186 protein-coding genes, 1 tRNA gene and 1 pseudogene are annotated in these 202,173 nt (G+C 65.2%); 91 read left to right on the top strand and 97 right to left on the bottom strand.

Annotated elements, in window-relative coordinates; translation table 11 throughout:
• Window positions 1-44 precede the first annotated feature (44 nt).
• The 3 genes from B2W55_RS12700 to B2W55_RS12690 all read right to left on the bottom strand — a co-directional run bounded on the left by B2W55_RS12700 (window position 45) and on the right by B2W55_RS12690 (window position 2,609).
• Window positions 45-986: an aldo/keto reductase gene (locus tag B2W55_RS12700; protein ID WP_024585139.1), complete on the bottom strand. Its 942-nt coding sequence runs from the start codon at window positions 984-986 to the stop codon at window positions 45-47.
• Between the two features lie 256 nt (window positions 987-1,242).
• A complete protein-coding gene (locus tag B2W55_RS12695; RefSeq protein WP_024585138.1) occupies window positions 1,243-1,704 on the bottom strand; it encodes a GNAT family N-acetyltransferase in 462 nt (153 codons plus the stop codon).
• 89 nt (window positions 1,705-1,793) lie between these two features.
• Window positions 1,794-2,609 carry a PAS-domain containing protein gene (locus B2W55_RS12690; RefSeq protein WP_024585137.1) on the bottom strand — a complete coding sequence of 272 codons (816 nt, stop codon included), beginning with the start codon at window positions 2,607-2,609 and terminating at the stop codon, window positions 1,794-1,796.
• A 215-nt stretch (window positions 2,610-2,824) separates the two neighbouring features.
• Between B2W55_RS12690 and B2W55_RS12685 the strand changes: the two genes are divergently transcribed.
• On the top strand, window positions 2,825-3,178 hold the full coding sequence (locus tag B2W55_RS12685; RefSeq protein ID WP_024585136.1) for a DMT family protein: 354 nt from the start codon (window positions 2,825-2,827) through the stop codon (window positions 3,176-3,178).
• A gap of 79 nt (window positions 3,179-3,257) precedes the next feature.
• Here B2W55_RS12685 and B2W55_RS12680 read toward each other — a convergent pair whose 3' ends face one another.
• The 3 genes from B2W55_RS12680 to B2W55_RS12670 form a co-directional block, all read right to left on the bottom strand.
• The gene (locus tag B2W55_RS12680; RefSeq protein WP_162487055.1) at window positions 3,258-3,410 is read right to left on the bottom strand and encodes a hypothetical protein; all 153 of its coding nucleotides are present in this window, start codon (window positions 3,408-3,410) and stop codon (window positions 3,258-3,260) included.
• 64 nt (window positions 3,411-3,474) lie between these two features.
• On the bottom strand, window positions 3,475-3,651 hold the full coding sequence (locus B2W55_RS12675; RefSeq protein ID WP_168200264.1) for a hypothetical protein: 177 nt from the start codon (window positions 3,649-3,651) through the stop codon (window positions 3,475-3,477).
• Between the two features lie 166 nt (window positions 3,652-3,817).
• Window positions 3,818-4,471, bottom strand: a complete 654-nt coding sequence (locus tag B2W55_RS12670) for a glutathione S-transferase family protein (RefSeq protein ID WP_024585135.1) — start codon at window positions 4,469-4,471, stop codon at window positions 3,818-3,820.
• A 626-nt stretch (window positions 4,472-5,097) separates the two neighbouring features.
• Between B2W55_RS12670 and B2W55_RS12665 the strand changes: the two genes are divergently transcribed.
• From B2W55_RS12665 to B2W55_RS12655, 3 genes are all read left to right on the top strand, one after another.
• On the top strand, window positions 5,098-6,300 hold the full coding sequence (locus B2W55_RS12665; RefSeq protein ID WP_024585134.1) for a pyridoxal phosphate-dependent aminotransferase: 1,203 nt from the start codon (window positions 5,098-5,100) through the stop codon (window positions 6,298-6,300).
• 261 nt (window positions 6,301-6,561) lie between these two features.
• On the top strand, window positions 6,562-7,086 hold the full coding sequence (locus B2W55_RS12660) for a DUF992 domain-containing protein (protein ID WP_024585133.1): 525 nt from the start codon (window positions 6,562-6,564) through the stop codon (window positions 7,084-7,086).
• Window positions 7,087-7,343: 257 nt separating this feature from the next.
• Window positions 7,344-7,829 (top strand): DUF992 domain-containing protein, encoded by a 486-nt coding sequence (locus tag B2W55_RS12655; RefSeq protein WP_024585132.1) that lies wholly within the window; start codon window positions 7,344-7,346, stop codon window positions 7,827-7,829.
• Here the strand turns inward: B2W55_RS12655 and B2W55_RS12650 are convergent.
• Window positions 7,826-8,758: an alpha/beta fold hydrolase gene (locus B2W55_RS12650; RefSeq protein WP_024585131.1), complete on the bottom strand. Its 933-nt coding sequence runs from the start codon at window positions 8,756-8,758 to the stop codon at window positions 7,826-7,828. The two genes, B2W55_RS12655 and B2W55_RS12650, sit on opposite strands and share 4 nt — an antisense overlap.
• A 123-nt stretch (window positions 8,759-8,881) precedes the next feature.
• Between B2W55_RS12650 and B2W55_RS12645 the strand changes: the two genes are divergently transcribed.
• The 6 genes from B2W55_RS12645 to B2W55_RS12620 all read left to right on the top strand — a co-directional run bounded on the left by B2W55_RS12645 (window position 8,882) and on the right by B2W55_RS12620 (window position 15,129).
• A complete protein-coding gene (locus B2W55_RS12645; protein ID WP_024585130.1) occupies window positions 8,882-9,781 on the top strand; it encodes a LysR substrate-binding domain-containing protein in 900 nt (299 codons plus the stop codon).
• 176 nt (window positions 9,782-9,957) lie between these two features.
• Window positions 9,958-12,006, top strand: coding sequence for an elongation factor G (locus B2W55_RS12640; protein ID WP_024585129.1), 2,049 nt, complete (start codon window positions 9,958-9,960; stop codon window positions 12,004-12,006).
• Between the two features lie 94 nt (window positions 12,007-12,100).
• On the top strand, window positions 12,101-12,742 hold the full coding sequence (locus tag B2W55_RS12635; protein ID WP_024585128.1) for a YoaK family protein: 642 nt from the start codon (window positions 12,101-12,103) through the stop codon (window positions 12,740-12,742).
• 31 nt (window positions 12,743-12,773) lie between these two features.
• Window positions 12,774-13,631, top strand: a complete 858-nt coding sequence (locus B2W55_RS12630) for a shikimate dehydrogenase (RefSeq protein ID WP_043855667.1) — start codon at window positions 12,774-12,776, stop codon at window positions 13,629-13,631.
• Between the two features lie 117 nt (window positions 13,632-13,748).
• On the top strand, window positions 13,749-14,327 hold the full coding sequence (locus B2W55_RS12625; protein WP_162487059.1) for a hypothetical protein: 579 nt from the start codon (window positions 13,749-13,751) through the stop codon (window positions 14,325-14,327).
• A 193-nt stretch (window positions 14,328-14,520) separates the two neighbouring features.
• Window positions 14,521-15,129 (top strand): hypothetical protein, encoded by a 609-nt coding sequence (locus B2W55_RS12620; protein ID WP_024585125.1) that lies wholly within the window; start codon window positions 14,521-14,523, stop codon window positions 15,127-15,129.
• A 111-nt stretch (window positions 15,130-15,240) separates the two neighbouring features.
• On the opposite strand, the gene B2W55_RS12615 is transcribed toward B2W55_RS12620, so the two are convergent.
• Window positions 15,241-16,377: an alpha-hydroxy acid oxidase gene (locus tag B2W55_RS12615; protein ID WP_024585124.1), complete on the bottom strand. Its 1,137-nt coding sequence runs from the start codon at window positions 16,375-16,377 to the stop codon at window positions 15,241-15,243.
• A 122-nt stretch (window positions 16,378-16,499) separates the two neighbouring features.
• Here B2W55_RS12615 and B2W55_RS12610 point away from each other — a divergent pair, with 122 nt between their 5' ends.
• The 10 genes from B2W55_RS12610 (at window position 16,500) to serA (ending at window position 26,568) form a co-directional block, all read left to right on the top strand.
• Window positions 16,500-16,673: a hypothetical protein gene (locus B2W55_RS12610; protein ID WP_168200263.1), complete on the top strand. Its 174-nt coding sequence runs from the start codon at window positions 16,500-16,502 to the stop codon at window positions 16,671-16,673.
• 216 nt (window positions 16,674-16,889) lie between these two features.
• Window positions 16,890-18,236: a phosphoglucosamine mutase gene (glmM, locus tag B2W55_RS12605; protein ID WP_024585123.1), complete on the top strand. Its 1,347-nt coding sequence runs from the start codon at window positions 16,890-16,892 to the stop codon at window positions 18,234-18,236.
• A gap of 256 nt (window positions 18,237-18,492) precedes the next feature.
• Window positions 18,493-19,749, top strand: coding sequence for an MFS transporter (locus tag B2W55_RS12600; RefSeq protein WP_024585122.1), 1,257 nt, complete (start codon window positions 18,493-18,495; stop codon window positions 19,747-19,749).
• Window positions 19,750-20,057: 308 nt separating this feature from the next.
• Complete coding sequence (locus B2W55_RS12595) at window positions 20,058-20,912, top strand: outer membrane protein (RefSeq protein WP_024585121.1); 855 nt, start codon at window positions 20,058-20,060, stop codon at window positions 20,910-20,912.
• A 178-nt stretch (window positions 20,913-21,090) separates the two neighbouring features.
• Window positions 21,091-21,975: an outer membrane protein gene (locus tag B2W55_RS12590; RefSeq protein WP_024585120.1), complete on the top strand. Its 885-nt coding sequence runs from the start codon at window positions 21,091-21,093 to the stop codon at window positions 21,973-21,975.
• 71 nt (window positions 21,976-22,046) lie between these two features.
• Complete coding sequence (locus tag B2W55_RS12585) at window positions 22,047-22,637, top strand: glutathione S-transferase family protein (protein ID WP_024585119.1); 591 nt, start codon at window positions 22,047-22,049, stop codon at window positions 22,635-22,637.
• Window positions 22,638-22,655: 18 nt separating this feature from the next.
• Window positions 22,656-23,126: a GNAT family N-acetyltransferase gene (locus tag B2W55_RS12580; RefSeq protein ID WP_024585118.1), complete on the top strand. Its 471-nt coding sequence runs from the start codon at window positions 22,656-22,658 to the stop codon at window positions 23,124-23,126.
• Window positions 23,127-23,293: 167 nt separating this feature from the next.
• Window positions 23,294-23,509 carry a hypothetical protein gene (locus B2W55_RS12575; RefSeq protein ID WP_024585117.1) on the top strand — a complete coding sequence of 72 codons (216 nt, stop codon included), beginning with the start codon at window positions 23,294-23,296 and terminating at the stop codon, window positions 23,507-23,509.
• 78 nt (window positions 23,510-23,587) lie between these two features.
• Window positions 23,588-24,760, top strand: a complete 1,173-nt coding sequence (locus B2W55_RS12570) for a phosphoserine transaminase (protein WP_024585116.1) — start codon at window positions 23,588-23,590, stop codon at window positions 24,758-24,760.
• Window positions 24,761-24,978: 218 nt separating this feature from the next.
• Window positions 24,979-26,568, top strand: a complete 1,590-nt coding sequence (serA, locus tag B2W55_RS12565; RefSeq protein WP_024585115.1) for a phosphoglycerate dehydrogenase — start codon at window positions 24,979-24,981, stop codon at window positions 26,566-26,568.
• Between the two features lie 21 nt (window positions 26,569-26,589).
• Here the strand turns inward: serA and B2W55_RS12560 are convergent, their stop codons facing one another.
• The 4 genes from B2W55_RS12560 to B2W55_RS12545 are packed head-to-tail and all read right to left on the bottom strand — an operon-like array spanning window position 26,590 to window position 31,047.
• A complete protein-coding gene (locus tag B2W55_RS12560) occupies window positions 26,590-27,513 on the bottom strand; it encodes an amidohydrolase family protein (RefSeq protein ID WP_371412496.1) in 924 nt (307 codons plus the stop codon).
• Entirely contained in the window at window positions 27,510-28,799 is a 1,290-nt protein-coding gene (locus tag B2W55_RS12555) for a CaiB/BaiF CoA transferase family protein (protein WP_024585113.1), read from the bottom strand. Before B2W55_RS12555 ends, B2W55_RS12560 begins: the two co-directional genes overlap by 4 nt.
• Window positions 28,796-29,653, bottom strand: a complete 858-nt coding sequence (locus B2W55_RS12550; protein WP_024585112.1) for an HpcH/HpaI aldolase/citrate lyase family protein — start codon at window positions 29,651-29,653, stop codon at window positions 28,796-28,798. Before B2W55_RS12550 ends, B2W55_RS12555 begins: the two co-directional genes overlap by 4 nt.
• A gap of 20 nt (window positions 29,654-29,673) precedes the next feature.
• A complete protein-coding gene (locus B2W55_RS12545) occupies window positions 29,674-31,047 on the bottom strand; it encodes a 2-hydroxycarboxylate transporter family protein (protein WP_244442349.1) in 1,374 nt (457 codons plus the stop codon).
• A gap of 120 nt (window positions 31,048-31,167) precedes the next feature.
• Between B2W55_RS12545 and B2W55_RS12540 the strand changes: the two genes are divergently transcribed.
• Both B2W55_RS12540 and B2W55_RS12535 read left to right on the top strand, forming a co-directional pair.
• Entirely contained in the window at window positions 31,168-32,067 is a 900-nt protein-coding gene (locus B2W55_RS12540; RefSeq protein ID WP_024585110.1) for a LysR family transcriptional regulator, read from the top strand.
• A gap of 134 nt (window positions 32,068-32,201) precedes the next feature.
• A complete protein-coding gene (locus B2W55_RS12535; RefSeq protein ID WP_024585109.1) occupies window positions 32,202-33,374 on the top strand; it encodes a thiolase family protein in 1,173 nt (390 codons plus the stop codon).
• Window positions 33,375-33,448: 74 nt separating this feature from the next.
• On the opposite strand, the gene B2W55_RS12530 is transcribed toward B2W55_RS12535, so the two are convergent.
• Window positions 33,449-33,907, bottom strand: coding sequence for a MarR family winged helix-turn-helix transcriptional regulator (locus B2W55_RS12530; protein WP_024585108.1), 459 nt, complete (start codon window positions 33,905-33,907; stop codon window positions 33,449-33,451).
• Window positions 33,908-33,993: 86 nt separating this feature from the next.
• Between B2W55_RS12530 and B2W55_RS12525 the strand changes: the two genes are divergently transcribed.
• Window positions 33,994-35,421, top strand: a complete 1,428-nt coding sequence (locus B2W55_RS12525; RefSeq protein ID WP_024585107.1) for an MFS transporter — start codon at window positions 33,994-33,996, stop codon at window positions 35,419-35,421.
• Between the two features lie 177 nt (window positions 35,422-35,598).
• Complete coding sequence (locus tag B2W55_RS12520) at window positions 35,599-37,263, top strand: mucoidy inhibitor MuiA family protein (protein ID WP_100555298.1); 1,665 nt, start codon at window positions 35,599-35,601, stop codon at window positions 37,261-37,263.
• Window positions 37,264-37,332: 69 nt separating this feature from the next.
• Here the strand turns inward: B2W55_RS12520 and B2W55_RS12515 are convergent, their stop codons facing one another.
• The 6 genes from B2W55_RS12515 to hemP form a co-directional block, all read right to left on the bottom strand.
• Complete coding sequence (locus B2W55_RS12515; RefSeq protein WP_024582913.1) at window positions 37,333-37,776, bottom strand: hypothetical protein; 444 nt, start codon at window positions 37,774-37,776, stop codon at window positions 37,333-37,335.
• 260 nt (window positions 37,777-38,036) lie between these two features.
• Entirely contained in the window at window positions 38,037-39,389 is a 1,353-nt protein-coding gene (locus B2W55_RS12510) for an esterase-like activity of phytase family protein (RefSeq protein WP_024582914.1), read from the bottom strand.
• A 108-nt stretch (window positions 39,390-39,497) separates the two neighbouring features.
• Window positions 39,498-40,301 carry a heme ABC transporter ATP-binding protein gene (locus B2W55_RS12505; protein ID WP_024582915.1) on the bottom strand — a complete coding sequence of 268 codons (804 nt, stop codon included), beginning with the start codon at window positions 40,299-40,301 and terminating at the stop codon, window positions 39,498-39,500.
• On the bottom strand, window positions 40,298-41,398 hold the full coding sequence (locus B2W55_RS12500; protein WP_024582916.1) for a FecCD family ABC transporter permease: 1,101 nt from the start codon (window positions 41,396-41,398) through the stop codon (window positions 40,298-40,300). Before B2W55_RS12500 ends, B2W55_RS12505 begins: the two co-directional genes overlap by 4 nt.
• Window positions 41,395-42,345 (bottom strand): heme/hemin ABC transporter substrate-binding protein, encoded by a 951-nt coding sequence (locus B2W55_RS12495; RefSeq protein ID WP_024582917.1) that lies wholly within the window; start codon window positions 42,343-42,345, stop codon window positions 41,395-41,397. Before B2W55_RS12495 ends, B2W55_RS12500 begins: the two co-directional genes overlap by 4 nt.
• 8 nt (window positions 42,346-42,353) lie before the next feature.
• Window positions 42,354-42,560: a hemin uptake protein HemP gene (gene hemP, locus B2W55_RS12490; RefSeq protein WP_024582918.1), complete on the bottom strand. Its 207-nt coding sequence runs from the start codon at window positions 42,558-42,560 to the stop codon at window positions 42,354-42,356.
• Between the two features lie 258 nt (window positions 42,561-42,818).
• Here hemP and B2W55_RS12485 point away from each other — a divergent pair, with 258 nt between their 5' ends.
• From B2W55_RS12485 to B2W55_RS12460, 6 genes are all read left to right on the top strand, one after another.
• Entirely contained in the window at window positions 42,819-45,164 is a 2,346-nt protein-coding gene (locus tag B2W55_RS12485; protein ID WP_024582919.1) for a TonB-dependent hemoglobin/transferrin/lactoferrin family receptor, read from the top strand.
• A 147-nt stretch (window positions 45,165-45,311) separates the two neighbouring features.
• Window positions 45,312-45,647 (top strand): antibiotic biosynthesis monooxygenase family protein, encoded by a 336-nt coding sequence (locus B2W55_RS12480; protein ID WP_024582920.1) that lies wholly within the window; start codon window positions 45,312-45,314, stop codon window positions 45,645-45,647.
• Window positions 45,648-45,658: 11 nt separating this feature from the next.
• Window positions 45,659-46,168: a heme utilization cystosolic carrier protein HutX gene (hutX, locus tag B2W55_RS12475; RefSeq protein ID WP_024582921.1), complete on the top strand. Its 510-nt coding sequence runs from the start codon at window positions 45,659-45,661 to the stop codon at window positions 46,166-46,168.
• Window positions 46,169-46,226: 58 nt separating this feature from the next.
• Window positions 46,227-46,979 (top strand): tonB-system energizer ExbB, encoded by a 753-nt coding sequence (gene exbB / locus B2W55_RS12470; RefSeq protein ID WP_043855642.1) that lies wholly within the window; start codon window positions 46,227-46,229, stop codon window positions 46,977-46,979.
• 3 nt (window positions 46,980-46,982) lie between these two features.
• Window positions 46,983-47,429, top strand: a complete 447-nt coding sequence (exbD, locus tag B2W55_RS12465; RefSeq protein ID WP_024582923.1) for a TonB system transport protein ExbD — start codon at window positions 46,983-46,985, stop codon at window positions 47,427-47,429.
• A 5-nt stretch (window positions 47,430-47,434) separates the two neighbouring features.
• Window positions 47,435-48,256 (top strand): energy transducer TonB family protein, encoded by an 822-nt coding sequence (locus B2W55_RS12460; RefSeq protein WP_024582924.1) that lies wholly within the window; start codon window positions 47,435-47,437, stop codon window positions 48,254-48,256.
• A gap of 160 nt (window positions 48,257-48,416) precedes the next feature.
• Here the strand turns inward: B2W55_RS12460 and B2W55_RS12455 are convergent, their stop codons facing one another.
• The 4 genes from B2W55_RS12455 to B2W55_RS12440 form a co-directional block, all read right to left on the bottom strand.
• The gene (locus tag B2W55_RS12455) at window positions 48,417-49,259 is read right to left on the bottom strand and encodes a carbohydrate ABC transporter permease (RefSeq protein ID WP_244442277.1); all 843 of its coding nucleotides are present in this window, start codon (window positions 49,257-49,259) and stop codon (window positions 48,417-48,419) included.
• Window positions 49,260-49,299: 40 nt separating this feature from the next.
• Complete coding sequence (locus B2W55_RS12450; protein WP_024582926.1) at window positions 49,300-50,256, bottom strand: carbohydrate ABC transporter permease; 957 nt, start codon at window positions 50,254-50,256, stop codon at window positions 49,300-49,302.
• A 132-nt stretch (window positions 50,257-50,388) separates the two neighbouring features.
• Window positions 50,389-51,735, bottom strand: a complete 1,347-nt coding sequence (locus B2W55_RS12445; RefSeq protein WP_024582927.1) for an ABC transporter substrate-binding protein — start codon at window positions 51,733-51,735, stop codon at window positions 50,389-50,391.
• 145 nt (window positions 51,736-51,880) lie between these two features.
• On the bottom strand, window positions 51,881-52,924 hold the full coding sequence (locus tag B2W55_RS12440; RefSeq protein WP_024582928.1) for a C-terminal binding protein: 1,044 nt from the start codon (window positions 52,922-52,924) through the stop codon (window positions 51,881-51,883).
• 287 nt (window positions 52,925-53,211) lie between these two features.
• Here B2W55_RS12440 and B2W55_RS12435 point away from each other — a divergent pair, with 287 nt between their 5' ends.
• Complete coding sequence (locus B2W55_RS12435) at window positions 53,212-54,897, top strand: methyl-accepting chemotaxis protein (protein WP_024582929.1); 1,686 nt, start codon at window positions 53,212-53,214, stop codon at window positions 54,895-54,897.
• Window positions 54,898-54,965: 68 nt separating this feature from the next.
• Here the strand turns inward: B2W55_RS12435 and B2W55_RS12430 are convergent, their stop codons facing one another.
• The gene (locus B2W55_RS12430; RefSeq protein ID WP_024582930.1) at window positions 54,966-55,943 is read right to left on the bottom strand and encodes a Bug family tripartite tricarboxylate transporter substrate binding protein; all 978 of its coding nucleotides are present in this window, start codon (window positions 55,941-55,943) and stop codon (window positions 54,966-54,968) included.
• Window positions 55,944-56,064: 121 nt separating this feature from the next.
• Window positions 56,065-56,448 (bottom strand): nuclear transport factor 2 family protein, encoded by a 384-nt coding sequence (locus B2W55_RS12425; protein WP_024582931.1) that lies wholly within the window; start codon window positions 56,446-56,448, stop codon window positions 56,065-56,067.
• Window positions 56,449-56,583: 135 nt separating this feature from the next.
• Between B2W55_RS12425 and B2W55_RS12420 the strand changes: the two genes are divergently transcribed.
• The gene (locus B2W55_RS12420; protein ID WP_024582932.1) at window positions 56,584-57,579 is read left to right on the top strand and encodes a LysR family transcriptional regulator; all 996 of its coding nucleotides are present in this window, start codon (window positions 56,584-56,586) and stop codon (window positions 57,577-57,579) included.
• Here B2W55_RS12420 and B2W55_RS12415 read toward each other — a convergent pair.
• Together B2W55_RS12415 and B2W55_RS12410 are read right to left on the bottom strand one after the other, a co-directional pair.
• A complete protein-coding gene (locus B2W55_RS12415; RefSeq protein WP_024582933.1) occupies window positions 57,576-58,529 on the bottom strand; it encodes a DMT family transporter in 954 nt (317 codons plus the stop codon). The two genes, B2W55_RS12420 and B2W55_RS12415, sit on opposite strands and share 4 nt — an antisense overlap.
• 278 nt (window positions 58,530-58,807) lie before the next feature.
• Entirely contained in the window at window positions 58,808-59,653 is an 846-nt protein-coding gene (locus tag B2W55_RS12410) for a hypothetical protein (RefSeq protein ID WP_024582934.1), read from the bottom strand.
• A 141-nt stretch (window positions 59,654-59,794) separates the two neighbouring features.
• Between B2W55_RS12410 and B2W55_RS12405 the strand changes: the two genes are divergently transcribed.
• Window positions 59,795-60,196: a DUF1330 domain-containing protein gene (locus B2W55_RS12405; RefSeq protein ID WP_024582935.1), complete on the top strand. Its 402-nt coding sequence runs from the start codon at window positions 59,795-59,797 to the stop codon at window positions 60,194-60,196.
• Window positions 60,197-60,318: 122 nt separating this feature from the next.
• On the opposite strand, the gene B2W55_RS12400 is transcribed toward B2W55_RS12405, so the two are convergent.
• Complete coding sequence (locus tag B2W55_RS12400; RefSeq protein ID WP_024582936.1) at window positions 60,319-60,942, bottom strand: TetR/AcrR family transcriptional regulator; 624 nt, start codon at window positions 60,940-60,942, stop codon at window positions 60,319-60,321.
• Between the two features lie 75 nt (window positions 60,943-61,017).
• Here B2W55_RS12400 and B2W55_RS12395 point away from each other — a divergent pair, with 75 nt between their 5' ends.
• The gene (locus B2W55_RS12395) at window positions 61,018-61,422 is read left to right on the top strand and encodes a hypothetical protein (protein ID WP_024582937.1); all 405 of its coding nucleotides are present in this window, start codon (window positions 61,018-61,020) and stop codon (window positions 61,420-61,422) included.
• A 260-nt stretch (window positions 61,423-61,682) separates the two neighbouring features.
• Here B2W55_RS12395 and B2W55_RS12390 read toward each other — a convergent pair whose 3' ends face one another.
• From B2W55_RS12390 to B2W55_RS12370, 5 genes are all read right to left on the bottom strand, one after another.
• Window positions 61,683-62,837, bottom strand: coding sequence for an alpha-hydroxy acid oxidase (locus B2W55_RS12390; RefSeq protein WP_024582938.1), 1,155 nt, complete (start codon window positions 62,835-62,837; stop codon window positions 61,683-61,685).
• A gap of 107 nt (window positions 62,838-62,944) precedes the next feature.
• Window positions 62,945-63,754, bottom strand: coding sequence for an MlaD family protein (locus B2W55_RS12385; protein ID WP_024582939.1), 810 nt, complete (start codon window positions 63,752-63,754; stop codon window positions 62,945-62,947).
• A 71-nt stretch (window positions 63,755-63,825) separates the two neighbouring features.
• Window positions 63,826-64,755, bottom strand: a complete 930-nt coding sequence (locus B2W55_RS12380) for a DMT family transporter (protein WP_024582940.1) — start codon at window positions 64,753-64,755, stop codon at window positions 63,826-63,828.
• 154 nt (window positions 64,756-64,909) lie between these two features.
• Window positions 64,910-65,299, bottom strand: coding sequence for a hypothetical protein (locus B2W55_RS12375; RefSeq protein WP_024582941.1), 390 nt, complete (start codon window positions 65,297-65,299; stop codon window positions 64,910-64,912).
• Window positions 65,300-65,622: 323 nt separating this feature from the next.
• Window positions 65,623-66,462 carry a helix-turn-helix transcriptional regulator gene (locus B2W55_RS12370; protein ID WP_291532225.1) on the bottom strand — a complete coding sequence of 280 codons (840 nt, stop codon included), beginning with the start codon at window positions 66,460-66,462 and terminating at the stop codon, window positions 65,623-65,625.
• Between the two features lie 15 nt (window positions 66,463-66,477).
• Between B2W55_RS12370 and B2W55_RS12365 the strand changes: the two genes are divergently transcribed.
• Genes B2W55_RS12365 through B2W55_RS12355 form a run of 3 tightly spaced genes read left to right on the top strand, consistent with a single transcriptional unit; the run spans window position 66,478 to window position 68,712 of the window.
• Window positions 66,478-67,152 (top strand): acyl-homoserine-lactone synthase, encoded by a 675-nt coding sequence (locus tag B2W55_RS12365; RefSeq protein ID WP_024582943.1) that lies wholly within the window; start codon window positions 66,478-66,480, stop codon window positions 67,150-67,152.
• The gene (locus tag B2W55_RS12360; protein WP_244442272.1) at window positions 67,091-68,455 is read left to right on the top strand and encodes a cytochrome P450; all 1,365 of its coding nucleotides are present in this window, start codon (window positions 67,091-67,093) and stop codon (window positions 68,453-68,455) included. Before B2W55_RS12365 ends, B2W55_RS12360 begins: the two co-directional genes overlap by 62 nt.
• Before the next feature lie 38 nt (window positions 68,456-68,493).
• The gene (locus B2W55_RS12355; protein ID WP_024582945.1) at window positions 68,494-68,712 is read left to right on the top strand and encodes a hypothetical protein; all 219 of its coding nucleotides are present in this window, start codon (window positions 68,494-68,496) and stop codon (window positions 68,710-68,712) included.
• 27 nt (window positions 68,713-68,739) lie between these two features.
• Here the strand turns inward: B2W55_RS12355 and ybaK are convergent, their stop codons facing one another.
• On the bottom strand, window positions 68,740-69,222 hold the full coding sequence (ybaK, locus tag B2W55_RS12350; RefSeq protein WP_024582946.1) for a Cys-tRNA(Pro) deacylase: 483 nt from the start codon (window positions 69,220-69,222) through the stop codon (window positions 68,740-68,742).
• A 25-nt stretch (window positions 69,223-69,247) separates the two neighbouring features.
• On the opposite strand from ybaK, the gene B2W55_RS12345 reads away from it, so the two are divergent.
• The 6 genes from B2W55_RS12345 (at window position 69,248) to B2W55_RS12320 (ending at window position 75,349) form a co-directional block, all read left to right on the top strand.
• Window positions 69,248-69,379: a hypothetical protein gene (locus B2W55_RS12345; RefSeq protein ID WP_256372068.1), complete on the top strand. Its 132-nt coding sequence runs from the start codon at window positions 69,248-69,250 to the stop codon at window positions 69,377-69,379.
• Window positions 69,380-69,570: 191 nt separating this feature from the next.
• Complete coding sequence (locus B2W55_RS12340) at window positions 69,571-70,863, top strand: adenylosuccinate synthase (RefSeq protein WP_024582947.1); 1,293 nt, start codon at window positions 69,571-69,573, stop codon at window positions 70,861-70,863.
• A gap of 35 nt (window positions 70,864-70,898) precedes the next feature.
• The gene (locus B2W55_RS12335) at window positions 70,899-72,521 is read left to right on the top strand and encodes a hypothetical protein (RefSeq protein WP_024582948.1); all 1,623 of its coding nucleotides are present in this window, start codon (window positions 70,899-70,901) and stop codon (window positions 72,519-72,521) included.
• 193 nt (window positions 72,522-72,714) lie between these two features.
• Window positions 72,715-73,149 (top strand): DUF5413 family protein, encoded by a 435-nt coding sequence (locus tag B2W55_RS12330; RefSeq protein WP_024582949.1) that lies wholly within the window; start codon window positions 72,715-72,717, stop codon window positions 73,147-73,149.
• A 151-nt stretch (window positions 73,150-73,300) separates the two neighbouring features.
• Window positions 73,301-74,923, top strand: a complete 1,623-nt coding sequence (locus tag B2W55_RS12325) for an inorganic phosphate transporter (protein WP_024582950.1) — start codon at window positions 73,301-73,303, stop codon at window positions 74,921-74,923.
• A 57-nt stretch (window positions 74,924-74,980) separates the two neighbouring features.
• Window positions 74,981-75,349: a Crp/Fnr family transcriptional regulator gene (locus B2W55_RS12320; RefSeq protein ID WP_024582951.1), complete on the top strand. Its 369-nt coding sequence runs from the start codon at window positions 74,981-74,983 to the stop codon at window positions 75,347-75,349.
• A 96-nt stretch (window positions 75,350-75,445) separates the two neighbouring features.
• Here the strand turns inward: B2W55_RS12320 and B2W55_RS12315 are convergent, their stop codons facing one another.
• Window positions 75,446-75,691: a GCG_CRPN prefix-to-repeats domain-containing protein gene (locus B2W55_RS12315; RefSeq protein WP_024582952.1), complete on the bottom strand. Its 246-nt coding sequence runs from the start codon at window positions 75,689-75,691 to the stop codon at window positions 75,446-75,448.
• 368 nt (window positions 75,692-76,059) lie between these two features.
• On the opposite strand from B2W55_RS12315, the gene B2W55_RS12310 reads away from it, so the two are divergent.
• Together B2W55_RS12310 and B2W55_RS12305 are read left to right on the top strand one after the other, a co-directional pair.
• Window positions 76,060-77,037 (top strand): AraC family transcriptional regulator, encoded by a 978-nt coding sequence (locus B2W55_RS12310; RefSeq protein ID WP_244442273.1) that lies wholly within the window; start codon window positions 76,060-76,062, stop codon window positions 77,035-77,037.
• Between the two features lie 67 nt (window positions 77,038-77,104).
• Window positions 77,105-77,641, top strand: coding sequence for a DUF4112 domain-containing protein (locus B2W55_RS12305; RefSeq protein ID WP_024582954.1), 537 nt, complete (start codon window positions 77,105-77,107; stop codon window positions 77,639-77,641).
• A gap of 63 nt (window positions 77,642-77,704) precedes the next feature.
• On the opposite strand, the gene B2W55_RS12300 is transcribed toward B2W55_RS12305, so the two are convergent.
• The 5 genes from B2W55_RS12300 to B2W55_RS12280 all read right to left on the bottom strand — a co-directional run bounded on the left by B2W55_RS12300 (window position 77,705) and on the right by B2W55_RS12280 (window position 81,114).
• Complete coding sequence (locus tag B2W55_RS12300) at window positions 77,705-77,995, bottom strand: hypothetical protein (RefSeq protein WP_016844322.1); 291 nt, start codon at window positions 77,993-77,995, stop codon at window positions 77,705-77,707.
• A gap of 223 nt (window positions 77,996-78,218) precedes the next feature.
• Window positions 78,219-78,383 (bottom strand): DUF3309 family protein, encoded by a 165-nt coding sequence (locus B2W55_RS12295; RefSeq protein ID WP_080891097.1) that lies wholly within the window; start codon window positions 78,381-78,383, stop codon window positions 78,219-78,221.
• A 192-nt stretch (window positions 78,384-78,575) separates the two neighbouring features.
• Entirely contained in the window at window positions 78,576-78,989 is a 414-nt protein-coding gene (gene msrB / locus B2W55_RS12290; protein ID WP_024582955.1) for a peptide-methionine (R)-S-oxide reductase MsrB, read from the bottom strand.
• Window positions 78,990-79,010: 21 nt separating this feature from the next.
• Complete coding sequence (msrA, locus tag B2W55_RS12285) at window positions 79,011-79,727, bottom strand: peptide-methionine (S)-S-oxide reductase MsrA (protein ID WP_024582956.1); 717 nt, start codon at window positions 79,725-79,727, stop codon at window positions 79,011-79,013.
• A 277-nt stretch (window positions 79,728-80,004) separates the two neighbouring features.
• Window positions 80,005-81,114, bottom strand: a complete 1,110-nt coding sequence (locus B2W55_RS12280; protein WP_021076988.1) for an ATP-dependent DNA helicase — start codon at window positions 81,112-81,114, stop codon at window positions 80,005-80,007.
• A 212-nt stretch (window positions 81,115-81,326) separates the two neighbouring features.
• Here B2W55_RS12280 and B2W55_RS12275 point away from each other — a divergent pair, with 212 nt between their 5' ends.
• The 8 genes from B2W55_RS12275 (at window position 81,327) to B2W55_RS12240 (ending at window position 88,350) form a co-directional block, all read left to right on the top strand.
• Entirely contained in the window at window positions 81,327-82,532 is a 1,206-nt protein-coding gene (locus B2W55_RS12275; RefSeq protein WP_024582957.1) for an LLM class flavin-dependent oxidoreductase, read from the top strand.
• Window positions 82,533-82,748: 216 nt separating this feature from the next.
• The gene (locus B2W55_RS12270) at window positions 82,749-83,699 is read left to right on the top strand and encodes a sulfonate ABC transporter substrate-binding protein (RefSeq protein ID WP_024582958.1); all 951 of its coding nucleotides are present in this window, start codon (window positions 82,749-82,751) and stop codon (window positions 83,697-83,699) included.
• 40 nt (window positions 83,700-83,739) lie between these two features.
• Window positions 83,740-84,693, top strand: coding sequence for a sulfonate ABC transporter substrate-binding protein (locus B2W55_RS12265; RefSeq protein WP_024582959.1), 954 nt, complete (start codon window positions 83,740-83,742; stop codon window positions 84,691-84,693).
• A complete protein-coding gene (gene ssuD / locus B2W55_RS12260) occupies window positions 84,675-85,856 on the top strand; it encodes an FMNH2-dependent alkanesulfonate monooxygenase (protein WP_029879603.1) in 1,182 nt (393 codons plus the stop codon). Before B2W55_RS12265 ends, ssuD begins: the two co-directional genes overlap by 19 nt.
• Window positions 85,853-86,659, top strand: coding sequence for an ABC transporter permease subunit (locus B2W55_RS12255; protein WP_024582961.1), 807 nt, complete (start codon window positions 85,853-85,855; stop codon window positions 86,657-86,659). Before ssuD ends, B2W55_RS12255 begins: the two co-directional genes overlap by 4 nt.
• An 8-nt stretch (window positions 86,660-86,667) precedes the next feature.
• Entirely contained in the window at window positions 86,668-87,513 is an 846-nt protein-coding gene (locus B2W55_RS12250; protein WP_024582962.1) for an ATP-binding cassette domain-containing protein, read from the top strand.
• Between the two features lie 7 nt (window positions 87,514-87,520).
• Window positions 87,521-88,111 carry a flavin reductase family protein gene (locus B2W55_RS12245; RefSeq protein WP_024582963.1) on the top strand — a complete coding sequence of 197 codons (591 nt, stop codon included), beginning with the start codon at window positions 87,521-87,523 and terminating at the stop codon, window positions 88,109-88,111.
• Between the two features lie 83 nt (window positions 88,112-88,194).
• Window positions 88,195-88,350 (top strand): hypothetical protein, encoded by a 156-nt coding sequence (locus B2W55_RS12240; protein WP_024582964.1) that lies wholly within the window; start codon window positions 88,195-88,197, stop codon window positions 88,348-88,350.
• Between the two features lie 43 nt (window positions 88,351-88,393).
• Here B2W55_RS12240 and B2W55_RS12235 read toward each other — a convergent pair whose 3' ends face one another.
• The 6 genes from B2W55_RS12235 to B2W55_RS12210 form a co-directional block, all read right to left on the bottom strand.
• Window positions 88,394-89,779: a sigma-54 dependent transcriptional regulator gene (locus B2W55_RS12235; protein ID WP_024582965.1), complete on the bottom strand. Its 1,386-nt coding sequence runs from the start codon at window positions 89,777-89,779 to the stop codon at window positions 88,394-88,396.
• 53 nt (window positions 89,780-89,832) lie between these two features.
• The gene (gene fliN, locus B2W55_RS12230; RefSeq protein WP_024582966.1) at window positions 89,833-90,177 is read right to left on the bottom strand and encodes a flagellar motor switch protein FliN; all 345 of its coding nucleotides are present in this window, start codon (window positions 90,175-90,177) and stop codon (window positions 89,833-89,835) included.
• A 20-nt stretch (window positions 90,178-90,197) separates the two neighbouring features.
• Window positions 90,198-90,821 (bottom strand): FliH/SctL family protein, encoded by a 624-nt coding sequence (locus B2W55_RS12225; RefSeq protein ID WP_024582967.1) that lies wholly within the window; start codon window positions 90,819-90,821, stop codon window positions 90,198-90,200.
• A complete protein-coding gene (gene fliG / locus B2W55_RS12220; protein WP_024582968.1) occupies window positions 90,821-91,906 on the bottom strand; it encodes a flagellar motor switch protein FliG in 1,086 nt (361 codons plus the stop codon). Before fliG ends, B2W55_RS12225 begins: the two co-directional genes overlap by 1 nt.
• 1 nt (window position 91,907) lies before the next feature.
• The gene (gene fliF, locus B2W55_RS12215; protein WP_024582969.1) at window positions 91,908-93,536 is read right to left on the bottom strand and encodes a flagellar basal-body MS-ring/collar protein FliF; all 1,629 of its coding nucleotides are present in this window, start codon (window positions 93,534-93,536) and stop codon (window positions 91,908-91,910) included.
• A gap of 172 nt (window positions 93,537-93,708) precedes the next feature.
• Entirely contained in the window at window positions 93,709-93,984 is a 276-nt protein-coding gene (locus tag B2W55_RS12210) for a DUF1153 domain-containing protein (protein ID WP_002714638.1), read from the bottom strand.
• 429 nt (window positions 93,985-94,413) lie between these two features.
• Here B2W55_RS12210 and B2W55_RS12205 point away from each other — a divergent pair, with 429 nt between their 5' ends.
• Window positions 94,414-95,193: an alpha/beta fold hydrolase gene (locus B2W55_RS12205; RefSeq protein WP_024582970.1), complete on the top strand. Its 780-nt coding sequence runs from the start codon at window positions 94,414-94,416 to the stop codon at window positions 95,191-95,193.
• Window positions 95,194-95,840: 647 nt separating this feature from the next.
• Here B2W55_RS12205 and B2W55_RS12200 read toward each other — a convergent pair.
• Complete coding sequence (locus B2W55_RS12200) at window positions 95,841-96,551, bottom strand: flagellar hook assembly protein FlgD (RefSeq protein WP_024582971.1); 711 nt, start codon at window positions 96,549-96,551, stop codon at window positions 95,841-95,843.
• 10 nt (window positions 96,552-96,561) lie between these two features.
• Window positions 96,562-98,139 carry a flagellar hook-length control protein FliK gene (locus B2W55_RS12195; RefSeq protein WP_024582972.1) on the bottom strand — a complete coding sequence of 526 codons (1,578 nt, stop codon included), beginning with the start codon at window positions 98,137-98,139 and terminating at the stop codon, window positions 96,562-96,564.
• A gap of 359 nt (window positions 98,140-98,498) precedes the next feature.
• Between B2W55_RS12195 and mnmA the strand changes: the two genes are divergently transcribed.
• From mnmA to B2W55_RS12150, 9 genes are all read left to right on the top strand, one after another.
• Window positions 98,499-99,695, top strand: coding sequence for a tRNA 2-thiouridine(34) synthase MnmA (gene mnmA / locus B2W55_RS12190; protein WP_024582973.1), 1,197 nt, complete (start codon window positions 98,499-98,501; stop codon window positions 99,693-99,695).
• 74 nt (window positions 99,696-99,769) lie between these two features.
• The gene (locus B2W55_RS12185; protein WP_024582974.1) at window positions 99,770-100,408 is read left to right on the top strand and encodes a class I SAM-dependent methyltransferase; all 639 of its coding nucleotides are present in this window, start codon (window positions 99,770-99,772) and stop codon (window positions 100,406-100,408) included.
• A gap of 53 nt (window positions 100,409-100,461) precedes the next feature.
• Window positions 100,462-100,833, top strand: coding sequence for a hypothetical protein (locus B2W55_RS12180; RefSeq protein ID WP_024582975.1), 372 nt, complete (start codon window positions 100,462-100,464; stop codon window positions 100,831-100,833).
• Between the two features lie 116 nt (window positions 100,834-100,949).
• Window positions 100,950-101,026, top strand: a tRNA-Met gene (locus B2W55_RS12175).
• A gap of 420 nt (window positions 101,027-101,446) precedes the next feature.
• Window positions 101,447-102,106 carry an STN domain-containing protein gene (locus B2W55_RS12170; protein WP_244442278.1) on the top strand — a complete coding sequence of 220 codons (660 nt, stop codon included), beginning with the start codon at window positions 101,447-101,449 and terminating at the stop codon, window positions 102,104-102,106.
• Window positions 102,103-102,660: an RNA polymerase sigma factor gene (locus tag B2W55_RS12165; RefSeq protein WP_024582977.1), complete on the top strand. Its 558-nt coding sequence runs from the start codon at window positions 102,103-102,105 to the stop codon at window positions 102,658-102,660. Before B2W55_RS12170 ends, B2W55_RS12165 begins: the two co-directional genes overlap by 4 nt.
• A gap of 34 nt (window positions 102,661-102,694) precedes the next feature.
• On the top strand, window positions 102,695-103,681 hold the full coding sequence (locus B2W55_RS12160; protein ID WP_024582978.1) for a FecR family protein: 987 nt from the start codon (window positions 102,695-102,697) through the stop codon (window positions 103,679-103,681).
• A gap of 254 nt (window positions 103,682-103,935) precedes the next feature.
• Complete coding sequence (locus B2W55_RS12155) at window positions 103,936-116,655, top strand: filamentous haemagglutinin family protein (protein WP_168200262.1); 12,720 nt, start codon at window positions 103,936-103,938, stop codon at window positions 116,653-116,655.
• A 130-nt stretch (window positions 116,656-116,785) separates the two neighbouring features.
• Window positions 116,786-117,328 carry an RNA polymerase sigma factor gene (locus B2W55_RS12150; RefSeq protein WP_024582980.1) on the top strand — a complete coding sequence of 181 codons (543 nt, stop codon included), beginning with the start codon at window positions 116,786-116,788 and terminating at the stop codon, window positions 117,326-117,328.
• Between the two features lie 32 nt (window positions 117,329-117,360).
• Here B2W55_RS12150 and B2W55_RS12145 read toward each other — a convergent pair whose 3' ends face one another.
• From B2W55_RS12145 to B2W55_RS12115, 7 genes are all read right to left on the bottom strand, one after another.
• On the bottom strand, window positions 117,361-118,293 hold the full coding sequence (locus tag B2W55_RS12145; protein ID WP_024582981.1) for a sugar-binding protein: 933 nt from the start codon (window positions 118,291-118,293) through the stop codon (window positions 117,361-117,363).
• A gap of 94 nt (window positions 118,294-118,387) precedes the next feature.
• A complete protein-coding gene (locus B2W55_RS12140) occupies window positions 118,388-119,470 on the bottom strand; it encodes an ABC transporter permease (protein WP_024582982.1) in 1,083 nt (360 codons plus the stop codon).
• Window positions 119,470-120,234: an ATP-binding cassette domain-containing protein gene (locus B2W55_RS12135; protein ID WP_024582983.1), complete on the bottom strand. Its 765-nt coding sequence runs from the start codon at window positions 120,232-120,234 to the stop codon at window positions 119,470-119,472. Before B2W55_RS12135 ends, B2W55_RS12140 begins: the two co-directional genes overlap by 1 nt.
• A 40-nt stretch (window positions 120,235-120,274) precedes the next feature.
• Entirely contained in the window at window positions 120,275-121,627 is a 1,353-nt protein-coding gene (locus B2W55_RS12130; protein ID WP_024582984.1) for a carbohydrate porin, read from the bottom strand.
• Window positions 121,628-121,924: 297 nt separating this feature from the next.
• Entirely contained in the window at window positions 121,925-122,986 is a 1,062-nt protein-coding gene (locus tag B2W55_RS12125; RefSeq protein WP_024582985.1) for an ABC transporter permease, read from the bottom strand.
• Window positions 122,983-124,509: a sugar ABC transporter ATP-binding protein gene (locus B2W55_RS12120; RefSeq protein ID WP_024582986.1), complete on the bottom strand. Its 1,527-nt coding sequence runs from the start codon at window positions 124,507-124,509 to the stop codon at window positions 122,983-122,985. The genes B2W55_RS12125 and B2W55_RS12120 overlap by 4 nt, the downstream gene beginning before the upstream one ends.
• Before the next feature lie 65 nt (window positions 124,510-124,574).
• Window positions 124,575-125,540: a sugar-binding protein gene (locus B2W55_RS12115; RefSeq protein ID WP_029879612.1), complete on the bottom strand. Its 966-nt coding sequence runs from the start codon at window positions 125,538-125,540 to the stop codon at window positions 124,575-124,577.
• Window positions 125,541-125,803: 263 nt separating this feature from the next.
• On the opposite strand from B2W55_RS12115, the gene B2W55_RS12110 reads away from it, so the two are divergent.
• Together B2W55_RS12110 and B2W55_RS12105 are read left to right on the top strand one after the other, a co-directional pair.
• Window positions 125,804-127,072 carry an ROK family protein gene (locus B2W55_RS12110; RefSeq protein WP_024582988.1) on the top strand — a complete coding sequence of 423 codons (1,269 nt, stop codon included), beginning with the start codon at window positions 125,804-125,806 and terminating at the stop codon, window positions 127,070-127,072.
• Window positions 127,073-127,151: 79 nt separating this feature from the next.
• Window positions 127,152-127,910, top strand: coding sequence for an SDR family NAD(P)-dependent oxidoreductase (locus tag B2W55_RS12105; RefSeq protein WP_024582989.1), 759 nt, complete (start codon window positions 127,152-127,154; stop codon window positions 127,908-127,910).
• Window positions 127,911-128,037: 127 nt separating this feature from the next.
• Here B2W55_RS12105 and B2W55_RS12100 read toward each other — a convergent pair whose 3' ends face one another.
• The 8 genes from B2W55_RS12100 to B2W55_RS12065 form a co-directional block, all read right to left on the bottom strand.
• Window positions 128,038-128,856, bottom strand: a complete 819-nt coding sequence (locus B2W55_RS12100) for a MetQ/NlpA family ABC transporter substrate-binding protein (protein ID WP_024582990.1) — start codon at window positions 128,854-128,856, stop codon at window positions 128,038-128,040.
• Between the two features lie 83 nt (window positions 128,857-128,939).
• Window positions 128,940-130,280: an LLM class flavin-dependent oxidoreductase gene (locus B2W55_RS12095; RefSeq protein ID WP_024582991.1), complete on the bottom strand. Its 1,341-nt coding sequence runs from the start codon at window positions 130,278-130,280 to the stop codon at window positions 128,940-128,942.
• A gap of 53 nt (window positions 130,281-130,333) precedes the next feature.
• Window positions 130,334-131,287: a serine O-acetyltransferase EpsC gene (gene epsC, locus B2W55_RS12090; protein WP_024582992.1), complete on the bottom strand. Its 954-nt coding sequence runs from the start codon at window positions 131,285-131,287 to the stop codon at window positions 130,334-130,336.
• A gap of 18 nt (window positions 131,288-131,305) precedes the next feature.
• Window positions 131,306-131,878: a flavin reductase family protein gene (locus tag B2W55_RS12085; protein WP_024582993.1), complete on the bottom strand. Its 573-nt coding sequence runs from the start codon at window positions 131,876-131,878 to the stop codon at window positions 131,306-131,308.
• Between the two features lie 40 nt (window positions 131,879-131,918).
• On the bottom strand, window positions 131,919-133,148 hold the full coding sequence (locus B2W55_RS12080; RefSeq protein WP_024582994.1) for an acyl-CoA dehydrogenase family protein: 1,230 nt from the start codon (window positions 133,146-133,148) through the stop codon (window positions 131,919-131,921).
• A 42-nt stretch (window positions 133,149-133,190) separates the two neighbouring features.
• Window positions 133,191-134,195 (bottom strand): NrtA/SsuA/CpmA family ABC transporter substrate-binding protein, encoded by a 1,005-nt coding sequence (locus B2W55_RS12075; protein WP_024582995.1) that lies wholly within the window; start codon window positions 134,193-134,195, stop codon window positions 133,191-133,193.
• A gap of 10 nt (window positions 134,196-134,205) precedes the next feature.
• Entirely contained in the window at window positions 134,206-134,931 is a 726-nt protein-coding gene (locus tag B2W55_RS12070) for an ABC transporter ATP-binding protein (protein WP_024582996.1), read from the bottom strand.
• Window positions 134,928-135,794, bottom strand: a complete 867-nt coding sequence (locus tag B2W55_RS12065; protein WP_024582997.1) for an ABC transporter permease subunit — start codon at window positions 135,792-135,794, stop codon at window positions 134,928-134,930. Before B2W55_RS12065 ends, B2W55_RS12070 begins: the two co-directional genes overlap by 4 nt.
• A gap of 303 nt (window positions 135,795-136,097) precedes the next feature.
• Between B2W55_RS12065 and B2W55_RS12060 the strand changes: the two genes are divergently transcribed.
• The gene (locus B2W55_RS12060; protein ID WP_024582998.1) at window positions 136,098-137,192 is read left to right on the top strand and encodes an LLM class flavin-dependent oxidoreductase; all 1,095 of its coding nucleotides are present in this window, start codon (window positions 136,098-136,100) and stop codon (window positions 137,190-137,192) included.
• Window positions 137,193-137,197: 5 nt separating this feature from the next.
• Here B2W55_RS12060 and B2W55_RS12055 read toward each other — a convergent pair whose 3' ends face one another.
• The gene (locus tag B2W55_RS12055) at window positions 137,198-138,538 is read right to left on the bottom strand and encodes an LLM class flavin-dependent oxidoreductase (protein WP_024582999.1); all 1,341 of its coding nucleotides are present in this window, start codon (window positions 138,536-138,538) and stop codon (window positions 137,198-137,200) included.
• Between the two features lie 314 nt (window positions 138,539-138,852).
• Here B2W55_RS12055 and B2W55_RS12050 point away from each other — a divergent pair, with 314 nt between their 5' ends.
• From B2W55_RS12050 to B2W55_RS12025, 6 genes are read left to right on the top strand one after another with little or no spacing between them, the layout of a single operon-like run.
• Window positions 138,853-140,481, top strand: a complete 1,629-nt coding sequence (locus B2W55_RS12050) for an FAD-dependent oxidoreductase (RefSeq protein ID WP_024583000.1) — start codon at window positions 138,853-138,855, stop codon at window positions 140,479-140,481.
• Complete coding sequence (locus B2W55_RS12045) at window positions 140,478-140,798, top strand: 4Fe-4S dicluster domain-containing protein (protein ID WP_024583001.1); 321 nt, start codon at window positions 140,478-140,480, stop codon at window positions 140,796-140,798. The genes B2W55_RS12050 and B2W55_RS12045 overlap by 4 nt, the downstream gene beginning before the upstream one ends.
• Before the next feature lie 50 nt (window positions 140,799-140,848).
• Window positions 140,849-141,973: a methionine ABC transporter ATP-binding protein gene (locus B2W55_RS12040; protein ID WP_024583002.1), complete on the top strand. Its 1,125-nt coding sequence runs from the start codon at window positions 140,849-140,851 to the stop codon at window positions 141,971-141,973.
• Window positions 141,963-142,628 carry a methionine ABC transporter permease gene (locus B2W55_RS12035; RefSeq protein ID WP_024583003.1) on the top strand — a complete coding sequence of 222 codons (666 nt, stop codon included), beginning with the start codon at window positions 141,963-141,965 and terminating at the stop codon, window positions 142,626-142,628. Before B2W55_RS12040 ends, B2W55_RS12035 begins: the two co-directional genes overlap by 11 nt.
• Before the next feature lie 21 nt (window positions 142,629-142,649).
• Complete coding sequence (locus B2W55_RS12030) at window positions 142,650-143,444, top strand: MetQ/NlpA family ABC transporter substrate-binding protein (protein WP_024583004.1); 795 nt, start codon at window positions 142,650-142,652, stop codon at window positions 143,442-143,444.
• A 29-nt stretch (window positions 143,445-143,473) separates the two neighbouring features.
• On the top strand, window positions 143,474-144,250 hold the full coding sequence (locus tag B2W55_RS12025) for a MetQ/NlpA family ABC transporter substrate-binding protein (protein ID WP_024583005.1): 777 nt from the start codon (window positions 143,474-143,476) through the stop codon (window positions 144,248-144,250).
• A gap of 45 nt (window positions 144,251-144,295) precedes the next feature.
• Here B2W55_RS12025 and B2W55_RS12020 read toward each other — a convergent pair whose 3' ends face one another.
• On the bottom strand, window positions 144,296-145,696 hold the full coding sequence (locus tag B2W55_RS12020) for an LLM class flavin-dependent oxidoreductase (RefSeq protein WP_024583006.1): 1,401 nt from the start codon (window positions 145,694-145,696) through the stop codon (window positions 144,296-144,298).
• Between the two features lie 72 nt (window positions 145,697-145,768).
• Window positions 145,769-146,017 (bottom strand): hypothetical protein, encoded by a 249-nt coding sequence (locus B2W55_RS12015; protein WP_145987289.1) that lies wholly within the window; start codon window positions 146,015-146,017, stop codon window positions 145,769-145,771.
• 90 nt (window positions 146,018-146,107) lie between these two features.
• Here B2W55_RS12015 and B2W55_RS12010 point away from each other — a divergent pair, with 90 nt between their 5' ends.
• Together B2W55_RS12010 and B2W55_RS12005 are read left to right on the top strand one after the other, a co-directional pair.
• The gene (locus B2W55_RS12010; protein ID WP_024583007.1) at window positions 146,108-147,433 is read left to right on the top strand and encodes an O-acetylhomoserine aminocarboxypropyltransferase/cysteine synthase family protein; all 1,326 of its coding nucleotides are present in this window, start codon (window positions 146,108-146,110) and stop codon (window positions 147,431-147,433) included.
• A gap of 33 nt (window positions 147,434-147,466) precedes the next feature.
• Entirely contained in the window at window positions 147,467-148,264 is a 798-nt protein-coding gene (locus tag B2W55_RS12005) for a MetQ/NlpA family ABC transporter substrate-binding protein (protein ID WP_024583008.1), read from the top strand.
• On the opposite strand, the gene B2W55_RS12000 is transcribed toward B2W55_RS12005, so the two are convergent.
• Window positions 148,261-149,673: an FAD/NAD(P)-binding protein gene (locus tag B2W55_RS12000; RefSeq protein WP_024583009.1), complete on the bottom strand. Its 1,413-nt coding sequence runs from the start codon at window positions 149,671-149,673 to the stop codon at window positions 148,261-148,263. The genes B2W55_RS12005 and B2W55_RS12000 overlap by 4 nt on opposite strands.
• 568 nt (window positions 149,674-150,241) lie before the next feature.
• Window positions 150,242-150,688, bottom strand: a complete 447-nt coding sequence (locus tag B2W55_RS11995; protein ID WP_024583010.1) for a MarR family winged helix-turn-helix transcriptional regulator — start codon at window positions 150,686-150,688, stop codon at window positions 150,242-150,244.
• Between the two features lie 146 nt (window positions 150,689-150,834).
• Between B2W55_RS11995 and B2W55_RS11990 the strand changes: the two are divergent.
• Together B2W55_RS11990 and B2W55_RS11985 are read left to right on the top strand one after the other, a co-directional pair.
• Window positions 150,835-151,610 (top strand): annotated as a pseudogene (locus B2W55_RS11990) (alpha/beta fold hydrolase).
• A 220-nt stretch (window positions 151,611-151,830) separates the two neighbouring features.
• Entirely contained in the window at window positions 151,831-152,484 is a 654-nt protein-coding gene (locus B2W55_RS11985; RefSeq protein WP_024583011.1) for a TetR/AcrR family transcriptional regulator, read from the top strand.
• Window positions 152,485-152,493: 9 nt separating this feature from the next.
• On the opposite strand, the gene paaZ is transcribed toward B2W55_RS11985, so the two are convergent.
• Window positions 152,494-154,521, bottom strand: a complete 2,028-nt coding sequence (paaZ, locus tag B2W55_RS11980; RefSeq protein ID WP_024583012.1) for a phenylacetic acid degradation bifunctional protein PaaZ — start codon at window positions 154,519-154,521, stop codon at window positions 152,494-152,496.
• A 114-nt stretch (window positions 154,522-154,635) separates the two neighbouring features.
• On the bottom strand, window positions 154,636-155,427 hold the full coding sequence (gene paaG / locus B2W55_RS11975) for a 2-(1,2-epoxy-1,2-dihydrophenyl)acetyl-CoA isomerase PaaG (RefSeq protein ID WP_024583013.1): 792 nt from the start codon (window positions 155,425-155,427) through the stop codon (window positions 154,636-154,638).
• 321 nt (window positions 155,428-155,748) lie between these two features.
• Here paaG and B2W55_RS11970 point away from each other — a divergent pair, with 321 nt between their 5' ends.
• Both B2W55_RS11970 and B2W55_RS11965 read left to right on the top strand, forming a co-directional pair.
• Window positions 155,749-156,732: an AraC family transcriptional regulator gene (locus B2W55_RS11970; protein WP_080891094.1), complete on the top strand. Its 984-nt coding sequence runs from the start codon at window positions 155,749-155,751 to the stop codon at window positions 156,730-156,732.
• A gap of 74 nt (window positions 156,733-156,806) precedes the next feature.
• Entirely contained in the window at window positions 156,807-157,775 is a 969-nt protein-coding gene (locus B2W55_RS11965) for an AraC family transcriptional regulator (protein WP_024583015.1), read from the top strand.
• 37 nt (window positions 157,776-157,812) lie between these two features.
• Here the strand turns inward: B2W55_RS11965 and B2W55_RS11960 are convergent, their stop codons facing one another.
• Window positions 157,813-158,103, bottom strand: coding sequence for a hypothetical protein (locus tag B2W55_RS11960; protein WP_024583016.1), 291 nt, complete (start codon window positions 158,101-158,103; stop codon window positions 157,813-157,815).
• 306 nt (window positions 158,104-158,409) lie between these two features.
• On the opposite strand from B2W55_RS11960, the gene B2W55_RS11955 reads away from it, so the two are divergent.
• The 4 genes from B2W55_RS11955 to B2W55_RS11940 all read left to right on the top strand — a co-directional run bounded on the left by B2W55_RS11955 (window position 158,410) and on the right by B2W55_RS11940 (window position 162,166).
• Complete coding sequence (locus B2W55_RS11955; RefSeq protein WP_024583017.1) at window positions 158,410-158,958, top strand: cupin domain-containing protein; 549 nt, start codon at window positions 158,410-158,412, stop codon at window positions 158,956-158,958.
• The gene (locus B2W55_RS11950; RefSeq protein WP_145987288.1) at window positions 158,942-159,586 is read left to right on the top strand and encodes a class I SAM-dependent methyltransferase; all 645 of its coding nucleotides are present in this window, start codon (window positions 158,942-158,944) and stop codon (window positions 159,584-159,586) included. Before B2W55_RS11955 ends, B2W55_RS11950 begins: the two co-directional genes overlap by 17 nt.
• A gap of 198 nt (window positions 159,587-159,784) precedes the next feature.
• Entirely contained in the window at window positions 159,785-160,789 is a 1,005-nt protein-coding gene (locus B2W55_RS11945) for a DUF4424 domain-containing protein (RefSeq protein ID WP_024583019.1), read from the top strand.
• A gap of 165 nt (window positions 160,790-160,954) precedes the next feature.
• Entirely contained in the window at window positions 160,955-162,166 is a 1,212-nt protein-coding gene (locus B2W55_RS11940) for an acyl-CoA dehydrogenase family protein (protein ID WP_024583020.1), read from the top strand.
• A 159-nt stretch (window positions 162,167-162,325) separates the two neighbouring features.
• Here B2W55_RS11940 and B2W55_RS11935 read toward each other — a convergent pair whose 3' ends face one another.
• Window positions 162,326-163,531 (bottom strand): phosphotransferase family protein, encoded by a 1,206-nt coding sequence (locus B2W55_RS11935; protein ID WP_024583021.1) that lies wholly within the window; start codon window positions 163,529-163,531, stop codon window positions 162,326-162,328.
• A 385-nt stretch (window positions 163,532-163,916) separates the two neighbouring features.
• On the opposite strand from B2W55_RS11935, the gene B2W55_RS11930 reads away from it, so the two are divergent.
• Both B2W55_RS11930 and B2W55_RS11925 read left to right on the top strand, forming a co-directional pair.
• Window positions 163,917-165,038, top strand: a complete 1,122-nt coding sequence (locus B2W55_RS11930; RefSeq protein WP_024583022.1) for a branched-chain amino acid ABC transporter substrate-binding protein — start codon at window positions 163,917-163,919, stop codon at window positions 165,036-165,038.
• Window positions 165,039-165,235: 197 nt separating this feature from the next.
• Window positions 165,236-166,273, top strand: a complete 1,038-nt coding sequence (locus tag B2W55_RS11925; protein WP_145987287.1) for a hypothetical protein — start codon at window positions 165,236-165,238, stop codon at window positions 166,271-166,273.
• Window positions 166,274-166,322: 49 nt separating this feature from the next.
• Here the strand turns inward: B2W55_RS11925 and B2W55_RS11920 are convergent, their stop codons facing one another.
• Window positions 166,323-166,727: a GFA family protein gene (locus B2W55_RS11920; RefSeq protein ID WP_024583024.1), complete on the bottom strand. Its 405-nt coding sequence runs from the start codon at window positions 166,725-166,727 to the stop codon at window positions 166,323-166,325.
• A 43-nt stretch (window positions 166,728-166,770) separates the two neighbouring features.
• Window positions 166,771-167,349, bottom strand: a complete 579-nt coding sequence (locus B2W55_RS11915; RefSeq protein WP_024583025.1) for a TetR/AcrR family transcriptional regulator — start codon at window positions 167,347-167,349, stop codon at window positions 166,771-166,773.
• Between the two features lie 82 nt (window positions 167,350-167,431).
• Here B2W55_RS11915 and B2W55_RS11910 point away from each other — a divergent pair, with 82 nt between their 5' ends.
• On the top strand, window positions 167,432-167,746 hold the full coding sequence (locus B2W55_RS11910) for a hypothetical protein (protein ID WP_024583026.1): 315 nt from the start codon (window positions 167,432-167,434) through the stop codon (window positions 167,744-167,746).
• A gap of 35 nt (window positions 167,747-167,781) precedes the next feature.
• Here B2W55_RS11910 and B2W55_RS11905 read toward each other — a convergent pair whose 3' ends face one another.
• Complete coding sequence (locus tag B2W55_RS11905) at window positions 167,782-168,672, bottom strand: hypothetical protein (protein ID WP_291532224.1); 891 nt, start codon at window positions 168,670-168,672, stop codon at window positions 167,782-167,784.
• A gap of 555 nt (window positions 168,673-169,227) precedes the next feature.
• On the opposite strand from B2W55_RS11905, the gene B2W55_RS11900 reads away from it, so the two are divergent.
• The 3 genes from B2W55_RS11900 (at window position 169,228) to B2W55_RS11890 (ending at window position 173,578) form a co-directional block, all read left to right on the top strand.
• Window positions 169,228-170,268 (top strand): aldo/keto reductase, encoded by a 1,041-nt coding sequence (locus tag B2W55_RS11900; protein ID WP_024583028.1) that lies wholly within the window; start codon window positions 169,228-169,230, stop codon window positions 170,266-170,268.
• A complete protein-coding gene (locus tag B2W55_RS11895) occupies window positions 170,265-171,119 on the top strand; it encodes an amidohydrolase family protein (protein ID WP_029879624.1) in 855 nt (284 codons plus the stop codon). The genes B2W55_RS11900 and B2W55_RS11895 overlap by 4 nt, the downstream gene beginning before the upstream one ends.
• 119 nt (window positions 171,120-171,238) lie before the next feature.
• Window positions 171,239-173,578 carry a Tex family protein gene (locus B2W55_RS11890; protein ID WP_024583030.1) on the top strand — a complete coding sequence of 780 codons (2,340 nt, stop codon included), beginning with the start codon at window positions 171,239-171,241 and terminating at the stop codon, window positions 173,576-173,578.
• An 80-nt stretch (window positions 173,579-173,658) separates the two neighbouring features.
• On the opposite strand, the gene B2W55_RS11885 is transcribed toward B2W55_RS11890, so the two are convergent.
• Together B2W55_RS11885 and B2W55_RS11880 are read right to left on the bottom strand one after the other, a co-directional pair.
• Window positions 173,659-174,510 carry a hypothetical protein gene (locus B2W55_RS11885; protein WP_024583031.1) on the bottom strand — a complete coding sequence of 284 codons (852 nt, stop codon included), beginning with the start codon at window positions 174,508-174,510 and terminating at the stop codon, window positions 173,659-173,661.
• Between the two features lie 283 nt (window positions 174,511-174,793).
• On the bottom strand, window positions 174,794-176,005 hold the full coding sequence (locus tag B2W55_RS11880) for an acyl-CoA dehydrogenase family protein (RefSeq protein ID WP_024583032.1): 1,212 nt from the start codon (window positions 176,003-176,005) through the stop codon (window positions 174,794-174,796).
• 624 nt (window positions 176,006-176,629) lie between these two features.
• On the opposite strand from B2W55_RS11880, the gene B2W55_RS11875 reads away from it, so the two are divergent.
• The 3 genes from B2W55_RS11875 to B2W55_RS11865 all read left to right on the top strand — a co-directional run bounded on the left by B2W55_RS11875 (window position 176,630) and on the right by B2W55_RS11865 (window position 179,265).
• Window positions 176,630-177,067: a hypothetical protein gene (locus B2W55_RS11875; RefSeq protein ID WP_024583033.1), complete on the top strand. Its 438-nt coding sequence runs from the start codon at window positions 176,630-176,632 to the stop codon at window positions 177,065-177,067.
• Window positions 177,068-177,212: 145 nt separating this feature from the next.
• Window positions 177,213-177,905 (top strand): response regulator transcription factor, encoded by a 693-nt coding sequence (locus B2W55_RS11870; protein ID WP_024583034.1) that lies wholly within the window; start codon window positions 177,213-177,215, stop codon window positions 177,903-177,905.
• Window positions 177,892-179,265, top strand: coding sequence for a sensor histidine kinase (locus B2W55_RS11865; RefSeq protein WP_024583035.1), 1,374 nt, complete (start codon window positions 177,892-177,894; stop codon window positions 179,263-179,265). Before B2W55_RS11870 ends, B2W55_RS11865 begins: the two co-directional genes overlap by 14 nt.
• A 161-nt stretch (window positions 179,266-179,426) precedes the next feature.
• Here the strand turns inward: B2W55_RS11865 and B2W55_RS11860 are convergent, their stop codons facing one another.
• From B2W55_RS11860 to B2W55_RS11765, 20 genes are all read right to left on the bottom strand, one after another.
• Window positions 179,427-180,053, bottom strand: coding sequence for an FMN-dependent NADH-azoreductase (locus B2W55_RS11860; protein WP_024583036.1), 627 nt, complete (start codon window positions 180,051-180,053; stop codon window positions 179,427-179,429).
• 12 nt (window positions 180,054-180,065) lie between these two features.
• Window positions 180,066-181,637 carry an isochorismatase family protein gene (locus tag B2W55_RS11855; RefSeq protein ID WP_024583037.1) on the bottom strand — a complete coding sequence of 524 codons (1,572 nt, stop codon included), beginning with the start codon at window positions 181,635-181,637 and terminating at the stop codon, window positions 180,066-180,068.
• Window positions 181,638-181,655: 18 nt separating this feature from the next.
• Window positions 181,656-182,504 (bottom strand): MBL fold metallo-hydrolase, encoded by an 849-nt coding sequence (locus B2W55_RS11850; RefSeq protein WP_024583038.1) that lies wholly within the window; start codon window positions 182,502-182,504, stop codon window positions 181,656-181,658.
• Window positions 182,505-182,532: 28 nt separating this feature from the next.
• On the bottom strand, window positions 182,533-183,444 hold the full coding sequence (locus tag B2W55_RS11845; protein WP_024583039.1) for an amidohydrolase family protein: 912 nt from the start codon (window positions 183,442-183,444) through the stop codon (window positions 182,533-182,535).
• Window positions 183,441-184,559 (bottom strand): vWA domain-containing protein, encoded by a 1,119-nt coding sequence (locus B2W55_RS11840; protein WP_024583040.1) that lies wholly within the window; start codon window positions 184,557-184,559, stop codon window positions 183,441-183,443. Before B2W55_RS11840 ends, B2W55_RS11845 begins: the two co-directional genes overlap by 4 nt.
• Entirely contained in the window at window positions 184,556-185,437 is an 882-nt protein-coding gene (locus B2W55_RS11835; protein ID WP_024583041.1) for an AAA family ATPase, read from the bottom strand. The genes B2W55_RS11840 and B2W55_RS11835 overlap by 4 nt, the downstream gene beginning before the upstream one ends.
• A 9-nt stretch (window positions 185,438-185,446) precedes the next feature.
• Window positions 185,447-186,469, bottom strand: a complete 1,023-nt coding sequence (locus B2W55_RS11830) for a xanthine dehydrogenase family protein molybdopterin-binding subunit (protein WP_024583042.1) — start codon at window positions 186,467-186,469, stop codon at window positions 185,447-185,449.
• Between the two features lie 2 nt (window positions 186,470-186,471).
• Entirely contained in the window at window positions 186,472-188,064 is a 1,593-nt protein-coding gene (locus B2W55_RS11825) for a xanthine dehydrogenase family protein molybdopterin-binding subunit (protein ID WP_024583043.1), read from the bottom strand.
• 11 nt (window positions 188,065-188,075) lie between these two features.
• Window positions 188,076-188,555 (bottom strand): (2Fe-2S)-binding protein, encoded by a 480-nt coding sequence (locus B2W55_RS11820; RefSeq protein ID WP_024583044.1) that lies wholly within the window; start codon window positions 188,553-188,555, stop codon window positions 188,076-188,078.
• 5 nt (window positions 188,556-188,560) lie between these two features.
• Window positions 188,561-189,379 carry an FAD binding domain-containing protein gene (locus B2W55_RS11815; protein ID WP_024583045.1) on the bottom strand — a complete coding sequence of 273 codons (819 nt, stop codon included), beginning with the start codon at window positions 189,377-189,379 and terminating at the stop codon, window positions 188,561-188,563.
• A 14-nt stretch (window positions 189,380-189,393) separates the two neighbouring features.
• Window positions 189,394-189,837 carry an SRPBCC family protein gene (locus B2W55_RS11810; RefSeq protein ID WP_024583046.1) on the bottom strand — a complete coding sequence of 148 codons (444 nt, stop codon included), beginning with the start codon at window positions 189,835-189,837 and terminating at the stop codon, window positions 189,394-189,396.
• A gap of 222 nt (window positions 189,838-190,059) precedes the next feature.
• On the bottom strand, window positions 190,060-190,497 hold the full coding sequence (locus tag B2W55_RS11805; protein ID WP_016847814.1) for an SRPBCC family protein: 438 nt from the start codon (window positions 190,495-190,497) through the stop codon (window positions 190,060-190,062).
• A gap of 9 nt (window positions 190,498-190,506) precedes the next feature.
• Window positions 190,507-193,398 (bottom strand): flotillin family protein, encoded by a 2,892-nt coding sequence (locus B2W55_RS11800; protein WP_024583047.1) that lies wholly within the window; start codon window positions 193,396-193,398, stop codon window positions 190,507-190,509.
• Window positions 193,399-193,424: 26 nt separating this feature from the next.
• Window positions 193,425-194,258, bottom strand: a complete 834-nt coding sequence (locus B2W55_RS11795) for a phosphoenolpyruvate hydrolase family protein (protein ID WP_024583048.1) — start codon at window positions 194,256-194,258, stop codon at window positions 193,425-193,427.
• A 3-nt stretch (window positions 194,259-194,261) separates the two neighbouring features.
• Window positions 194,262-196,472 carry an ABC transporter permease gene (locus B2W55_RS11790; RefSeq protein ID WP_024583049.1) on the bottom strand — a complete coding sequence of 737 codons (2,211 nt, stop codon included), beginning with the start codon at window positions 196,470-196,472 and terminating at the stop codon, window positions 194,262-194,264.
• A complete protein-coding gene (locus B2W55_RS11785; protein WP_024583050.1) occupies window positions 196,465-197,247 on the bottom strand; it encodes an ABC transporter ATP-binding protein in 783 nt (260 codons plus the stop codon). Before B2W55_RS11785 ends, B2W55_RS11790 begins: the two co-directional genes overlap by 8 nt.
• Window positions 197,240-198,325 (bottom strand): branched-chain amino acid ABC transporter permease, encoded by a 1,086-nt coding sequence (locus B2W55_RS11780; protein WP_024583051.1) that lies wholly within the window; start codon window positions 198,323-198,325, stop codon window positions 197,240-197,242. Before B2W55_RS11780 ends, B2W55_RS11785 begins: the two co-directional genes overlap by 8 nt.
• 1 nt (window position 198,326) lies before the next feature.
• Window positions 198,327-199,337 (bottom strand): branched-chain amino acid ABC transporter permease, encoded by a 1,011-nt coding sequence (locus tag B2W55_RS11775; protein WP_024583052.1) that lies wholly within the window; start codon window positions 199,335-199,337, stop codon window positions 198,327-198,329.
• A gap of 130 nt (window positions 199,338-199,467) precedes the next feature.
• Complete coding sequence (locus tag B2W55_RS11770; RefSeq protein WP_024583053.1) at window positions 199,468-200,283, bottom strand: helix-turn-helix transcriptional regulator; 816 nt, start codon at window positions 200,281-200,283, stop codon at window positions 199,468-199,470.
• Between the two features lie 136 nt (window positions 200,284-200,419).
• Entirely contained in the window at window positions 200,420-201,670 is a 1,251-nt protein-coding gene (locus tag B2W55_RS11765) for an ABC transporter substrate-binding protein (protein ID WP_024583054.1), read from the bottom strand.
• Window positions 201,671-202,173: the final 503 nt, after the last annotated feature.

The following is a 202,173-nucleotide window of genomic DNA, read 5'->3' as shown; positions in this document are numbered from 1 at the left end:
AGTGTGAATCCACCTCCCGGCGTTCGCCGGGACGACGCCGGTAATTACCCCTTCGTGATCCCGTCGATCTCCGTCATCTCCTCCGCCGTCAGCTTCCAGTTGATCGCTTTCACGTTCTGCTCGACCTGCTCGGGGCGGGTGGCACCGGCGATCACGCTTGCGACTTGCGGGCGGGCGGCGAGCCAGGAGAAGGCGAGTTCGAGCATGGTGTGGCCGCGCGCCTGCGCGAAGGCTTGCAGCTTCTCGACGATGGCCTCGTTGCGTGGCGTCACGTAACGATCCTTCAGCGCCGGCGATTTGGCGAAGCGGGTGTCGGCGGGGGCGGCGGCGCCGCGCTGGTATTTGCCGGTCAACAGGCCGCTTGCGAGCGGGAAGAACGGCAGCAGGCCGAGATTGTAGGCTTGCGCCGCCGGCAGCAGGTCCTTCTCGATGTCGCGCACCACGAGGCTGTATTCGTCCTGGCAGGACACGAAGCGGCTCACATTCATCTGGCGCGCGACATATTCCGCCTCCGCGATGCGCCAGGCCGGGAAGTTGGAGTTGCCGATGTAACGCACCTTGCCCTGGCGGACGAGATCGTCGAGCGCGCGCAGCGTCTCGTCGATCGGCGTCAGCGGGTCGTAATCGTGCTGCTGGTAGAGATCGATGTAGTCGGTCTTCAGCCGCGTCAGGCTCGCTTCGACCGCCGACACGATGTAGCGCCGCGAGGCGCCCTGCTTGGTGCCGTCGGCCGCCATCGGCTTGGCGTATTTGGTGGCGAGCACGACGTCCTTGCGGCGGTCGCCCAGCACGGTGCCGAGCACGGTTTCCGAACCGCCCATGCCGGCATAGATATCGGCGGTGTCGAACAGCGTGATGCCGAGATCGATGGCCTTGTGGATCACCTTGCGCGAGGTTTCGAGATCGGTGCGCTGGCCGAAATTGTTGCAGCCGATGCCGACCGCGGACACGCGCAGGCCGGAGCCGCCGAGATTGCGAATTTCCATGAGACAATCCTGTGGGATAGGCGAGGGGTCGCGCATTGTGACGGTCGCGTCGCGGGCCGGCAAGGTGTCGCCCTACCGCCGATCGTGCATGGCAATGCCGCAAAAAAAGCGGTCCCGGTCAGACGCGGCGACTGACGGGGACCGCTCGGGGCGCGAGATCTGAGACGGGGGGCCTGATCTTACGCAAGCAAAAGCCTAGCCGGGCTTTGTAACGCGCCGGTGACATCTCTGTGCAATCCACAAACCGCGAACACGCTCAGAGAATCTTGCGATAGATGACGAAGCCGGGCTTGTCCGCGACCTTATCGTAAAGCTGCATTGCGGTGTGGTTGGTCTCGTGTGTCTGCCAGTAGACGCGCGGCGATCCCACAAGCCGGGCCTGGGCGTAGACGCCGTTGATCAAGGCGCGGCCGACGCCCTTGCCGCGCGCGGCCTGGCCGGTGAACAGGTCCTGCAAGTAGCAGGTCGGGGCGATCGCCGTGGTCGAGCGGTGAAACAGATAGTGCGTCAACCCGAGCAGTGTGCCGCCGGCGTCGGCGACGAGTGCATGCACCGGCTCATAGGCATCGAAGAAACGCTGCCACGTCATCGCGGTGATCTCGGGCGCGAGCGCGGTCGGTCCGGACCGCCCATAGAAGGCATTGTAGCCGTCCCACAAGGGAAGCCACTGAGCGTAGTCGTCGCGCGTGACGAAGCGGATGGTGACGTCGTCGGCCATGATCGATCCTGCGTTGCGCGATGCGTGCGCATCGCTGCAATCTTCTATCGGGGCGGAGATGCAGGATCAATTGCGAACGAGGGCGCGCCTCACTCGGCGGCGCGCATGAGCCGCGCCAGATGGCGTTCGCGCCCGGCGCGCCGGGCGCGATATTCGCCGGCCCGGGCGGGATCGTCGGTGTGGCGGACCAGGTCGGTCACCGGCGTGTAGCTCAGCATGCGGCCGCCGTCCGGCAGTGCGGTGCAGCTGAAGCGCAGCACCTGGCCGTCGGCGAGATCGAGGTTGATCGGCGTGGAATCGCCTGCGCGCATCATCTCGATGCGCTTGGTGATGAACGCGCTCAGCTCGTCTTCCGGCAGCTCGTACGCGCCGGTGTCGCGGCCATGATACATCAGCGCGACGAAGGGCGGCTTGCTGTCGGCCTGGGCATCCGTCAGCGCGAAATAATCGCGGAAGGCGCGGTTGATGAATTCGGCGCGGGTGTCGGCATCGAGCAGCACGATGCCGATGTCGACCTGGTCGAGCGCAGCGGCGAGCCGCGCCGCGGTGGCGTGATGCTGCTGGTCTGCGGCAAAGGCGTCGATCCATTTTTGTCGCAGCATCCCGGTGATCAAGGCGGTGCCGGCGGTGGTCGCGGCCAGCATCAGCATCCGCGCTACGTCGACGGCGTCGTATCCGGGCAGCGCGCGATGATCGAGGAAGAACAGCGCCGAGGCGGCTACCGCGATCGCCGCCGAGATCAGTCCGGAAGTGATGCCGTTGATCGAACTGGCCAGCGCGACGATGCAGACGAACAGCGGTGCCGGATTGGGCACCGCGACGACCAGGCGATCGATCAGGAAGGCGGCGAGCGCTGTGATCGCCGTCAAGGCCGGACCTGAAATGGCACGCCATTCGAACCGCATGCGCGTTCTCGCTGTCTGTTTGTCAAACGAACGACAGGCCCATAGTTTGACGACAGCGCCGCAACGGCGCCGGCATTTCCGCTCCGACTGTTAAGAGGCGGTTGCCGCGGCCAGGCGAGCTTTCGCAGCCTTCAATTCAAATGATATGCAGATCGGCATTGAACCCGGTTTCGAGCCTGCCGGTTGCCGCCTGCCTTGCCCGCAAGAGGACATCGATGCCCGCCATTTCGCCGTCGCTGCTGCCGATCCTGATGCTGTTTGCCTCGAATGTCTTCATGACCTTTGCCTGGTACGGTCATCTCAAGTTCAAGGATCATCCGCTCCCCATCGTCATCATGGTGAGTTGGGGCATCGCGTTCTTCGAATACTGGTTGGCGGTGCCGGCCAATCGCTGGGGCAGTGCGGTCTACTCGGCGGCGCAGCTCAAGACCATGCAGGAGGTGATCACGCTGGTCGTGTTCGCCGGCTTCTCGGTGCTGTACCTGAAGGAGCCGCTGGGCTGGAATCACGCGCTCGGATTTGCCTTCATCGCCGCCGGCGCGTTCTTCATCTTCCACAAATGGAGCTAGACGTTCCGCACCGTCATGGCCTGGCACAAGGCCGGGCATGACGAGGTTGCGTTGAGCGCAAATGCATTTGCCCGGCGCTCTAGTGCTGCGGAGCCGGTTTGGCGGCAGGCGCCGTTACGTGCGCCGGCCGCGCGCGGTCCTCGCCCTGCGTGCCGGTCACGATCAGCAGCGACGCCGCCAGCAGGATCGCCACCGACAGCGTCACGGTCACAAGTCCGACGGGGGTCTTCATCATGTCGCGCCGCTGTCTCTCCCGCGCCTTGCCGCGGATCAGGTGCCAATCGGGAAGTGCTTGATTACGCCGGGACCGGAATTGCCATGGTGATGTTGCTCGACAGCACCGTCACGGCGACCACCAGGCACAGCGTCAGCGCGCCAAGCGCGAGCGACGCGGCGATCGCGTTGGTCAGCCGGGATGATGCCACTGGGGCAGGGCGGCCATGGAAGCCTACCGTGCCGGACCACCGTCTCATGGTCTAAATCCCTCAGGTCGCGAGCGAATCACTCGCGACATCCGAGCAAATCTGCCCATCGTCACAGGCAACATTGCGGCGGCCGGCCTGCCCGAAAATGGCTAAAATACGGCTGTGGCGGGCTTTTTGCCCGCTATTTGGGCAGTTTCCCCGCTATTCCCGCTTTTCAGACGCCGGCCACCAGGCAAGCCGGAGGCTCGGCCTCGGTTCCGGGCCGCCAATCCATCGAGACGAATCCGGGGGTCTGCTCGACCCGCTTCAACCAGGCGCGGATCGACGGAAAGGTCGCCAGGTCGAAGTCGCAGCGGTCGGCGACGTGGGTGTAGCCATAGAGCGCGATGTCGGCGACGGTGAATTGCTCGGCGGCGAAGAACGAGTGTCCCTTGAGGTGATTTTCCATCACCTGGAGCGCCGCGTAGCCGCGCTCCATCCAGTCCTCCAGCGCGTGGGTCTGCAAGTCGCGCCCGCCCTTGACCAGCGACAGCCAGAAATAGGCGGCGCCGATGTTCGGCTCCAGCGCGTGCTGTTCGAAGAACATCCATTGCAGCGCCTCGGCGCGCTCGATCCGCGATTCCGGCGCCAGCGGCGTTCCGATCGCGACATACCAGAGGATGGCGTTGGACTCGGCGAGGTGGCGGCCTTCGGCGACCTCGAGCAGCGGCACCTGGCCGCTCGGATTCTTGGCCAGGAAGTCCGGGGTACGGCTCTCGCCGCGCAGGATGTCGATCTCGATCGCCTCGTATGGCGTGTTCAGCACGGCGAGCGCCAGCCGGACCTTGTAGCTGTTGCCGGAGCGCTGCATCGAATAGAGCTTGTACATTGCGTTGGGGTTCACTCGGTGCGTCGGGGTTCACTCGGTCAGGGAGACGGTACGCTCAAAAGTTGCGCGGCCTGTCACACCGCAACGCCGCTAAACAATGATGCCGACACCGGTGCGTCGCAAGCCCCGGAACATGGAAAAAGTCGAAACGTCTACCGCACTGCACGCGTGCAGAACGATTCCATCAACACGGCAGAACAACTCGGATCACGCCCGCGCGACGTCGTGCAAGGTGCCGGTCGGTGCCTCGCTCGTGCCTCGGCCGCCGTGCCAATTCACGAAACTTAACGCGCGATGCGACAGCCACTCGCCGCGCCGGACGGGGCCTCTGCCTGCACTGTCGGACAGCCGCCGCACTGCACATTGTCCTCGGAGCAATCCGCGCCAACGCACTTGCCTGGAGGCTGTTTCGGCAGGCTTGGCGCGCACGCGATCGAGCTTGCCGGATATGAGCTATTTGGCGCCGGAACTTGTGGAATATTGCGCATCCCGCGAGTCCTGCGCGAAAGATTTCCTGCATTGGCGCCAAGCTTCTTGCGATGCAGCGGCGACAGGCCTAGGGTGCCGCGATCCCATTCAAATCAAGTCGTGGCCCAATCGCTCACGACGTTTGCCAGGAGATGATAATGGCCTTCCTGTCCGCTGCGCTCGACCGTGTGAAGCCGTCCGCAACGATCGCGGTCACGGACAAAGCACGCGCGCTGAAAGCCGCGGGCCGCAACGTCATCGGCCTCGGCGCCGGCGAGCCTGACTTCGACACGCCCGCCAACATCAAGCTGGCGGCGATCCACGCGATCGAAGCCGGCAAGACCAAGTACACCGATGTCGGCGGCATTCCGGAGCTCAAGGAAGCCATCATCAACAAGTTCTCGCGCGAGAACGGCCTGAGCTACAAGCCGAACCAGATCATCGTCGGTACCGGTGGCAAGCAGGTGCTCTACAATGCGCTGATGGCGACCATCAATCCGGGCGACGAGGTGATCATCCCCGCGCCGTACTGGGTCAGCTATCCCGAGATGGTTGCGCTCGCCGGCGGCGAGTCGGTGCCGGTGGTCTGCCCGGCCTCGACCGGTTTCAAGCTGCGCCCGCAAGATCTCGAGAAGGCGATCACGCCGAAGACCAAATGGGTGATCCTGTGCTCGCCGTCGAACCCGACCGGCTCGGCCTATACCAGGAGCGAGCTCAAGGCGATCACCGACGTGCTGGTCAAGCATCCGCATGTCTGGGTGATGACCGACGACATGTACGAGCACCTGGTCTATGACGACTTCGTCTTCACCACCGCGGCGCAGGTCGAGCCCAGCCTCTACGAGCGCACGCTGACCGTGAACGGCGTGTCGAAGGCCTATTGCATGACCGGCTGGCGCATCGGCTACGCCGGCGGCCCGGCGCCGCTGATCAAGGCGATGGCGACGATCCAGTCGCAGTCGACCTCGAACCCGTCGTCGATCGCGCAGTGGGCCTCGGTCGAGGCGCTCAACGGTCCGCAGGACTTCATCGCCGCGAACAACAAGGTGTTCAAGGAGCGCCGCGACCTCGTGGTCTCCATGCTCAACCAGGCGAGCGGCATCGAGTGCCCGCGGCCGGAAGGCGCGTTTTACGTCTATCCGTCCTGCGCCGGCACGATCGGCAAGACCGCGCCGTCGGGCAAGGTGATCGACAACGACGAGGCGTTCGTCACCGAGCTGCTCGAGAGCGAGGGCGTCGCCGTGGTGCAGGGCTCGGCATTCGGGCTTGGACCCGCGTTCCGCATCTCCTACGCCACCAAGACGTCGGACCTCGAGGATGCCTGCAAGCGCATCCAGCGCTTCTGCGGCAATCTGAGGTAATCCGGTTTCGAACCAGAAAACCTCGAACCTGGAGACGCTCCCGCACCAGATGCGGGAGCGTTTCTGTTTGTGTACGTGGATCGCCCAGCGGTAAAAACGCAGAGTCAAATCACAACCTGCTCATCTCACGGCCTGTGTGCGCGAACATCAATGCCACACGCGGGAAGTTTTTACGGCCTCTTTGCGAACTGCCTTGTTTTGGACACGACCCTTGCATTGTGTCCGCGGCACAAATTCAGTTCACCTTGCGGAGACAAACCAATGCGACTTTCGACACTCACCCTTGCAGCGTTCGCGTTGCTGGCGCCGTTCGCCACTGCCAACGCGGCGCCCCAGCAGGTTCAGGCCGGGGTTCTGCAATGCCAGGGCGGCGAGAATGTCGGCTTCGTCGTCGGCTCGGTCGCCCGCCTCGAATGCGTGTTCCAGAGCGGTGGCCGCCGGCCCGAGCCGTATCTTGCGACCGTGAAGCGGATCGGCGTCGACCTCGGCTTCACCGGGCAGACCCAGCTCGCCTGGGCCGTCAGCGCGCCGACCACGGTGGTCCCGCGCGGCGCGCTCGCCGGCAGCTACGGCGGCTTCGGCGTCAACGCCTCGGTCGGCCTGGGCGCTGGCGGTAACTTCCTGTTCGGCGGTCCGAACAATGCCTACGCGCTGCAGCCGATCAGCCTGCAAGGCCAGACCGGCCTCAACGTCGCGGCTGGCATCGCCGGCATCGACCTCGAGCCGGTCCGTGCTGGCGGTCCGCGCCGTCATCACCATCACCGCCGTCATCATCGCCACCACTAAGCCGGTCGGCGTTCGATCAAAGAGGCCCGCGAAAGCGGGCCTCTTTTTTATGTGTCGTGTCTTGTCGATCGGGTGACAGGTTCTGCGCGATCGCCGGGGCATAGCAACGCCGCCACATCCCGCAACAATCGGTGGCCGGGCACCGCAAATTCTGGCTGCACATTCGACGTTATGGCATAGGATATGGAAGGCGCCGCAGACACGGCGCCGTTCTGTTCTCTGCTCGCGTCATGCCTCTCAGCCGGAGACTCCCCACCATGCGTCGCTTCATTCTCCTCGCCGGTGCTGCCATCGCCACGCTGGCGACCGCTATCGTTGGTGCCAGCGCCCAACAGCCGATCCAGCGCGTGCAGGTCGGTGTCCTGGAATGCCGCGGTGGCGCAAGCGTCGGCTTCATCGTCGGTTCCGTGACCCATCTCGGCTGCGTGCTGCGCGCCAGTGGCCTGCCCGAGGACCGCTACATCGCGACCATCCAGAAGGTCGGCATCGATCTCGGCATCACCCAGGAATCGGCGCTGGCCTGGGGCGTCTATGCGCCGGTGGACCGGCTCGGGCCCGGTGCGCTGTCGGGCAATTATGCAGGCGCACAGGGCAGCGCGACGCTCGGAGTCGGCGTCGGCGGCAACGTGCTGGTCGGCGGTTCCGACAACACCATTGCCCTGCAACCGCTCAGCGTGCAGGGCCAGGTCGGCGTCAACATCGCCGCCGGCCTCGAAAGCCTGGAACTGCGTCCGGGACGCTAGCCTCCGCGCGTAGCGTTCTCCAATCGGCCGAAGAAGCCGCGGGCTTCTTCGGCAACGATCGCGGGCGCTTCGACGTGAACATAGTGCCCGGTGTCGACGAACCTGATCGACGGTTCGCTCCAGTAATCTCCCAACCTGTCCGACCATTGGGGCGCGATCAGCGGATCGCGGCGGCCCCAGAGAAAGCGCGACGGGACCTCGATGCGCGGCTTCGCCGGCAGCCGGCCTTCCAGCCAGAGCCGGCGGTTGGGCGCTGACGAGAGATACCAGTCGAAGCCGCCCTGGATGTTGCCCGGCTTCATGAAGTTGTCGACATAGGCTTCCAGCAGGTCGGCGAACACGGCGGGATTGTCGTCCGACCAGTGGTCGAGGAAATGGCGGAAGTAGAGCCGGCAAGACTCGCGCGAGCTGCCGACCAGTTGCGCGGCCCATGGCAGTTGCTGGAAGTACTGGTACCAGACCTCGATCAGGTGACCGGGTTGGCCGTAGCGGTGGCCGAGGCCGGGATAGGGCGTGCACAGGTAGAGCGTCCCGGTCAGCCGTTGCGGTGCATGGTGTGACATCGCCTGCATGACGTAAGCGCCGAGGTCGCCGCCGATCGCGCCGAAGCTGGCATGGCCGAGCGCATCCATCACCGCGAACATATCGCGCGCGTGGCGCTCCGCGGTGGCCGACGCGTCGGGTCCCGCCGTCGGCTTGCCGGTATCGCCGCAGCCGCGCAGATCGGGCGCGATCAGCTCGAAGCTGTCGCCGAGATGCAGCATCAGCGGACGCCACACCAGCCAGAACTCCGGCCAGCCATGGAGCAGGAGCAGCGGCGGTCCGTTGCCGAAGCGCGCGACATTGACGTGCAAGCCGCCGATATCGATCCTCTGTTGCGTGATGCCTGCTGCGGCTGCGTCCGCGAAGGCTGTTTCCAATGCTGTCATGGCGACCTCCTGTGGTTTGCCGCAGGCTGTCCGCGTTGGCGGGTCCGGTCCAATACTGGTTCGATACGATTGCAGAGCCATTGCGTATGATGGTGGCGGCGGTGGCCGTGCTATATCGCCGGCATGGAATTGCGACACATCCGATATTTCGTGGCGCTCGGCGAGGAATTGAATTTCACCCGCGCTGCGGAGCGGCTGCACATCGCGCAACCGCCGCTGAGCCAGCAGATCCGCCAGCTCGAGGACGAGCTCGGCGTGACGCTGTTGCAGCGGAACAGCCGTCCGGTCCGCCTCACCGAGGCCGGCGTGCTGTTTCTTGCGCGCGCCCGTGCGCTGCTCGCGAGCTTCGAGGACGCAGTCGCCGACACCAGGCGCGTCGGCCGCGGCCAGGCGGGGAAGCTTGCGCTCGGGTTCGTCGGCTCCGCCATGTTTGCCGGCCTTCCGGATGTTGTCGGCGCCTATCGCGACGCCTGCCCCGATGTCGAGCTCGTGCTCGACGAGATGCTGGCGGCGGAGATCGCCGAGGCGCTGCGGCGGCGCCGGATCGATGTCGGGTTCGCGCGTCCGGCGCTGCTGCCCGAAGCGGGCCTGGCCCAGCGCGTGATCCTCGAGGAGCCGTATGTCGCGGCGTTGCCGCGGACGCATCCGCTCGCCGCCCGGCGTAGCGTTGCGCTCGCCGAATTGTCCGATGATGCGTTCGTGCTCTATCCGGCGCGGCCGGAGCCTTCGGTCACCGGTTTGATCGTGGCGGCCTGCGCGGCCGCGGGCTTCACACCGCGGCTGGCGCAGGAGGTTCTGCATCTGCAAACCGCGATCGGGTTGATCGCCGCCGGCGTCGGTGTGTCGCTCGTTCCTGAAGCTGCGGCACGCGCGCAAACCGGACGCGGGGTGGCCTACATTCCGCTCGCCAATCCTACAGTCATGGCGCCGCTTACCATTGCGTGGCGCGAGGAGGATGTTTCGCCCGCCGTGCAGCGCCTGCTCGAAATCGCGGCACGCTGGCGCGACATATCGGCGCTGTAAGGAACATCCGCACCGGATGCAATCGTCCGGACATTGATGGTTTGCACGCTGCGTCGGTCGATCTCCGTGCCGCCGCACCGCAGCGAAGTTTCCCGCTTGCCAAATGCCAAACGCAGGCAGAGCATGAACGGTCGCCGACCCAATCATGGGCCGAGCTCCAACACGAGGAGGCGGCAATGGGACAAGACGTCAGAAGTCCCCGAGGTCCACGGTGCATCGCATTGGTGGGCCCTTTCCAAAGCGGTAAAACCACACTTCTGGAAGCGATCCTGGCGCGCACGGGCGCCATCAAGAGTGCCGGCAGCGTCGATGCCGGAACCTCCGTCGGCGATGCCAGCCCCGAGGCGCGGCAACACAAGATGGGCGTAGGCCTGACCGCCGCCACCACCAGCTTTATGGGTGACAGCTACACCTTTATCGATTGCCCCGGCTCCGTCGAATTCGCGCACGACATGCGTGCCGCGCTGCCGGCGGTCGATGCCGCGGTCGTGGTCTGCGAAGCCGATGAGAAGAAGCTGCCGCAGCTGCAAATCATCCTGCGCGAGCTCGAGGAGCTCGCAATCCCCCGTTTCCTGTTCCTGAACAAGATCGACCGCGCCAACAAGCGGGTCCGCGAAACGCTTGCGACGCTGCAACCAGCCTCGCGCGTGCCGTTGGTGCTGCGCCAGATTCCGATCTGGAACGGCGATCTGATCGAAGGCTTCGTCGATCTCGCGCTGGAGCGCGCCTTCGTCTATCGCGAGCACAAGCCGTCCGAGGTGATGGCGCTGGAGGGTGGCAATCTCGATCGCGAGAAGGAAGCGCGCTTCTCGATGCTGGAGAAGCTCGCCGATCACGACGACGCGCTGATGGAGCAATTGCTGGAGGATATCCAGCCGCCGCGCGACGCGGTGTTCGACGATCTCTCCCGCGAATTGCGCGAAGGCCTGATCTGTCCGGTGCTGCTTGGCGCCGCGAGCCGCGAAAACGGCGTGCTGCGCCTGATGAAGGCGTTGCGGCACGAGGCGCCCGGCATCACCGAGACCGCCGCGCGACTCGGCATCAAGGAGCAGAAGGACGCGCTGGCCTACATATTCAAGACCGTGCATTTGCAGCACGGCGGCAAGCTGTCGCTGGCGCGCGTGCTTGCGGGCCGGCTCGACGACGGCGCGACATTGCAATCCTCGTCCGGCGAGAGCGGGCGCGTCTCCGGCATCCTCGCGGTCTCGGGCACGCATGACAGCAAGCGGCCGTCGGCGGAGGCTGGCGACTCGGTCGCGCTCGGCAAGCTCGATGCGATCAAGACCGGTGACACGGTCTCGAGCGGCAAGACCGCCCCGGCGTCGCTGGTCAAGGTCGATCCCGTGGCGGCGGTGCTGTCGATCTCGATATCCGCGACCGACCGCAAGGACGACGTCAAGCTCGGCCAGGCGCTGTTGCGGCTGAACGAGGAGGATCCGTCGCTGACGATGATCCAGAACCCGCGCACCCACGACACCGTGCTGTGGGGGCAGGGCGAGATGCACCTGCGCGTCGCGCAGGAGCGGCTCAAGGACCGCTACGGCGTCAGCGTCAAATCACACCCGCCGGCGATCGGCTATCAGGAAACCATCCGCAAGGCCGTGACCCAGCGCGGCCGGCACAAGAAGCAGTCCGGCGGCCACGGCCAGTTCGGCGACGTCGTGCTCGACATCAAGCCGAAGCCGCGCGGCTCGGGCTTCGAATTCCACGAGAAGGTGGTCGGCGGCGCGGTGCCGCGCAACTACATCGGCGCGGTGGAGGAAGGCGTCGTCGACGCGCTGGCGCGGGGGCCGCTCGGCTTTCCGGTGATCGACCTCGACGTCACGCTGACCGACGGCTCCTATCACAGCGTCGACTCCTCCGATCTGGCGTTCCGCACCGCGGCGCGGATCGGGGTCAGCGAAGGCTTGCCGCAGTGCCAGCCGGTGCTGCTGGAGCCGATCCATCTGGTCGAAATCGTCTGTCCGACCGAGGCCACCGCCAAGATCAACGCGATCCTGTCGGCGCGGCGCGGCCAGATCCTCGGCTTCGACACCCGCGAGGGCTGGAGCGGTTGGGACTGCGTTCGCGCCACGATGCCGGAATCCGAGATCGGCGATCTCATCGTCGAGCTGCGCTCGGCCACCGCCGGCGCCGGCACCTTCACCCGTCAGTTCGACCGCATGGCCGAAGTCACGGGCCGTGCCGCCGACCAGATCATCGCCGCGCATCGCGACGCGGCGTGAGCTGGCCCTGCGATCACGCCCCGCGCGGGCGTGATCGTTGGCAGGATGGCGCGAGGCGGCTAGCTTGTGCCCCCGACCTGGGCGCAAGGACATCATGCTTGAATCCCGCCGCAACCTGGCGCTGGCCTGCGCGCTCAGCGCCTTGGCCGGCTATGTCGACGGCATCGGCTATCTGCATCTCGGCGGGCTGTTCGTGTCGTTCATGAGCGGCAATTCGACCCGGCTGGGCGTGACGCTCGCCGAGGGGCATTGGCAGCATGCCCTGGAGGCGCTGGAGTTGATCGTGCTGTTCGTCGCTGGAGCGGCGGCCGGCAGCCTGATCGTGCTCAGCCGCATCGCGCATCGCCGGCCGCTGATCCTGCTGGTCGAGGCGCTGCTGCTGGCTGCGGCGGCCGGCGCCTACGCGTATGGCCTGCCGGCCACGGCGGTCGCGGCTATCGTGCTAGCGATGGGGCTCGAGAACGCCGTCTTTCAGCTCGAGGGCGGAGCCGGGCTCGGCCTCACCTATGTCACGGGGGCGCTGGTCAAGGCCGGCCAGCTGATCGCGGCCGCGCTGACCGGCGGCGCGGGCTGGGCCTGGCTGCCGAACCTGCTGCTGTGGGCGGCGCTGGTCGCCGGCGCGCTGCTCGGAGCTCTTGCCTACCGCTGGATCAATCTGGCCGCGGTCTGGTTCGCCGCGGCCACCGCCTTCGCCCTCAGTGCGCTGGTCGCGGCCACCGCGAAGCGGACGGATTGACAGGGCGCTTGCCTTGGCCGATGTCACGGCCATGACATCCTCGAGCCCGACATCCCAAGGCAAGACCCGTGCGGCGTGCCTGATCGGCTGGCCGGCGGCGCATTCCCGCTCGCCGCTGATCCATCATTACTGGCTGCGCACCCTCGGCATCGAGGGCGGCTATGTGATCGAGGCGGTGCCGCCGCAGGATTTCAAGGATTTCCTGTTCCGCCTGTCGCTGCGCGGTTTCGTCGGCGCCAACGTCACCCTTCCGCACAAGGAGCAGGCGCTGGCGCTGTCGACCCCGGATGAGCGTGCCCGCGCGGTCGGCGCCGCCAACACGCTGTGGTTCGCCGATGGCGAATTGCGCTCGACCAACACCGATGTCGAAGGCTTCATCAACAATCTCGACGCCTGCGCGCCCGGCTGGGACAAGGCGGAGGACGTGCTGGTGCTCGGCGCCGGCGGCGCGGCGCGCGCGGTGGTGTTCGGCCTGATCGAACGTGGGATCGCGCGCGTGCATCTGGTCAACCGCACCATCGACCGTGCCCGCGCGCTCGCAGAGCAGTTTGGCGCGCGGGTTTTTCCGGCGACCTGGGACACGGTCGGCGATTTGCTGCCGCGTGCCGGTCTGCTCGTCAACACCACGTCGCTCGGCATGCACGGCCAGCCTCCATTGGAGATCGATGTCGGGCTGTTGCCACAGGGCGCGGTTGTTTCCGATATTGTCTATGTCCCGCTGGTGACGCCGTTGCTGGCGGCCGCGCAGGCACGCTCCCTGAAGACCGCGGACGGGCTCGGCATGCTGCTGCACCAGGCGGTGCGCGGCTTTGAATTATGGTTCGGGCAGCGCCCTGAAGTCACCGCCGAACTGCGCGCGCTGGTCGAGGCCGATCTCACAAAGACTTGAGGCCGGGAATAGCCTCTCCGGGCCGGGGTCTCGTGCTACGTCACCCCGCGTTCTTCCCGGAGATCGATGATGCCTGCCAGTCGTTCCCATGTCATTCGTCCGTTCATCGCACTCGCGATGGTGACGGCGTCCACGCTCTCTGCGCTCGCGCAGCAGCCGCCGACGCCGACGCGGGTCCGTGGAACCGTCGAGAGCGTCGACGGCGATACGCTGGCGGTGAAGTCGCGCAGCGGCGAAGAGGTCAAGCTGCACATGGCGGGCAACATGGTGGTGCTTGGCCTGACCAAGATCGCGCTGTCCGACATCAAGGTCGGTTCCTTCATCGGCACGACCACGGTGCCCGGACCCGACGGCGTGCCGAAGGCGGTCGAGGTGCATGTGTTCCCCGAGAACATGCGCGGCACCGGCGAAGGGTCGCGGCCCTACGATCTGAAGCCGAACAGCAGCATGACCAACGCGACGGTCTCGCAATCCGTGGTCAGCAATGACGGCCAGACCTTGCTGGTCAAATACAAGGACGGCGAGAAGAAGGTGCAGGTCGGGCCGGATACGCCGGTCGTGACCTATGTTCCCGGTGACAAGACGGATCTGAAGGCCGGCGCCAAGGTCATCGCCTTCATGAAGAAATTGCCCGACGGCTCGTTCGAGACCGATCGCGTCAGCGTCGGCCGCGACGGGCTGACGCCGCCGATGTGACGTCAAGAACTCGCTCCCATCAAGGGGAGAAGGAAAGGAGCGTTGCATCACCTGTCCGTTATCGCAGTAACAGCCTGTCATCCCGCGCGTAGTTGTCCTGCATGTCCTCTCTCCCGCGGAGATGCGACACGCACGGAATACCGCCAATTCCCCGGTGTTCCCTGAATCGCCAGCCCAACCCATGAGGGACACCATGCCGAAATCGCCGCTCCTTGCCGCATTGCTTCTCGTTGCCTTTGCATCAGTCGCATCGGCGCAACAGCCGCCGACCACGCGCATTCGCGGCACCATCGAAGCCGTCGACGGCGCGATGCTGTCGATCAAGTCGCGCGACGGCACCGACATGAAGGTGCGGACGACCGACAACGTCGCGGTGTTCGGCGTCGCCAAGACCGACCTGTCGGAGATCAAGCCCGGTTCCTATATCGGCGTCACCGCGATGCCCGAGCCTGACGGAACGCAGAAGGCAATCGCAGTCCACATCTTCCCGGAGAACCAGCGCGGCGCCGCTGAGGGCTTTCGTCCATGGGATCTGCGCGCCAACTCGACCATGACCAACGCCACCGTCGCCGAGACGGTGAAGGGCACCGACGGCCAGAACATCACCGTGAAGTACAAGGACGGTGAGAAGAAGGTCGTGGTGCCGCCGGGCACGCCGATCGTCACCTTCGTCGCCGGCGACAAGTCGGAGCTGAAGCCGGGCGCCAAGATCATCATCTTCGGCGCGATGAAAAAGGACGACGGCACCCTGGAAGCCAACCGCGTCAATGTCGGGCGCGACGGCATCACCCCGCCGATGTGACGCGAAGCGTCATCCCGGGGCGATGCGTGGCATCGGACCCGGGATCTCAGGCCACACGCTACTCCGTCGTCCCGGCTTTCGCGGGGACGACGAAGAGTGTGTGGCTGGGAGCTAAACCGCCAGCACCTTGTCGTCGATCTCGGCGATCGTATTGACGCCGCACAGGCCCATCGTCGTGGTGAGCTCCTTGCCGAGGATGTCGAGCGCCTTGGCGACGCCTTGCTGCCCGCCGGCACCGAGGCCGTAGGCATAGGCGCGGCCGATCATGCAGGACTTCGCGCCGAGCGCCAGCGCGCGCATGATGTCCATGCCGGTGCGGATGCCGCCGTCGAACATGATCTCGAGCTGCGAGCCGACCGCGTCGGCGATCTCGGGCAGCACCTCGATCGAGGAGGGGGCGCCGTCGAGCTGGCGGCCGCCATGGTTGGAGACCACGATCGCCTGCGCGCCGCTCTTGGCGGCAAGCTCGGCGTCCTCGACATCGAGAATGCCCTTCAGGATCAGCTTGCCCGGCCAGATGCTGCGGATCCAGTCGATGTCCTTCCAGTTCAGCGTGGTGTCGAACTGCGATGCCGTCCATTCCGACAGCTTGACGATGTCGTCCATGCCTTTGACGTGACCGGCGATGTTGCCGAAGGTGCGGCGCTTGCCTTGCAGCACGCCGGAGACCCAGGCCGGCTTGGTCGCGAAATCGATCAGCTTCGACAGCGACCATTCCGGCGGCACCGTCATGCCGTTCTTGATGTCCTGGTGGCGCTGGCCGATCACCTGCAAGTCGACGGTCAACACCAGCGCCGAGCATTTCGCCGCGATCGCGCGCTCGATCAGCGACTTGATGAAGCCGCGGTCCTTCATGACGTAGAGCTGGAACCAGAACGGCTTGTCGACGGCGGCTGCGATGTCCTCGATCGAGCAGATCGACATCGTGCTCTGGGTGAAGGGGATGCCGGCCGCCTGCGCCGCGCGGCAGGCATGGATCTCGCCGTCGCCATGCTGCATGCCGAGCAGGCCGACCGGCGCGAGGATCAGCGGCATCGCCGAGGGCTCGCCCAGGATCGTTGTCGCGAGGCTGCGCCTGGACACGTCGACCAGGATGCGCTGGCGGAACTTGATCTGTTGCAGGTCCTCAGAGTTGGCGCGCAGCGTGTCCTCGGTGTAGGAGCCGCGATCCGCATAGTCGAAGAACGCCTTCGGCACCCGGCGCTTGTGCAGCTGGCGCAGGTCTTCGATGCAGGTAATGTGCTTCATGGACGTTCCCGGCCCTTCTTCTTTGCCGCAAGTTCTGAGGCGAGTTCTTGCAGATGTTCGGTCCTGCCGTCATCTAGCATGGTTGGATGGCCTGCCAAATCGAAGACGGATGGGAGAGCACGATGACGCAATCAGGCTCGAAGCCGAAAGCGGATGAGAACGCCGAAAAGCGCCGGCTCGACGAGGCCCTGGAGGAGGGGCTGAAAGAGACGTTTCCCGGTTCCGACCCGGTCAACGTCACCCAGCCGGCCCCCACCAAGGGCGACCAGCACGTCAGGCGCAACGGCAAGGGGTAATGGCCGCGGGCCGTTTCCGGGATTGCGGTAGAGGTGGTAATATTATATTTTTCAGTGCCTTAAGGTCGAACCATGGGGTTCGGCGGCGGTAATGATTCATCATATTTTTTGAAGTCGTTTTAGCGTCTGACAGTCTATAAGGCCGATGCACGCTAGACTGGTGGGCGTTCGGGACTGTCTCGCGGTGTGGTTCGAGAGGTCCGTGTTGGGGGTATCATGAGCCGCAAATATTTCGGGACCGATGGAATTCGGGGCCGCGCCAATGGGCTAATCACGCCGGAGCTCGCGCTCAAGGTGGGGCAGGCCGCAGGCCTTGTGTTTCAGCGTGGCGACCATCGCCATCGGGTCGTCATCGGCAAGGACACGCGGCTGTCCGGCTACATGATCGAATACGCCATGGTCGCGGGCTTCACCTCGGTCGGCATGGACGTGCTGCTGCTCGGCCCGATGCCGACGCCGGCGGTCGCGATGCTGACCAAGTCGATGCGCGCCGACCTCGGCGTCATGATTTCGGCATCGCACAATTTGTTCGAGGACAACGGCATCAAGTTGTTCGGTCCGCAGGGCTTCAAGCTGTCGGACGACGTCGAGAAGCAGATCGAGCAACTGCTCGACGAATCGCTCGACCGCCGCCTTGCGCAGAGCGCGAGCCTCGGCCGTGCCCGCCGCATCGACGGCGTCCATGACCGCTACATCGAATTCGCCAAGCGTACCTTGCCGCGCGACCTCTCGCTCGACGGTCTGCGGGTCGTGATCGATTGCGCCAATGGCGCTGCCTACAAGGTGGTGCCCGAGGCGCTGTGGGAGCTCGGCGCCGACGTGGTGCCGATCGGTGTCGAACCGGACGGCTTCAACATCAACAAGGAATGCGGCTCGACCTCGCCCGAGGCGCTCGCCCGGAAGGTGCGCGAGATGCGCGCCGACATCGGCATTGCGCTCGACGGCGATGCCGACCGCGTCATCCTGGTCGATGAACGCGGCCATATCGTCGACGGCGACCAGCTGCTCGCGGTGATCGCGCAGAGCTGGAAGGAAGACGGCCGCCTCGCCAAGCCCGGTATCGTCGCCACCGTGATGTCCAATCTCGGCCTCGAGCGGTTCCTGCAAGGCCATGGCGTGCAACTGATCCGTACGCCCGTCGGCGACCGCTACGTGCTCGAGCAGATGCTGAGCGGCGGCTACAATCTCGGTGGCGAGCAATCCGGCCACATCATCCTGTCCGACTATGCAACGACCGGCGACGGCTTCGTTGCGGCGTTGCAGGTGCTCGCCGTGGTGCAGAAGCTGCGCCGGCCGGTCTCGGAAGTTTGCCGGCGTTTTGATCCATTGCCCCAAATTCTGAAGAACGTGCGCTATCGCAGCGGCAAGCCGCTCGACTCCGCCGAGGTCAAGTCCGCGATCACCGACGGCGAGAAGCGCCTCAACGGCCATGGCCGCCTCTTGATCCGTCCCTCCGGCACCGAGCCGGTGATCCGCGTCATGGGCGAGGGTGACGATCGCATCCTGGTGGAAGAGGTCGTCGACAACATCGTCAACGCACTCGGCCACGCCGCCGCGGCTTGAGCGCCGAGCTCTCCGGTCGACGTTTCCGTCATCCTGAGGAGCGGCCACTTGGCCGCGTCTCGAAGGATGCACCGCGATCAGCCGGGCCGTTCATCCTTCGAGACGCGCTGCGCGCTCCTCAGGATGACGGGGCGACGAGACGGTAGCGGTGAGAACCACGCAACGCATCGCTGCCATCGGCTAGCGCAACTGGTCCCGGCTACCTTCGCGTCGTACGACACGGAGGTATTTGCGAATCCATTCCGGGAATGCTGCATTGAACAAGCCTGTCGTGAGCGAAGAGGCACTGGGCGAGCCGGTGCTGGTGCCGGAACTGACGGCGGCGCAGACCGCGAAAGCGGTCGTCGCGGGGCCGGCCTATGTGGTGCTCGCCGGCATCAGCTTCTCGCATTTCCTCAACGATACGATGCAGTCGCTGATCGCCTCGGTCTATCCGATCCTGAAGGATAATTACGCGCTCGACTTCGCCCAGATCGGCATGATCACGCTGGCGTTCCAGTTCACGGCCTCGCTGTTGCAGCCGTTGGTCGGGCATGTCACCGACAAGAAGGCGCAGCCGTTCTCGCTCGCGATCGGCATGGGCTTCACCTTCTTCGGCCTGTTGCTGCTCAGCGTCGCGCACTCCTACGGGATCATCCTGATCGCCGCGTCGCTGGTCGGGCTCGGCTCCGCAGTGTTCCACCCGGAATCCTCGCGCATCGCGCGGCTCGCTTCCGGCGGCCGTTACGGCTTCGCGCAATCGGTGTTCCAGCTCGGCGGCAGTTTCGGCACCTCGATGGGGCCGGTGCTCGCCGCCCTGATCGTGGTGCCGTTCGGCCAACCCTCGATCGCCTGGTTCTCCTCGATCGCGTTCCTCGCCATCGTGACCCTTTGGCGCATCGGCGTCTGGTACAAGCCGCAGATCGCGGCGAGGAAGGCCGCCGTCATCGAGCGCCATCCTGACCATCCGGACCAGCGGCGCGTGATGATCGCACTCGTCGTGCTGGTGGCGCTGCTGTTCTCCAAGCAGCTCTACGTCTCGAGCCTGTCGAGCTATTACATCTTCTACCTGATGGACAGGTTCGACGTCTCGACGCAGGCGGCGCAGCTCTACCTCTTCATCTTCCTCGCCGCGAACGCCGTGGGCACGTTCTTCGGCGGGCCGCTGGGTGATCGCTTCGGCCGCAAATACGTGATCTGGTTCTCGATCCTCGGTGCGCTGCCGTTCACGCTGGCGCTGCCCTATGCCGGCCTGTTCACGAGTGCCGTGCTGACGGTCGTGATCGGCCTGATCATCTCGTCGGCGACGTCGGCGATCATCGTGTTCGCGCAGGAACTGATGCCGCATCGCTTCGGCATGATCTCCGGCCTGTTCTTCGGCGTCGCGTTCGGGATCGGTGGTCTCGGCGCGGCGGTGCTCGGCAAGCTCGCCGACCACACCAGCATCGCCTACGTCTATCAGCTGTGCGCGTTCCTGCCGGCGATCGGTCTGCTCGCGGTGTTCCTGCCGAAGATGCCGAAGGCCGTTCGCTGAACGCGCGGCCGCGGAGCACCGACGGCGTACCAGCATTAAGCATTCGCTAACCCACGCAGCTTGCGTGCGCTGCAAACGGCGCGCGGATGTCAACGCTTCGTTAGCACCTGTGGCGGGATCGCCATGGTTCGCTGCCGCATGCGCGAATCTATGGACCCATAAGCAACAGCCGCAGCAGAAGGTGAGAGAAAATCAACCTTAAAAATTAGGGTTAAGTGCCGCTTAAACATTTGCTGCCATCGTCCGCCTGTGAGTTTCAGACGTGGGGCTTTTCGTGTCGCCTCACTTGGCCCAAAAGGACGAAGCCAATGCGTAGCGTAAAGACCCTGATTGCCGCGGGAGCGGCATCTCTGTTGTCCTCGGCGGCAGCGTTCGCTGCCGACATGCCCATCATGCCGCCGCCCCCGATGGCGTATGCTCCCCCGCCGGTCCAGGATTTCGGTGGCTGGTATCTGCGCGGCGATATCGGCATGACCAACACCAGCGGCAAGCTGCACGTCAACGCCTATGACACGCTGCCTGCCGGCACCGCGTTCAATCAGTACGGCGCGGGCTTCGACAGCGGCATGCTGTTTGGCCTCGGCGTCGGCTATCAGTTCAACAGCTGGTTCCGCGCCGACATCACCGGTGAGTATCGCTCGAAGGTGAGCTTCAACGGCACCGACTTCTTCACGTTCCCCGGGCCGAGCTCGCTCGCTGACACCTATCATGGCGGCGTCCAGAGCTGGGTCGGCCTCGTGAACGTCTATGCCGATCTCGGCACTTGGGGTTGCTTGACTCCGTTCATCGGCGCTGGTGTCGGTGCCGCTGTGATCAAAACCTCGGCCTTCTCCGACAATGCGACGTTCCCGAGCGGATCCGGGCTGACCAGCTCGTACATCGCCGACGGCGCGACCAAGACCAACTTCGCCTGGGCACTGCATGCCGGTGTCGCCTACAAGGTCACCAACAACTTCACGGTTGAACTGGCCTATCGCTATCTCGACATGGGCACTGCCGGCCAGGGGCAGGGTCACTTCTTCGATGGCACGCCGGCCGGTCCCTCGAGCTTCCAGTATCGCGACATGACCTCGCAGGACGTCAAGCTTGGCGTGCGCTTCAACCTGCCCTGCTGCGACGTGCTGCCGCCTCCGCCGCCGCCGGTGCTGATCCGCAAGGGTTAATTTCGAGCCTTCACGGTTAACGATTGCAACGGCGCGGGACCATCCCGCGCCGTTTTGCTTTGCGTCCTGGGTTCGAACTTCCTGCAACTTGCATGCTTGAAAGCGGGCGACGACAACGATTGGTTAAGGTTAACAGGCGATGATCAACGCGCATTCGGTGAGTGGATGGAGCGTTGCGATGCGTAGGTTCTTGCTGGCGGCGATGATGTTCGGGGCGGCAACCGGCGCGCACGCGGCCGACATGCCCGATTTTCTTCGTGGCAGTCTTCCCGCTTCAAGCGCGCCCACTAGGAACTGGGACGGCTGGTATGCCGGTGGCCAGGTCGGTTACTCCTCGGCGACCACGGATTTCAGCCAGACGGTCGTCGGCCAGACGAACTACATCTTCCGCAACAGCGTGCTTCAGGAGCCGACGTCGCAATGGGCGCTGTTGAGCAAGGCCAGTACACAAGGCACCGGCTTCGGTGGCTTCGTCGGCCGCAACTACCAGTGGGACGATGTCGTGCTCGGCGTCGAAGCCAATTACAATTATATCGGCAATCTGGCGATGACGACCTCTGGCTCGATCGGGCCGCTGTCCATCATCAACCCGGCCGGTGACAATCCGCCTCCCGGTGTGACCGACATCTACCGGGTCCAGCTCGATGGCGCCGCCACCGCGCAGATCAGGGACGCGATCACGTTCAGGGGACGTGCTGGCTGGGCGACCGGAGACTTCCTGCCTTATATCTTCGGCGGCCTTGCCGTCGGCCGCATCGACGTCGCGCGCACCGTCACGAGCCAGGCATCGTTGCAGCAGGCTACGACCTCAACCAATCCCGTCACCGGCGCTACCACCACCACATACGGCCCGATCAATCCTTTGCCGCAAGTGTCGCAGACCCAGACCCAGGGCAGGTCCAACAATTACGCGGTCGGTTGGACCGCCGGCATCGGCATGGAATACATGCTCTGGGGCAATGTGTTCGTGCGCGGCGAATGGGAATACATCAGGTTCATGTCGGTCGAGAATACGGCGGTCACGGTGAACAGTGCGCGCGCCGGCATCGGCTACAAGTTCTGAGCAACGCCGCGTCGCTTGACTCCGTAATGTGCGGCTGATCGGATATCGTTCCGCAAGCGGAGCGACCTCACATGAAAATCTACGGCGACGCCAATTCAGGCAATTGCCTGAAGGTGAAGTGGGTGTGCGACAGGCTGGCGCTGCCATACACATGGGTCGAGATCGACACCATGAAGGGCGGCAGCCGGACGCCGGAATTCCTCGCGCGCAACGGCTGGGGGCAGGTGCCGACGGTGGAGCTGGATGACGGCCGCATGCTCGCGCAATCCAACGCCATCATCCGCTACCTCGCGCGCGGCAGCGATCTGATCCCGAGCGATGCTTATCGCGCGGCGCAGATGGATGCCTGGATGTTCTGGGAGCAGAACAGCCACGAGCCCTATGTCGCCGTCTGCCGCTTTCAGGCCGTGTATCTCGGCAAGGCCGTCTCGGAGATCGATCCGAATCTGTTGCAGCGCGGCCATATCGCGCTCGCTCATCTCGAGCGGCATCTGGCGGGCGCGCGATTCCTGGTCGGCGATGCGTTCTCGCTCGCCGACGTCTCGCTGCTCGCCTATACGCGGGTCGCGGAGGATGGTGGTCTCGAACTCAAGAATTATCCCATGGTCCGGCGCTGGATCGCCGATGCCGAGCAGGTGCTCGGACTGCCGCCGGCCCGCTGACCTCTGGTGCACACCGACATGACCCAAGCTTCATCGATCTCGATTCGTCGCGCGCGCCGCGAGGATGTTGCCACCATCGTCGGCATGCTGGCGGATGATGCGCTCGGCCGTGCCCGCGAGCGGATCGAGGATCCGTTGCCGCAAGGCTATTATGAGGCATTCGAGCGGGTCGAACGCGATCCCAATCTGCAACTCGTCGTCGCCGTCGACGGGGAAGAAACTGTCGTCGGCTGCCTGCAACTCGCGGTGCTGGCTGGCATCAGCTCCCAGGGCGGCTGCCGCGGCCTGCTCGAGGACGTCCGCGTCGCAACGCATTGTCGCGGCCGCGGCATTGGCGAGCGGCTGGTGCAATGGGCGGTCGCGGAAGCGCGCGAGAGAGGTTGCATGATGGTCGAGCTGCTGACGCATCACACCCGCGTCGATGCGCAACGCTTCTATGAACGGCTTGGTTTTACACGCAGCCATGTCGGCATGACGATTCGCTTCTGAGGCGTGCGCAAGAGGTTGTGCCGCCTATCCGGCAATGCCTGCGGTAGTCGCTGCTCTGCTGTCCGGTTAAGAACCAGTAAACTACGCCGGTCTCCACGATTTTACCGGTCGGAACGAGTCCGATATGTCCAGCGTCTCCCACGGGGCGCGGGCAACTGGGGATTTGGATGTCGGATTATTCGATCGTGCGGGTCGGCAACGAGTACATCGTGCAGGCCGGCGATAAGAGCATTTTGAAAGTTTCGAGCAGGCGCAAGGCGGTCAAGCTGGTGACGCTTGCGACGGATCTGCTGGATCAGGGAACGACCGTGCAGACGCTTGAGCAATCCCCTTCAATCAGCCGTGATCGCGACGTGGTTCCGGACAAGTCCGAACTTCCTTGACGTTCGCCGACCTTTCCACTATCTGCGATGGCGGGATACCTCTCCCCACCGAGAGGCAGCTATCTGGAAGGGTAGATCATGACTGCAGCGAAGCCCGCTTCGCGGCCCAATGTGCCGCATTTCTCCTCCGGCCCGTGTGCCAAGCGCCCCGGCTGGAACCCCACCAATCTCAAGGATGCCGCCCTCGGCCGTTCGCACCGCGCGAAGGTCGGCAAGGCCAAGCTCAAACTCGCGATCGAACTGACGCGCGAAGTGCTTGAGGTGCCTGCCGATTACAAGATCGGTATCGTGCCGGCGTCGGACACCGGCGCGGTCGAGATGGCGCTGTGGTCGCTGCTCGGCGCGCGGCCCGTCACCACGCTCGCCTGGGAATCCTTCGGCGAAGGCTGGGTCAGCGATATCGTCAAGGAATTGAAGCTGAAGGACGTCACCAAGCTGAACGCGGCTTACGGTGAAATCCCCGATCTCTCCAAGGTCGATCCGGCGTCGGACGTCGTGTTCACCTGGAACGGCACCACGTCTGGCGTGCGCGTGCCGAACGCGGACTGGATCAGCGCGACCCGCGAAGGCCTGACGATCTGCGACGCCACCTCGGCCGCGTTCGCACAGCCGCTCGATTTCGCCAAGCTCGACGTCGTCACCTTCTCCTGGCAGAAGGCGCTCGGCGGTGAGGCTGCGCACGGCATGCTGATCCTGTCGCCGCGCGCGGTGGAGCGGCTCGAGACCTACAAGCCGGCCTGGCCGCTGCCGAAAATCTTCCGCCTCACCAAGGGCGGCAAGCTCAACCAGGGCATCTTCGAAGGCGAAACCATCAACACGCCGTCGATGCTGTGCGTCGAGGATTATCTCGACGCGCTGGCCTGGGCGAAGTCGATCGGCGGGCTCAAGGCCCTGATCGCGCGCGCCGACGCCAACACCAAGGCGCTCGCCGACTGGAAGGCACGGACGCCCTGGATCGACTTCCTGGCCAAGGATCCTGCGATCCGCTCCAACACCTCGGTGTGCCTGAAGTTCACCGATCCCGCGATCACTTCGCTTCCCGCCGACGCCCAGGCCGACTTCTGCAAGAAGCTGGTCGCGCTGGTCGAGAAGGAGAACGCCGGCTTCGACTTCGCCTATTATCGCGATGCGCCGGCCGGCCTGCGGATCTGGTGCGGCGCCACCGTCGAAGCCAAGGACGTCGAACTGCTGACGCAGTGGATCGACTGGGCCTTTGCCGAGACCAAGGCAGCGTTGCCCAAGGCGGCTTAAAGAGGCGGCTTGAGCCTTCTCTTGTCACCTCTCCCCGTTGGGGAGAGGTCGGATTGCGCAGCAATCCGGGTGAGGGGCCTTCTCGGCTTGTTCCTCGCCTGCGGCTGCCCTTCACCCCAACCCACTCCCCGTAACAACGGGGAGAGGAAGAAGTGATCAGAGACTTCACCACATTGGTCCGCGCGACCCGCCCGCTGCCAGGCAGAGGAACAATCACAATGACAAAACCCAAGGTTCTCATTTCCGACGCGCTGTCTCCCGCTGCCGTGCAGATCTTCAAGGACCGCGGCGTCGAGGTCGATTTCCAGCCCAACCTCGGCAAGGACAAGGACAAGCTCGCCGAGATCATCGGCAATTATGATGGCCTTGCGATCCGCTCGGCGACCAAGGCAACCGCCAAGATCCTCGAGAAGGCAACCCGGCTCAAGGTGATCGGCCGCGCCGGCATCGGCGTCGACAATGTCGAGATTCCCGCCGCGACCGCCAAGGGCATCATCGTGATGAACACGCCGTTCGGCAATTCGATCACGACCGCCGAGCATGCGATCACCTTGATGCTGGCGCTGGCGCGCGAGATCCCGCAGGCCGACGCCTCGACCCAGGCCGGCAAGTGGGAGAAGAACCGCTTCATGGGCGTCGAGATCACCGCCAAGACGCTCGGCGTGATCGGCTGCGGCAATATCGGCTCGATCGTCGCCGACCGCGCGCTCGGCCTGCGCATGAAGGTGATCGCGTTCGATCCGTTCCTGTCGCCGGAGCGCGCCAAGGACATCGGCGTCGAGAAGGTCGAGCTCGACGACCTCTTGAAGCGCGCCGATTTCATCACGCTGCACACCCCGCTCACCGAGAAGACCCGCAACGTGATCGACGCCGCCGCGCTCGCCAAGACCAAGAAGGGCGTCCGCATCATCAATTGCGCCCGCGGCGGCCTGGTCGACGAGCAGGCGCTGGTCGACGCGCTGAATTCCAAGCATGTCGCCGGCGCCGCCTTCGACGTGTTCTCCGAGGAGCCGGCGACGTCGAACGTGCTGTTCGGCCATCCCAACGTGATCTGCACCCCGCATCTCGGCGCCTCCACCACCGAGGCGCAGGAGAACGTCGCGCTGCAGGTCGCCGAGCAGATGTCGGATTATCTGCTGTCGGGCGCGATCTCGAACGCGGTCAACTTCCCCTCGATCACGGCGGAAGAGGCGCCGAAGCTGAAGCCGTTCATCGAACTCGCCGAGAAGCTCGGCTCGTTCGCCGGCCAGCTCACCGAGAGCGGCATCCTCAAGACCACCATCACCTATGAGGGCCACGTCGCCGAGATGAAGATCAAGGCGATCACCTCGGCGGTGCTGTCCGGCCTGCTGCGTCCGATGCTGGGCGAGGTCAACGTGGTCTCGGCGCCGATCGTCGCCAAGGAGCGCGGCATGGTGGTCGACGAGGTCGTCCGCGCTGCGCAGAGCGACTATGAGAGCCTGATCACGGTCACGGTCGCCACCGAGCGCCAGGAGCGTTCGGTGTCCGGTACGGTCTACGCCGACGGCAAGCCGCGCCTCGTCGACATCAAGGGCATCCGCGTCGACGCCGAGTTCGGCAAATCGATGATCTACGTCACCAACGAAGACAAGCCGGGCTTCATCGGCGCGTTCGCGAGCCTGCTGGGTGATGCGAAAATCAATATCGCGACCTTCCATCTCGGTCGCGTCAAGCAGGGCGGCGATGCCATCGCGCTGGTCGAGGTCGACGGCGCGGTGCCGGCGGACCTGCTCGGCAAGGTGCAGTCCTTGCCGCAGGTGAAGCAGGCCAAGGCGCTGACGTTCTGATCCTGCGGGGATCTCCGGCCGTCAGCGATCGAACCCATAGAGCCGCGCCGGATTGTCGACCAGGATCGCGTCGCGGGTCTTTTCGCTGCCGGCCCACACCGCGAGCAGATCGAACAGCTCCGCGTCATCGGGTTTGCGCGGTTCGGTGACGTGGGGCCAGTCGCTGCCCCAGACCAGGCGCTCGGGCGCCTCCTTGACGAAAGCCTGCGCGATCCGCGTCGCGTCGGCGTAGGGCGGGCCCTGCTCGGTGTTGAGATAGGCGCCGGCGAGCTTGACCCAGGCGCGGTCCTTTCCCGCGAGATCGACGATGACGCGGAACGCGGGATGCTCCGGCCCCTGCTTGGGCGGCAACCGTCCCATGTGGTCGAACACGATCGGGCAGGGCAGGCGGTTCAGCAGCGCCGACGTCTCGACGATCTGATCGCCGGACATGTGAAGCTGGACGTGCCAGCCGAGACCGGCGATGCGCTTGGCCAGCGGCTCGATCATGTCGATCGTGGTCACCGTGTCGCTCGGATTCCAGACGCTGAAGCGAAGCCCCCGGATGCCGCCGGCATCGAGCCGCTTCAATTCCGTATCGGGTACGTCCGGATGACAGACGCCGACGCCACGCCCGTTCTTGCCGAGCCGGCCGAGCGCATCCAGGATGCAGGTGTGATCGGTGCGGTGAAACTTCGGTTGCACCGGAACGGCGCGCGTCGTTCCGATGCGGCGCTGGTGGAGCAGATAGTCGTCGAAGGTCGAACCCACGGGTTTGGTGGTTTCCGGTGTCGGAAAGCGGGGATCGATGATGTGGAAATGCGCGTCGCAGGCGTTCGCCGGGGCCCGCGTTTTCGGTGTCTCGATGCCGGACGAATTGGGGACCGTCCCGGCGACCGCTGAATGGGATCGGGCGAGCCCCGCTGCCGTTATGGCAGCCGCTCCGACGAATGTCCTTCGTGTCATCCGGTACGGCATTGAGGATTCTCCGTCACTTGCGGCTCTTGGGCAGAGGCGATCTTGTTCGGCGTCTCGCAGACCACCCCGGCCTCGACCAGCGCCGCGTAGCCGGCGCCATCGATACCGATTTCATCGAGCAATGCGCGATTGTGCTGGCCGAGCGCCGGCGCCGGAGTCCGGATCGAGCCCGGCGTCTGCGACAGCCGTGGCACCACGTGATGCATCGGGATTTGGCCCATCTCGGGATCGGGATAGTCGGCGATCAGGTCGCGAGCGATGACGTGGGGGTCGGCCATGATCTGCGGCGTGTCGTAGATCGGGCCGATCGTGACCTCGGCCTGCTCGAAGAAGGCGATGTTCTCGGCCTGCGTGCGCGCGCCGATGAATTCGCCGATGATGGCATCGAGCTCATCGGCGTGCCGCAGGCGGTCGGCGTTGGTGCGGAAGCGCGGGTCGTCAATCAGGTCGGGGCGGCCGATGGCGCGGAACAGCCGCTCCGCCATCTTCTGGATCGAGCCGGACAGGCTGACATAGTGTCCGTCGCCGCAGCGATAGGCATTGCGCGGTGCCGAATTGCTGGAGCGGCTGCCGGTGCGCTGTCTGACCTTGCCGGTGAGCCGGTAGTTCGCGGCCTGCGGGCTGAGGATTGCAAACAGCGGATCGAGCAGCGGCAGGTCGATCACCTGGCCGCGGCCGCCGTTGATCTCGACCTCGCGTAGCGCGATCATCGCGGCGGAGGCGCCATAGATCCCGGCGACGCCGTCGGCGAGATACATCGGCGGCAACACCGGCTCGCGGTCGGCAAAGCCGTTGATGGCAGCGAAGCCGGATATGCCCTCGATCACGGTGCCGAAGCCCGGGCGCTGCGCGTATGGTCCATCCTGTCCCCATCCGGAAATCCGGATGATGATCAGCGACGGATTGAGCGCCAGCAGCGCCTCCGGGGACAATCCCATCTTCTCCAATATGCCCGGCCGAAAGCTTTCGATGAAGATCTGTGCCGATGGCACCAGCTTCCGGATGATGTCGATCGCGCGAGGATCGCGCATCGACAGGCACAGGCTCTTCTTGTTGCGCGAATAGACCTTCCAGTGGGTTTCGATGCCCTCGGTCTTCCAGGCGCGCAGCGTGTCGCCTTCGGGCGGTTCGACCTTGATCACCTCCGCGCCGAAATCGCCGAGGATCTGCGTCAGCACGTTGCCGGCAAACAGGCGCGACAGGTCGAGGATACGGACGCCGTCCAGCGTTCCGCGCCGGCCGGGTTCGTAGTCGCGGGCGTGCAATTGGTTCATGTCGTGACCTCGGTTGCGAATTTGTCGGCGAGCGCCACGACCGCACGGGCGCGTTCGACGAACGGTTTGTCGATCATGTGGCCATCGACGAGATAGGCGCCGACGCCGCGGGTATCGGCAATGGCGGCCGCCGACACCACTTTGCGTGCCCAGGCGATCTCGGCCGCATCGGGCATGAACGTTTCGTTGGCGATCGCGATCTGGCTCGGATGGATGCAGCTCTTGCCGGCGAAGCCGTGCGCCTTCGCCATCAGGCATTCGGCGCGGTAAGCGTCGGCGTCCTTGACTGCGGCAAAGGCGCCGTCGTAGGCGGCGACGCCGGCCTCGGCGGCCGCAAACCTCACTGCGAGGCGGACGTGAGCGAGCGCGTCGCGATCGGATCGCGCTATGCCGCAGGGTTCGAGCAGGTCGGCATAGCCGATCTGCAACCCCACCACCCGCGGATGCGACCTGGCGAGTTCTGCCGCCTTGCGCAGACCTCTGGGGGTCTCGATGTTGAGCAGTACGCCGACCCGTCGCGACGAGGTCTGTAGCGTTTCAATCCTGGCGATCGCCTGGATCACGGCGCTTGCGTCCTCGGCCATCGGCAGGTTGACGATGTCGACCCGGGTTCTGGCCAACGCGTCGATGTCGGCGCCGAACTCGTCGGTACCGAACGCGTTCACCCGGACCACGATGGTCTTGTCAGGCGCCGGCAGCTCGCTCAGGAAGCTGGCGAGCAGCGCACGCGCTTGCGATTTCTGGCTTTGGGCGACGGCGTCCTCGAGATCGAATGACAGCGCATCGGCGGCGGAACTCATCGCCTTGTCGAACAATTCGGGCCGCGAGGCCGGAACGAACAGTTTGCTTCGCATCAGCACGTCGCTCTCTCCGCCTAGATGACTTTGAAATGGGCCATCGCGACGATCGCGAGCGTCACGGTGATGGCGCCGCCGATCCGGGTCGCCACCTGCGCGAACGGCATCAGCTCCATCCGTTCGGCCGCAGTCAGGATCATGACGTCGCCGGTACCGCCAAGGCCGCTGTGGCAGGCGTTCACGATCGCGGTCTCGATCGGATACATCTTCAGCAGGCGGCCGACGTAGAACCCCGTCGCCGTCAGCGTCGCGACGGTCGCGATGATGGTCACCAGGTTGGCCGGATGGAACGCTTCCACCAGTTCGTGCCACGGCGTCAGCGCCACCGCGGTGGAAAACAGCAGTGGATAGGTCACCGCGATGACGAAGAAACGGAACACGACGCGCGCGCCTTCCTCCAGCGAAGCCGGTACCGCGCGGAGTAGCTTGACCAGCACGACCAGGAACAGCATGGCGACCGGAGCCGGCAGGCCGATCATGCTGTGGATCAGCGTACCAAACACGTAGATGGCAATGCCGGTGATACCGCCGGCTGCAACGGTCGCGACGTCGATGCGGGTGACACTCGAATGCGCGCGGTCGGAGACGGTATCCGCCGCATCGCCGGCGCCAGGCTGGAGCTGGCCGTTGCCGGTGAGATCCGGTCGCCGTTTTCCGAGCGAGTTCAGCGCGCCGCAGCAGATGATGGCGACCAGATTGCCAAAGAACACCAGCGGCAGGATCTGGCCGAGCATGGCGCCCTGGTTGAGACCCAGCGCCTCCGCATAGCCGACCGAGAGCGGGATCGCGCCTTCGCCGACGCCGCCAGCCATGACCGGCACGACCACGTAGAGGATCGAACGCCAGAAGCCGATCCCGCACAACCAGCCGACCGTGCCGCCGACGCCGAGTGCGAGGACCGAGCCGCTGATCAGCGGAATGAAGATCTTGACAAACCCCTGGATCAGGACGCGGCGGTCCATGCTCAGAATCGAGCCGACCACAACGGCGGTGATGAAGAGATAGATGAAGTTGGTGGACTTGGTGAATGTCGTCACCTGCTGCACCAGCGGTGCCGGCAGGAGTTGATGCGCGACCAGGAACGAAGGCAGGAAGATCGTCACCAGTGACGACCCGCCGATCGCGTTCAGGATCGGGATGCGTCTGCCGATCTCGGCGCAAGTAAAGCCGCCGACGACGAGAACGGCGATCATCACCGTGACCTCGCCGGAAACCTTACCCTTGAACGAAAAGGCCGCGATCAGGCCGAGCAGCACCAGATAGATCGGCAGCGGGATGATGCCGATCCGTACCTGCATCGCGCGCTGAAGGACGTTGGCGCCGGATTTCTCGGTCGGCGGCGCGTGCTCCGTCACCCCGTGCACGGGACCTGCCACCGCATTCGTCGTCATCGTTTCCTCCCGGTTCATCGCTCGGCGCGGTGGGTTGCCTGTCCGGCCGTTACAACGATCTTGCGGGACGCCGCTCGCTGCGTAAAATGCAATAATAGCAATTTTTCATGAGAAATTTGCATGAAAATCCCGATCGATGGCGTGCAGGCCTTTGTCCATGTGGCTGATCTCGGCAGCTTCAACCGGGCAGCGGAGCATCTCTTCATCACCCAGACCGCGCTGACGCGTCGCATCCAGCGGCTGGAGGCCTTTGTCGGCCTCAGGCTGATCGACCGCACCACGCGGTCAACGGCGCTGAGCCCGACGGGAAGGGATTTCCTGCCATTGGCGCGCCGCATCGTCGACGACCTCGTTCACGGCCTCGACCGGCTGCGCACGACGTCGCGGCTTGGGGTCGGTGACGTCACGCTGGCGACGCTGCAATCGATCGCATTCCGGCAATTGCCGCGAGCGCTTCGCAGCTATGCCAAGGCGTATCCGCACAATCGCGTCCACCTCCTTGAGCGATCCGGCGCGCTCGTCACCAGCGCGGTGCGCGAGGGGCAGGCCGATTTCGGTATCCACATCCAGCAGGAGACCAATCCGGAGCTTGCCGAGGAGATGCTGATGCGGGATCCCTTCGTCCTGGTTTGCAGCCGATCGCATCCGGCGTCGAAGCTGAAGCGGGTGGGGTGGTCGAACCTGGCGGGCATCGACCTCATCACGCTCGGCGGCGCCAGCGGCAACCGCCGCATCGTCGAGGCGCAATTGGTCAAGGCCGGTCTGGAAACCCGAGGCCGCTTCGTGGTCGAGAGCACGCCGAGCGCGATCGCGCTGGCGCGGGAGAATGTCGGCGCGGCGATCCTCCCCGCCGCGATGAAGGCGACCGCCGTCGCGAGCGGCCTGGTCGAGGTGCCGCTGGTCGATCCTGTCCTGTACCGCGCGATCGCGCTGGTGCGTCGGCGCAACGAGACGCTGTCACCCGCCGCCAGCGCACTCTACGGGATCATCAAGGCGCGGCTTTCGAGCGCTACGCGATGAGGGGCCGGGCCGGGCGTGCCGATTAGTTCCGCTGGCCGGAAAATGAGGCGAAAACAATTTCTGTTGCCTTGGCGGGATATCTGTATGAATAGCATCCGAAGCGTCATAATGGGCGATCTCGAAGGGAGAAAACAATGCGTGAAGCCGTAATCGTTTCCTACGCGCGCACCGGCCTGGCAAAGTCCGGCCGTGGCGGATTCAACATCACCCCGCCGATGTCGCTGGCCGGACATGCCATCAAGCACGCGGTCGAGCGCGCCGGCGTCGACAAGGACTATGTCGAGGACTGTTATCTCGGCAATTGCGCGCATGGCGCGCCGAACATCGGCCGTCAGGCGGCGCTGCTCGCCGGCCTGCCGAAGTCGACCGCAGGCGTTTCGGTGAATCGCTTCTGTTCGTCGGGCTTGCAGACCATCGCAATGGCCGCCAATTCCATTCGTTCGGATGGCTCTGACTGCATCGTCGCCGGTGGCGTCGAGAGCATCTCGATTCCGGGCGGCGGCTCGCCGAAGGAATCGATCGATCCGGACCTGCTCAAGACCGCGCCCGCCATCTTCATGGCGATGATCGATACCGCCGACATCGTCGCCGAGCGCTACAAGGTCAGCCGCGAATACCAGGACGAGTATTCGCTGGAATCGCAGCGCCGCATGGCCGCCGCGCAGCAGGCCAACAAGTTCAAGGACGAAATCGTCCCGATGAAGACCAAGATGAAGGTGGTGGACAAGGCGACCAAGGCCGAGTCGATCGTCGACTACGTCGTCGACCGCGACGAGTGCAATCGCCCCGAGACCACACTGGAAGGTTTGGCAAAACTTGAGCCGGTCAAGGGCCCGGGCAAGTACATCACCGCCGGCAATGCCAGCCAGCTCTCGGACGGCGCCGCCGCCGTGGTGCTGATGGAAGCCAAGGACGCCGAGAAGCGCGGCCTCAATCCGCTCGGTCGCTTCGTGGCCTGGGCCTCGGCCGGCTGCGAGCCCGACGAGATGGGCATCGGCCCGGTGTTCGCGGTGCCGAAGCTGTTGAAGCGTCACGGCCTGAAGATCGACGACATCGATCTCTGGGAGCTCAACGAGGCGTTCGCCAGCCAGTGCCTTTACTCGCGCGACCAGCTCGGCATCGATCCCGAGAAGTACAACGTCAATGGCGGCTCGATCGCGATCGGCCATCCGTTCGGCATGACCGGCGCCCGTCTCACCGGCCATCTGTTGCAGGAAGGCCGCCGCCGCAAGGCCAAGTGGGGCGTCGTGACCATGTGCATCGGCGGTGGCCAGGGCGGCGCCGGCCTGTTCGAGATCTATAGCTAACCGCGCATCGACGCGGATCGCATACGAACGAGCGGCCCGGCGGCAATGCCGGGCCGCTTTTCATTTGACGCCGGTCATGACGCCGGCAAATCGGGAGCGCGTTCGCCGAATTCGAGTGCGGCGACCAGTTCGAGCGTCTGCCTGAGATCGGCAGCCTGCCTGGCGCCGAACGCCGTCTCGAAGAGGTCCTGCGCCTCGAGCCAGGCGGCCTGCGACTCCGCAAGCCTCGCTTCGCCGCGCTTGGTGAGCCGTACCAGCCGGCTGCGGCGGTCATTCTTGTCGACGGTGACGGTCACCAGGCCGTCGCGCTCGAGCGGTTTCAGGTTGTGATTGAGCGCGGTGCGGTCGAGCACCAGCGCCGTGGCCAGTTCTCCCATCGTCGGCGAACCCGACCGTCTGACATAGACCAGGATGGCCCGCTGCGTGCCACGCAGCCCCGACGTCGCGAGGGCCTGGTCGTAGAGCTGCGACACCCGCCGTGTCGCCTTGCGCAATGCCGTGAGGTTGCACCGGGTGGCTTCCGTCTTCGCCATTGGCTGCCTCCAAACTGGACTTGACAGATACATGCATATGCACCTAATGGCAATAGGTGTATATGCACGTATCTGAAGGATGTGTGATGTCGGACGCCGAAGCGGAGACGATCGGGCTGGCGGTCGGAAGTGCAGCGCGGCCACGGTCCCGCGCGGCGACCCCGCGGCAGGTTCTGGCGATCGTCTCGGTCGGAATCTGCCTGGCAAATCTCGACCTGTTCATCGTCAATGTCGGGCTGCCGAACATCGCTCAGGAATTCCGCGGTGCCTCGCTCGAGGATTTGTCCTGGATCCTCAATGGCTATGCGATCGTCTATGCAGCGCTGCTGGTGTTCTTCGGCAGGCTCGCCGAACGCCACAGCCGCAATCTCAGCTTCCTGCTTGGCGTTGCGCTGTTCACGGCGGCATCGGCGGCGTGCGCGCTGGCGTCCAGCGTCGAGCTCCTGGTCCTCTCCCGCGTGGCACAGGCCGCCGGGGCGGCATTGATGACGCCGACCTCGATCGGCCTGCTGCTGGCCTCGTTTCCGCCCGAGCAGCGCGCCGGCGCGGTGCGCACCTGGACCGCGATCGGCGGCCTTGCCGCGGCGCTCGGGCCGCTCGCCGGGGGCGTGCTGGTTACCTTCGACTGGCGCTGGATCTTCATCGTCAATGTCCCGATCGGCGTGCTCGCGCTGATCATCGGCTGGTTCAAGTTGCCCGAGGTGCCCGGCCACGACGTGCCGCGTCCGAGCTGGTGGGCGGCGCTGCTCGTGACCTGCGGCATCGGCGCGCTGACATTTGCCATCGTGAAGGCGAATGACTGGGGATGGGGTTCGCGCGGCGTCGTGCTCGGCCTCGTCCTCGCAGGGCTCTCGCTCGCGGCCTTCGCGTGGCACTGTCTGCGCTCGAAGAATCCGTTCGTCGATCCCGCACTGTTTGCCGTCAGGCCGTTTACCGGAGCGACGCTGGTCATGGCGCCTTACTCGGCGGCCTTCGGTGCGATGCTGTTGTCGGTGGCGCTGTGGGAGCAAACCGTGTGGGGATGGTCGGCGCTAAAGACCGGCCTCGCGATCGCGCCAGGTCCGCTGCTTGTCCCGTTCACGTCGCTGTTGTTCGCCGGTCGCCTGATCGCACGCTTCGGTGCGGCCGCCGTGGTGTCCGCCGGCATCTTGTCGTTCGCCGGCGGGCTTGTGATCTGGGCAATGCTGCTCGGCGCGGACCCCAACATGCCTGCCTTCGTGGCCGGTATGATGCTCACGGGTATCGGCGTCGGGCTTACATTCCCGACCCTGATGGGCGTCGGCGCCGGCTCGCTGCCGCCGTCGTCGTTCGCAACCGGCTCCGGCGTCATCAACATGATCCGGCAAGCGGCGCTGGCGATCGGCGTTGCGATCTTTGTCGCGATCCTGGCTACCCCGGCCACGATGACCGAGCGGATCGCGGCGTTTCATCGCGGCTGGTGGATCATGATCGCGATCACCATGGCCGGCTTCGTGCCGAATTACCTGTTCATCTGGCGCAGATCGAACCGCTAACGCCCGAAAGACATCGCCGCGCCATCCGGCCGCCGCGACGGCGCCATCCTCGCGCCGCGGGGAAACCTCAATCGAACCAGTCTCTTCCTTGGTGCGTCTCACCACGAGAAGCGGCGCGCCTGCGCGTTTGGCGCGCCGTTCAACTCGCGTGATGCGGCGTTTTCCCGGAGGGATGTGATGCGAAGGATTGCGAATTGTCTTGTGACCACCAGCCTGGTGCTGGCGGGCGCGCTGGTTGCCGGGCCGCTCCACGCGGCCGATCTCGATACGGCGTCGCAGGTCGACGCCGTCACCGTCTATCCGGACGGCGCGAGCGTCACCCGCGTCATCACGCTGGATCTGCCAGCCGGAGACAACACGCTCATCGCGAAGGATTTCCCGATGGGGCTCGATCCATCCTCGCTGCGGGTCGAGGGCGATGCCGGCGCCAAGCTGACGATCGGCGCCATCGACGCGCGGCCGCCGCGCCTGGTGCCGCCGGCCAACCTGCCCGACATCGACAAGCGGATCGAGGCGCTGAGGGATCAACGCGAGGATTTGCAGGGGCTCATCAGTTCGGCCGAGGCGCGGCGCAAATTCGCCGAGCACTTCGCCGAGGCCGCGCCGGTCGGGATCGGCGAGAAGGGCGAGGCACGCCCGGTCAGCGAATGGCGGGCGGCGTTCTCGGCGGTGGCGGATGAAGTCGCAACCGCCGACAGCGCGATCCGCGACGCCGCGCGCAAGCAGCGCGACATCGACCGCGAACTGGCGCGCCTGGAAGCCGACCGCGGCGCCAAGCCGCCGAGCCACCTCGAGGTACGGATCGAGCTTGCCTCCGCCGCGGCTACCAAGGCCACCCTGCGGGTGACCTATGCGGTGCGCAATGCGCGCTGGATGCCGATTTACGACGCCCGTCTCGATACCGGCAGCAAGGACCGCAAGCCTGCGATCGAGTTGGTGCGCCGTGCCGAGATCACCCAGTCGACCGGCGAGGACTGGTCGAACGTGGCGCTTGCGGTCTCCACCGTGCGGGTTGCGCGTGGCGGCAATGCGCCCGAGCTCAATTCACTGCTGGTGCAATACCCGCAGCCGCCGCGGCCGCTGCCGTCGGCCAGCACACGGTCGCGTGAGGCTGTGGCGGCTGCGCCGCAGGCCGATATGGTCCAGCAATTCCGCTTCGGTGGCGGGTCGACCTTTGGCGAACAAGAGGCGACGGCGGAAATCGGGGCGTTCCAGGCCACCTTCAAGATCCCAGGTCGCGTCAGCGTTTCAGCCAATGAGGGCACCAAGAGTCTGCGCATCGCAACGGCGACGATCACCCCCGATCTCGCGATTCGCGCCGTCCCCGTGATCGATCCGACCGCGTTCCTGGAAGCGAGCTTCGTGCAGGCCGACGACGCGCCGCTGTTGCCCGGCCAGGTCTCGATCTATCGCGACGGCATTTTTGTCGGCCGTAGCCGGATGGCCACGGCCGCCAAGGACGAGACGGTGCGGCTCGGCTTCGGCGCCGACGACAAGGTCAAGATCGAGCGCACGGTGGTGAAGCGCAACGAAGGCTCCGCCGGGCTGATCGTGACGACGTCGAAGACCGACGAGCGCGCGTTCAAGACCGTTGTGCGCAACGGCCACGACTTCCCGATCAAGGTCGCGATCCTGGATCAGCTTCCGGTCAGCGAGAACGACGATATCGTGGTCGAGATGCTGCCGTCGTCGACGCCTGCCACCACGACCAATCTGCGCGACAAGCGCGGCGTGCTGGAATGGGCATTCGAGGCCAAGGCCGGCGAAGTTCGTGACATCAATTTCGCCTGGCGGATGCGCTGGCCGAAAGACAAGGGCATCGTGATGGTGCCGGCGGGCTAACGGGGCCGCAGCCTGGCTGTTTGACGGGCGCTCCGCACGCGAACCAGTAGCTTCAGCAGCTAGCGCCGGCTAGAAGCCGGCGTCCTCCTCCAGCCATTGCTGGTTGTCCCAGTGCGCGCGCCGGCCGAGGACATATTCGCGAACATCGTCCATGAAGCGTACCTTGCTGGCGAGTGCTCCGATGAAAGCGGCGACCGCTGCGATCCAGGGCCACAGATGCGCGAGCAGGGAGGCGGGTATCTGATTGGCGAACCCGGCTTGCAGCGCGCTCACTGCGAAGTACGCCACTCCGGCCCATGCGAGAGCCAAGATCGTTGCCACGGCCTCGTAGCTGGTCTGATGGAGCCGCACCAGCCAGCGCATCAGGCATAGATAGGCAAAGTAGGTGACCACGCCGAGGATGAAGGCAATACATCCCGGCGGAAGGCCCCAGCTTTCATCCCAGGCCTGGTACACGACGAAGCCCGCGGCTATGAGCGCTTCGACGTAGGTCAGGCAAGACTTTTCCATCATGATTTGCCCCAAAGCGATTCAAGTATCCGCCGAGGCTATCATCATCTGGCGGGCTGCCAGAAGTGTATTTGTCGGACAACGTTGAATTGTCCATGGCTCGACGACCACGAAGGTCGCCGCATATTCACCGTCATGCCCCGCCTCGAGCGGGGCATCCAGTACGCCGCGGCCTTTCCGTTGAAACGCAAAAGCCTCTGGAATACTGGGTCGCCCGGTCAAGCCGGGCGACGACACTGTTGTGTGCGACGAAAGTGACTGCGTCACTTCGCCTTCAGGAAGTCACCCACTTCGAGCAGCACGAACTCGTTGTCGTCGGCCTTGTTCGGATCGCGGCTCGAGGAGAACGGCAGGTTGTTGTCGTTGCCGACGATGATGTGGGTTTCGTCGACCCGATCGACGTTCTCGATGGTGAAGAACGGGAAGGTGTAGACGCCGTCATTGAGCGGCTTGCGGGCCTTCTTGTTCGGATCGCGGATCTTCATCAGGTCGACATAGGCGATCTTGCGCACCGGCTTGCCGACATTGGCGTCCGACAGCTCGATCTTGTAGACGCGCTTGAACTTGGCAAGATCGGGGAAGCAGTTCTCGCCACGCTGGCCTTGCGGGCAGGCCTTGTCGGCGGTGCCTTCGCCATTGTCGCGCTCGATCACCAGGCCCTGCGTCGGATCGATCATGTTGAAGTCGCCGATCGCATTGCCGTTCTGCTCGAACACATAGTGCCAGTAGCGCCCGGTGAACTTCTCCGCGGCGACGTCGAATTCGAGGATGCGGGAGGCTTCCTTGCCGTCGACCTTCTCCCAGTCCTTCTTGTCGGCGTCCCACAGCGGCCCTTCGAGGAGACCGTACAGGAACTTGCCGTCCTTGGACGAGGCGAAGCCTTCATAGCCCTTGGAGCGGCGCAGATTGACGTTGGTGTAGCTCGCGCCGGGCGCGCCGGGCGACTGCACCGCCCAGTGATCCGGCGAGCGCACCGGCTTGCCGTCGGCAACCGTCTCGAACACCGCGAGGATCTTGCCGGTCTTGTCCGCCTTGAGGATGTAGGGTCCGAACTCGTCGCCGATCCAGAACGTGTCGTTGATGATCTGGAAGCCCTCGGTGTCGAAGTCGGCGCCGGTGAGGTAGCGCTTGGCGGTGTCCTCATGCACGATGCGGAACGGCACCTTCTTGTCGGGATCGTGCAGGAACATGGTCTCCTGGCGCTCGATCTTGCCGCCCGCCCAATCCATCTTGTACCGGTTCAGGTACAGCATCGAGTCCGCCGAGTTGTAGCGCGAGCCCATGCCGTTGTCGGTGAGCACCCAGAACGAACCGTCGGGCATCGTCTTGATGCCGGAATTGCCCTGCAACGGCTGGCCCTTGAACGGCAGCGACACGCCGGTCGGCCGCTCGTAGGACTTGCCCATCACGGTGCCGATGGCGTCGACGCGCTTGCCGGTGGTGTATTTGCCCGAGGTCTTCAGATCGTTCGGAGCGTCGGCGGGAGCCTCGATGAAGCTCTCCGCCGGCATCACGGCGTGTCCCGCCAGCGTCGCCGGGAATTCGCCCTCGCTTTGCGCGAACGCCGATGTGGCGAACAGCATGGTGGCGACGGAGCAGAGCAGGGACAGACGCATGGTTGATCTCCTCGAGATGAAACGATGCGGTGTTCTCCGAGGCGCCTGTTACAGCCGGCTGACAGTTTTGTGAATCGCCTGTGTTGCGACGGGATAAGGCTTGCGGCCTTACGTCGCTTTGCTTGCCGGCTGCATGGTCTGCGGCAGCAGGAACGGCACGCCGTTATTGGTGTATTCGATCGCGCCGTCGATTTCGAAGATCCGCCTCAGCGTGTCGGCCTGCATCGCGGCGGCGCGGTCGCCATCGACCGCAAGCCGGCCGCCATGCAGCAGCAGGATGCGATCGGCGAACCGCATCGCGAGGTTGAGGTCGTGCAGGATCGCGATCACGGCGGTGCCACGTGCGGCACGCCGCCGCGCGGTCTCGACCAGATCGATCTGATGCCGCAGATCGAGGCTCGATGTCGGCTCGTCGAGCAGCAACAGTCCGGGCCCATGCAGTGCCTCGCCGCAGGCGAGCTGCACCAGCACGCGGGCAAAATGCGCGCGCTGCTGCTCGCCGCCGGACAATGTCGGCAATTGCCTGAAACGGAATTGCGCCAGCCCGACCTCGTCCAGCGCCGCCTCGACCAGGCCATGCGCCGTGGCGCGCGGGCTCTCACCCGCGCCCATGGCGACGATCTCCTCGACGGTGAACGGAAAGGTGACGTGGACGTGCTGCGACAGCATCGCACGGTGCCGTGCCAACTCACGCGGCGCGTAGCCATGCAGGTCGCGCTGCTTCAGCCTGATCGTGCCGTGGGATGGTTTGAGATCGCCCGACAGCATCCGCAACAGCGTCGATTTGCCGGCGCCGTTGGGGCCGACGATCGCCACCATCTCGCCGGCGCCGATTTGCAGCGATACCGCGTCGACCAGGGTGGTGCCGCCGATGGTCATCGAGACCGATTGCGCCTCGAGCAGCGCCGTCATAGCGACACCAGCCCGCGCTGGCGCAGCAGCATGGCAAGGAAGAACGGCGCGCCGATCGCCGCGGTCAGGATGCCGATCGGCATCTCCGCCGGCGCCACGATGGTGCGCGCCACCGTGTCGGCACCGACCAGCAGGATGGCGCCGAGCAGCGCCGATGCCGGCAGCAGCAGGCGATGCGAGGGGCCGATCACCAGCCGCAGCAGATGCGGCACCACGATGCCGACGAAGCCGACCACGCCGCACACCGAGACCGCGACGCCGGTCATCGCCGACACCAGTACGATCGAGATCCGCTTCAGCCGTTCGACATCGACGCCGCTGTGGAACGCCTCGGCCTCGCCGAGCACCAGCACGTCGAGCCCACGGGCGATCGAGACGCAGACGATCAACGCAACGCCCAGCACGGGCGCCAGCGTGGTGAGCTTGCTCCAGGTCGCGCCGCTGAGCGAGCCGAGCAGCCAGAAGGTGATGTCGCGCAGCTGGCGGTCGTCGGCCACGAACACCAGCAGCCCGATGCCGGCATTGGCGATCGCGGCGATCGCAAGCCCGGCGAGCAGGAAGATCGCAATCGACGTGCGGCCGCCGCGGCTGGCGATGGCGTAGAGGACGATGGTCGTGATCAGCGAGCCGGCAAAGGCCGCGATCGGCAGCAGCTGATGTTGCAGGAAACGCAAGCTCTCGCCGAGATGGCTGTCGGTGAACACGATCGCGGTCGCCGCCGCGAACGCACCGCCGGAGGAGACGCCGACCAGCGCGGGGTCGGCGAGGGGATTGCGGAACAGGCCCTGCATGATGGCGCCGGAGACCGCGAGGAGTCCGCCGACCATCGCGGCGGCGGCGATCCGAGGGATGCGGATGGACCATACCACGAGCTGGTCGCGTGCCAGCAGCGGGTTGGCCGCGCTATCCACCCACAGGCCGAGCGCGGCCGGAAGCCGTGCCAGCGGAATGCCGGCGGCCCCGACCGTCAGGGCGACCAGCGCGGTAATCGTGAGCGCCGCCAGCAGGCCAAGCAAAGTGAGTGTCGCCGCCGGCCGCAGCGCCGTGCCGGCGCGCCGTCGTTTCGCAGGGCCGCTGCGCTCGGCCAGCACGCTCATTGCCGGCAGTTCGCGGTCAGCGCCGAAGGCTTGAAGTTTTCGGCTTGCGGGGCCAGCGTCGGATAGAGTTTGACCGAGAGGTCGCGGGCCGCGGCCGCGGTGCGCGGTCCGAAGCCGAGCAGATAAAGTCCTTCCATCGAGATGAAGGCCTTGTTGGCGGCGACCGGCGTCAGCGCGAAGCCCGGATGCGCGAACACCGCCTCTGAGGTCAGCGAGTCCTTGCCGCGATCGATCGACAGCACGACGTCCGGCTTCGCCGCCACGATCGCCTCGTCATTGACCGGCTTGTAGCCGTCATAGCCGTCGATCGCGTTGACGCCGCCGGCGAGCTGGATGATCTCGTCGGCAGCGGTCTTGTGGCCCGCGGCCATCGCCCGGCCGTTCAACAGCGACATCACGAACATCACGCGCACCGGCTTGGTCACCTTGGCGCGCAGCGTGCGCAGTTGCGCAAGGTCGCTCTCGACTGCCGTGGCCAGGCAGGCCGCACGCGGTTCGGCGCCCATGGCATGGCCGACCAGTTTGATCTTCTCGACCAGTCCTGCCTCCGAGAAGGTTTCCGGCACCAGCACCAGCGGCACCTTCGCCGCCTCCAGCACGTCCATGGTTTCCTTCGGCCCGGAGCCCTGCACCGCGAGCACCAGCGACGGATGCAGGCCGAGCACACCCTCGGGCGACAGCTGGCGCATATAGCCGACGTCGGGCTTCTCGCGCAGCGCTGACGGCGGATAGAGGCTGGTGGCATCGACGCCGGCGATGCGATCCTCGAAGCCGAGCGCATAGAGGATTTCGGTGATCGCGCCGCCGATCGAGACGATCCGCGACGGATCGTCGATCACGACGTCGCGGTCGCGCGCGTCGTGCACGGTGATGCCCTCGGCGGTCGCCGCCTGGATCGGCAGCAAGCAGGAGAAGGCGAGCACAGCGAGCGTGCGACAAATTGTCATCGGGGCCGTCACTTGGTCAGGATCAGCTTGTTCTGCGAGGTCAGCCGCAAGCGGTATTGGTCCTCGCCATGCGCGATGATGATCTCGCGTTCGGTCGCGAACAGCTCGCGGCTGTCGAGACGATTTCCCCGCATGACGAGCGTTTTGGCGGTGCCAGAAGCGGAATCGGCTTGCCCGCCGGCCACGCCGATGTTCTCTCCGGAGGTTGCCGCCATTGCCTGATGCTGCGCCTTTCGAAACCGTTGAATGTCGCCTGTCTGTATAAGACGGCCAAGGCGCTTTCCAACGGCCGCACTTTACAATCGATATAAACAGCGCTGCCGCATTCTTGACCGTTTTGTTGCCGGCTCGTAACCAATCGTTGACGCGGTGCGAGCGGGTGGCTTGCAGCGCAATGAAGTTGGTAGCCAGCAAGTCGCTCGACGAGCGCACGCCAGCCAGACCAGAAAAGCGATCATCGGGCTGGGGCTAGTATGGCTGACGGGGCTAGGGTTTCGCGCGCCTTGATTTTGGGCGCGTCGGTGTTTTCATTCGCGGCGGCATTGCCGGAAAGTGGTTTGGCGCAAACCGCCGATGCTTCGGCGCCGCGTCCTTCGACCGAGCGGCCCAAGCAGGCCAAGCGAAAGCCGAAGCCCGCCGCGCAACAACAGGCCGCGGCGCCGGCGATGAACGCGCGCGCGCAGATCGGCGCGGTGCCGGTGCAGTCGCTCGACACCATCACCGCCGTGGCGTCCAAGACCGACGAGCGCGCGATCGATGCGCTGGCTCCGGTCAGCTCCGTCACCCTGGAGAAAATCCAGGGGTTGCAGCCGAACCGGGTGTCGGACATTTTCTACAGCGTCCCGGGCGTCTCGTTCCAGGAGCGCGGCGATGACCCTGCGACCGTCATCAACGTCCGTGGCTTGCAGGATTTCGGCCGCGTCGCTGTCGTGGTCGACGGCGCGCGGCAGAACTATCAGCGCACCGGCCACAACGCCAACGGCTCGTTCTTCCTCGATCCTGAGTTGATCGGCGGCGTCGACGTGGTGCGCGGTCCGACCGCGAACATCTACGGCTCCGGCGCGATCGGCGGCGTGGTGTCGTTCCGCACCAAGGACATCGACGATGTGGTGCGCCCGGGCGAGCGCTGGGGCGTCGACATGTCGGGCTCCTACGGCAGCAACAAGGACCGCGGCATGGCCTCGGTGTTCGGCGGCGTGCGCGCCGATCCGAATGTCGACGTGTTCGGCGGCGCGGTCTATCGCACCCAGAGCAACTACAAGGATGGCTCCGGCACCGAGATCGGCAACACCGGCAACGATATCGCGGCCGGCTTGATGAAGGTGACGATCCGCCCGGCCGAAGGCCATGAGTTCAAGATCGGCGGCATCTTCCAGGACTACCAGTACAATATCGGTCAGCAGAACCGCGGCCCGACCACGACGGCGGCGCCGCTGGCGGCGATCGCGGGCTCCTCGGTCTATGCCTCCGACGCCAGGAACTACACCGGCACGCTGAGCTGGAAGTACTCGAAACCCGACGACATGCTGTTCGACTGGAATATCTCGGTCTACGGCAACCGCACCGACAACGACCAGGTCAAGACCTACAACAACCGCATCACCACGGGTGGCGGCGTGTGTACGCTCGGCAATCCCGGCAACAACATCTCCGGCTGCGTCGGCGACAAGCGTGGCTATTCGCTCGACACCGTCGGCATCGACGTCAACAACACCTCGCGCTTCAATTTTGGCGACTGGCGCAACGCCGTGACCTACGGCTTCGACGCTTTCCGCGACGATGTCGAGACCTTCGATTCCCGCGGCAATTCCAACATCACGACGCCGGGCGGCCAGCGCACGGTGTCCGGCGGCTTCGTGCAGTTGAAGCAGAACTATTCGACCTGGCTCGAGCTCGTCAGCGCCGTCCGCTACGACCACTACGAGCTGACCTCGATCAACACCACGACCAGCGGCGACCGGCTGTCGCCGAAGATCACGCTCGGCGTCACGCCGGTCGCGGGCTTCACGCCCTATGTCAGCTATGCCGAAGGCTATCGCGCGCCGTCGATCACCGAGACCCTGATCGCGGGCGGCCACGCCACCGGCGGCGGGCCGGCGCTGTTCAACTGCCCCGACGGCACCAGCGGGCTGTTCTGCTTCCTGCCCAACGCGGCGCTGCGGCCCGAGGTCGGCAAGAACAAGGAAGCCGGCATCAACCTGAAGTATGACGGCATCTTCACCGCGAGCGATTCGTTCCGCGGCAAGATCAACGTGTTCCAGAACGACGTCGACGGCTATATCGATCTCGTGGCGTCGGCGCCGACCACGACGCCGTTTGGACGCTTCAGCCAGTTCTACCAGTACCAGAACATCGCCCATGCCCGGATCGAAGGCTTCGAAGCCGAGACGATGTATGACGCGGGCGACTGGTTCCTGGGCGTCGCCGGTCATCTGATGCGCGGCCGGAACACCCAGACCAATATCGGGCTCGCCACCATCACGCCGCGCAAGGTGACGACGACCGCCGGCGTGCGCCTGCTCGACCGCTCGCTGATCATTGCCGCGCAATGGTCCTCGTTCGGCGCCAACAACGATCTGCCGGCGGGCTATCTGCCGTCGACCGGCTACGAGCTGGTCAATCTCTACCTGACCTGGAACGCCACCAAGGACATCACCTTCACGGCGTCGGTCGACAACCTCTTGAACCAATACTACCGGCCCTACGCGATCCCGGGCTCCTCGACCGACGGCACGACGCAGAACGACGTGCTGTTCTCGAGCCCCGGCCCGGGCACCGTTTACAAGGCCGGACTGAAAATTCACCTTGGTGGAGCGTAACGCGACGAGCCGATCATTCCATCCAGGTTGCTCCGGCCGCGCTGGTGCCCCAGCGCGGCTTTGGCGCGTTCATGATATCAACGAGATCAACCGGCAGGATCCAGGGCATCATCCAAGGCATCCGTCGGCAAACAGGAGAAGGCTTTCATGTTCATCGCAATGAACCGGTTTCAGGTGATCAAGGGCAAGGAGCAGGCGTTCGAGACGGTCTGGAGGACGCGTGAGTCCTATCTCGGCGACCTGCCGGGCTTCGTCGAGTTTCACCTGGTGAAGGGTCCCGAGGCCGAGGACCACACGCTCTATGCGACCCACACCGTGTGGGCCAGCAAGGCGGCGTTCGAGGACTGGACCAAGTCGGATGCGTTCCGCCGCGCCCATGCCCGCGCCGGCAACGAGACCGGCGGCAGCCTCTATCTCGGCCATCCCCGGTTCGAGGGCTTCGAGGTGCTGATCACCGAGCGGGCGAAGAGCGCCGCGGCGTGACGGGGGCGGCCATGCCGAATGCGGATCTCGCCGGGTTGAAGGCCTACATGGCCGACAATCCCGGCGCCGTCATCGAGGATGTCGCGCGCGAGCGCAAGGTGATGCCGCGCGCGGTGATCGAGGCGCTGCCGGAAAGCATGGTGCGGATCGGCGCCGGCGATTTCGCTGCCGCGATGCAGGACATCGCGGAATGGGGCGAGGTCACGTTGATCGTGCACACCGATGACGCGATCTTCGAGTTCACCGGTGCCATCCCGAAGGGGGAGGTCGGCCGCGGCTATTTCAACCTGATGCAGCCGAAGGGCCTGCACGGCCACCTCAGGCACGAGCGCTGCGCGGCGATTGCCTTCGTCGAGCGGCCGTTCATGGGCAAGGTGTCGGCGTTCATCGCCTTCATCAATCTCGACGGCGGCATCATGTTCAAGGTGTTCGTCGGCCGCGACGAGACGCGCGCGCTGCGCGGCGATCAGCTGGTGCGTTTCCATGCGCTGGCGGACCGCCTCGCGCCGCAGGCGGGCTGAGGCGAACGCAGGACGGGAGGCGACCATGGCGTATCGGTGGCTTGGGCGGCGGATCTGGATGGCGGCGACTGCCGGGTTCGGCATGTCGCCGGGAACGGGCCTTGCTGCCACCGACGCTGCGCTGCTGCCGCGCAACCTCTCGCCCTGGGGCATGTTCGAGAGCGCCGACATCGTCGTGAAGGCGGTCATGATCGGGCTCGCCTTCGCCTCGCTGGTGACCTGGACGATCTGGCTCGCCAAGACCATCGAGATCCGCCGCAAGACCGTGCTGGCCAGGCAGCGCATCGGCCTGCTCGAGCGCGACACCCAGCTTGCCGAGGTGGAGCTGGCGAGCCGCGACGGCAACGATGCCGTTGCGCAGATCATCCAGTCGGCCTCGCGCGAGGCCACGCTCTCCCGCGGCATGTTCGACGACGGCTTCAAGGAACGCATCGCGCTGCGGCTGGAGCGGGTCGAAGCGGCGATGTCGCGGCAGATCGCGCGCGGCACCGGCGTGCTCGCGACGATCGGCGCCACTGCGCCGTTCGTCGGCCTGTTCGGCACGGTGTGGGGCATCATGAACGCCTTCATCGGCATCTCCGAGGCGCACACCACCAATCTCGCCGTGGTCGCGCCTGGCATCGCCGAGGCGCTGCTCGCAACCGCGCTCGGGCTCGTTGCCGCGATCCCGGCCGTCGTGATCTACAATCATTTGACCCGCTCGATCGCGGGCTACCGCGCGCTGCTCGGCGACGCCTCCGTCATGGTGATGCTGCTGGTGAGCCGCGAAGGCGATCGCAGCCTGTTCCGGCTGGCGCGCGCCGCGGAGTGAGAGATGGGCGTCAAGCTTGGCACGGGCGGTGCGTTCGGTAGCCGGCGTCGCGGCGACGACGACCTTGTCGAGGCGCATGAGATCAACGTCACGCCGTTCATCGACGTGATGCTGGTGCTGCTGATCATCTTCATGGTGGCGGCGCCGCTCGCCACCGTCGATCTCGGCGTCGATCTGCCGGCCTCGACCGCCGAGCCGCAGCCGCGGCCGGACAAGCCGGTGTTCGTCACCGTGAAGCCGGATCTGTCCGTCGCGGTCGGCGAGGACGTCATCGCGCGCGATACGCTGACGTCGGCGCTCGACGGCGCCACGCAAGGCAAGAAGGACGAACGCATCTTCCTGCGCGCCGACAAGGCGGTCAGTTACGGCGACCTGATGGAGGTGATGAACCTCTTGCGTAACGCCGGCTACCTCAAGGTGGCGCTGGTCGGCCTCGACGGACGAAGTTGATCAAGATGAATGCCTATGCGCTGCATGATTCCCGCGGTGACATCTGGCTGAGACGCTGGGGTCTGGCGGCGGCCGCGATCCTGGCGGCGCACGCGGCGATGATCGCGCTCGGCATGAGCTGGGTCGCGTTGCCGCCGCCGGGCGTCGCAGTGCCGGCGGTGCTGGTCGACCTGACGCCGATCACGTCAGCGCCGGAGATTTCCAAGACCGAGCTGCCGCCGGGCCCTGCGATGCAGGAGGCCGATGCCGCGCCGCCCGAGCCTGCCGCCGCGCAGGCCGTGCACGAGGAGATCGCGCCGACGCCGTTGCAGGAAAAGGCCGAGGTCGCCGCGCCGCCGGAGCAGAAGCCGCAGGTCACGCCGCCGAAACCAGAGCCCACCAAGGTCGTGCCTGAGCACAAGACCGAGCCCGTCAAGCCGAAGGTGGTGCGTCGGGACGCGAAGAAGCCCTCCGAGGCGACACCGGCTCCGCGCGCCAGTGCGCCGAGCCGTGCCGAGCGTCAGGCGCCGGCGGCGTCCGCGATCAGCGCGGGTGCCGCGGCATCGGCGATCGCGGCCTACAACGCGCGGGTCCGCGCGCATCTGTTGCGCTTCCATTCTTATCCAGCCGGCGGCAACGGCCAGCGCGGCGTGGTCCGGCTGGTGTTCACGCTCGGCCGCGGCGGGCAGGTGCTGTCGAGCCATCTCGGCGGCTCCTCCGGCAATCCGACCTTCGACGCGCGGGCGCTGGCGATGATCCGCCAGGCCCAGCCGTTCCCGGCGTTTCCTCCCGAGGTCACGCAGGGCTCGATGGGCTTCTCCGTGCCGGTCGCGTTCGTGCCGCGATGACGTCTGAGCTGCTAAGTCCATCCCCGTCATCCTGAGGCGCGAGCCCTTGCGAGCCTCGAAGGATGCACGGCCCGGCTGGTGGCCGTCGACCCTTCGAGACGCGCTTCGCGCTCCTCAGGGTGACGGAGATGGAGTGAGGTTGTTTCGTGCCGAAGCCTACCTACTCCTTCACCGCGCCGGTCAGCGACGACACGTAATAGTCGACGAACAGCGAGTAGAACAGCGCGACCGGCAGCGAGCCGAGCAGCGAGCCGGCCATCAGCGCGCCCCATTGGTAGACGTCGCCGGTGACGAGCTCGGTCAGGATCGCGACCGGCACCGTCTTGTTGGCGCCGCTCTGGATGAAGGCGAGCGCATAGATGAACTCGTTCCAGGACAGCGTGAAGGAGAAGATGCCGGCCGAGATCAGGCCAGGCACCGCCAGCGGCAGCGTGATCCGCCACAGGATCTGCAACCGGGTCGCGCCGTCGACCAGCGCGCATTCCTCGAGCTCGTAGGGGATCGACTTGAAATAGCCGATCAGGAGCCAGGTGCAGAACGGCACCAGGAAGGTCGGATAGACCAGGATCAATGCCAGCGGCGAATCGAACAGGCCGAACTGCACGATCACGGTGGCGAGCGGAATGAACAGGATCGACGGCGGCACCAGATAGGCGAGGTAGATGCCGAGCCCGACATAGGGGCTGCCGCGGAAGCGCAGCCGCTCGATCGCATAGGCGGCGAGCGTCGAGGCGAACAGCGACAGGAAGGTCGAGCCGATCGCGACCATCATGGTGGTCTTCAGCCAGCGCGGATACTCGGTGTCGAACAGCAGGTGCTTGACATGCGCGAGCGTCGGCGAGGTGATCCAGAACGGGTTGTGCTCCTTGTAATTCAGCAGCTCCGCGTTCGGCTTGAACGACGTGATCGCCATCCAGTAGAACGGAAACAGCAGGATCAGGATGAAGCAGGCGAGCGGCAGATAGATCATCACCATGCGCCGGGCGCCGGAATCCCACGACATCGTGTCCGGCGCGGCACGGGCGACGTTGGAGGCTGCGACGTCAGTCATTGGCTTCTCCCTGCTGCCATTTGCGTCGCGCGAGGCCGAAATAGCTGAACAAGGTCGCGAACACCAGGAACGGGATCATCGAGACCGCGATCGCCGCACCTTCGCCGAGCTCGCCGCCGGCGATGCCGCGCTGGAACGCCAGCGTCGCCAAGAGATGCGTCGAGTTGACCGGGCCGCCGCGGGTGATGGCGTAGACCAGCTGGAAATCGGTGAAGGTGAAGATGATCGAGAACGTCATCACGATCGCGAGAATCGGCATCATCATCGGGAAGGTGATGTAGCGGAAGCGCTGCCAGGCGGTGGCGCCGTCGAGCATCGCTGCCTCATAGAGCGAGGGCGAGATGGTTTGCAGTCCGGCCAGCAGCGAGATCGCGACGAACGGGATGCCGCGCCAGATATTGGCCGCGATCAGCGAGAACCGTGCCGGCCAGGGCGAGCCGAGGAAATCGACATTGCTGTCGCGCAAATGCAGCACGTCGACCAGGAGATAGGAGATGATCGAGAATTGCGGATCGTAGATCCACCAGAACGCCAGCGCGGACAGCACCGTCGGCACGATCCACGGCAGCAGCACGATGGCGCGGACCAGGCTCTTGAACGGGAAATGGTTGTTGAGCAGCAGCGCCAGCCAGAAGCCGAGCGCGAACTTTCCGAAGGTCGCGACCGCGGTGTAGAACACCGAGTAGAACACCGCATTCCACCACAGCGGATCCTTGAGCAGGTACTGGAAGTTCTCGAGCCCGATATAGACGCCGCGCTGGCCGATCGTGGTGTCGGTGAAGGCGAGCCAGATGCCGAGGCCGAGCGGATAGGTGAGGAATACCAGCAGCAGGCCGATCGCCGGTGCAAGGCACATCACGATCAGGAACGGCTTGTAGTCGAACAGGCGCGCGAGCCAGCCCGGTTGCCGGAGCGCCGCGCCGCGCGATGGGAGGGTCGTGACAGACATTGAATGCTCGTCTTCTCGTCATTGCGAGGAACGAAGCGACGAAGCAATCCAGCTCTCGTCTATGGCGCTATGGATTGCTTCGCTTCGCTCGCAACGACGGCTGATTTGAGTTTCGCAGTTCAATGATCGCCGTTACCGGTTCTGCCGCCGGAAGTACCGCTTGGCGCGTTGCTCGGCCTCCGCGGCGGCTGCCTCGGGCGTGGCCGCGTCGGTCGCGACCGAGGCGCACATCTGCACCAGCACGTAGTCGGCGTTGACGGCGCCGGTCGCGGTCGAGATCGGCCCCTTGTAGCCGTTGTAGTAGGGGCTCCTCATGGTGTCCTTGAAGATCGCGACCTTGGGATCGCCCGACCACACCGCAGCGTCGGCATAGGCGGCGAGTGGTTGCGACCAGTAGCCGGAATTGGCGTTGAGCCACGGCTCGTACTGCTCCTTCTCCAGCATGAATTGCAGGAACGCCTTCGCCGCATTGGGATAGGCGCTGTGCTTGAACACCATCGCATTCAGGGTCAGGCCCGACATCGGCGAGGTCGATGCCAGCCCCTTGGGCAGGAGCTGATGCTCGGTGTCGTCGGCGATCGCCTTGGTCGCGGGATCGTTCTTCAGCGAGAAGTACAGCGAAACGCCATTGGCGGTCAGGCCGATCTCCTGCGACGAGTAGGCGCGGTTGTTGGAGACGTCGTTCCACGACGGCGTGCCGGCGATGAAGGTCGGATAGAGCTCCTTCAGGTATTTCAGCGCGGCGATCGTCTCCTTGCTGTTGATGATGATATTGCCTTCCTCGTCCAGCAGCGCGGCGTTGTGCGACCACAACAGCCAGTTGGCGAAGCCATTGCCGTCGCCGACGGCGTTGCCGAGGGCAAAGCCCGCCGGCTTGCCGGCCGCCTTCAGCTTCTTGTAGAGTTCGAGGATGCCGGCATGGTCTTCCGGCACCTTGTCGAAGCCGGCCGCATTGACCAGCGACTTGCGGTACACCAGCGGGCCGCCGGAGGCGCCGAACGGCAGGCCGATCCAGCTCTTCGATTTCGAGCGCATGCCATAGCGTTTTGCGAGCGCGAGCCAGCCGCCGTAGCGCTTGTCGAGATAATCGGCGACGTCGGTCAGCTCGATCAGCTTGTCGATATAGATGTGCGGCGCATCGCCGAAGCCGATGATGATGTCGGGACCTGCGCCGGAGTTCGAGGTCACCGCGGTCTGCTGGTTGATGTCCTCCCAGCCGACGAAGTCGACCTTGATCTCGACGCCGGTCTTGTCGGTGAATTTCTTGGCATTGGCGCGGAACACGTCCTCGTCGGCCTGGACGAAGCGCACCGGCCGCAGCATGCGCAGGGTCGCGCCCTTCTCGATCGGCAGCGACGGCGCCGCGACGTCGGCCGCTTTGACCTTCGACGCGTCCTGCGCCGAAGCACCGGTGATTGCCAGCGCCGCCGCGGAAGCTCCCAGCGCCAGCGCGTCGCGACGCGTGACCTCATACGTCATGTCGTTTGCACTCCCTGCTTTGTCTGTTCTTATCGTTCCTTCCCGGCGTTGGTCGCCGGTGAAGGCCTTGTCGTCTCGGTGCACCCGCCGCGCGAAGGACCCATCTCGTCAGCGAGACGGGCCTTCGCGTGAAGCGCGCTGCCGTCTAGCTGTTCGGACCGCGATCCATGCTGACAGGCTGCCAGCGGCGCAACGCGGTGTTTTGCAGCACCGACGGGTTGACGCAGCTTACCGGCCACATGCCTTGCAGCACTAGTGACAATTCGTAGCCCACGCGACGCTTGCGCGCCTCGTCAAAACGTGCCGATGCCGAGGCGACGTGGGCGGTCAAGGTAACATTGTCCATCCCGAGCATCGGGTTGTTGTGCGACGGCGGTTCCTTCTCCAGCACGTCGAGCGCGGCGTGGGCGATCCAGCCCTCTTGCAGCGCCTTGATCAGCGATTCCTCGTCGACGGTGGCGCCGCGGCCGGTGTTGATGAAGACTGCCGATTTTTTCATCTGACGAAAATGCTTCTCGGTCAGCATGTGGTGCACTTCGGGCCGCGCCGGGGCATGCATCGAGACGAAATCGGATTGCGCCAGCACCTCCGACAGCGTCGAGGGGATCACGCCATGGTCGTACATCAGCGTTTCCTGGATGAAGGGATCGTAGGCCATCATCCTGAGGCCGAACGGCGCGGCGCGCTTGGCGACCGCGCGGGCGACCCGGCCGAACGAGATGAAGCCGAGCGTCTGGCCCATCAGCCGCGGAATCTTCAAGAGCGCCGGGCGGCCTTCGGCCCAGCGGCCGGTGCGCACCATCTTGTCCTGCTCGATCAGGCGGCGGAAGCCTGCGAGCAGCAACATCATGGCGTGGTCGGCGACCTCCTCGATGAAGGTATCGGGGATGTTGGTGACGGGGATGCCGCGAGCGGTCGCCGCCTTGACGTCGACCGAGTCGACGCCGACGCTGCCGAGCGTGATCACCTTGCAGTTCTCCAGCGCGTCTATGACGGCCTTGGTGATCGGCATGCCCTTGGCGTAGATCGCGTCCGCGGTGCGGGCCGCAGCGATGAATTCGGCCTCGTTGGCCGGCGCTTCGACGATCTCGGCGCCGATCGGATCGAGCGCCTCGCGCTCGTAGTCATAGCCGCCGCCGGCGACCGTGAAGCTCGCGCCCTTCGGCGTGACCACTCTGAATTTCGACATTGTCTGCTCCCGATGTGAGGCTTCTGTTCTTGCTTCTTGCTGGTTTGTTTCTTGCTGGTTTGTTTCTTGATCTTGTTGCTTGCGGGAGCGCGGCTCGCATCGCCGCTTTTCCCTGTATTTGTACGCGGGCTGAGCTGTCCTCCCCACAATTGCCGGTCGGTCCGGGGCCCGATTCTCCGGGCTTCTACGGGGAACCTCCGTAACCATCAGGTAAAGGGTCTCACATTACGGTGAGCGGAATCAATCCGCCAATCGCGTCGCGTTCCCCGCCTCTCCTGGAGATCCCCGTGAAGCTGTCAAATCTGAAGATCACCCCCAAGCTCGGCATTCTGGTGGGGGTGACCCTCCTTGGCCTGTGCGCGGCCGGCATCCTCGCCGGTCACCTGATGCAGCGTGAGATGACGAATTCGCGCATCGACCAGGCCAAGGCCATCGTCGAGATGGCGAAGAACATGGCGGCAAGCCTCAAGAAGGAAGTCGACGCCGGCAAGATGACCAAGGAGGCCGCGCTCGCCGAGTTCGGCAAGCGCGCCAACGCGATGACTTACGACAACGGGGCCGGCTACCTGTTCGGCACGGATTACAATGGCATCACGGTGCTGGCGCCGGATCCGAAGCAGGTCGGAACCAACCGGATGGATGTCGTGACCAATGGCCGCAAGCTGTCGTGGGAGTTGATGAACGGCGTGAAGGCCAATGGCGAGATCCTGCTGTTCTATGATTACGTGAAGCCCGGCCAGGAGACGCCGATCCGCAAGCTCGGCTATGCCGTCGCGGTTCCCGGCTTCGACATGTATGTCGGCACCGGCGCCTATCTCGACGACATCGACGCCAAGATGCGGCCGATCGCATGGCTGCTCGGCCTTGCGACCCTCGGCATCGGCATCGTGTCGAGCTCGGTGGCATGGCTGATCGGCCGCAGCATCTCCCGACCGCTCAATCTGCTCGGCGCGCGCATGCGCGACATCGCCGACGGCAAGCTCGACGGCGACATCCCGGGGGTCGGCCGCGGCGACGAGGTCGGCGGCATGGCGGCGACCGTGCAGATCTTCAAGGACAATGCGATCCGCATCCGCGGGCTCGAGCAGGCCGAGGCCGAAACGCAGGCCCGTGCCGCATCCGAGCGCCGCAACGCGATGCAGGACCTTGCGAGCGACTTCGAGCGCAGCGTGAACGGCATCGTCCGCACCGTGGCGTCCGCCGCCGCCGGCATGCAGACCACGGCGCAGTCGATGACCGCGACCGCGAGCGATGCCAGCGCACGCGCCGCGACCGTCGGCGCCGCCTCAGACAGCGCTTCCAACAATGTCGGCACCGTCGCCGCGGCGGCCGAGGAGCTGTCGAGCTCGGTTGCCGAGATCGCCCGCCAGGTGGCGCGTTCCAGCGAGGTCGCAAGCCAGGCCGTGGCCGATGCCGAGCGAACCAATGCGACCGTGCAGGCGCTGTCCACCGGCGCCGAGAAGATCGGCGAGGTGGTCAAGCTGATCCACTCGATCGCGGCTCAGACCAACCTGCTGGCGCTCAACGCCACCATCGAGGCGGCGCGCGCCGGCGAATCCGGCCGCGGCTTCGCGGTGGTCGCATCCGAGGTGAAGGCGCTGGCCAACCAGACCGCGAAGGCCACCGAGGAGATTTCGGCACAGGTCGCCGCGATGCAGGCCTCCACCGGCGAGGCCGTGACCTCGATCGGCGGCATCACCACGACGATCGCGCAGATGAGCGAGATCACCGCCTCGATCTCGACCGCGATCGACCAGCAGGGCGATGCGACGCGCGAAATCGCCCGCAACATCCAGCAGGTCGCGGCCGGCTCCAGCGAGATCTCCGCCCATATCGGCGGCGTCACCACCGCGGCGGCCGCCACCGGCACCGCGGCCGGCGACGTGCTGTCGAATGCGCGCGAGCTCGACACCCAGTCCGGCATGCTGCGCAATGCGGTGGACGAATTCCTGGAGAAGGTGCGCGCGGCGTAACGCCGGCGCGATCAATCGAAACCGTCATGATGCCCGGGCCTGGCCCGGGCATTCGCGTTTCGATCCGTCTACTGCTTCTCGATCCCGGCGTCGGCGATCAGCCTTTCCCACAGCACGAGCTGCTCCTTGAGGAAGGCATCGAACTCCTCGGGCGTGCCGGAAAATGCTTCCATGCCGCGTTCGGCGAGCTGGCTCTTGATGTCGGGCCGCTCGACGATCTTGCGGATCTCCGCATTCAGCCTGGCGACGACATCCTTCGGCATGTTGGCGGGCCCGAGATAGCCCTGCCAGGAGGTGATGTCGAAACCCTTGACGGTGTCGTCCATCGTCGGCAGGTCCGGAAGCAGCGCGGACTTTCGCTTGGTGGTGACGGCGAGCGGTTTCAGCGCCTTGGCATTGACGTGCGGCAACCCGGTCGGGACGTCGATGAACATCATCGAGATGCGGCCGGCGATGACATCCGTCAGTGCCGGCGGCGAGCTCTTGTAGGGCACATGCAGCAGGTCGATGCCGGCGAGGCGGGCGAAGGTCGCTCCGGAGACGCTCGCCGATGACGAGCCGCTGGCATAGGAGTATTTGCCCGGCTCCTTCTTGGCGAGCGCGATCAGCTCGGCGACCGAGTTCGCCGGGATATCCGGATGGATCACCAGCATGAAGGGCAGGTCGCCGGTGCGCGCGATCGGCGTGAAATCCTTGATCGGATCGTAATTCATGATCTTGAGCAGATACGGATTGGCCGAGTGGGTGGTGTTGGTGGTGACGAACAGGGTGTAGCCGTCGGCGGCGGAGCGGGCGACATAGTTCGCCGCGATCGAGCCGTTGGCGCCCGCGCGGTTGTCGATCACCATGCCGACGCCGAGTGCCACCCCGAGCTCTTTGGAAATCAGGCGGGTCGTGGTGTCGGTGCCGCTGCCAGCGGCGAATGGCAGCACCAGCGTGACGTTGCGGGTGGGATAAGGTGCCTCGGCAGCCGCAATCCCGGAAAGCGGCATGAGCATTGCCGCGGCGGCGACTGCTCGCCAACATCGTTTCAATCGCGCAATCATATCGTCGTTCCCCCCGCATCGAGCCTGGGCCGGCCCGCGGGCGGGAACCTAGCTCGCCCACCACGGCCGCGGAAGCCGTGGTGGGAGCAGCTTATCGCCGCACGCGCCTGGCGAGGGATGGTTACGATCCCGCCGCGAAGACCTGCGCGACATGGAATGCCTTGGTGGTGATCAGCCATCTGCCGTCGATCCGGTGAAACACGAGATGGTCGACGAAGCCGGTTTGGCCGGCCCGGACGCGCACCTTGGCGATGGCCAGATCGGGCGCGGTCTGGTCGATGCTGATGATGGCTTCCTCGCGCGGCGATTTCATCGATGCCGGCGACGGACGGCTCTGGATGAAGTCGCGGAATTCCGCTGCCGACCGCACCGTGTGCTTGCCGTCCCGGATGCCGTGCACGATGCAGGCGTCGGCGAACACGTCGCGAAACCGGCTGTCGTCGACGTCATACATCAGGTTGAAATATCCATCGATCGCGGATGCGATGGCCTGGATGTCGTTCATTGCAGAGTCTCCCTGGGCGATGATGTGGCGCTGACCTCACCGGATCGAACCGGTGATCTGCGCCGACAGTGGCCGATGTGGCAGCGGAGTGCTACGACTGGGCTGTCATCTCATCGATGACTGAGAGGCATCGACATGGACGAAGTTGACGGTCGGCTCGTCGGCGGGCTCGTGGTCCTCGCGGCCGTGGCGAACGCGCGTAGTTTCGGCAAAGCCGCCGAGCGGCTTGGCATGACGCAGTCCGGTGTCAGCAAGGCGATCGCCAAGCTCGAGGCGCGTCTCGACACGAGGCTGGTCCACCGCACGAGCCGCGCCGTCGAGCTGACCGAGGAAGGACGTGCGCTCTGTGAGCGGGTCGCGCAGCATCTGGCCGCGATCGGCGAGGCCGCGGCCGAGACCTCGAAGTCACGCGGTGCCATTCGCGGGCGGCTCCGGGTCAATGTCGACCCGCTGTTCTCCCGTATCGTTCTGTCGCCGAAACTGAGCGAGTTCTTGCTTCAGAATCCGGAGATGGAGTTGCGCATCGAGACCCGCGACCGCATCGCGGACCTCGTGAGCGACGGCTTCGATCTCGCGGTGCGCTTCGGCGAGCCGGCGCCGTCGGCCCTGATCGCGCGCCGGATTCTCGATGCGCGGGTCCTCACCGTCGCTTCTCCCGCTTACATCAGGCGCCATGGGCGGCCGGCTCATCCGGCTGATCTGGCAAGCGATGCCCATCAATGCATCCTGGCGATCGACCCGGCGACCGGACGGCCCTTCGATTGGGAGTTCTGGCGCGGCGGCGAGGTGTTGCCGGTGGCCGTCAATGGGCGGCTCACGGTGACCGATTCCGGCACCAAGCTGGGCGCCTGCCTGGCCGGCTTTGGCATCGCCCAGGTGATTGATCTTGGCCTCGACGATCACCTGAAGGGCGGCGCGCTCGTCGAGCTGTTTCCGGATTGGTCCGACGAGCGCTACCCGCTCTACGTCTTCTATCCCTCGCGTAATCACGTGCCGGCGAAGGTGAGGAGTTTCATCGATTTCGTGACCGACAGCCTGAGCAGGCAGCCACGCACGGCATTGCCGGTTGTCAGTCCTGCCAAAAGAGGGAAGCGGGACCCGGTGATCGCGGTGACGGCCGGGCGCCGCTAGCTCTTTGCAGGTCCTTTCGCCGACCCCTGCCGCGAGGCGATGACGACGCCGGCCAGCACCAGGGCGTAGCCGATCAGATGAAACGGCGCGAGGGTTTCACCGAGCAGCAGGATCGCCATCGCCGAGCCGAACACCGGCACCAGATGGAAGAACGGCGCCGCGCGGTTCGGGCCGATCAGCGCGACGCCGCGGTTGAAGAACAGATAGGCCAGCGTCGACGGGAAGATCAGCGTGTAGCCCAGCGTGGCGAAGGTCAGCAGGTCGAGCTTCAGCGTCACGCCATTGGCGAATTCCCAGATCGCCACCGGCAGCAACATCAACGCGCCGCAGCAGGTGGTGAACGAGATCAGCGAGAGCTGATGGATCTTCGGCCGCCGCGGGATCAGCGCCGAATAGAGCCCGAACGACACCAGCGAGGCGCCGAACATGATGTCACCCCGGTTGAAGGAGATGCTGGCGAGCGCCGAGAAATCGCCGCGCAGGATGATGGTCAGGACGCCGGCGAGCGAGATCGCGATGCCGGCAAGCTGCGCCGGAGTCAGCCGCACGCCGAACAGGATCAGCGACCACAGCGCCACGAACAGCGGCCCTGCCGACTGGATCAGCAGCGCGTTCAGCGCCTCGGTATATTGCATGGCCCAGTAGGAGATCGCGTTGTTGAAGGCGAAACCGACCGCCGACAGCAGCAGCATCAGCGGCAGGGCGCCGCGCAGCTTCGGCCAGTCCCGCTTCAGATGCGGCCAGGCGAACGGCAACAGGATCAGGAACACGCCGAACCAGCGGATCGTGGTCAACGTAACCGGCGGCACATGGCTGCCGACATGCCGCGCCAGCACGATATTGGCGGCCCAGAACAGCGACGTCAGGCTGAGCAGCAAATAGGGCTGGTTGTTGAGCCAGTGCAGCGGCGAACGGCGCGGCGTTGTTGCAGGTGCGGGCAAGGCGGTCATTACCTGGTTGATGTTGTGCCCGAATCCACCGCCGCGACAAGACGAAAGTGCGGATTGGAGCCATGCGTGCCGGCAGCGCGATATATCGCCGAAGCCACCCGCCCGAGACGTCATCCTGCCACGAGTAAGAATTGTCACCGTCACCCTGAGGAGCGCGGTACGCGCGTCTCGAAGGGGCGACGGCCACCGGCCGGGCCGTGCATCCTTCGAGACGCGCTACGCGCTCCTCAGGATGACGGGGATAGTTTTGCGTAGGGCCGGACGCACTGGCACGATGCCTATTTCTGCGGCCCCGACAGCGAGATATCGCGTTCGGCGCGAAACACGTTGCTGTAGAGATTGGCGATCCATTGCCGCCCGCTGGAGGTGATGTTGAGGTGGCGGATCGCGGCTTGCACATGCGGCGCGACGCTGTCCCAGTAGAAGCGCGGATAGAGGTCGACGAGGTCGGCGGGCGAATCGTAGCCGAGCTGGCGGTTCAGCCCGGCCTCCTCGAATTCGATGTACAGCGCGTTGGCCTTGCGGATGTAGTGCGGATCGCCGAGCTGGCCGATCAGGTCGGCGGCGCGCAGCAAGGTGGCCTCTTCGCCGAGATCGCCGTCCGCCTCGGGGGCGCTGAGCGGAAAGCGCGTGCCCTCGATGGCGCGCGCGATACGATCCCTGTCGAGCTGGGCGACGCCCTTGAGCCGCTCCATCACGAAGATCTTGGAGCGGTCGACGTGATAGGACATCAGCGCCGCATCCGACGCGCCGCGCGGTAGGATCACCTTGCGACCTTCGGCATTGACCAGATAACCGTCCTGGTCGTCGGCGTCGAACAGCCCGCGCACATAGCCGATGTCGTGGGTGAGGCAGGCGATGATGACATGCGCATAGTCCTCGGCGCTCATGTGCGAATGCAGCGCGCGGCCGCGCAGGATGGCGTGGCCGGCGAGCGTCACCAGCATGGTGTGCTCGACATTGTGATAGAGCGCGTCGCTGTTGCCGATGCATTCGAGCGCGATCCGCGCGATCGATGGCACCATCTCCACCAACTGGGTCTGTGAAGAGCCGAACCGGCGCTGCATGTACTCGCCGAGGAATTTGCCGAGCGCGTCGGCCGCAAGTTCGGGAAGGGTCATCACGGCCTTGACCTCCGAGAGCTGACGCGAGCTTACGGCCCGGCGATATTTCAGGCTAGTCCGGCGATGTGACATAATCGTTGCGGCCGGACCGAAGTGGCCGGACCGAAGCGACCGTATTATTCCGGAATGGGGCAGCAGCTGATGGGTGTCGATCTCTTGAACGTCAAAGGCCTGAACGAGCTGGATCGGCAGGCGCCGGTCGTGATGGTCAACCTGATGCGATTTCGGCAGCGCTCGGCCGACGGCGACGGTTCGGGCTGGGATGCCTATCTGCGCTACAGCGCGCTCACGGTCCCGATGATCAAGGCGCGCGGCGGCACGCTGTTGTGGACCGGCAACGCCGAGACGGTTGCGCTCGGCGAGCCGGACGGCCAGCGCTGGGACTATCTCGCGCTGGTCTACTATCCGAGCGTCGCGGCCTTCATCGACATGATGACGTCAGCCGATTACGAGAACCGCTGCGACCCGCATCGCCGCAATGGCTGCGAGGAGCACGTCATCATCGCGACGCGCGAGGCCTACAGCAAGTTCAAGCTGGGGTGAGGTCGACCGCGGTTCTCCCCGCGTCATTGCGAGCGGAGCGAAGCAATCCACTTACCGCGTATGCGGAGCGATGGATTGCTTCGTCGCCATCGCTCCTCGCAATGACCGCTGATGGACCATGCTCAGGATGACGGGTTTGAGGGCGACAGCGGCACAAGCGCCGCGTGGCAGGCCGCCTGTACGACGCGGCAGACCTCGTCCCGCGACCGGCCCGCGCTCAGCGAGGCGAAGGTCGGATAATCCGTCAGTGTGAAGATCAGGTCGATGGCGTCCTTGCGGGCCTGCTGCGATGCAGTCTTGCACGCGATACGGCCGATCAATGCCGCGACGCCGCGGCGGCGGCGTTCGTTGCGCTCGCGCAGGGCCTCGGCGAATTCGGGATCGGTCGCCATCGCGTCATGCAGCCGGCCGACCGCGGGATCGCGGCTCCAGAAGCCGCAGAAGATCTCGACAATGCGGTCGAGTCCGGCGCGCGGATCGGCCATCGTCATGGCGTCGGGGAGCTGATGTAGTCCGCCGTGACGGGCGATCTCGTCGAACACGGCCTCGAGCAGCCCGCGCCGCGAGCCGAACTGGTTGTAGACGGTGAGCCGGGTCACGCCGGCCGCCTTCGCCACCGTGTCCAGCGAGAAACGCGCAATGCTTTCGCCTTCGCGTAGCGCGCGCGAGGCCGCCTCGATCACGCGCTCGCGGGTCTCGGTCGCCGCGGCGCTGCGCGCCGGGCTCACATAGCTGCGCGGCGGCATCGGTTTGCCTTGCTTTGGTCATATTGACTATACATTATGTATATCTAATTTCCGATACCGGTTTGGAGCAACATCATGCAGAGCATCCTCATCATAGCCCTGTCTCTTCACGTCCTGTCATCGGTGTTTTGGGCTGGCTCCAGCTTCACTTTGGCGCGCACCGGCGGCCTCGGCGGCGAGAAGCTGCTGGTTCCGCAAATCGGCGCCGCGACAGTCGCGATCGTGACCGGCGCGACGCTGTGGCAACTGGTTCATGAGGGCTCCTTCGGGCTGTCCGAGCAGATCCTTGCCGGCGGCGCGATCGCCGCGCTGGCGGCGATCGCCGTGCAGATCATCGTCGGCGGCGGTGCCATCAGGCAGATGCGCAACGGAGCGGGCGATCATTCAGCCGGACGTTCGCGACTGGCGGTCGCGCATCGCATCGCTGCCACGCTGCTTACCATCACCGCGCTGTGCATGGGTGCGGCGCGCTATGCCTGAGCGTTCATTGCTTCTCCCGCTCGCGGTATGCGCGACAGCCCCGCGGGCGAGGGTGCTTGCACGATTTCGGAATATTGGAAATATAATCCTGAGTTGCCCGTCGGGTCAAGCTGCCTCGTCAGGCGCCGGGTGGCCGTCAACCCTTTGCATGGGGTTGTTTTCGATATTTTGACCGTGCGCGCCCGCGGTGGCGAGTTACTCCACCATCACCGCACATATCCCGGCGACGCACAGTCGTCCCGTCGCCGATGTAATCCTCTCTAAAACTTCCGCACCAGGTCGGGCGTGATCTCCTTCAGGCTGCGGATGCCGAGCAGCGCGAGGTCGCGGTCGATCTCGGCATGCAGCAGCGAGATCGCGCGCGACACGCCGGCCTCGCCGGCGACCACGGCGGCGTACAGGAACGGGCGGCCGACCCAGACGAAATCGGCCCCCAGCGCGAGCGCCTTGATCACGTCGGTGCCGCGGCGGATGCCGCCGTCCATCATCACCGTCATGTTGCCCTTCTGCGCCGCGATCTCCGGCAGCGTGCGAAGGCCAGAGACGGTGTAGTCAAGCTGGCGGCCGCCATGGTTGGAGACCATCACGCCGTCGCAACCGTGCTCGCGTGCCAGTCGCGCGTCTTCCGGCGAGATCAGTCCCTTGACCACGAGCTTGCCGCTCCAGCGCTTGCGGATCAGCTCGACATGCTTCCAGGCGAGCTGGTCGCGGCTGCCGATATTGCGCATCAGGTTCTTGGACAGCACCGGCGGGCCTTGCTTGGCGTCCATGTTCTCGAAATGCGGCATGCCATGGTTGAGCACGGTGCGTGCCCAGGTGTTCAGCAGCCAGTCGGGATGGGTGATGGTGTCCCAGAACACCCGCGGGGTGATTTCGAGCGGCACCTGGAAGCCGTTGCGGATGTTGTTCTCGCGGTTCGGCGGCACCGGCACGTCGGCAGTGACGACGAAGGTATCGTAGCCGGCCGCCGCGACGCGGTCGACCAGCGGTTCGATCCGCTCGGGGAGGCCGGCCAGATAGGCCTGGTACCAGGCCTGCGGGTTGGCGGCGCGAACGTCCTCGAGCGTAATCAGCGACGAGGCCGACAGGATCATCGGGACATTGGCGGCGGCCGCGGCGCGGGTCAGCACGATATCGCCGCGATAGGCGCACAGCGCCGAGGACCCCATCGGCGGAATCCCGAACGGCGAGGCGTAGGACTTGCCAAACAGCGTCGTGGTCTGATCGCGGCCGGAGACGTCGTTCAGCACGCGCGGCACGAAGCCATATTCGTCGAACGCCCTGCGATTGTCGGTCCGTGCTGCGTCGGTCTCGGCGCCGCCCGAGATGTAGCCATAGAGGAATTTCGGCAGCAACCGCCGCGCCTGCGGCTCGAAATCGTCGAGCGTGAGGTAGCGCCGCAACTGCCGCGGCACGGCGGGCGCCGCGCGGGTGACGGTTGCGGGCGGCGGTGAAGGGGCTGCGGTCCGGTCGTGCACGGTGAGCGTTTCCGTTGTTCTTGGTTCTTGGTTCGGAGAAGAGGTTAGCGTCTGCCGGCGGGCCCGACAAATTTCTGGTTGAATTGATTGACGGACTGGCTGACGTCGCTGAGCGTCCTGCGGGTCTCGGCGATCATGGTGCCGGACTTCTTGTCGAAGCTCTGGATCAGCTCACGCAGCGAGATCACGGTCGGCAGCAGCTCGCCGCCATATTTGTCGCTGCCGAAGCTCTTCAGGAACTTGTCGGCCGAGGTCAGCTTGGCGTCGACCGTGCTGATGCCGTCATCGGCGGCGTCGATGAAGCCGGCGATCAGCTCGCCATTGCCCGACAGCGAGTTGGTGAAGTTCTCGAGCCCGAGCAGCGAGTCCTTGATGTCGGCCTCGTTCTCGGTGATGACGCGGTCGACATTGCGCAGCGCGACGCGCAGCTTCTCCTGGATGCCCATCGTGCCTTCGGCGTCGGCGGTCAGCTCGGGAATGCCGTCGGCGCCGAGCGGCGGCGGCGGGGCGTCGTCGGTGCCACCGGTGAAGGAGATCGAGGCGATCCCGGTCAGGCCCTGGAATTCGAGACCGACCTGGGTGTCCTTCCTGATCGGAGCGTTGCCCTCGATCCGTGTCATCGCCACCACGCGGTGGCGGTCGAGCCTGATCGAGACCACCTCGCCGACCCTGACGCCGGCGAAATTGACGCTGGCGCCGCGGCGCAAGCCGGAGGCCGAGCCCTCGAACACGACGCGGAACGGCACCATCCGCTTGATGCCGGCATAGCGCTGATAGCCCAGCCAGCCGCCAAGGGAGCCGGCGACGAGGGCCAGCGTCAGGGTGCCGATCAACAGATTGCTGGCGCGCGCCATGCGTCAAGGTCCGTCCGCGAAGCAGACCCTAGGAGATAGCGGATTTGCCGCCAATAGTCACCGCGATCCGCTCATGCCGCCGCCGGCCTCCGCGACGCCGCAAAGACGCCGGCCAGCACCAGCGCGAAGCCGATGAAATGGAAGGCTTGCGGATGCTCGCCGATGAACACGATCGACATGACGGTGCCGAACACTGGAACCATGTGGAAGAACGGCGCGGCGCGGTTGGCGCCGATCAGCTGCACGCCGCGATTGAAGCACAGATAGGCCAGCGTCGAGGGGAACACGGCGACATAGAACAGCGACAGCAGATTGGTGGTCGTGAGCTGCATCACCGGCCGCGCGCCGAGTTCCCAGATCAGGAACGGGACCAGGAACAGCGCGCCGCAGCCGAAGGTGAAGGCAGCGACCGACAGGCCGTGGATGCGCGGCCGCTTCAGGCTCAGCACCGAATACAGCGCGAAGATCAGCAGTGCGACGATGAAGATCAGATCGCCCTTGTTGAACTCGATCTTCGACAGCGTCGTGAGATCACCGTGCAGCAGGATCACCAGCACGCCGGCGAGCGACAGCAGGACGCCGAGCAGCTGGCCGAGCGTCAGCCGAATGCCGAGCAGCACCAGCGACCACACCGCGACCATCAGCGGCACGGAGGATTGCAGCAGCAGCGTGTTGAGCGCCTGGGTGTGCTCGAGCGCCCAGTATTGCAGCGTGTTGAAGGCGCTGATGCCGGTGAACGACAGCAGCATCATCATGCCGAGATTCTTGCGGATCGCGGCCCAGTCCTGCGCGAGGTGTTTCCAGGCAAATGGCAGGATGATCAGGAAAGCCACGAACCAGCGCAGGAACGACAGCGTCACCGGCGGGATGTGGCCGGCGGCGAGCCGGCCGACGATCGCATTTCCGGCCCAGCACATCGCGGTGATGCACAGCAGCAAATACGGCTGGTTGGCAATCCAGGAGCCGGACGCCGGCGTTGTGGGGGAATCGGAGACAGACATTCGAAAGGCCCGGGGTTCGCAACGCCGTGGCCCGCCCGGCTGACGACGCCGGGCCGGTATAAATCTCCCCGGCTCCCGTGACAGACACGGATTCCGCCAGTCCATCAATGGGGACGGACGCATCGCGACCATGCGCGAAGGCCCCTTACGCGCCTTAGCCGGCTTGCGGCGGCGTGCCCTGGCGCTTGACGATCTGCTCGGCGAGCTCGATCAGGATCCGCTTGGTGTCGGAGTCCTGAACCTCGCGGAACACCCGCAACATGCGCAGCTCGAGCAGGGACTGTAGCGATTCCGTCGACTGGCTGACGCTCCCAGGCTGCGCGGCGCCGGCGGTCTGCGGATTGAGCGTGGCGGCGGCGATCCCGAGCATCTCGGCGACATTTGCAAGGCGGCCGGCATCGATCTTCGCCGCCTCGGCGACGCCGGTCCTGGCCGGCAAGGACTCCGAGCACAAGATCTCGGCGAGATCACCCTGCGATAGCCCGATCGCGCGCCAGCGCGCCTGCACGAGTTGATCGATCTGGTCGTCCTGCGATGTGCTCATGGTGCGCTCAGGCGATCTCCAGCAACGTTCGTGGACAGTATTCTGACGAATCTCGCCAACAAATGAACCGGCGGTTCGCCGTCGAAGACCTTGTGCGGTTCATCCGGATCGACGACCGGGTGACATGCAGCTCCGCACCTCCAATCCAGCCGCCCCGTCGCGCGAGGTGCGCTTCCGGCGTGCACATCACGGTCTGACATGCTCGCATCCGCGTCATCCGGCCTTTGCCTTATTAGCAAGATCGTGCCCGAATGCAATCAGGAGGCGATGAGTCAAGCGGACCCAACCGGGAAAAACGATCTCGGTGGGTTTTGTGGCACCGCTCACAGGTCGATGATCCCGAGTGCGATGCTCTTCGCCACCCCGTGGGTCTTGTTGGACGCCTCGAGCTTCCGCAATGCCTGCTTGATGAAACCTTCCACCGTCTCTGGCGAAATACCGAGAATCTGCGCGGTGTCCGCCACGGTCTTGCCGCGCGCCGCCCAAGCCATCACTTCCTTTTCCCGCCCCGTGAGCGTGATCGTCTCGGCGGCGTCGGCGGGCCTGAGGATGGTCGGCGCGTTGCGCTGGTCGCGGTTGACGATGTCCATCGCCCGCTGCACCCAGTAGATCATCAACAGATGCAGTTCGTGCCGGTGGCAGATGAACAACTTGTCGAAGTCGCGCGGCTGGTCTTCCCAGAAGAACACCGTCGAACTCGAATGCACGGCGCCGAGCCGGTCGCGATAGTGGAAGGGCACGACGAAGCCCTGACGAAAGCCTTGGTCGCGCGCGGCCTCCATCATCTTCAATTCCGGCGGCCGCTTGCGGCCCTGCCGCTCCGGCAGCTTCAGCTCGCCCCAGTGAAACGGTGTGTTGGTACGCCGGACCCGGGTCAATGCCGGATCGGCATGGACGAAGTCGTTCTGGATGTAAGCGCGCTCCCATGCCGGCGCGTAGGTGCCGGTATGGTAGGGTAGATCGAGTTCGGGCCGGCCCGCATCGATGAAGGCAAAACTGGCGAAGCCATAGTCCTGAATGATGCGATGAAGCGAGAGTCGAAGCTCGTCGATCGTGCTCGACGCCTCGATACTCGTAATCGCTTCTTCCAAGACCATTGAGTAAAACCCCCGGTTTCCGGGGGTATCACAATTAAGCCTTTTTGTCCCAGATGCCGGCGACATCTGGAGGCGGAGGGAATGTCGCACCCACTAGGGGAATACCATGCGCTCGTCACGACTGAGGAGCGCCATCCGGCGCATGTTCAGGCGTTGCTCAGGCTGCGGAAGCGGCTGTTCGTCGACCATTGCGGCTGGATACTGACCACGACAGGGGACGTCGAGCGTGACCAGTTCGACGTCTGGTATACGGAGCACTGTCTTCTGTTTCTCGGTTCGGAGCTGATCGGCGGCTTCCGCGCCATCCGCACCGACTATCCCTATCTCACCAAATCGGTCTTCCCGCAGCTTGCGCAGCGTCGCTTTCCCAGCCGACGTGACGCCTGGGAGATCAGTCGTTTCGGCGTGTTGCCCGGGGTCACGGCATCGGCTGCGCGCGTCAACTACGCCCTGATGTTTCGCTTCGCCGAATTGCGCGGTGCGGACGCGCTGGTGGCGATGGCCGACCTTACCTACGAGCGCTTCCTCGCGCGGATGCGCATCCAGACCCACCGCTACGGTCCACCGCAAGTGATCGGCAACGATCGCTTCGGCCGCCCGCTGACGGCGCTCGCCGGCGAGATCCCGCTCGATCGCGCCGGCAATCCCGGCCTGAGCAAATTCATCGACCTTGGACGGCAATTGGAGATTCACGATGCCACACATGTTCTCGGACGTTCGAGCCTTCCGGAGCGACCCGCTCAAATTCCTGCTTGAGCGTGGCAAGGGCGCGCCGCTCGGGCTGGTGCCGCTGCATCTCGGGCCGGCGCCGGTCCTGCTGGTCAACGATCCCGACCTGATCCGCCCGATCCTGAAGGCGCCGGAGACCGACGTCGGCAAGGGCCGGCTGATCAAGAAGCTTTCGCCGGTGCTCGGCCAAAGCTCGCTGATGCTCCATGGCGACGAGCATAAGCGCCGGCGTGCGGTGCTGCACAAGCACATGGCCAAGGGCAACGTCGAAAAATACCTGCCGCAGATGTGCGCCGAAATCCGCGCGGTCGGTGCCAAGCTGGCGCGGCTCGGCTCGTTCGATCCGCATCGCTTCACGGCGACGCTGGCGCTGCGCACGATCTGCATCGCGGTGTTCGGCGCGCAGGTGATCTCGTCCGGCGACGAGGAGGCCCTGGTGCAGGCGGTCGGCACCATCGAGGATGATCTCGCCGACGAGATGTTCCGCGTGATGCCGCTTGGTCCGGTGTCCTGGTATCGCAGACGGCAGAACCGGATTTGCGCCAAGCTCGCGATGTCGACCGTGGTGCAGCGGCTGCGCTCTAGCGCTGGCTCGACCAGCGCGTTGCGCGACCTCGAGGCGCTCGGCCTCAGCGATCGCGACCTGCACGACGAAATCCTCACGCTGCTGCTGGCCGGCCACCACACCACCGGGTCGACCGCGGCCTGGGTGCTGTATCACATGGCGGCCAATCCGGCGCTGATGGACGAGATCGCCGACGAGGCCGCCGATTGCATCGGCGACGACGGCGAATTGCGCGTCGACGCGGTCAGGCGCGCCGACGTCAGCGCAACGCTGGTCAAGGAGGTCTGCCGGCTCTATCCCAGCGCCTGGTGGTTCTCGCGCGAGGTGATGCAGCCGGTGACGATCGGCGGCCGCGATCTCAAGGTCGGCACCTCGCTGCTGATCTGCCCCTGGCAGTTGCAGCGGGATGACAGGCATTTCGAGGACCCGGACCGCTTCCTGATGACGCGGCGCTACAACACCGATGCCTACATTCCGTTCGGCGCCGGTCCGCGTGCCTGCGCCGGGATGGGGGTTGCGATGCTCGAATTGCAGTTGCTCGCACTCGAGATCGCCGCGGCCTATCGGTTCACCGCCGTCAGCCCGAATCCGGCACCGTGGCCGAAGGCCTCGGTGACGCTCGTACCGCCGCCGATGACGATCGACATCGAAGTCCGCGAGGTGCGCCCGAGCATCCTGCATCTTGGCGAGGAAGCCGAGCAGTTGCCGTACATCCCACCCGTCGGCGCCGCCTCCATCAGCACACTGCAATCGGTATCCCAATGACAACTCAGCTTACAACGGCCAGCATCGGGCAGAGGGCGATGGATCAAGTGCAACTGCGCAGTTTGCGCGACGTCATCGCGGTGTTGATCGAGCAACGCAGCATCGTGACGGCGGCGGGCGCAGGCTTTGCCGCGCATCTGCTCGATCTCGCGATCATGCAACTCAGGCTCAATGTCAACGATATCACGGCGGAAGAACTGACCGGCCTGTCGGATTTCGTTGGTGCGGAGTTCGCGAGGGACAAGTCCTCGCATTGATCGCGGCGGTCCGGGTTGGACGGCGGGTCAGTCCTGCGTCGCCGTCAGCGCCTTGATCATGGCGCCGGCGGCGAGCGCGGCGTCGTTCGGATCGATCTCGATCTGAAGGCCGCGCTGGCCACCATTGACGAAGATGGTGACGTGGGTGAGCGCCGCCTCGTCGATCGCGGTCGGCACCTTCTTCTTCTGGCCGAACGGGCTGATGCCGCCGACATGATAGCCGGTCAGCCGCTCGGCATCGGTCGGGCGCATCATCCTGGCCGACTTGCCACCATGGGCGGCGGCAAGCTTCTTCATGCTGACCTCGCAGTCGGACGGCACCACGGCGCAGACCGGCTTGCCGTCGACCTCTGCCATCAGGGTCTTGAACATCCGGTTCGGGTCGACGCCGAGCGCCTCGGCCGCTTGCAGCCCGATGCTCTCGGCGTTGGAATCATAGACATAGGTGTGGAGCTTGAAGGCAATGCCTAGCTTCCGCAGCGCCATCGTTGCTTGTGTCGAATTGGGCATGGATCGGACCGGTTGATGCGGCCGGATGATCGCCGCAACGAGGCCGGCGATCAATCGGCTGCGCGGCTGGCGCGAGGGCGCGCCAACATTAAATTCTCGCCAGCACGGCGTGACCGTCAGCGATATGGAATTTTCAGGGGATATCAAAGGGTTGTAGCTCCTCTAAAAGGCGTAAAGCACCCCGTTCTTGCTTGCGCAGCCGACCCGCTTCCTTTATCCGGTAGGCGCCTTGCGCGCGCGCGGTCGGGCGCCGTGATCTGGGCTCGGCATATCAATGCTTGGTCGCTGTGGACGGACGCGTTTTCGCCGCGATCATGGTCTGAAACACCTGAAGGGAACATCTTCGAAATGGCCAATGTTGTCGTCGTCGGCGCCCAATGGGGCGACGAGGGGAAGGGCAAGATCGTCGACTGGCTGTCGGAACAGGCCGACATCGTCGTGCGCTTCCAGGGCGGCCACAATGCCGGCCATACGCTCGTGATCAATGGCGAGACCTACAAGCTCGCGCTGCTGCCGTCCGGCGTGCTGCGCCCGAACAAGCTGGCGGTGATCGGCAATGGCGTGGTGTTCGATCCGCAGGCCTTCCTCGACGAGGTCGCCAAGCTGAAGGGGCAGGGCGTCGCGGTCGGGCCGGACAATCTGCGCATCGCCGAGAACGTCACGCTGATCCTGCCGCTGCACCGCGAGCTCGATTCGCTGCGCGAATCCTCCAACGCCATCACCTCGATCGGTACCACCCGCCGCGGCATCGGCCCGGCCTATGAGGACAAGGTCGGCCGCCGTGCCATCCGCCTGATGGACCTCGCCGACCTCGACACCCTGCCGCACAAGATCGACCGCCTGCTGGCGCACCACAATGCGCTGCGCCGCGGCAACAACCTGCCGGAGATCGACGGCAAGAGCATCCTGGCCGAGCTGTCGGCGATCGCGCCGAAACTGCTGCCCTATGCCGAAACCGTGTGGCGGCTGCTCGACCTGAAGCGCCGCGAGGGCAAGCGCATCCTGTTCGAAGGCGCCCAGGGCGCCCTGCTCGACGTCGACCACGGCACCTATCCCTATGTGACGTCGTCCAATACGGTGGCCGGACAGGCCGCGACCGGCACTGGCCTCGGCCCGGGCGCGGTCGGCTATGTGCTCGGCATCTGCAAGGCCTACACCACCCGGGTCGGCCAGGGTCCGTTCCCGACCGAGCTGCTCGACGAGATCGGCGAGGAAATCGGCCGCCGCGGCAAGGAATTCGGCGTCAACACCGGCCGCAAGCGCCGGGTCGGCTGGTTCGATGCCATGCTGGTGCGACAGACCGTCCGGACCTGCGGAATTGCCGGGCTGGCCCTGACCAAGCTCGATATTCTGGACGGGTTCGACAGCATCAAGGTCTGCATCGGCTACAAGCTCGACGGCAAGGAAATCGACCATCTGCCGGCGGGCGAGGGCGCACAGGCCCGGGTCGAGCCGATCTACGAGATCATCGAGGGCTGGAAGCAGCCGACCGCCAATGCGCGCTCCTGGGCGGACCTTCCGGCCCAGGCCATCAAGTATGTCCGCCGGGTCGAGGAACTGGTGGGGTGTCCGATCGCCCTGCTGTCCACCAGCCCGGAGCGTGAAGATACTATTCTGGTACAGAATCCGTTCGAGGCTTAACGGGATATTACCTATATCCCACCAATTGTGTGGAAATGGCTGACTACTACCCGCTGATCGCCCGTGCCATCGCCGGACTGGATCCCAACGCTCCCGGCGAAGCCCGGCGCGCGCTCTATGCGCGGGCACGGACGGCGTTGATCCAGCAGCTCCGCGGCGTGCAGCCGCCGCTCTCCGAGTCCGAGATCACCCGCGAACGGCTGTCGCTGGAAGAGGCGGTTCGCAAGGTCGAGTCCGAAGCCGCGCAGCGCGCCCGCGAGGCCTCCCGCCCCGGCGGCGGCGCCCGCACCAGCGATCCGTTGCGCCGCGCCAATCCAAGACCGCCGGAAGCAGGTGCAAGGCCGCCGGAGGCAAATCCAAGGCCGCCGGAGGCAAATCCAAGGCCGCCGGAGGCAAATCAAAGGCCGTCGGAGGCCAGCTCCGCCGACAGTGCCGCGCGCCCGCGTCCCCCCGCTGAACCCCGCCCGTCGCGCAATCTGCGCCCCGATGCTCCGCCGCGGCCACAGAGTCCGTCAGCTCCGCCCGCGCTCGATAGCCAGGTGCCGCCGGCCCGGCCGGGTCTGCCGCGCCGCGCTGGCGAAGGCGCGCCGCCGCCGGTGCCGCCGGCAGCGCCAGGCGTACGCGGTTTCCGCGACATCACCGCCGATGCCGACGATCTTGGGCGCGCCGCCGCGCAGGCCAGCCGCAACGCGCGCAAGACCTACGCCAACGTGCCGTCGCCCACGCCGGAATTCGACCGGCTCGAGCCGAGCCTGGAGAACCGTGGTGGCGATCCCGAACCGCCGTACTCCTACGACGAGTCGATCGAGGAGGCGGAGCGCTACACCCCGCAGCCGCCCCAGGCGCCTCCGCAGCAACGGTCGCGGGTCAGCAACGCCGACCGCGAGCCGAAGAAGCCGCCGCGCGTCGGCTCGATATTCCCATTCAAGACCGCGATCGCGGGCATCCTGCTGATCCTGGTGGGCGCCGGCCTGCTGATCTGGGGCAAGCCGGACTTTTCCTCGATCAGCAGCCTGTTCAAATCCTCCGCCCCGGTCGAGGCGCCGAAGGATGCCGCGGCGCCGGCAAGCAAGAAGATCACCGACCGCGTCGGCCAGCCCTCGTCGTCGGGCGAGCCGATCGCGCAGCGCGTGGTGCTCTATGACGAGGACCCGTCGGATCCGAAGGGCAAGCAATATGTCGGTTCGGTGGTCTGGCGCACCGAGCAGATCAAGGGATCGGGCAACCAGAAGCCCGACATCGCCGTGCGCGCCGACATCGACATCCCGGATCGCAAGTTCAAGATGACGATGTCGTTCCGCCGCAACACCGATTCATCGCTGCCGGCGAGCCACACCGCGGAATTGACCTTCATCCTGCCGCAGGACTTCGCCAATGGCGGCGTCGGCAACGTGCCGGGCATTCTGATGAAGTCCAACGAGCAGGCGCGCGGCACGCCGCTCGCAGGCCTCGCGGTCAAGGTCACCGACGGCTTCTTCCTGGTCGGCCTCTCCAACGTCGACGCCGACCGCTCGCGCAATTTGCAGCTCCTGAAGGAGCGGTCCTGGTTCGACGTACCGCTGGTCTACACCAACCAGCGCCGCGCGATCATCGCGATCGAAAAGGGCGCCCCCGGCGAGCGCGCCTTCAACGACGCCTTCGCGGCGTGGGGTGAGTAGCCGTCGGCGCTTCCGCTCTGATGCTCACGATGTCATCGCCCGGCTCCGTCCGGGCGATTTCGTATCGCAGCGCGTCCGCATGTTGCGGCGCATTCGACGCGCAAGCTTCGGAACATTGTCGGGCGTTTTCGATTTTTCCTGGCACCGTCGCGCGACTGCGTTACACTTGCTTGAGGTCGGGCAAGAGGGTGCCATGAAACGCTATCTGATCTTCGCGGCCATCGGGCCGTTCATCGGCGGCTTCCTGCTGCTGGTGATGACCACCTATCAGTCCGGCTACTGGACCGATGCCGATGGCGGCGAGGTGGCGAAGCTGCTCGTCGTGTTCGTGAAGTCGCTGCAATACAATTATCTGTTCGGCATCGTGCCGTCGCTGATGTTCGGCGCGATCGACGACATCCTGATGCACGTGAAGCGGATTTCGCCGGTGGTGCGGATGTTGATTGTCGGTGCGGTGGCGTTCGTCGGCGCCGCGCTGATGTATGCCTCGCACGGCTCCGAAAGCGGCGCAGTGCAGTTCATCCTGTACGGGCTGGTCGGCTTCATCCCGGGCGTGATCACCTCCTGGCTGGCGCACAAATATGCCGAGGAGCTGTACGTGCCGGCGCGGCCGGTATCCCAGCACTAGGTCTGTTACGCTAGTCTTATCAATGCATTAGACGCAGGTCCGGGCACTGGGTCGGCGTTCCTTCATGCAACTGTCATATGGATGTCATGTAAACGTAGTCCCAATGTCACACGGCCGCTTTTGTCCTCCCGCGGCTGTAAGGGGCTATCCAATGAGTGATGTGGCGTTACCTGGTTCGATCGAGCCTGCGCGGCGTAGCGGTCCCGATCTCGAGAAGGGCTTTCATCCCCTCACTGGCATCATCTATCTGGGCGTGATCGGCGCCGCGCTATTGTTCGTGGCCTACAGCATCTACGCGGACGTCGGCGCCACGGGTGCCGGCAAGACGTCATATGCCGCGTTCCTGCTGCTGTTCGTGGCGCTGCTGATCTCGCTCGGCTTCGAATTCGTCAACGGCTTCCACGACACGGCGAACGCCGTCGCAACCGTGATCTACACGCGCTCGATGCCGGCCCATGTGGCCGTCGTCTGGTCGGGCCTGTTCAATCTGATCGGCGTCCTCCTCTCCAGCGGTGCGGTCGCGTTCGGCATCGTCTCCTTGCTGCCGGTCGAATTGATCCTTCAGGTCGGCAGCAGCGCCGGCTTCGCCATGGTGTTCGCGTTATTGATCGCCGCGATCATCTGGAACGTCGGGACCTGGTATTTCGGACTGCCCGCGTCGAGTTCGCATACCCTGATCGGATCGATCATGGGCGTCGGCATCGCGAACGCCCTGATGCACGGAAGGGAAGGCACATCCGGCGTGGATTGGTCGCAGGCCGTCAACACCGGCAAAGCGCTGCTGCTGTCGCCGCTGTTCGGATTCCTGCTCGCCGCCATCCTGCTCTACGGGCTGAAGACCGCATTGCTGCGCGCAACCCCGGCACTGTTCGGCGAGCCGCAAGGCGATCAGCCGCCGCCATGGTGGATACGCGGCATCCTGATCCTGACCTGCACGCTGGTCAGCTTCTTCCACGGATCGAACGACGGTCAGAAGGGCATGGGTCTCATCATGCTGATCCTGATCGGCGTGGTCCCGACCGCCTATGCGCTCAACCGCGCGATGCCGGCGAGCCAGATCGCGGCGTTCACCGCGAATTCGGCAGCGGCGAGCAAGGTCGTCGAGGACAGGGGCGCCGATCGCAAGGTGACCGGCGACCCGCGGCCGGCGCTGACGAACTACATTTCGCTTCGGCAACTCACCGACGATACCTATCCGTCACTCGCCGTTCTCATCGGCGAGATCAGCGACCAGGTCGTTCAATACGGTTCGCTGGCCAAATTCCCGGCGGAGACCGTCCGCAACACGCGTAACGACATGTACCTGGTGTCGGAGGCGCTTCGCCTGCTCATGAAGGGCGGCGACAGCGCGCTGAGCGATGCCGACGCTGCGACGCTCAATCGCTACAAGGGCTCGCTGGATGCCGCCACCAAATTCATTCCGTCCTGGGTGAAGATCGCGGTCGCCATCGCGCTCGGCCTCGGCACGATGGTCGGCTGGAAGCGGATCGTCGTGACGGTGGGTGAGAAGATCGGCAAGACCCATTTGACCTACGCGCAGGGTGCCTGCGCCGAAATCACGGCTGCTGCGACCATCGCGGCTGCGGACGGATACGGCCTGCCGGTGTCGACGACGCATGTGCTGTCGTCCGGCATCGCCGGCACCATGACCGCGAACGGGTCCGGCCTGCAATGGTCGACCATCCGCAACATCGCCATGGCCTGGGTTCTGACCTTGCCGGTGGCGATGCTGATTTCGGGCGTTCTCTACTCTGTTTTCGCGCATTTGTTTTAGCCGGAGCCGCAGACGACAGGACGCATTCTGCGCCTGGTTCGGGGAAAGGAATTTCGAGTGGCAGACGCAAGCTTCAGCCTTCTGACGGGCAACAGCATCGAAACCCGGCTGGTCCGCGCCGGCGGAATCATCTTTCGCGAGGGCGAGCAAGCCAACGAGCTCTTTGTCATCAAGAGCGGCTATGTGCGCATCCAGGTCGGCAACAAGACCATGGCGGACCTGGCACCGGACACGATCTTCGGCGAGATGGCGTTGATCGACAACGAACCGAGGAGTGCGACCGCCACGGCGCTCACGGATGTCGAGCTCGTCCCAGTCTCGGAAAAGCAGTTTCTCTTCCTCGTCAGCCAGACGCCGCATTTTGCCCTGAAGGTGATGAGGACGCTGGCACAGCGGCTCAGGACCATGAACAAGGGCGTCTATTGAGTGCTTTGGCCGACCCGTTGATGGCTGCAAACGAAAACGGCGGACGTGTCCGTCCGCCGCTCGCGTGATGGAAAAGGTCTTCGTGCTCAAATCCCTTTAGGTGCCGTTGGCGCGGCAGCGCCCGCCCGGGCCGATATGAAAGCCGCGCGGACAGGCATGCGCCCATGGCTGCGCGAAGTTGCGGCGGCAGCCGCCGTAGGGGCCGCGATGCCAGCCGCCGCCGCAACCGCCGGCAACCGTGACGACATCGGGATTCTGCGCGGTCGTGACCGGTGCGAGCGGCATGGCGCCGGCGCTGCCAAGCATGGCGAGAAGCAAGGCCGTCGCAATCAATCTGCTCATGAGTATCGTCCTCTGCTGATGCAAAAAGTCATTCGTCAGTAACCAGAGCGTTTTCGAGCGAAGTGGATACCGGTTCGCGTGAAGAAACCGCGTCAAAACAAGAATCTAGAGCCCCGTTGCGATTCAATCGGAACGGGATAGGCTCTAGCTGCCGGCGAAGGCAATCCTGGCCCGCACCTCGCCGATTGAACTCAGAGCCATCGGTACGCCCTCCGCGGCTCGCGCGTCTTGGACTGGGAAGCGCCGGAGAATTGCGGACTTGGACTGTCCGGCGCTGTGCACGGACCGGCGAGGGCACAGTTGCTTTCACGGGCGGTTCATCTGATGGTAGTCAGACTACAGGCCTGCCATTTGGTCCCGCCCTTCCGATGTCCGTCGTCAAGATGTCCGTCATCAAGAAAAGGCTGTCGACCGACATGCTGCCGCCCGGCCTCGGCGAGCGGCAGCGCTACCTGTTCTTCGCCGAATTGTTCGAGCATTTCTCGAACACCGGCGAACTCGACCCGTCGCCGGCGGTGCCGTTTCGCGCGACGATGAACTCGATCCATATCGGCACCACCATGCTCGGCCGCTGCAACGGCAGCTTCACCACCGTGCGGCGCGAGCGGCGCCAGGTGCTGGCGACCAACGACGACCGCTATTGCCTGGCGCGCAACACCGGCGACCGCACTTCTGTCGTGACGCACCGCGGGCGCGAATTCCAGATGCGGCCGGGCGCCATGGTGCTGCTCAAGCTGGACGAGCCGTTCTTCACCGCCGACGGCGCCCACCACAAGCGCTTCACCAATGTCCATCTGCCGATGGCGACGTTGCGCGCCATGGTCGGCGGAGTCGATGACCTGGTCGGCCGCGAGCTCGCGCCGGGCGGCGCGCTGTCGCTGGCGATGGACTACAGCGACCTGCTGCTGCAATCCCCTGATGCGGTCGACGAGGCCGGCTTCGCCATCGCCGCGCATCTGCTGGATCTCGTGGCGCTCGGCCTCGGCGCCCGCGGCGATCTCGCGGCCGCTGCGCAGCGCCGCGGCCTGCGCGCGGTCAGGCTGAAGTCGCTGCTGATGATCCTGGAGGCGCGCTTCACCGAGCCGGAGTTCTCGGCGCACAAGCTCGCCGCCGCAACCGGGCTGTCGGAGCGTTACGTCAACGAGCTACTCTACGAGGCGGGCGCGAGCTTCACCATGCGGCTGACCGAATTGCGGCTGGCCAAGGCTGCCAAGTTGCTGGTCCATGATGCCGAGCGGCGGATCAGCGATATTGCCTTCGACTGCGGCTTCAACGATCTGTCCTATTTCAACCGCTGCTTCCGCCGCCGCTTCGGCTTGACGCCGTCGGCCGCGCGCGGCACCTGATGCGGCCTTGAACGTGACACAGTGGTAATGTGACGCAACTTGAACCGCCTGCCTGCGTTACCATGTGATGGCCATGCCCGAGGACGACGTCTTTACGCCCAATGCCACGCGATCGCGGCCGCCCTTCGGCGGGGCGCAGGCGCGTGGCAAGATCATCGATCAGGACGGGCGCGAGCTGCCGGATGGCCCGCAGCATCCGGGCTTCGAGAGCTTCCACTTCGACTTCCGCAACTCCAGCGCCAATCCGTTCGGCAATCTGACCCGCGAGCAGCGGTTGCAGCGGTTGGAGATGATCGCACGGCTGCTCGACGTCGCCTTCGTCGTGCCGGGCACCAATGTCCGCTACGGCATCGACGGGCTGATCGGCCTGATCCCGGTGATCGGCGATCTGATCACGACGGCGATCTCGCTGTGGCTGGTGCGCGAGGCCCGTTTGCTGGGCGCGCCCTGGCACATCACGGCGCGGATGCTCGCCAATGTCGCCGTCGACGGCGTGATCGGCATGGTGCCGGTGGCGGGCGATGCTTTCGACGTCATGTTCCGCGCCAACATCCGCAATGTGCGGATGCTGCGGCGCTGGCTCGACAAGCAGCCCGGATTCTGACCCACAAAACAAAAGCCCCCGGACAATCGCCGAGGGCTTTTCGTTGAGGGAAGAGCAGAGAACTTATGCGGCGTCGGCATCCGTCTGGCTGGCGGCGGGGCGCGGACGGCGCGGCAGCGGGAAGGCTTCGCTCTCATAAAGCGACCGGATGCCGTTCTGGTCGAAGCGGGCTTCCTCGACCTGCAAATAGGCGCCGTTCAGCGAATCCGCCGGCAACTGCTCCATCGCGAACTGCACGGCTTCGGCGGCGGTGCCGAAACGGCGGTACGCGAAGCCCGCCCGCTTCTTCTTGCGGATCGCGGCAGGAAACAGTTCGGCAGACGTATTGTAGTTGAACGGACGCAGGGGACGCATGGTCGACGACCTCTTGTGTTCTTGGCAGTTAGCGTGGCGAAAGGGATTTGGGGGACGGCGGCCTCTACTTGGCGGCGCGCCGTACATGTCATTTCGGTCCCTAATATAGGCCTCTTTGACAAAAATGCGACCCCAGAAGCGCCCCCGGCAGGGCACATGCTGAATCCGCGCATGGCACGAAAGCGGATCAAATAATCTTATTTATTTCAATGGTTTATGGCTCTCAGATCTTGTCGAGCCAGGCCAGGATCGCGACCACGATCAAAATCACCCCGAAAAGGCCCATTCCGGAGTGGCCGAGGCCATAGCCATAGCCGCGGATCCGGCCGCTATAGCCGCCCAGCAGGATAACCAGCAGGATGATGATGAGGATCAATCCGAGCGACATGGCGCCCTCCTCGGAACAGGCGGCAGCCGCGCGGCGAGACGCCGAAGGCCCCGCGAGTTCCGAGCAAAGCACATTCCGGCCCGCGAGTCGTTAAGGCCGGCGGTCGATCACGAGGATGTTGTTTGTCCCGGAGGTCAAAATAAAGCCCCGCGCGACCGGTCGGCGGTCGCGCGGGGCGTGGGTGGTGACGGCCTACTTCTTCTCGTTCAGCTTCAGCGCCGCCGAATTGATGCAGTAGCGCAGGCCGGTCGGGCCAGGGCCGTCGTTGAAGACATGGCCGAGATGGCCGTCGCATTTCGAGCACAGCACTTCGGTGCGGATCATGCCGTGGCTGATGTCGCGCTCCTCGTCGACATGGCTCTCGACCGCGGGCTTGGAGAAGCTCGGCCAGCCGCAGCCGGAGTCGAACTTCTGGTCGGACTCGAACAGCGTCTGTCCGCAGCCGGCGCAGACATAGGTACCCTTGCGGGGATCGTGCTCGTATTCGCCGGTGAACGGGCGCTCGGTCGCCTTCTCACGCAGCACGGCGTACTGCATCGGCGTCAACTCCTGGCGCCACTCGGCCTCGCTCTTGCGGACCTTGCCGTCAGTCTTGGTGTCGGACATTCAACCTCCTTTGCGAGATGCTCAGTTGGTGACCTTGGTGCTGCTCACCAGCGTCGGCTTCTCGATGTAATTCTCCGCGAAGATCTTCTTCAGGTTCTCGACCTTCGGGATGTCGTTATACGCGATATAGGGTTGGTTCGGGTGCAGCGTCAGGTAGTCCTGGTGGTAGCCCTCGGCCGGATAGAACGCCTCGAGCGCGCCGACCTTGGTGACGATCGGCCTCTTGTAGACCTTGGCGGCGTTGAGCTGGGCGATATAGGCATCCGCCACCTTCTTCTGCTCGTCGCTGGTGGTGAAGATCGCCGAGCGATATTGCGTGCCGGAGTCGGGGCCCTGGCGGTTCAACTGGGTCGGGTCATGCACGACGGAGAAGAAGATCTGTAGGATCTTGCCGTAGGAGATCTTCTGCGGGTCGTATTTGATCTCGACCGATTCCGCGTGGCCGGTGGAGCCGGTCGACACCTTCTCATAGTCGGCATTCGCCTTGCTGCCGCCGGAGTAGCCGGACACCGCGCTGACGACACCGGCGGTGTGCTGGAACACGCCCTGCACGCCCCAGAAGCAGCCACCGGCCAACACCGCGGTCTTGATGCCAGTCTCCGGCGCGCTTGCGGCCGGCGGCGGGATGATCACGGCGTCCTCGGCGGCAAGCGAGGGCGCGACTGCAAAAGCGGCAACGGCCAGCGCGCTAATCGCGGCAGCGCAAAGCGAGAGGCGGCTGAGGGAGCTCTTGGGCATGGGTTCCTCGTGGGATCGGGGGCCAGTTTAGAGCGGGCGCCGGCATTGGCAAATCGGACCGGGCTGCTCCGACGCTTCAAAATACGGGCGAGGGGCCGTTTTGTTACGGCGCGGGCCACACGGTTTCGTGAGGGAAATCAGCGAAGTTCAGGGATGACGGTGATGGATTTTTGTCCGCGGCCCCTCCACGCATGTCGTCCTGGCTTTCGCCAGGGCGACGCCGAATGTTGGTGTCACAGACTCACCTGTCAGGATGACGTCGGCGCCTGCGGGACCGTCACACCACCACGCTCAGCCGCTTCGCCGCCCGCGTGATGCCCGTGTAAAGCCACCTCGCGCGCGAGTCCTGGAACGCAAAGCTCTCGTCGAACAGCACGACGTCGTCCCATTGCGAACCCTGCGATTTGTGCACGGTCAGCACATAGCCGAAGTCGAACTCGTCATAGGGCTTGCGCTGCTCCCATGGCACGCCCTCGACGCCGCCGTCGAAGCATTCGCCGCGCACCGAGACCTTGGTGACCTTGTAGCCGAAATCCTCGTCCGGCATCACGCGCATGGTGATGATCTTGGATTTCGACTGCGCGCGTGCCTTGACCCGCCACAGCCCGCCATTGAACAGGCCCTTCTTGCGGTTGTTGCGCAGGCAGACCAGCTTGTCGCCGGCGACCGGCAGCGGATCCTCGATGTTCAGCCGCTGCCGCACCCGCATGTTGTAGGCGCGGCGGGTGTTGTTGCGGCCGACCAGCACCTGGTCGGCGCTCATCACGCGGTCTGGATCGAGCTCCTTGCGCGACACCACCTCGCTCTCGCCGTGGCGGCCGATCTCGAGCTCGCGGCCCTCGCGGATATCCATCGACATCCGCACGATCGGATCGTCCTGCGCCTGGCGATGCACCTCGGTCAGCATCGCGTCCGGCTCGGCGTCGGTGAAGAAGCCGCCGCCCTGGATCGGCGGCAATTGCGCGGGATCGCCGAGCACCAGCAGCGGGCAATCGAACGACATCAGATCGCGGCCAAGCTCGGCATCGACCATCGAGCATTCGTCGATCACGATCAGCTTGGCCTTGGATGCGGGGGCGTCGTCCCAGAGCTCGAAGCTCGGCTGCTCGACGCCGGACTCGCGGGCGCGGTAGATCAGTGAGTGGATCGTGGACGCGCTGTCGCAACCCTTGTTGCGCATGACAAGCGCCGCCTTGCCGGTGAAGGCGGCGAATTTCACCTCGCCGTCGACGCCCTCGGCGATATGCTGGGCGAGCGTGGTCTTGCCGGTTCCGGCATAGCCGAACAGTCGGAACACCGGCGGTGTCCCGTTCTGGCCTGGCTTGGCTTTCAACCAGTCGGCGACGGCTTTCAGCGCAGAATCCTGATGCGGCGTAAAGGTGGTCATGAGCTTTCGGAAGGGTGAGCGCGCGATCAATAACGCCGCGACTCAGCTTGTTACAAGCTAACCATTCGTGCGTTCCGATCAAGCCGGCTTCCGCTGCGCGGAATTGGCGTTTCGTCCCTGAGGCTAGACTTGGTTCGAGCCAGCACTAGACTGCCTGAAAACAACAAATGGCCGGGCCACCCTAGGTGGGACCCGACCTTGGGAGTGACGCCATGAAATTCGGCATCTTTTACGAGCTGCAACTGCCGCGCCCCTGGAACGACGGCGACGAGCTCCGCCTCTACCAGAATGCGCTGACCCAATTGGAGACCGCCGACCGACTCAACTACGACTATGCCTGGGTCGTCGAGCATCATTTCCTCGAGGAATATTCGCACTCGCCGGCGCCGGAATCCTTCCTCGCTGCCGCGAGCCAGCGCACCAGGAACATCCGGCTCGGCCACGGCATCTTCCAGCTCACCACCAATCATCCGGCGCGCGTCGCCGAGCGGGTCGCGGTGCTCGATCTCCTGAGCAACGGCCGCTGCGAATTCGGCATGGGCGAGAGCGCCTCGATCACCGAGCTCACGCCGTTCGGGCGCGACATGGAGACCAAGCGCGAGGTGTTCGAGGAAGCAGTCGAGGCGATCTTCCCGATGTTCACCAAGGTCGGCACCGAGCACCACGGCAAATATTTCGACATCCCGTTGCGCAACGTCGTGCCGAAGCCGGTGCAGAAGCCGCATCCGCCGCTCTGGATGGCCTGCTCGCAACTGCCGACCATCGAACGCGCCGGACAGAACGGCTTCGGCGCGCTCGGCTTCCAGTTCGTCAGCGCCGAGGCGGCGCACGCCTGGGTGCACGCCTATTACAACGCGATCACCAAGCGGCTGAAGAAGCTCGCCGACTACGAGATCAATCCCAACATGGCGCTGGTCTCGTTCTTCATGTGCGCGGAGACGGACGAGGAGGCGCGCAAGCGCGCCGACGGCGCGACCTTCTTCCAGTTCGCGCTGCGCTATTACGGCCAGGCGCAGAACCGGCAGCGGCCGGCGCCCGGCACCGTCAACATGTGGGACGAGTACAACAAGTGGAAGCGCGAGAATCCGGAGGCGCAGGAGGCCGCGTTGCGCGGCGGCCTGATCGGCTCGCCGGAGACACTGCGCAAGAAGCTGCGGCGCTTCCGCGCCTCGCATATCGATCAGGTGATCCTGCTCAATCAAGCCGGCAAGAACACGCATGAGCATATCTGCGAGTCGCTCGAATTGTTCGGCAAGGAAGTGATGCCGGAGTTCCAGCACGATCCCGAGCACGATGCCTGGAAGAAGGGCGTGCTCGACGGCTCGATCCAGCTCGAGGAGATCGACACCCAGGCGTTCTCGGACCGCTACGGCAAACTCGCGGTCAACGTCGGGTCGAAAGCCGCCGCCGCGGGTTGATCAATCGATGTGCAGCGACCTCGCGTTTCCGTGAGGAAAATAATTCGCTACGCCCTGTCGGCGCTTTAAAAGAAACGGCACGCGCGATGCCTGCACCGAAGTGCAGGCATCGCTATTTTTGGGCGGTGCTCGACAGCTTCATTCGCGCGCCCCATCATCCTGACATCGCATGATCGCGCGACCGCTAGCGCGCTTGGTCGTCAGGAGATTTTTGGAATGAAGCGTCGTGAGTTCCTCCAGCTGTCGCTCGCCACAGCCGCATCGGTCGCGCTGTCGCCGGGCGCGCAGGCGCAGGCGGACACGAAGGAAATTCGTATCGGCTACCAGAAGAACGGCGTGCTGGTCATCACGCGGCAGCGCGAAGCCTTGGAAAATCATTTCAAGCCGCAGGGCATCAGCGTGAAATGGGTCGAGTTCTCCTCGGGCCCGCCGATGATGGAGGCGATGAATGTCGGCAGTGTCGATTACGGCGCGGTCGGCGATTCCCCGCCGATCTTCGCGCAGGCCGCAGGGGCGGCCATCGTCTATGCCGCGGCCCAGCCCATCATCAATGGCTCGGGCATCCTGGTGCCGCAGAATTCGGCGATCAGGACCATTGCCGACCTCAAGGGCAAACGTGTCGGCTTCACCAAGGGATCCAGCGCGCATAACGTCGTGATCCAGACCCTAGAGAAGGCCGGGCTGACCTATGACGACATCACGCCGGTCTATCTGACGCCGCCGGATGCTGGCCCGGCCTTCGCCAATGGCGGCATCGATGCCTGGGCGATCTGGGATCCGTATTTCGCGATCGCCGAAACCAAGCAGAATGGCCGCATTCTGATCAACACCAGCGAGGTTACCAAGACCAACGCGTTCTACATCGCGAACCGCGACTTTGCGACCAAGCGTGGCGCTCTCCTGCAGCAGGTCGTCGATGTCACGACGTCAACGGCGGCGTGGGCGCAGGCGCACCCGGACGAGGTCGCGAGATCGCTGGCCGCCGTCACAGGCGTGCCGCTCGATATCCAGACCATCGCGGCGCGGCGCGCCGGCTTCTCGGTGGGCCCCGTGACCGACGACGTCATCGCGACCCAGCAAGGCGTCGCCGACCGCTTCTTCAAGCTCGGCTTGATCCCGAAGCAGATCGCGATCCGCGACATCGTCTGGCGCAACACCCAGACCTGATCGGCGCGCATTTGGTCATTTCAATGCAGAAGGATTTCTCATGACGCGTTTGTTCCGGCGCTGGGTCGCCCGCGCAGTGCTGTCGGTCAGCATCGTTGCCGCCACCGTCAGCGCGTCCTACGGCGAGGAGAATGTGGTCCGCATCGGCTACCAGAAATACGGCAAGCTGGTGCTGCTGAAGAGCAAGGGTTCGCTCGAGGAGAAGTTGAAGGCGGTCGGCACCAAGGTGGTGTGGACCGAGTTTCCGTCCGGGCCACCGCTGCTCGAAGCACTCAACGTCGGCGCGATCGATTTCGGCAACACCGGCGAGGCGCCGCCGATCTTCGCGCAGGCCGCCGGCGCGCCGATCCAGTATGTCGCCTATGAGCCGCCGGCGCCGAAGGGCGAGGCGATCCTGGTGCCGAAGGACAGCCCGATCAAATCGGTCGCCGACCTCAAGGGCAAGAAGGTCGCGCTCAACAAGGGCTCCAACGTCCACTATCTCCTGGTGAAGGCGCTGGAGAAAGCCGGCGTCAAATATTCCGAGATCGAGCCGGTATTCCTGGCGCCGGCCGACGCGCGCGCGGCGTTCGAGCGCGGTTCGGTCGATGCCTGGGTGATCTGGGATCCGTTCCAGGCAGCGGCCGAGGCCGCCACCGGCGCGCGCACCGTCGCGGACGGCACCGGTGTCGTCGCCAACTACCAGTTCTACTTCGCCTCGAAGAGATTCCTGCAAGCCGATCCAAAGATCGTCCAGCTCGTGGTGGCGCAGCTCAGCGAGGTCGATGACTGGGCCAAGAACGATATCCACGCCGTCGCCGAACAGCTGGCGCCGAGCATTGGCCTGTCGGTGCCGGTGGTCGAGGTCGCGCTGAAGCGGCAGGCCTACGGCATCAAGCCGGTCACCGATGCCGTCATCGCCGATCAGCAACAGGTCGCCGACACGTTCTTCGCGCTCGGCCTGATCCCCAAACAAATCAAGATTTCCGACGTCGCATGGAGGCCAGGCACGTGAGCACCCCGACCAACGCCAACATCCTCTGGTTCCTGCCGACCCATGGCGACAGCCGTTATCTCGGCACGTCGATCGGCGGCCGCGAGGTGAATTTCAACTATCTGCGCCAGATCGCGCAGGCCGCCGACCAGCTCGGCTATTACGGCGTGCTGCTGCCGACCGGGCGGAGCTGCGAAGACTCCTGGGTCGTGGCGTCGGCCGTCGCGCCCTGGACCGAGCGGCTGCGCTATCTCGTGGCGGTCAGGCCCGGCCTGCAATCGCCGAGCGTCGCTGCGCGCATGACCGCGACCCTGGACCGGCTGTCGAACGGCCGCCTCCTGATCAACGTCGTCACCGGCGGCGATCCGATCGAGAACAAGGGCGACGGTATCTTCCTAAATCATGACGAGCGCTACGCGGTGACCCGCGAGTTCCTCAACGTCTACAGTGATCTGCTCGCGGGCAAGACGGTCAATGTCGAGGGCCAGCACATCCGGATCGAGGACGGCCGCTTGCTGTTCAATCCGGTGCAGTCGCCGCGGCCGCCGCTGTATTTCGGCGGTTCGTCGGATGCCGGCATCGACGTCGCGGTCGATACCGTCGACAAATACCTGACCTGGGGCGAGCCGCCGGCGCAAGTCGCCGAGAAGATCGCACGGGTGAGGGCGGTCGCAGAGAAGCGGGGCCGCAAGCTGTCGTTCGGCATCCGCCTGCATGTGATCGTGCGCGAGACCAATGCCGAGGCGTGGCGCGCCGCCGACGAACTGATCCAGCATGTCACCGACGACACCATCGCCACCGCGCAGAAGATCTTCTCGCGGATGGATTCGGTCGGTCAGCAGCGCATGGCGCAGCTGCATGGCGGCCGGCGCGACAAACTCGAGATCAGCCCGAACCTGTGGGCCGGCGTCGGCCTGGTGCGTGGCGGGGCCGGCACCGCGCTGGTCGGCGATCCCGAGACGGTCGCTGCGCGGATCAAGGAGTATCAGGACATCGGCGTCGATACCTTCATCATGTCGGGGTACCCGCATCTCGAGGAAGCCTATCGCTTCGCCGAGCTGGTATTCCCGCTGTTGTCGCTCGGACACGGTAACAACGTAACGCCGATCCGGGTCAACACCGGGCCGTTTGGCGAGACCATCGGCAATGAATATCGGCCGCAGAAACAGGCATCGCAATCATGAGCTTGATCGATTCACTCCCGCGCGTCGGCGCGCCCAAATTGCCGAAGGTCGATGGACTGATCCCCTGGATCGTGCCGCTCGCGATCGTGCTGATCTGGCAGCTTGCCTGCGTCACCGGTTTTGTTCCCTCGCGCGTACTTCCGGCGCCGACTGACGTCGCGCTGGCGGGATGGAAACTTCTGCTGTCCGGTGAGCTGGTCCGCAACATCTGGGTCAGCTTCTGGCGCGCCTCGATCGGCTTCCTGATCGGCGGCGGCATCGGCTTCGCCTTCGGTCTCGCCAACGGCCTGTCGCAGCTCTCGGCCAAGCTCACCGACACCACGTTGCAGATGGTGCGCAACATCCCGCATCTGGCGCTGATCCCGCTCGTCATCCTCTGGTTCGGGATCGACGAGTCGGCCAAGCTGTTTTTGGTTGCGCTCGGCGTGTTCTTCCCGATCTATCTCAACACGCTGCACGGCATCCGCACCGTCGACCCGCAACTGATCGAGATGGGCCGGATCTACGGCATGACCGATGGCGAGCTGTTCCGCCGGGTGATCTTCCCGGGCGCACTGCCTTCGATCTTCGTCGGCCTGCGCTTTGCGCTCGGCATCATGTGGCTGACCTTGATCGTCGCCGAAACCATCGCGGCCTCGTCGGGCCTCGGCTACATGGCGATGCAGGCGCGCGAGTTCATGCTGATCGATGTCGTCGTGCTCTCGATCCTGATCTACGCCCTGCTCGGCAAGCTTGCCGACAGCGCCTCCCGGGCGCTGGAGCGGCTGACCCTGTCATGGCACCCCGCCTTCCAGAACAAGTGAGAATGAGAATGCAAGAAGCGCTTCGTTTCCAGGCGGTGGACGCCGAGCCGGTCGATCGTGCCGACATCGTCGTGCAGGCGCGGCAGCTGCGCCGAGGACCGGACGCCGCGACCCGTGGGCTGTCGCTGACCATCCGCGGCCTGCGCAAGGCGTTCGGCGACAATGAGGTGTTGCGCGGCATCGACCTGCACATCCCGGCCGGCCAGTTCGTGGCGATCGTCGGCCGCAGCGGCTGCGGCAAGAGCACGCTGCTGCGCCTGGTCGCGGGCCTCGATGCGCCGACCGCGGGGACTATCGCTTTCGGCGAACAGCCGCGGGCGCAGGATGTCCGCGTCATGTTCCAGGAGCCGCGGCTGTTGCCCTGGGCGCGAGTGCTCTCCAATGTCGAGGTCGGTCTGGGGCGCGAGCGTTCCTCGACGGATGCGCAGGCGCGCGCCGAACGGGCGCTGGTCGAGGTCGGCCTCGGCGACAAGCGCAGCCAGTGGCCGTCGGTGCTCTCGGGCGGCCAGAAGCAGCGCGTTGCGCTGGCGCGGGCGCTGGTCAGCCAGCCGCGCGTGCTGGCGTTCGACGAGCCGCTCGGCGCGCTCGATGCATTGACCCGGATCTCGATGCAGCAATTGCTGGAGCGGGTCTGGCGCGACCAGGGCTTTACCGCGATCCTGGTGACGCACGACGTCGCCGAGGCCGTCGCGCTCGCCGACCGCGTGCTGGTCATCGAGGATGGCCGCATCGCGCAGGACGTCACGATCGACCTGCCGCGGCCGCGCCGGCGCGGGTCGGCCGAGCTCGCCGCGCTGGAAGGCGAGATCCTGAAGCATCTGCTGGAAGGCAGCGAAGACACATCCGATCTGTGAGGCCGTCATGAACTCCGTCGTCCGCAACGTTTCGATCGCATCAGCGGTTACGGCCGCCGATTTCCGCGGCGCGATGCGCCATCTCACCGGTGGCGTCAGCATCATCACGGCCGGCCGGGGCAAGGACATCTCGGGGATGACGGTGACCTCGGTGTCATCGCTGTCAGTCGAGCCGCCGTCGCTGATCGTCAGCATCAACCGTGCCGCCTCCTCATGGCCGCTGATCGCCCGCCATGGCGCGTTCGGCGTCAACATCCTGACCGCGGATCAGCTCGACATCGCCGAGCGATTCACCGGCAAGGGCGGAGTGAAGGGTGCCGACCGCTTCACCGGCGCCGAATGGACGACGCGCGCCACCGGTGTACCGCTGCTGGTCGGGGCGCTGGCCGCTGTCGACTGCGAGGTCGAGGAGGTCATCGAACGGCATTCGCATGCGATCGTCATCGGCCGCGTGCTCGACGTGATCGCCTCGGAGCGCACCGCCGCGCTGGCCTATTGGCACGGCGAATATGTCGCGATTGACCGCGAGGAGGATGCCGCGCGGCTCGCCGAGGTCAGCCTGCCGTCGCGTCACGTCCACGCAAGCGGCCCGCGCTAACTGACGGGCTCGGAGTCGTCGAGCTAGCGTTTTGCCGGGCTGCGGACTAAAAGCCGCCGGTGTCTGGGAGACGTGACGGTTCGATGAAGCGCGTGGGGACCTGGCTGTTCTATCTCGTCGGCGCGATCGCGGTCGCGTATCTGGCGCTCTATGCGTATGCGACGTTCAGCGGCCGCGACGTCACGCCGGGTGATCCGATCCGGATCTTCCGCAAGCCCGACGCGCCCAGCTATTCGTGACGCGCGGCAAGCGGCGGGGCCAGTTCCTCCCGCCTCTCGTGGTTCAGCCGGCCGTCGCCAGCCGCTGATAGTCGCCGCCGCCATTGCCGGCCGGGGTGATCGGGATGCCGCCGTCGGCATATTCGTTCAGCTTGTTGCGCAGCGTGCGGATCGAGATGCCCAGGATATTCGCGGCATGGGTGCGGTTGCCGAGGCAGTGCTTCAGCGTTTCCAGGATCAGGTCGCGTTCGACGTCGGCGACGGTGCGGCCGACCAGCGCGCGGGTGACCTGCTCGGCGGCGAGCGTGGCGTGCGCGACCGCGGGCGCGGTCTTGGCGAGGTCGAGGCGGTCGCCATCCGGGGTCAGGATCGCCTCGGGACCGATCTCGTCGCCCTGGGCCATCAGCACCGAGCGATGGATGGTGTTCTCGAGCTCGCGCACGTTGCCCTGCCAGCGGTTCGCGGTCAGGATCTGACGGGCTTCGGTCGAGATCGGGCGCACCGGCAGGCCGTTGGCCTCGGCATATTTCTTGGCGAAGTGCTGCGCCAGTTCGAGGATGTCGGCCGGACGGTCGCGCAGCGGCGGAATCTTCAAATTGACGACGTTGAGGCGGAACAGCAGGTCCTCGCGGAAGCTGCCCTCGCGCACCGCCTCCGACAGGTTGCGGTTCGAGGTCGCGATGATGCGGATGTCGACCGGGACCGGCTTGGTGCCGCCGACGCGGTCGATCACGCGTTCCTGGATTGCGCGCAGCAATTTGGATTGAAGGCGCACGTCCATCTCGGAGATTTCGTCGAGCAGCAGCGTGCCGCCGGTGGCTTCCTCGAACTTGCCGATGCGGCGCGCCACCGCGCCGGTGAAGGCGCCCTTCTCATGGCCGAACAGTTCGGATTCCAGCAGGTGCTCGGGGATCGCCGCGCAGTTGATCGAGATGAACGGCCGCTTGGCGCGGCCCGAGCGAGAGTGGACATAGCGCGCCAGCACCTCCTTGCCAGTGCCGGACTCGCCGGTGATCATGACCGAGGCCTCCGAGCCCGCGATCTGCTGCGCGAGCTTGATCACCCGGCCCATCGCCTCGTCGCGCCAGATCAGGTCGCGCGCGTCGTTGGCGACCGCGCCGAGCACGGCCGCGATCAATTCCGGATCGGGCGGCAGCGGGATGTATTCCTTGGCGCCGGCGTGGATCGCGGCGACCGCGGCGCGGGCATCGTTGGAGATGCCGCAGGCGACGATCGGCACGTGGATGTGCTCGGCCTCGAGCCGCATCACCAGATCGCGGATGTCGAGGCCGACATCGACCAGCAGCAGGTCCGCACCCTTGCCGCCGCGCAGCACACCCATCGCCTGTTCGGCCGCCTCGGCGTGGGTCACCGTGGCGCCGTTGTCCATCGCGATCTTGGTCGCGGTCGTGAGCTGGCCCTTCAGGGTGCCAACGATGAGAAGCCGCATGATGATCTCCTGTTCGTCTGGTCGCGCAGGTTCCGCGCGCTACCGCTAGATTGTTAAGAGCGCTCTGCCTTGATGATTTCGGTCATGGTCACGCCGAGCTTGTCTTCCACCAGCACCACTTCGCCACGCGCCACCAGGCGGTTGTTGACGTAGATGTCGATCGCCTCGCCGACGCGGCGGTCGAGCTCGAGCACGGTGCCCGGCCCGAGCTTCAAGAGGTCGCCGACGTCCATCTTGGAGCGGCCGAGCACCGCCGAGACCTGCACCGGCACGTCGAACACGGCCTCGAGATCGGCCGCGATGCGCGCGGCATGTTCGTCCTCGTTGTAGCCGATGTCGTCGATCCCCGGCGCGTCGGCGGAGTTGAGATCGGGAAGCGGGACGTTGGTGTCGCTCATGGTTCAGCCCTCAATCGCCTTCAGCCGGCCTGGTCGCGGGACGCCAGATAGCGCCCGACGAGTTCGTTGATCTTGCCTTCGATCGCCGCGCGTTCCAGCACCACGCCGCCGTCAGCCCATTCGATCCGGCAGTCGCCGGTTGCAATGGTCGGCTCGGCCAGGATCACCAGCCGGCCCTGGAAGCCGGAATGCGCCGCCATCCGCTCGATATTGTCGTGCGCCGCCTCGTAGAGCGCGTCATTGATGCGGACCACCAGGTGCGGCGTCGCCACCAGATGCGAGAAGCAGTCGGAGACCAGCGCGGTAATCTCGCCGAGCGGCTCGCGCGCGATCAGTTCGGAGCACAGCTTGCGGGCGACCGCGACCGCGACGTCGACAGCCTCGGTCTCCATCCGGGTCTCGATGCCGGCAAAGCGCGCGGCGATGCCCTTGATCGCGGTACCGATCTCCTCCAGCGCCTGCGCGGCGCGGCGGTCGCTCTCGACCTTGGCCTCGCGCAACGCGGCCTCGTAGCCGGCGCGGTAGGCCCGTGCCTCGGCATCGGCCACTTTCTGGGCGACCTCGGCCGGCGTCGGCGCGCGTTCCCGCGAGCGGTCCGGCGCCGAGAAATCCGTGTCGAACAGGAATTTTGCGGGGGCGGCCATCAGTACACCAGCTCGTCGTCGGCGCGGTTCTTGGTCAGCGTGATCTCGCCACGGGCGGCGAGGTCCTTGGCGAGGTTGACCAGCAGCGCCTGCGCCTCGTCGACGTCGCGCAGCCGCACCGGGCCCATCGCGGCCATGTCGTCCATCAGCATTTTGCCGGCGCGCGAGGACATGTTGCCGAGGAAGAAGCTGCGCACCTCCTCGTTGGCGCTCTTCAGCGCCACGCCGAGCTTGTCCTTGTCGATGTTGCGCATCAACGTCTGCGCCGAGGCGGAATCCAGCTTGATCAGGTCGTCGAAGGTGAACATCAGCGCCTTGATGCGCTCGGCTGATTCGCGGTTCTCTTCCTCCAGCGAGGTGATGAAGCGGGTCTCGGTCTGGCGGTCGAAATTGTTGAAGATCTCGGCCATCACCTCATGGGCGTCGCGGCGGCGGGTCTGCGACAGGTTCGACATGAACTCGGTGCGCAGCGTCTGCTCGACCCGCTCGATGACTTCCTTTTGCACCGCCTCCATGCGCAGCATGCGGCCGACCACGTCGAGGGCGATGTCCTCGGGCAGGATCGCCAGCACGCGGGCGGCATGCTCCGGCTTCAGCTTCGACAGCACCACGGCGATGGTCTGCGGGTACTCGTTCTTGAGGTAGTTGGCGAGCACCTCTTCCTGCACGTTGGAGAGCTTCTCCCACATGTTGCGGCCGGCGGGGCCGCGGATCTCGTCCATGATGCCGGTGACCCGCTCGGCCGGCAGGTACTGTTGCAGCAGCCGTTCGGTGGCGTCGAAATTGCCCATCAGCGCGCCGGAGGCCGACATCCGCGAGACGAATTCCAGCATCAGATCCTCGACCACGTCGGCCTCGACGGTGCCGAGCGTCGACATGTGGACCGACAGCTCGCGGACCTCCTCGTCGTCGAGCATCGACCAGATCTTGCCGCCATACTGTTCGCCGAGCGCGAGCATCAGGATCGCGGCGCGCTTCGGGCCGGGCAGCGGCTTGGCCTTGGGGCGCGCGTGCTGCCGGGTCGCCAGCGTCGAGAGGACGGTGGCGATGTCGTTGGCGTTGGTGGTCTGCGGTACTGCTGCCATGTCAGCTCTCTGCAGGCTCGCTCAGCCATTGACGGACAATGGAGACGGTTTCGTTCGGATTGCGCTCGGCGAGCTCGCCGACCCGATGCACGGCCTGGGCATGGACCTGGCCCTGGATCTGGGCGACGTCGATCAGTTGCGCTGCGCCGTTGCTGCTCGGGATCAAGGCCTGCCCGGTCGCGCCGGTGCTTTCTGCGCTCGCTTCCGCCATCGCGGGCGCGCCGGCACCGGCCAGCGCCGGGACCACGTCGGCGGCGACGATGCGCTTGACCAGCGGGCGGACCACCATGAACAGCACGACCAGGCCCAGCATCATCATGACACCGAGCTCGATGACGTACATCACGTCATCCTTGGTGAATTGCAGCATGCCGAGCAGGCCGGTCGGTTCGGCGATCGGCTGCGTCGCGGGCGGCTCGGCGAAGCGCAGGTTGACGACCTCGACCTGGTCGCCGCGCTTCTGGTCGAAGCCGATTGCGGAGCGGACCAGGGCTGCGATGCGGTCGAGCTGATCCTTGGTGCGGTCCTGGTAGACCAGCTCGCCCTTGTCGTTCTTGGCGTAGCTGCCGTCGACCAGCACCGCGACCGAGATGCGGTTGACGCGACCGGCTTCGGTCACCTCGGTCTTGGTGGTGCGGGAAATCTCGTAATTGTTGGTTTCCTCGCTCTTCTTGCTCTGGTCGCGGGCACGGGCGGCGTTGTCCTGGTTCTGGTTGCCCGGCAGCTCGTTGTTGACGGTGACCTGGCCGGAATTGTCGGCGGTGAGGCTGCTTTCTTCGCGGGTCTGGGTCGAGCGCAGCACGCGGCCTTCGGGGTCGAACTTGTCCGAGGTCTGGGTGATCTTGTTGTAATCGAAGTCGGCCGAGAGCTGGACCCGGGCGCGGCCGGCGCCGACCACCGAGGAGACGATGTCCTCGACCTGCTTGCGCATCCGCTTCTCGAACGCGGCGCGACGCTCGTCGCCAACCGCGGCATCGGCATCCGATTGGGCGCCGTCTGCCAACAGCTGGCCGGCTTCGTCGACGATCGAGACCCGGGTCGGCTTCAGTCCATTGACGGCGGAGGCGACCACGTGGCGGATCGCGCGGATCTGCTGCGGCTCCAGCGAACCGCGCACCCTGAGCACGATCGAGGCCGAAGGCTCCGGCGTCTCGCGCGAGAACAGCGGCTTTTCCGGCAGCACGAGGTGGACCCGCGCGGCCTGGACGCGGTCGATGGCGCGGATGGTGCGGGCGAGCTCGCCCTCCAGCGCGCGCAGATGATTGATGTTCTGGACGAAGCTTGTGGTGCCCAGCGCGTCCGATTTGTCGAAGATCTCGTAGCCGACGCCGCCGCCCTTGGGCATGCCGCCCTCGGCGAGCTTCATCCTGAGCCGCGTCACCTTGTCCTTCGGCACCATGATCGCCGCGCCGTCATTGCGCAGCTCGAACGGAATCGCCTGGCGCTCCAGCTCCTTGATGATGGCGGAGGAATCCTCGGTCGACAGATCGGTGAACAGGGTGGTCATCTGCGGCGTGGTGACGCGCATGATGACGAAGGCGAAGAAACCGATCAGCGCTGCGGTGACCGCAACCATGGCCACGAGACGGGCCGCACCAAGACCTCTCAGGAAAGCAACCAGACTTTGCACCAACGGCCCCCAGGGATTCGGCCCACGCGGGTCCGACTGGGCAAATATTGCCTAGGGTATGGTTTCGATATGGTTAACGAAGGTTAAGAACCGCGGCAAAAACGCGGACATGAAAAAAACCGGCTTCGCAAGGCGAAGCCGGTTTTCATCAAATGCACCATTAAGGCGAAACTTACTGCCGGTACTGCTGGATCCGTGTGGTGCGCAGCCCGGCCAGACCATGCTGGTCGATCGAGAACTGCCAGGAAAGGAATTCATCGACGGTCAAAGTGTAGCGGCTGCAGGCCTCCTCAAGGGAGAGCAGGCCGCCGCGGACCGCAGCGACGACTTCGGCCTTGCGGCGGATGACCCACCGCTTGGTACCGGGGGCCGGCAGGTCCGCAATCGTTAACGGGCTGCCGTCAGGCCCGATGACGTATTTTACCCTCGGGCGATGGGGTTCTGTCATGGCGTACTCACAAACTCTCAACCACTGAACTCGCAGGAGGTAAACTACGCCCACCGGTTTAAAATTTGCCTAAGCCCAAGCGTTCAATACGAATCTCGTTGGAACGGCCGGGAACAGAGGGGCGGCAAGGGCCGGATTCAACAAATCGAAGGCCCGGGCGGAATGCCGGTTTCATCCCCGGCCGTCCGGCCGCCAGGCCGCCGGTTCCGGCCGGCAGCAATAGGAAATCGTCGTTCCCCTCAGTATCTCCCCGCTGCTTGAACGGCGTCATACGAGGTGAACCTTGGTCGGCCTTCCCACCCTGTTCAACTATCCTTGATGTCCGCGCTTGGAGCGACACCGCTCGTAACCATGCGCCATTGCGTGCGTAGGAGAGGTTGTCCGCTCATCGCAGGTGAGCACTTCACTCCTTCCATCCGAACCCTTGTCATGATGATGAACAGACGTACTTTCTCGACCGCCCTGCTGGCCGGCGCGGCGGCTTCGCTGGTGTCCTCGCGCGGCGCGGCCGCAACCGCGCCGCCGGTGCAGGCACGCAACGTCGTGCTGGTGCATGGCCTGTTTGCCGACGGCTCCTGCTGGTCGGACGTCATTCCGCGCCTGCAAGCGGCCGGGCTCAATGTAACGTCGGTGCAAAATCCGCTGACCACGCTCGACGAAGCGGTTGCCTCGGCGCAGCGTGTGCTCGATCGGCAGGATGGCCCGACGGTGCTGGTCGGCCATTCCTTTTCCGGCATGATCGTCACCGAGGCCGGCATGCATCCGAAGGTGTCGGCGCTGGTCTATGTCGCCGCGCGCGCTCCCGATGCGAACGAGGACTACACCGCGCTGGCCAAGACCTATCCGACGCCGCCGGCGAGCGCCGGCATCGTGTTCGACGGCGACGAGGGGCGACTGTCGGAAGCAGCCTTCCTGCGCGATTTCGCCGGCGACCTGCCAGAAGCCAAGGCGAAGGTGCTCTACGCCGTGCAGCAGCCGTTCCACAGGCAATTGCTGGCAGGCAAGACCAGCCACGCCGCCTGGCGCAGCAAGCCGAGCTATTACGCCGTCTCGACCGAGGACCGCACCATCAATCCGGATCTCGAGCGCTTCATGGCGAAGCGGATGGGCGCCACCACGATCGAGCTGAAGGCCAGCCATCTCGCGCTGATCTCGCAGCCCGACGCGATCGCACGGCTGATCCTTGATGCAGCGGGGCAGTCGAAGTGAGGGCCGCCGACAGCACTCGCTGGTCGCGTTGATCGCCCGACCGAGCGCATGATCCGGAAAGTGTTAGGCGGCTCTCGAAAGCATGACGCGTGCGCTCAACCACATTCGATATGCAGCCGCGCGGCTACTCTTCTGCGGCCGGCAGCCGTTCGCGGAGCGCTGCAATCTCCAGCATGACGGTGATGGCGATGGTCCTGAGCCGCGCGTTCTCGGCCATCGTCTCGGCGAGCTGAGGAGGCATGGCCATCGCGTGCCGGGGAGCGTTGGGAGCGCGGTCGGGCGATGGGGGACGTGTCGGGTTCACGAGCTAACTCTTCCCGGTGGTCGAAGGCGGGCGGCTTGGGTGGCTGCGGAGGTTTCAGGGCAGAATCGGCGATCGGGCGCGGAAAATCACGATAGCGCTGGCTTGCTTACAGACAGCTGACGTGCGGCAATTTATTTCTGATCATGTCTATTGATGTTGTTGGCGAGAGATTGCGAACCGGCTCGCGCCAGATTACCGCCGTTCCAGTCACCCCAAATGCCGATTGTTGCGCGCTGCCGGAGCGGCGAGTCCCTGCAACAACCTTCGCCGCGGCGTAAGTGGCCCGGCCTTCGCCGGGACGACGCCGGTGATTGACGTGATGCAACGCACCCGCAGGCCGAGGTTAGCTCGAGCTCGTGGTGCCGCGGACCACGCGCTTGACCTTGTCGGTGGTGTAGGTCTGGCCACCGATCGAGAGCAGCGGCGGCGAGGCGGTCAGGTCGACGGAATCCACCATGCCCTGCACCTCGGTGGAAATCGCGATCGGGTTGCCCTTGGAGTCCTTGCCTGTGGCGGTCAACGTGTAGGTGCCGGCCGGCCATTGCGTGCCGTCATTGCCCTTGCCGTCCCAGACGAAGCTGGCATTGCCCTGACTGAGGTTGAAATTGCCGGAATAGGCGGTCTGGCCGGTCGCGGTCGTGATCGTGATGGTGGCGCTGGTGGCCTGGGGGGACACCAGATTCCAGGTCGCGGATTTGTTGAACTGCGTCTTGCTGCCGTCGACCGCGACCGTGTTGCCGACATAGACCAGTGCCTGGGTCGACTGCGCGCTCTTCTCGATCGCGATCAACTGCTTGAGCTGATCGTTGGATTTCAGCTGCTGCTCGACACCGGCGAACTGCACGAGCTGCTGGGTGAACTGGTTGGTGTCGAGTGGGTCGAGCGGGTTCTGGTTCTGCAACTGCGTGGTCAGCAGCGTCAGGAAGGTCTGGAAATTGTCGGCGATGCCCTTCGAGGTGGTCAGGCCGCTGCCGCTGCTGCTTCCGGAGCTCGTTCCGCTGTTGGTGCCCGGTGCAGAGACGACCGGCGTCGGCATGCTTGCGTCGACTGCCATGATGAACTCCTTACACTCTTATATCGACGCCGCCGAGGGCGCTGGTGGTGCGTCCATAGGAGCGGCCGGCTGCCGCTGCGGGAGCGCTGTCCTCTTCGGCGACGATCAGATGATGCGCGTTCGGATTGGACTGGCCATTGCTGTTCTGGCCCGACTGCGACTGGTCGCGCAGGCTGAACTGCAATCCGCCATTGCTGGTCGAGAGGCCGGCATTGTCGAGTGCGCGCTGCAACTGGTTGGCGTCCTGGCGCAGCATCGACAGCGTTTCCGGGCGTTCGACGGTGAGATGCGAGGTCACCTGGCCGTTGCGGTCGACATCGATGCGGACATCGATGCGGCCGAGCTCGGCGGGGTCGAGCCGGATCTCGAAGCGGCTCTTGCCGCTCTTGGCGGAGGCCGCGATCTGCATCGCGAGCCCGCTGAGCGGCACCGCGGCAGCTTGCGCGGCGTTGGTCACGGTCAATTGCGCGGTCGCGGAGGGCGTAGTCTGGGTGGCGGGCAGTTGCGGCTGCAATGCATTCGCCGCCTGTGCGCTGGGATCAGGCGTCGCGAGCTGGGCCTGCGCGGCGGCGTGACCGCCGATGGTCGGCGTCGGCGCGGTGCTGCCGTCGCCGTTCGTATCGGCCTTGATGGCATCGGCCGCACCGTCCGCGGTGGCCTTCGCCTTGCCGGTGACGGCGGCAGCCTGCGCGACCGCGGGCACGATAGTGGTTGGGCTGGCCGACGCGGCGCCGCCGCTGCCGGAGGCGGCGCTGTCCGGGTCGGCAGGCGCGGTCGCGGTGGCGTCCTTTGCGGTCATCTGCACCTTGGCCTGAATGGTCTTCGTGGCGGGCGTTGCGGCGGCGACCGTCGTGCCGAGTGCAGCATCGCCGGACGCCGTCGCTGCGCCTGCGACCGTTGCGGCATCGGTGCCGGTGACGAGCTGCTCCTCGGTCTTGACGCCGGCCGCCTTGGCGACCTTATCGGCATTCGCCGTCGTGACCGCCGCAGTTGCGGTGCCGGTCGCCGCGGGCGTACCCGTGCCGGCAGTAGCACCAGTGCCGGCGATCGCCGCGCTTGCCGCGATGGCGGCGGCGGCGATCGCAAGCGGTGCGGCCGGCTGGTCGGATGGCGCGCTGGCCGCCGCCGTCGGATCGGCTGCCGGCGCTGCCGCGACAGCCGCGATCACCGCACTGGCCGTTGCGGCATTGGACGGATCCGGCTGTGGCGTGGCTTGCGCGGTCGCCGATGTGCCGGTCGTGGATTGCGTGTCGGTGCTCGATTTCGAGTCGTCCGATTTCGATTTCGACTTGGTCTTGCGCGACGAGGCATCGTCGCTGTCGACCTTCTTGTCGTCCCGCGAGCTCGTGGAATCCCGCGCGGTCCGGTCGGGGGCCGTGCTGCCGTCGCGGGAGGCATCGTCAGACCGGCGCGCGGGCGCCGGTTGCGTGTCATAGCGGCTGCTGTCGCTGCTGGACGCGGTGCTGCTGTCGACCAGCGCGGCAAAACCGTCATTGCTGGTCCGCGAACTGGAATCGGACCGCGCAGGGCGCGGTGTCGCGCCCTGAAAAGACAGGCCTGCCAATGCTTCCGACGTGACGCTGACCACTGCCAACCCTCGCAAATGAGACTTCCGGCGTTCTGTCAGCAAGGAGTGGGCCAACCACGGCAGGCACAAAATATTCAGATACTTCAATGTATTAGCTTTTGCGCTTACGGACCGGAACCAGTTCCCGACCGGCCTTCTTTTTGCCCGGCGGCAAGATTTGCCGTCTGCGCGTGGCACGCCACGGCTTGCGCCGGATTGCCTCGCCGGAATACGGCCTATATTAAAGGTGGCCTCCAACGCGTCCTGAACCGACCGAGCCGATCTTGGACGCGTTCTAAGGCTCTCTGGACAAAGGCTTTTTCCAATTTCGTCGCGGAGCGCATAAGCTCGCCGCGACAGTGACCAATGACCGCTTGAAGATGCTCAACAGCCTGGACCTCGAAGGCCGCCCTGAAGACACCCGGATCGTCGTTGCGATGTCCGGTGGTGTCGACTCGTCGGTGACGGCTGCGCTGCTGAAGTCGCAGGGCTATGACGTGGTCGGGATCACGCTGCAGCTCTACGACCACGGCGCCGCGACCCATCGCAAGGGCGCCTGCTGCGCCGGCCGCGATATTCACGATGCCCGCAATGTCGCCGAGCGGATCGGCATCCCGCATTACGTGCTCGACTATGAAAGCCGCTTCAAGCAATCGGTGATCGACAATTTCGCCGACAGCTACGCGCTCGGCGAGACGCCGGTGCCGTGCATCGAGTGCAACCGTTCAGTCAAGTTCCGCGATCTGCTCGCGACCGCGCGTGAGCTCGGCGCGCAGGCGCTCGCCACCGGCCACTATGTCGCCTCGCGCCGGCTCGCGGATGGATCGCGCGCGCTGGTCTGCGCGGCGGATGCCGACCGCGACCAGAGCTACTTCCTGTTCGCCACCACGCGCGAGCAGCTCGACTTCCTGCGCTTTCCGCTCGGCGACATGACCAAGCCGGAGACCCGCGAACTGGCGCGGCGTTTCGAGCTCGAGGTCGCCGACAAGCAGGACAGCCAGGACATCTGCTTCGTGCCGACCGGCCGCTACACCGACATCATCGGACGGCTGAAGCCGAATGCGATCGCGCCGGGCGACATCGTCGATCTCGCCGGCAACGTCGTCGGCCAGCACCAGGGCATCGTTCATTTCACCGTCGGCCAGCGCAAGGGCCTCGGCATCGCCTCCGGCCATCCGCTCTATGTGGTCAAGCTCGACGCGGCGACGCGCCGGGTCGTGGTCGGGCCGCGCGAGGCGTTACGGATGGACCGCATCGCGCTGCGCGACGTCAACTGGATCGGCGACGGTGCGCTGGATCGCGTGATCGGCGACGGCATCGAGATCTATGTCCGCGTGCGTTCGACGCGCGCACCGCAACCGGCATGGCTGCGCGCCGCCGGTGGCGGCTATGAGGTCGAGCTCGTTGCCGGCGAGGAGGGCGTGTCGCCCGGCCAGGCCTGCGTGTTCTATGACGCGGCCTCCGGGCAGGCGCGGGTGCTTGGCGGCGGCTTCATCAAGAGTGCGACCGCAAGCCGTGCGACGCGTGGCGTCACAGGCGATACAGTGGCGCCGCTCGCGGAAGCGATCCGCGGCTAGCGCATGATCCGGAAAAGTGGCAACCGGTTTTCCGAAACGGTCATGCGCAAACAAAGCTGAATTCGGGGCAGGGAATGGCTGGGGACATCGACCGCGACGGGGTCGAAAAGGCGTATGGCCGCTGGGCACCGATCTACGATCTGGTGTTCGGCAAGGTGTTCGATCACGGCCGTCAATCGACCATCGCGGAAGCCGACCGGATCGGCGGACGCGTGCTCGATGTCGGCGTCGGCACCGGGTTGTCGTTGTCGGAATATGCGCGCACGACGCGGCTGTGCGGCGTCGATATTTCCGAGCCGATGCTGCGGCGGGCGCTCAAGCGCGTGCGTGCGCTGGGCCTCTCCAATGTCGAGACGCTGGCGGTGATGGACGCCAAGAACCTCGCATTTCCGGACGCATTCTTCGACGCGGTGGTCGCGCAATACGTCATCACCGCGGTGCCGGACCCCGAGGCGACGCTCGACGATTTCATTCGGGTGCTGAAGCCAGGCGGCGAGCTGATCCTGGTCAATCACATCGGCGCCGAGAGCGGGGCGCGCCGGGTCTTCGAACTGGCCTTCGCGCCGTTGGCGCGGCGGCTCGGCTGGCGACCGGAATTTCCGTGGGCGCGACTGACCGACTGGGCGGCCAGGCATGGCGGCGTCAGTCTCGCGGAACGCAGGCCGATGCCGCCGATGGGGCATTTCTCGCTGATCCGGTTCCGCAAATCGTGAGCCTGCGGCGATTTTGACGGGGAACATCGGCGCGTCGTTCCGGTTTTCTCGTCATGACGATCAACCGAACAGTCGCTTTGTCCTGGGTGCTGATGCTGGCGCCGGCCGTGGCCGCGGCGCAGGCGCCGCCCGCGCCAGCCACGCCACCGGCACAGACCGCGCCGCCGGCGCCGTCACGTGCCGTCCAGAATCAGAATTGCGCGCCGCAGCAGCCGTCGCATCCGGGCGCGGCGGCTTCCGAGGGAACCACCACTGGACAGGGCGCCCAGCCGCTGGGCGACAAGCTTGCCAAATCCGACGGTGTGCTGTGCCCGCCGGCCGGCGTCGATCCCGAAATGCGTGCGCCGACCCCGCAGGGCGGCAACACGCCAGTGATTCCACCACCCGGCAGCCCCGGCGGCGACCCGTCGGTCAGGCCAAAATAGCCTCTCGCCGCAATAGTTTGCGGCCCCGTCCAGCTTTGCTTGACAGGCGCGCATGCCACTCTTTATATGCCGCGCGTTCGCAAGGAGCGGCTCCAAGCCGCCATACGCGAGCCCATGGCGGGGTAGCTCAGCTGGTTAGAGCACGGGAATCATAATCCTGGGGTCGGGGGTTCGAGTCCCTCCCCCGCTACCATGAGCCGCTCACTCAGCGATTTTCTCCGCCAAACCACGATGTCCTGCGCCCGGCATTCGCCGTGGCGCCGATCTCGTCGAACCAATGAGCGGGCCGTTCACCGCGGTGGATCCGTCCCGTGCTCTGGAGCGCGACCTCTCCCCCGCTCGTCGCTTGACCACGTTCATGCTTCGATCTGCGCAAGCTTCAAGAACGTCCGTTGTGGACGCGCGCGGTTTGGGTAGCTCGTCAGATGCGGCTCGCTACGACAAGCGTTGAAGCGCAGTCGTTGCCGCAAATCCTGTTCGAGGCCTCTCGTCATGCCTTTGTCATCTGGCAGGGCTACCTGCCGTTGTGGTGGAGCCTTCCTCGGATCCCACAGAAATGGCAGTTGGGTTTTACTTGCCGGGATCGGTCCCAAGATGCGGTGCCTTGTTGGCGGTGATTGGTTTGGTTGTTGCGATTGCCGCCGTCATTCCGCAGGGCGTGTTGGCCACTGAGCCGCTCATCGAATTCGACATCCCGGCCGAGCCGCTTGACACGGCACTGACCGCTTATGGCGCGGCAACGCGCATTCAGTTGCTGTTCGATGCCGATATGACCGAAGGGCGGCGAACGAACGGGGTGAAGGGGGCCTTCACCGCCGAGGCCGCGCTTGCGCAGCTGCTTGCCGGAACCGGGATTGCTGCGCGGATGATCGGTAATGATGGCCTCACGCTTGTTCCCGAACTCACCGACGGAAACCGGCGCAGCACAAGCGACATGTCTCCGACGGTGCGGCGTTTCGACGCCTATTCGGCGCGGGTGCAAGACGCGCTGCGCAACGCGCTGTGCCGTCAAAGGGAGACGTTGCCCGGCTCGTATCGTGTGCTGGCACGGGTCTGGATCGGGCGGTCAGGCGCGACCGAGCGTGCGGAACTCCTGACATCGTCCGGCGACGCCAAACGGGACGCGATGCTCGCGACAAGCTTTCGCGAACTCGTGGTTGGGGCAGCGCCGCCGAGCGATCTGCCGCAGCCGGTCACCTTGCTCATCACGTCGGAAGCAATCGCGGACGGCTATTGCCAGGACGCCGCGCGGGGCCGCGAGGCGAGGCGATGACCGAGACCTTGCTGTCGGCGTTGCGTCGTCTTCTGATCGACGACTATCACGGCCTCAAGGAGCGGTTGGGCCGCCGGTTCGGCTCGTTCGATTTCGCCAGCGAGGTGCTTCACGAAGCGTGGTTGCGGCTGCAACGCAGCGACGCCGGTGCGTCGGCATCCGTGGTGCAAAATCCAAGGGCCTATCTCTACAAGGTGGTCCTCAATGTGGCGACCGATCGCCAGCGCGCGGAACGGTCGCGGCTGGTTGTGGCCGATGTCGAGGCGATCCACTTGCGGGCTCAAGATGATCTCGATCCCGCGCGCATTGCCGAGGCGCGGCTCGAACTGGAAGCGCTGTCCGAGGCCATCAACGCCATGCCGCCGCGCCGGCGGGCGGTTTTCGTCGCGGCGCGGCTGGAAGGCCTGCCCTACAAGATGATCGCCGAGCGGCTCGGCGTGACGGTACGGGTGGTCGACCGCGAACTGGCGATCGCGCTGGATCACCTCAGTAAAGTTTGGAGAAAAGACGAAACCGGGGGCGGAACGGGTGACCTGGGATCGTCTAGGACATGAGGCAATCGGCAGAGCGGATCGAACCAGGCAGGCCATGAGCATTCCACACCGAGATTCGGCGGGCAAAGCAGCGCTGCGGACGGAAGCGCTCGACTGGCTGCGCCGGCTCAACAGCGGTGAGGCCACCGGAGCTGACGTTCAGGCCTTTGATCGATGGCGTGAAAGCAGTCCCGCCCATGCCACAGAGTTTGCCGAGGCGACATTGTTCTGGAATGTGCTCGGCGATGCCGCGCGCAAGGCGGAGGACGCCCGAGCGGCGCAGGCGGCCGTGTCGCAGCCGCAACGAATGCTCGCAAGGCGCGGCTTTCTCATCGGCGGGGCGGCGCTGGCGGCGTCGGCCGCGGGCGTGGTGGCGCTTCGGCCGCCGCTCGAACTGTGGCCATCCATCGCCGAACTCGCTGCAGATTATCGCACGAGCACGGGTGAACGACGAAAGATCGAGATCGGGAACCTGGCCGCGGTGGAGCTCAACACTCGGACCAGCCTAGATCTGCGTGCCCCGGTCGACGGTGGTGCTCAGATCGAGTTGATTGCGGGAGAGGCCGCAGTCTCCAGCCGCGGGACCGTCGACCGCGAACTGGTGGTGATCGCGGGCAATGGCCGTGTTGCCGCGCGCGAGGCTTCCTTCAACATCCGCAAGGACGGTGCCTCCGTCAGCGTGAGCTGTAGTGCCGGCGAGCTTGTGGTCAATTGCCAGCAGCGTGCGGTCACCATTCGGAATGGACAGCAGATTGTCTATGACGCCGGGGGTCCTCACGAAATTAGCGGAATCGACCCGGAGACCGTTGCTGCCTGGCAACGCGGATTGCTGATATTCCGCCGCGCGCCGCTGACCCAGGTGATCGATGAGGTGAATCGTTACCGCTCGGGGCGTGTCGTCCTGCTCGATGCGGCGCTCGGCCGACGTCTCGTGGTTGCAAGTTTCCGCCTCGACCGCATTGAGGATGCGGTTGATTTCATGTCGAAGGCGATGGGTATCCGGATTCGATCCTTGCCTGGTGGCGTCGTGCTGGTGGGGTGAGGGCTCGCAAGGCGGGGCGATCCCGTTCCCTGCAAAAAAAATCTGGAGCGTCGGTGGATTCCACGATCCGCATCCGTCTTCGCAGCGGATCGAAAATCGATGTCGCTGAGAGGATCGGAATGCCCCATCGTCAAGCCACCCGAAGCAAGGTGCATCGCGCCACCCGCGCCTCTTCCATGGGGTCGACGATCCTCGGGGTACACCATGTGCTCTCACGGCGGCTGCTTCTGACTGGAACAAGCGCGTTGGCGTTGATGTTGACCGCACCCCAGGCGGCGACGGCGCGGCCGTTTGGCAGCTATGCCACGACGACGGCGGCGCCTGCGGTCGCAAGTGATGCCGCAAGTCGCGCCGCTCAGCAGGCCACCGACGTCGCCAGGCAGAGCCAGGATGCGCTCATGCGTGCGGCAAGGGCGATCGAGGCCCTGCAAGCCGCCCAGGCCAGCGCGCGCAACGCGGCGGCCGCCACGCAGCGTTCGAACGCCTTGCCCCAAGTGGTGGTGCCGAACGGTCTGACGCCCGGCGGCCTTCAGGTGGCGCCGGGCGCGACCGCGGGCTCGAGCCTGTGGCAGGGCGCCAATCTGCCGACACAGTCGGTCAGCGGCGGCCAGGCCACCGTCACCGTCGAGCAGACCGCCGCGCGGGCGATCCTCAACTGGCAGACCTTCAACGTCGGCAGCCAGACCACCCTCAACTTCAATCAGCAGGCGAGCAACTGGACCGCGCTCAATCGCGTGGGCGGCAATCTCGCTCCGAGCCAGATTCTCGGCCGTATCAATGCTCCCGGCCAGGTGCTGGTGATCAACCAGAACGGCATCATCTTCGGCGGCGCCAGTCAGATCAACGTCGGTTCGCTGATCGCTTCCACCGCCGCCATCACCGACCAGCAGTTCATCACCAATGGCATCTACTCGTCACAGAGCAACGCGAGCTACCTGCCAAGCTTCAGTGGGGCAGGCGGAAAGATCGTCGTCGAGAAGGGTGCATTGATCACGACCAATCCGCCGGTATCGAACACATCGGGCGGCGGCTTCGTGTTGCTGATGGGTAGCGAGGTCACCAATGCCGGCGCCATCACCACGCCCCAGGGGCAGGTCATGCTCTCCGCTGGCGACGACTTCATCCTGCGACCGGGGTACGGCACCAACGTCAACCAGTATTCGACGACTCGAGGCAACGAGATCGCTCCCTTGCTGCGCGCAGGCAGCGTCAGCGGCGCGGTCGGTAACACCGGTCTCATCCTGGCGCAGCGGGGCGACATCACGCTTGCCGGTCACGCCATCACCCAGGATGGGATCCTGCTCTCGACGACGTCGGTCAATCAGCGCGGAACCATCCATCTGTTGAACTCTGCCTCGGACGGCACCGGCAGCGTCACACTGACCGGCAACAGCATCAATTTGGTCCTGCCTGAGACTGATGCTGCGGCCGCGCTCGTGGCCGGCATCAATCCGAACGCCACCGCGTTGAATGCCCAGCGCGATAGTTTGATCGCGGCGTCGGGCGCCAACGGCCTCGCCACTGGCCTGTTCGACAATCTCTCGACGCTCGCCGATCGCAAGGACCAGTCTCGCGTCGAGATCGTCAGCGGCGGCATCGTGAATTTCCGGAATGGTTCGCTGACGATGGCCCAGGGCGGCCAGGTGGCGGTATCTGCCGGCAAGCGTGTCTTCGCCGAGACGGGATCGGTCATCGACGTGTCCGGTATGACCGGCACCGTGCTGGCGATGTCGACCAACGACATCTCCGTGAATATCCAGGGCAATGAGCTGCGCGACTCCCCGCAGAACCGCGACAGTGGGACACTGCTCAACAAGAATGTCTGGGTCGACGCACGCAATCTCGTTCTGGTGCCGGCGGGCACCGGAGGCTATGCCTCCGATCGCTACTACACCCCGGGTGGTCTGCTGGAAGTTTCCGGCTATCTCAGCAATACAGGGCATACAATCGGAGAATGGACCGCCGTCGGCGGTTCGATCACGCTATCCGCGCCGGAAGTCGTCGCCCAACGGGGCTCGATCTTCAACATCTCCGGCGGCGCGGTGCGCTATCAGGACGGCTGGATACGTCAGACCAATCTGCTCGGTAGCGACGGGCGAATCTACGACGCCAATAATGCACCGTCCGGTCTCACCTATGTCAGCCTGGCGAATGGCTTCGTCGTCAACCATCAACGCTGGAACGTCGTCGAGATCTATCTCAGTCCGTTCGGCAGGGGCAGCGTCCGCTGGGAGAGCGGCTACACGATCGGACGCGATGCCGGCCGGCTCAACCTCTCGACTCCGACCGCCGTCTTCGAAGGCGCGATCCTTGCCGATGTCATCGATGGAGAACGGCAGGCCACGGCGCGTTCAGCGGGCGTCACCGACGGCTACAAGTTGACGCAGACGACCGTGCCGCTGGCCGGTACGCTCGCGCTCGGGAAGTACACGGGCTTCGGTCTCACCGGCGCCTACAACACCAATGTCCGGTTCGGCAATGTGGCGCCAATCGGCGATGGAGTCGGTGCAACCGATGCGCTGCCGTCGAATCGTGCCGGAACCGCCTATTTCGATGCGCCGACGCTCAACAGTTTCGGGCTCGGCGGTCTCAATTTCGCAACCAGCAACCAGATCACCGTTGCTGCGCCACTGACGCTCGCGCCTGGAGGCCAGATCACCTTCGCGGCCCCGTCGATCGCCCTCAACGCTGACGTCACGGCCCATAGCGGCAGCATCACGCTCGGCAACATCATGCACGCGGTGCTGGCGAGCGGCCAGTTGGAGCAATGGTGGGCGCTGACGACGGGAAGCACGCCGGCCTCCGTGGCCATTGGTTCTGGTGTCACCGTCGACCTGTCGGGGTTGTGGACAAATGCGCAGGTCGATCCGAGCAACACGTCCGGTCTTGGCTATCTCAACGGGGGGGCGCTGACCGTATCGACCACCGGCGGCATCACGCTTGCGAGCGGCAGCCTCGTCGATGTCTCATCCGGCGGCGCCATCGTCCTGAACAACAAGACGCGGGGCGGAACCGGCGGCAGCGTCAGCCTGATCACCAACGATTATTCCCACCTCGGGGCCACCAATTATTTCAGCACCGACCGCTCGGCGCCGCTGATTTTCGACGGCACCGTGCGCGCCTATGGCTTCAATGGCGGCGGCAACCTGACGCTCAATGCCGGTCAGACCATCGTCATTGGCGACGATGCGGCGCTCGCAGGCGGTACGCTCGCAGCGAATACGCCAGCCCGCATCAGTTTGAGGCTCAATCAGGACCTCGTCATCCCGGCCGGCAGCAAGGTTCCTATCGACTACACCAACGCGCTGACGTCCGCGCCGCTCGATCAGCCGACATCGGTCGCGATCTCGCCGAATTTCGTGCCGAACTCGATCACGACCGCGGGCGCCTGGGTCGTTCCCGCGGGGGTCTATGCGTTCAGCAGCACATTTGCATATTTCGGCACGGGACAAACGGTGCCGGCGGGTACGGTGCTTTTCTCGATCAGCCCGGTGCCGGCCGGCACGGTGCTGCCGTCGTCGGTGTTTCCCCAGAGCTTCACTGTCGTGCCGCAGGTTCTGGCCTCGTATCACGCCGGTGACCTGACGACTGCGCCCCTAACGCTGCCAGCGGGCACGCTGATTCCCGCCGGCACGGTGTTGCCGACTCCGGCGGCTATCAAGCCGGTGCTGACGCTGGACAGCGGCCTGCTGGCATCGGGTTTCACCAGCTACAATATCACCAGCGGCACTGGCCTTCTCGTCACCGATGGCGCCAACGTGAAACCGGTGGTGCCGGTCTATCAGTTCGCTGCGACGTCGTTCGCTGCGCGGAGCGGAGGCGGATTGGCTGCCACTGCCGAGCTATGGCTGCCGCCCGCTTACCTGGATGATCCGGTCGCTGCCAAAGTCACACCGCGCATAGGTGCGGCCCTGACGCTTGCGAGCCTCGGCGATTTTACGCTGCAGCGAGAGGCTGCGATCGCTGCCGATCCTGGCAAGTCGGTCAGCATCCTCGCCAACGGCCAGACCACGATCGACGGTCGAATCACGGTTCCGGGCGGTACGATCAGCGTCAACAGCGTCGTGGACGCGGCGGGGCAGGCGCAGGTTGCCGGCCGCCACGGTAGTTTCTCGCTGACCCGCTCGGTCTGGATCGGCGAAGATGCCGTTCTCGACGTGTCAGGCACGGCCGTTATCGCGCAGGACCGATCGGGCCGCAGCTACGGCACGGTGAGCGACGGCGGTACCATTCAGCTCGGCGGCACGGGGGTGGCTGATCAGGCCAGCGATGCCTTCATCGTCATCCGCCCGGGCGCCCGGCTCGATGCCTCGGGCACGTCGGCGATCATCGATCTCTCCGCCGGGGCGTCGCCAAGCACGCCATCGCGTCCAAGGCTCGTCGCGAGCAACGGCGGCAGCATCGGGCTCTATTCCGACAACGGCATCTATCTTGACGGCGAAATGCGCGCCTCGGCGGGCGGCCCCGGAGCATCCGGCGGCACGCTCGCAGTCAATCTCGTCGGCCGCATCTACACCCCGCTGATTGCCGGGCCGCTGGCCCCTGACGGCATCGGTCTGATCCCCGATGCGATCCAGAAGCTGCACAACGTCACCATCGTCCAGAACAACCCATCGAGCGGATTGGCCGCGGATTTGACGCCGGGCAAAGCGGACCCGGCGCTGCAATTCGGCACCGCCGTGCTCGGCGTCGACCAGATTCACGCCGGAGGATTCGACTCGCTGTCGTTGCGCACGTCCGACCTGTTCGTCTTCAAGGGCGACGTCAATCTGGCGATGCGGCGCAGCCTCACGCTTTCTGGCGGCATCATCACCGCCTCGAGCGACACGCCCAACGCCGCTATTTCGCTTGCCGCACCCTATGTTCGGCTGGACGGCCGGATCGACAACAACCAGGCGTCACTTCAGCAGTATCAGCCTGGCCTCGGTGTCAGTGGACCGAGCCTCCGCAATGACAACAGCCTCCATATCGCGGCCGACCTGATCGATATCAGCGGCACTCTCCGCTTCGGTGCATTCGGCGCTCAGGGCAGCGGTGCGCTGCTCTATATCAGCGATACCAACAATATTCCGGCGCCGTTTACCGACCAGGGCACCCATACGTCGGGACCGCATCTCGTCAATGCACCGGGGTTCGACCAGATCACACTCCAGAGCTCCGGGGACATCCGGCTTGCCACCAGCGCGGTGGTGGCTCCCGGCGACCTGACCATTCAGGCAGCCCAGCTCTATCCGCTCAGCGGCGCCAACGCTGCAATCTACGTCGGCATGTATCTGCGGACCAACAATACCGGCGGCGTCTGGAGCCCCGCGCTCAAGCCCGATGCCCTGCTGACCATCCGCGGCAATGGCGGGGCTCTCCCCGCGGTGCCGGCTTCGGCATTCGGCCAACTGTCCTTTATCGGCGCCAAGATCGACCAGGGCGGCATCGTGCGCGCGCCGCTCGGTGCCGTGTTGTTCAATCCGCCGCTCATCTCGAACATAAATTACGACGATACCGTCACCAAGCCGACGACCGTGATCTTCCGATCCGGTAGCGTCACCTCCTCCAGCGCCAACGGGCTCACGATGCCGTTCGGCGGCACGCCGGATGGCATCACCTACCAGGGGGCAGGCACGCTGCTCGATCTCAGTTCGCTCGAGGTCCTGTCAGGGGGGCAATACCGCGTTGCGACCGGCATCTCCATAAGGACCAACTCGATGGTCGGCGAGCCTGGCGCCGTGCTCGACATGTCCGGTGGCGGGATGCTTGCCGGCGCCGGCTTCATCTCCGGCCGCGGCGGTTCGGTCAATGTCCTGACGACGCCGTTGGCAAGCGCCAATCCGGCGAATGCCGGCTTTAGCTCGGCGGGCAACAAAGTCTACGCCATCCTGCCCGGCTACGCGTCGGCCTATGCCCCTTCAATCGCCTCCAATGGCGCGGGCGATCCCGTCGTCGGCCAGCAGGTCACGATCGGCGCCGGCGTGCCGGGATTGCCAGCAGGAACCTACACGCTGCTGCCGTCGAGCTACGCCTTGCTGCCCGGCGCGTTCCGCGTCGAGCTCGGCGGCACCAACACGACGCTGACTGGAGCGGTCGGACTCGGCAACGGATCCTACGCGGCGACCGGAACGCTGGGAATCGCCAACACCGGTATCGTGAACGCGTTGGCGACACAGCTCCTGCTCACGCCCGGTCGAACCGTCCGCAGCTACTCGCAATACAACGAGATGAGCTACAGCGACTTTGCGCGCAGCCAGGCGGCGACGTTCGGCGCAGTGCGTCCGCGTCTCCCGTCGGATGGCGGCGTGCTCTCGCTCAGTTTCGGCACTCCGCCGGACAGCGGCCAGTCACTGGCCTTCGCCGGCACGGCCCTGTTCAACGGCAGCGGCGACGGCATCACCGGCGGATTGATCGTCAACTCGTCGGCACCAAGCAATATCATCGACATCACCGCACCTGACGCTGCTCCGATCGCCGGGCATACGTCGCTTTCGAGCGCCGATCTCAATGCGTTCAATGCCGGCTTGCTCGTCGTCGGCGGGCATTCCCTTTACTGGTTCGACCAAATCTACGGGCCCCGGATCCAGCTCAGCGGCAGCGGGACCGTCAACGTCCTCGACGGCGCGACGCTGCAAGCGGGCCAGGTCTTCCTCGTCGGCAACAACATCAATGTCGCCGGGACCGCCACGATCGACACCCGCGGCAAGACCGGCGCGGTGATCGATTCGACGCTTGGCTACGTGTACAGCAATGCGCAGAACGAGCAGTATCCGGGCGGGCCCGCCGTGCTCGCGGTCGGCAATGGCCGGCTGAATTTCCTGCCGATCGGCGGAACCGGCGCGATCTCGCTGGCGAGCGGCGCATCGCTGTTGACGGACGGCAGCATCGTACTCGGCGCGCCGGGACAGCTTAACATCGGCGACGCCAACTTCGGCGCACGCTATCTCGCAGTGACGCAGAACCAGATCAATATCGGCGATACGGCATCGCTCGTCGCCGCCCAGGCAGCTGGCGTGCTGCCGGCCGGCTGGACACTGACTCAGGTCGAACTCGACAGACTGCTGCGTCCGTCCACGACAGCGGGCGTGCCTGCACTCGAACAGTTGATCCTGACCAGCGGCAGCCTCAACTTCTTCGGCACCGCGTCGCTCGACGCCACTGGCGGACCGAACGGGAAGTCGTTGCAATTCGTGATCAATACCCCGGCGATCTACGGTCGCGGGGGAGCCAACGATCGCGCGACGATCATCGCCGATCGGCTGATTTGGAACGGAATCCGGACCGGCAGCCCGCCGGCCTATGGCAGCATGCCACCGCCCGCCGTGTTGCCGGGGGGCGCCGGCACGGGCTCGGGGCAGTTCAACATCAAGGCCAACGAGATTCTGTTCGGCTACGATGCCGCGAGCCGGCCGACCGATGGTGCTACACTCAATCGGATCGCGCTCGGCTTCTCCACGGTCAATCTCGGCGCGGCGACACGTATCACTTCCAACGGCAACGGCACGCTCTCGGTCGGCCAGACCAGCGATGCCTCCGGGACCCTCGTTGGTGGTAACCTCAATCTGACGACGCCGCTGGTGACGGCAACCAACGGCGCGGTGCTGGACATCAAGGCCGGCGGCACGATCAATGCTGCGGCGCCTGCGGGCATGGCGCCTGCCAATACCGCGGCCGTGACCGATCTCGGCGGCACCGTTTCTCTCACCGGTGCGAGCGTGGTTCTCGACACCGCGGTGGCATTGCCGAGCGGCAAGCTGACGTTGAGTGGGACCAACGATGTGGCGCTCGGCAGCAACGCCCATATCGATCTTGCCGGCCGCAGCATTGCTTTCTTCGACGTCACGAAGAATAGCTGGGGCGGCACCCTGGTGATGAGCAGCGGGCAGGCGAACATCGTCCAGTCTGCGGGCTCGGTGATCGATGTGTCCGCCGTCAACAACGTCGGCGGCAGCGTCAGCGCGACGGCCGGCAATGGCGCGGTGCTGTTCGGTGGTCAGGTGCTGGGTGGCAGCAGCGGCGGTTATACCAGCGGCGCGTTCCTGGCGACGGGCCAGAGCATCGGCAATTTCGCCGCGCTCAATACGATGCTGAATGCGGGCGGGGTGTTCGGATCGCGTGCCTTCGACATCAAGCAAGGCAGCCTCGTCGTCGGCGACGAGGTCAAAGCCGGCAGCGTCACGATCTCGCTCGATGGCGGATCGCTTGTCGTCAACGGGAAGATCGACGCCAGCGGCACATCTCCTGGCACGATCCGCCTCTCGGCGCGCGACACTCTCGACCTCACCGGATCGGGCGTGCTCGATGCGCATGGCACCGTACTCAAGACCGACAGTTACGGTCAGCCGATCGCGGCCAGCAACCGCGGAACCGTCGAGCTGACCACCAGCCGGGGCACGTTGCTGCTCGATGATGGTGCACGCATCGACGTCAGCGTCACCTCGCCACAGGGCGCGTTGCTCGCCTCCTACGGACAAGTCAACCTCAATGCGCCGCGCACCGGCGGTGCGGGTGGGTCGGGTGACGGTGCCAACGACGTTGCCATCAATGCGCCCCGTGGCGTGACCGTCACCGGCGCGGCGAGCATCGCGGTCAACGCGTTCCGGACCTACACGCTGCCCGGCGGCAGCACCATCGATCAGGCCTATCTCGTTGCGCGCGACGCCGAGAGCACCGCGTTCATCAACGCGGCCCTGGCGAACAGCAGCCTGCTGCAGCGTCTTGCCGGACTATCGAGCTATTCCGGCGCGTTCCATCTGCGCCCCGGTGTCGAAATCCGATCTGATGGCGATCTTTCGACTGCCGGTGATCTCGATCTCTCCGGCTTCCGCTACGCCAGCCTCAATCCGTTCACTCAGAAGACCGGGGTCCTGGGCTCGGGCGAGCCCGGTGTGCTGGTCGTCCGCGCCGGCGGCAACCTCAAGATCAACGGCAGCGTCAACGATGGGTTTGCGCGGCCGCCGGCTTCACCCGATAGCTTGAAAGTTCTGTTCTCCGGGACGCTGGATTCCGACTACACCGTCCAGACTGCCGGGGCGACATTGTCCGCCGGATCGTCGATTCCAAGCGGCAGCACGATCAACATCCCGCTGACCCTCCCGGAAGATACTTATCTCAACCAGGATCCCACTGCCGCGCATCCTTTCCCTGTTGACGTCGTGCTCTCCGATCCATTCCAGCCAGCCTTTTCGGGGCGGCGCGTGTTCGGAACGATCTACAATCCGGACGGGAGCGTCCTCTATAGATCCGGTGACCGGATTTCCACCGCCATCACCTGGCAGATTGGAACCAGGATCGCGGCTGGCACCTACTTCTCAAGCTCTCTGCTCGTTATCGGGGCGTACATTCAGTCGGTGACCCTGCCGGCCAATGCCGACCTTACCCTCTTCAACGGCTATACGTTCGCCCAGAATGTCTCGCTGCCGATCGGCACGATTCTGCCTGCCGGCATGAGTGTCGGGTCGTTGACCGCGGCGGGTGACCGTCAGGTATGGGCCATCGCGCCGATGCTCGCGCCGGGATCGCAATCCTGGTCGATGCGCCTGGTCGGCGGCGCCGATCTCGCAGGCGTGGACAGCCGCGCCTTGCAGTCAGTCTCGACGCTGTCGGGCAGCGGCAACGTCGTGCTGAACGATCCCTTCAACGTCAACCTGGCCGGCACGGGAAACCCGAGCCCGGGTGTCAGCGTGGTGCGCACCGGCACCGGCAGTCTCGAGATTCTCGCCGGCGGCAACTATCAGCAGACCTCGCCATTCGGCGTCTACACGGCAGGCACGGCGATTACCGTCGACGCTGCGTACAATATCGGCCGCGCAACGTTGCCCGATGGCTCGGTGATGGGACAGGCCAATGCGGCTTACGAGCCGACGCTCAATCCGCAACGCATGTACTACACCGACGGCGGCGGCGACGTGCTGCTGGCAGCGCAAGGCGACGTTGGTGGCAATCTGCCGCCGGGCGCGACCGCAGTGGGCAATTGGCTGTGGCGTCAAGGCGGCGCCGCGCTCGGGCAGGCGACCGCGTGGGGCGTCAATTTCGGTAGCTATGTGGCGACGTCCAACTATCCGGGGCCGCAGCCGGCCCTGTCCGCCTTCGCCGGAGTCGGCGCGTTGGGAGGCGGCAATGTCACGGTCACTGCGGGGCACGACATCGGGGATGCCGGGCAGGGCATCATCGTCGCAATCGGCGGCAGCGGCCGCGTGTTGGGTGATGGCAGCCTCGCGCAAACCGGCGGCGGTTCGCTGAAGGTGGCGGCCGGCAGCAATGTCGGTACCGGCGGCAACCAGTTCGTCAACCTGCGCGGCGACACCAGCGTCGATGCGGGGGCCTTTGGTACCCTGACCGGAACAAACTTCGGCGTTAGTCTCGCTGATCCGCGCCCCGCCAACCCGCTGATACCCTATGGGATGGTTGCAGTCGCTGGTGGCTCGTTTGCGCCAGGCGACGGAACCATTGCCGTTCGCGCGCGCGGCGACCTCGCGATGGGGACTATCGATGACCTGGGTCGTGGCCTGCTGTCTCAGAACGCGAGCGCTGGCGGCAATGGCCTGCAGACCGCGTCGTGGTTCACGCTTTGGACGGGAACGACTGCGGTCAACCTGTTTGCCGCGGGCGGCAATCTCGCGCCGCTGTCCTCCGACCAGGGCGTCTCCAGAATCGGACTGTCGACCACGTCGGTGCTGCCGCCGATCCTGCGCGCGGTTGCCGGCAATGGCAGCATCTACCTGACGCCGGTGGATGCCGCCAGCAGCACCCAGATGCCGTCTCCCCAGGGCGAACTCGATCTGCTCGCTGCCGGCAAGATCATCGCATCGTCGAACGGACTGTTGGGCCCATCGGCGACCTCGTTGTCGAGCCTGGCGACGCCGTTCAATCCCGGCTGGCTGTCGTCGCAGGCTGATAGTTCCGGCGGCACGCAGATCACTGCGTCAAACTTCTGGGGCAAATTTTCCCAGCCTCTCGACGGCATGTCGGGCGCCGGCCTGCCGCTGTATACCTTCGGCCCGAACACCGTGACCGACGCCACCGCTTTCGGCGGCGCGGACATCGTCTCGCATGTCTACGCGGTCGGCGGCGACGTTCTCAATCTCAGATATGGGGCGACCTATATCGGTCTCGCCTTTATCGGCAATCAGAATGTCAGCACGACGTTCTATCGGGCGATGAAGCCGGTGCAGATCCTCGCCGGTGGCGACATCGTGAATCTGAACGGCATGATCCTTCACGATAGCCCCTCGGACATGTCGTTGATCGCTGCCTCCGGCAACATCATCTATGCCGGCATCAACGACTTCCTCGACGACAGCACTGGCAGACGCTCCGTGCCCGGTCTCCGCGTTTCAGGTCCCGGCTCGCTCTCGCTGGTTGCGGGGAAGAACCTCTATCAGGGAGCGACCGCAAGCGTTGAAGGTCTTGCCTCCCTGATCTCGGGCAGCACGACCCCGGTGGCTGCGGTGTCGCTGCTGGCCGGCGTCGGCCCCGGCGAGCCGGGTGTTGGCCAGATCAACTATGCGGGGTTTGCCGCCCGCTATCTCGATCCCGCGAACGCGGCCGATCCCTCGAAGCCGCTGGCCGGCCAGCCGGGCAAGGTTATTCAGACCGCGGACACAGTCGCCACGCTCAAGGATCTGGCGGTCTGGTTGAAGAGCGCCGCCGGCTACACCGGCGACGAAAGCGGCGCGCTGGCGTTCTTCAGCGGCCTGCCGGCGTCGCAGCGGGCGCAGTACCCGACCAGCACGCCGCTTTATGCCTGGCTCAAGAGCACCGGTTATGCCGGTACGCAAGGCGACGCGATCGCCTATTTACTCGGCAGCAGCGCGTTGCAGAGCCGCTTTACCTACAATGCGATGCTCTACGGCTGGCTACAGGTCAACTACGGCTACACCGGCGATCAGGACGGCGCACTCGGCTTCTTCCGTAGCGCGCTCTCGCTGCAACAACAGGCGACGTTCGATCGCATGGTCTACTTCGCGGAATTGACGGCGAGCGGCCGGGAGTACAACGACGCCAGTGGTCTGCGTCCGGGAAGCTATCTGCGCGGGCGCGACGCGATCGCGGTGCTGTTTCCGAGCCAGGGCGCCGGCGGGCAACCGCAAAGCTACCAAGGTGACATCACCTTGTTCAGCGCGCTCGATGCCAATGGCAGATCCCTCAGCGGCTTCGTCCGCACCGGACCCAGCAATGGCAGCGATGGCGGCAGCATCCAGTTGATGGCGCCGGGCGGAAAGGTGCTGGTCGGCACCGAAGGCGTGACACCCACGTCGGATGCGGGCCTCGTCTCGCTCGGGCAGGGTGGCGACATCGGCATCTATGCGCAGGGTAGTATCCTGCTCGGGCAAAGCCGCGTCATGACCGTCTATGGCGGCAACATCAGCGCCTGGTCGGCGGAGGGCGACATCAACGCCGGCCGCGGCTCCAAGACCACCGCGATCTACACGCCGCCAAACCGGACCTATGATCCTTACGGCGGTGTGCAATTGACTCCTGTGCCGCCGGTGTTCGGCGCGGGTGTCGCCACCATCCAGCAAGTTCCGAGCGTAAGACCGGGCAATATCGACCTCGTCGCGCCGCTTGGCAGCATCGATCTCGGCGAGGCCGGCGTCCGCGTCTCCGGCAACGTCAACCTGGCTGCGTTGCAAATCATCAATGCGACCAACATCCAGGTACAGGGCGTGTCGTCGGGCCTGCCGGTCGTCACCGGTCCGCCGGTCGGTGCGCTGACCTCCGCAAACAACACGACTGCGGCGTCTCAGCAGGCGCAGCCCGCGGCACCTGCTGCCAACAGTCAGCCCTCGATCATCATCGTCGAGGTGCTTGGCTATGGCGGCGGAGCCGACGGCGAGACGTCCCCGGAGGACAAGCGGCGGCCGCCACCGGCCGAGCAACGGAGCTACAATCCCAACGATCCCCTCAAAGTGGTCGGCTACGGCCCGCTCACCGACATCGACACGCGAGGCCTCACGGATGAAGAGAAGCGCAAGCTTGCTCCGCAGTGACGCCGGGGTGTCTTCCGTTCCGATTGAATCGGAACGGGGCTCTGGATTGTTGGACTGACGCGTTTCCTTCCCGCGAACCGCTGTCCATTTCGCGGGAAGGCGCTCTAAGAGGCAGGCAGGGGCTTCGAACGTGGGTGATGTCAATCAGGCCAGGCTGCGCGACCAGTTGGTGGAGAACTATGGCGGGCTCATTACAAAGCTGACGCGCCGCCTGGGATCCTCCGACTTCGCCCATGAAGCGCTGCACGAGACATTCCTGCGGCTGGATCGGGTCACGGAAGCGGAGCCGGTGCGCAGCCCGAACGACTATCTGTTTCGCATCGCTATCAATGTCGCCAAGGATCGCCACCGGGCGCAGAATTATCGCGTCGGCGTGTCCGACGTGGAAGCAATACTGGATATCTGCGATGATCAGCCCGACGCCACGAGGGTGGTCGAGGCGCGCTCAGAGATCGCAGCCTTGAAGCGCGCGTTGGCCGAGCTTCCGGAGCGGCCGCGTCGCGTGCTCGAGGGCATTTCGATCGAGGGCCGCACAGCGCATGACGTGGCGGATCACCTGCGGGTCAGCCTTCGGACGGTCGAGAATGATCTCCGGCTGGCCTTGCGGCATTGTGCGGCCGCTCTTGGCCGCACCGTGGTCCGCCGCTCCGGTGGGCCGAGGTTGCGTCCGTGATGGGCGGCGCAGCCTCTACCGAACCTGCGCGGCTACTTCAACATCGTCGCGACATTGTCCTTGGTCACGATGTCCAGACCGGTGTGGATGATCTCCGGCACCTTCTGGCCTTTCTTGATCGCCAGCAGGGTGTCCATCGCCTTTCCGCCCATCTCGAATGGGCGCTGGCCGATCAGTGAGTTGGCATAACCCTCGTTGAGCAACTCGAGTTGCATCCTGAGGGTGTCGGCCGCGACGAGTGTGAACTTGCCGGCGTCGAGATCCTTCTTGCTCTTGCTGACGAATGCCTTGAAGCCTTCCGGCGCGAACATCGGCCAGCCGCCGACCGGGATGATCGCTGCGAGGTCTGGGGTCGCCGTGCGCAGATCGGTCATCTGCTGTACGGCAAGCGCGGGGTCGTCGTTGCAGAAGGTCGGCGAGCCCCCGACCTCGGTCCACTTCGAGCCCTTGAGCGCCTCACGAACACCGTCGACGCGCTCGGCCAGGTTCTCCGCGCCGGGCCCGCCCGAGATTAGCGCGTACTTGCCGCCACCGGGCCGGAGCTTGAGCAATTGCTTGCCGAGCGCGACGCCGAACTCCCTGTTGTCGGTGCCGATATAGGCAATCCGCTTCGAGCCCGGCGCGTCCGAGTCGAACGTGATGACGGGAATGCCGGCCGCGGTTGCCGCCTCGATCGACTTGGTCATGGCCGCGACATCGGCGACCGAGATGGCCAGGCCGTCGACCTTCTGGGTGATGAAATCCTGGATGATCTGCGCCTGCGTCGCCGGCTCGTGCTCGACCGGACCCTTGTAGATGCATTCGACGTTGCCGAGTTCCTTGGCGCGCTTCTGGCAACCGTCGCGCGCGAAATCGAAGAACGGATTGTTCATCGCCTTGGGCACGATCACGAACTTGTAGTTCTGCGCAAATGCTGGCGTGGCCATCACGGTGAGGACAGCGGCGGCAAGGAGTGCTCTTCTCATTGTACGTCCCTCCATAGCTTTTGCGTCTATCACTTGCAGTCGGTGGCTACGGGAGGCGGATAGACGTTCATTTCGTTATCCTCCCGGAAAATCTTCACGCCATGCGCGAACGGAGACGATCGACCAGCACCGCTGCGATGATGATCACGCCGACCAGGGTCTGCTGCCAATAGGAGTTGACCTGCGCGAGCACCAGCCCGTTGCGGATCACCTCGAGCAGCATGCAGCCGACGATCGCCCCGAGCGGGCCGCCGAGTCCGCCGGCGAGATTGGCACCGCCGATCACGGCGGCGGCGATGACGTTGAGCTCGTAGGACGACGCCATGTTCGCCGGTGCAGATCCCAGCCAGCCGCAGATGATGATACCCTGCAGACCCGCTGCGAGTGCGCAGATCACATAGACCTCGATCTTGACCCGCACGACCGGAATGCCGGTCAACGCGGCCGCCTTCTCGTTGCCGCCCAGAGCGAAGACGTGGCGGCCGAAGCCGGTGTGGTGCAGCACGATCGCCATCGCCACCGCGAGGATCACGAGGTAGATGAACGGCGCGGGCAGGCCGAATACGACGCCCGACGTCAGCTCGTAGAAATAATCGGCGTCGGGACCGCTCGGAAAGCTGCCGCGGCCGTTGGAGACGACATAGCCGAGGCCGCGTACGATCGAGAGCATGCCGAGCGTGGTGACGAACGGCGACAGCCCGAGCACAGCGATGCAGAAGCCGTTGACGAGGCCGACCACGAGCGCAACGCCGAGTCCCGCGAGGACCGAGACCAGCAGGATCAAGCCGGGCAGGTTGGCGATCACGGTCTTGCCGTCGCCAGCCAGATGCACGAACCACCCGGCGCCCGGCAGGCCCGGTGTCGATATCTGCGTCATGACCATCGAGGTGATCATCGCGGAAAAGCACATCACCGAGCCGACCGAGAGGTCGATACCGCCCGTGATGATGACAAAGGTCACGCCGAGCGTGGCGATCGCGATGAAGGAGAAGTTCTTCGCCACATTCTGGATGTTTCCTTCGGTGAGGAAATATGGGCTGGCGAAGTTCATCACCACGAACAGCGCCACCAGCGCGAGCAGGACGTAGCCGGTCTGCGACGCCAGGAAGCCGCTCTGCCACCATTTGGTCTTGCCGACGTTGCTGAAGGTGATCGGAGATTCCACCGGCGTGGCCATCACGCAGCCTCCTTCGCTCCCGTGATCAGGGAGGTGACTTCCTCGGGGCTGCTGTCGCCGATCGCCTTGTCGGCTCGCTTCTCGCCGCGGCGCATGACGACGACGCGATCGCAGACCGCGAAGACGTCGGGCATGCGGTGCGAGATCAGCATGACCGCAACGCCTTGCTCCTTCAGGCGATGGATCAGGCTCAGGACCTGTTCCACCTGGCGGACCGAGATCGCCGCGGTCGGCTCGTCCATCATCACCAATCTGGCGTTGGAGAGCCGCGTCCGCGCGATCGCGACCGCCTGACGCTGGCCGCCCGACATCTGCCTGACGAGATCGTCCGGGCGCGTCTCCGAACGCAGTTCCGCGAACAGTTCGCGCGCACGTGCCGCCATCGCCTTGTGGTCGAGCAAGGCGAACGGACCGAGCCTGCGCTTGAGCTCACGGCCGAGGAAGACGTTGGCCGCGGCCGTGAGATTGTCGGCCAGCGCGAGGTCTTGATAGACCACCTCGATGCCGACCGCGCGGGCGTCGATCGGCCGGGCGAAATGAACCGCCGTGCCGTCGAAGCGGATCTCGCCCTGACTTGGCGGGAAATTGCCGGCGATGATCTTGACCAGCGTCGACTTGCCGGCGCCGTTGTCGCCCATCAGGCCAACCACCTCTCCGGGAGCGATGCGGAGGTCGACGCCATGCAAAGCACGAATGGCGCCGAACTCCTTGCCGATTCCCTTCAACTCCAGGACCGGCAGTCCGGCGTCGTGAGGGATCACCATGGTTGGCCTCGCTCAGGCATGCTGGCAGACCGCCGCCGGATCAGAAGTGCACCAGCGTGCGCAAGCCGAGAATCCAGGCATTGTCGGTCTTCACGCCGGCCGCATTGTATCCGCGCCCGCCGGGATTGATCACGTACTGGGCGTCGAACTTGAGGTTCATCCAGCCGGTCGCCTGCCATCCATACCAGGCTTCGATCGGAACTTCGTTGCCGCCGGCATTGGGTGTGAGGGCGGCGGAATTCACGTGGGTCGTGCCCACCGCGAAGCCGACTTCGTCGTCCGGGCGCCATGAGAACGTTCCGGTGTGCCTGAAGCCCAGTGCGATCTGGTAGTCCTGATAGGAGGTCCGATGATCGGCGACGGTGGTATTGAGGAAGGTGTACCAGCCCTGTGCCTTCGGGCCGTCGACGGTCAGCCGTTGCAGGATCGATTCATAGACGCCGTAGCGGCCGCGTGAATCTCCCAGATTCTGATCCGAGACGCCACCGATGCCCGGCGCGATCGCGATGATCCCCGGCAGGCCGCCGTCGATCGTCGAGGCGCTGTCATACCAGCCGCCGAAGCGCCACGTCCCGTTCAACGGACCGCTCGGCGCCCAGACCAACTCGACCGGCACCAGCACACCCGATGCACGGCTCGAACCGGGGACGCCGGGCAGGAAATAGGTCGCGGAGTCCGACGTCGTCAAATAGTTCGGGTTGGCATCGTAGACACCGACCGACAACTGGAATTCCTTGGCGAAGTTGTAGTGGACCACACCGGCCCATTGGCTCACCGGCCAGTTGTAGATGTAGCCACCCTGGATGTTGCCGGGCTGGCCGCCGCAGAAGGTCAGGTTGATGAATTCGCAGAGGCCGAAGAAGAAGTCCGAGCCGACCGGCAAGCGGCCGCCCTTCAGTTCGAGGCGGTCATCGAACAGCTTCTGCGAGTAATAGAGCTCGGTCAGGCGCAGGATGCTGCCGCGGCCGAACACTTCGTTGGTCAGTTGCAGGGCCGGAATGCCTGCCTCGTCGTTGAGGTTGCGGCCGAAGCGGTCGACCAGCGTCAGGCCGACCGTGCCGCCCTGGATGCCGGCAAGCTTCGCCATGTCGAACTTGGCCTGGAAGAACAACTGCCCGGCCTGGGTCGCGGTGTTCCTGTTGCCGCCCGACAGGTTGCCGACGGCTTCGTCACCCAGCGTCAGGGCAAGCGAGATGCCGCGGTCCTTGAGCTGCGTCCTGCCGAGATCGCCGAACAGATACGGCCGCGTCCAGAAATCGTCGGTCTCGGTATAAGGCACAGGCGGAGCCTTGGTGAACAGATCGGCCGCATGCGCGCCGCCGCCGCCGAACAGAGATAACAAGGCGATCCCCACGCCGCACGCCCGCGCGGTGGCTACTGACCTAAGTGACATTTTCTGCACTCCCAGCGTCCCCGGCTTTGTCGATTGTTGTGTCACGTCCCCGCCCAAAGCCCTTCAGCGTGGAACGCGCCCCGTTTGTGATTCCGATCGTTCAACTTGAGATGGAAAGTGCGGGCGCGCCAACGCCCGTCGAGACGGTGGTGAGGGGCCGTCCGCGGTGCGGCCAGACCCGCCATGCAAGGCCAACATCGACGCGAGCGCCATGCACGTGATCAATCTTGCCCAATGAACTCCTCACCACATTCCTCCCCTCAAGTCGCCGTTCTCGATCGTGGTTCCTTCGGCTTGTCATGCCTGATCGCCTGTCGTCGTCGGCAACGCAGCCGCGCCGTGCGGCGTTGCGCTTTGCAGAATTGTGCTGTCCTTCGGCTTGGGCGCGGTACGGGCGAGGCCGGCCAGCGCAGCCTTGCGCCGCCGGCGGGCCTGCAATTGCTGATCCGCCAGCACGCCGATCAAAATCACGGTCCCCATCACCGCGAAGTTCAGCGAGTTGGGAATGCCCAGGATGTTGACGAGATTCTGCAGCACCTGCAGCAGCGCCGTCCCGAGCACGATCCCGAGGATGGAGCCCTCGCCGCCGCGCAGGCTGCAGCCACCGAGCACCGCCGCCGCGATCGCGTAGAGCTCGTAGAAATTTCCGAACGAGCTCGGCGAGACCGAGTTGGTGTAGAAGACGAACAGCACAGTCGAAACGCCGGCGAGGCCGCCACTGATGATATAGGCGGTTGCGATCACCATGTTCGTGTTGATGCCGGAGAAGCGCGCCGCTTCCTCGTTCTTGCCCACGGCATAGAGCCAGCGTCCGTAGACCGAACGATGCAGCAGCACGCCGAGGATCAGCGCGAGGATGATCAGGAAGATGAAGGTGTTCGGGATGCCAGCGATGTTGCCGGAGGCGATGTTGCTCAGCGTGCTGGCCTCGTCGCCGTAGCCGAAGCCGCGCGTCGAATCGCTGGTGTAGTAGCGCGCGGCGCCGCGATAGATCAGCAGCCCGCACAGCGTCACGATGAAGGGCTGCATCTTCAGCCGCGTGATCAGGAAGCCCTGGATGCCGCCGAGCGCAAGCCCGCCCATCAGCACCAGCAGCAGCGCGAAGGGCCAGGGCACCTGATACGTCGTCAGCAGATCGATGAAGACGACGCCAAGCAGCGCGAACATCGAGCCGAGCGATAGATCGATACCTCCGGTGATGATCACGAGCCCTTCACCCAGCGCGAACACGCCGAACAGCCCGATCAGATTGGCCATGTTCAGCAGATTCACCAACGACAGGAAGGCCGGATTGATCGCGCCCGTGATCGCGGAGATCACCACCAGCAGCAACAACAGGCCGAGTTCTTTCTTCATCATGACGCGGCGGTCTCCATCGTCTCCAGCGCCTGGCCGACCGCCAGCCTCAGCACGTTGTATTCGCTGAACTTCTCGCGCTCGAGCACGCCGCTGACGCTGCCTTCGTGCATCACCGCGACCCGGTCGGAGACGCCGATGACTTCCTCCATGTCCGAGGAGATCATCACGATCGCTACGCCCTGGTCGGCGAGGCCGCGCATCAGCGCGTAGATCTCGCTCTTGGCGCCGACGTCGATGCCGCGGGTCGGCTCGTCGAAGAACATCACGCGCGGCCGCATCGAAAGCCACTTGCCCAGCACCACTTTCTGCTGGTTGCCGCCGGAGAGCGTCACGGCTTCGATGTCGACGCTCGGTGCCTTGATGGACAGGCGCCTGGCTTGATCCTTGGCGATCTTGCGCTCGGCCGCGCCGTTGACCAGCCACATCCGCGCGTGGTCCAGCAGGCTCGCCAGCGTCACATTCTCCCGGATCGGCAGCTCCAGCACGAGCCCGGATTTCTTGCGATCCTCCGGCACCAGATAGATGCCTTGCCGGATCGCGTCCCGCGGCGACGCGACCCCGACCGGCGCGTTGTCGATCCTGATTTCGCCGCCGAGTAGCGGGTCGACGCCGAAGATCGCGCGGGCGAGCGAGGTGCGGCCGGCGCCCACCAGCCCGGCGAGGCCGAGGATCTCGCCGCGCCGCACCGACAGGTCGATCCGCCGGCCGGGAAAGGCCGTCGTGACCACGCCGGCGATGTCGCAGCCGCCCGGCTGCGGCGCGCTCGCCGGCGGCGTGTACAGCGCCTTCAGGTCGCGGCCGATCATCAGGCGGATCATCGCGGCGTGGCTGAGCTCGTCGCGCGCCAGCTCGCCGACGGTGCGTCCGTCCCGCAGCACCACGACGCGATCGGCGCAGCTCATGATCTCGCCGAGCCGGTGGGAGATGTAGATCACCGAGATGCCGTGTGCCTTCAAGTCGGCAATCACTTCGAGCAGCCGTTCGGTCTCCGAGATCGTCAGGCTGGAGGTCGGCTCGTCCATGATGATCACGCGGGCGTCGATCGACAGTGCCTTGGCGATCTCCACCATCTGCCGCTCCGCGAGCGACAGATTGTCGACCAGCGTGCCCGGCTTGAAATCGGCGCCCAGTCGTTCCAGCAGCGGCGTGACGCGGGCGCGCATCTCGGCATTGTCCACCAGTTTCAGCGGGCCGCCGGCAAGCTTCTCGCGCCCGATGAAGACGTTGGCCGCGACGTCGAGATTGTCGAACAGGTTGAGCTCCTGGTGCACGAAGGCGATACCGGCCTGGGTCGCCTCGCTCACCGTCATCCGGGCGTGTTCGCTTCCGCCGATGCGGATCACGCCCGCGCTTGGTGCGATCACGCCGGCCAGTACTCGCATCAGCGTCGATTTGCCGGCGCCGTTCTCGCCGATCAGGCCCAGCACCTCGCCGCGATGCAGGCGCAGGTTGACGTCGTCGAGCGCCCGGACGCCGGGGTAGGTCTTGCTGATTCCGCTGAGCTCCAGCAGCGTCTCGGCCATTCGGAATGTCCTCCTGCACGCCGCCCGGCGGCCTGCTGGCGGCCGGGCGGCGAAGCCGGCTGAAGTTACTTCTTCAGCAATTCCTTCAGTTGGGCGGCGAACTCAGCGACATTGGCCTTGTTGATCACCTTGGTCGGTACGATCAGCTTGGCGTCCTTCGGGATCCAGGACTTGTCGCCGTTCAGTGTCTTGATGATGTTGACGGCGGAGAGATAGCCGAACTCGTATGGCTGCTGCACGACGGTGGATTCGATCGTGCCATCCGAGATGCCGCGCAGCGTTCGCTGGTCCTCGTCGAAGCCGACGATCTTGACCTTGCCGGCCTTGCCGGCGGCCTTCACTGCGTCATAGATCAGCGGCGTCTCGTAGCTCCACAAGCCGGACAACAATGCAATGTCGGGATATTTGACGAGCACGTTCTCCATGTTCGCCTTGGCCTTGGCAAAGTCGACCTGATCGGTGAACACGTCGACCAGCACGACCTTGGTGCCTGCGATCGATTCCTTGATGCCCTGCACCCGCTCGCGGGCATTGTCGGCATCCATCGTACCGACGAACAGCGCGATCTTGCCGCCGTTCGGCAGCGCCTTCTTGATCTCCTCGCCTGCCTGGCGGCCGGCCGCGACGTTGTCGGTGCCGATATAGGCGACGCGGTTGCTCTGCGGTGCGTCGCTGTCGGTCGTGATCAACACGGTCTTGGCCGCCACCTTGTTGAGCTGTTCGGTGGCATGCGGCGCATCGTCGACGGAGATCGAGATGCCGGCGACGCCGCGCACCAGCAGGTCGTCCAGCTCCCGCCGCTGACCCGCCGCGGTGCCTTCGTTGGTGACGATCAGTTCGATATTGTAGTCCGGATGCTCTTTCTGGGCCTTCTCGAGCCCGCGGCCGGCGATGGTCCAGAAGTCGGCCGCAACGTTGGTCACCAGCGCGATGGTCTTTTTCGGCTCCGCCTGTACCGCGCCCGTGGCGATCGAGAGCGCTGCCGCGCTGGCCAGCAGCGGCAGAATCAACTTCTTTATTGGGCCCTTCATGAGCACCTCCCTTTGGTCGCCCCATTGGGTGGGGCGTCATGTGCGGCGCTTGCTACGCCTTATTTTATTCAGTTCGTGAAGAAACTAGGAAAGGGTTTGTGTTCAGTCAAGGATGCTTTTGCTGGTCTCTTCACGCACTAATAGTACACAAGGTACGATGATAGTAAATCTGGCGAGCTAAAATAGCTCTTGGTTGTGCTTTTTCGATTACACTGGGTAGCGAACACGTTGATTAACTTCAGAAGACAAATTAAAGAGGCGATATGATCGAGCAGACCGAGCCGTCGAGACGTGCTTCCGGCATTGGCCGCGGATCGAACCGCGGCCGCCTCGTCGAGATGTTGCGGCGTCAAGGGCCATTGCCGCGCGTCGAACTCGCGCGCAGTACGGGGCTGAGCTTCGCGGCCGTTTCGGCCATCACGTCGAAATTGATCGCGGACGAGGTGCTCCGTGAGGCCGAGACCGAGACGGTGTCATGGTCCGACGATAGTGACGACGAGGACACGGACGGGCTGACCGGCCGCCGCCGCGGCAGGCCAGCAGTCCTGTTGACCTTGAACCCGGAGTTCGGCCGCATCGTCGCGGTCTCGCTGCGCATGAACATGATCGAGACACTGATCGCGGATTTCAGCGGCTCCGCCCTGGCGCAATCGCGACTCGAACTCCCGACACGTGCGCTCGATGCGACCGCGTTGCGTCATCTCGTGGTGGCGCAGATCGATGCCATGCTCGAGGCGACCGACACCCCGCGGCATCGGCTGTTGGGAATCGGGATCGCGCTGCAAGGCATCGTCAACGCCGATACCGGCCGGCATCTGTGGAGTCCGGCGCTGTCGGCAACCGACGTCGATCTCGCGCAGCCGATCCGCGAGGCATTTGGGGTCGAGCCCGTGATGGCGAACGACGCGGTCGCCGTGGCGCTGGCGCTGACGGCCGCGGAGCCGGCACTGGCGCAAGGCCTCTCGGCAACGATTGTGGTCGGCCACGGTGTCGGAATGGGTGTCGTCATCGACGGTGAAGCGCGCTGGGGCGCCGACGCGGGCAGCGAGATCGGCCACGTCAAGCTGGCGTCGGACGGTCCGCAATGCCGCTGCGGCCAGCGCGGTTGTATCGAAGCCTATCTTGCCGACTACGCGCTCTATCGCGATGCCCGCACCTTTCTCGACCTGCCGCCGGCGGCGTCGCAGCAGCCTTCCGAGGCGCAGATGGCGCTGCTGCGCGAGCGCGCGCAGAGCGGCGATCCCCGGCTCGAACAGGTATTCCAGGCCGCAGGCCGCTCGCTCGCTGAAGCGGTCGCCGCAACGATCTCGGTGCTGCGTCCGCATCACGTCGTGCTGGCGGGCCCCGGCCTGCAGGCCTTCGAGATGATGCGCCACGCCTATGAGGAGCGGCTCGAGCAAGCGGTGCTGCCGTGGCTGCTCAAGTCGACCGCGATCTATGTCCGTCCAAGCGAATCGGCGGCGATCGTCGATGGCATGGTGCGGCGGACGCTGCGGGTCGTGGACCGAAACCACATGGAAGCCACCGACTGAACACCGAAAGCAGCGGTGTTTGCTTGCGCCGCGGCAACGCAACCGACGCCGCTCCGGCGCAAAAACGAGAGAATGCCAAATGCAGGGCGCGATCTATCCAAGCCTCAAGGACCGGACCGTGCTGGTGACCGGCGGCGGTTCGGGCATCGGCGAGGCCATCGTCCGCCAGTTCCTTGGCCAGGGCGCACGGGTCGGCTTCATCGACATTGATCTGACGTCCTCCGAGCAACTGCTGTCCGATCTTGGAGCACATGCCAGCGTGCATTTCGAGCACGCCGACCTCCGCGATATCGGCGCGCTCAGGCAGGCGATTGCTGCAATCCGAGAGACGCTTGGGCCGATCACGGTCCTGGTCAACAACGCCGCGCGCGACGACCGCCATGCGATCGAGGACGTCACCCCGGAATTCTGGGACGAGCGGATCGCCGTCAACCTGAAGCATCAGTTCTTCGCCGCCCAGGCCGTCGTACCGGACATGAAGCAGGCAGGCGGCGGTTCGATTGTCAACATCGGCTCGGTGAGCTGGGTGATCGGTCAAGGCAATATGCCTTGCTACACGACGGCCAAATCGGCGGTTCAGGGCCTGACCCGCGCGCTCGCCCGCGATCTCGGGCCGCACAACGTACGGGTCAATTCCATCCTGCCCGGCTGGATCATGACGCAGCGGCAGCAGGATCTATGGTTGACGCCGGAAGGCGTGGCCGAGCTGATGCAGCGCCAATGCCTCAAGCGTAAGCTGGTGCCCGACGACATCGCCAACGTCGTGTTGTTCTTCGCCGCCGCCGACAGCGGCGCCTGCACCAACCAGAACTACATCGTCGATGGCGGCTGGGTTTGATGTAGCGCTCCGGAAGACCCGCGGGCGAGTTTCCGGAGATCGGGCCTGAACATAAGCGGGAGCGCGACGATGATTCAACACGATCTCGTCGCGCTTCGGCGTTTGCGGTGGAAGTTCGGTCAGGCGGTCACTTCAGGTAGTCCGGCAGGGTAAACCCGTCATAGAACCGATCCGACAGGATTGCGGTCTTGAACGTCTCCGACTTGTAGCCGGCGACGATGTCCTGCGCCCAGGCCGCATTCGCATTGGCCTTCTTCACAGCAACCACGTTGACATAGGGCGTTGTCATCCTCTCCAGCGCAAACGCATTGGTCAGCTTCAGGCCGCTGTAGATCGCGAAATTGCCCTGGATGGCGGCGAAGTCGACATCGTCGAGCGCTCTTGGCGCCTGCGCGGCCTCCAGCGGCACGATCTTGATGCCACCGGGGTTCTTGATCACATCGAGTTCGCTGACATCGACCGGCTTGGAGTCGCGAATTTCGACCAGCCCGAGATCGCGCAGGATCCAGAGCGCGCGTTGCAGATTGACGGGATCATTGGGCACGGCCACGGTCGATCCCGGCTTGATCGGAGAGCCCACCGCGTGCTTCTTCGAATAGAGCCCCATCGGCGGCGTCGGCACATGGACGATGCCGACGAGATCGGTCTGTTGCCGCTCATTGTACGAGTTCAGGAAAATCGTATGCTGCATGACATTGGCGTCGATCTCGCCCTTGAACACGGCGTTGTTGGCTTCGAGCCCGGTCGAGAACTCGACATAGCGGATTCGATAACCCTTCTTCTCCAGCTCCGGCGCGACGCCGACCTTGAACTCGTCGATATAGGGGCCCGGCACGAAGCCGACCTTCAAATCGGATTTGGCTGCGGTCTCGGCGTGCAGGGCGGCGCCGCAGAGGGCGCTGAGAAACAGAACGAGTGAGCGGAGCAGGAGAGGCGTCGTCTTCATAGGAATCGTCAAATCCTTGGCAGTTGGGGTGAACGTCGGTGCCGGCCGTTAAAAAGCCGGTCGTCTCGGACTTTGTCAGGCGATCACGCGATCGCCCTGACTGATCCGGAGAACACGCTTTGCGGCCGGCTCAGGCCGTAGTGATCGCGCAGCGTGGTGCCTGCGTATTCGTCGCGGAACAGGCCGCGCTTGCGCAGGATCGGTACGACGTGCTCGGCGAACAGGTCGAAGCCGCCGGGCAGCCAGGGCGGCATCACGTTGAAGCCATCGGCGGCGCCATTCTCGAACCAGGTCTGGATATTGTCGGCGATTTTCTCCGGCGGGCCCGCGATCACCCAATGGCCGCGCGCTCCGGCGAGCCGCTGCACGAGCTGACGGATGGTCGGCTTCTCGCGATCGACGATGTCGACGACGAGCTTGAAGCGGCTTGCCACCCCGCGGGCACCGTCGGTGTCGATCAGATGGCGCGGGAACGGGCCGTCGAGGTCGAAGCCGGAAAGATCGAGCCCGATCATCTGGCGGAGCTGGGTCAGCGAGTATTCCGGCTGGATCAGCTCGTTGAACTCGTCTTGCAGGCGGTCGGCCTCGACCTGTGTGCTGGCGATGAACGGGCTGATGCCCGGCAGGATCTTGACCTGATCCGGACTGCGATCGAAGGCGCGTGCCTGCCGCTTGATGTCGGCATAGAATTCCTGGGCGCTCGCCAGCGTCTGGTGCGCGGTGAAGATCGCCTCGGCGAAGCGCGCGGCAAAGGCGCGCCCATCCTCGGAGGAGCCGGCCTGGACATAGACCGGCCGCCCCTGCGGCGTCCGTGAGATGTTGAGCGGGCCGCGTACCCGGAAATGCTTGCCGACGTGGTCGATCGGATGGATCTTGCCGGTGTCGGCGAACACGCCGGAGACGGGGTCATTGACCACCGCGTCGTCTTCCCAGCTGTCCCACAGCCGCGTGATCACATCGAGATATTCGCGTGCCCGCTCGTAGCGCTCGTGATGGGGAGGGTGCTCAGGCAAGCCAAAATTCTGCGCCGCCAGCGCGTTGCTCGTGGTGACGATGTTCCAGCCGGCCCGGCCGCCGCTGAGATGATCGAGCGAGGCGAACAAGCGGGCGAGGTTGTAGGGTTCGGTGTAGGTGGTCGATGCGGTCGCGATCAGGCCGATCCGCTTCGTCGCCGCCGCGATGGCGGCCAGCCAGGTGATCGGCTCGAAACGAAAGCGCTGTGCATAGCGGACGTTGTCGGCGAGCGCGGGCCCGTCGGCGAAGAAAATCGCGTCGAATTTCTGCGCCTCGGCCCGTTGGGCAAGCTCCTGGTAATAGCTGATATCGAGGATCCGATCCGCGGCGGAGTCCTTGTAGCGCCATGCCGCCTCGTGATGGCCGCCGGGATAGATGAAGAGGTTGAGGGAAAGCTGTCGTTTGCTCATGTCGTGGCTCACACGGTTCTGCTTGTTCTTGATGATGGGACGGCCTTGGCCGTTCAGGCCCCACTGGAGCTGTTTCGTGCAGTGGCCTGCGTCACGACGCTGTTCGGCGGCACGTCCTTGGTCAGCCAGACATTGCCGCCGATGGTCGATCCGCGGCCGATCGTGATCCGGCCGAGGATGGTTGCGCCGGCGTAGATCACGACATCGTCCTCGACGATCGGGTGCCGGGCGTCGCCCTTGATCACGAGGCCCTCGTCGTCGGTCGGGAAATGCCGCGCGCCCAGCGTGACCGCCTGATAGACCCGGACGTTGTTGCCGATGATGGCGGTCTCGCCGATCACGACGCCGGTGCCGTGATCGATGAAGAAGCCGGAGCCGATCCGGGCGCCGGGATGAATGTCGATGCCGGTCCTGGTGTGGGCGATCTCCGACATCAGGCGGGCCACCAGCCGGGCGCCGATCTGGTAGAGCAGATGGGCAAGGCGATGGTGGATGACGGCGGTCATCCCTGGATAGCCGATCAGGATCTCGGGAAAATTCCGCGCCGCCGGATCGCCGACGAAGGCCGCACGCAGGTCGTTGATCAGGAGTCCGCGGACCTGTGGTAGCTGGGCCGCGAAGCCGCGTGTCAGCTCGATCGCCTCTTCATGCGCAAAGCCCGGCTCCAGCTCGTCGCCGACGAACAACGCGCCGCGATGGATTTGAGCGCTGAGCGAATCCAACGCCGTGCTCAGCGTATGGCCGACGAAATAATCGATGTTCTCGCCGTCGAGATCGGATCGGCCGTAATGACGCGGAAACAGCGCTTCGGTGAGGCCGTCGAGGATCGCCTCCAGCACCTCGCGCGAGGGGGCGCGGCGTGCCTCGCCGTCGCGCCGGATGCTATGGGTCTCCTCCCGGGAGGTACGCAATTCGGCGACGATGCGATCGAGCTGCCAGCGGCCTGGTGGCCTGCCGGCTGCACCGGCTGATGACGGAGGCGATGTAGGCGGGGTTTCGCGTTTCATGCTCTCCCTTTCCCCGGCCTAGCGCACATGCGCGAGAGGAATGCTGACTTCGGCCAGCAGGTCGAGATCGGCTTCGTGATCGATCTGGACATATTGTCCATTCCAGTAGGTGAGACCGGACAGCCGATGCGACAGCTCCATGCTGGAGAGCCGGCCGACGATGATGCCGTGGGAATGCCGCTCGATGATCTCTTCGACCTGGCATTCGACCATCGCAAGCGACCGCTGCAACAGCGGCACGCCGGACGGTCCATGAGTCCAGGCGATGCCTTCGAATCGCTCCTTGCCCTTCACCACGCCATTGCTGAAGCGCTCGGCGACGGCCTGCTGGTCCGAGCCGAGAATGTTGACGCCAAACAGCCGATGACGCGCGATCAGCCCGAACGATGATGCCTGCCGGTTGATGCTGACCAGCAGCCGGGGCGGGTTGGCGCTGAGCGAGGTCAGCGAGGTGACCGTCATGCCGGTGATGTCCTCGCCCTGTCCCGCGGTGATGATGCAAACGCCGCCCGGAAGGCGGCGCATGACAAGGCGGAATTGACGCTCGATCTCGTGGTCGGCGTCGACGAGATGGATATCCGGCTTGCTCATCGGGAGTCTCCCTTGTGTTGCCTCGCCGGATCGGACTTCGCTAGAAGAAGCCCTTGGCGGGGAGCGGCGTGCCGCTGATTTCGTATTGTCCGATCGAGCGCGTTTTGAAGGTGTTCGGGTTGTGCGACGCCAGTGTCCGCGCATTGCGCCAGTGGCGGTCGAAATTGGTCGCCTTCTTGGTCGCCGATGCGCCGCCGACGTCGAACAGCAGGCTCCCGCTCCGGATCGCAAACTCGTCTGCGACGATCTTGGCCTTGGCCGCCAACAGTGCCGCGCTATGGGCGGCATCCACCGCGTTCGCGTCGCCGGCATCGAAAGCGTCGGTCGCGACATCGAGCGCTTCCGCAGCGGCAAGTACGACAGTCTCGGCGGCGAATGCGCCGCTGGCGATCTGGCCGACCGTCTGTTGCAGCAATGGATCGTCCACCGGAACCTCGCTCGGCGCGTAGTAGAAAGTCCGTTTGCGCGAGCGCACCAGAGCGGTGGCGTCCCGCAGCACGGCGCGCGCGATGCCGGCGTTGATCGCGGTCAGGAACAGCTGCGCGAATGTGTTGGAGTAGGGGATGCCATAGCCGGTGTCCGGCGCGTCGAACACGATTTCCTGGCGCCTGACCCGCACGTTGCGGAAATGCGTGGTGCCGGTCGCCGTCAGCCGCTGCCCGAGGCCATCCCAATCGTCGACCAGCTCGATCCCGTCGCGATTGACCGGGATCAGCACGGCCGCGTTGGTCGCGGCCGCGTCGGCGGTCCGGACGAGGACGAAGTCCGAATACAGCGTGCCGGTGCTGTAGTATTTGGTGCCGTTGAGCAGGTAATCGTCGCCATCGGCCGTGAGCGTCGTGTTCGGCGTCACGTTGCCGACCTTAGGCGTGTCGAGCTCGGTCGCCGCTAGCCCGATGATGGCACCGTCGGCGACCGCCTTCTGCCACTGTCGGTGTTGATCATCCTTCGGCCGCCGCACCAGTCGTTCGACGACGCTGAAATGGTTGCGCAGGATATGGGCGACGTTGGCATCGGCCTCGCCGAGGCGAATGACGATCTCGAACAAGGCACGGATCGAGATGCCGGCGCCGCCCGCCTCCACCGGTAGCCGCAACGCGCCGAGACGGGCTTTGCGAATGAGATCGATCTCCGCGAACGGCAGCACGCGCTCGCGTTCGCGGTCGCCGGCTCCCTCGGCGATGCGGCCGAGCAGCGCGTCGAGATCGGGCGCATGGCTGTGGAGGCGGTCGGAGGGCTCCAGCGAGGTGGCGGATACAGGTTTGTTCATGGTGTCACCCGAATGACGTTGAGGGATAGCGACGGTTTCCGATCAGATCTGGGCCAGATGGTCGGTGACCTTGACCGGTTCCGGCAGCACCTTGCGCGCGGCCAGCCAGTCGGCCGCCCGTTGCAACTCGGCGAGGAAGTTCTCGTCATTGGCGGCAAAGTATCGATACTGTCGGTTCAGCGCGATGAACTGGTCGCGGACCTGGTCGCTGTACTTGCCGGCCTTCTGCGCGATGTACTCGGCATCCTTGCTGTTCTCCGAGATCCACTTGCCTTCGGCGCGGAACGCATCGTTGACCGCGCGCACCAGCGCTGGATTGTCGGTCGCGAATTTGCGGGTGGTCAGGTAGGAAGTGTAGTCGATCTGGAATTCGAGATCGCGACCCTCCAGGAAGATGTCGTGCGCCTTGTATTCGAGCCGGGCGATGTCCACGCCCGGGCTCCACATCGACCATGCATCGACCTTGCCGGAAGCGAGTGCCGGCGCGGCGTCCGGCGGATTGAGGTAGACGAACTTGACCTTGGCGCGGTCGACCTTGTGCTTCTCGAGCGCCGCAACCAGCAGAAACTCGCCGAGACCGGAGCGGTTCACCGCCACCGACTTGCCGACGAGGTCCTCGATCTTGTTGATGCCGGAGTCATCCCGCGCGATGATCGCGGTGGTGCGCGGCTCGTAGACCACGAACTGGGTGAACACCAATGGCGAGCCGGCGATGATCGCGGCCAGCGCCGGCGTCGTGCTGCCGCCGAAGCTGAAATCGGCGCTGCCGCCGGTGACGGCCTGCAGCGTCGGCGCATGATTCGGGAACGGCCCCAGCCATTCGACCTTGATGCCGTCCCTGGCCAACTGCTTCTCGAACGCGCCGCGTTCCTTGGCGATCAGATTGAGCCCGCTCAGGCCCCAGGTCAGGCGGACCGTGTCGGTGACACGGCCGCTCGCCGCATGCGCTGGTACGGTGAGGTCGAAGCCCGCCAGCGCGCCGATGCCCAGGGCGGCGCCGCCGAGGAAGCTGCGACGCGTCGGGCTGGTGAATACAGGGCGGGACATCGGATGATCCTCAGGCAGGGATGGAATGGGAAACGCCGACGCCGAGCTCTGCGAGCAGATCGGCGCGTGCGATCGGAGGAGCGCCATTGCGCTTCATGCGATGCTCGAACGCGATGTGGCCTTCGCGCATCACCAGAATGCGATCGGCAAGCGCAATGGCTTCGTCGACGTCATGGGTGACCAGCAGAACGCCGGGCCGATGGGCGGCGACCAGCTCGCGCACCAGTTCGTGCATGCGAATGCGGGTCAGCGCATCGAGCGCAGCGAACGGCTCGTCGAGCAGCAGCAATTCGGGTTCCTGCACCAGCGCCCGCGCCAGTGCCACGCGCTGCGCCTGTCCGCCGGAGAGATTGCGCGGCCAGTCGTCGAGCCGGGCGCCAAGCCCGACTTCGGTGAGCGCGGTGGCGGCGCGCTGGCGGGCGTCGCGCGCATTGAGACCGAGCGCGACGTTGCGCCACAGATTGTCCCACGGCAGCAGCCGGTGCTCCTGGAACACGACCGCTGGCCGGCGTGGCGCCGTGATGCGTCCGCCGTCGATCGGATCGAGGCCGGCCAGTGCCCGCAGCAGCGTGGTCTTGCCGCAACCGCTCTCGCCGAGCAGGACGACGAACTCGCCGCGCTCAATCCGCAAGTTCAGATTTTCGATCACGATCCGGCTGCCATAGGCGCGATGCAGGCCGGTGACGACGACGGCCGGGGTAGCCAGGCTCGGAGAGGGAACGACGTGCAGGGTCATCGTGCGCCGCCAAAGTTCGGATGCCATGCCAGCAATCGTCGCTCGAGTGCGCGCGCAATGCCGTCGGCCGCGACGCCGATCAGGGCGTAGATCACGATCGTCAGCACGATCACGTCGGTGCGCAGGAATTCGCGGGCGTCCATGGCGAGGAAGCCGATGCCGGACTGCGCGCCGATGGTCTCCGCGACGACCAACGCGAGCCATGCGGTCGCCAGCGCATAGCGCACACCTGTCAGGATCGAGGGCAACGCCCCCGGCAGGATGACGCGCCGGATCAGTTCCAGTGTTCCAAGGCCCTGGATGCGGCCGAGCTCAAGCAGCTTCGGGTCGACCTGCCGGATGCCCAGCGTGGTGTTGATGTAGATTGGAAAGGCAACGCCGAGCGCGACCAGGAAGATCTTCTGGGCTTCGCCGACGCCGAGCCAGACGATCACCAGCGGCAACGCCGCGAGAAACGGGATCGCGCGGATCATTTGAATGCTGCGGTCGATCGCGGCCTCGGCGATCCGCGAGAAGCCGACCAGAATGCCGAGCGTGAAGCCGATGCTGCCGCCGATCGCAAAGCCGGCCCCGGCACGCAAGAGGCTGACGCCGAGATCATTGAGCAGGCTCCCCGACGTTGCCAGCTTGAACGCGGTCTGGACGACCTTGCTCGGCGCCGGCAGCACGTACGGCGCGATCCAGCCGGCCTGCGCCAGCAATTCCCAGATGACCAGAAGTAGAGCCGGAGCGAGCCACGACAGCAACAGCATGCCACGCGGGCCGATCTCGACGCGTGTGGGTCGGGATCGCGATACGGTGCGTTCGCTGCGTTGCGCAGGATCGAACGCGATCGATGAGGCGGCCTGTTCGAGATTGCTCAAGTTAATTCCGTCCTCGTCCGTCACTCGCGCGAACATCATTGAGCGCGCGACACAGCTCATCAATCACTCGATCGACGGCCTGTCGCCGCACGAATGGAGCACGTCGTGATGTCGCGCAAACTGTCCCACGATTTTCCTCGAACAGAAATAGAGCGGTTTTCCAATTGTGGTTGCTTCCGGAGTTTTCTGATTTATCGACGTGTGTGACGCGGCAAGGAAAATCTTTTGATGTGCCGTCGCTTGATCTGACGTCGTGCTTCTTCGAAAACACCGGTGCAACACCGGAGACATCGGAGACACGGCATGTCGACACGTCAGCTTCGCTTTGGAATCTGGGCCCTGGTCCACGGCTCGCGCGCGGCCTATCAGGATCCGGACGAACCATACGATGCGTCGTGGGAGCGCAATCGCGATCTGGTGCTCGCCGCGGAGGCACTGGGCTACGATTCCACGCTGATCGCGCAGCACACGATCAACCCGCATCAGGAGGATCTCGACCAGCTCGAGGCCTGGAGCGCTGCGGCGGCCATTGCGGCATTGACCAGTCGGATCGAGATCATTGCCGCCATCAAGCCCTATCTTTATCACCCTGTGGTGCTCGCCAAGCTCGCGCTCGGGATCGAGAACATCAGCCGCGGCCGCTTCGCGATCAACCTGGTCAATGCCTGGAACCGGCCCGAGCTCGACAAGGCCGGTATCGGTTTTCCCGAGCACGACGCGCGTTATGCTTATGGTCGGGAGTGGATCACGATCGTCTCGCGGCTGATGCAGGGCGAACGGCTGACCTACGAGGGCGAGCATTTCGACGTCCGTGACTATCTGTTGCGCCCGACGAGCCTTTATCGGCCGCGGCCGATGATCTATGTCGGCGGTGAGTCCGAGCCGGCGCGTGCGCTGGTCGCCGACCACGGTGACGTCTGGTTCATCAACGGGCAGCCGCTCGAGGATGTCGCCAATCTCATTGCCGACGTCGCGGTGCGGCCGCGGGCATCGGCGCCGCTACGGTTTGGGCTGTCCGCCTTCGTCGTTGCGCGCAAGACGCAAGCCGAAGCTCAGGCTGCCTATGAGCGGTTGCTGGCACTGTCGCGCAAGGATGCGCCGATCAAGGCAATCCAGCGCCAGAACACCGATCCGAAGGTCGTGATGATGCAGACCATGCAGAAGTCGGAACGCGTCGGCAGCAATGGCGGCACCGCTGCGGGACTGGTCGGCAGCTATGACGAGGTAGCCGCCCGCATCGGGGCGTTCCATGCCGCCGGCATCGAGCTGTTCATGCTGCAATTCCAACCGTTCGAGGCCGAGATGGAGCGCTTCGCCAAGGAGATCATTCCGCGCGTTCGCACAGCGTCGTCGCTGTTGGCGAGCGAGGCTGCATCCCTTATCGCAGGCTCGCGATAGCCGCGTCAGGCGGTTGCCGCGCTTGCTGCCTGCCGCGCAAAGCGGCTGATCGGCCGCGGTAATCCGAAATGCTCGCGCAGGGTGGTGCCTGCATAGTCGGTCCGGAACAGGCCGCGTCGCTGGAGGATCGGTACTACGTTATCGACGAACACCTCGAGCCCGGACGGCAACACGTCCGGCATCAGATTGAAGCCGTCGGCGGCCCCTGCCGTGAACCAGGTCTCGATGTCATCGGCGATCTGTTCCGGCGTGCCGACGATGATCCGGTGTCCGACGCCGCCGCCGAGCGCGCGCAGCAACTGCCGGACCGTGAGGTTGCCGCGCCGCGCCAGGTTCACCGTGCCCTGGAACATGGTCTGATTGGCGTTGACCGGCAACGGCAGTGGATCGGGCAGCGGCTTGTCGAGCTCGAGGATATCGGGATCGACCTGCAAGGTGCCGGCGAGACGGGCAAGGCTGTACTCGATCGGCACCAGCTCCCACAGCTCCTCCTGGCGCCGCTTCGCTTCGGCTGCGGTGCTGCCGATGACGGTGGCAAGGCCGGGCAGGATGACGATGGAATCGCCGGCGCGGCCGTACGCTGCTGCGCGCGTACGCAGGTCGCGCGCATAGGCGACGCCTTCCTCGATCGTCTGCGTCAGCGTGAACACGGCTTCGGCCTGCGCGGCGGCAAGATCGCGGCCGTCGCTCGAGCCGCCGGCCTGAACGGTCACCGGCCGGCCCTGCGGCGAGCGTGGCACGTTGAGCGGACCGGCGACGGAATAATGCGCGCCACGATGCGCGATGGGATGGACCCTCGAAACGTCGACGAACCGGGCGGTCGCCTTGTCGCCGACAAAAGCATCGTCCTCCCAACTGTCCCACAGCGCATGGACGACATCGGCGAACTCCTTGGCGCGCTCATAGCGGGCCTTGTGCTCGAGCACGGTGCCGAGGCCGAAATTTCGGCTCGCTGACGCATCGGCGGTGGTCACCGCGTTCCAGCCGGCGCGGCCGCCGCTCGCCAGATCCAGCGTCGCGAAGCGGCGCGCGATGTTGTAGGGCTCGTTGTAGGTGGTCGAGGCAGTCGCGATCAACCCGACATGGCTGGTCGCCGCGGCAATCGTCGCCAGCACGATGGTCGGCTCCATCGACATGAACGATCGATAGTCGATGCGGTCGGTGATCGCCGGCGTATCGGCAAGGAAGATCGCATCGAACTTGCCGCGCTCGGCGATCTCAGCGACCCGCACATAGTGACCGACGTCGAAACAGGCGCCCGGATCGCTCTCGGGCAGCCGCCATGCCGACGCATAGACGCCGGAATGCAGCAGGTTGACGTTGAGGTGAAGCTGACGATGGGACATGGCTGCCACGCATTGGGGTGAGGTCACGTCCGAAATATCGCCTGCCGGCTCGCGGGAAAACGGACCGTAAGCGTACGCGTGCAAAAAGAAATATCCGCCTCTGTTGCGAGGTTTGTAGGCAATTCCCGTATTGATCCCTCAGGCCGTACGAAACGTCCGGTCCGCCGGTGCATGAATATTCTTCCGCGCGCCGTGTCCGGGGAAGCTTCATCCACGTCTGCGCAAATATCTGAAATTGCCAGAGCCGCACGCGCGCGTAAGCATGTTGCTGCGGCGCACCGCAAGCGATCGGCGCCGCCTGGAGACTCTCGACGATGACAACCAACGATCGACGCGCCGAACGGCGAGCCGCAGCAGACGGCTCGGTCGAACTGGACGCCGACGTCCTGGTGATCGGCGGCGGCCCGGCGGGCACTTGGGCGGCGGTGAGCGCCGCGGAGCGCGGCGCCCGTGTCGTGCTCGCCGACAAGGGGTTTTGCGGCACCTCGGGTGCCACCGCGGCGGCCGGCACCGGCGTCTGGTATGTCGATCCGAATCCGGCGCTGCGCGAGGCCGCAATGGCCAACCGTGAGAAGATGGGCGGCCATTTGCAGGATCGGCGCTGGATGGCGCGCGTGCTCGACCAGACCTATGCGGACAGCAATCGGCTGGCTGTCTGGGGGTACCCGTACCCTGTCGACGGCAGCGGCAAGTCGCAGCGCAACTCGCTGCAGGGGCCGGAATACATGCGCCTGATGCGCAAGCGCACCAAGCAGGCCGGCGTCACCATTCTCGATCACAGTCCGGCGCTCGAACTGCTGGTCGATGACGAGGGCGGGGTCGCGGGCGCCAGCGGCTTGCGCCGGCAGAAGCACGATCGCTGGACGGTGCGTGCCGGCGCGGTGGTGATCGCGACCGGCGGCTGCGCGTTCCTGAGCAAGACGCTGGGCTCCAATGTGCTGACCGGCGACGGCTACCTGATGGCCGCGGAGGTCGGCGCCGATTTCAGCAGCATGGAGTTTTCCAACCCCTACGCGATCTCGCCGGCGTTCGGCTCGGTGACCAAGACGCTGTTCTATGGCTGGGCGACGTTCAGCTACGAGGACGGCAGTGTCGTTCCCGGCGCCGCGTCCAAAGGCGGGCGATCAGCGATTGCGCGCGCGCTGTTGCAGGGGCCGGTCTACGCGCGGCTCGACAAGGCCGACGATGATGTCCAGCGTCACATGCGGGCATCGCAGCCGAATTTCTTCCTGCCGTTCGATCGCACCGGGATCGATCCGTTCACCGAGCGCTTTCCGGTCACGTTGCGGCTCGAGGGGACTGTGCGCGGTACCGGCGGTCTTCGCGTCGTCGATGACAGCTGTGCCACCAGCGTGCCGGGGCTCTATGCCGCCGGCGACGCGGCCACGCGCGAATTGATCTGCGGCGGGTTCACCGGCGGCGGCAGCCACAATGCGGCGTGGGCGATGTCGTCGGGGACCTGGGCTGGATGGGGTGCCGCGGGCTATGCTCGGCAGCTCGGTCCGGTGCGCCGTCGACGCCTGGCCTCTGCCGGAACCGTCGCATTCCGCAGCCGTGCTGGCCGCGCGTATGAGCCGGCCACGTTGGCGAGAGCGGTGCAGGACGAGGTCTATCCGTATGAGCTGAACTATTTCCGGCACGGAGCCCGCCTCGAAGGCGCGCTGGCGCGGCTTGATGCGGCGTGGGCCGACGCGACGGCGGCCGATGCGGCGAGCAAGGATGATCTGCTGCGCGCCCGCGAGAGCGCGGCCATGCTGGCAACGTCGCGCTGGATGTACCGCAGCGCCCTGGCACGCAATGAAAGCCGCGGCATGCATCGCCGCGACGACTATCCCGATCAGGACGACCTGCAGCGCCATTATGTGACGAGCGGAGGCCTCGACGAGGTCTGGACCGCGGTCCGGCCGCATGCAGGTGCAACTTACGCAGAGGCGGCGGAATGATCGAAGTCATCGATGCCGAGCGCTGCACGTCCTGCGACATCTGCGTGAATGTCTGCCCGACCAACGTCTTCGACAAGACCGAGGGCATGCCGGTGATCGCGCGCCAGGGCGATTGCCAGACCTGCTTCCTCTGCGAGCTCTATTGTCCCGAGGATGCGCTCTACGTCTCGCCCTATGCGGACGAGCCCCGCCCGACCGATGTGGTCGCGCTGCGGCAGACCGCGACGCTGGGCAGCTACCGTCGTGCAGTCGGCTGGACCGACGAGACGCGCGATCTCCGCGGCATCGACCGCAGCTATCTGCTGTTTGGTCATTGAGCCTGGGCGGTGCCCGGCGACCAAGGCCTTCTCCCGATTGGATCGACTGCATGAATGTACATCAATCCCTGACGACGGCGCAGCCCGTTGCGCCGCTGCCGTCGATCTCGCTCGCCTCGGACGCAAGCGATGCGATGATCCGCTTCGAAGCCGTCTCGAAGGTCTATCCGGCCTACCGCGACAAGCCGAGCGTCCATGCCTTGCAGGCGGTCGACCTCGCGATCCCGCGCGGCTCGATCACCGGCGTGATCGGCCGCTCCGGCGCTGGCAAATCGAGCCTCGTCCGCCTCATTAACGGGCTCGAGAAGCCATCGACCGGTCGTGTCATCGTGGACGGCCGCGAAATCTCCGCGCTGGCCGGCCGCGAGCTGCGTTTGGCGCAGCGGTCGATCGGCATGATCTTCCAGCATTTCAACCTGCTGTCGTCGCGGACCGCGGCGGACAATATCGCGCTCCCGCTCGAGATCGCCGGCTGGTCCAGGGCCGATATTGCTACGCGCGTCGCGGAGCTGCTCGAGCTCGTCGGCATCGCCGACAAATGCGACCGCTATCCGTCGGAATTGTCGGGCGGCCAGAAGCAGCGCATCGGCATTGCGCGCGCGCTGGCGACCCGGCCGAACGTGCTGCTGTCCGACGAGGCGACATCGGCGCTCGATCCACAGACGACCCGTGCAATTCTCGACCTTCTCGCCAACATCAACCGCGAGCTCGGCGTCACGATCGTGCTGATCACCCACGAAATGTCGGTGGTCCGCCAACTCGCCAAGGAAGTCGCGGTGATCGACGGCGGTCATGTCGTCGAGCGCGGGCACGTCGCCGACATCTTCACGCATCCGCGGCATCCGGTCACCCAGGCGTCCCTGTCCGAAGCGATCGGGGATAGTGTTCCGGTCTCGCTGCAAAGCCGGCTCTCGTCCCAGCCGGTTCCTGGCGGTCAGGCGGTGCTTCGCGTGCAGGTGCGGGGCACCGAAGCCGGCGATAAAGTGGTGGGCCGCCTGTCGCGCGAGCTGTCGCATGACGTGGCGCTGCTGTCGGCCCGTATCGACGAGATCGGCGGCCAGCATGTCGGCTCACTGATCCTGGGCATTCCCGGCGGCGAAGCCGCGGCCAGGCAGGCGCAGGCCTATCTTTCCCAGCATGAAATTCCGGTGGAGCATCTCGGCTATGTCGCGTGAACTCATCAACCTGATCGTTCAGGCCACGGGCGAGAGCCTCTTCATGGTGTCGGTCGCCGCACTGGTTGCGACCGCGCTCGGGCTTCCGCTCGGGATATTCCTGGCGACCAGCCGGAAGGGCGAGTTGTTCGCCGCGCCACCGGCCAATGGCGTGCTTGGCGTGATCGTCAACGCGGCGCGCTCGACGCCGTTCATCATCCTGGTCGTCGCGATCATTCCGTTCACCCGCTTGATCGCCGGCACTTCGATCGGCTCGGGTGCCGCGATCGTGCCGCTCACGATCGCCGCGACACCGTTCATCGCCCGCCTGGTCGAGGCGGCGATCCGCGAGGTCGACGCCGGCCTGATCGAAACCGCATCCTCGTTCGGCGCAAGCCCGTTGCAGATCGTATTCAAGGTCCTGATCCCGGAGGCGTTGCCGGGACTGGTGCTCGCCCTGACGCTCGCGGTCGTCAGCCTGCTCGGCTACTCCGCGATGGTCGGAGCCGTTGGCGGCGGTGGCCTCGGCGATCTCGGCATTCGTTATGGCTATCAGCGCTTCATGCCGGAGATGATGCTGGCGGTCGTCGTCGTTCTGATCGCGCTTGTCCAGACCGTGCAGACCGCCGGCGACTATCTGGCGCGCCGCGTCAATCGCCGGCTGCGCAATCGCTGATCCCAAAACCATTCCCGATCCATGGAGACCAAGATGTTGTTTCGATCTCTTATCGCGCTCACGAGCATTGTCGCAGTCTGGTCGACCGCGGCCACGGCTGAAACGATCAAGATCGGCGTGACGCCCGGGCCGCACGCGCAGATCCTCGAGGCGGTGAAACCGATCGCGGCCAAGAACGGGCTCGATCTTCAGCTCATTGAGTTCTCCGACTACGTCGTCCCCAACGCCGCGCTCGACGCCGGCGACATCCAGGCCAACTCGTTCCAGAACCAGCCTTATCTGGACAACCAGAAGGCCGATCGCGGCTACAAGATCGAGCAGGTCGGACTGACGGTGAATTTCCCGATCGGGGTCTATTCGCGCAAGCACAAGGGCTGGGCCGATATTCCGGATGGCGCCAAGGTCTCGATTCCCAACGATCCCACCAATGGCGGCCGCGCGCTGCTCCTGCTGCGCGACAAGGGCGCGATCAAGCTGAAGGACGGCGTCGGGTTCAAGCCGACCGTCGTCGACATCACCGACAATCCGAAGAAGCTGAAGTTCATCGAGGTCGACGCGGCCCAGGCGCCGCGCGCGCTCGACGATGTCGATGCCGCGGTCATCAACACCAACTACGCGACCCAGGCCGGGCTTGATCCGGTCAAGGACCCGATCCTGCGCGAGGATCCGAAGGGACCGTATGTCAACTTGATCGCGGTGCGCGCCGCCGACAAGGACAAGCCGTGGGTCAAGATCCTGGTCGATAGCTACCACACGCCCGAGATCAAGGAATTCGTCCTGACCAAGTTCAAGGGCGCGGTATTGCCGAGCTGGTAATCGCCGATTCAACTGCCGAGGAAAGACAGATGCGTATTGTGATGACCGTGATCGCCGCGGCGGCGCTATTGACCGGCGCCGCCAGGGCCGAGACCATCCGTGTCGGCGTCACGGCCGGGCCGCATGCCGAAGTCCTGGACGTGGTGAAGAGAGTGGCGGCCGGCCGCGGGCTCGACATCAGGGTGGTCGAGTTCACTGATTATGTGATCCCGAACCAGGCGCTGGCGCTGAAAGATCTCGAGGCCAATTCGTTCCAGCACGAGCCGTATCTGAGGAACCAGATATCGAAGACCGGCTGGAAGATCGTCAAGGTCGCCAATACGATCGCCTCGCCGCAGGGCGTCTACTCGTTGAAGTACAAGAAGCTGGCGGACCTGCCCGACGGCGCAAAGGTCGCGATCGCCAACGATCCGTCGAACGGCGCGCGCGGGCTGATGATCCTGGCGCTGCACGGCGTGATCAAGCTGAAGGACCCCAACAACGTCGCCTCGACCATCGCTGATATCAGCGACAATCCGAAGAAGCTGCGCTTCGTCGAGCTCGATGCCGCGCAGTTGCCGCGCGCGCTGCAGGACGTCGACCTGGTTTCGATCAACAACAATTATGCGGTTCAGGCCGGGCTCAATCCGTCCACTGACGCCATTGCCCGTGAGGCGGCCGACGGTCCCTGGGTCAACATCATCGCCGTCCGTGAGGAGGACAGGGACAAGCCCTGGGTCAAGCAGCTGGTCGACGCTTACCATTCCGACGAGGTGAAGGCGTTCCTCGAGAAGCGCTTCAAGGGCACCTATACCGCGACATGGTAACGACGGGCATCGGGTGCCCGTCGGCGATGAGGCATCCGAGCGGCTCTATTCGGCCGCGTCGGCGCGTGCGGTCGTCGACGCGCGGCGGAAGCCGGCGCCGGGATGCGTGGCGTCGAGATGGGGGCCGCGCCCGGGAAACAGCTTTTCGCGGAGCGTGCCTTCGCGGTAGGCGGTCTTGTAGACCCCGCGGGATTGCAGTTCGGGCACGACCAGATCGACGAACGACGTCAGTGATTCCGGAGCCACGAGGCGGAACAGGTTGAAGCCGTCCACGTCGGTTTCGTCGACCCAGGCGATCAACTCGTCGGCCACATCCTGAGGCGAGCCGACCACGAACGGCGAGCGTGCGCCGACCCGGCTCAGGGTTGCGAGATCGCCGACCTTGACCGGCCGGTCGCTACGCAAGGTGAAATTCTCGACCATCGACTGGATCGCATTGCTCTCGACATATTGCACCGCCTGATCGGAGCGATAGTGCGAGAAATCGATGCCAGTCCAGCCGGACAGCAACGCGAGCTGGCCGGCCTGATCGACATGCGCGGCATATTCCTCGAGCAGATCGTTGGCTTCGGCGCGCGTCGGCGCGACGATCACGGTCGCGCCGGCGAACAGGCGGATGTCATAGGGATCGCGTCCGAATTCCCGGGCCGCCTCCCTGATCTCGCGGACGGCGCGGGCCAGAATGGGCTTGGTCTGGCCGTTAAGGAAGATCGCCTCCGCGTGCCTTGCGGCGAACGCGCGGCCGCGCTTCGATGTGCCGGCCTGATAGAGCAGGGGCGTGCGCTGTGGCGACGGTTCGGCAAGGTGGATGCCGTCGACCGTGTAGTGACGGCCGTGATGCCGCACCGGATGGATCCTGGCCGGGTCAGTGAAGATGCGGGAAGTCCGGTCGCGGCGGACCGCGCCGTCCTCCCAACTGCCTTCCCACAAGTGATAGCTCGCCGTGAGAAACTCCTCGGCCGCCTCGTAGCGCTCGTCATGGGCGCGATTGGCTTCAAGGCCCATGCCGCGGGCGCCGCTGTCGAGATAGCCGGTGACGATATTCCAGCCGATCCGCCCGCCGGTGAGGTGATCGAGTGTCGAGAAGCGGCGCGCCAGCTGGTAAGGGTGTTCGTAGGTGAGGTTGGACGTGATGCCGAAGCCGAGATGTTTTGTCACCAGCGCCATCGCAGAGACCAGCAAGGTCGGCTCGGCGTTGGGCAACTGAACGGCGTGACGCAGCGCGGTCTCGGGGCTGTTGCCGTAGACGTCGTAGATGCCGAACACGTCGGCGAGGAAGATTCCGTCGAGCAGGCCGCGTTCGGCCGTTCGGGCATAATCTACCCAATAGTCGAGTGTGTTGTAGTCGAGTGAGGTGTCGCGCGGATGCGACCACAGGCCGGCCCAGTTGTGGCTCGGCGCCATCATGTTGAACGCATTGAAGCGAAGTTCTCTCGGTCGGGTCATCGCGCTGTTCCGGCAGTTGAGGACGGAACGGTGATTTATCACGTCGTCCGCGCGGCTTTATTTTCTATTCGGCTAGCTCGGATCAAAGACGTGCTCCATCGCTTCGCTGGAGCAGCAGAGTTTTGTTTGTTCGCCGTCGGCGCCTTGTACGTTGGCGGATCGCGGCGAGCCGTCGCGCGCGGATATGCGCGCCTGATCCGTTGGACATGCGTCGCGGCGTCCGATCCGTCGACGCATGGACGCAGCGAAATAAATACTACGTGTCGGATGCGTGGCCTGAAAGATTAGCGACGCCACATCGCGGCGCGCCAGCACGCCCATCGCTATTTTCCCGGACGTCTCGACAGCGGCTGAAGCTGCTGTGCATCATTCGCTGACCTCGGACGCTGGATGATTTCAGGAGATTTCGAAATGCCGGTCGAAACCAAGAACCTCGAGACGCTGGCCCTGCACGGCGGATCGTACCGCTCGGACCCGACGACGGGTGCGGTGGCCGTTCCGATCTACCAGACGACGTCCTTTCAGTTCGAGAATACCGATCACGCGTCGCGGTTGTTCGCGCTCGAGGCGATCGGGCAGATCTACACGCGGATCAAGAACCCGACCGCGGACGCATTCGAGGAACGTCTGGCCGCGCTGGAAGGTGGCGTCGGCGCGCTGGCTGTGGCGTCCGGACAGTCGGCGACGGCGTATGCGATCTTCAACATCGCGCAGGCCGGCGACAACATCGTTTCATCGACCGATCTCTATGGCGGCACCTGGACGTTGCTTTCGCAGACGCTGAAGCAGTTCGGCATCGAGGTGCGCTTCGTCGATCCGTCCGATCCGGAGAACTTCCGCCGCGCCACCGACGCGAAGACCCGGGCCTATTTCGCTGAGACCCTGCCGAACCCCAAGCTCAACGTGTTCCCGATCAGGGAGGTTGCCGATATCGGCCGCGCGCTCGGCGTGCCGCTGATCCTCGACAACACGGCGGTCCCGCTCATCGCACGTCCGTTCGAGCACGGTGCGGCGATCGTGGTCTATTCGACGACGAAATATATCGGCGGCCATGGCACGTCGATCGGCGGCGCGATCATCGATGGCGGTAATTTCGACTGGGCGGCGCATGCCGAGCGTTTTCCGCTGCTGACGCAGCCGGACGATGCCTATCATGGCGCGATCTGGACCGAGGCGGCCAAGCCGCTCGGCCCGATCGCCTATATCCTGCGCGCCCGCGTCAAGCTGCTGCGCGATCTCGGTGCCGCGCTCGCGCCGCAAAACGCCTTCCAGTTCATCCAGGGGCTGGAGACGCTGCCGCTGCGGCTGCGCCAGCACAATGAGAACGCGATCAAGGTGGCGAACTATCTCGCGCGGCATCCCGCGGTCTCGCATGTGATCTTCCCGGGATTGCAAAGCGGCGAGAATCGGCGCCGTGCCGATCTCTATCTCAATGGCGGCTACGGCGCGCTGGTCGGCTTCGAGCTGAAGGGCGGCGTCGAGGCCGGCCGTCGTTTCATCGATGCGCTGAAGTTGTTCTATCACGTCGCCAATATCGGCGATGCGCGGTCGTTGGCGATCCATCCGGCGTCGACCACTCATCAGCAGCTTAACTCCCAAGAGCAACTCGCAGCGGGCGTGACGCCCGGTTACGTCAGGCTTTCGGTCGGCATCGAGCATCCCGACGATATCCTCGCCGACCTCACCCAGGCATTGGCGGAGGCCGAGGCTGGCAACAGTGGCCGCAAGGCGGCCTGATCGATCCCTGAAGACGGAGTTGAAACCGAGACCATGAAGACATTGTTGCGCCTGGCACAGGCGGCTGGCCTGCTGCTTGCAATGACGGCGGCTGCCGTCGCGGACGAACCACTCAAGATCGCGACCAGCGCGGGGCCGGTCGGCCAACTGGCGGCCTTCGCTGCCAAGCTCGCCAAGGACAAGGGCCAGGACATCAAGATCGTCGAGCTGTCGGACTGGGTCGCGTTGAACGAGGTGGTCAACAGCGGCGATGTCGACGCCAATCTGTTCCAGCACGCCACGTATCTCGCGATCCAGAACAAGCAGCGCGGCTTCAACCTGGTCCAGGTCGACAAGGTCGGCGTGATCGCGCCGGTCGGGCTGTTCTCAAGGAAGATCAAGTCGCTTGATGAGATCAAGTCCGGCGATAGCGTGGCGATCCCGAACGAACCGCTCAACGGTGCGCGTGGTCTGATCCTGCTCGAGCGTGCCGGGTTGATCAAGCTGGCGCCGGGCAAGGGCTTTTCGGTGAGCCGGTTCGATATCGTCGACAACCCGAAGAACCTGAAGATCGTCGAGCTCGATCCGGCGCAGACCTATCGCTCGCTCGACGACGTCACACTGGCGCTCGTCAACATCACCTATCTGATCCCGGCTGGTGGCGATCCGAAGTCGGCGCTGGTGATCGACCGCACGGTCGATGATGGTCTCGTGCTGCGCTTCACCGCGCGACCGGACAAGAAGGACGATCCGCGGCTGAAGGCCTTCATCCAGGTCTTCAACTCGCCCGAGGTCAAGCACTTCATCGAGGAGAAGCTGCCGGCATTCATCCCGGCGGGTTTCAGCAGCTAGACTTCGGCGCGTTCCTGGCGGGGCGCGGCGTGCGGCTCGCCCTCGCTGTCGGCGAGCCGCGCGGCCAGCGCAGCGCACTGGTTGCGAATGTCGGGAATGGCGATGATTTCCCAGAAGGCCGCGCGGGTCAGCGGCCCCACTGCGAACAGGCGGCGCGACACCGCGCCGTCGCGACGGATGATCGCGCAATCGCGATCGGTCTCGATACCGATGCAAAGAGGATCGACGCGCGCCAGGTCGCGATCGAACAGGCTGCGTACCGCCGGATTGGGCGTGGCACGCGGATCCTTGACGATGCCGGTGCAGTCGACGACGGCGCCTACCTGCATGCTGTGGATCCTGGCATCGCCGCGCCGTCGATAATGGATCCGAGCTCCATCGTTGTCCGGCGCGATGCTGATCACTTTGGCGGCCAGCAAAGTGAGTTGCCGCGCAAAGATCGCCTGGGTCACGCGGGCTTCGACCTCCGGCGCCATCCGATGTCGGTGTACGTCCCACCAGGCGCGCGCGTGTTCGAGGAAGCGACGCTTCGACGCTTGCGGAAGCTCCTGCCACAGCCGTTGCGTGTAGGGCCTGAGTCCGTCGATCACGCTGCGCCAGTCGCCGCCCTCGGCCGTGGTCCGCTCAATTTGGCTGCGGAGCCAGCGCAGCAGGCTGCTGATACCGGCGCCGAACGGCACATCGGCCTCCTCGATGCGCTGGGCGTCGGTGCGCCGATGCGGTTTGGCGAGTAGGCCGCGCCGTGACATCGCGACGATTGGCCCGCGGTGTCCGTCGCGCAGCAGCGACAGGACGTAGTCGACCATGGTCAGTCCGGTACCGAGCAGCAGCACGGTCGCATCGGGATCGATCGGAGCAGCCGATGGCGGCGTCCATGGATCGGCAAAGTCCGCACGGCTGGCCCGCATGTCATGCCCGGTCGCGAGCACGGCGATGTCGCCGAACAGCGACTGGCCATCGTCCAGCACGGCCGATACGCCGGCCGGGCCCTCGTTGATCTCGACGCAAGTGCCGCGCACGATCGAGAGACGCTCTGCGTCGGACGGATCGGAGATTTGCTGTTCGAGCAGGCTCGCGATGTAGTCGCCGTAGATCCGCCGCGGCACGAAGCAATAGGGATCCGGGCACATAGGAGCGTCGGTTGAGCGCGACGTCAACCAGCGCCAAAAGTGGTCCGGCTGATCCGGCAAGGCGCTCATATTGGCGACGCGCACATTGAGCAGATGATCGGGATTGCCGGTGTGATAGGCGATGCCGCGTCCGATGTCCGGACGTTGCTCGATCAGCGTCACGCGAAGATCGCGAGTTGCGGCGGTGCGGCTCGGCTGATGGAGCAATTGGTAGGCCAGCATCACGCCGCTGGCGCCACCGCCGACAATGAGCACTTGCCGCCCACGCGCACCGGTCATGTCGTCGCTCCGCTGATCGGCCGGCCCGCACGAAATCGAGATGGCCGGCGCTCGCTGCCGTCGAACGCACGTGATACGCGGTATCAGCTACGGTGATGGAAAGCTGATGCCGGGCCCTGGAGTCAGACCACTTCCGAACGCAGAGTGGTCGATCTTGGATTGGTCGATGCGGAATTCGCCGCTAACCGTGAGGGCCGAACAGAAAGAGTTCGTGCAGGTTGTCGCGTCCCTCGGCTGTGGCGGATCGCGCGAGCTTCCGCCGCCATGCCTGCAATCGGCGGGTCATCAGGCCGAAAGCGTGGAGCCAGGAAGAAGATGTTCGTCGCATAGAACCTCCTTCACGTTGCAGGTTTCACGAAAGATAGCATGGCTTGCGGGCGCTCGTGAGCGAATGTCGCGGCGATTGCAACTTTGCAATCAAAGCTGCGCAGCGATCGGTTCTGCGACAGACTCATTTTGTCGGCGAAGCAGACCGAGAAAAAGTCTTTCCCGCGCAGCCGGGCCTCGATCCATCCGATCGGAAATCGCAGTGCTGCCTCGTCGTGTTCCGATGCTCCTGCGATCGCGACTAGCGGGCACCGGATTCGATCAGCGCATCACGAAGCGCCTGGACGCGCTTGTTGAGCGAGATCAGTTCATCCACCGTGAGGCCGGAACGCGCAAGCAAGGTATCGGTCAAGCAGCCGGTGCGCGCTTGCATCGCCTTGCCGCTGGCGGTCAGATGGACGCCGACCTGCCGTTCATCCTCTGTGCTGCGCCGACGCTCGACAAAGCCGGCGGCTTCAAGCCGCTTGACCAGCGGAGTGATGGTGCTGGGTTCGAGCGCAAGCCGGTCGGCGATTGCGGAAATCATCTGTCCGTCCGCCTCCCAGAGCACGCTGAGCACGAGGTACTGCGGATAGGTGATGCCGAGGTCGTCGAGCAGCGGCTTGTAGGCGCGGTTGATCGCGATGGTCGTTCCATAGAGCGAGAAACAGAGCTGGCTATCCAGCGGAATTGGTCCCGGGGCAGGCATGGCAGGGGGCCTTTCTTTCGTTGTTACCGTACCTTACCACAAAAATAGTTATCGCGATAAAAAATAGCTAGACAGGTAAATCGGCTTCAGCTACAAGATGACTATTGCGATAAAGATTATCGCGATATAAACATCAGGAGACTTCCATGTCGATCACCACCAAATTGCTCGCCGCCACAGCGTCGCTGGGCCTCGCCTCTGCAACCATCCCCGCGGCTCACGCCCAATCCGCTCCCATCAAATCGATCGTGCTCGTCCACGGCGGTTTCGTCGACGGTTCGGGATGGGAAGGCGTCTACAAGATCCTGAAGAAGGACGGCTACAAGGTCAGCATCGTCCAGAACCCGACCGCCACGCTGGCGGATGATGTCGCCGTCACCAGGCGCGCGATCGCTGCCGCGGATGGCAACGTCATCCTGGTCGGCCATTCCTATGGTGGCGTCGTGGTCACCGAGGCAGGCACCGATCCGAAGGTCTGGTCTACATCACGGCATTCGCGCCCGACCAGGGTGAATCGGTCGGCAAGCTGATCGCCAATCCTCCGCCCGGCGCGCCGGTGCCGCCGATCTTGCCGCCGCAGGACGGCTTCCTGTCGCTCGATCGCGCCAAGTTCGCCGCGTCATTTGCCGCCGACGTGAAGCCCGATGTCGCCGCGTTCATGGCCGACTCGCAGGTGCCGTGGGGCGTTGCCGCGCTGAACGGCGAAGTGACAGTGCCGGCCTGGAAGAGCAAGCCGAGCTGGTACCTGGTCGCGACCAACGACAAGATGATCCCGGTCGACGCGCAGCGGATAATGGCCAAGCGCGCCGGCGCCAAGACCGTCGATCAGGCCGGCAGCCACGCCATCTACGTCTCGCAGCCGCAAGCCGTCGCGGCCGTCATCGAGCAGGCCGCCAAGGGCGCCAGTGAGGGCAAGAAGTAACGCGCCTATTCCTTGATCCGAGCTCCTCGATTGCGCCACTGCTTTCGGGGAGCTTGCGCGTTTGCGCCGCTCGCGGAACACGCGGTGAGCAAGGCTTGATCGAAAAACGGGGCGCCATGCCAAATGCGCCGTAGAATTGCCTGACCGGATGGTCGATAAATGGCCGCGGCCTGATTGATTTGGACGACAGGCCGGATGCCGGCCGGTGGAATGGAGAGATATGGCCCGATCGCGCGCCAAGGACTACGACGACAAGCGCCTCTCGATGCTGCATCGTGCAGCCGAGCTGTTTGCCGCATCGGGATATGTCGGCACGTCGATGAACACCATCGCCGATGCGTGCGGCGTCTCGAAGGCGCTGCTCTATCACTATTATCCCGACAAGGAAGCGATCCTGTTCGACATCCTGTCGTCGCACCTCGAGACGCTGGTGGAGGCGGTGCGCAAGGCGAGTGCCGCGGCCGGCGATCCGGTCGAGCGCTTCAGGACCATCGTTGCGACCTTACTCGAGCTTTACCGGCATGCCGACGCGGAGCATCAGGTCCAGATCGCAAGTCTCAAGTTGCTGCCGAAGGAGAAGCAGCAGCCGCTGCTGGCGAGCGAACGCGTCCTGGTCGGGATCATGTCGGATGCGCTGGCGGCCGCAATCCCTGCGGCGAAGCAGAAGCGCGTCCTCAAGCCGCTGACGATGAGCGTCTTCGGCATGCTGAACTGGCATTACATGTGGTTTCGCGAGGGCGGGCCGATGACCCGCGCCGACTATGCCGATTTCGTCGCGCAGCTGGTGCTGGCCGGTGCGGAGGAGGCGGCGGTCACCCGGCCGCGCGGCAAGACGAAAGCGGCCGGCCGGAGCCGGCAGGCCGCTTTGTCCTGAGCTGAAATCCTACGCCCGCATCGCGTTCATCGTCAGCAGTTCGTAGGTCGCCGCGGTCTCGCCGGTGCCGGTCGTGATCTCGACGTCCCAGCGGACTTCGCCATACTGCTTGTTGCGCGGCGTCTTCTCCTTGGCGGTCAGCCGCACCTGGATCTGTTCGCCCGGTTGGACCGGCTTGACGAAACGCAGCGAGTCGAGGCCGTAATTCGCCAGCACCGGTCCATAGTCCGGATCGACGAACAGCCCGGCCGCGAACGACAGCAGCAGATAGCCATGGGCGACGCGGCCGGGGAAGAACGGATGCCCCTTGGTCGCCTCCTCGTCCATGTGGGCGTAGAAGGTGTCGCCGGTGAAATGCGCGAAGTGCTCGATGTCGTCGAGCGTGATCTGCCGCGCCTTCGAGACCAGTGTGCGGCCGATCTCGAGATCGTCATAGTGATAGCGGAACGGGTGCAGGTCGCCCTCGAGCACCGGGCTGCCCTTGAACCAGCGGCCGGTGACGCCGCTCAGCATCGCCGGCGAGCCTTGCAGCGCGGTGCGTTGCATGTAGTGCTGGAGACTGCGGACGCCGCCCAATTCCTCGCCGCCGCCGGCGCGGCCGGGGCCGCCATGCACCATCTGCGGCATCGGCGAACCGTGTCCGGTGTGCTCGACGGCGCAAGCGCGATCGATGATCGCGACGCGGCCGTGGAAACTACCGATGCCGAATGCAAGCTCGGTCGCGGTCGGGATATCGTGCGTGTAGACCGAGGCGACGAGGCTGCCGCCGCCGCGATTGGTCAGCGCGATGGCCTGGTCCAGATCGTCATAGCCCATCACGGTGCAGACCGGACCGAACGCCTCGATCTCGTGCACCGCGGTTGCCGCGACCGGGTTGGCGCAATGCAACAGCAGCGGCGGGACGAAGGCGCCGCGCTTGGCGTCGGCATCGACCAGCGCAAAATTGTCGGGATCGCCGGCGACCAGATCGGCCTCGGTGCGCAGCTTCGCGACATGGGCAAGCACGTCGCTGCGCTGGCCAAGCCCGACCAGCGGTCCCATCCGCACCTTGTCGTTTGCGGGATTGCCGATCATGACCTTTGCCAGGCGCTCGCGCAGCGCCGTGATCACGGCATCGACCTGCGCTGCCGGCGCCAACGCACGGCGGATCGCGGTGCATTTCTGACCGGCCTTGACCGTCATCTCCTTCGCCACTTCCTTGATGAAGAGGTCGAACTCCGGGCTCCCCGGCACGGCGTCCGGCGCGAGGATCGCTGCATTGAGCGAGTCCCGCTCGGCGATGAATCGCACGGCTTCCCGCGCAATGGCCGGATGCCGCTGCAATTTCTGCGACGTGTCGGCGGAGCCCGTGAACGACACCACGTCCTGGCAGGTCAGATGCTCGAACAGGTCGCCGGTCGAGCCGACGATGAATTGCAGCGCGCCATCAGGCAGCATCCTGGATTCGGTGATCATCCGCACCAGTTCATAGGCGACATAGGCGGTGACGGTCGCGGGCTTGGTGACGACCGGAACGCCGGCGAGCAGTGCCGGCGCCAGCTTCTCCAGCATGCCCCAGCACGGGAAGTTGAACGCATTGATGTGCACGGCGACGCCGCGCAACGGGGTGACGATATGCTGGCCGGCGAACGCGCCGCCCTTGGACAGGCCTTCGACGCCGCCGTCGAGCAGGAATTTGTTGTTCGGAAGCTCGCGGCGCCCCTTTCCGGCATAGGCGAACAACGTGCCGATGCCGCCGTCGACGTCGATCATCGCGTCGGTGCGGGTGGCTCCCGCATGGAGAGACAGTTTGTAAAGCCGGTCCTTGTGCTGTCCGAGATAGTCGGCCAGCGCCTTCAGCAGGCCCGCGCGCTGGTGGAAGGTCAGCTTGCGGAGATTGCTGCCGCCGACCGTGCGGCCGTAGGCGAGGATCTCGCGCATGTCGAGATCGCTCCTGGTCGTAACTGCCACCACGTCGCCGCTCACGGCGCTGTGAATCTCGACCGCGGGTTCGCCGGCACCGGCCCACTTGCCGCGGACGAAACTGTCGAGCTTCATGATGTCGTCCACTGTCCGCGTATTGCTGGTGTCAGGCTGTGTCATCGAAGTTGAACCCTTTGACTTGTGATCAATGATGCGTCTTGCTTGCCGACGGAACGTGCAACTCGCGGGTCAGGCCCTTCCGGTGAAGCGCGGCGCGCGCTTCTCAAGGAAGGCGGTGACGCCTTCGGCGTAATCAGCCGATCGGCCGGCGCGTCCTTGCAAGTCGCGCTCGAGGTCGAGCTGTGCGTCGAGCGTGTTGGTCTCGGAGGCGTCCAGCGCATGCTTGATCAACGCCAGTCCATCGGTCGGTTGCGTCGCGAGCGCGGCGGCGAGGGCGTGGGCCTCGGTCATCAGTTCGGAATCCTCGACCACTTTCCAGATCATGCCCCAGGCTTCCGCGCGTTCCGCGGAGACCGGCTCGGCGAGCATCGCCAAGGCGCGCGCCCGTGCGCGGCCGACCAGCCGCGGCAGAAACCAGGTGCCTCCGCTATCCGGCACGAGACCAAGCTTGGCGAAGGCCTGGATGAACTTGGCCGAGCGCGCGGCGATCACGATATCGCAGGCAAGGGCGACGTTCGCGCCGGCGCCCGCGGCCACGCCGTTGACCGCGCACAGCACCGGCAGCGGCAGGCTGCGGAGCTTGCGCACCAGCGGGTTGTAGTATTTTTCGATTGTTGCTGCGAGATCCGGCGTCTTGCCCGGGGTGAAGACGCCGTCAGAAAGATCCTGTCCGGCACAGAAGCCGCGTCCGGCTCCGGTCAGGATCAGTGCGCGGCAGGACTTGTCCTGTTCGGCCGCGATCAGCGCGGCCATCAATGCGGAATGCAGGTCGACGCTGAAGGAATTCAGGCGGTCGGGCCTGTTGAGTGTCAGGACACGATATCCGGCGCGGATATCGGTCAACACCAGATCGTTGGCCATGAGTGCCTCCCGTTGTGGCTTCTGTTGACCGAAGGTCGCGGCGCCCTGGTGCTGAATTACTATTGACCGTCCGGTCAGTCAATTATGAATATCCGCACGATCACCTGCGATGCACCTGGAGGCCCGCCGGGTCTCCGCCGTTACCGGCCTGCTGCACTAAAATGCATGCATAAGCACGGTTCCGTGCGCTCGATCGCCTGGTGGCCGATGAGACCAGCGAGAGATGCGTTTTGTCGTGCGTGCTACCGCATCATCGATGTGGTGACGCCACAAATCGGCCGCATATGACCGGCGACCTCCCGCCGCCATGAGGATCAGCCGATGACAATGCAGTCGCCGGATATCACCGAGTTCCGGTTCTCGACCGCCCAGTTCGGCGAGCGCGAGCGCCTGCCGATCTTCCGGGAGCAGATCGGGCGGATGATGGTGAAGCTCGATCCGGAGCCGATCACCGATGGCGCGTTTCACGCCGAGGCGAATGTGCGCGAACTGCCGGGGCTCGGCATCGGATCCTGGGCTTGCAGCAATCTGCGGATCGCACGGCCGCGCGCGATGTTGACCGACGGCAAGGACGACTTCGTCCTGACGATCATCACGAGCGGTCAGGTCAGCGCGTCGCAACGCGGCCGCGACATCGAACTTAGTCCGGGCCAGGCGGTACTGATGTCGGCCGCGGAGGCAGGCGACATGGCCACCACACTGTCGCCGAGCCGCTTCTTCGGCCTTCGGTTGCCACGCAAGGCGCTGGCCTCGCTCGGCTCCGCGCCCGAAGACATGATGATGCGGACCCTGTCGGCCAATAGCGAAGCGCTGCGCCTGCTCGCGTTCTATGTCAGGGAGCTCGATGAAGGCTATCAGCTTGCGACGCCCGAACTGGCTGGCGCTGTGGTTACGCATCTCACCGATCTCGGGGCGCTGATCATCGGCGCCAACCGGGATGGAACGGTCGTCGCCGAGGATCGCGGATTGGCGGCGGCGCGGCTTGCGGCGGTCAAGGCCGACATCCGCAAGAATCTCAGCTATGGCGACCTCACGCTGCCGGCAGTGGCGGCGCGATTGAAGCTGACGCCGCGTCATATCCAGCGGCTGTTCGAGAGCGCCGGCTCGACCTTCTCGGAGTTCGTGCTTGGCCAGCGCCTGGCGCGTGCGTATTGGCTGTTGAACGACCCGAGCCGGACCACCAGCACCATCGGCACCATCGCGTTCGAGGTGGGGTTCGGCGATCTCTCCTATTTCAACCGCACGTTCCGCCGCCACTACGGCGCGACGCCGTCGGAAATCCGCGCCGTGCCGCGGCGCGCCTGATGAGAATTTCGTCTCCCTTAAGCAGGATTTTCTGCTGATAGTCGTGTCGCGCGTCTGCAGGTGAGGGTGAGCCGATGATTGTGGAACCGCATATCACCGGCCTTCGGTTCTCCACCGCGGATTGGATCGAGCGCGACCGCTTGCCAATTTTCCGGGAGCAGGTCGGCCGGATGATGGTGAAGCTCGATCCGGAGCCGCTCGCAGCCGGCGCGTACCATGCGGCCGCGAATGTGCGCGAGTTGCCCGGGCTCGGCATCTGCTCCTGGGCCTGCAGCAATCTGCGGATCGCGCGGCCGCGCAGCTTGCTCGACGGCAGTGACGACTTGCTCCTGACGATCATCACGAGCGGCAAGGCGCGCGCGTCGCAACGTGGTCGCGAGGTCGCGCTCCATGCGGGGCAAGCCGTGCTGATGTCGTGCGCCGAGACCGGCGACATCGCCGTGCCAACAACTTCAGGCCGATTCCTGGCGCTCCGCCTGCCACGAACGGCGCTCGGCTCCAACATCGAGGACACGATGATGCGCAGATGGGCGGCCAATTCCGAGGCCCTGCGGTTGCTTGCGTTCTACGTCAGGGAACTGGACGACGACTATCGCCTCGAGGCGCCCGAACTGCGCGGCTCTGTCGTCAAGCATCTGGTCGACCTTGCGGAGTTGATCGTCGGCGCGAACCGGGACGGCACGATCGCCGCCGAGGATGGCGGATTGGCGGCGGCACGGCTCGCGGCGGTCAAGGCCGATATCCGCGACAATCTCTGCTATGGCGATCTCATGCTGCCTGCCGTGGCGGCACGCGTGAAGCTCACGCCGCGCCTCATCCAGCGCTTGTTCGAACGCGCGGGCTCGACTTTTTCGGAGTTCGTCCTCGGCGAGCGCCTGGCCCGCGCGCATCGGTTGCTGACCGACCCCGGCCGAACCGCCAGCAGCATCAGCACCATCGCGTTTGAATCGGGGTTCGGTGATCTCTCCTATTTCAACCGCACGTTCCGCCGGCATTTCGGCGCGACGCCGTCGGAAATCCGCGCCGGGCCGCGGCGCTCCTGATCGAGCTCCCTAATCCCTGTGGCGCCGTCGCGCTTGCCTACGGCTCGCCGCAACCGGGTACTCGCCGGATCTGTTCGATCAGCCGCTGGTGACGCTCTGTGGAGAGCGCTCGTTCATTCGCGCACATCAGCATGGCGACGCAGGCGGACGCTGGCGTGGAGGGCCATGCGATGCTGCCGTCGATCGCGCCGTCGCATTTGAGGTAAGCGTTCTTCGCATCCCAAAGGATCGCGCTTTCGGGCATGAGTGTCGACGCGGCGGTCGCGACAAGTGTCGCTCCAATCAACAGCAGCGATCCGAATATGTGCCGACGATATGATTCGCGCATGCCGCTCGTCCATCCTTATGGAGCGCTCGTCGACGATACGCGGCGTCCAAGGCCGGCGATCATTATCGCGGGGCCGGCCTGCACACAATGCTGCCCCGGGGCAGCCATGCGACCCGCAGTGACAGAGCTGCTTCATGTCATCGACCGATGTCGCATTTGTCCAAGTCGCTGTCGCACCGGTCCGTGCTGCATATCCACCAAGCACGTAAAAGGCAGCTTCCGCCTGAGTTTGCCTTTGGGGCGGCCCCACGATTGCGAGACAAGTCTCAAGCGGAGCCATGCCTGTGGAATGCGACGGAGAAATCGATGCCTGACGCCATCGTCCCACCGCTCATTGACGCTCGAACCTTCAAGCTGAACCCGCATGAATCCGTGACCGTCCGCGAACTGGGTCCCGATCATCTAACCGTCGACGTCGTCTACTCGCCGGGCGGGCAGCTGCCTCCCGCGCATTTCCATCCCGCGCAGGACGAGCATTTCAAGATCATTGCCGGGCGTCTTCACATCGTGATCGATGGTCGGAAGACCGAACTCGGCCCGGGTGCAACATGGGACGTGCCGCGGGGCACGCCGCACCGCATGTGGAATGCCGGCAGCGAGCCGGTTCACGCAATCTGGGTCACCACACCGCCGATGCGAACGCTCGAATGGTTCATGGCGCTGGACGGACTGCAGCGTGCGGGGCGCGTCGGCCGCGATGGGATGCCCGGATTGTTGGCGTTCGGCGTGTATCTGACTGCCTATCGCGACGTGTTTCGTCTCGCCGGTCCGCAGTGGCTGCTTGGCCCCGTGCTCCGGAGCTTGGCGGTCATTGGCCGGTTGCGTGGATATCAGCCACTTGCGTCACGATCTTGAAGCCGCTTCGGGAAACATTATGGCTCCGCCTCGCTTGATCGCTCGCCATCTCGCTCATCCTCGCGGCGTGTTCGGCCGCTTTGTTGGCAGCCTGATGAATCGGCACAACAGCCGGATGAACCGCTTTGCGCTGGAGTTGCTCGATGTGAAATCCTCCGATCGCGTGGCCGAGATCGGGTTCGGTGGCGGGGTGACGCTCGCCCCTTTGCTCGGTTGCGCAGCTCATCTGACGGCGGTCGATCGCTCGCAGGATGTGGTGGCGTGGGCGAGAGCGCGATATCGGTCTGCGATCGATGCCGGGCGTGCCGACTTTCTCATTGGAGAGATCGAGGCCTTGCCGCTGGAGAGCGATCAGTTCGACAAGTTATGCAGCGTCAACACGGTGTACTTCTGGCGATCGTTGCCCGCAGGTGCCGGCGAGATCAGGAGGGTGCTCAAGGCGGGTGGCGTGCTCGCGCTCGGCTTCCTGCCGGGTGATGCGATGGAGCGCTTGGGATTCCCTGAGGATATCTTCACCTTTCGAGCCGCCGATGATGTCGGACATGCTTTGCGGCAGGCGGGATTCGGAACCGTCGAGATCCATCGTCCCGAGCCTGAGACGGCGTGGAACGTGATCGTTGCGCGATAGGAAGGGCTTTTCCTCTCGATGTTGTTCGCGGCGAAGGCCGCGGGCGCCCATGCATCGATACTGGATCGCGGGGAGACCACGACGCATCGAACCTGATCGGTTCTGCGCGTACTCATTCAGGAAGGATTGCGCTCATGTCGGCTTTGCTCGTTCGAACAATCCAAAGACAAATCCCCGCGACAAAACGAAGGAATAACGATGGCCAACCGCGCCGTTCTGGTCCTGCTTGCCATGCTGACGCCTTGGTGCGCGCGGGCGAATGACACCTCGGCGGCGCTGGAAACCGGCGGACTTCGCTTCAAGCAGGATCCCGATATCGTGATGCGCTCCGAGGACCTGCTCATCTCCGAGAAGCAGATCCGGATCGTCTACCGGTTCTTCAACACGTCGGCCGCCGACAAGACGATCATGATCGCGTTTCCGATGCCCGACATCGTCGGCACGGCGGCCGACGAGAATATCGGAATCCCGACCGACGATCCCAAGAACATCTTTGATTTCCATGTCACTGTCGATGGCAAGGCGGCGTCGCCGCATCTCGAGCAGACCGCGCTGGCCAATGGTGTGGACCAGACGGCGCTGCTGCGGAAGCTCAGGATCCCGTTGATGCCGATCAGGGGACCCGCGGGCCAGCTGCTCGACCAGGTACCGAAGTCGACTTGGCCGGAGCTCGTCAAGCTCGGCATCGGAGCCATCGAGACTTACGGCAGCGGTGGTCCGATGCAGGATCACCTGGTGCCGACCTGGACGTTGCGTTCGGCCTACACCTGGACGCAGACCTTCCCCGCGGGTCGCGAGCTCACCTTCGAGCAGACCTATCGTCCGAGCGTCGGCGGCTCCGTGCAGACCATCATCGGAGCCGACAATTGGCGCAACAATCCGGAAGCGAAGGGCTTCCTGGCGTCATACTGCATCGACGACGATCTGATCCATTCGATCGAACGCGCGCGTGCCACGAGGCGCACACCTTATCCCCCGTTCAGCGAACGGTCGATCGCCTATGTGCTCTCGACCGGCGCCAATTGGGCGACGCCGATCGGCGACTTTCATCTCACCATCGACAAGGGCGATCCCAATAATCTCGTCAGCTTCTGCGCCGACGGCGTCAGGAAGACCGGACCGACCCGCTTCGAGGTTCGGCATGTGAACTTCACACCGTCACGGGATCTGAAGATCGTCATCTTCGTTCCGAGCCCGAACTAGCGCGGTTGCAGAGCATGCAGTGATTGCGAAGGTGTTGTGTGATGTCGCATCGGTCCCAATCCCCGTCGCATCCGTCCGAGCCTCGCGGCGCACAGGCGCCTAAAAGGCGCCCCGCCGATCATCCCGCGCTGGCCAACCACCGATAGCGACCGAGCGAGGCCTCCAATGACTGACGTCACTTCATCGTTCGTCGATGCCGCTGCGGCGCTTGCGCCGCTGGTGCAGGCATCTGCAGAAGAGAGCGAGCGGTCGCGGCGGCTGCCTGTCCCACTGGTCGAGGCGATGGCGCAGGCAGGCCTCTTCCGGCTCTGGATGCCGCGCACGATCGGTGGCGCGGAGGCCGACCCGATGACCCTCGTTCGGGTGGTCGAGGAGATCTCGCGTGCCGATGGCGCCGCGGGCTGGTGCATGGCTATCGGCGGCGTCTATGGCGTGTTCGGCGGCTATCTCGCAAAGGACGCTGCGCACGAGATCTACGGCAGCGATCCAACGGTTCGCACCGCGGGTGCCTTGCGGCCGATGGGCACTGCCCGGGTCGTCGATGGCGGTTATCACGTCACCGGCCGCTGGCCGCTCGGAAGCGGCTGCCAGCATTCCGGCTGGATGATCGGAAATTGCCGGATCTTCGACGGCGATCAGCCGCGCTTGCAGCCCGACGGAATGCCGGTGATGCGCATCATGCTGTTTCCGACCGCGCAATGCGAGATCTTCGACACCTGGCACAGTATCGGGCTGCGCGGCACGGGCAGCCATGACTATGCGGTCGCCGGTGCCTTCGTGCCGTCCGCGCGGTCGCTCTCGTTCCGCGAGCTGCCGGTGGAGCAGGGGCCGCTCTATGCGTTCCCGACCATCGCGCTGTTCGGGGCGGCGCTCGCGGCCGTGCCGCTCGGCATCGCCCGCCACGCCATCGATATCCTGGTCGGGCTTGTCGGACGAAAGATCGCGTCGCGTTCGCGCAAGCTGCTCAGTGAGGATGCGTTGGTCCAGGCCGACCTCGGACGCGCCGAGGCCCTGCTGGGCTCGGGGCGGGCGTTTCTCCACGGCAAGCTTGCGGAGGCGTGGCAGGCCGTCAGCGCCGGCAAGGTGCTCAGCGTTGCCGAGCGCGCCACGCTGTGGCTGGCATCGACCCACGCGGCCAACGCGGCCAAGCAGGCGACCGAGTTGATGTTCGAAGCCGGCGGCTCGGCGTCGCTCGATGTGAGCTGCGGGCTCGAACGTTGCGTGCGCGACGTCCATGCCGCCGTCCAGCACCTGGCTTTGGCGCCAGCCAACTATCAGATGGCAGGTCAGGCGTATCTCGGCGTGGACATGCGGTCGACGCCATTGCTGTTCTCGGATGATCGCGATGAAGCGCGTTCCCGATCCCCTGCGCTGTGAACGTTCGATCGCCAACGTACCGGCCGCCTTCGATCGGCGGCTTTCAGCCCGCCATCGCCACGGCGAGCTTTGTCAGTTTCTGCGCTGACGGCGCGCCGTCGCGGGATCTGAATATCTTCATCTTCGTTACCAATCGGGGCTGGCCGCCACGCCCTGCCATCAAGCCAGCGCCGTCGTCCGGCGTAGCCAGTCGAGCGGATCGTCACGATGATAGGCCCACTCCGACGGTTCGATATTGTCGATGAACCGCTGGTAGATCACAGCCTGCCTGGCTGTTGCGATCGGTGCAAGGAGACCAGAGGCGCGCACAGGGTCGCATCCCGGCACTCTCGCCGACCATTCGTGGTACCAGTGGTGCCTGATCGTCTCTCGGTGCTCCGGCGCGACCCCGTCGAGAAACGCCGGCTGGTCGAGCAACGGATGGCCGATGCCGCTGTCTCCCCAGTCAAGCAGGGTGAATTGCTGTTCTGCGCCGCGAAAATTGCCGGGATGGCAGTCGCCATGGACAAGCGTGTTCGGCAATCCGCAAGCGTCGATTTCGGCGAACCGCGCCTCAAGACCTCCTACAAAACGCGACAGCGTCGTGCGCTCATCTGCGGACAATCCGTTGCTCGTTCGTTGTACGACGTCGGCGATCGCGGCGGACAAGCTCGGGCCGCTCCAATCGGGCAGCCCCATCGCGCGCAACTCGTCGACGCGGCCGATCCACCAGGCCTGGATGTCGACGAGCAACGTCACCATGCGAAGCAGCTGCGGCAACGCAGCTTCGAACAGGTCATCGCCCGGAATTTCGGCAAGCAGGATGCGTCCGCTATCATCCCGACCCAACAGCGTCGGAACGGAGCGGCCGGCCAGCGCGGCGATGATGCGGCCCTCGTGCCCCAGGAACGGCGGCACCACTTTCAGCCACGCCGATTGGTCGCCGATCGGGATACGCCAGACGCTCGACAGGTTCCAACTGCGAACCTGGACCGGCTTTGCGGTCGGTGCCAAGCCGTGGCTGGCAAGTACCCGCATTGCCCAATCGAGATCGGTGGCCGGACCGCCCGGCTCGGCGTAATGTCGGCGGAGCGAATGTGTTTCGATCGTTCCTGCCCAGCGGTCTGCCGGCACCGGTTTCGCAACCTCGGCCAGATAGGTGACTTCGCCGCCTTGCGGTCGGCCGCGCGCCGATTCGAGCAGACGCAGGATCGTCACCTCGATGTCATGGTGTTCGCGGGCAGCCTGCACGACTGACTCCACTTCCTGCCACCATGGGAGGGCGACAGGAATCGGCGGCAAGCAACCGACCACCGAGCCGTCAGGCGTCACCAACACCAACCTTGCCACGCGCGCCTGAACCGTCGGTCGTTCCTGGCTGCCCATCGTCGTACCTCTCGCGTCATCAGCCCGCGCTGAACGGCTCTGCCACTGCGATGTGTCCAGCACTCGCTGTCGCGCTGTGTTGCTAATCACGTCCGGAAGCCGCCTTCAACCGGCTTCCGCGATTGGTGGAGGTCGAGCACTTCGCCCGTGTGCGGTCGGTCACGCAGCGTCCCTTCGATCATCGCGTGACCGATTCCAAACACCAATGCACGGCAACGTGTTTCAGATTGTTGTCCGATGTCGCATATGTCCAATCCCCCGTCGCCTCAGTCCGAGCCTGCTGGCCAGCGCGCGCATAAAAGGCAGCCCCCGGTGATCGTTACATCCGGCCGCATGAGTCGATTGTGATGCATTGAGGCGACTTGAGACCATCGAGGAGAATGTGATGACGTTTGCACTTCGAGGATATTGCCTTGCGGTTGGCGTGAGCCTGGCATTGTCCGGCGCCGCCATGGCGCAGGATATCAGCGTTGCCGTGGTCGGGCCGATGACCGGTTCGGAGGCGAGCTTCGGCCAGCAATTCAAGAACGGTGCCGATCTCGCGATTGCCGATATCAACGCGGCGGGCGGCGTGCTCGGCAAGAAGCTGAAGCTGGAGGTCGGCGACGACGCCTGCGATCCGAAGCAGGCGGTGTCGGTCGCCGAGAAGATGGCCGGGGCGAAGATTCCGTTCGTGGTCGGGCACTTCTGCTCGTCGACCTCGATTCCCGCCTCGGATGCCTATGCCGAGGGTAACGTGCTGCAGATCACGCCGGGCTCGACCAACCCGCTGTTCACCGAGCGCGGCTTGTGGAACACGTTCCGCGTCTGCGGCCGGGATGACCAGCAGGGCATGGTCGCGGCCGCCTATATCATCAAGAACTACAAGACCAAGAACGTCGCGATCATCCACGACAAGACGACCTACGGCAAAGGCCTTGCCGACGAAACCAAGAGCGCCATCAACGCGGCTGGGGTGAAGGAGAAGCTCTATGAAGCCTACACCAAGGGCGACAAGGACTTTGCCGCGCTGGTGTCCCGCTTCAAGAAGGAACAGATCGATTTCGTCTATGTCGGCGGCTACTATGCCGAAGCGGCGCTGATCCTGCGCCAGATGCGCGAGCAGGGCGTCAATGCCGTGCTGATGGGCGGCGACGCCCTGGTCGACAAGCAGTTCGCCGCGATCGCGGGGCCGCTTGCCGAGGGATCGCTGTTCACCTTCTCGCCCGACCCGCGCAAGAAGGTGACCGCGGCCGCGACCTTGAAGAAGTTCAAGGACAAGGGCATCGATCCCGACGGCTACACGCTCTACAGCTACGCCGCGTTCCAGATCTGGAGCCAGGCGGTTGCCCGCGCCCAGACCACGGATGCCAGGAAGGTCGCGGTCGCCATCAAGGCCGGTAGCTGGGACACCGTGCTCGGCAACATCAGCTACACGCCGAAGGGCGACATCACCCTGATCGACTATGTCGTGTACCGCCGCGACAAGGACGGCAACTACGCCGAGCTGCCGGCCGCCGGTCAATGATCGCATGCCGCGACATCGGCGCTTCTTCCCTGATCGATGTCGCGGCCGTGCCGGCTCACAGCGCCAACGGACCAATCCTCTGCCAGCCCCGGAGGTGTTGGCGCTGTGACGCCCGGCAGAATGAATAGCGACCTGCTCCCGCACAACCACCGTCGGGCCGATCCAGCAATCGATCACGACAACCGAAGAGGCAACACGTGTCTGACATGAGTCTCGCCAATGATGGCGGTCGGAGTGACAAAGGTTCGGCCGAATGGCGCGCCGGACCGCCGTCAGGCGGACCGTCGCATTCCTATCCGCTATTGGTGCGTGATCACGGTCTCGGCACCGCGCTGAAGCTGCTGCTGGAAACCCTGCCTTACGCGCTGGCGCGGTGGAGCGTGCTGCTCGGCTTTGCCACGGCTTGCGCGCTCTGGGCTCTCGTTGCCGTTGGCGGCGCGGTGTGGCTCGGCACCCACGTTGCGACGGTGTTCGGCTATTGCTGGCTGCTCGGCGTCCTGCTCGTCGGCGGATGGATCTGGGGCACGATCCTGCGCTATACGCTGCACATGATCGCCTGTGGCCACGTCGCCGTGCTGACCGAGCTGATCACGCGCGGCAGCATCGGCAATGGCAGCGAAGGCCAGTTCGCCTATGGCCGTCGCATCGTCATGGACCGGTTCGGCGAGGTCGCGATCCTGTTCGGGCTCGGCGCGCTAATCCGGGCCGTGCTGCGCGCGTTTCACAATGCGCTCGATACGCTTGGCGATTGGCTGCCGGCCCCCGGCATGAAGGCGGTCGTCGGTCTGCTCAACACCATCCTGTCGGCGGCCACGCGCTATCTCGACAAGGTGGTGTTGTCCTACGATCTGGCGCGCGGCGGCGATGACCCCAAGCGGAACGTCCAGGATGGACTGGTCTATTACTGCCAGAACGCCAAGCCGATTTTGGCGACGTCGGTCTGGATGGTCATCGTCGAGCGGATCCTGAGCATCCTGCTTTGCCTGCTGCTGCTGGTCCCGGCCGGCCTCGTGACGGTCTGGCTTCCGGAAGCTATCAGGGAGTATGGCGCGATCGTCACCGTCTGCATCGCGGCCCTGTTGGCGGTGACGGTGCGGGCAGCCTTCATCCAGCCGCTGTTCCTGATCTGCATGATGATCCGCTTTCACGCCCTGATTGAAAACCAGCCGATCAATTCGACATGGGTCGGCTATCTCGACGGCCTCACCGACAAGTTCCGGCAGATCGTTCGCTGAGCTCGGCAGCCGCCGGCTCATTCGGCGTGTCTGTGCCCGACCCGGGCGGCTACACGTTCTGGCCAAAGCGCGCAGCGCCCGGCACCGGCGCGAGCCATGTCACGGCATGATCGGCGTAGATCTCGATCTGAGGCCGCAGCCCGTCCAGTTCGTCGAGCGTGCCGGCTTTCACCACGACCTTTCCGGGCATCAATGCGGTCTTCGCCAGCAGCGGGGAGCCGCAGCGTCCGCAGAAATGGCGATGGACGGGATGGCCGCTGTCGCCCTCGTCGATGAACACCACGGTCTCGCCGGACTGTTGATAGTCGGCCTCGCGGACCACGAGGTTGAACGAAAACAGGCTCCCGCTTTGCTTCTGGCAGTGCGTGCAATGGCAGATTGCGGTACCCCGAGGCTCTCCTTTCACCGTATAGCGCACCGCTCCGCAGAGACAGCCGCCTTCTCGATCCTGCATCACGTCGTCTCCTTTGCGGTCGTGGTCACCGAAACCGAAAGCCTCAGAGATTGCCGGTTACCGCGTCGATGAAGGTCGCAGCTGACTCCTTCAACTGCTTGCGGCTGTATCCGGCGCGCTCCATCACGGCCAAGCCGCGCGTGAATGTCACGATGACGCGCGCCAGCCGGTTTGCATCGGCTGTGCTCCGCCGGCCGGGCGCCATGCTGATGGTCTTGCCGATCAGCTGCTCGAGCCGGCTCAGCACGGCTTGCACGCGCTGACGCACATCCCCGCTGGAGATCGCCGCGTCGAGCGCCGTGCGCGTGGTCAGGCAGCCGCGTTGCGGCGATCCGTCGGTCATGCTGACGATGATCATGTCGAAGAAATTGCGCAGCCCGGCCGCGGCGTCGCCGTGGGACAGCGCGTTGCCGGCCCCCTCCAGGAACTGCTCTGTATACCGGTCGAAGGCGCGCAGGAAGATCGCTTCCTTGTCGCCATAGGCGTTGTAGAGGCTGCCGCGCTGCACGCCGGTCGCCGCCGCGAGGTCCTGCATGGTCGCGTCGTGCAGGCCCTTGCGCCAGAACACGTCGAGCGCGGTTGCGATTACCTCGTCCTCGTCGAATTGACGCACGCCCACCATCGGGTTCGCTCCTCCATGTCATTCTTGACATCATCGTCAAAGTTGACATTCATGTCAAGAACGAGGTCCCAGGAGGTTCTGCATGATCACCGCCGTCACGACGTTCAAGTTCCCGAAGCCGATCACTCGCGAGGAAGCGCGCAGCCTCTTCCTGAGCACCGCACCGATCTATCGGGAGGTGCCGGGGCTGTTTCGCAAGACCTATGTGCTGTCCGACGACGGCATGACGGCCGGCGGCATCTACTTCTGGAACTCGAGGCCGGAGGCCGAAGCGCTCTACACCGATGCTTGGCGCGCCCGTGCCCGGGAAAAGTATGGCGCCGATCCGACGGTCAGCTATTTCGAAAGTCCCGTGGTGGTCGACAACGTCGCCCGGCAGATCGTTGCCGACGAGTAGCAGGGCGTCCGCAAGGCAGCGATGGCGGAGACGCATCACAGCGCATTGAGCGCTTTGTGCGACGGAGCGAGCGGTAGCCATTCCGGTATCTGTCGCCTGGCGAGCCAGTATGGCCGCCAAATCGCGCGCCAGGTCGGGCGATCGAGCGGCGCGGTGCCCCATCCGCGATGCCGGATCTCCATCCGCAACAGGTCATGGGTGTGCAGCCATTGGCGCGCGGCCCACCAAACCTCGCGGGGCATCTCGGTATTTCGGATACCGGCAAGCTCGGCGATACCGGGCAACGGACCTTCAAAGCGCGCCGCAACCCTTAAGGTGGCAACGCGTCGCCCGCTTTGCCTGACGCTCCAGAGCCGCGAGCGATCGTGAGCGAGATTGTGGCCGTAGGTGCGGAGGCAGTTCTGCATGGCTTCCGCTTCTTCCGCGATGTCCGCGGTCGAGTTCAGCGGGATGAAGTCGTACCCATCGACGCGGCCTGGCTGCAACCACATGTCCGCGATCGGCTGTGAGCCGAGGCTGACATGCAACGCAATCATGGTGCGCCATGCGTCGGTCGCCGCCAGCGCCGAACTGAACTGCATGCCCGGCGTCCACCTCCGGTCGATCAACGCGTGTCCCAACGTCGCCGGCTGGGTCGAGAACCACACCCACAGGCCGACGAGCCGCAATCGTGCGGGATCGACGCGCGGCGGTGCCCGGACCAGTTCGCGCGCCATCCAGATCGCCGCCGGTCCATGCGCGACCTCGGCAACGGTGGCGACGGATCTCAGCCAGATCGGCGCGAGCCTGGATGATGGCGGCAAATGGTTCGCGATCTGCCGGCGAAACAGGTCATCATCAGGCAATGGCGTGATTGGCCGCGTGAACGTTTCCGGCGGCAGTTTCCGCAGCCACAGCGGAATACTGGCCGCGGCTGCGGCGTCCACGAGGGAGCGTCCTTCGATGACGCATGCGAGCGCGGCCGCTGGGTCGAGCCCGGCTCGCGGGACCGCCAGCGCGAACAACAGCGCAGGAAAGCTCGTGGCAAGGTCCGCCACGCGCGTGTGCTGCATGGCCAGCGCGCGGACCTTTCCCTGAACGTCCGGATGATATCTTCGCAGCTGACGTTCGGGCAGCGCGGAGCGTGTGGCCTCCCGACGAGAGGCCAGCAGAAGCGATGAGGTCATGACAATGGTTCCGCAGACGCGGAGCTCGAGACAGACTTGATTTGTGTGTGGGTGTCAGAATCTCACCCGGGATCCGATCCCGGGACGCACGTCAAATATCGCGCGGCAAGCCCGGGAAGCGCGCAGACCTGAACATCGTCGCCTCCTTGATTGAAATTGCGGAGCGCTCCCATAGCCCATTTCTCACCGACAGGCAACGTGAAGTTGTTCGGCGTATCGGCGGGCGTGATGTGTGCGTCGAGAGCTCTTCACGATCCCGGCCGACGACGCTAGTCTGGAGAAAGGGTAACAAGAAACGCACGGCGGGAGGCCGCAATGACCCAACAGCGATCCTCAGGTTCCGCCGCGCTGCCGCGCCGCAGGCTCGGCCGTACCGGGCTCGATGTCTCCATCCTCGGCTTTGGTACCGCGCCGCTCGGCGATCTCTTTGCGCGGCTCGACGATGCGACCGCGATCGCGACGGCGGAGCGGGCCTTTGCGCTGGGCGTGAACCTGCTGGATTCCTCGCCGCTGTATGGGCATGGTCTCGCCGAGCATCGCTGCGGCGCCGCGCTGCGCCGGGTCGCGCGCGACGACATCGTCGTCTGCACCAAGGTCGGGCGCTGGATGGATCCCTTCAAGGGACGCGGCGATGGCTCCAATTTCGTCGGCGGCCAGCCGCATCGCGCCGTGGTCGATTATTCATATGACGGCACCATGCGCTCGGTGGAGCAGTCGCTGCTGCGGCTCGGCACTGACCGCATCGACCTGCTGCTGATCCACGACGTCGACGTCTGGACCCATGGCGCTGACGCCATCGAGGCCCGGTTCCGCGAGGCGATGGCGGGTGCTTATGTCGCGCTCGACAAACTGCGCGGCGAGGGCGTGGTCAAGGGGATCGGGATCGGCGTCAACGAGGCCGAGATGTGCGTGCGCTTCGCCAAGGCGGGCACGTTCGACACCATGCTGCTCGCCGGCCGCTATTCGCTGCTGGAGCAGCCGGCGCTCGCCGAGTTCCTGCCGCTGGCACAGGCCCAGGGCATCGGCGTCATGCTCGGTGGCGTGTTCAACTCCGGCATCCTGGCGACCGGTGCGATCGCCGGCGCCAAGTACAATTACAAGGACGCGCCGCCGGACGTGATGCAGAAAGTCGCCGCCATCGAACGCGTCTGCCGTGGTCATGGCGTGGCGTTGCCGACCGCCGCGCTGCACTTCGCGCTGGGCCATCCGGCGGTCGCGAGCCTCGTGCTCGGGGCGCAGACGCCGCAGGAGGTCGAGCGCAACGTCGCCGCGTTGTCGTCACCCGTTCCCGCCGCGCTGTGGCGTGACCTGAAGAATGAAGGGCTGCTCGATCAGCATGCGCCGGTGCCGGCATGATGCGGATCGATGCCCATCACCATGTCTGGACTTTGGCGCGAGCCGATTATGGCTGGCTGACACCCGAGCGCGGGCCGATCTACCGCGACTTCGGTCTGGCTGATCTCGCGCCGCATCTCGCCACGGCGGGGATTGAGGGCACCATCCTGGTGCAGGCGGCGCCAACCGAGGCCGAGACAGCTTTCATGCTCGACGTCGCCAAGGGCTCGGAGCTGGTGCGCGGCGTCGTCGGCTGGATCGACTTCGACGCATCCGACGCGGTGGCACGGATCGACGCGATCGCCGGACGCGAGCTGCTGGTCGGCCTGCGGCCGATGGTGCAGGACATCGCCGATGACGACTGGCTGTTGCGGCCGGAGTTGGTGGCACAGCTCGAAGCGATGGCACGGCACGATCTGGTGTTCGACGCGCTGGTGCTGCCGCGCCATCTGTCGCGGCTCGTCCAGGTGGTCGATCGCCATCCCGACCTGCAATTCGTGCTCGATCATTTCGGCAAGCCGCAGCTCGCGAGCGGCGACATCGCGACCTGGAAGAACGACATTGCGGACCTCGCCACGCGTGGCAACGTCGTCTGCAAGCTGTCGGGGCTGGCAACGGAGGCGGCGGCGAACTGGCAAGTCGCCGATCTCCGCGAGGCCGTGGATCATGCGCTCGCATGCTTCGGGCCGCAGCGCATGCTGTGGGGCAGCGACTGGCCTGTGATCAATCTTGCCGGCGGCTACGGGCACTGGTTGGCGGCTGCGGAGCGCCTGCTTGCCGATTTGTCAAGTGAGGCAAAGGCCGCGATTTTCGGCGGCAATGCGGCGCGCGTCTATTTGTCAAGCCGCGGACGGCCGACAGCCCTGAAATAGATTGCAGGGGGCGCCTCATTTGATCCACAGCGCGCCTTGATGAATCAATCCGGGATGGTTCATAAGCGGCGTCCGCGCCATCGGTGAGCCGGCGGCGCAACGGGATCAGAGAGAGAAGCGTGGCCAAGATTCATCATCAGATTGCGCAGGAGCTGGGGGTTCGCGACGAGCAGGTCGAGGCGGCGGTGACGCTGCTCGACGGTGGCGCCACGGTGCCGTTCATCGCGCGATACCGCAAGGAGCTTACCGGCGCGCTCGATGATGCGCAGCTGCGCACGCTGGAAGAACGGCTGACCTATCTGCGCGAACTCGAGGAGCGTCGCACCGCGGTGCTCAATTCGATCCGCGAGCAGGGCAAGCTCGATGCCGCGCTCGAAGCCCAGATCATGGCGGCCGACAGCAAGGGCCGTCTGGAAGACATCTATCTGCCGTACAAGCCGAAGCGCCGCACCAAGGCCGAGATCGCCAAGGAGGCCGGGCTCGAGCCGCTCGCGGACATGCTGCTGGCGAAGCCCGAGAACGAGCCGAAGGAGGTCGCCGCACCCTTCGTCAATGCCGACAAGGAAGTCGCGGATGTCGCCGCCGCGCTCGAAGGCGCGCGTGCGATCCTGGTCGAACGCTTCGCCGAGGATGCCGATCTGATCGGCGCGCTGCGCGAGGAGATGTGGTCGAACGGCATCATGGCCTCGACCGTCCGCACCGGCAAGAAGACCGAGGGCGAGAAGTTCAAGGACTATTTCGATTTCTCCGAGCCGCTGCCGAAGCTGCCGTCGCACCGCATCCTGGCGCTGTTCCGCGGCGAGAAGGAAGAGGTCCTCGACCTCACCATCAAGCCGGAGGCCGAGGCGCCGGCCGTCGGTGTGCCCGGCCTCTACGAATTGCGGATCATGAACCGCTTTGCGATCTCCAATCAGGGGCGCAAGGGCGACAAGTGGCTGGCGGAGACGGTGCGCTGGGCCTGGCGAACCAAGATCCAGATCCATCTCAACATCGATCTGCGGATGCGGCTGTGGGCTGCGGCCGAGACCGAGGCGGTGCGCGTGTTCGCCTCGAATTTGCGCGACCTGCTGCTCGCCGCGCCGGCCGGCGCCCGCGCCACCATGGGGCTCGACCCCGGCTATCGCACCGGCGTCAAGGTCGCGGTGATCGATGCCACCGGCAAGGTGGTGGCGCATACGGCGATCTATCCGCATGAACCGCAGCGGCGCTGGGACGAGTCGCTTGCCATCCTCGGCAAGCTTGCGATCGAGCATGGCGTCGAGCTGATTGCGATCGGCAACGGCACTGCGTCGCGCGAGACCGACAAGCTCGCCACCGAACTGGTGAAGCGGCTGCCCGAGCGCAAGATGACCAAGATCGTGGTCTCCGAAGCCGGCGCGTCGGTTTATTCGGCCTCCGCCTTCGCCTCGAGCGAATTGCCTGATCTCGACGTCACCATTCGCGGCGCGGTATCTATCGCAAGGCGCTTGCAGGATCCGCTCGCCGAACTGGTCAAGATCGATCCGAAGGCGATCGGCGTCGGCCAGTACCAGCACGATCTCGGCGAGGCCAAGCTGGCGCGTTCGCTCGATACCGTGGTGGAGGACTGCGTGAACGCGGTCGGCGTCGACGCCAACACCGCATCGGTGCCGCTGCTCGCGCGGGTGTCGGGCATCGGCCAGGGGCTGGCGCAGAGCATCGTGCAGCACCGCGACGCCAACGGTCCGTTCAAGTCGCGCAAGGCGCTCAAGGACGTGCCGCGGCTCGGACCGAAGGCGTTCGAGCAGTGCGCCGGCTTTTTGCGCATCACCAATGGCGACGATCCGCTCGATACCTCCGGCGTGCACCCGGAAGCCTATCCGGTGGTGCGCCGCATCCTCGAAGCGACCAAGAGCGACATCAAGGCGCTGATCGGCAATGCCGAGATCGTGCGCGGCCTGAAGCCGCAATCCTTCGTGGACGACACTTTTGGTCTGCCGACGGTGACCGACATTCTGCGTGAGTTGGAGAAGCCCGGCCGCGACCCACGTCCCGCGTTCAAGGCGGCGGTGTTCAAGGACGGCGTCGAGGAGGTCAAGGATCTCAAGAAGGGCATGATCCTCGAGGGCACCGTGACCAACGTCGCAGCGTTCGGTGCCTTCGTCGACATTGGCGTGCATCAGGACGGTCTGGTGCACATCTCGGCGATGTCGCGCAATTTCATCAAGGACCCGCGCGAGGTGGTGAAGCCGGGCGATATCGTCAAGGTCAAGGTGCTCGACGTCGAGGTCGCGCGCAAGCGCATCGCGCTGACCCTGCGGCTCGACGACGAGATCGGGCCGAAGAAGGACAATGCCGGGCCGTCACGCGATTTTTCGCGCGGCTCGGCCAAGATGTCTTCGTCCGCGCCGCGTCGTCCACAGGAGCAGTCCGGCGGCGGCGCGCTTGCCGAGGCGCTACGCCGCGCCGCCGAGAAAAGCGGGCGCGGCAAGCCGACCTGACGGAACGCCCCATCTCGTGGCGCATCGCCACTGTGCGATGCGCCAGCTTTGCATCAACGCCGGGGGCGTGGCAGTAGCGCTCATGCCTCCGGGGGCAGGAAGTCGTCCATGTTCAACAGCGGATGCGGGTATTTGAACGTGTTCATGGACATCGGCAGGACCATGCCTTCCGGTGCACCCGGTACGAAATAATTGCCCTGGTACTGGTTCGGCAGCGCCATCGCTGAACCAGGTTCGTAGGACGTGCCGATCGGCGCATAGCTCATGTCGGTGCCGAACACCGCGTGCAGCGCCAGATCGACGAAGTTCATATACTTGAGCGTCCCGCGCAGATGCGTATCCTGTGCGATCAGCGCCGTGATGCTGTCCTTGACGTAGAACAGCGACGCCATGTCTTTGACGACGCCGTTGAAATCATGCGCGCCGTCGTGATGCACAACGTAATTGTGCCCGGTTTCCTTCATGATGACGCGCCGGACGTAGGACGGCAGGTCGCCGTGGAACAGGCGGATGCGCCGGGCCGCCTCCGGATAGAGCCGGCGAACCCGCTCATGGGTGAATTGCAGATAGGGCGCGTGCAGGTCGATCAGGTCGAGATCGAAATCGAACGAACCCATGCAACCCGCGATGAACGCCGACGCGCCACCCATGTAGACGCCGACCTCGGCGACCCGGTCGTACTGCCCGTTGAAATCGCGCAGCGTCCGCACCAGATCGAAGTAGTACTGGCTGGAGCACTGGTCTTCGTACGGCAGATCCGTTTGCTGTTGCTGCCGATCGATGATCCGATCGAATATCCGGTTTTGCCCGCGCTGGATGGCGCTGGTGTAGAGGGCGCGAAACCCGCTGAACAGCTCGATGCCGAGCTTCTCCGCCGGATTGGCGATGTCTTCGAGGCTGCGATCCGGCTCGATGAATTCGCCCAAGGGCATCTCGGTATTCTCGTATAATGCCCCCTGCCGCGGCGGAGGTTGCCGAGCGCGCGGCCAGCGGGGGTATTCCAAGCGTTCTCCTCTGTAACGCAGCAGGCGACGATTTCAGGCAGGGTTTCTGCGCCGAGATTCAGCCCCGCCGGCGGCGTCCGGCCGAACGGTTCGCGCGGCTCGTCCGGCCGCGGTCTCCGATCAACCATCTGCGCCGCGCGCCGGCTCGTCGGCCGATCACGCCTCGCTCTGGCAACCCCGCAAATGGGCGCCGTCTCGGCGCCCGGCGCGATCAAACGAAGGCGCTCAGCCCGGTGATGTCCCGCCCGACGATCAGGGACTGGATTTCGGCGGTACCTTCGTAGGTGACCAGGCTTTCCATGTCGCACATGTGGCGCATGACGTGGAAATCGAGCGTGATGCCGTTGCCGCCGAGCACGTCGCGCGCCATCCGACACACATCGCGTCCCTTGACGCTGCAATAGTACTTGGCGAGTGCGGCCATCGTCTCCTCCAGCTTGCCGTCGTCGATCAGGCGGCCGAGCCGGATGCAGTAAAGCTGCATCGCGGTGACGTCGCCGAGCATGTTGACCAGGATCGATTGGATCATCTGTGACTTGGCGATCGGCTTGCCGAACTGGATCCGGCGTTGTGCGTAGGTCAGGGCGATGTCGTAGGCCGAAACCGCATTTCCGAGCGACGCCCAGGCCACCGTGTTGCGGGTGCCCATCAGCACCCTGGCGCAATCCTTGAACGAATTGCAGTTCTTCAGGCGCGCGTCCTCCGGGACCCGGCAGTCGGTGAGCGTGATGTCGGCGTTCTGCACCATCCGCAGCGACACCTTGCCCCCGATCTTGGTCGCCTTGTAGCCCGGATTGTCCTTCTCGACGACGAACGCCTTGACCTGCTTGTCGGCGACGTCGCGGGCATAGACCACGATGTAGTCGCACCAGACCGCATTGCCCGGCCAGCGCTTGCGGCCGTTGATCACCCACTCGTCGCCTTCGCGCTTCGCGGTCGCTTCGAGGCCGACCGAATCCGATCCATGATCGGGCTCGGTCAGGGCGAACGCGCCGACCTTCTCGAACCGGGCCATCTGCGGCAGGTAGCGCTGTCGCTGCTCTTCGGAACCGAGCAGGTTGATCGACTGCATCGCCAGCCCGAGATGAACCGCGAAGAAGGTCGCGATGCTCGAATCGATCCGGCTGAGCTCCATCATGACGAGACCGGCGCCGACCGCGGTCATCGGGCGGCACCCGTGCTCGCGCATGTTGTGATCGCCGACGATGTTCAGCGCGGCGATCTTGGGCACCAGTTCGAACGGAAACTCGCCGCGCTCCCAATAAGAGTTGACGATCGGCAGCACCTCGCTCTCGCCGAACTCGCGCACCTTGGCCAGGATGTCGACCTCCTCAGCCGTCAATTGCTCCTTCATCAGGAAATAGTCGGTGCCGCGAGCGCGTCCGATGTTGTCGCTGAGCTTGTCGGTGATGGGATCGGCCATGGGGGTCCTCCTTGATATGATTGGCGGGCGGTTTGTTTTAGGTGCCTCGCCGCTTCGACGTCGCTGTGCTCGGTCTGGTCCTCGATCAGGTGCGCGGAATCGTCTCCCTCACAATGCCCTTCACCTCGCCTTCCGAGCCATGTTCGAAGCAGAAGATCGGCGTCGGCGGCGCAACGTTGAGGTGCTGAACGTGTGGTCTCTGGAGATACTGACGCGCTCACGTGATGTCTGTGTGCAAGCAGATGCGCGTTCGACGTCACGTCAGCATGGCAACGGCGGTTCGAGCATACTGCGTCAACAAGAATTCGGTCGCAACCGGATAGGGAGTTTCGAATGGGCCCCCGTTGCGGGCGGGCTCCCGAATGGAGCAGCACCGAGGTGCGAAGCGGACAGGTCGAGGTGCGAATCGGACAGGGAATTGCTCTGCGGACGTCATGGATCGTGCGAAATCACGTTCGCCCACAAGCACGCGATCATGTCGTGAGGTCGCTTTCGGATTCTAAATCCGGCGTCAGAATCTGGCGCATTTGTCAGTTGAAGTCGGTCTTGCGCGCGCGTCTTCTGACGCTCCTCTGCTGGCGGCGACATCAGGCGCGCCGCGGTCCCAATCAGGGAGAGGGTTTCATGAAGAACAGGGTGTTCAGATTTCTCACGACGGCGACACTCGCTGTCAGCGTAGCGCTTGCTCCGGCCGCTTTCGCCAGAGGTGGTGGCGGCGGCGGACATGGCGGTGGCGGTGGTCATGGCGGCGGCTTCGGCGGCGGCATGCATGGCGGTGGCATGGCGTTCGCCGCGATGGGTGGCGGTGGGCACTTTGCAGGCGGTCACTTCGGCAGTGCCCGCTTCGCGGGTGCCGGCGCGTTTGGGCCGCGGTTTGCCGGCGCTGGATTCCATGGCGCGCGCTTCTTCCATCATGGCGGCTTCTTCCATCATCACCGCTTCCATCGCTTCGCGTTCTTCGGCGCGCCCTATCTCTATGCCGGTTATGACGATGGCTGCTGGCGCAGGGCCTGGACGTCCTATGGGCTGCAATGGGTCAATGTGTGCGGGGACTATTGGTGATCGCCCAACCACCCGCACCGTTGTCGCGGCCGTCGCCAGACGTTCCATCCAGCCCCGGAATGGGATAGTCTGGCGGCGACTGTCGCGGGGCACTCGAGAGTTGGAGAACTCGGAGAGTTCAGGACGCCACGGAGAGTTCAAGAGTATGACCGGAGCGCATCGCCGCATTCTCGTCGTCGAGGACGATCCTGAAACCGCCGATCAGCTCGTCGAGGAGCTCACCATCAGCGGCTATGACGTGGATCTGGCGGCAAGCGGCCGCGAGGCGCTGAGCCGGGGAGCGGCGCGCGACTATGCGGTGATCACGATCGATCGCATGCTGCCCGACATCGATGGCATCACCGTGATGCGCCAGATGCGCGGCGACGGCATCGCGGTGCCGTTCCTCATCATCAGTGCGCTCGGTGAGGTCGACGACCGGGTGCGGGGCTTGCGCGCCGGCGGCGACGACTATCTGGTCAAGCCGTTCTCCTTTGTCGAGTTGCTGGCGCGGCTGGAGGCGCTGGGCCGCCGCAGCGAGACCGTTGCCAAGGAGACCATCCTGCGGGTCGGCGATCTCGCGGTCGACCTGATCGCGCGGACGGCCAGCCGCCGCGGCCGCAAGATTCCGCTGCTGCCGAGGGAGTTTCAACTGCTCGAATATCTCGCGCGCAACGAGGGCCGCGTGGTGTCGCGCGCCATGCTGCTTCAGCATGTCTGGGACCTGCATTTCGATCCGTCGACCAACATCATCGACGTCTATGTCGGGCGCGTGCGCCGCAAGGTCGACGACCAGCAAGCCTATCCGCTGATCCATACGATCCGCGGCATCGGATACTGCCTCCGTGCTCCTGGCTAAGACCCTTGGCTCATCGACCTTCCGTTTGGCCCTGATCGCCATCGGTGTATTCGGCCTGATCGTGTCCGCGATCTTCGCTTACGTCTACTGGTCGACACTGTCCTATGTGCGGGATCGATCCGACCGCGCCATCACGATCGAGCAGGCACGTCTCGACGAGGCTTATGCGCGGTCGGGACGCGACGGCCTGTCCGCGCTGATCACGCAACGCATCGCGGACAAGGGCTTTGCCGATCATGTCTATCTGCTGGCCGGCCCCGGCTCCGCGGTGCTTGCAGGAAATCTCCGGCAATGGCCGCCAGACGTTGTTGGGCCTGGCTGGGCCGAGTTTCGCGTCTCGCTGCCACAGTCCACCCGTGGAAGTGCGTTGGTGCGCGCCATGACGGAAACCTTTTCGAATGGCGACCGGCTGCTGGTCGGTCGTGACATCAGCGATCTCGATCGCTTCATGGCGCAGATCAGGGCCGCAGGGTTCGCGGTCGTCGTGCTGATCATCGTGCTTGCGGCCGCCGCCAGTATCGGAGTGACGCGGCGTACGGTCGGCCGGATTGAGTCGATCAATGCGACCAGCCGCGCCATCATGCTGTCCGGCCTCGACCAGCGCATCCCGCTCCGCGGCAGCCATGACGAATGGGATCGCGTCGCCGAGAATCTCAATCTGATGCTGGATCGCATCCAGACTTTGATGGGAGACGTCAAGCAGGTCGGCGAGAATATCGCCCATGACCTGCGCACGCCGCTGACGCGGATGCGCGGCCGGCTCGAGAAGGCCTATCACTCCTCGCGCGACGGCGGCGCCGACGCGGTGCTGATCGGCGACACCATCGCCGATCTTGACGCGGTGCTCGGAATGTTCGCGTCGATCACCCGGATCTCCGAAATCGAGACGCGGGCGCGCAAGGGTGCGTTTCGCAGCGTCAATCTCGCCGAGATCGCGGGCGAGGTGGTCGAGCTCTATGATGCTGCCGCCGAACAGGTCACCACCGGCCTCGGTCTGGCCGGCGATCCGGCGGTGCTGGTCACCGGCGACCGCGATCTGTTGTTCGACGCCATCGCCAATCTCGTCGACAACGCCATCAAGCATGGCCGCCCGGGCGGCCTTGTGACCGTGACCTGCGACAATGAGGAGGGCGGCGCGGTGATCGCGGTCGCCGACAATGGCCCCGGCATTCCCGCCGACCAGCGCGATCACGTGTTCAAGCGCTTCTACCGGCTCGAGCAGAGCCGCTACACCCCGGGCAACGGTCTCGGCCTCAGCCTGGTTGCAGCCGTTGCGAGCCTGCACGGCGCGGAGGTCGAATTGCGCGACAACGCGCCGGGATTGCTGTGCCGGCTCGTGTTTCCCGCGGCGGAAATGTAATTCACCCGTCATTCCGGGGCCCGCGGAGCGGGAGCCCGGAATCCATTTCGCCACGCGTGATGCGGTTCAATGGATTCCGGGCTCAGCCCCTCGGGCTGCCCCCGGAATGACGAGGGACAAGCGCGCCTCCTGCCATTTGTGCGATCGCGCAAGCCTCGGTGTCAAAACCTCACCGCCATGTCCACGAGCCTCCGATGCGCCGCCTCGCGCGCGGCGTGGGCCGGCTCCGTGGGCCCGGCGGTCGGGCCGATCGGCACGAAGCGGACGTCGCTGATCCCGATGAAGCGCAGCGCCTCGCGCAGATACGGCGTCGCCATGTCGATGCGGCCGCGGTTCATGCCGGTGACGAAATCGCTGCCGCTGGCGATGATCACCAGCGTCGGGCGGTCCTTGAGCAGTGGCAGATAGCCTTGCGCGGGATCGAAGCGGAAGCTCAGCCCGGGCTGGATGATGAGGTCGAGCCACTGCTTGAGCTTGTAGGGAATCGAAAAATTCCACATCGGCGTCGAGATCAGCACGCGATCCGCCAGCGACAGCCGCAGCGCCAGACGCTCGGCGGCCGCGAACGCGTCGCGTTGGGCATTGCTGAACGCCCTGCCGCCGATCCGGGCGTATTTGGCCTCCAGCACGTCCCCTTCGAACTCCGGCAACCGTTCGCGCCACAGGTTCAACGCATCGATCTCCCAGTCCGGGCGGACCTTGTTGAACTGGTCCAGAAACACGCGTGCACCCGCTGCCGATTCCGAATCGGCGCGGGGAGAGCAGGCGACGTGAAGCAGTTTCGGCACCGCTTCCGCCTTTCAGCCAAGCGCCTTGATGACGGTGTCGGAGTTGGTCACGACGGAGACGTTCTGGAGTGCAAAATTGATCGCGGCGTTGTGCCAGTCGGCGTTCATGGTCGAGCAGCAATCTTCCGGCACGATCATGAAATAGCCCTTGTCGGCGCCGGTGCGGGCGGTGTGCTCGACCGACATGTTGGTCCAGGCCCCGGTGTTGATGATCATGTCACGGCCGGTCGCCTTCAGGATGGTTTCCAGCCGCGTGCCTTCCCAGGCGCTCATCCGCATCTTCTCGACCACGAAATCGCCCGGGCGCGGCTCGAGGCCGGAGACCGGCGCCGCGCCCCAGCTGCCGCGCACCATTGCCTTGCTGTCCACCAGCCCTTCGAACAGCGGCGCATTCAGCGTCACGCCCGGCGCACCTGGCTCGACCACGAACCAGACATGGATGATCGCCACTCCGCGGGCACGCGCGGCCTCCGCCACGCGACGGACATTCTCAATGACATGCTGCTGGCGTGCATGCGCAGGCGCGCCCGAGTCCGCGAATGCGCCACCGTCCATGATGACGTCGTTCTGCATGTCCTGGATGATCATCGCGCAGCGCTGCGGGTCGATCTGCATCTCGCCGGCCGCGAGGTTTGGCGCGGCGGAAGATGTTGCTGCACTCGTCCCGGCGCGCTTGCCGCTCATATAGGGCTCATGACGCGGCCCGACTTTTGTGGGGACTGCGTAGACCGAATGGGTCGCGGTCAGATAGAGCGTACGAAAATCGGGGCCGCCCCAGGCCAGATTGGCGACGAGCTCGGGCAGGCGGACCTTGCCGAGCAGGTCGCCGCCAGGCGTGTAGACCCAGACGCCGCCGGGGGCGGTGACCCAGACATTGCCGCGCTGGTCGCATTTCATGCCGTCGGGCAGACCAGGTTCGAGTTCGGAGCGGATGCCCGAGGCGAACACGCGGGGATTGCCGAGCGCGCCGTCGGCGCCGACGTCGAAGGCGCGGATCAGCGCCTGCACGGTGTCGTTGACATAGAGAATGCGCTCGTCGGGCGAGAAGCACAGCCCGTTCGGTTGATCGAACAGATAGCGATCGACCAGGAGCTTTGGCGCGCCGCCGCCCGGCGGCACGCGATAGACGCCCTGGAATCCGAGTTGGCGCGGCCGCTCGACGCCATAGACCGGCATGCGGCCGTACCAGGGATCGGAGAAATAGATCGCGCCGGAGGAATGGACGCAGACGTCGTTCGGACTGTTCAGCTCCTGGTTCTCGTAATGCGAGGCCAGCACCTCGCGCCGCCCGTCGAGCCGCTCGCGGATCAGCGAGGACGTGGCGTGTTCGCAGACGATCAAATTGAGGTCGGCGTCATAGGTCATCCCGTTGCATTTGTTCGACGGACGCTTGATCTCGACTACGCCGCGCCGCGCATCCCAGCGGCGGCGCACGTCGCCGGGCATGTCGGAGAACAGCAGGAATTGATCGACCGGGTGCCAGATCGGTCCCTCGGTGAAATCGAAGCCGGTCCCGACCTGGCCGACCGGCGCGTAAGGATCGATCAGGTCTTCGAATTCGCTGCGCAGCGTGACATGCGTCATCGTGACGGACCTTCGCGGCTATGCCGGGAACCAGCTGCGCTGCGGCAGGCTCTGCACGACAGGCCCGGGCACCTGGTCGTGCAACCGGCCGACTACCGTGCCGCCCTCGATCTTGGCCGGGCGATCATGCACCGGCAGCAAATAGCGCGAGTTTGAAAGCAGCTTCTTGATCGACGCCTTCTCCGCCCGCTTGCTGGTGCCGTGGTTGCCGGTGGTGCGCGGTTCGGCATCGTGGATTTCGTTGAACGGATTGATGATCTGGTCGTTGAAATCATAGATCACGTCGCCGCAGATCGTGGCGATGCCGTCGGCGGTGTGGACGTGGATGTTCATCGAGCCCTCGGTATGGGCATTGGCGGCATCGCAATAGACGCCGGGCATCAGCTCGACCGGACCGGTGATCTCGAGGTCGAGGAAGCGCAGCGCGCTCTTGGTGTGGAGGCGATCGATCAGGTGCTTGATGTCGGGCGCCGGATATTGCGGGTGCATCAGGCCGGAGACCGAATATTCCAACTCCTTGCGGTTGACGACGACAGTCGTGTTCATCGGGAACAGATCGTCCTTGCCGGCATGGTCGATATGCAGATGGGTGTGGCAGACGAAACGGACGTCGCCCATCCGCACGCCGTGGCGGGCGAGCTGGTTCTCGATCATGTTCTCGTGGAACTGGAGCCCGCGCATGCCGAGCGTCTCCATGATCTGGTTGGAGCGGTAGCCGGTGTCGACCAGCACGGGATAGGGGCCGCCGAGGATCAGGAAGCCGAGCGTCAGCACGCGGCGGGTGCGGCCGCAATTGTGCCCGAGCACGAGGAAGCTCGATTCCAGCTCGATATCGCCATAGTCCAGGATCTTGATCTCCAACGGCATCGCTTTCCCTCCCAATTCCTGTTCATTGTCATGTTCGTGCTCGCGGCGCCGATGGCCCCAGCCGATAGACCCGTTCCGCCGTCGTGCTGAAGATCGCGTCGCGCTGCGCGGGGCTGAGCGGCCCGACGGCCGCCTTGAAGGCGTCGATCAGATCGCGATAGCTGGTCCACAGCTTCTCGATCGGAAAGTTCGAGCCGAACAGGCAGCGGTCCGCGCCGAAGATCGCGACGGTGTCGGTCACGATGCCGGCGATATGTGCTGGATCGTTGCGATGGATGAAGGTGCCGAGCCCGGACAGCTTCGATACCACGTTGGGACATTGCGCCAGCCGTGCCATGTCGGCGCGCCAGGCAGCGCGGCCTTGCGGCGACAGGTCCGCCAGCATGCCGGCATGCTGGAGGACGAAGGTCACGTCCGGGCAGGCTTCGGCGAGACCGGCGGCGTCGGCCATTTGCGGCGCGAACACCTGGAGATCAAAACTCCAGCCATAGTCCGCGAGGTGTCCGACGTTGCGCCGGATCACGGGATCCGCACAGAGGTCGGGGCGCGCCGCGAACCGATAGAGCGGGTTCTCGTGCCAGTGCAGCTGCATGCGCACGCCGCGCACCAGCGGATAGCGCTTGAGGCGATCGAGCTGCGGGCGGACATCGTCGACCGAGAAGTCGGCATAGGCGACCAGCGCATGCGGCCAGCCATGCTGATCCGCGGTCTGCTGCACCCAGGCTGCCTCGTCCTCGAACTGGCCGTTCGGCCAGTTGGTCTGGACATAGACCGAGCGGGTGACGCCGGTGCCCTCGAGGTCGGCGAGATATTCCTCGATCGGGTAGTCGCGGCGGATCGGCTCATAGGGACCGAAGATGCGCGGCTGCATCGGCCCGGACAGCCAGGCCAGATCGGCCTGCCGCCAGATGTGATGATGTCCGTCGACGATGCCGGTCACGCAGCTCTCCTTGTTGCAAGCGACAGCAGATGCGCGACCACGGCCGCGCTCGTTCCGCCGTCCACGAGATCATCGACAAAGCGCTGGATCGCGAGCAGCGCCTCAGTTTGCGGCTTGAAGCCGGGAGCGGTCGCGAGCGGCGTCAACCAACTCACCCGCCAGGCCCGGCGAGACAATTTTGCCACCGCATCGCGCAGCGCCGTTGGATCGCCGCGCTCGAGGCCGTCGGAGACGATCACGACGGCGGCGCCACGGGCATAGCCACCGAACCGCGGCACCGCGAGGAAGGCCTGCAACGCATCGCCGATCCGGGTGCCGCCGTCCCAATCGCTGACCAGGAAGGCCGCCGCGTTCAGCGCCTGCTCGCGGCGCTTGAGCCGCAGCGCCGGCGTCACGCGGGTCAGCCGCGTGCCGAAGGTGAACACCTCGACGGTGCCGGCCGACTGCACCAGCGCATGCGCGATCCGCATGTTCTCCTCGGTGCGCGCCTTCATCGAGCCGGAGACATCGATCAGGAACAGGATCTTGCGCGGGCGCTGGCGGCGGCGCATCCGCCCGAGCCGCAACACCTCGCCGTCATTGCGGACGCTCTCTCGCAAGGTGCGCCGAAGATCGGCGAACGGACCGCTGCGCGCCCGGCGTCGCCTGTGGCCGCGTCGCCGCGGCAGCCGCCGGGCCGCCTCGCGCGACAATTGCCGGAGCGGATCGCTGCTCGGCACTTGCGCGAAGCGGCGCTCGACCAGCGCCTCGGCCCGCGCCGCCGCGAGCCCGGATTCATTGGCCTCGTCGGCAAGCGGTGGTTCGTCGTCGCCGCGGCTCTCTTCCTGGAGGCGGACCGTCTCCTCGTCCTCGCCTTCGGCCTGTTCGATCGCCTCCGCGCCGCGGAAATGGATGTCAAACAGCCGGTCGTAGGTCGCGCGGCGCTCCGGCGGCGGCGCCAGGGTCGCAAGCCCGGCGCGGCGGATGTGCTCGAGGCTCTGTGGCCCGAGCAGTTCGATCGCCGCCAGGAAGCTCGTCGTCTGCTCCGGCGCAACCGAGAAGCCGTTGGCGCGCAACAGCGCGACAAAGGAGACGAAGATCTGCGCTGCGCGCGGCAGCTGAAGGTCGTCGCTCACGCCGCCGCCTCCGCGATGATCGCATCGAGCCGCGGCGAGATGAAATGCAGGTCCTCCTCGTCCTTTAGCGCGACGCCGATCGAGCGCTTGAACGCATCGGGCCAGCGCGCGCCGCCCTTGTTGAGCAGGGTTGCGGCCTCCGCCCAGTCGACTGCTTCGGCGATGCCCGGCGCCTTGCTCAGCGGCTCGCGGCGCAGCCGGCCAACCGCGGCAACCACGGCGCGGGCGGTGGCTTCGGCGACGCTGGAGGCCCGCATCATTACGATCCGCGCCTCGCGCTCGGCGTTCGGATAGTCGATCCAGTGATACACACAACGCCGCCGCAGCGCTTCGTGCAGATCGCGGGTCCGGTTCGAGGTCAACACCACCACCGGATGCTCGGCGGCGCGGATCGTGCCACGCTCCGGAATCGAGATCTGAAAGTCGGAGAGGAATTCGAGCAAGAAGGCTTCGAACTCCTGGTCGGCGCGATCGATTTCGTCGATCAGCAGCACCGTCGCATCAGGTGCGCGCAGCGCCGCCAGCATCGGCCGCTCGATCAGGAACGACTCGCTGTAGATGTCGATGCTCTCCTCGCCGGCCTGCCGGATCGCCAGCATCTGGCGCGGGTAGTTCCATTCATAGAGGGCAGCGGACGCGTCGATACCCTCGTAACATTGCAGCCGGATCAGCTTGCGGCCAAGCACGGCGGCGATCGCCTTCGCCGCCTCGGTCTTGCCGACCCCCGGCGCGCCCTCCAACAGCAGCGGCTTGCCGAGCGCGAGCGAAAGGTAGGAGGCCGTCGCGATGCCGTCGTCGGCGAGGTAGTAGGCCGCGCGCAGCGCTTTCTCCAGCGCCTCGGGGCTGTCGATACCGACGATGTTGCTGCGAACCGGCATGCCGAAACCTCAACGCCTTGGCTGCGGCCGCGCGCCGCCCTGCGCCTTGATCGCGCGCAGCACCTTCTCCGGCGTGATCGGCAGATCGTCGATCCGGACGCCCACCGCGTTGAAGATCGCATTCGCGACCGCGGGCAGCACCGGGTTGGCGCACATCTCGCCCGGTCCCTTGGCGCCGAACGGACCATCGGGCGCCGGGCGTTCCAGCACCGCGATGTCATGCGGGCAGATGTCGCCCGGGCCCGGCATCAGATATTCCACGAAGTCACGCGGGCCGTGCACCGGCTCCGGATAGTAAGGCTCCGGCGTCTCGTAGAGCGCGTGGCTGACGCCCATCCAGGCGCCGCCGACGAGCTGCTGCTCGACCAGCCGCGGATTGAGCGCGCGGCCGAGTTCATAGGCCGAGTCCATCCTGACCATGTCGACCTCGCCGGTCTCGTCGTCGACCTCGACCTCGGCGACCAGGCAGGCATGGGCGTAGCACGTCGCCGGCGACATCTCACCGGTCTCCGGGTTCACGTCGGACAGCGGCACCAGGAAGATGCCGCGGCCGGAGATGGTCTTGCCCTGCTTGAACTGTGCGGCGATCGCGACGTCCTTGGTCGAGATCGAGCGATGCGGCGCGCCCTTGACGTGGATATTGCCGCGGCCGTCGGTCTCGAGATCCGCGGCATTCACTTCCAACTCCTCGGCGGCCGCCTCCATCATCACGCCGCGTGCCTCCCGTGCGGCCGCCATCACGGCGTTGCCGACGCGATGGGTGCCGCGCGAGGCGAACGAGCCCATGCAATGCGGGCCGGTGTCGGAATCAGCGGTGTCGACATAAACGTCCTCGACCGGGACGCCAAGCGTCTCGGCGCAGATCTGCCGGGTCACCGACTTCATGCCCTGGCCGAGATCGATCGAGGACAATGCGACGGTGAACTTGCCGCTCGGGTTGGAATGCACCAGCGCCTGGCTCGGATCGCCGCCGAGATTCATGCCGATGGGATAGTTGACTGACGCGATGCCGCGTCCGCGATGCCGGGTCATGGTCAGCGCCTCCTGGTGCCGAAGACGGAAGAGAAGCGGGTGGCGCCATGTGACGGCGCGGTCGGCCGCGGTGGCGGAGGGGATGGCGGCGACGACGGGGGCGGCGGTGGCGGCGGCTCGCGGCTCGCAGCCGGGGCGCGATCATAGGTCGTACGCTGCTGCGATGGTGCAGGCAGCGGCGCATATGTTTCGCGCGGCGTCGGCGACACCGCGGCACGCGCACCGCCGCCATCCTTGCGCGACGACATTCGCTTGAAGTCCTCGCGCAGCGGCCATTTTGCCTTTTCGGCGGCAACTTGCACGCATTCGATCAGCGCGGTGTTCTTGGCCTCGCGGCGATGCGCCTTCATGTCGCCGTCGCGATAGGCATTGAGGATCCGGAATTCCATCGGGTCCATGCCGACGAGATGGGCGAGCTTGTCCATCTGGCATTCGATGGCAAAATCCATCGCCGTGACGCCGAAGCCGCGCATCGCGGTTGCCGGCGTCCGGTTGGTGAAGACGCAATAGACGTCGCCATGGACGTTCGGGATCGTGTAGGGGCCGGGCAGATGCGCGGCGCATTTCACCGCCGCATAGCTCGACAGCCGCGTATAGGCGCCGCTGTCGAAATAGGCGCGCACCTTGCGGGCAACGACGCGGCCGTCGCGCATCACGCCGTCCTTGATGTAGATGCGCTCGGCGCCGCGCGGCGGGCCATATTGCATCTCCTCTTCGCGCCCGAACACATAGCGCACCGGGCGCCCGGTTAGCATCGCGCCGAGGATGCAGAGCGGCTCGGTCAGCGTGTCGACCTTGCCGCCGAACCCGCCGCCGACGGTGCCGCCGATGAAGTGGAAGGTGTTGGAAGGCACGTCGAGAATCTTGGCGCAGGTGTCGACCGAGAAGAACAGCGCCTGCGTCGAGGTGTAGACGATATAGCGGCCATTGGTGTCGGGCGCCGCGATCGAGCCGTTGGTCTCGGTCGGGGCGTGCTCGATCGGCGACATCTGGTAGCGCTGCTCCAGCACATGGTCGGCTGTGGCGAGCGCGCGGTCGGCGTCGCCGAAGCGGAGCTGCTGGCGGTCGTAGGTCTCGTGATAGGTGAAGGTGTTCTTGGGATAGACCTCATTGACCACGGGCGCGCCGGACTTCAGCGCATCCTCGACGTCGAACACCGCCGGTAGCACTTCGTAGTCGATCTTGACCTTGGCGATCGCCTCATAGGCTTCGCGCGGGCTGTCGGCGACGATGGCCACGATCGGCTCGCCCTTGTAGCGCACCTTGTCGACCGCAAGCGACGGCTCGTCGTCCTTGCCGAAATTGATCAGAGAGAGCAGCGTGTTCAGATTGCGCGGCACGTCGGAAGCGCGGATCACCCGCCGCACCCCCTGCGACCGCTCGGCCTCCGTGGTGTCGATGCGGCGCAACCGTGCATGCGGATGCGCGCTGCGGACCACCTTCAAGTGCAGCATGCCTTGAAGCTTGTGATCGTCGAAATAGGGCGAGGTGCCGGTGACATGGCCGAGCATGTCCTGGCGCTGCGTGCCCTTGCCGATTTCCTTGAGGTTATCGTCGCGCTCGTCGGCGAACAGGTCCTTGCGCAATTCCAGCATGGCACTATTCCTTACGCGCGAGCGCGGCCGCCGGATGCGGCAGCCAGCACGGCGTTGATGATCGGCTCATAGCCGGTGCAGCGGCAGATGTTGCCGGAGATCGCCTCGACCACTTCAGCCCGGCTCGGCTGCGGGTTGCGGTCGAGCAACGCCTTCGCGGCCATCAGCATGCCCGGCGTGCAGTAGCCGCACTGCGCGGCGAAATTCTCGGCGAAGGCGCGCTGCAACGGATGCAGATTGGGGCCGTCCTTGATGCCGTCGAGCGTCTCGACCGACCGGCCGGCGACCGTTTCGGCCAGCGTCAGGCAGGACAGATGCAGCTCGCCGTCGATCAGCACGCTACAGGTGCCGCAGCCGCCCTGGCCGCAGCCGAATTTCGGCGTCATGTCGCCGATCAGCTCGCGCAGTGCGACCAAAAGGTTGGTGCCACCGTCGACGAAGATCGCGACGTCGCGGCCGTTGTGTTGGAATTGAAGGGCAGTCTTGGCCATCACGATTATTCCTGACCGGACAACAGGCGGCGGAGATGCACGCCGACGATCTCGCGGCGATACCAGGCGCTGGCGAGCGCATTGTCGCCGGGCGAAGTCCCTTCCACGGCCGCCGCGGCAGCCGCGTTGATCGTGGAGCTATCGAGTGATCGGCCTTCTAATGCGCGTTCGGCGGCACGCGCGCGGATCGGGGTCGGTGCCATCGAGCCGAGCGCGACCCGGGCGCCGACGATGCGACTGCCATTGACCGGCAGATGCACTGCGAGCGTGATGACGGCGCCGCCCTTGGGCTTGATCCGTGCGATCTTGCGATAGCGGAAGGCATCGGCGCTGCCGGGCTTGGCAAAGGAGATCGCCAGCACCAGCACGCCGGTCTGCCGGTCGCGCGATTGCAGGAACTCGTCGATCGGGATCTCGCGGCCGCCGAGGCCGCCCTGGACCGACACCATGGCATCGAGCGCGAGCATCGCAACCGTGAAGTCGCCATAGGGTACTGGCGCGAACAGATTGCCGCCCACCGTGCCCATGTTGCGCACCGCCGGCCCGCCGATCGAGCGTGCAGGAGCGTGCAGGAAGCCCAGATCGCGTTCGGCCAGGATGCGCGCGAAGGTCACTCCAGCGCCGAGCGTGATGCGTGAGCCTGTGGCGTCGATCCTCGTCATTGTTTGGTCGCTGGCGCGTACGACGGTCGAGATCGAGATGTCGCCCTCGTTCAGCGCCCGCATCACCAGCGTGCCGCCGCCGAGATAGCGGGCGCTGCGATCCGACGACAGCGCCGCCGCCGCGTCATGGGTGTTGGTGAAGGTCTTCACCGTGACTGGCATGGTGTGCTTCCCGCTTACGCGGCCTCCTTCAGATGCCGGCGGATGGCCTCGAACCCGGCCTGGTAGATATCCTCGGCGACCATCTGCGTGATACGGTCCCGGTCTTCGGTCCGCGTCGTGAAGCGCGATTCCCAGTGCCAGAAGGTGCGGTCGCCGTCGGTGACCGGCAGCAGGCGGACATGTGCCACATAGTTGAACATCGGGACCGGCGTATCGAGCAGGCAGTAGCTGAAACTCTGTTCGAGATCGGACAGCGCCAGCAACTGCTCGCGCAGCTCGGCGCCGTCCTTCAGCTTGAACCGCCTGACGCAGCCGATCTTGTCGGACGGCTGTGCGCGCTCGATGCCGCTGCTCGCGACCGTCGGGTGCCAATGATCGTGGCCGTTGAAATCGCGCAGCACCGCCCACACCGCATCGGTCGGTGCTTCCAGGATGGTGCTTTTGACGATATGCGGCACGGCTACATCCCACCGTTTCCGATTCGAGCGGGCTTCTTCACCTCGCCCCGCTTGCGGGGAGAGGTCGGAATTTGCGCGCCGCGCAAATTCCGGATGAGGGGGACTCTCCACGGGCCAAACTGCTGCCGTCCCCGTGGAGACTCCCCCTCACCCCAACCCTCTCCCCGCAAGCGGGGCGAGGGGGCGCAGTGTGCCTTGATCGGAGCAGTCGCGATCACGTCTTCATCCCCCGAATGCCCGTTTCAGCGCGTCGAAGCCGCCCTGAAACACGCCGCCGCCGATATTGTTGACGAGCTCGGCCTCGCGCTCCGGCGCGCAATCGAACTCGGCGGTCCATTCCAGGAAGGTCTGGTCGCCATCGGTGACCGGCGTCAGCCGCAGGGTCGCGACGTAGTTCTCGACGCCCATCGGCGATTCGAGGATCGAGTACGTGCAGAACATGTCGTAGTCGGACAGCCCGAGCAGCTTCTCGCGGATGCGATCGCCGTTGCGCAGCCGGAAATCCCTGACGCAGCCGATCTTGTCCGAGGGCTCGCCGCCCTCGATCCGGCTTTCCGCGATCGCGGGATGCCAGTTCGGCAGGCCGTTGAAGTCGCGTACGCGGGCCCAGACCCTGTCGTTGCGGGCGTTGACGACGGTGGAGACGTAGACTCGTGCCATGGCGCGGGCTCAGTCCTTCTTGCGTGACGGGCGTTCGGAGCGCGGTTCGCCGCCGCCCTCGGGCGCTGCGGGCTTGGCATCGCCATCGCTCTTGCGCGCGGCATCCTTGATGCCCTGCATGTCGCGGGCCTCGCGGATCAGGCCGGGCATCTTGGCGAGACTACCGCCCTCGACGCCGATATCCGACAGGATCGAGTCGATCAGCGGCGCCTGCACCCGATAACGTAGCGCCGAGTCGATCACCTCGTCGGTGGCGCTGCGGCCGCTGCCGTTGCCATGGCCGTTGCCGTTGAGGCCATCGACCTGGAGGATGCGGATGCCTTCGATCTTCTCCATCGGCTTGACGCTCTCGCGCACGATGCCCTCGATGCGATCGAGCAGCTTGCGGCGGAACAGCGAGTAGCGCGCCTGATCGGTCAGCACGTTCTCGGCCTCGTTGAGCATCCGCTGCGCTTCGGCCTCGACCGCGGCACGGACGCGCTCGGCTTCGGCCGCGATCCTTGTCTCCTCGGCCTGCTTCTCGGCCAGCAGCACCTCGACCGTCTTGCGCCGCTTGGCGATCTCGCTCTCGCGGGCGGTGACGACGCGCTCGGCCGCTTCCGTCGCGTGGATCCGGGCGTCCTCGGCCGCGGCGCGCGCCGCGGATTCCTCCAACGATTTCTGATGCAGCGCGATGGCCTTCTCCATCAGCGCGGTCTCGACGTCCTTCTCGCGATTGACCTCGAGCTTGCGCAGCTCGCGCTCGCGGCCGATGCGGGCCTCGTCGAGTCCACGGTCGGAGGCAATCCGCGCGCGCTCCACTTCCTCGCGGGCCGCGATCTCGGCCTCTTGCAGCGACTGGTTGCGGGCGACTTCGAGTTGCTCGATCGCACGCCGTCGTGCGATCCGCGCGGCTTCCAGCGCCTGCTCGCGCGAGACGTCTGTGGTGTCGACCTCCTTGCGGGCGGTGATCTCGGCCTGCCGGACCTGCCGGTCGGCGTCGATCCGCTCGGAGCGCTTGGCGGCCAGCGCGATCACGCGCTCCTCGTCGGCGAGCTCGATGGTCTTCTTCTGGTCGATGTTGAGCACCTCGCGGGTCCGGGAGGAGGCGATCCGCTCGCTCTCCAGCGTCAGCTCGACATCGATCCGCTGCCGCTCGATGGCGTCGCGGCGCCTCAGCTCGGCGGCCTCGATCGCCTCAGTGCGCTCGATCTCCAGCCCGCGCGTGTCCCGCTCTGCACGGATGCGCTGCGCGGCGACCGACTTCTCCTGCGTAATGCGCGCTGCCTCGATTGCCTCACGCGAGGCGATGTCGGCCTCCTCGATCGCGCGGGTGCGGGCGATTTCGAGTGCCCGGACATGCTCTTCCTGGGCGATCCGCGACGCTTCGGTGGCCTCGCGGGCGCTGATGCCGGCGATCTCGACCGCCTGGTTGCGCTCGATCTCCAGCTTGCGCGTGGTGTGGTCGGCCGCGATGCGCTCGGCGGCCAGTGTCTTTTCTCTGATGATGCGGGCGGCCTCCACCGCCTTCTGCGCCTCGATCTCCGCTTCCTGGATGGTGCGTACTTGCTGGATCTCCAGCGCGCGGGTGCGCTCGTCGGAGGAGATGCGTTCCACATTGACCGTCATGGTCTGGGCAATGCGCGCCTTCTCGGTCGCCTCGCGGGCCGCGATCTCGGCCTCGTCGACCGCGCGGGTGCGCTCGATCTCGCGACGACGGGTCTCCTCCTCATTGGCGATGCGAGCATCGGTGACGACGCGGTCCTGCTGGATGCGGGCCTTCTCGATCGCTTCACGCGCGGCGATCTCGGCCTCCTCGACCGTGCGCATCCGCTCGATCTCGCGCTGGCGTACCTCGCGCTCCGACGCTATGCGGGTGGTGTCGACCGAGCGCTGGTTGGCGATCCGGACCTTCTCGATCTCCTCGCGGGCCAGGAGCTCCTTCTCCTCGACCGCGCGGGTTCGCTCGATCTCCTTGTGCCGGGTCTCGCGTTCGGAGGCGATGCGGGCTTCGGTGATCGCCTGCTCGTTGGCGATGCGCGACTTCTCGATCGCTTCCCGCGCCAGGATCTGGGCCTGCTCGGCCTCGGTTTCGCGTAGCGCGCGCTCGCGGGCCACCTCGGTGCGCTGCAAAGCGCGGCGCATCTCGATGTCGCGCTCCTGTTCGAGGCGGGCGGTTTCGCTTTCGCGCTCGATCTCCAGCGCCTGACGCTCCGCCTCCAGATTGCGGGACCGGATCTTGATCATCGAGTCCTGCTCGATGTCGTTGCGGAGCTTGCGCTTGGCCTCGATGTCCTCCATCAGCCGGGTCAAGCCTTCGGCATCGAAGCGGTTCGAGGGGTTGAAATATTCGAGGTCGGTCTGGTCGAGATCGGTGATCGCGACCGACTCCAACTCCAGGCCGTTCTGCGCCAGCGCCTCGGCGGCATTGGCCTTGACGCGCGCGACATAGTCGCCGCGCTGCTCGTGCATCTGTTCCATCGTCATCTCTGACGCAACCGAGCGGATCGCGGAGATGAACTTGCCTGACAGCAGGGTGTGGAGTTGCTCCGGCTCCATGGTACGGCGGCCGAGCGTCGCGGCGGCGATCGAGACGGCGTCGCGGGTCGGCTGGACCCGGACATAGAAATCGGCCTCGATGTCGACGCGCATGCGGTCGCGGGTGATCACGGCATCCTGCCGGGAACGCACGATCCCCATCGGCAGCACGTTCATGTTGACCGGCGTATAGTCGTGGATGAACGGCAGCACGAAGGCGCCGCCATTGATCACCACCCGCTCGCCCATGAAACCGGTGCGGACGAAGGAGACCTCCTTCGATGAGCGATGATACAGCCAGTTCACGACATAGACGATGATGATGATCGCGACGATTGCGACGATGAGCCAGAGGATCAATTCACCGACCAGCATCCCCGACATCTCTTCCTCCCTTGGTCACGGCGGCTCTAGCGCGCGCCGATCGCCTTGAATTTGCGAACCTGTTCCGTCAGCGCCCGCTCGACCGGCAGGCGCTCCATCGAGGAAGCGCCGTAAAAGCCGTGACAGTTGCGGGTCTTCTTCATGATGAAATCGGCGTCGGCGGGGTCCGCGATCGGACCGCCATGCGCGAGCACGATGATGTTCGAATTGACGCTGAGCGCGGCCTCCGCCCAGGCCTCGATGCGGGCGGGACAGTCGGCGAGCTTGAGCGCGGTCTGGGCGCCGATCGTGCCGCCGGTGGTGAGGCCCATATGGCAGACGATGATGTCGGCACCCGCGATCGCCATCGCGGTCGCTTCCTGCTCGCTGAACACATAGGGCGTGGTCAGCATGTCCTTATCGTTCGCTTTCGCGATCATGTCGATCTCGAGCGCGTAGGACATGCCGGTTTCTTCGAGATTGGCGCGAAAGGTGCCATCGATCAGGCCGACGGTCGGAAAATTCTGCACGCCGGCGAAGCCGAGTGCCTTGAGTTGGTCGAGGAATACGTCCATGTCGCGGAACGGGTCGGTGCCGTTGACGCCGGCGAGCACCGGCGTGCTGGTCACGACCGGCAGGACTTCGGCGGCCATCTCGATGACGATCGCGTTGGCATCGCCGTAGGGCATCAGTCCGGCCAGCGAGCCGCGGCCGGCCATGCGGTAGCGCCCGGAATTGTAGATCACGATCAGGTCGACGCCGCCGGCTTCCTCGCATTTCGCCGAAAGTCCGGTGCCGGCGCCGCCGCCGACGATCGGCTCGCCGCGTGCGATCATGGCGTGAAACTTCTTCAACAGTGCCGCGCGTTCAAACCTCGCCATGGGTCACCTCGCCACTCTGCGCCGGCCACCGGAGCGTCCGAGCAAGGGGCGGAACGCGTTGACGATGGCAGCGGTGAACTCGGGATCGTTGATGTTGCGCTTGACGCGAATGATCTGGCGGTTGCCGGTCTGGCGCACGGTGCGCTCCAGCGCGCGGAACAGCGCGGCGTCGGCATCGGGATCCCAGAACGGCTGGTCCGGCGCATCGAGCGCGGAGACGCCGCCCTCGGGCAGGAAGAAGCGCACCGGCCCATCCATCTGGTTGAGGCGTTCGCCGATCCAGCGGCCCATCCGCTCGTTCTCTTCCGGCGTGGTCCGCATCAAGGTGACCTGCGGATTATGGACGTGGAATTTGCGCTGCCGGTAACGCTCCGGGATGGTGTCAGGCGCGCCGAAGTTGACCATGTCCAGCGCGCCGACCGAGCCGACATAGGGCACACGGTTGCGGATGATGGCGCCGAAGCGATCCTCGGTGGCCGGGAACACGCCGCCCATCAGGAGGTCGCAGACTTCGGTCGTGGTGAGATCGATCACGCCGGCGAGCTGTCCGGATTCGACCAGCTTTTCCATCGAGCGGCCGCCGACGCCGGTGGCGTGGAACACGAGACACTCGAAATCCTCGCGCAGGTCGGCCGCGATCTTCTGCACGGCCGGCGTGGTGACGCCGAACATGGTGATGCCGATGGCAGGAAGACCGGCGTTCGTCTCACGCTGCTTGCCGGCCTGGTCGTCGAGCCGAGCCTTGACCATGCCGACCAGCGCATGGGCGCCGTTGCCGAGCACGGCGCGCGAGATCGAGTTGAGGCCCTGCACGTCGGTGACCGAATACATCATGGTGATGTCGGCGGGCCCGACATAGGGACCGACGTCGCCGGAGGCGACCGAGGAGATGATGAGCTTGGGCACGCCGACCGGCAGCGTACGCATGCCGGGGGCGACGAGGGAGGCGCCGCCGGAGCCGCCGGCCGAAATGATGCCGGCGACATTGCCCTGCCGTCGCAGCCACCGCTCGAACGCGTCCGCCATCGCCGTCACCGAGGCGCCGCGATCGGCGCCGAAGACGCCGGAGCCGCCGCGGCCGTGATTCAGCGCGATCTCCTGCGCGGTGACGTCGCAGCTCGCCGCCTTGCCGCTGGTCGAGACATCGACCAGTCGCGTGCGCAGGCCGCTACCCGTGATGATATCGCGGATGAAGCGCAGCTCTGCGCCCTTGGTGTCTAGCGTGCCGACTACCAGTACGACCGGTGGTCCTGACGTCCTTGTCGCCGTTGGCTCGCGTCGCTGCCGCGTGGCCTCTTCAAGCCGTGCGACGCCGGTCGACTGCGTCCGCGCTGCGGCTTCGATGCGCGCGATTGGCACCGGCTGCGACCAGCGCGTCGGCAGCACGGGATTGGAGATGTAGATGCGGACCGGTCCCTTGCGCTCCGGCTGCGGTGCGCTGGCAGCTTCCGCTTTCGCGGTAGCAGCCCCGGCGTCGGTCTCGTCCGTGCCGTGGGTACCGACGCCGAGCAGCCGCTGCTGCAACTCGCGATCGGTGGCGAGGCGGGCGGAGTCGATGATGCGATTGATCCGGCCATTGACCATGATCGCGACGTTGCGCGACACCGCCGTTGCGACGCCGATATTCTGCTCGATGACCAGGACCGAGATGTCGCCTTCATCGCCGAGCCGCAGCAGCATGTCCTCGACCTGCGCGACGATCACGGGCGCGAGGCCCTCGGTCGGCTCGTCCATGATCAGGAGTTGCGGGTTCGTCAGCAGCGCGCGCGAGATCGCCAGCATCTGCTGCTCGCCGCCGGAGAGCTGGTTGCCGCCATTGGTCTTGCGCTCGGCGAGCCGCGGGAACGTGTCGTAGATGCGCTCGATGGTCCAGGCGCCACGGCGCAGGCCGCCGGCGAGCGCAAGGTGTTCGTCGACGGTCAGCGAGCGCCACAGGCGCCGTCCCTGCGGCACGTAGCCGACACCGAGCCGGGCAATCCGCGCCGGATTGAGTTTTGTGACTTCCTCGCCGCGAATCCGGATCGAACCACCGTTGGCGCGGACCAGGCCCATGATCGCCTTGCACAACGTGGTCTTGCCCATGCCGTTGCGGCCGACCACCGAGAACACCCCGGTGTCGAGCGTGAGATCGACGCCCTGTAGCGCGTGCGAATGGCCGTAATAGACGTCGAGGCCCTTCACTTCGAGCGCGTGCGCGGCGCGGCGGTCATTCATGGCCGCCTCCAAGATAAAGCTCTTGCACCTCGGGATCGGATTCGATCTCGCGCGGCAGGCCCTCCTTGAAGATGCGGCCATTGTGCATCATCGTCACGCTCTCGACGACGCGCAGCGCGACGTCCATGTCGTGCTCGATGATGATGTAGCCGATATGCGCCGGCAGCGAGGTCAGGATCTCGATCAGCTCGCGCCGCTCGGTCGGCGACAGTCCGGCAGCCGGCTCGTCGAACAGGATGAAGCGCGGCGCGCCGGCCAGCGCCAACGCGATCTCGAGCTGGCGCTGCTGGCCATGCGCGAGCTCGGCGACGCGCTGGTCCTTGACGCCGGTGAGGTGCACGGCCTGCACCAGCGTCTCGGTTGCGTGCATCAGCGCGTCGTTCTGTCCGGGGCGCAGGAACGAGAAGCGGCCGCGCGAGACGCCGCGGCAGGCGAGGTAGACGTTGTCCTGCACGGTGAGGCCGGGGAACAGCGCCGAGATCTGATAGGTGCGGCGCAAGCCCCGGCGGATGCGCTCATAGGGCGGGAACTGGGTGATGTCCTCGCCGAAGAAGCGGATCGTGCCGGAGGAGGGCGGGAAGTCGCCGGTGATGCAGTTGAACAGCGTAGTCTTGCCGGCGCCGTTCGAGCCGAGCACGGCGCGTCGTTCGCCGGGACGCACCGTGATGGTGACGTCGGTCAGCGCCGCCAGCGCGCCGAATAGCCGCGTCACGCCGCGCAATTCCAGCGCTGCGCCGGCGCCGACCGCTGATAGCCGTTGCGCGACGCTATCCATGGCGGCCTCCGCCCGGACGTTGCGTCGAGGTCGTATTGCGGCGCCGCCAGCGCTCCCACAGCCCGATCACGCCGTCGGACGACCAGAACACGATGGCGAGGAAGCCGAGCCCGATCAGCAGCCGGAAGCGGTTGCCGTCGAGCCCGAGCTTGATCAGCACGTCGAGCGCGAAGGTGCGCAGCAGCACGAAGATCAGCGCGCCGATGAACGGGCCGATTGGCCGCGTGATGCCGCCGACCACGGCGATGATCAGGACATCGATGCAAGCGCCGACGCTGACCGAGCCGGGCGAGATCTGGCGGTAGTTCCAGACCTGCAACACGCCGCCGAGTGCGGCGATGAAGGCCGCGAAGGCGTAGGCCGCGATGCGGTGGGCATTGGGGTTGAAGCCGAGCGCCGCCATGCGCCGCGAGTTGTCGCGCACGCCTTGCAACGCGAGGCCGAACGGCGCCCGCGAGACATATTGGACCGCGAAGTAGCAGACCGCGGCGACGCCGAGCGTCACATAATAGAAGGCGATATCGGAACGCCAGTCGACGCCCCAGAAATGCGGCGTCGCGACGGTGTTGAGGCCGGTATGGCCGTTGAAGATCGCCCAGTTCTGATTGGTGAAATAGTAGAACGCGGCGCCGATCGCCAGCGTGATCATGATGGTGTAGATGCCCTCGGTGCGCACCGCGAGCGCGCCGCCGAGCGTGCCGAACAGCGTCCCCAGCGCCAGTGCCATCGGCGTTGCCAGCCACCACGGCCAGCCGAGGCTGATATTGGTGCTGCCGCTGACGCCGAACACCGCGACCATGTAGCCGGCGAAGCCCGCGATGGTGAGCTGCATCAGGCTGACCATGCCGCCATAGCCGGCGAGGAACATCAGGCTCAATGCGATGATGCCGAGGATCAGCGTGGTGGCGAAGATCTCGATCAGGAAGAAGCCGTTGGCGATCAGCGGCATGATCACGAGGATCAGCGCGACCAGCCAGGCCGCCGGGTTCTGGAATTCCGGCCAGGCGCCGATCAGCGCGCGGCGGGTCGCGTTGGCGGATCGGTCGGGACGAAGCTGGGTGCTCTGCAGCAACGACATCTCATCGCCTCGCGAGCAGGCCCTGCGGCCGCAGCGCCAGCACCAGCACCATGATCAGGAAGGTGACGACGATGGCGTAGGTCGGGATGTAGACCGAGCCGAGCTGCTCGGCGAGCCCGATGATCACGGCGCCGAGCGCGGCCCCCGGGATCGAGCCCATGCCGCCGACGATCACGACCACCAGCGAGGCGAGCAGGAAGCGCGTGTCCTCGCCCGGCGACAGCGACTGGAAGGTGCCGCCGACGACGCCGGCGATGCCGGCAAGCCCCGCGCCGAGCGCGAACACCAGCACGAACACCAGCTGGATCCGTACCCCGGTCGCAGCGAGAATGTCGCGGTCATCGACGCCGGCGCGCACGATCATGCCGATCCGGGTGCGGTTAAGCGCCAGCCACATCGCGATCCCGATCATGACTGACGCGGCGAGGATAACGAGCCGCACCAGCGGATATTGCAGATAGACCGGCTCGCCGGAGGATTTGAACGCGGTCAGCAGCGGCAGCTGCACCGGGCCGATCAGCCAGCTCGGGGTCTGGACCTGGTAGAAGTCGCCGCCGAACACCCACAGCATCAGGTCGGCGAACACGATCGAGAGCCCGATCGTGACCATGGTCTGCCTGAGGTCCTGCCCCTCCATGCGGCGGAACACGGCGATTTGCAGGATCACCCCGACGAGCGCCACCGCGATGAAGGCGACGATGAAGGACAGGATCCAGGACCCGGTCCAGGTGCTGACGGCATAGCCGACATAGCCGCCGAACAGATAGAGCGAGCCGTGCGCGAGGTTGACGTTGCGCATCAGGCCGAAGATTAGCGTGAAGCCGCTCGCCACCAGGAAATACAGCCCGCCCAGCGTGATGCCGTTCAGCACGGCGTTGAGGAACACGCGCTTGCGGCCAACAGCGGCTTCCAGTCCCGGCGGCCAGATCGCGAACACCAGCCACGCGAGCACCGCGACCGCGATGATCACGATCAGCGCCCAGGCCGGATGGCGTTCGATGAACCTGGCCATCTCCGTCGCGTTTCCCTCTGACGTCGCGACCGTCTGTCGGGTCGCGTGCCGCGCATCCTACCGAGGGCGAAAGCTCCGGATTTGATCGAGAGTATCTTTTATCGCGGCTCCATCGTTGCGCGGAACTCGTTCACGGCCGCAACACCTTGGCGGCGCGGCGATAGTCGGTCGGGGCCATGCCGACATTGGCGGCGAAGAAGCGGGTGAAGCCGCTCTGCGACGAGAAGCCGAGATCGAAGCCGATATCGGCGATCGGGGATTCGGTCGCCACCAGCGCGTCGAGCGCCTGCTCCATGATCAGCGTGTTCATGTAGAGGTGAGGGGTGACGCCGGTTTGGGTGCGGAACAGCCGATAGAAGTGCGGCCGCGACAGCCCGGCCTCGCGTGCGATCGCATCGAGCTCGATCTCGGCGCCGGGGCTTTCCGACATCAGCCGGATCGACTTGCGGACCCGAAAATCGGTTACCGCGGCGGCCGTTGGCGCACTCCCGGCGGTCTGCCAGCTCTCCTCGTAGCAGGAATCGATCAGTTGCCGGAGCTCGCAATCGAGGCTGCGCAGCGACGGCGCACCGCACACCAGCGCTGCGGTGCGGCGGATCAGCCGGTCGAGTGCCTCGGTGCGCGGAAAGAAGGTGCGGCCGAACCGCATCCCCTGCGCATTCGCCGTCGGCGTGAACCATTCGGCGTTGACATAGAGCACGAAGAAGATCGCGCCATGGGCCATGTCGGTCGGCAGAAAATTATGCGGTTCCCACGGGTTGACCGCAACCACGGTGTCGTCCTTGAGCAGCAGGCGCTGATCGGAGACGTCGATCTGCGCCGGCGTCCCGCCGACATGAAAGATCAAGTGACCTTCGCGGTGCGCGTGCACGTTGAAGGGACGGTTCAACTGATAGACCGTCGCGCGACCAAACCGGCCGTGGAAGACGGCAAGCGCCCTGCTCATGCCTCCCCTCCCGCGGGATGTTCTTGTCTTTTCGACAAGCGTTCATCATCCGCCCGCGGAAAGCAAGGGCGAGCAGGGCCGTTGATGCAACCGCGCATCATGCCGCGGCCACTTTGCCTGCACTGCAACAAATACGTCAGTACTTCTTGCACTCCGGGACCGTGCGGCTCGGCAGGCCGATCTTGGCGAAAACCGCCGGATCGTAACCCAGCGTCTGGTTGACGTTCGGGATCACCTTCACGACCTTGCTGAACAGCGCTCCCTTGCCGTCATCAACCACTTCAGTGACGAAGTTGGTGCCGATCGCCTGGCGGTTGGCGTCGAGCTTGATCTTGCCGTTCGGCGCGTCGATCTCGATCTTCGCCAGCGCATCCTTGAGCTTGGCCTGGTTGTTGGAGAGATCGCCATTGACCTGACGCAGCGCCAGGATCAGGGCCATCGTCGAGTCGTAATAGTTGGTGGCGAGCAGCGACGGGCTCGGGAAGCGCTTGGCCGGCGGGAAGGCGTCCTGGTAGGCCTTGACGAATTTCTGCCAGCCCGGATCTTCCCAGGTATCGGCCTGACCGCTCGCGGCGATGGTGCCGACCAGCGCGTTCTTGGCGCTGCCCTTCGACGACAGGATGGTCTGGTCGATCATGATCGAGCCGCCCATCAGATGCGCCTTGCCGCCCGCCTGCTGATACTGGTTGAGGAAGTTGACGGCGTCGGCGCCGCCGAGGCCGAGATAGATCGCATCGACATCGTCGGGGAGGGCTGCGATGACGGAGGCGAAGTCCTTGGTGCCAAGCGGCACCCATTGCCGGCTCGTGACCTGGCCGCCGGCGCCGCAGAATTCGAGCACCAGGCCGAACACCTGGGTGTAGATGAAGGAATAGTCCTCGCCGACGGTCGCGATCTTGCGATAACCCTTGGTCTCATAGGCGTATTTGCCGAGGCCGACCTGCCACTGGGCGCCGTCCATGTTGTAGCGGAAGAAGTTCGGCGCCGGATCGACATAGGTTGCTTCCTGCGCACCGGAGGCGGCGTTGACGAAGGTCAGCTCGGGCTTGGTTTTCGCAAAGTTCTTCACCGCGATGCCTTCGTCGCCGGACAGCGGCGACAGCAGGATCTGCACCTTGTCCTGCTCGATCAGCTTGCGTACCGCGCGCACCGCGGAGTCCGGCGTCGCGTCGGTCGAGGCGACCACGAATTCGAGTTCCTTGTCGCCGATCTTCTTGCCGAGCACATTGAGTGCCGTCTGGAAGCCGCGCATGCCGTCCTCGCCGAGCACGGTGTAGGTGCCCTCGAGCGTCGCGGTGACACCGACCTTGATCTTCTCCTGGGCGAACGCCGTGCCTGATAGCAACAGGCTGCTCAACGCAATCAGTCCCAAACTGCCTTTCAACATCGTTCTCCTCCCTCTGTGTTGTCACCGGCGTCCACGCGGCACGAAGGCTGATGGGCGTCCGGTTGTTGCCGGCAAAGCTAGCCGAAGGCAGGCGCGGCGCGGATGTCGTCGCCGCGGGAGTGCTTAACGGGCAGTCTCATTTTGATTGTTGCGCCGCAGCGCGGTTCGCGGCGCAATGTCGCGGAGACTTCTCAGTGCCGTCACCCGCGAAAAGTATCCGCGGGCGATGACACGTGCGTGGGACGAGACTTTTTCCCCGCGTCGTCCCGGCGCAGGCCGGGACCCATACGCCGCAGCGGACGTTGTCGGCGAGACTCGTCGTTCCGGCATCGCGCAACAATTTTCATTTGGGGTAATGGGTCCCGGCCTTCGCCGGGACGACGGTGAATGTGAGGCACGGCCGGTGAATCACAACTTCGCATTCTCGCGACATGATTTGCCCGAGGTTTGCTTCTTGTCTCGCCCTCATCTCGAAGAGGGCACAGGGAAAGCCGGGTGCCGAT

The organism is Bradyrhizobium sp. UBA2491 (assembly GCF_002341725.1).
Taxonomy (GTDB): Bacteria; Pseudomonadota; Alphaproteobacteria; order Rhizobiales; family Xanthobacteraceae; genus Bradyrhizobium.
The sequence above is the reverse complement of the archived record's forward strand: the minus strand, read 5'-3'. Positions and strand labels throughout refer to the sequence as shown.

Bases quoted from the DNA above. Each gene is read 5' to 3' on its own strand.
- B2W55_RS12340 (WP_024582947.1), top strand. From the start codon at position 69,571: ATGGCCAATGTTGTCGTCGTCGGCGCCCAATGGGGCGACGAGGGGAAG.
- B2W55_RS12110 (WP_024582988.1), top strand. From the start codon at position 125,804: ATGATCGAGCAGACCGAGCCGTCGAGACGTGCTTCCGGCATTGGCCGC.
- B2W55_RS12650 (WP_024585131.1), bottom strand. From the start codon at position 8,758: ATGACAGCATTGGAAACAGCCTTCGCGGACGCAGCCGCAGCAGGCATC.
- B2W55_RS12240 (WP_024582964.1), top strand. From the start codon at position 88,195: ATGAAGCGCGTGGGGACCTGGCTGTTCTATCTCGTCGGCGCGATCGCG.
- B2W55_RS12355 (WP_024582945.1), top strand. From the start codon at position 68,494: ATGGATCAAGTGCAACTGCGCAGTTTGCGCGACGTCATCGCGGTGTTG.
- B2W55_RS12010 (WP_024583007.1), top strand. From the start codon at position 146,108: ATGCCGGTCGAAACCAAGAACCTCGAGACGCTGGCCCTGCACGGCGGA.
- B2W55_RS12145 (WP_024582981.1), bottom strand. From the start codon at position 118,293: ATGAGAAGAGCACTCCTTGCCGCCGCTGTCCTCACCGTGATGGCCACG.
- B2W55_RS12360 (WP_244442272.1), top strand. From the start codon at position 67,091: ATGCCACACATGTTCTCGGACGTTCGAGCCTTCCGGAGCGACCCGCTC.
- B2W55_RS12510 (WP_024582914.1), bottom strand. From the start codon at position 39,389: ATGCGTCTGTCCCTGCTCTGCTCCGTCGCCACCATGCTGTTCGCCACA.
- B2W55_RS12085 (WP_024582993.1), bottom strand. From the start codon at position 131,878: ATGAGCAAGCCGGATATCCATCTCGTCGACGCCGACCACGAGATCGAG.
- B2W55_RS12690 (WP_024585137.1), bottom strand. From the start codon at position 2,609: ATGCGGTTCGAATGGCGTGCCATTTCAGGTCCGGCCTTGACGGCGATC.
- B2W55_RS12305 (WP_024582954.1), top strand. From the start codon at position 77,105: ATGGCCATGCCCGAGGACGACGTCTTTACGCCCAATGCCACGCGATCG.
- B2W55_RS12095 (WP_024582991.1), bottom strand. From the start codon at position 130,280: ATGAGCAAACGACAGCTTTCCCTCAACCTCTTCATCTATCCCGGCGGC.
- B2W55_RS11930 (WP_024583022.1), top strand. From the start codon at position 163,917: ATGACGTTTGCACTTCGAGGATATTGCCTTGCGGTTGGCGTGAGCCTG.
- B2W55_RS12225 (WP_024582967.1), bottom strand. From the start codon at position 90,821: ATGGCCGCCCCCGCAAAATTCCTGTTCGACACGGATTTCTCGGCGCCG.
- B2W55_RS11820 (WP_024583044.1), bottom strand. From the start codon at position 188,555: ATGGCCAAGACTGCCCTTCAATTCCAACACAACGGCCGCGACGTCGCG.
- exbD (WP_024582923.1), top strand. From the start codon at position 46,983: ATGGGCGTCAAGCTTGGCACGGGCGGTGCGTTCGGTAGCCGGCGTCGC.
- B2W55_RS12200 (WP_024582971.1), bottom strand. From the start codon at position 96,551: ATGGCAGTCGACGCAAGCATGCCGACGCCGGTCGTCTCTGCACCGGGC.
- B2W55_RS12135 (WP_024582983.1), bottom strand. From the start codon at position 120,234: ATGGTGATCCCTCACGACGCCGGACTGCCGGTCCTGGAGTTGAAGGGA.
- B2W55_RS12545 (WP_244442349.1), bottom strand. From the start codon at position 31,047: ATGACGACGAATGCGGTGGCAGGTCCCGTGCACGGGGTGACGGAGCAC.
- B2W55_RS11850 (WP_024583038.1), bottom strand. From the start codon at position 182,504: ATGCCGTTGGAGATCAAGATCCTGGACTATGGCGATATCGAGCTGGAA.
- B2W55_RS11855 (WP_024583037.1), bottom strand. From the start codon at position 181,637: ATGACGCATGTCACGCTGCGCAGCGAATTCGAAGACCTGATCGATCCT.
- serA (WP_024585115.1), top strand. From the start codon at position 24,979: ATGACAAAACCCAAGGTTCTCATTTCCGACGCGCTGTCTCCCGCTGCC.
- B2W55_RS12270 (WP_024582958.1), top strand. From the start codon at position 82,749: ATGAAGCGTCGTGAGTTCCTCCAGCTGTCGCTCGCCACAGCCGCATCG.
- B2W55_RS12035 (WP_024583003.1), top strand. From the start codon at position 141,963: ATGTCGCGTGAACTCATCAACCTGATCGTTCAGGCCACGGGCGAGAGC.
- B2W55_RS11805 (WP_016847814.1), bottom strand. From the start codon at position 190,497: ATGGCACGAGTCTACGTCTCCACCGTCGTCAACGCCCGCAACGACAGG.
- B2W55_RS12235 (WP_024582965.1), bottom strand. From the start codon at position 89,779: ATGCGGCTTCTCATCGTTGGCACCCTGAAGGGCCAGCTCACGACCGCG.
- B2W55_RS12210 (WP_002714638.1), bottom strand. From the start codon at position 93,984: ATGACAGAACCCCATCGCCCGAGGGTAAAATACGTCATCGGGCCTGAC.
- B2W55_RS12665 (WP_024585134.1), top strand. From the start codon at position 5,098: ATGGCCTTCCTGTCCGCTGCGCTCGACCGTGTGAAGCCGTCCGCAACG.
- B2W55_RS11965 (WP_024583015.1), top strand. From the start codon at position 156,807: ATGATTGTGGAACCGCATATCACCGGCCTTCGGTTCTCCACCGCGGAT.
- B2W55_RS12630 (WP_043855667.1), top strand. From the start codon at position 12,774: ATGACATCCTCGAGCCCGACATCCCAAGGCAAGACCCGTGCGGCGTGC.
- B2W55_RS11830 (WP_024583042.1), bottom strand. From the start codon at position 186,469: ATGACCCGGCATCGCGGACGCGGCATCGCGTCAGTCAACTATCCCATC.
- B2W55_RS12050 (WP_024583000.1), top strand. From the start codon at position 138,853: ATGACAACCAACGATCGACGCGCCGAACGGCGAGCCGCAGCAGACGGC.
- B2W55_RS12005 (WP_024583008.1), top strand. From the start codon at position 147,467: ATGAAGACATTGTTGCGCCTGGCACAGGCGGCTGGCCTGCTGCTTGCA.
- B2W55_RS12640 (WP_024585129.1), top strand. From the start codon at position 9,958: ATGGGACAAGACGTCAGAAGTCCCCGAGGTCCACGGTGCATCGCATTG.
- B2W55_RS11985 (WP_024583011.1), top strand. From the start codon at position 151,831: ATGGCCCGATCGCGCGCCAAGGACTACGACGACAAGCGCCTCTCGATG.
- B2W55_RS12045 (WP_024583001.1), top strand. From the start codon at position 140,478: ATGATCGAAGTCATCGATGCCGAGCGCTGCACGTCCTGCGACATCTGC.
- B2W55_RS11885 (WP_024583031.1), bottom strand. From the start codon at position 174,510: ATGCCCTTGGGCGAATTCATCGAGCCGGATCGCAGCCTCGAAGACATC.
- B2W55_RS11910 (WP_024583026.1), top strand. From the start codon at position 167,432: ATGATCACCGCCGTCACGACGTTCAAGTTCCCGAAGCCGATCACTCGC.
- exbB (WP_043855642.1), top strand. From the start codon at position 46,227: ATGGCGGCGACTGCCGGGTTCGGCATGTCGCCGGGAACGGGCCTTGCT.
- B2W55_RS12455 (WP_244442277.1), bottom strand. From the start codon at position 49,259: ATGTCGTGGGATTCCGGCGCCCGGCGCATGGTGATGATCTATCTGCCG.
- B2W55_RS12030 (WP_024583004.1), top strand. From the start codon at position 142,650: ATGGAGACCAAGATGTTGTTTCGATCTCTTATCGCGCTCACGAGCATT.
- B2W55_RS12670 (WP_024585135.1), bottom strand. From the start codon at position 4,471: ATGTACAAGCTCTATTCGATGCAGCGCTCCGGCAACAGCTACAAGGTC.
- B2W55_RS12330 (WP_024582949.1), top strand. From the start codon at position 72,715: ATGAAACGCTATCTGATCTTCGCGGCCATCGGGCCGTTCATCGGCGGC.
- B2W55_RS12040 (WP_024583002.1), top strand. From the start codon at position 140,849: ATGAATGTACATCAATCCCTGACGACGGCGCAGCCCGTTGCGCCGCTG.
- B2W55_RS12025 (WP_024583005.1), top strand. From the start codon at position 143,474: ATGCGTATTGTGATGACCGTGATCGCCGCGGCGGCGCTATTGACCGGC.
- msrA (WP_024582956.1), bottom strand. From the start codon at position 79,727: ATGCCCAAGAGCTCCCTCAGCCGCCTCTCGCTTTGCGCTGCCGCGATT.
- B2W55_RS12345 (WP_256372068.1), top strand. From the start codon at position 69,248: ATGATCGCCGCAACGAGGCCGGCGATCAATCGGCTGCGCGGCTGGCGC.
- B2W55_RS12695 (WP_024585138.1), bottom strand. From the start codon at position 1,704: ATGGCCGACGACGTCACCATCCGCTTCGTCACGCGCGACGACTACGCT.
- B2W55_RS11875 (WP_024583033.1), top strand. From the start codon at position 176,630: ATGAAGAACAGGGTGTTCAGATTTCTCACGACGGCGACACTCGCTGTC.
- epsC (WP_024582992.1), bottom strand. From the start codon at position 131,287: ATGAAACGCGAAACCCCGCCTACATCGCCTCCGTCATCAGCCGGTGCA.
- B2W55_RS12430 (WP_024582930.1), bottom strand. From the start codon at position 55,943: ATGATTGCGCGATTGAAACGATGTTGGCGAGCAGTCGCCGCCGCGGCA.
- B2W55_RS11800 (WP_024583047.1), bottom strand. From the start codon at position 193,398: ATGTCGGGGATGCTGGTCGGTGAATTGATCCTCTGGCTCATCGTCGCA.
- mnmA (WP_024582973.1), top strand. From the start codon at position 98,499: ATGCTCAACAGCCTGGACCTCGAAGGCCGCCCTGAAGACACCCGGATC.
- B2W55_RS12405 (WP_024582935.1), top strand. From the start codon at position 59,795: ATGGGTGTCGATCTCTTGAACGTCAAAGGCCTGAACGAGCTGGATCGG.
- glmM (WP_024585123.1), top strand. From the start codon at position 16,890: ATGAGCCGCAAATATTTCGGGACCGATGGAATTCGGGGCCGCGCCAAT.
- B2W55_RS12075 (WP_024582995.1), bottom strand. From the start codon at position 134,195: ATGTCCCGCCCTGTATTCACCAGCCCGACGCGTCGCAGCTTCCTCGGC.
- ssuD (WP_029879603.1), top strand. From the start codon at position 84,675: ATGGAGGCCAGGCACGTGAGCACCCCGACCAACGCCAACATCCTCTGG.
- B2W55_RS12295 (WP_080891097.1), bottom strand. From the start codon at position 78,383: ATGTCGCTCGGATTGATCCTCATCATCATCCTGCTGGTTATCCTGCTG.
- B2W55_RS12485 (WP_024582919.1), top strand. From the start codon at position 42,819: ATGGCTGACGGGGCTAGGGTTTCGCGCGCCTTGATTTTGGGCGCGTCG.
- B2W55_RS12580 (WP_024585118.1), top strand. From the start codon at position 22,656: ATGACCCAAGCTTCATCGATCTCGATTCGTCGCGCGCGCCGCGAGGAT.
- B2W55_RS12325 (WP_024582950.1), top strand. From the start codon at position 73,301: ATGAGTGATGTGGCGTTACCTGGTTCGATCGAGCCTGCGCGGCGTAGC.
- B2W55_RS12560 (WP_371412496.1), bottom strand. From the start codon at position 27,513: ATGACACGAAGGACATTCGTCGGAGCGGCTGCCATAACGGCAGCGGGG.
- B2W55_RS11940 (WP_024583020.1), top strand. From the start codon at position 160,955: ATGACTGACGTCACTTCATCGTTCGTCGATGCCGCTGCGGCGCTTGCG.
- B2W55_RS12315 (WP_024582952.1), bottom strand. From the start codon at position 75,691: ATGAGCAGATTGATTGCGACGGCCTTGCTTCTCGCCATGCTTGGCAGC.
- B2W55_RS11770 (WP_024583053.1), bottom strand. From the start codon at position 200,283: ATGAGCAGGGCGCTTGCCGTCTTCCACGGCCGGTTTGGTCGCGCGACG.
- B2W55_RS12590 (WP_024585120.1), top strand. From the start codon at position 21,091: ATGCGTAGGTTCTTGCTGGCGGCGATGATGTTCGGGGCGGCAACCGGC.
- B2W55_RS11955 (WP_024583017.1), top strand. From the start codon at position 158,410: ATGCCTGACGCCATCGTCCCACCGCTCATTGACGCTCGAACCTTCAAG.
- B2W55_RS12540 (WP_024585110.1), top strand. From the start codon at position 31,168: ATGAAAATCCCGATCGATGGCGTGCAGGCCTTTGTCCATGTGGCTGAT.
- B2W55_RS12575 (WP_024585117.1), top strand. From the start codon at position 23,294: ATGTCGGATTATTCGATCGTGCGGGTCGGCAACGAGTACATCGTGCAG.
- B2W55_RS12385 (WP_024582939.1), bottom strand. From the start codon at position 63,754: ATGGCGCGCGCCAGCAATCTGTTGATCGGCACCCTGACGCTGGCCCTC.
- B2W55_RS12420 (WP_024582932.1), top strand. From the start codon at position 56,584: ATGGACGAAGTTGACGGTCGGCTCGTCGGCGGGCTCGTGGTCCTCGCG.
- B2W55_RS12625 (WP_162487059.1), top strand. From the start codon at position 13,749: ATGGTGACGGCGTCCACGCTCTCTGCGCTCGCGCAGCAGCCGCCGACG.
- B2W55_RS11825 (WP_024583043.1), bottom strand. From the start codon at position 188,064: ATGCTGGAATTGCGCAAGGACCTGTTCGCCGACGAGCGCGACGATAAC.
- B2W55_RS12480 (WP_024582920.1), top strand. From the start codon at position 45,312: ATGTTCATCGCAATGAACCGGTTTCAGGTGATCAAGGGCAAGGAGCAG.
- B2W55_RS12310 (WP_244442273.1), top strand. From the start codon at position 76,060: ATGTCCGTCGTCAAGATGTCCGTCATCAAGAAAAGGCTGTCGACCGAC.
- B2W55_RS12585 (WP_024585119.1), top strand. From the start codon at position 22,047: ATGAAAATCTACGGCGACGCCAATTCAGGCAATTGCCTGAAGGTGAAG.
- B2W55_RS11995 (WP_024583010.1), bottom strand. From the start codon at position 150,688: ATGCCTGCCCCGGGACCAATTCCGCTGGATAGCCAGCTCTGTTTCTCG.
- B2W55_RS12400 (WP_024582936.1), bottom strand. From the start codon at position 60,942: ATGCCGCCGCGCAGCTATGTGAGCCCGGCGCGCAGCGCCGCGGCGACC.
- B2W55_RS12675 (WP_168200264.1), bottom strand. From the start codon at position 3,651: ATGAGACGGTGGTCCGGCACGGTAGGCTTCCATGGCCGCCCTGCCCCA.
- B2W55_RS12335 (WP_024582948.1), top strand. From the start codon at position 70,899: ATGGCTGACTACTACCCGCTGATCGCCCGTGCCATCGCCGGACTGGAT.
- B2W55_RS12415 (WP_024582933.1), bottom strand. From the start codon at position 58,529: ATGACCGCCTTGCCCGCACCTGCAACAACGCCGCGCCGTTCGCCGCTG.
- B2W55_RS11935 (WP_024583021.1), bottom strand. From the start codon at position 163,531: ATGGGCAGCCAGGAACGACCGACGGTTCAGGCGCGCGTGGCAAGGTTG.
- B2W55_RS12525 (WP_024585107.1), top strand. From the start codon at position 33,994: ATGTCGGACGCCGAAGCGGAGACGATCGGGCTGGCGGTCGGAAGTGCA.
- B2W55_RS12365 (WP_024582943.1), top strand. From the start codon at position 66,478: ATGTCGCACCCACTAGGGGAATACCATGCGCTCGTCACGACTGAGGAG.
- B2W55_RS12265 (WP_024582959.1), top strand. From the start codon at position 83,740: ATGACGCGTTTGTTCCGGCGCTGGGTCGCCCGCGCAGTGCTGTCGGTC.
- B2W55_RS12610 (WP_168200263.1), top strand. From the start codon at position 16,500: ATGACGCAATCAGGCTCGAAGCCGAAAGCGGATGAGAACGCCGAAAAG.
- B2W55_RS12535 (WP_024585109.1), top strand. From the start codon at position 32,202: ATGCGTGAAGCCGTAATCGTTTCCTACGCGCGCACCGGCCTGGCAAAG.
- paaZ (WP_024583012.1), bottom strand. From the start codon at position 154,521: ATGAAGCTCGACAGTTTCGTCCGCGGCAAGTGGGCCGGTGCCGGCGAA.
- B2W55_RS12440 (WP_024582928.1), bottom strand. From the start codon at position 52,924: ATGTCGAAATTCAGAGTGGTCACGCCGAAGGGCGCGAGCTTCACGGTC.
- B2W55_RS12555 (WP_024585113.1), bottom strand. From the start codon at position 28,799: ATGAACCAATTGCACGCCCGCGACTACGAACCCGGCCGGCGCGGAACG.
- B2W55_RS12185 (WP_024582974.1), top strand. From the start codon at position 99,770: ATGGCTGGGGACATCGACCGCGACGGGGTCGAAAAGGCGTATGGCCGC.
- B2W55_RS12245 (WP_024582963.1), top strand. From the start codon at position 87,521: ATGAACTCCGTCGTCCGCAACGTTTCGATCGCATCAGCGGTTACGGCC.
- B2W55_RS12080 (WP_024582994.1), bottom strand. From the start codon at position 133,148: ATGAACAAACCTGTATCCGCCACCTCGCTGGAGCCCTCCGACCGCCTC.
- msrB (WP_024582955.1), bottom strand. From the start codon at position 78,989: ATGTCCGACACCAAGACTGACGGCAAGGTCCGCAAGAGCGAGGCCGAG.
- B2W55_RS12060 (WP_024582998.1), top strand. From the start codon at position 136,098: ATGTCGACACGTCAGCTTCGCTTTGGAATCTGGGCCCTGGTCCACGGC.
- B2W55_RS12055 (WP_024582999.1), bottom strand. From the start codon at position 138,538: ATGTCCCATCGTCAGCTTCACCTCAACGTCAACCTGCTGCATTCCGGC.
- B2W55_RS12120 (WP_024582986.1), bottom strand. From the start codon at position 124,509: ATGGCCGAGACGCTGCTGGAGCTCAGCGGAATCAGCAAGACCTACCCC.
- B2W55_RS12130 (WP_024582984.1), bottom strand. From the start codon at position 121,627: ATGTCACTTAGGTCAGTAGCCACCGCGCGGGCGTGCGGCGTGGGGATC.
- B2W55_RS12530 (WP_024585108.1), bottom strand. From the start codon at position 33,907: ATGGCGAAGACGGAAGCCACCCGGTGCAACCTCACGGCATTGCGCAAG.
- B2W55_RS12680 (WP_162487055.1), bottom strand. From the start codon at position 3,410: ATGAAGACCCCCGTCGGACTTGTGACCGTGACGCTGTCGGTGGCGATC.
- B2W55_RS12155 (WP_168200262.1), top strand. From the start codon at position 103,936: ATGTTGACCGCACCCCAGGCGGCGACGGCGCGGCCGTTTGGCAGCTAT.
- B2W55_RS11780 (WP_024583051.1), bottom strand. From the start codon at position 198,325: ATGTCGTTGCTGCAGAGCACCCAGCTTCGTCCCGACCGATCCGCCAAC.
- B2W55_RS12125 (WP_024582985.1), bottom strand. From the start codon at position 122,986: ATGATGAAGAAAGAACTCGGCCTGTTGTTGCTGCTGGTGGTGATCTCC.
- B2W55_RS12020 (WP_024583006.1), bottom strand. From the start codon at position 145,696: ATGACCCGACCGAGAGAACTTCGCTTCAATGCGTTCAACATGATGGCG.
- paaG (WP_024583013.1), bottom strand. From the start codon at position 155,427: ATGGCCAACGATCTGGTGTTGACCGATATCCGCGCCGGATATCGTGTC.
- B2W55_RS11920 (WP_024583024.1), bottom strand. From the start codon at position 166,727: ATGCAGGATCGAGAAGGCGGCTGTCTCTGCGGAGCGGTGCGCTATACG.
- B2W55_RS12380 (WP_024582940.1), bottom strand. From the start codon at position 64,755: ATGTCTGTCTCCGATTCCCCCACAACGCCGGCGTCCGGCTCCTGGATT.
- B2W55_RS12520 (WP_100555298.1), top strand. From the start codon at position 35,599: ATGCGAAGGATTGCGAATTGTCTTGTGACCACCAGCCTGGTGCTGGCG.
- B2W55_RS12275 (WP_024582957.1), top strand. From the start codon at position 81,327: ATGAAATTCGGCATCTTTTACGAGCTGCAACTGCCGCGCCCCTGGAAC.
- B2W55_RS12000 (WP_024583009.1), bottom strand. From the start codon at position 149,673: ATGACCGGTGCGCGTGGGCGGCAAGTGCTCATTGTCGGCGGTGGCGCC.
- B2W55_RS12395 (WP_024582937.1), top strand. From the start codon at position 61,018: ATGCAGAGCATCCTCATCATAGCCCTGTCTCTTCACGTCCTGTCATCG.
- B2W55_RS12570 (WP_024585116.1), top strand. From the start codon at position 23,588: ATGACTGCAGCGAAGCCCGCTTCGCGGCCCAATGTGCCGCATTTCTCC.
- B2W55_RS11900 (WP_024583028.1), top strand. From the start codon at position 169,228: ATGACCCAACAGCGATCCTCAGGTTCCGCCGCGCTGCCGCGCCGCAGG.
- B2W55_RS12635 (WP_024585128.1), top strand. From the start codon at position 12,101: ATGCTTGAATCCCGCCGCAACCTGGCGCTGGCCTGCGCGCTCAGCGCC.
- B2W55_RS12500 (WP_024582916.1), bottom strand. From the start codon at position 41,398: ATGAGCGTGCTGGCCGAGCGCAGCGGCCCTGCGAAACGACGGCGCGCC.
- B2W55_RS11795 (WP_024583048.1), bottom strand. From the start codon at position 194,258: ATGGCGAGGTTTGAACGCGCGGCACTGTTGAAGAAGTTTCACGCCATG.
- B2W55_RS11960 (WP_024583016.1), bottom strand. From the start codon at position 158,103: ATGCGCGAATCATATCGTCGGCACATATTCGGATCGCTGCTGTTGATT.
- B2W55_RS11775 (WP_024583052.1), bottom strand. From the start codon at position 199,337: ATGGCCAGGTTCATCGAACGCCATCCGGCCTGGGCGCTGATCGTGATC.
- B2W55_RS11880 (WP_024583032.1), bottom strand. From the start codon at position 176,005: ATGGCCGATCCCATCACCGACAAGCTCAGCGACAACATCGGACGCGCT.
- B2W55_RS12140 (WP_024582982.1), bottom strand. From the start codon at position 119,470: ATGGCCACGCCGGTGGAATCTCCGATCACCTTCAGCAACGTCGGCAAG.
- fliN (WP_024582966.1), bottom strand. From the start codon at position 90,177: ATGAGCGACACCAACGTCCCGCTTCCCGATCTCAACTCCGCCGACGCG.
- B2W55_RS12100 (WP_024582990.1), bottom strand. From the start codon at position 128,856: ATGAAGACGACGCCTCTCCTGCTCCGCTCACTCGTTCTGTTTCTCAGC.
- B2W55_RS12205 (WP_024582970.1), top strand. From the start codon at position 94,414: ATGATGATGAACAGACGTACTTTCTCGACCGCCCTGCTGGCCGGCGCG.
- B2W55_RS12105 (WP_024582989.1), top strand. From the start codon at position 127,152: ATGCAGGGCGCGATCTATCCAAGCCTCAAGGACCGGACCGTGCTGGTG.
- B2W55_RS12515 (WP_024582913.1), bottom strand. From the start codon at position 37,776: ATGATGGAAAAGTCTTGCCTGACCTACGTCGAAGCGCTCATAGCCGCG.
- B2W55_RS12255 (WP_024582961.1), top strand. From the start codon at position 85,853: ATGAGCTTGATCGATTCACTCCCGCGCGTCGGCGCGCCCAAATTGCCG.
- B2W55_RS12550 (WP_024585112.1), bottom strand. From the start codon at position 29,653: ATGCGAAGCAAACTGTTCGTTCCGGCCTCGCGGCCCGAATTGTTCGAC.
- B2W55_RS11835 (WP_024583041.1), bottom strand. From the start codon at position 185,437: ATGCCGGTTCGCAGCAACATCGTCGGTATCGACAGCCCCGAGGCGCTG.
- B2W55_RS12595 (WP_024585121.1), top strand. From the start codon at position 20,058: ATGCGTAGCGTAAAGACCCTGATTGCCGCGGGAGCGGCATCTCTGTTG.
- B2W55_RS12375 (WP_024582941.1), bottom strand. From the start codon at position 65,299: ATGAGCACATCGCAGGACGACCAGATCGATCAACTCGTGCAGGCGCGC.
- B2W55_RS12425 (WP_024582931.1), bottom strand. From the start codon at position 56,448: ATGAACGACATCCAGGCCATCGCATCCGCGATCGATGGATATTTCAAC.
- B2W55_RS11790 (WP_024583049.1), bottom strand. From the start codon at position 196,472: ATGAATGACCGCCGCGCCGCGCACGCGCTCGAAGTGAAGGGCCTCGAC.
- hemP (WP_024582918.1), bottom strand. From the start codon at position 42,560: ATGGCGGCAACCTCCGGAGAGAACATCGGCGTGGCCGGCGGGCAAGCC.
- B2W55_RS12250 (WP_024582962.1), top strand. From the start codon at position 86,668: ATGCAAGAAGCGCTTCGTTTCCAGGCGGTGGACGCCGAGCCGGTCGAT.
- B2W55_RS12495 (WP_024582917.1), bottom strand. From the start codon at position 42,345: ATGACAATTTGTCGCACGCTCGCTGTGCTCGCCTTCTCCTGCTTGCTG.
- B2W55_RS12180 (WP_024582975.1), top strand. From the start codon at position 100,462: ATGACGATCAACCGAACAGTCGCTTTGTCCTGGGTGCTGATGCTGGCG.
- B2W55_RS12070 (WP_024582996.1), bottom strand. From the start codon at position 134,931: ATGACCCTGCACGTCGTTCCCTCTCCGAGCCTGGCTACCCCGGCCGTC.
- B2W55_RS11895 (WP_029879624.1), top strand. From the start codon at position 170,265: ATGATGCGGATCGATGCCCATCACCATGTCTGGACTTTGGCGCGAGCC.
- B2W55_RS12115 (WP_029879612.1), bottom strand. From the start codon at position 125,540: ATGAAGGGCCCAATAAAGAAGTTGATTCTGCCGCTGCTGGCCAGCGCG.
- B2W55_RS12160 (WP_024582978.1), top strand. From the start codon at position 102,695: ATGAGCATTCCACACCGAGATTCGGCGGGCAAAGCAGCGCTGCGGACG.
- ybaK (WP_024582946.1), bottom strand. From the start codon at position 69,222: ATGCCCAATTCGACACAAGCAACGATGGCGCTGCGGAAGCTAGGCATT.
- B2W55_RS12300 (WP_016844322.1), bottom strand. From the start codon at position 77,995: ATGCGTCCCCTGCGTCCGTTCAACTACAATACGTCTGCCGAACTGTTT.
- B2W55_RS12015 (WP_145987289.1), bottom strand. From the start codon at position 146,017: ATGGGCGTGCTGGCGCGCCGCGATGTGGCGTCGCTAATCTTTCAGGCC.
- B2W55_RS12615 (WP_024585124.1), bottom strand. From the start codon at position 16,377: ATGAAGCACATTACCTGCATCGAAGACCTGCGCCAGCTGCACAAGCGC.
- B2W55_RS12165 (WP_024582977.1), top strand. From the start codon at position 102,103: ATGACCGAGACCTTGCTGTCGGCGTTGCGTCGTCTTCTGATCGACGAC.
- hutX (WP_024582921.1), top strand. From the start codon at position 45,659: ATGCCGAATGCGGATCTCGCCGGGTTGAAGGCCTACATGGCCGACAAT.
- B2W55_RS12620 (WP_024585125.1), top strand. From the start codon at position 14,521: ATGCCGAAATCGCCGCTCCTTGCCGCATTGCTTCTCGTTGCCTTTGCA.
- B2W55_RS12450 (WP_024582926.1), bottom strand. From the start codon at position 50,256: ATGTCTGTCACGACCCTCCCATCGCGCGGCGCGGCGCTCCGGCAACCG.
- B2W55_RS12280 (WP_021076988.1), bottom strand. From the start codon at position 81,114: ATGACCACCTTTACGCCGCATCAGGATTCTGCGCTGAAAGCCGTCGCC.
- B2W55_RS12370 (WP_291532225.1), bottom strand. From the start codon at position 66,462: ATGTCGCCGGCATCTGGGACAAAAAGGCTTAATTGTGATACCCCCGGA.
- B2W55_RS12700 (WP_024585139.1), bottom strand. From the start codon at position 986: ATGGAAATTCGCAATCTCGGCGGCTCCGGCCTGCGCGTGTCCGCGGTC.
- B2W55_RS11815 (WP_024583045.1), bottom strand. From the start codon at position 189,379: ATGCCAGTCACGGTGAAGACCTTCACCAACACCCATGACGCGGCGGCG.
- B2W55_RS12645 (WP_024585130.1), top strand. From the start codon at position 8,882: ATGGAATTGCGACACATCCGATATTTCGTGGCGCTCGGCGAGGAATTG.
- B2W55_RS11915 (WP_024583025.1), bottom strand. From the start codon at position 167,349: ATGGTGGGCGTGCGTCAATTCGACGAGGACGAGGTAATCGCAACCGCG.
- B2W55_RS12685 (WP_024585136.1), top strand. From the start codon at position 2,825: ATGCCCGCCATTTCGCCGTCGCTGCTGCCGATCCTGATGCTGTTTGCC.
- B2W55_RS12460 (WP_024582924.1), top strand. From the start codon at position 47,435: ATGAATGCCTATGCGCTGCATGATTCCCGCGGTGACATCTGGCTGAGA.
- B2W55_RS12505 (WP_024582915.1), bottom strand. From the start codon at position 40,301: ATGACGGCGCTGCTCGAGGCGCAATCGGTCTCGATGACCATCGGCGGC.
- B2W55_RS11765 (WP_024583054.1), bottom strand. From the start codon at position 201,670: ATGTTGAAAGGCAGTTTGGGACTGATTGCGTTGAGCAGCCTGTTGCTA.
- B2W55_RS12655 (WP_024585132.1), top strand. From the start codon at position 7,344: ATGCGTCGCTTCATTCTCCTCGCCGGTGCTGCCATCGCCACGCTGGCG.
- B2W55_RS11945 (WP_024583019.1), top strand. From the start codon at position 159,785: ATGGCCAACCGCGCCGTTCTGGTCCTGCTTGCCATGCTGACGCCTTGG.
- fliG (WP_024582968.1), bottom strand. From the start codon at position 91,906: ATGGCAGCAGTACCGCAGACCACCAACGCCAACGACATCGCCACCGTC.
- B2W55_RS11785 (WP_024583050.1), bottom strand. From the start codon at position 197,247: ATGGATAGCGTCGCGCAACGGCTATCAGCGGTCGGCGCCGGCGCAGCG.
- B2W55_RS12660 (WP_024585133.1), top strand. From the start codon at position 6,562: ATGCGACTTTCGACACTCACCCTTGCAGCGTTCGCGTTGCTGGCGCCG.
- B2W55_RS11970 (WP_080891094.1), top strand. From the start codon at position 155,749: ATGACAATGCAGTCGCCGGATATCACCGAGTTCCGGTTCTCGACCGCC.
- B2W55_RS12445 (WP_024582927.1), bottom strand. From the start codon at position 51,735: ATGACGTATGAGGTCACGCGTCGCGACGCGCTGGCGCTGGGAGCTTCC.
- B2W55_RS11870 (WP_024583034.1), top strand. From the start codon at position 177,213: ATGACCGGAGCGCATCGCCGCATTCTCGTCGTCGAGGACGATCCTGAA.